A 230,686-nucleotide genomic window follows, 5' to 3' on the forward strand; every position below is an offset into this window, starting at 1 on the left:
TGATGGCGGAGAAGGACATTGTTTGGCATACTACTCCTATAAAGATGTAGAAAAACTTGAGAAGTTTATGTCCGGAAAACCGGTTGCAGAACAAGAAATCGGTTTTGCTTTATTGCAGGAAGTAGTGGCTTATGCCGAAACTTCAATGTCACGCAGAAAATTTCTCTTGCATTATTTCGGTGAAGAATTTGACGGTGAAAATGGAGAAGGGGCAGACATGGACGACAATGTTCGTAATCCTAAAACCCGTATCGAAGCAAAAGAACAGGTTGTTAAATTGTTGGAAATTGTCCGGGATACCAAACATATTTATAAATCAAAAGAAATTGTTTTTACTTTAATTGGACGCGTCAATGCCGTAATTAAAGCACATAAGACAGATGCGCAAGCCTTCTTCGGATCGGGAGCCGATCATGACGAGAAATATTGGATGGCCCTGCTAAGACAGGTTCTCGTAATGGGATATTTGTCTAAGGATATTGAAACCTACGGAATTATAAAAATTACCAAAAGCGGATTGGATTATATTAAAAAACCAGCTTCGTTTATGATGTCGGAAGATCATGAGTATAATGAATCTGAAGACGAAGCAATAGTAACCGCCTCTAAATCATCCGGTACTGCCGATGAAGTTTTGATGGGGATGTTGCGTGAACTACGAAAAAAAGTAGCCAAAAAACTGGGAGTTCCCCCTTTTGTTGTTTTTCAGGATCCTTCGCTGGAAGATATGGCTTTAAAATACCCAATTAGCTTAACGGAGTTGTACAACATTCATGGAGTTGGTGAAGGGAAAGCAAAAAAATACGGTAGTGACTTTATTACTTTGATCAATCGTTATGTAGAAGATAACGACATCATTCGTCCCGATGACTTAGTAGTGAAATCTACCGGAGTCAATTCTGCCAATAAGTTGTACATCATTCAGAATATTGACCGAAAACTATCATTAAACGATATCGCTTCCGCAAAAGGTTTGACTATGGACGCTCTGATTAAAGAAATGGAGCAAATTGTATATGCCGGAACAAAATTGAACATCAAATATTGGGTAGACGATATGCTGGATGACGATCAGCAAGAAGAAATTCACGATTATTTCATGGAATCAGAATCCGATAAAATCGAAGATGCTCTTAAGGAATTCGACGGTGATTACGATATTGATGAATTGCGTTTAATGCGAATAAAATTTATTAGCGAAGTCGCTAATTAAAGTATTTCTATGAGTTGTTTAAAAGTGCTTTTCATTTTTGTGTTTTTAGTATCAGGTAAATTATTTGCAACCGGTCAGGTTCCGGATTATTTAATTGTAGAAAAAGATACTCTCGCTATACAATCCAATCCATTAGAGGAATATTTTAAAGATCATCCTATTCCTGATAACTTAATAACTGGCTTTTCCAGTGCCAATTGGCGAGGTTATGTTGCCTATTTTAAGTTTTTAGATGGAAAATTGGTGGTAGAGAATATTTATAAAGAAGAATATAAGACAAATAAGGATGGGAAAACTGAGGAATCTTTAATATCTATATATAAAGATCTTTTTGGAGATAAAACTAATTTTCAATGCCATTTTTATTCTGGGTTGTTAATATGTCCATCTGGAAGTATGATTGAATATATTCATATGGGATATAGTTCGCTTTATGAAAACTATAATCTTATAGAAGTAAATAAAGGAATCAATGTTAAATCGAAGAAATTTACTGGAGAAGAATTTCGTAAGTTTAAAAAAGATTATTTTAAATATTATAAAAAATCCAATGAATACAAGATTAAAGTTAAAGAGTTTAAGGAGATGAGAAGTCAATCCAGTTCTTTTAATGGTCGTTTTCCAATTGAAAACCCCGGTATTGGAAGAGAGAATAAATCCTTAAAACAAAAAGAGTCCGAGTTTAATGCAGATAAAGAAATAGATTCCTTTATGTTTATTTTTTTAAATGACTATATAAAAACAATAGAAATTCCAACAAATTAATATTTATGAAAAAAGTAATACCGTTATTAAAAATATCTTCTTTGGCATTATTGTCAATTTTAATTTTTAGTTTTTCAACCGATAAAAAAGAGAACGATTCAAAGTTAGTTGGTATTTGGAAAGGTTTTGAAAAAGATGGACAAATAGAAGGGGTCGAAAAACATTGGATACAGCAAAGGTTTGCCGACGGAACTTACGTTATAATGTTTACTGCAAAGCAAGATTGTGAAATTCAGACTTTTACCGAAAAAGGAAAGTGGTGGACTGAAAACGGTAAGTTTTATGAATTATCGTCAAGTACAAAAGACATAGATGTTTATAGTTATGAAGTTAAAGGTGAAGAATCTGTTGAATTTAAAAGTATAAAGCTTACAGGAAAAGATGATAATACGTATGTTTTTAGCGATTATAGACTTGACTTAAAGTAAATCGAAAACAAAAAACGAAAAAATCCAAATTCCAACTGAAAAGTGAATGGAATTTGGATTTTTTCGTTTAAAAAATCGCTCCAACATTGGAATTTGGAATTTAAAATATTGGAATTTTATTCTAAATAGATTTTATAAAACAATAATCTTCATTGCTTTTTCCTCCTGAATAATTCTAATAAATAAGATTATCAGATATACAGGTAATACATACTTCATGGTATTCCAAGCGCTACAGAGTAAAACGGCACCAATAAGTTCTGGAATTATGTTCAAAAAATAATTAGGATGTCTTACCGTTCTGAATAAAAAGGATCGCACCATTTTATGATTAGGGAGAATGTATATTTTCACGGTCCAAACCGCTCTTAATTCATAAATGATATAAAAAAGGATTAGATACGAAAAGAGTAATAACCCCAAACCGATCTGACTATTGCGATCAAATTGTGCTTGAGTGGTATAAGCCTCATAGAAACAGGATAAATAAAAAGCAATATGGCATAGGGAAAGAAGGAAAGAGTTAAATTTTCCATATTGTTTTGCACCAAGCTTTTTAATTCTTCTCTCATTAAGTATTGATATAAGCAGAGATACGACTCTTGCAAATAAAAATATTGAAAAAAGATATAATACAGTGCTCATTTTTTGTGATTTTTTAAGCTGAATAACCAGTTGAATTTGAGGATTATTTGGATCTCCCTATTGTAAAATTTAAAAGGTTTACGGTTGCTACAGTTTAGTCAATTGACTCAATGCCTGTCATTACTAAAGTAAAAATTGAGACAAGTGAATTTAAATATTTTTAAATAAATATAAGCTGTTTCTTTATAGCTGTGTAGAATCAATTAATAGTAGAAATGTAATCTAAATTTATTTGTAGCAAGCCAAGAATTTGATTGCAAAAAATCCCCAACATTGGATTTTAGAATTTCAAAGTATTAGAATTTTACCCCAGTAAATCCAAATCTCATTAACTTTCCAAAAGAAATTAGGATGCTCTAATTAAAAAAAACGCCCCACAATTGGAATTTGGAATTTCAAAAATTTGGAATTTTATTCTACATAGATTTCCCAGTTTTAAAACCACCCCAACATTGGAATTTGGAATTTTAAAATATTGGAATTTTATTCCAAGTAGACTTCCCCCCGATGCGGTTTCAAAGTATCTCTAACAGTAATCATATGCTCGTCAGTGACCACCATAAAAGCAATTGCCTGCATGTCATTTATGATTTTATAACCCGTAATATTTAACGGAAGTTTTTCTATGGCAATATATTCTTTTAAATGAATTTCGTGATGTTCGGCTGTTTTTGCAGAAGCGGGGCCACGAAAATCCCAAATCAGTTTTATTTTTCTGGACATGATTTTTTAGGTGCGAAGTTTCAAAGAGGCAAAGGTACAAAGTCTCTTTCGAAAATGGATTTTAGATTAAATAACTAGTTTCGGTTCAAAAATAGTACTTTTGCATGTTCTTTTCATAAAAAGAAAAGCTAATAGAATAAATAAAATACAATGCCAAGAGAATTTTTACTTCAGGTAACGCCCGAAATTGCAGCAAATGAATTGTTGTTACGTGACTATTTGTCTAAACAAATAAAGGTTTCGCCTAAAGAAATTCAACATGTTTCTATTTTGAAACGATCTATAGACGCACGTCAGAAAGCGATTAAAATCAATTTAAAAGTGCTGATTTATTTAGCAGGGGAGCCTTTTCAGGAAACCAAAATAGAATTACCTATATATAAAGATGTTTCTAAAGCTCAGGAGGTAATTGTAGTCGGGGCAGGACCGGCAGGACTTTTTGCTGCATTGCAGTTAATTGAATTAGGTTTAAAACCTATTCTAATCGAACGTGGAAAAGACGTTCGTGGACGCCGACGTGACTTAAAAGCTATAAATGTGGATCATTTGGTTAACGAAGATTCTAATTATTGTTTTGGTGAAGGAGGAGCAGGAACCTATTCTGATGGGAAATTGTATACGCGTTCTAAGAAACGCGGTGATGTAACCAGAATATTAGAATTGCTAGTTGCTTTTGGAGCTTCTGATGATATATTGGTGGAAGCACATCCGCATATCGGAACCAATAAATTACCGAAAATCATCGAGGACATTCGAAAAAAAATCATCGAATTTGGTGGTCAGGTTTTGTTTGATACCCGAGTAACAGATATTTTAGTTAAAAATAATGAAGTAGAAGGAATTGTAACTCAAAACGGAGATACGATTCTTGCCAGTAAATTAATCTTAGCGACAGGCCATTCCGCAAGGGATATTTTTGAATTATTGGACAAAAAGAAAATCTTTATAGAAGCAAAACCTTTTGCTTTGGGAGTTCGTGCAGAACATTCACAAGAACTAATAGACAGTATTCAATACAGCTGTGATTATCGTGGCGAGCATTTACCTCCGGCACCGTATTCAATAGTGAAACAGGTTAACGGACGTGGAATGTATTCGTTCTGTATGTGTCCGGGAGGTGTTATCGCGCCTTGTGCAACAAGTCCGGGAGAAGTGGTTACAAACGGTTGGTCGCCTTCTAAAAGGGATCAGGTGACTGCAAATTCAGGAATTGTAATCGAATTGAAATTGGAAGATTTCAAACCCTTTGCAAAATTCGGCGCTTTAGCCGGAATGGAATTTCAGAAAAGTATCGAGCAAAAAGCGTGGCACTTGGCAGGAGAAACTCAAAAAGTACCTGCACAGCGAATGATCGATTTTGCACAAAATAAAGTGTCAGCAGACATTCCGAAAACATCCTATGTTCCGGGAACAACTTCGGTAGAAATGGGACAGGTTTTTCCTGGATTCTTATCACAGATATTACGTGAAGGTTTTAAAGAATTCGGAAAATCAATGCGAGGATATTTGACTAATGAGGCTATTTTACACGCGCCGGAAAGCAGAACTTCGTCTCCGGTTCGTATTCCCAGAGATCCTATTACCTACGAACATTTACAAATAAAAGGTTTGTATCCATGCGGAGAAGGAGCGGGTTATGCGGGTGGAATCATATCAGCAGCAATTGACGGCGAAAAATGCGCTTTGATGATTGCTGAGACTTTAAAGTAAAATAGGTTTGCCACGAATTACACGAATTACGCTAATTTTTTTTTGAATAGTCTTTCGTGATTTATTTAAAGTGAAACGTCTTTTTTAAGCTTTATTAACTATGTCTCTATGTGTTAAAATTAATTACACTTAACGGGTAGTTGTAGAAATAAGTTAGCCACGAATTACACGAATTTTCACGAATTATAATTTAAATCTTTAGATAAAAAATAGTGAAGATTGGTGTAATTCGTGGTAAAAAAAATCAAGGAATCAGAAGTCTATTTTTCTTTTGATAATCGAAAAGAAGTTTGGGACGAAAGCATTTTTTTAAATAAAACAGTTGCAGCAATAAGTTTGCTATGAATTGTACTAATTTCCACGGATTACAATTTTAATGTTTTGGGAAAAAACAATAAATAGATGAGCATTTACGGAAATTGAATATGCTTAATTTTTACTTTTAATTTCTGTATTGCCGCATTTTGAATTGTAAAATTTGACTACCTGTTCAATATCTTCTTTTTTTAGTTCTTTGTTTTTAATTTTTTCTTCCAAAACGGGACAATCTTTAAAAAAAGCACTGGCTACTTTTTTGAAACTTCGACTGATGTCGCCAAGAGATGTTATTTTGAAAACTTCTGTATCGCCCTCATGTGATACATAAAAATGTTCCACAGGGCCTGAGCCTAGGATACCAATTCTTCCGCCGAAGCCAGATGAACTAATTCCTGAGTCATAATTCATGTAAGCATCTTTTTTGTACAGGTTTACTTTTCCTACGATCATAACTTTCATCCACTTTGAGGTATTCTCGTCTTTTATTGCTTTGTATCTATAGGTTTCGAAAAAACCATATTCGTTAATTTCGATTTTATCAATCAATTTTACGTCATAAGTTAAGCTTTCACTGTCTTTATTTTCTTTGAACTTGATGTTATCGTCTCCTTTTATTTTACATAAACCGCTAATTGTTGTTTTGTCTTTAAAGAAAATTTTGCCACTTTCCTTTTGACAGAAAATGTTCGGGATGCTAATGAAGTATATTAAAAGAGTTAAAAAAAAGGATTTGTAAAAGTGAAGTTGGTTTTGGTACATTGGGTTTTAATTTTTGCTAAGAATCTGAGGGATTAAAGTTGTTTTTTTAATGTTTTTTCAACATTCCAAATAAGCATAGCGTAGTTTTTCTTTTGAGAATCGAAAAGAAGTTTGGTGAGAAAACGTTTTTTATATAAATTGTAAAGTAAGTTAGCCACGAATTACACGAATTATAATTTAAATCTTTAGATAAAAAATTAGTGAAAATTAGTGTAATTCGTGGCAAAAAAATTAAGGAATCAATATTATTTTCCCGGTACTTTTTCGGCTTTCTAAATAATCGTGAGCCAGTTTTCCTTCTGATAGTTTGAACGAAGTTGGTGTTGAAAGCGTAATTTTGCCTTCAATAATCCAATTAAATAATTGATTGGCTCTTTTGATTCTTTCTTCTTTAGAGTTTAAATAGCTCCATAGATCGCCGCCGGTTAATGTTTTTGAAGTGTCCATCAACATTCTCGGATTTACAGGTTCAGGATCGCCACCTGCCATTCCGAAGAAAACGACTTGTCCACATTCTTTAGTGACTTCAAAACTTTCGGTCAAAGTGCTGCCGATACTGTCGTAAACAACATCTACCCCGTTCGGAATAACCTTGAAAAGATCCGATTTCCAATCGTCATTATATAGAAACACATGATCTGCACCTTGTTCAAGAGCTACTTTTGCTTTTTCTGCAGAAGAAGTTAAGCCGATAACATTCGCACCTAAAAGTTTGCTGATTTGAGTTAAAAACTGACCAACACCACCGGCAACGGCATGAATTAAAACCATTTCGCCTTTTACTGTTTTATGACTGTCTGTCGCTAAATATTGCGCGGTTAAACCTTGTAATAATATAGAAGCGGCAGTTTCAAAAGAAATGGCTTCCGGTAAAGGAAGGATGTGATTGGTGTTTACCGCTACCAATTCTGCATTGGCAAAAGGCACGTCTGCGAAGGCAACACGATCTCCGACTTTATATTCCGAATTATTATTGGCATCAACAACAATTCCTGCACCTTCGTAGCCTGCAATAAAAGGAGGATTTCCTTTTAAATGATAATTTCCTTTTCGTCTGTAAACATCGGCGAAGTTTAGTCCGATAGCCTTCATTTCGACTAAAATTTCACCACTTTTTAATTGTGGGTTTGGAATCTCAATGTACTCTAAAACAGTTGAATCTCCGAAAGATGAAAAGGTAAGTGCTTTCATTTATAATTGTTTTTTAGGAATACAAAGAAAGGAAAAATCCAATTGAAGATTGAAAAGCTTTTCATAAAACTGCACAAAAAAACCTCGGCTAAATTTAGCCGAGGTTTGATTTATGTTTTTTTACAACCACTGATTAGAAGGATTGTAAAGATTTTTTAACTTAACCTTGTTTTTTGCTATTTTACCACGAATTAAGTTTTAAAATTATTGGTAAAGAAACATTGCCAAAGATTAAACGAGTAGGAAGACTTAACCCCCAACAACATAGGAACAATTCGCGAAAATTATTGTAATTCGTGGCGAAAAAGAAATCATTCTAATCCTTTAAATCTGTGGCAAAAAAAATGAGTTATATACTATATTTTAGGAAACACCATATCATTAAAAGTGCTTTTTTGTTTGGCTAAAGCTTCAATCTCATCCCATTTTCTTGGAGAATCAATAGATAAGTTTTCGTAAGTATTTTTTTTGATCAAAATATCATCTTCAATACGTACGCCAATATTCCACCATTTTTTGTCGCATTTGCTGTTTGGACTAATATAAATCCCTGGCTCAACAGTAAGAATCATATTTTCTTTTAAAAGCGTTTCCGGGCCTTTAAAATTTCCTTTGTCATGAACGTCCAGACCAAGAAAGTGAGAGCATCCATGCGGATAGTAAAGATTGATGTCTTTTAGGTCGTTGATGATTCCTAATTTTAATAATCCCTTTGCAAGAACTTCTTTAGCGGTATTGTTCAGATCTACAAGTGGAGTTCCTTCTTTGCAAATGGCAAAAACAGCCTCTTGAGCATCATAAACCAACTGGTAAATTGCTTTTTGTTCTTCTGAAAATTTTCCATTAGCCGGAATGGTTCTGGTAACATCAGCAGAATAACCATGATATTCGGATCCAACATCCATTAACAGCAGTTGGTTTTCCATTTTAGTACTGTTGTTTTCTGAGTAATGCAAGATGCATCCATTTGCTCCGGCACCTACAATTGGGGAGTAACCTTCCGCTTCTGCACCATATCTGCGGTGAATGTAAGTATGAATTCCTTCTGCTTCGTTTTCGCTCATATCCGGTCCTACGGCTTTCATTACTTCGTTGTGGGCAACGCAGGAAAGTTGAACAGATTTACGCATTAATACCAGTTCTTCCGGTGTTTTTATTTCACGAAGTGTACTTGTAATAGTTCTAAAAAGATCTAAAGAAACAACATCTTCTTTTGTGATTCCGGCTTTGGTTTTGAAAGTTTCAAATAAGCCAAAAAGATCATTACCGCTTTTGTTATTGCCAATGTCGGTGGGGATTTTGTCGTATATTAGTGTTTTGAATTTTTTAAAATCGATATCAAAATTTTTGAAATCTTTTCCATTAAAAGTTTTCGCAATTCCCAGTTGAGATTTTGTACCGTCAGCTCCTAGGCGTCTTCCTGTCCACATTTCTTTTGTAGCGTCTTTTTCTCTGACAAAAATGACTTCATTGTATGTTTCGGCGGTACCTTGAGCTTCTTTAAAAATCAATAAAACAGCGTCAGGTTCTTTGTATCCGCTTAGGTAATACATATCGGGATTTTGATGAAAAATATAATTAATATCTCTGGAAAAAACTCTTTCCGGATAAGAGAAAATTACAGCTACAGAATTATCAGGCATCAATGCTCTAAAAGCTTCGCGACGCCCCTTGTGAAACTCTTTGGTGAGGTAATCAGTTGGTAAATTTTTCTGAGAAAAAACCTGGACCGTTGTCAGGAGGGATAAAAAAAACAGAATTAAATGCTTCATTTGTAGTGATTTTGGTTGATGATATTAGTTTTAAGCAACGCAAATTACAAAAAAAAAGATTTGATTTTGAAAAAAAGGAGTTGCCACGAATTGTACGAATTATCACGAATAAAAATGGATTCTCTTTTTGATAAAAAAAATCGTGCAATTCGCAGCAAAAAAAATAACCGCCCATAAAAAAGGAGCGGTTACTTTCTGAATTAATACTTATTTCTTTTTGAGTTGGTCTTTGAAAACTTTTTCAAATTTCTCTATTTTGGGTTGAATTACCATTTTGCAATACGGTTGGTTTTTGTTGTTTGCATAATAATTCTGATGATAATCTTCGGCTTTATAGAACTTAGTAAAAGGTTCAATTTTTGTAACTATCGGACTGCTGTATACTTTTGCTTTGTTTAGCTGTGCAATAATGCTTTCTGCTGCGGCTTTCTGTTGCGGACCGTTGTAAAAAATCACAGAACGATATTGAGTGCCTACATCTGCTCCTTGTCTGTTTAATGTCGTTGGATCGTGTACGGTAAAGAATACTTTAAAAATTTCGTTGATGTCCGTAACGGTTTTGTCGTAAGTAATCTGAACGACTTCAGCATGACCGGTAGTTCCCGAGCATACTTCTTCGTAACTCGGATTAGAAACTTTACCACCGGAGAAACCCGAAACAACAGATTTTACACCATTTAAATTTTCGTAAACCGCCTCAACGCACCAGTAGCAACCGCCACCAAGCGTAATGGTTTCAAGATTTGAAGCCTTTTTTGTTGCGGTATTCTGGGCAAAGCTGTTTAGTGATAATGCGAGGACGCATGTTAAAAATATATTTTTCATTGTTTTTTATTGTTTTTTATTTAGAGTCTGGGATAAAATCAAGTGCGATCGAATTCATGCAATATCGTTTTCCGGTTGGTTCCGGACCGTCATCAAACAAGTGGCCTAAGTGGCCTCCGCATCTGCCGCAAAGCGCTTCGGTTCTTTCCATTCCCAGAGAATTATCTGTTTTGTAAACCACACTTTTTTTGTTGTCCTGTTCAAAAAAGCTCGGCCATCCGCAACTGCTTGAAAATTTAGCAGTAGATCTGAAAAGTTTATTTCCGCAGGAGGCGCAATAATACGTTCCTTTTTCGTCGCTTTTCCAATATTTTCCGGTAAAAGGGCGCTCGGTATCGGCTTCGCGCATTACAGCATAGACATCTTCGGGAAGTACTTTTTTCCATTCGACGTTACTGACATTCAGTTTGGCAGTGTCTGTGTTCGAATAATAGGGATTCCCCGGTTTGCTGATTTTATTTTCCATGCTGACCGTTTTTGAAGTTGTTTTTTTTGTGTTTTGTCCGCACGCCTGAAAAATAAACAGCGGAATTAAAAAGCAAAGGCTGAAAAATTGGGTTTTTGTTTTTGTGGTTTTCATGAGACTTTATTTTTGTAGTTCAAAGTTACGACCAGAGTAGGTTTTGAAATGTCGTACACTTTACAATTGCGTTTTTTTTAAGTATGATTTAACGTTTTAGTATTTACGTAAAGGAGCTGTTTTTAGTTTTAAGGCTTATTTTTAAAGGTTTTTTATAAAATTATCAAATACAATGTTTTGGAAATTAGCGTGTTGTAAAATTTTTAGCTCGTTAAACTTTTCACAATCTTTTCTGAGATTTTCAAGCCATTTCTTTTTTCGTATTTTTGTTTGTACAAAACGCCCTATGATAGAAGAAAACGTAATATTAGTCAATCAAAATGATGAGCAAATTGGCTTAATGCCAAAATTAGAAGCACATGAAAAGGCTCTTTTGCATCGTGCTTTCTCTGTTTTTATTTTAAATAATAAGAATGAAATAATGTTACAGCAACGTGCGCATCAAAAATATCACTCACCTTTGTTATGGACCAATACATGTTGCAGTCATCAGCGTGAAGGGGAGACAAATGTTGCAGCAGGAAGCCGAAGATTATTTGAAGAGATGGGCTTTAAAGCAGAATTAAAAGAATTATTTCATTTTATATACAAAGCTCCTTTTGACAATGGTTTGACGGAACATGAATTAGACCATGTTATGATTGGCTACTACAATGAGGATCCAGCCATTAATACGGATGAAGTTGAAGATTGGAAATGGATGAAAATAGAAGACGTAAAAGAGGATATTGAAAAACATCCGGAAATTTATACCGTCTGGTTTAAGATAATTTTCGATGAATTTTATCACTATTTAGAAGACCATAAGATTTAATGATACCAAACCAAAAACCTAAATGAGAGTAACCATATCAAGAAAAGCGCATTTTAATGCTGCACATCGATTGCACAGGAAAGATTGGACATTGGAAAAAAACAATGCTGTTTTTGGAAAATGTAATAATCCTAATTTCCATGGTCATAATTATGGTTTAACAGTAAGTGTAACAGGAAAAATTGACCCGGAAACCGGTTTTGTAATAGATGTGAAAGTATTAGCGGATATCATACTCGAAGAAGTAGAAATTCCGTTTGATCACAAAAACCTGAATCTGGATGTTCCCGAATTTCAGGATTTGAATCCAACTGCTGAAAATATTGCCGTTGTGATATGGAATAAAATCAGAAAAAGAATTCAACCCGATTTTGACCTGGAAATCGTTTTGAATGAAACAGAACGTAATTTTGTAACCTATAAAGGAGAAAAATAAAATGTCATTAAAAATAGGAGATATAGTTCCGAATTTTACTGCAAAGGACAATCATGGTGAAGTTTTTGAAAGCCAAAGTGTTTTGGGTCGAAAGCCACTTGTGGTTTATTTTTACCCAAAAGACAATACACCGGGTTGTACCACCGAAGCCTGTAGTTTTAGAGATCAATATGAAGATTTTAAAGATCTTGGAGCTGAGGTTATCGGAATAAGCAGTGATAGTGTCAAATCACATCATAAATTCGCGAATAAACATCAGTTACCGTTTATACTGTTGTCGGATCAGGATAAAAAATTGAGACATCTTTTTGGTGTGCGGGATAATTTATTTGGTCTTTTACCGGGAAGAGTGACGTATGTTATCGATCGAAATGGAGTTGTTATTCTGATTTTTGATAGCATGAATGCTTCCAAGCATATTCCTAAAGCCTTAGCAACCATTAAAGAATTAGTATTATAAAGAAACTATAGTTCGTTAACAAAAATAATCGCCTCTTAAAAAAACATGAATTCAAAAATGTACCCTCTGCAATTTTCCCCTATTTTAAAAGAAAGAATCTGGGGAGGAGAAAAATTAAAAACAATCCTTAATAAATCAATTGTTTCCAAAATTACCGGCGAGAGTTGGGAATTATCGACTGTAGAAGGAGATGTGAGTGTGGTTGCCAATGGAGCTTTGAAAGGAAAATCATTAATGGAACTTATTGATGAAACTCCAAACGAAATTTTAGGAACAAAAGTTTACGAACGTTTTGGAAAACAATTTCCGTTGCTTTTTAAATATTTAGATGCTCGTGAGGACCTTTCAATACAAGTACATCCTAATGATGCTTTGGCAAAAGAGCGTCATAATTCTTTTGGCAAAACCGAAATGTGGTATGTATTGCAGGCGGATACAGATGCCAGAATTATTGTTGGTTTTAAAGAAGATTCAGGAAAAGAAGAGTATTTGAAACATTTAAACGATAAAACCTTAGTTTCGATTTTAGATGATGTAAAAGCAAAAACGGGAGATGTTTTCTTTTTAGAAACAGGGACTGTTCACGCGATTGGTGCCGGTTTAGTAGTGGCAGAAATTCAGCAGACTTCAGATATCACGTACCGTTTGTACGACTTTGACCGTAAAGATGCGCAAGGAAATACAAGAGAACTTCACGTAGATTTGGCACTTGACGCTATTAACTACAATAAGGTAGATACACAAAAGAAATATGAGACTAAGACAAACACTTCTAATGTAGTAGTAGATTGTCCTTATTTTACGACCAATTTTATTCCGTTAGAAGATAAAGTGGCTGTTTCTAAATCAGGCGAGACTTTTACGGTATATATGTGTGTGGAAGGAAGTTTTGAAATAGAATACGATGGATTTAAACAGTCTTATATAAAAGGAGATACTGTTTTGGTTCCTGCTGCGATAAATGCATTTATGTTGACCGGAAAAGCTTCAATTTTAGAAATTTACATTTCATAGCTCGTAATAAAAAGATTATATGTACTTTTGCAGACGCAAATTAAAATTAAAATAAAATGGCAAACGTTAAAAATTTAAAGAAAGACATCAATTTCGTATTAGGTGATATCATTGAAGCAATTTACTTATTCGAAATGTCTACGACAGGAAATCCAACTCCGGAAACGAATGCTTTGATCGACGAAGCTATTGCTGCTTTCGATACTTTGATCACTAAAGTGAACGCAAAAGATGTTGAAAACAAAAAAGCACACTTCAAACAAATCAATGTTGAATTGGAACAAACTGCTAATCAATTGATTGCTAAAATCAACGAATTGTAAGCAAAAAAAGTATAAAAAAGTGCAAATTTATTTTGGAAAAACGAAAATCCACCTTATCTTTGCACCCGTAATGAGTCGCCAGCGTAGCTCAGTTGGCTAGAGCAGCTGATTTGTAATCAGCAGGTCGTGGGTTCGAGTCCCTCCGCCGGCTCAACGTAAAATTAACCATCACTTTTGTGATGGTTTTTTTTTTTGCTCTAAACTTAAAAGGGATGAATGCCAAAATCTCGCAAAGTCGCAGAGTCGCGAAGTTTTTGTTCTAATTTTTTAACTTAGCGACTCCGCGTCTTTGCGAGAAATAATTTAAATCAGATGCAAAAGTTATAAAGTAGTAAAACAGGAATGTGAAAATTTAGTTTGTCTAAAAAAAAACACGGCCCCCGTTTACAAAATACGCCTTCAGTTTGTCCTTTCGACGAAGGAGAAATCGCATCCAATATTCGACAAAGATTGGCGATTTTCTAAGCGGAATTTGTTCTGTGATTTCTCGTAGCTCGAAATGACAGAACTGCAGAAAATCTCGCGAAGTCGCAGAGTCGCAAAATTAAAAAAGGATCAATTCCAAAACTTGTACAGCAGCAAAAAATGGAATGTGAAAATTTAGTTTGTCTAGCACACATACACACGTTTGCGCAATACGCCTTCAGTTTGTCCTTTCGACGAAGGAGAAATCGCATTCAATATTCGACAAAGATTGGCGATTTTCTATGCGGAATTTCTCGTGTGATTTCTCGTACCTCGAAATGACAGAACTGCAGAAAATCTCGCGAAGTCGCAGAGTCGCAAAATTAAAAAAGGATCAATTCCAAAACTTGTACAGAAGCAAAAAATGGAATGTGAAAATTTAGTTTGTCTAGCACTCATACACACGTTTGCGCAATACGCCTTCAGTTTGTCCTTTCGACGAAGGAGAAATCACATCCGATATTCGACAAAGATTGGCTATTTTCTATGCGGAATTTCTTGTGTGATTCCTCCTTTGTCGAAAGGACAGAACTGCAGAAAATTTTATTTTAGCTTTCAATCCTGTCTTGCTAACAAAAGTGAGTGACATCCAAAGAGAAATGAACAGTGATTCTAATCAAAAGTCTAGGTATTTAGGGCTAAATTGAAGAAATTTTGATAAAAAGAGAAAGTTTTTTTAGGGTTTAAAAATCTCATTTTCAGTTCAGTGTTTGCAGTGCTTAAAAAAAAGATTGCTCAGAGTTAAAATTTATTTTGGAAAAACGAAAAACCGTACTATATTTGCACCCGTAATGAGTCGCCAGCGTAGCTCAGTTGGCTAGAGCAGCTGATTTGTAATCAGCAGGTCGTGGGTTCGAGTCCCTCCGCCGGCTCAACATAAATTAACCATCACTTTTGTGATGGTTTTTTTTTTTGCGCTGAATTTTTGGGCTTTTTGCTCAAAAAAATAGATGTATTATTTTTGGACAAAGCCCAGAAATTTGTGGGGGAATAAGAATTATAACCCTATAAGTGTTATAAATTCATTAAAGTGAAAGAGTTAAAATTATATGAACTTACATCACTTATAGGGTTTAAATATATTTTTGGTTAATTCTGGATTTTTGTACCTGATCGTTATTTTTCTTACCGCAGATTAAAGAGATTCGCGCAGATTATCTAATCATTTTAATCTTTTAATCTGTGGCAAAACAAAAACAAGTGATAGCGTAAATAGGTTTGTGATTTCTATTCGGCAATATATTCTTTTGTAATTGGGAATTTCCACATAAAAAAAATGCCTTGTAAAATTTTACAAGGCATTTTTTTTATGGATAAAAGATAAAATTACTTTTGTTCCTGTTTTTTGATTTCGCTAACGTACTTTGTTAGTTTTTTACCATAAAGAGATTGTGCTACTTTTGGAGTCATTGATTTTTGTATCGTATCCAGGAATTTAACGTTGATATCATAAATCTCAGCTAACGCAATATAAGGCGCTATTTCGTGATCTTTGTGGTTGATGGCAAAGTTTGTGGCGTATAAGTATTTTCTTTTGATATTAGACTGTTGTTTTGCGTCAATACTGTCAACCGCTTTTTGATCTTGTCTTTTTAACGCTTTAAATTTTGACTCAACCATAGAAAGGTTTTCGTCATTAAAACGGGAGTTTATTTTTTTATACTCTTCATATAATTCCTGATTTTTAGATCCGGTAATTTTAGCAGCGTATATAAAGTTGTCTAAGTTGGTTTCGATGTTAAGATTTCCCGGTTCTGCGAAAAATAAAATATTATTGTCCAAAGAGTTTGTTACACCGCGATCCAGAAATAAATAAAGCATTTCCGGAGATTCTAATTTGATGTCTTTTTCAAAAGTTGAATTTCCGTCTATTTTGATAGAGTCAATCGCAACCAGGGAAGTATCTGATACTCTTTGAATATATAAAGTTCCGTTTTTTAATCCTTTTATGTTTCCGGTAAGATGTAAACCGTCGGTAGTTTCTTTTTTGCTGCAAGATGCCAATAGGGCAAGTGTAACAAAGGCAATAATTGATTTTTTCATTGGTTTTTTAGATTTTGCTGCAAAATAAAGAAAATAGTTTGAATGTGGAGAAGTAAGGGTTTAATTTTTGTTAAAAATAAAAATCCCAATCTATTTCTAAATTGGGATGTGCTTATTTTTGTAAAAATGAATCAGTTACATAGTCAAATTATAGGTATTACCATTTTCGTGAGTGTAGGTATAAGCGCTGTTGCAGTCATTGTTTCCGTAATCTACAACTCCGTTTAAGTAACCGCCTTGGATTTTTAATTTTCCTTTTGAAATAAATTCACAAGAATACTTTTTAACTAAAGTTTCCTGAACTGTCAAAGTTAATGTGGCGTCTTTGTCTGAAGTTACAGTGTGCGTTCCTTCGGTCATTTCATAAACATTATCGGCTAAGGTTGGCGTCAAAACTCCTTCAGTTTGTCGTATTGAATAGGTTCCGGTATTTAAGTACGCTCGTCCGTCTGAATCGGTCAATTTTCCATTAAGTACTTTTCGGGTCCATTTTGGAATTGTCTGTTCAGTTGTGGTATTCACATACTCAATAGTGCCTTCCAGTTTTAGTTTGTTAATAAAATAATCAATTCTTTCGATTGTCATTTTACTTCCGGTTGTAGTAACTGGTCCGGTAAGTGTGATTTTTAGTTTTCCTTTTCTTGTGATTTGATCCGTGGCACAGCCTGTTCCGTAATCTACTGTGAATATTTTTGGATAATTTTCGGCAGTAGGTTTTTCAACCGTAATAGTACCGCAAATCCCGGGTGCAGTTTCGGCTGATTTTGATGTGCCGTTATTTGTGGTTACAAGCAATCCGGTTTTAAGGTCCATTTCGTTAACGGCATCAATTAAGACAGAAGCTTTAATAGCAGCGTTGTCGGTTTGATTGACGATTTCATTGTCGTCATTTCCGCAAGAAACGTAGAATAGTGCTGTTGCACAAAAAGATAACGATAGAAAAAAACTTTTTTTCATAGTGGTATTTGTTAAGTGTTAGATAATAGTGGGCACTCAAAAATAATAAAAAAAGGTTTCGGTTGTCAGAAATTTTTTGAATCTGAGTTTGTAAGGAGGTTTTTTTTAAAGGTGCTGAGGTTCTGAGTGGCTAAGGTTCTGAGTTTTTGGTCTTAGGTTTAAATTGTGATTGGGGGATGTAAAATGTGAGCTGAGACTGAGAACTGAGACTGAGAACTGAGACTGAAAACTGAAAACAGAGACTTTTTTAAATATAAAAAGCCTGCAAGAGTAAACTTGCAGGCTTTGAGGCCAATTTGTACTAAAATTGGATTATTTGATCATTTCAAAACTTCTTTTTACAAAGGCAGTTAAGGCTTCTCCTTTTAAAAGGTTTTGCGATAATTTAGCTAAGTCTAAAGCTTGTTTTACCAAGTGCTCCTGATGTGTTTTGTCTTCTGTATTTAAAATGTTTGTTGCTAAGTCAGAATTGGTGTTAACAACCAGATTGTACATTTCCGGCATATTTCCCATTCCGAACATTCCACCGCCGCCGGATTGGCTCATTTCTTTCATTCTACGCATAAATTCAGGTTGCGTGATGATAAATGGAGCTGACTGGCTGTCCATTGCTTCCAATTGTACCGAGTAGGCTTTTGGAATATAAGATTCTAAAGACGTTTTTAAAGATTCTTTTTCTTCGTCAGATAATTTAGAAATCGTAGTCTCTTCTTTTTTGATTAAGTTATCAATATGGTCAGAATCTACACGAACAAAAGTTAAACCACTATTATCTCCTTCAATTTTTTGAATTAAATGTGAAATAATAGGAGAATCTAATAACAATACTTCATATCCTTTTGCTTTTGCAGTTTCGATATAAGAGTGTTGTGCGTCTTTATTTCCGGCATATAAAACAACCAATTTTCCGTCTTTATCGGTTTGGTTTTCTTTTAGCTTTTCTTTTAATTCTTCAATAGTAAAGTAGGTGTCGTCAACTGTTGGGTATAATACAAAGGCACCTGCTTTTTCGTAGAATTTATCATCAGAAAGCATTCCGTACTCTAAAACGATTTTAATGTCGTTCCATTTTTGTTCAAAATCAGCACGGTTTTCGTTAAACAAAGCTTTTAGTTTGTCTGCTACTTTACGCGTGATGTAGTTAGAAATTTTCTTAACGGCACCATCAGCTTGTAGACCTGAACGAGAAACATTCAAAGGGATGTCCGGTGAATCAATAACACCTTTTAACATTGTCAAAAATTCCGGTACAATTCCTTCTACGTTATCGGTAACGTAAACCTGGTTTTGGTACAATTGAATTTTATCTTTCTGAATTTGCATGTCAGAACCTAATTTTGGAAAATATAAAATTCCTGTCAGGTTAAACGGATAGTCAACATTTAAGTGAATGTGGAACAAAGGATCTTCGAATTGCATAGGATACAATTCTCTATAGAAACTTTTGTAATCTTCGTCACTTAATTCAGTTGGTTGTTTGGTCCATGCCGGATTTGGATTGTTTATGATGTTGTCCGTCTCAACAGTCTCGTTGATATAATCTTCAGGAGCATCTTCCGGTTTTGGAAGTGTTTCTGTTCTTGTTCCGAATTTAATCGGAATAGGCATGAACTTATTGTATTTGTTTAATAAACCACTGATTTTTGAATCTTCTAAGAATTCAAGAGAATCTTCAGCAACATGAAGGATGATTTCCGTTCCGCGTGAAGTTTTGTCAGCTGGCTCTAAAGTAAATTCAGGGCTTCCGTCACATGTCCAGTGCGCTGCTGGTTCGTCTTTGTATGATTTTGTAAGGATTTCTACTTTTTCAGCCACCATAAAGGCAGAATAGAAACCAAGTCCAAAGTGACCAATAATTCCGGAATCTTTGGCAGAATCCTTGTATTTGTCCAGGAATTCTTCAGCACCAGAAAAAGCGACTTGATTGATGTATTTTTCTACTTCATCAGCAGTCATACCTAAACCTTGGTCAATGATGTGGATTTTTTTACCCTCTTTGTCTACTTTGATTTCAATAACCGGATTTCCGTATTCTACTTGGGCTTCACCGATGCTAATAAGATGTTTTAGTTTTAATGTAGCATCTGTTCCGTTTGAAATCAGCTCACGTAAAAAGATTTCGTGATCGCTGTACAAGAACTTTTTGATTAAGGGAAAGATGTTTTCAACCGAAACATTAATTTTACCTGTTGTCATATTTTTTAATTTTTTAGTTTAATGTGATGTCTTTCATTTAGTCAAATAGAATACCAATTAGTTTTTGAGTGACAAAATGTCGGAGGTGTTAATTATGAAAGAAAAAAAACAGATTCTAAAACAAAAGATGTTTTAATGAATCGTATCTTTGCGGTACAATAATTGCTTAAATGTGTAAGTATTAACTTAAATAAATGTACAAAATGAAGAAAATTATTTTTATTTGCATGATTGCCACGATGGTGTTTGCGTGTAAATCAGCTTCGTCTTCAACAGCTTCAACGGAAGCACCAACACTTTCGACTAAACTTGACAGACCTACTCAGGTAGCTATTAAAGGGAATTGGGTACTAACTAACGTATCTTATCCAGGTTCTGATTATATTAAAGTAAACTCATTTGATCTTGCTGATTCAAAATGTTTTATCGGAAGTACCTGGAATTTTATTTCAAACAATAATAAAGGAACGATGACGCTAACAGCTCCAAGCTGTACAGCATTTACATCTCCAATTGTTTGGAGTATTAACAATCAAGGGCTTTTCGTACTTAAAATTGTAGAGCCTGGAACAAAATCAAAAAATGTTAAATCTGGGTATTTATTAAAAGTAGCAGGTTTGACAGATAATTCCTTTCAGCTGATTGATAACATTAATGTTGGTGGACAAACGAAAGATGTAACGTACCAATTTCAAAGAGCAAATTAATATAAAATAGATAGAACATGAGAAAGATAACAGTATTTGGTTTAAGTAGTTTACTTGTATTAACTAGTTTTTTTACAAGTTGTGACTCTGTAAAAAACGCAAATAATACTCAAAAAGGAGCCGGAATCGGAGTGGTTGCAGGTGGAATTATTGGTGGTATTTTAGGTAACAATTTGGGACGCGGAGGAAATGCTGCACTGGGAGCTGCTATTGGAGCTGCTGTTGGTGGTGGAACCGGAGCTCTTATTGGAAATAAAATGGACAAACAAGCTCGTGAAATCGACCAAGCGTTGCCGGGTGCAGATGTAGAAAGAGTAGGAGAAGGAATTCACTTAACTTTAAACGAAAATGCAGTTCGTTTTGATACTAATAAATCAACATTGACCGCTCAGGCAAAAGCAAATCTGGATAAATTAGTTCCTGTATTTAATGAGTATGGCGATACTAATATTGAGATCTTTGGTTATACAGACAGCACAGGAAAGCCAGAGTACAATTTGACACTTTCAGGACAAAGAGCGGCATCTGTTAGAACTTATTTAGTTTCTAAAGGAATTAAATCAACTCGTTTTAAAACTTCAGGTTTAGGAATAGCTGATCCGATCGCAACAAATGATACTCCGGAAGGAAGAACTCAAAACCGTCGTGTTGAATTTGCTATTACTGCAAATGATAAAATGGTAAATGATGCAAAAGCAGAAGCTGGAAAATAATTTCCATACAATATAATTTGAAAAAAGCTGTTCGTAATGAATGGCTTTTTTTTTGACTTTCGGTTTTAAAGATTGTAAATTTGCCCCCTCAATTATAACGCAATGCTTGACATAAAAAATATCTCCTTTTCCTATACGGATACACCGGTTATTAAAAACGTGACTTTTTCAATAGAAAAAGGGCAAAATATTGCGATCATAGGAGAAAGTGGTTGTGGAAAAAGTACACTGCTTAAATTGATGTACGGATTGTATAATCTGGATGAAGGGGAAATGTTTTATAATGAAAAACCTATCTTAGGGCCTAAATACAATCTGATTCCCGGAATGCCTTTTATGAAGTATCTGGCGCAGGATTTTGATTTATCTCCATATGAAACGGTAGCAGAAAACGTTGGAAAGTTTCTTTCGAACGGTTTTGCCAACATGAAAAAATTACGCGTTCAGGAATTGCTGGAAATGGTAGAGATGGATCAGTTTGCTAACGTGAAGGCTAAATTTTTAAGTGGGGGACAGCAACAAAGAGTTGCTTTGGTACGGGTTTTGGCCTTAGAACCGGAAGTAATTTTGCTTGATGAACCGTTTAGTCAAATCGATGCATTCCGAAAAAATGCCTTGCGACGTAATTTGTTCCGATATTTAAAACAAAAAGGAATTACCTGCATTATAGCAACGCATGACAGTACAGACGCTTTGTCGTTTGCAGACGAGGCTATTGTAATGCGAAATGGCGAAGTGATCGTAAAAGATAATCCGACAATAATTTACGAAGATCCACAGACTAGATATGTGGCCTCTCTTTTTGGAGAAGTAAATGAGGTACCGACACATTTGTTGGTTCCATACGAAGACGAAGCACATAAAACGCTGGTATATCCACACCAGTTTAAAATGGTAACGGAGTCTAATTTACCGGTAAAAATCAGAAGAACTTATTTTAGAGGGAATCACTATTTGATTGAATCGGTTTATAAAAGACAATTGGTTTTCTTTGAAAGTGAAATCGACCTGCCGCTTGAAGAAAATGTTTTCCTGAGTTTGAATTACTTGTAGTAGAGTCTCAGTCTTCGGTCTCAGTCTCAGTTTCAGTCTCAGTCTCGGTCTCAGTTCGCATTTTTCAGCTGACGCCCGCTATCTAAAACTTAGAACCTTAGTTACTCAGAACCTTAGGAACTTTAAGAAAAATAGTCTCAGTCTCAGTTCATGTTTTCAGCTGACGACCGGTATCTAAAACTTAGAACCTTAGTTACTCAGAACCTTAGAAACTTTTTTAAAAAAAAAACTTAGAATCTTAGTCACTCAGAAACTTAGCAGCTTAAAAAAAGAAGAAGCCGACTCTACAACAAGGTAGAATCGGCTTCTTTTTTTTTATAATAATCAGATTGACAGATTAGTTTTTCAGGTTTTTTTCTAAAAACTGATCTTGTTCCCAAAGTAAGTGTAAGATGTTTTCTTTGGCAGCATATCCGTGAGATTCTTTAGGTAAAATTACCATTCTTGCAGGAGCTCCTAAACCTTTTAAGGCTTGGAAATAACGCTCTGTCTGTAAGGTAAAAGTTCCAGGATTGTTGTCTGCCTCACCGTGAACTAACAAAAGAGGTGTTTTCATTTTGTCAGCATTCATAAAAGGAGACATTGTGTTGTATACTTCCGGTACTTCCCAGTAATTACGTTGCTCAGATTGAAATCCAAATGGAGTTAAAGTTCTGTTGTAAGCACCACTACGAGCGATTCCACAAGCAAAAAGATTAGAGTGTGTTAATAAGTTAGCCGTCATAAAAGCACCGTAAGAATGTCCTCCAACAGCTACTTTCTTTCTGTTAATGTATCCTAATGCATCTACCGCGTTAATTGCAGCTTCTGCATTATCTACTAACTGTGTAATAAAATTGTCATTAGGCTCTGTAGTTCCTTCACCAATAATAGGGAAAGAAGCATCATCTAACACAACATAACCTTTAGTAACCCAGTATACAAATGATCCGTAAGAAGGAAAAGTAAACTCATTTGGATTCTGAGTAGATTGTCCTGCACTGTTTCTGTCTTTATATTCAGCCGGGTATGCCCAGATTAATAAAGGCATCTTTTCTTTTTTAGCTTTATCGTAACCAACAGGTAAGTATAAAGTTCCTGAAAGCTCTACACCATCTTTACGTTTGTATTTAATTACTTCTTTGCTAACATTTTTAATGCTTTCAAAAGGATTTTTGAAAGAAGTAATTGGTGTCAGGCTGTTTTGTTTTTTAATGTTTCTGAAGTAATAATTTGGGTAATCACTTTTTGATTGGATCATTACTAAAACTTTTCCGGTTTTAAAATCTTCGATCTCAATTAAATCTTCTTTTTTGTCTTTGTAAGATGAAGTGTAAAGACGCTTGCTTTTTAGCGTTTTAAAATTGAACTCATCAATAAAAGGAAACTGACCATCTTTTGTAAAACCGTCACCGATCAGGTAAGCATTGTTGTTCTCAATGGCTAAAACATTTTTGTTGTACTCATTTTTTCTGGTTTCAAATGAACCTGGGTCTGAGTAAACATCCTGATAGTTTCTGTCATTAAGTACTTTTGGCTGTTGGCCTGGAGTTGATGGGTTTATTAAATAGGTTTTTACATTACGAGTATCGTACCATGAATCAGAAAGAATTGCAATCGCATCGTTCCCCCAAGTGATACCTCCAAAACGTTGAGGTGTTTTTACCAATGTAATAGCTTCGTTTGTAAAGGGTGCATCCCAAAGAAAAACTTCATCTCTGAAATCTACTTTGTTAGCAGGATTACCTTCGTCAAGAGCAGAAACATATACTAAAGTCGCCGGTTTGTCATTTCTCCAGGTCATTTCTCTTTTTCCTTTTTGTACCGCCATAAATCCTTTTGGGATAATTTCGTTTAAAGGAACCTCATTTACAACTTTGATTTCTTTTCCTCTGCTGTCGTAAACTACTGTTTTAGATGGGAATCTGAACAATGGTACAACATAAGAAAATGGTTTTTGAATTGTAGTCAGCATGATGTAATTTCCATCAGGTGAAATTCTTTCTCCAGCAAACATGGCAGCTTCTTTAAATAAAGTAGCAGTTCCATTAATGTTTACTTTATATAATTCTGAAGTGATGATGTTTTCAAAATTAGCCTCATCATTTTTGTTTTTCAACATATCAGGATACGTTCTGTTTTGAGATTTCTCTCCTGAAGTGTTAGAAACGATAGGACCAGTTGGTAAGTCTTTTTTAGAATCCAGTAAAGGTTGTCTGTTTTTAGGAAGCATCTTTACTAAGATCGTTTCATTGTCTAAAAGCCAGCTAAACGGATTACCAAGATTTGCATTTACATTTGCTTCGGTAAGTTTTGTAGCTTTTGCAGTAGCAACGTCCAAAACCCAAAGTTCAACCCCCGTACTTGTAGTATGAGAGAACAAGATTTTTTTGTCATTTGGTGACCAAAGGATGTTACTGATTCTTGGATTAGCAGGTAATCCGGCAACTTGTACTTCTTCTGTACCGTTTATTTTTCGTACTTTTAAGTTGTTGATGTAGGTTACGGTACTTGAGATGTTAGTTACAGGATTTATCCTTATACCAGCCAAACGAAGTTCGTCTTGGTTTAAATCATCTAATGTTTTGTAAGTGTTTCTGTAAGAAAGCAGCATGTATTCTTTTTTAGTATCCATTGATACCGAAGGAGCTCTTTCGTAATCGGCTAAATCCAAGATGGATTTGGAAGGCTTTTGATAGGTTAAATTTTCTTGCGCAAAAGCAGAAAAACCTAAGGTTAAAAATAAAAAGAGAGTAACCTTTAATTTCATAATTTGAATTTTAGGGGGTTAAATTAAGTAGTATTATTAATAAGTTTGTCTAAAGTAGTGCAGACATGTTACATTTTAATGGAGAATTTTATTTTTTTAAGATTTTTTTAAGGTTTTAATGTATTAACTGCTTTTTCAGAATTTAAAACGATTCTATATGTCGTATTATTGAAGTATATTAAATTGTCAATCACGAAAAAAATAGTAATTTGTACCGTTATATTTTAAAGTATACTTAGATTTGCAATCCAATTTTTTAACAAATAATAAAAGAATATGTATCATTCAAAAATAGCGGGCTTAGGATATTATGTTCCTTCTAATGTTGTGACTAACGATGATTTGTCTAAAATTATTGATACCAATGACGAATGGATTCAGGAAAGAACTGGAATTCAAGAACGCCGACATATTATTCGTGGAGAGGATACCACAACCTCTATGGGGGTAAAAGCAGCTAAAATTGCTATAGAACGTTCTGGCATAGCCAAAGAAGATATTGATTTTGTGGTTTTTGCTACCCTAAGTCCGGACTACTATTTTCCAGGGCCAGGGGTTTTGGTACAACGTGATTTGGGATTGAGAACGGTTGGAGCTTTAGACGTTAGAAATCAATGCTCGGGTTTTATCTACGGAATCTCGGTTGCAGACCAATACATCAAAACGGGAATGTATAAAAACATTTTAGTAATTGGTTCTGAAGTACATTCAACAGGATTGGATATGACAAGCCGCGGACGTGGTGTTTCAGTTATTTTTGGAGATGGAGCAGGAGCGGCTGTTTTAAGTCGTGAAGAAGATTTGACAAAAGGAATATTATCAACACACCTACACTCAGAAGGGCAACACGCCGAAGAGTTAGCGCTACAAGCACCGGGAATGGGAGCGCGTTGGGTAACCGATATTATAGCAGATAATGACCCAAATGATGAGAGTTATTACCCTTATATGAATGGACAGTTTGTATTTAAAAACGCAGTAGTTCGTTTTGCTGAAGTAATCAACGAAGGTTTAGAAGCAAATGGTCTACAGGTTTCGGATATTAATATGTTGATTCCGCATCAGGCTAATTTGAGGATTTCACAGTTTATTCAAAACAAATTCAAATTGTCAGACGATCAGGTGTATAATAACATTCAGAAATATGGTAATACAACCGCAGCATCGATTCCGATTGCTTTAACCGAAGCATGGGAACAAGGAAAAATAAAAACAGGAGATACAGTTGTTCTAGCAGCTTTCGGAAGTGGATTCACTTGGGGAAGTGCTATTATTAAATGGTAATTTTTTTGTTTAAATAATATACTAAACCTGTTCAGTTTCTGAGCAGGTTTTTTATTTTTGGGAAGGAATTAAAGTTAGAAATCACACCCGTAACTCGACAAGCATTATCGGCTTTCCTGTGCGGAAATACTTGTGTGATTTCTCCTTCGTCGAAATGACAAAAAAAGATAAGAAGATGAAAAAAAACCAACTCGAAATAGCCTGTTTCAATTACGAATCGGCTTTGATTGCTCAGGAAAATGGAGCAGAACGAATCGAATTATGCGAGAATATGCAACTCGGAGGAACAACACCAAATTATATTTTAGGAGCCAAAGTCCGCGAGAAATTGTCAATTAAAATGCATGTGATTATCAGACCCCGCGGTGGGGACTTTGTTTATACCGATGAAGAAATTATCGTAATGAAACAAGACATCAAACAATTCAAAAAACTGGGAGTTGATGGTTTTGTTTTTGGAATTTTAAACGAAGATGGAAGCGTAAATAAAAGCGTTAACAAAGAATTGGTTGCTTTGGCCGCTCCACATTCCTGTACTTTTCACCGGGCTTTTGATGTGGTGGCTGATGTAGAGCAAGCTCTTGAAGACGTCATTGCTTGTGGTTTTAACGCAATTCTGACTTCCGGACAAGGAACGAATGTTCTGGAAGGGATCACAGTTTTAGAGAAAATTCAGGAATTGGCAGGGGATCGAATTGTGATCATGCCGGGTGGGGGTTTGCGATCCTCGAATATTCAGTTGTTACTGGAGAAACTGCAACCAACATTTTTTCATACTTCTGCGATTACAAATAATACAGAAACGGCAGATCCTTTGGAGATAAAAAAAATACAGGCTTATTTTTAAGGATTGGATGCAAAAGTTGGGGATTAGACAAAAAGATTGGGTAATCTGATTTTTTTTTAAAAGTTATATTTCTGGCGACTTTAAATGGATACTAAAAGCATTTAAACCATATAAGTTATGTAAGTTCATATTAAATCTGCTTGCGTTTCCCTTGCGAAAATCTTTGCGCACTTTTGGTTAAAATAATCCGACTATAATAACAATAAAAAAGGCCTGGAGTTGGCATACTCCAGGCCTTTTTTGCTACAAGAAAATTATTTAAATCTGCTAATTAAGAGTGGGACTAGAACATTCCGCCACCACCTTGACTAGTGTTGTCTTCTCTTTGTTTACGTTGCAAGTTTTTGATTTTTGCTCCTCCAAAGTTGTAAGTTAAACCTAAATAAACCGTTTGGCTCTCCCAGGTAAACTGTCCTGCGTGAGGATAAGGATATTGTGAATCAAAAGCATATTTCATCGTATTGAAAACATCATTAAAACGAACACTTATGTTCATTTTGTTGTTCAATAAGGTATAACGTGAACCCATGTCGATTTTGTACATTTCGTGACTGTTATTTTGAAGACCGTCAGATGGGCCTTTGTAGAATCCGAACAATAAGAAGCTCAAACGTTTGTTTACTTTAAAGTTTGAATTCATACGGGCGTTGAAAGCAGAAACTGTAATTTTTCTTTCAACTTGATCGCTTTCCTTTGTTACAGGATCGAACAAAGAAACATATCCTTGTTGTTTGATACTTGAGAAATCAATAGAAGGAGAAATATCCCACCATTTTGCGATTTTATAATTGAAGGAAGCTTCAAATCCATAAGCAGTGTTGCGATCAAAGTTAGCATAAGACAAGATTACCTTATTACCGCTATCATTATCGACATTGTCAGGATACAAAACTCTACTGATTTGATCATTGATACTTCTCACATAAACTCCCGCAGTGAAACTTCCTTTTTCTAAAGTTTTAGTATAATTTGCTTCTACTGAGTTTGTAAACTGAGGTCTTAATTCAGGGTTTCCTAACGAAGTTACTAATGGAGTAGAAAACTCACGAAGAGGTTTTGTCTGCTCTAAACTTGGACGGTCTACACGACGGCTATAGCTTAATTGCAAAGTATTTTTTTCGTTTAGGTTATAGGTCAAATAAGCTGATGGATATAAAGTGATATAGTCATCATCAAATTTTTGTTGACCACGATTTAAATTAGCCGCTACTTTATAGCTTTCAAAACGAGCACCCAATTGGTAGCTGAATTTTTTGTATTTCTGACCAAAAGTTACGTAAGCAGAATAAATATCTGTATCGTAAGTATAATTTGAGTTTACATTCTGATCAGAAAATGTTACGCCTGTTCTGGTGTAATCATTTCCTGTTCTGGTGATTCTGGCTTCAGCACCGGCCTCAAGAGTTGTTTTTTCGTTCAACGGATTAACATAATCTATGTTTAGCGTACTTAATTTACGATCTCCTTTGATCAAGTCATTGTAAATTAGATTTTTTGCAGTATTGTTTGGAGCTGTAGTTTTAGTATCAAAATACGCATTCTGAGATTCTTTACTATCGCTATAGTTTCCTTCGAAATCAAGTGTATGTCCTTCTTTTTTGAAGATGTGTTTGTAGGCTAAATTGTAAGTTCCTGTTTTTTCAGGTCCTGAATATTTAGAAGTTTGGTAAATGTTTTTGATATCCGGATCACCATTATTATAATCAATATCGGTGTTTACAAAACCTTTTCCGTTCGATTTGTTTTGATTGGTATAAAAAGACAACGTATTATGGTCATCAATTAAATAATCCATTCCGATTTTATACAGATAAGAATCATTATCATTTTTAACATCGATATTCTGAACAACGTCCTGATCAAATCTTTTGATGAAACCATCGTTAAAGTAAGTTCCGAAGTTTTGACCAACATTTCCAAAAAAGTTTACTTTTCCGCTTTTATAATTCAAATCCAAAGACTGATTGTACTTGGCCGTTTCTCCAAAAGTAATACCACCACTATAACTTCCGTTGAAACCAACATTGGTGTTTTTATGCAAAATAATGTTGATGATTCCTGACATTCCTTCCGGATTGTATTTGGCACTTGGATTGGTAATCAACTCAATTTTTTTGATTGAGGTTGATGGAATCTGTTTTAATAACTGAGCCGGGTCAATGTTACTTGGTCTTCCGTCAATTAATACACGTACATTATCATTTCCGCGAAGCGAAAGTTTTCCGTCCTGATCTACGTTTACAGATGGAATATTGTTCATGATGTCAGACGCTGATGCTCCGGCAGTGGTAAGGTCTTTTCCGACAGTAACAACTTTACGGTCAATTTTTTGTTCAATTGTGGAGCGCTCGCTCACAATATTTACGCCTTTAAGTTGTGTAGCTTCTTCTTCAAGAGCGACTTTAACAATAGCTTCTTTTTTGTTTTCATTTAAAAGAATAGAACCGATGTATTTTCTAAATCCAATGTATTGAATTTCGATGGTATAGTTTTTTAAGGCTAAATTTTTAATAGTAAAATCACCATTGTCGTCTGTGTTTACTCCGGAAACTACTTTTCCATTTTCTTTAATTGAAACAGTAGCATATGAAATGGGAGCATTGTTCGACTTTTCGGTAATTTTTCCTGAGACCGTCCCGGAATTCTGAGCTTGTGCTGTTGCCATTACACCCAGTAATGCGAACAGTAAAAATTTTAATTTCATAGTTAGGTAATTGATTGATTTGATCTGACTGATGATGATTGTTTTTTAGTTTTTTTTATTTTTTGAAATAAATTCAAAGTCCCTATTAAGACTATTTTACCAGCGATATGTTACAAAAAAAATGAAATAAAAAATGTTCTTTTTTTGTTAAAGGCTGTTTTGTAAGAGGTTAAGCTTTTTAAATTTTAATTTCAATAAATGTATTTATAGTACTTTTCTTTCGGCTAATAGTAGGAAATAGATACTCAGAGTGATGGCAGAAAATGTTGTTTAAGGCAAAATTTTAAAGATGGAAGTACTGCCTCTTTTGAATGCAGTAAAAGTATCAGATCTTTGAATCGATAAACGGAATTCTTAACTCTGTGTTCCAGTTGGAAGTTTGTAGCGGCATGCACGTTCGCGAATAGATTTTGACTGTTCTAAACCCGGTTCGTGGCAGGTATTTTTTTCTGCGGATTGATTCTGCTTTCACCATAATGACTTCTTCTATTTTATGGATGTTGCAGAAAAAAATCAAAGAAGAAGAGTGTTGTTTTATGAATGTTCTGTTTTGGAGTAATTTAGTGTTTCGGTTTTTTGATTATTTTAACCATTTAAATAATTGTTAGTTTTTTTTAATTCTAAGGATTTTCGGGAATTTTATATGTTTTTGATTTTCTCTAATTGGTGAATAAGCAGTATCTTTGCTCACTTTAAAAATAAGTTTACATGTCATTATCACAAATTCTTACCCCTTCTATACAAAAAGCAATACAGGCATTATTTGATGTTGCTATTGAAAAAATCGAGTTTCAGACTACCAGAAAAGAGTTTGAAGGCGATATTACAATGGTTATTTTTCCTTTGTTGAAAGTGATTAAAAGTAATCCTGGCGAATTGGGTGCTAAAATTGGAAATTACCTTGTTGAAAATGTTGCTGAAGTAGCACGATTTAATGTGGTTTCCGGTTTCCTGAATATTGTAATTGCAGATCGTTATTATTTGGATTTCTTTAATGGAATAAAAGACAATACAAAATTTGGTTATGTAACACCAAATCCGGAAGAGAAGGCGATTATGGTGGAATATTCTTCACCAAATACCAACAAACCATTACACTTAGGACATGTACGTAATAATTTGTTAGGGTATTCTGTAGCTGAAATTATTAAGGCTTCAGGCAAAAAAGTATATAAAACGCAGATCATCAACGATCGTGGGATTCATATTTGTAAATCGATGTTGGCTTGGGAGAAATTCGGAAACGGAGAAACCCCGGAGACTTCAGGTTTAAAAGGAGATAAACTGGTTGGTAAATATTATGTTGAGTTTGAAAGAGCTTTTCAAAATGAGTATTCAGAATGGTGTCAAACCGAGGAATATATTGACGAATTTAATAAAGATAAGAATACCTCTTTGGCTGATAAATTAGGTAATAATGAGGGTGAAGTGTCTATATTTGATTTAGAGTCTATCAAGCATGAAATTGATTTTTCCGAAGAAGGAGATCATAAGAATTTCAAATCTAATTTTAAAGATACATATTTCAAGAAATATAGCAAAGTTGGTAAGGAAGCACAAGAAATGCTTCGTAAATGGGAAGCTGGTGATGAAAAAGTGATCACACTTTGGAAAATGATGAACCAATGGGTATATGACGGTTTTGCTACTACTTATAGCAATCTCGGAGTAAATTTTGATCGTTATTATTATGAAAGCAACACCTATTTATTAGGGAAAGATGTAGTTCAGGTTGGATTGGATAAAGGTGTCTTTGAAAAAGATCCTGATGGTTCGGTTTGGATTGATTTGACTGACGAAGGTTTAGATCGTAAAATTGTACTTCGTTCAGACGGAACTGCTGTTTATATGACACAAGATATCGGAACTGCTATTCAACGTGTAAAAGACATGCCAGATGTGGGCGGAATGGTTTACACCGTTGGAAATGAGCAGGATTATCACTTTAAAGTACTATTCTTAATCCTCAAAAAATTAGGTTTTGACTGGGCTTCAAGTTTGTATCATTTATCATATGGAATGGTTGATTTACCTTCGGGAAAAATGAAAAGCCGTGAAGGAACTGTCGTAGATGCAGATGATTTGATGCAGGATATGACCGATACAGCCAAACAAATTTCTGAAGATTTAGGAAAACTGGATAGTTATTCTGATACGGAAAAAGCGAAATTGTACAAAACAATTGGTCTTGGAGCACTTAAATATTACATTTTAAAAGTAGATCCTAAAAAACGTATTCTGTTTAATCCCGAAGAATCTGTTGATTTTGCCGGAAACACAGGGCCGTTTATACAATATACGTATGCGAGAATCCAATCGATTATTCGCAAGGCTGATTTTGACTATAATGTAGCGCTGGATGGAGTTGAAGTACTTCATGAAAAAGAAAAAGAATTGGTAAAACAAATCGAACTTTTTCCGGAAGTAATTCAAAACGCAGCTCAGAATCACAGCCCGGCTTTGATTGCTAATTACACTTATGATTTAGTAAAAGAATACAATTCGTTCTACCAATCCGTACATATTTTAGGAGAAGTGGATCTGACAAAAAAAATATTCAGAGTGCAACTTTCTCAAAAAGTGGCAGAAGTTATAAAATCGGCTTTTACTTTATTAGGAATAGAAGTTCCGGAGAGAATGTAAAATAGAAATATATCAAATTAAAAATAGGCTGTTCCCATACGAACAGCCTATTTTTTTTGGATTATTACGAGGGTTGGTTGATTAGCCTTTGCTGCAGTTCTCAATTTGCAGTTCTGAAAGTTAGAACAAAAGAAAACGGATCAAGTTCGAAAGTTGTGGGGAAGTAAAAATCTCGCAGAGTCGCAAAATCGCAAAGTTTTAATGAAAAAACAGAAAAAAACTTAGCGACTTGGCGTCTTTGCGAGATCGTCAAAGCAAGAAGTTAGAAAATTAGGTTCTTAAAAAGCTCTGGCCAAAAAGTATATGATCTGCTACTTCTAATAAAAGAAATTTCTAAAAATTATTTCGCAACTTTTTAACTTGATTCGAAATTGCAGAAGTACAAGATATTTGTTCCTCCACAAAATATGTCTTGATTCAAGAAAACTTTGACACTTTGTCCCTCTGAGCCTTTGCCTCTTCTTCTACACTCTTTCTTCCTACAAAAAGGATAAAAGGCATTCATTCAAAAAAATAACAATCCAGAATTGTAAGATTGTCCTTTCAGGTGTAAATTGTATTAACTGTCTTTATTTCAGTTGTTTGTGTACTTAGTGTTTTCTTTTAAACATTAAAAAGTAATATTAGGATTACAATTTAATATGTTAAAAAGAATAAATTTCTTGTTAAATTTATATTAATGAAGTAAGTTGCACCAAAATTATTTAAAATTTAAACAATGAAGCAAAGAATTAAAGTAATGGTAATGCTGTTTTTTGTACTTAGTTCGCAATTATTTTTTGCGCAGGAAAGACTTGTTTCAGGAACTGTTTCTGACAATATGGGCATGCCGCTACCGGGGGTTACCGTATTGTTAAAAGGAGCTAAATCCGGAACACAAACAGATTTTGAAGGTAAGTTCTCTGTTAAGGCAACATCGAATCAGATTTTGGTATTCAGTTACATCGGAATGAAAAATCAGGAAGTGACGGCAAATTCATCGGTACTTACTATTAAATTAAGCGGAGATGCTCAGGAGCTGGATGATGTTGTAGTGTCCACGGCCATGGGAATCAAAAGAGAGAAAAAATCTTTAGGTTACGCCACGCAAGAGGTCAAAGGAGAAGACCTGACAAAAGTTAATACTGGAAACGTTGCAAATTCAATTTCCGGTAAAGTAGCCGGTATTGAAATAAAGAGAAGTGGTAATTTCGGAGGATCTACAAACGTTGTTATTCGAGGATCTAAATCGATTACCGGAAACAATCAGGCACTTTGGGTTGTTGACGGTATTCCGTTAAATAATGACAACTCAAATACAAGTAGTCAGAAATCAGGTGGTTCGGGGTATGATTATGGAAATGCCGCATCGGATATAAACCCTGACGATATTGAAACCATCAATGTGCTAAAGGGCGCAGCCGCATCTGCTTTGTATGGATCAAGAGCGGGTAATGGAGTAATTATTGTTACGACTAAAAAAGGAAGAAAAGGAAAAGGATTAGGAATCTCTGTTAGTTCCGGACTTACTGTTGGGACTGCCGACAAAAGCACGCTTCCCGAGTATCAAAAACAATATGGAGGGGGAGACGGTTTTGTGTTCGGTTCAAATGCAGATTTAGGACAGGGTTCATTTCCAACTATAGTGCCCGAAGATTCTTCTTGGGGACCAGCATTCAATTCTTCCCAAAAGGTATACAGCTGGAATGCCTACTATCCTGAATTAGTAGCCACTTATGGAAAAACATCACCTTGGCAAGCAGCGAAAAACGATCCAAACTCATTTTTCAAGAACTCCACTACCTATACCAATAACGTTGCGATAACTAATGGAAATGAAAATGGAACTTTTAGATTTGCTTATACGAATTTGGATCAAACAGGGGTTTTGCCTAATAGCTCGATAAAGAAGCATAACTTTAATTTTTCCAGTAGTTATAAAGTTAGTAGTAAAATAGAAATTGCTGCAACCGCAAATTATATCACTTCTGGTGGAACGGGTTTGAACGATACGGGATACTCAGATAATATTGTGGGTAGTTTTAGACAGTGGTGGCATACTGATGTAGATCTTAAGGAGCAAGAACGTGCTTATCATTTAACAGGTAAAAATATAACCTGGAATCCAAGAGCTGTCTCAAATGCAATTCCGTTATATTGGGATAACCCTTATTTTGGTCGCTATGAAAATTACAATAATTTTAGTAGAGATCGTTTCTTTGGGAACTTTACAATTAACACTGAAATCACAAACTGGTTTTCTGTAACGGGAAGAGGAGCAGTGGATTCTTATGTAGAAAATCACGAAGAGAGAGTAGCTTTAGGGTCAGGAGCCAATAGTGGTATTGCCAAATATGCTAGATATGACAAAAGATTCAGAGAGGTCAATCTGGATTTACTGCTCAATTTTAAGGCTAAAATTACGGAAGATGTTAACTTTAGGGGGCTATTGGGGGCGTCCAGTAGAAGAAGTGAACTTAGTTCTATTCGATCCTCAACCAATGGGGGGTTGTTAATTCCAAAATTGTATGCGCTTTCTAACTCTATTAGTTCAATTGAAAACCCAACAGAATTTTTAGAAGAGCGAGGAACGAATAGTGTTTATACCAGTGCCTCTTTTGATTACAAAGAAACTTTTTTTATTGAAGGAACTTACAGAATCGATGAATCCTCTACCTTGCCCGCAAAAGCAGCAAAATACAATTATCCATCCGTTACCGGTACCTATATCTTTAGTAAACATCTTACGGTTCCTTGGTTAGATTTTGGTAAATTGAGAGTTAATTTTGCGCAAACCGGAAATGATGCTAACGTACATGTAATTAAGCCCGTCTATACTAAAGACACGAATTTTGGTGATAATGCTTTATTTTCTAATGAAAACATCCGTAAAAATCCAAACTTAAAATCGGAGACGATTGATGGACAAGAATTAGGGATTGAGTTGCAATTGTTCAAAAGGAGAATCGGTCTTGAAGCTTCGTTATATAAGAGTACCACGAAAGATCTGATTATGGATATTACTACAGGTTCTGAGACAGGTTATAGCGGGACAACAACTAATGCCGGGAAACTTACCAATACGGGAGTCGAATTTACACTTACTTTGGTTCCTGTGAAAACAAAAGATTTCTCTTGGATTTCAAAAATTAACTGGAATAAAAACAAAAGTGAAGTAGTATCGTTAGCCGATGGTCTTCCGCAAATTGTTATTGGTACATTTAATAAAGGAACAAGCTTAAATGCAATTCCGGGACAGCCATTAGGAGTAATTAAAGGCTCTGGTTATAAATACTTAGACGGAGAAAGAGTAGTGCTGCCAAACGGAAACTATGATAATGTTAGTGATAGGATTATTGGAAATATAAATCCAGATTGGACGGGTGGTATCAACAATATTTTTAATTACAAAAATCTAACGTTTAGTTTTTTAATTGATGTAAAAAAAGGAGGGGATTTGTTCTCTCTGGATCAGGCCTATGGACAATCTAGCGGTATTTACCAAAGTAGTGTCGGAACAAATGAGTTAGGGAATCCAATTCGTAACAAAATTACTGATGCAAATCCGGGAGGGCAAATTTTGCCGGGAGTACAAGCCAACGGTAGTCGTAATACCGTTAGGGCTATGGTAACAACAGCTACAGGAGAATCTAACTTAGGTTATAAATCTTTTCCCAATCAATATTTTGTTTATGATGCTTCATATGTAAAATTGAGAGAGGTTTCTATTGCTTACCAATTGCCTGTAAAATTATTAAAAGGGACTTTTCTTAACAATGTGATTTTTGCGGCAAATGGCAGTAATTTATGGATCATACATAAAAATCTTCCTTACGCAGATCCTGAATCGAACTTTGGTTCCGGGAACTTTCAGGGATTCCAAACCGGTGTTATGCCTTCGGTTAGAGAAATTAGCTTTAATGTAAAAGTTCAATTCTAAAAAAAACAATAAAATGAAAAAAAGAAAATATCCTATACTTTTTGCATTCTTAGGACTCTGTTTGTATTCCTGTGATAACCTTGAGGGGTTAAACGATGATACCAAAGCGTATGTTACCCCTGTACCCGAAGCTCTTATGTCTTCGGCTCAAGAACAGTATGCTATCTTTTTAAATAATTCATCTGTAAATAGAAACAACTTTAGATTGTATGCGCAACAATGGTCAGAGGTTGCTTATCCGGATGAGTCCAGATATGACATGGATTCCCGTCTGTTAGGAAACTCAAATTGGGTATTGTTGTACAGAGATGTATTAAAAGACCTGATCGATGCACAGAATAAAATAACAGCTGCTCCCGCAGCAGGCGATCAGGCTATAGTTGTAAAACAAAATAAATTAGCGATTATTGAGATTCAGATTGTACAAGTCTACCAAACGCTGGTGGATCTGTATGGGAATGTACCTTATTCTGAAGCCATAAAAACAGGAGTTTTGCAGCCAAAATACGATGATGGATTAACAATTTATAAAGATTTAGCAAGCCGTTTAACTTTGGCAATAAGTAAATTAGATCTCACACAGGCTAGTTTTGGTAAAGCTGATTTGGTTTATGGTGGGAATGTGGCAAGCTGGAAAAAATACGCAAATTCTATTCAAATCAGATTAGGGATGCAATTGTCAGATGTAGATCCGGTTCTTGCTAAGACCTTGGTTGAAACGGCCTATACTTCAGGTGCTATGACAAGTAACAGTGATAATGCTATTTTCCAATACACCTCGGTTAAACCGCACTTCAATCCAAATTATGAGAGTTTCAAAAGCAGGGCAGACTATTCGATATCAAGTTTGTTTACAACTGCTTTAAATGATCTTACGGATCCGAGAAGAGATTTCTACTTTGACCCCGCTTCTAAAAAGGGAGGTGTATATGTTGGGGCACCATATGGTTTTAAAGCGGATATTCAAACCGTATCCATATTCAATAAAACCCTGAAAGAAATCAATTTCAAAGGAGATCTTTTTGACTATGCCGAAACCTCTTTTTTACTGGCTGATGCCGCAAACAGGGGCTGGGCAGTTGGAAGTCCTGCAAGTACGCATTACACCAATGGTATTACTGCAAGTATGAAATATTGGGGTGTTGCAGATGCAGACATAACTGCTTACCTGGCACAGCCTAATGTTGCTTTTGCAACTGCAACAGGTAGTAATGCCAAAGAAAGAATTGCATACCAAATGTGGATTGCCTACTACAACAGGGGATTTGAAGCCTGGACGGCATACAGAAGACTAGATTTTCCTAAACTTGTGGCACCATCTACAGCTGTACCGGCTGCCGAGGGTAAGGTTCCCGTGAGAATGGTATACTCGCATTTAGCCCCTTCTACAAACGGAGCCAATTATGCAGCAGCTTCAAGTGCAATTGGAGGAGATAAAATGACAACTAAATTATTCTGGGACAAATACTAGGATTCAACTAAATTCTGATTAAACCCGGACTACAATAAAAACCTTTATTCATTTTAACTATTTTGAATTAGTAAGCTTTTAGAAAAAAAAATAAAGGTAAACCGTTTAAATTAATTTTTAAACGGTTTTTTTAGGAATAAAAAAAGCCGGTGATCCTAAGATTACCAGCTTTTTTATAACTAACACACAATATTTATTGTTTTACAAACTTGTCGATTATAGCATCACTTTCCGCTTTTGTAGCAGTTGGTTTTAAATCAAACAGCAAAGAATAAAGTGCTTTTCTGTCTACTTTCGCTTCTAAGTTTAAGTCTTTATGTCTGTCAAAAAGAGTTTGCCATTTATCGCGAACGTTTTTCCAGATGGCATTATTTTCTTTCCACCATTTTTGACCAGCGATACATTTGATATCCGGAACCTTAGTGTAAACATCGAATCCTTTTTCCTGAGCTAATACATAATCTTTTCCGGAATCATCTCTTACTACTTTATCGTTGTCTTGTTCATGGTTCCAACCTGTAGCAGTGATTTCATGAATGTTTCTTCTTTTTAAAACATTGTAATCGTTACGTTTTGTTTGCTCTCTTCTTGGTAATGGTGCATCAGCCACATTTGCCCAGTAGTCTTTTCCGTCTACATGTACCCAAGTAGAAGAACCTTCATATCTTGGACTGTCATCTACCTGATATACTTTTTGAGTCCACTGTCCTTTTACGGCTTTTTTGTCTAATTTTTTATATTTCCAAGAGCTGCTTTTGTCGAAAGAATATAAATCAGTGTTTTCATATAACCAGTCTTGTCTCCAGTGTTTGATGATCATGTCGTCACTTACAATTAACAAGTGCTGCATTACAACCTTATTTGGAGTATCTTCTAAAAGTTCTACCCATTCTAATGCCGATTCGTGTTTGGTTTGAGAAGGTTTATAAGTAAGAGTATCCTTCGCATATTGAAAAGTTTCAGCAAAATTAAATTTTACTTCATAACATCCACACATTGATTTTATTGACTTTAGGTCCTGTTGTTTTTTTGCATCCTGACTGAAACCAAGGCTGCAAGTCAAAGCCATAACGGCTGAAAAATAGAGGCTTTTTGTAATCATAACTTCAATTATTTTATTTTAAATTTTTCGCAAATATATGGTTTTTATTTAGAATAGATAAAAATAATTATATATTTGCATCGACTTATTAAGACTTAATACAAATAATGAAAATTAAATTTATCCTTTTTTCTGGGCTGCTTTTTTCTCAAATTTCTTTTGGACAGCAGAAAGACAGTATAGCGTCGCGAGAAAATCTTTCGGAAGTAGTTGTTACGGGACAATTATCTCCTCAATCAATAAAAAAATCGGTATTTAACGTGCGTGTTATATCTAAAGAAGATATTAAACAATTGGCAGCTAATAACCTGTCAGACGTCTTAAATCAGTACTTAAATATATCAATTCGTACAAGCGGGAGTGATGGACGCTCGACAGTTTCAATGTTTGGTTTGGATTCTCAGTATTTTAAAATTTTGGTAGATAATATTCCATTGGTTAGTGATACGGGAATGGGTACTAGTGTCGATTTAACTCAGGTAAATCTTGATGATGTTGAACGAATAGAAATTATTGAAGGATCAATGGGGGTAACCCACGGGGCTAATGCAGTAAGTGGTATCTTGAACATTATTACAAAAAAAGGAGCATCTCATAACTGGGAGATTGGTGCTACAATTCAAGAAGAAACAGTTGGTAAAGAATTTGGCCTTTTTAATAAAGGAAGACATATTCAATCTGCTAAAATTTCGCATAAAATTAATGATAATTGGTATGTAAATGTTGGTGGAAATCGAAATGACTTTGCAGGATTTTTTGATAATAAGAAGGGAGAAGATTATTTTGTAAATAATGGTTTGCGTGGTTATAGCTGGCTTCCTAAGCAACAATTAGTTGGGAATGCTATGATTGGATATCAGAAGAACAATTTTAACATTTTTTACAAATTTGACTATTATGGTGAAAATGTTGATTACTATAATTCAACCATTATTCCACAGGATAATTATCCTTTTCCAGAAACTTATTTTACAAATGATAGGCGTTATATAACAAATCGCTATTACCATCATTTAAATTCATATGGTAAGTTATTTTCTAAATTAAACTATAACATTTCGCTTTCTCATCAAAAGCAGGAACGTGACGTGGAGAAGTTTAATTATCAATTAGAAACCCGAGATGAGTTTGATAATGTTAGACAAACCTACCAATCCAAGGAAGTGTTTTATTCTACTGGTACTTTAAGTAATTTTTTTAATAGTAAAAAGGTAGACTTTCAATTGGGGTATGAAATTACTAATGAAAATGGTTTCTACAATGCCACTGCAGGAACTTTTAAAAATGAACAACAACAAGCAATAGACGTTAGAAAACGATTAGAAAACTATGATATTTTTACGGTTGCCGAAATTAGTTTAACTGATAGGTTTTCTATTCGTCCAGGAATTCGTTATTCGTTTCAGTCCGTTTTCGAAAACCAATATGCAAGTTCTTTGGGGTTGAGATACCTCTTTAAAGGAGGGCTTGAAGTTAGAGCTTCAGCCGGAAAATCGTATAGAACTCCCAATTTTGATGAACTGTATACCTATTTTGTAGATTCCAATCATAATTTGCAAGGGAGTCCTGATTTATTGCCAGAGAAAAGTACTTCATACGAAGTAAGTTTTAAGAAAGCTTATTCTTTTGAATCCGGAGCACAATTAGTGAACAATTTAGCGGTTACATTTTTAGATGTTGATGATCGAATTGATATGGTTTTGACTCAAATAGTTCCTTCAATGAATTATAGATATATGAATATCAATAAATATAAGATGTGGAATATTTCAACGACAGAACAATATAATTACAAGAATTTTAATTTCAAACTTGGAGCTGCATTAGTTGGTATTTCGCAGAAAATTGATTTAGCCTCTCTAAATGCAACTTCAGATGATAAGTTTTTATATTCTCTTCAATTAAATTCTAGTATTTCCTATAATATTTCAAAATGGAACACCCTGTTTGCTCTTTATTATAAATATAATGGTAAACAACAGCAGTTTGTCGCTGGAACTGACGGAAATAATACTGCCGGCTTTTATTTAAATGAAATATCTCCGTACAGTTGGATGGATGCTTCAATTCGAAAAACATTTTTCGAAAAAGCATTTGAAGTGACCATTGGAGCTAGGAATTTATTCGATATTAAAAACGTGCAAACGATCCAAAATGGCGGAACAACAGGTGGGGCACATGCTTCAGGCAGTGGAGATCTCTTACTTGGATATGGACGTTCCTATTTTCTTAAACTTACTTATAATCTCAATTTTAATTAATACATAAATACTATGAAAAATTTGTTCTTAATCCTTTCTTTTGTTTTACTTGCTTTTACAGCTTGTAATAGCGATGACAATAACGAAGGGCCGTCAGTTTCTGTCGCATTTGCAGAAGCTTCTTATAATTTGACAAGTGACGTTACGCCTGTTCAGATAAAATTTTCTGCTCCTGCACCTTCCGCTGGATCGATAACAATTACATTTGCTGCTAAAGCTGCAGTTTATACAACAGACTTTACTACAGTTCCTGCTGTAGTTGATAACAAGATAACTTTACCTTTTGCGCAAAATGCTACTTCAGTTGAATTTAATTTCAATAGAATTAAAAAAGCAATTGGTGATGAAGTGAAGAATGTAGTTTTTACTATTTCTTCTAGTTCCATTAACGCAAATATAGCCGGTAATAAAACGATTCAGTTAAATTTTAACGAGACAGCTTCTTTAGGAACGGCTTTAGCTCCAGAAGTAGGTGGTCCTTTTCAACAAAATCAAGTATATGTTGACTTAAGTAGCGGAAAAATGACAAAAATTGCAAGAACTTCTTGGGATTTAGGTTTTTATTCAGGAACTGATGCCTTTAGAGTAGTATTAAATAGTTCGGTAAAAATGTCTGCTAAAGTATTAACATCTACTAATATTGACGAAGTTCAGGCGGAAGACGAAACTATGATTATTTCTCAAGGATCTGGTAATCTTGCACAAATTGATGAGCCAACAGGAGATCTTACAAAAGTTGTTATTGCTGATGTTTCTGCAACAGATGCTAACAATAAAGTATATTTAATCAATATGGGAAGTAATCCGGGGACTGCTGCACCGGCGGTTGGTTCTGAGGGATCTGCTTCAGGAACTTCTAGAGGATGGAAAAAAGTCAGAATTTTGAGAAGCGGAAGCGATTATAAAGTTCAATATGCTGATATAAAAGCAACGACACATGATGAGATTATTATCTCTAAAAATAGTGCTTACAATTTTACATTTTTGAGCTTAATTGATAAAAAGACTGTGAATGTTGAGCCACAAAAAAACCAATGGGATCTTAACTTCACAACTTTTACTAACAGTACACAAGGACCAAATGGATTAGCACCTTACCATTTTCCAGATTTTGTTTTAAGTAACTTAAAAGGTGATGCTTTTGCATATCAGGTTCTTGTTTCAGCAACAGTTACTTTTGATAATTTCACATTAGCAAATGTGGATACGTCTAAGTTTACAAAAGACCAAAGAAATATCGGTTCGAACTGGAGAGGTACTAGTGCTATGGGACCTGGTGGAATTCCAGTTTCACAATTTGTTTTAAGAACAGATCGTTTCTTCGTGGTTAAAGACGCTGCCGGAAACGTTTATAAATTAAAGTTTACTGGTGGAGCTAACGATAAAGGAGAAAGAGGTTTTCCTAAGTTCCAATATGTTCTCTTAAAATAGTATTATAAGATAAAGATAGAATCTTGGTAAATAACCAGGATTCTATCTTTAAATAACTATAAAAACCAAAACCAAACAATCAAGAGCATACTATGAAAATAAAACTACTTTTATTATTTTTAATTTTTGCGGGATTACAAATAGTACCAACTTATGCGCAAGGAGGGACTGTTAAAATTTCTAATTTAAGATATACAAATGGGAAATCTATACCAAATGGTTCACCTATTGAAATATATCAGGGAGAATCTGTATCAATAACTTTTGATTTAGATCTCAGTAATCCTCAATTGGTATTAAAAAAAGGCTATTTATACGTTTTCAGTAAGAAATCATCTTCAGAGAGTACTTCTTTACAATATGTTAACGTTGATTTTAATAATAATTTATTAAGCTCATGGTACAGTAAGGAATTTACAGTTTCAATGAATGCTTCGGCATTTAATGCTACAGGAGGAATATTCTATGGTCAATTTTCAGATTATGTAGGCGGAGGTTCAATTAGAGGAAATGTCATTCCTGTAAAAGTGATTCCTATTCCTGCAATACTTAATAATTCTATTTGGGGAAATCAAACAATCACTGAAGGGCAATCAGTAAACATAACTGGAAGTAACCCTTCTGGAGGTATTGGGAATTATAGTTTTGAGTGGCAAAAGAAAGATATAAATGGTGGTTGGGTTACTATTGCAGGTGCAAAAAGTAGTAGTTTATCCTCTGATACACCTTTTGTAAATACATCGTATAAAAGAATTGTAAAATCAGGCGTTCTTGGTCATTTTAGTAATGAAGTTGCTGTTACGGTAACTCCCGCTCCAATTATACTAAATAATACAATAACTTTAAATGGATCTACAATTCACGGTAGTTTACCAACAGGAGGGATTAATGTATATCAATATTCTTGGATTTTATGGGGAGGTGAAGAACCATATACTTTTCCACAGACGGGACAAGATTTTGAACTGACTAAAGATGTATATGACTATTTAAAATTATACCCTAATTTATCTATAAGCAGAATTGTGACCTCTGGTAGTCAAACAATGACTAGTGTTTCAGTTAAAATATTACCTATTGCTCCTGTAGGAAACAATACAATTTCAATTAGTGGTTCTACTATAACTGGTAGTCAGCCGACAGGAGGGAATAATTCATATCAATATTCTTGGATGTTAATGGGGGGTGAAGAACCATTTATTTTTCCAAATACAGGTCAAAGTTTTGAAATTACGGAGGATATTTATAATTATTTAAAGACCTATCCTGTTTTAAAGATACATAGAATAGTAACTTCGGGGAATCAAACTTCAGGTAGTAATTCTATTACAATTTTGCCTAAAGGGAGTTCTGCAAAAACAGCTATTGCAAGTGAAAAATCAGTTCCAACTGATGTAACCGTTTACCCAAACCCAACAACACAATCTGTAAACTTTACAACCAATTTCTCTGCCAACAAAGAAATTGAAATTACTATTTTTTCAGAAGGGTTAAGAGAAACTAAATCTATTTTTAGAGGAACAGTTACTCCAAATCAGGTAGTGAATTGGAATTTCCCTTCTAACTATCCAAAAGGGCTTTATTTCTATAAGATAATGGCAGATAATAAAGAAGTGAAATCCGGTAAGATTTCGTTTCAATAGGTTTTGTTTTTGATAATTTAAATTGTTTGACAAGATGAAAATACTAAAAATACTAAGAATAATTTTTACACTAATTCTGGGAGGAATGATGATTTTAGGAGGATTCAACAAGTTTGAATCTCCTAGTCCTGCTCCAACGGAAATGGTGGAAACCATAAAAAAAGGAGAAGAAGTAGCACCAAATACCGAAGTTCTGAAAATTCAAAATTATATTTTCGGGATGCAACAGACCAATTATTTTTGGCAGTTTTTGGGATTTGTCGAACTTTTAGCGGGTGTGTTGCTGATCAGTCAGCTGTTCTCGCTAATGGGAGCTATTATCGCCTTACCTGTTACGATTAACATTTTTCTGTTCCATTTGTTCTTAGAACCCAATGAGGTTGGAGAATTGGTTCAGATGTCCGGATTATTGCTTATCAACTTGGCTATAATTGGTTTTAGTTTTAAACTTTGGAAACCAATGTTATACAATAAAACGGCTTTAAAATTTAGTTAATCATTAGCTTTGTTTTTTTTATTTTTTTTTGAGAGAGGTTGGATTTATCCGGCCTCTTTTTTTGTTTTTATTTTAATCGTTAAAAAGAATTATAAATTAACGTTTAATCCTATCTTTGCAGCTGTTTTTTTAAGCGGAATTAATAGGAATTTTAAAGGCGGAAGTTTTTAGAAAACCAATCTTCAAATTTATAAGTACTAAGTGAATACAAAATCTTATTTCTTTCAGTCTTTTGCCATTGTAGCATTAGCATTCATAGCATTCATTGGATTTAAACAAATCTTACCGGATAAAATTTTTTCCGACAGTAAGATCGATTCCAAAAACATATTGATTGACAGCCTTCTTCTAGAGTCGGTGGCAAATGATTCGTTGTCTGCAGACGAAGACAGCATTTCTGAAGAAGAAAAAAGAGATGCAGGAGAAAATATCGTTTTTGATGAATCGGAAGGCATCGAATTCCCTTCAGAAACTTTTGAGGATTATAAAGGATTTCAATACCTGATTTCTTTTTACGAGAAATTATACCAGTTAGAGAAAAATCCACAAGCCAAAGTACGAATTGCATATTACGGGGATTCTATGACCGATGGTGATTTAATTGTACAAGACGTGCGAATGAAGTATCAGGAGCGCTTTGGAGGAACCGGAGTTGGTTTTGTTTCGATAATTTCAGAATCATCAGCATCGAGAGGTTCTGTAAAAACACTGTTTTCTAAAAACTGGAAAACACAATCTTACTTAAATGTAAAAAGACCCACAAGTCCTTTTGGAGTTAATGGACACGTATTCTTTGCCAATGACAGAGCCAATACAACCTGGGTTCAATACGAGGCAGGATTAAATAAATTTTCTACCGCCTTAGACAATCCAACTTTGTTTTATGGAAGAGGATCCAAAAAAGGAAATGTGAATTTCATTATCGGTAAAGATACCTTACGAAAAAGCCTTGTTCCGAATAATCTGGTAAATACTTTAAAAGTGACTTCAGGAAGTATAAAATCATTTAAAGCCAATTTTATAAAGGCGGATTCTATCCCTGTGTATGGTTTTAATTTTGATAACGGTAGCGGAGTTCACGTGGATAATTTTTCACAGAGAGGAAATTCAGGATTGCCGATTTCAACGTTTAATGCAGGCGTAATGCAAGCATTCAACAACAATCTAAAATACGATTTGATTGTTTTACATTATGGAACGAACGTCTTGAACTACGGAACCAAAAATTATTCGTGGTACCAAAGAGGAATGACAAAAACCATCAATAAAATAAAAGAATCATTCCCGGGAGTTTCTATTCTGATTGTTTCAACAGCAGATAAATCGACTAAATACGATCTTGAAATGAAGACCGATTCGGCTGTAGTTCCTTTAATGAGAGCGCAAAAAAGATACGCCCTAGATACAGAATCCGGATTTGTCAATTTGTATACTTTGATGGGAGGAGACGGATCGATGGTAAAATGGGTTGACGAATCGCCGGCAAGAGCCAATAAAGATTACACCCACTTTAATCAGCGTGGTGCAAAAGCAATCGGTAATTTATTATACAGTCAGTTAAATAAAGGATACGAAGAGTATAAAATTCTGCGTGAAAAACGAGAAAGAGGCGAGGGATCAAGACCCGTCAGAAAAACGAAGGCAGATTCCGTATCTGTCAAAAAAGATAGTATAGATGAATAGACTTATTATTTTCTTTTGTTGTTTCTTTTTTTCTACGAATGAAAAACCTCAAAAGACAGCACCACTTCCAATAACAAAAAGTATGACTCATAAAGTGGATACAACAGCGATTGATTCTTTTTCTGATGATCGGATTTATAATGCGAAAGAGTTAGAGATCGTTTTCCAAAAATTAAAGGATAACGAGAGTCAAAAGAATAAGAAGATTAATATTGTACATATCGGAGATTCTCACATTCAGAGCGATCTTATGACCAATGAAATCAGAAAGAGGCTTCAGCAGGAATTTGGTAATGGAGGTCGTGGTTTTGTTTTTCCATATCAGTTGGCCAAAACAAATGGTTCTTATAACGAACGTTTCAAGTCAAGCAAAGGCTGGGAAAGTTATCGAAACATTCACCCCGTGAGAAACAATCCCGTTGGTTTAAGTGGTATTGCACTTTGGAGGGATAATGGAGGTTTTGTAGTAGAGTTAAATGTGAAGGATGCGGCTTATAAATTCAATTCAATCCGAATCATAACCCCGAAAAATCAAGATATGTTTGATTTGGCAGTTTCGTCTAAAATCAATACCATCCAGACGAGTGAGCCAAAAGTCATCACGCATAAAATAAAAAAAGGAGAAGCACTTTCTACCATCGCAGACAAGTATAATGTTTCGGTTTCAGAACTAAAAAGAGACAATCATTTAAAGTCAAATGCAATTCGCGCCGGCAGAACGTTGAAAATTTCAACAAACGAAAAAAGAACAAGATCCGTTTCCGTATCAGAATTTGTTCCGTTACAGTTGCAATCCGATTCGTTTTCACATTATTATAATTCGGATAAAGCACTGGATAAAATTTTTCTGATTCCGAATAAAAGTGCCTCAAAATACGAGCTTAGCGGACTTGTTTTAGAAAAAGACGCTCCGGGATTATTGTACAGCAGCATTGGAGTAAATGGAGCCAAGTTTTCAGATTACAATAAATATCCCTTGTTTTTTGAGCAATTAAAAGCGCTTCATCCCGACATGCTGGTTTTTTCACTAGGAACAAACGAAAGCTATGATAAAATGGACGCCGCGGCTTACATACAACAGTTGCGTGAGTTTATTAGGAATGTGAAAGCACAAGGCATTAATGTTCCTATTATTGTCGCAACACCCCCTCCGTCTTTACTTAAAGCCAGAAGACCTAATACTTTTGTTGCCGATTATGCCCGACATATCATTGAAGTTTCTAAAACAGATGATTTTGCAGTTTGGGATTTATACGATGAATTTGGAGGTATAAATGGAGTCCGAAGATTAAGGACAGAAGGGTTAATAGGACCGGATTGGGTTCATTACTCTAAAAAAGGATACGAAAAACAAGGAAAATTGTTTGCCGAGGCATTTTTAAAAGCATACGATAATTTTAAATTAAAAAAATAAGTTGATAACAGTTAATAGCATAAATGATTGGTTTGTTCATAATTTTGGTGAAATAACCATCGAACAGGTTAAAGGTTGGTTTATATACAATCCCGAAGAAAAGTTACTGTTTAATACCGGTTTGTTTCTCGGATTGTTTTTGGTTTTTTATTTCGTTTACGCCTTTTTGCGTAAAACATTCTATTTGCGATTGACCTACGTGATATTGTTTTCGCTTTTCTTTTATTACAAGTCAAGCGGGATTTACTTTTTATTGTTACTGCTTTCTTCCGTAGTCGACTATGGTCTGAGTCAGATTATTTACAGACAAAAGAAAGACACAATCAAGAAAATTTACCTGGTGATAAGTGTTATTCTGAACTTGGGATTGCTGGGCTATTTTAAATACATGAACTTTATGATTGTGACCTACAATGATATGTTCAATGGTCATTTCCAACTTCACGATGTTTTCCTTCCGGTGGGGATTTCGTTTTATACTTTTCAGTCGATGAGTTATATCATTGAGATTTATCGGGAAGAAATCAAACCAACAAAAAATTACATCGAATATTTGTTTTTTGTTTCCTTCTTTCCACAATTAGTGGCAGGGCCAATTGTACGTGCCAAAGATTTTCTTCCTCAGATTTATCAAAAGCTGAATCTGACCAAAGAAGATGTAAACAATGCGTTGTTCCTTATTATTGGAGGATTAATTAAGAAAACCGTTATTTCCAATTACATCTCGGTAAACTTCGTGGATCGTGTTTTCGATACGCCGATGACCTATACATCATTTGAGAATTTGATGGCCTCTTATGGTTATGCGATTCAGATTTACTGTGACTTTTCAGGATATTCAGATATGGCAATCGGTATTGCTTTATTGTTAGGATTTAAGTTGCCGGCCAACTTTAGAACGCCGTACAAATCAACCTCCATTACCGATTTCTGGAGAAGATGGCACATTTCGTTGTCGACTTGGTTAAAAGACTTTTTGTATATCTCTATTGGAGGAAACCGAGAAGGATCTTTCGCAGGATATTTGTTCCCGAGTTTATTTTTCTTCGGATTGTTATTATGGGGAATTACAAACATCAATGTGAGTATAATTCCGTTAGTTATTGCGATTAGTTCAATTGTTGTTTTTGCGCTTACCTTTTTACTTTCAAACAAAAAAAGTCAAACCGCAGTAACCAATTTTAACTTGTTTACGACGATGCTTTTGGGTGGATTGTGGCACGGAGCAGGGGCACAGTTTATTATCTGGGGAGCTTTACACGGTTTAGCATTGGCGGTACACAAAATCTTTCTGGAATTTTTCCCGGCCAAAAAAGAAAGTAAAAGACCCGCTATTTGGACTTTTATTTCAATAGTTATAACCTTTCATTTCGTAGTCTTCTGTTGGATCTTTTTCCGCGCCAGAGACTTTGATACGGCTTTACAGGTAATCAATAATATCGGTCAATTAACTTTCGAACCGGAACAATGGAAAGCAATAGTTTTAGGATATAAAAATGTATTTCTTTTAATGCTGTTCGGTTATGTTTGGCATTTCTTACCGGAGTTATTCACCACAAAATTAAAATGGACTTTTGACAGAACACCATTGCTTTTAAAAGCGGTAGTCCTAGGTTTTGTTTACTGGATCGTTTACGCAACCGCAGTTGCAGGTTCACAACCTTTTATTTATTTCCAGTTTTAGGAGAATAGGTTTTTGAGCCACAAAGGTTCTGAGCTACAAAGGCGCAAAGTTTATTCTTTGCGCCTTTTTTTTATAATGTGAAAGAAAATAGTCTCAGTTTGCAGTTTCAGTTTACAGTTTGAAGTTGAGTTGTCGACTTATTTTTAACTTGATTTTTTTCACGCAGATTTTGCAGATTTTTTTTGTGTGGGATGAAAGACAAAATGGTTTTTAGTAGAGATAAGTAAATCAGCCCAATCTGCAAAATCTGCGTGCTAAAGAAGAACCTTTGCGTCCTTTTTTGTATAAAGTTTGAAAAAAAAAACAGTTTCAATTTACAGTTTCAGTTTACAGCGTCGGTTTTCAGTTTACAGTTGAAGAATAAATTTATTTCTGATTTGATTTTTTTCACGCAGATCTGGCAGATTGGGCTGATTTTTTTTGTGTGGGATGAAAGACAAAATGGTTTTTGTTAGATACAAGTAAAATCAGCCCAATCCGCAAAATCTGCGTGCTAAAGAAAAAACTTCGCGTCTTCGCGCCTTTGCGTGCAAAAAAAAAGCCCCTTACGGTCAAATTCCACACAAATACAAGAGCCAAAAAGCAATTTAAACCTGAGCAACAGTCACAGTTTACAGTCCCGGTTTCAACCTGAAACTTGAAACTTGAAACAAAAACTCCCCACCAACTTTGACACTAAATAAAAATTGCCTAAAATATCTAATTAGATTATCTTTGCAGCTCAAATAAAGAAAATAGTATGTTTGATAATTTAAGTGATAAGTTAGATAAAGCGTTCCATATATTAAAAGGACACGGGAAAATTACAGAAGTAAACGTTGCCGATACCTTGAAAGAAGTTCGTCGTGCCTTGTTAGATGCCGATGTTAACTTTAAAATTGCTAAAGATTTTACCACCAAAGTAAAAGAAAAAGCAATAGGTCAGGACGTTTTAACAACACTTCAGCCAGGTCAGTTATTAGTAAAGTTAGTAAAAGACGAACTAACCGAATTAATGGGTGGAGATGTTGCAGGAATTAATCTTTCCGGTACTCCGAGCATTATTTTAATGTCAGGATTGCAAGGATCAGGTAAAACAACTTTCTCTGGAAAATTAGCCAACTTTCTAAAAACAAAGAAAAATAAAAAACCACTTTTAGTAGCGTGTGATATCTACCGTCCTGCGGCGATTAACCAGTTACATGTAGTAGGAGATCAAATAGGGGTTGAGGTATACTCAGAACCGGAAAACAAAAATCCTGTAGAGATTGCGCAAAATGCAATCAAACATGCAAAAGCAAACGGTTTCAACGTTGTGATTGTCGATACAGCCGGACGTTTGGCAGTGGATCAGGAAATGATGGATGAAATTGCACGTGTTCATAAAGCAATTCAACCACAGGAGACTTTGTTCGTTGTAGATGCTATGACAGGACAAGATGCTGTAAACACCGCAAAAGCGTTCAACGATATCTTAAACTTTGATGGAGTTATCTTAACGAAATTAGACGGTGATACTCGTGGAGGAGCTGCAATCTCAATTAAATCGGTTGTAAACAAACCAATCAAATTTGTAGGTACCGGCGAGAAGATGGAAGCAATTGATGTTTTCTATCCGGATCGTATGGCAGAGCGTATCTTAGGTATGGGAGATGTTGTGTCTCTTGTAGAAAGAGCGCAAGAGCAATTTGATGAAGAAGAAGCCAGAAAACTTCAAAAGAAAATCGCTAAAAATGAATTTGGTTTTGACGATTTCCTGACGCAGATTCAACAAGTGAAAAAAATGGGTAATATGAAAGACCTGGTTGGAATGATTCCGGGAGCCTCAAAAGCCATGAAAGATGTTGAAATTGAAGATGATGCTTTCAAACATATCGAAGCTATCATCCACTCGATGACGCCAATCGAAAGAAGTAAACCTTCCCTAATCGACGTGAAAAGAAAAGCCAGAATTGCTAAAGGTTCCGGAACGAAAGTCGAGCAGGTAAATCAGTTGATGAAGCAGTTTGACCAAATGAGTAAGATGATGAAAATGATGCAAGGTCCGGGCGGAAAAAATCTGATGAAAATGATGGGAGGCATGAAAGGAATGCCAGGTGGAATGCCGAGATAAAATAAAAAAAGTTTCAAGTTTTAGGTTTCAAGTTTTGAGACCGGAATTTGGAACTTTTTTGCTATAATAATTAGAAGTTTCACTTTGAAACTTGAAACATTAAACTTGAAACAAAAACAATGCAACTACTAGACGGTAAAAAAACAGCTGAAGACATTAAAAACGAAATCGCAGCCGAAGTTCAATCAATAAAAGATGCTGGAGGAAAAGTACCTCATTTAGCAGCCGTTATTGTAGGGACAGACGGAGCAAGCTTAACTTACGTGGGAAGTAAAGTAAGATCTTGCCAGCAAATTGGCTTTGATTCTACTTTGGTAAGTTTACCTGAAGATATTACTGAGGAAGCGTTGTTGGCAAAAATCAAAGAATTAAACGAAGATGATGCACTTGACGGATATATCGTTCAATTGCCTTTGCCAAAACATATTGACGAGCAAAAAATCTTAATGGCGATTGATCCTATTAAGGACGTAGATGGTTTTCACCCAACTAATTTTGGAAAAATGGCTTTAGAAATGGATACTTTCATTCCGGCAACGCCATTTGGAATTATGCAATTATTGGAGCGTTATAAAATTGATACAGCCGGTAAGCATACCGTAGTAATTGGAAGAAGCCATATCGTAGGACGTCCAATGAGTATCTTGATGAGCCGTAAAGGAAATCCGGGAGATTCAACCGTAACGTTAACCCACAGCAGAACTAAAAACATAGAAGAGTTTACCAGAAATGCAGATATTATTATCACTGCTTTAGGAGTTCCAAATTACCTGAAAGCAGATATGGTAAAAGACGGAGTGGTAGTAATTGACGTTGGAATTACAAGAGTAGACGATGCTTCACATCCAAAAGGATATATTATCACCGGTGATGTTGATTTTGACGGAGTAAGTAAAAAAGCTTCCTATATTACACCTGTTCCGGGAGGAGTAGGACCAATGACTATTGCAATGTTACTTCAAAATACGCTTTTAGCACGTAAAATGAGAAACGCAAAATAAGAGTTAAAAAGACTTAGATGTCAATAAAGAAAGTCCATCCATTGTGATGGGCTTTTTCTTTTATCGACTAGTCTTGGTCTCAGTTTTCAGTCCCAGTTTCCGTCCCAGTTTCCGTCCCAGTTGAAACATGAAACATGAAACATGAAACATGAAACATGAAACAAAAAAAAACCGCTTCCAATGAAACGGCTCTTTGTTATATAGACACTCTTGTAACTCCTACTTTAAGATGCGGAAGTTTTTTACGAAGTCTTTGTATTTATCACTTAGGGTGATTTTATGATTTCCTTTTAAGATAACCAGATTGTCATTTACAATTATTTCTTCAATTTTTGTCGCGTTTACGATGTAGTTGCGATGGGTTTGAAAAAATTTAGTTTCATCTAACAGCTGAATAATCTTAGTTAAAGAAATTAGAATGACAAATTTTTCAACATCGGTTATAATGTTGCAATATCGATCTTCTACTTCAATGTAGACAATATCCTCAATGCGGACTTTCTTTAAAGCTTTATTTTTTTTGATAAAAAGTGATTCATTGCTGATCACGGTATTCTGATCTTCACTATGAAATACATTGGTCTGTCCGTAGAATTTCTCTACAGCCATTTCCAGCGCATACAAAATTTCGAGCTCATTGAATGGTTTTAGTAAAAAACTAAACGGTTTGGTCAACTTGGCTCTTTCAAAAATTTGGCGATCCTTAGAACTGGTTAAAAAAACAAAGGGTTTTATACCGTTCGGAACAATGGTAATCGTCTCGGCAAAAGTAATTCCATCCGGATTTCCGTTGAGAAAAACATCGATCACAACAATATCAATCACATTGTTGTAAAATAGCGTCAGCGCTTCGCTGTAGGATGTTGCAATTCCAACAATATTGTAATTATTCTCGGTAAGCACTTTTACAAGCGCATCACTTTCCGCAGGAGTGTCTTCGATAATAAGTACATTAATATTATCCATGATTTTTAAACTTTTGCAAGGCAATGATTATTTTCGTCCCTACGTTTTCTTCGCTTTCTATGTCCAATTTTCCACCATTTTTATGAATCAGGCTTTTGCACAACTGCATTCCTAAGCCGGTTCCAATGATGTCGTCATTTTTCTTTTTAGAAAGTAAAACAGTTTCTTTTAATAATTCTTCTCTGCTTGCATTGCTCATTCCTAATCCCGTGTCTTCAATTACTAAATAACAAAAGTCTTCGGTTGAAGGGCGCGAGTAGACCGAAATCGTTCCGTTTTCTTTAGAGAATTTAATCGCATTATCTAAAAAATTCCGAATGATGATCTTAAGCGAATCCAAATCAGCAAATACATACTCTGATGGCGTTACTTCATTTTTATAACTTAGCTTTTTATCCAGCATCAAAGGCTTGTAGTTGTACTCTACATGTTGCACGATCGATACCAAATGCAACGATTCCTGATAAAAGTAGGCTTGTTGGGTTTGCAACAAAGCCCAATTGAGCAGGTTGTCTAACAGATTGTAAGCACCTGCAGCAATAGTACTGTTGTTGTGTAGCAAGACATCAAGTTCTGTATACTTTTTGTTTTCCAGATTCTCGATTAGTTTACCATTACTTACTTTTAAAGCATTTACCGAAGAGCGTAAGTCATGACTTACGATAGAAAACAGTTTGTCTTTTGTAGCGTTCAACTCATCCAGTTCGTTTTTCTGCGCTAGGATGATTTTGTTGCTTTTGATCTTTTGTCTGTAAAAATAAACACCGGCACCCAACAATACCAGCAATAAAACCGAAGAAATGAGAAACCCATTTCTTTCGGCTTTTTTTACTTTATTCTCGGCTTCGAGTATGTTTACTTCTTTTTGCTTTTGTTTGACGGCAAATTTCTTTTCGAGATCTGCAATCGCCCAGACTTTGTTTTGATCGTTTAAGGAATCTTTCCAGGCCTCGTACTCTTTTCTATAGGTTAAAGCTAAGGGGAAGTTTTTTCTGTTTTCTTCAACAACTGCCATATTCATTGCTGTTGCCCTTTTTAAATTAAAAGATTTTACTTTTTTAGATAAATGGTACGCTTTTTCATAGTAAGGAATTGCTAAATTATCTTTGTATTGTTCATAATACAAAGTTGCAATATCTAAATAAGATTCAACAACCAATATTGTATCTTTTTCAACCTCATTTAACTTAGAATTTTTTAGTAAATATTCTTCAGCTTTATCAAATTTCTTAAGATGCAAATAACACAATCCGATGTTTTTTAAAACATTACTTCTGTTAAAGTCATACGAACCCGAATTTGGAAGCTTTTGGATTTCCTCAAAATAATGTAATGCAGTTTTAAATTGATTCTGATTTAAAGCAATTTCACCTAACTTGAGTTTCACCTTATAATAAAAGGCAAATTTTACTGAAACTAAATTAAATTCACGCTTAGCCTCTTCTAAAAGTTTTTTCTGGGTAAAACTTACCCCTCTAAAATAATGACAGTAGTCATTTAACTCTGTTACAGGAAGCCTGTTTAGTTGCTTCATAGAGTATACTAATGTTGAATCCCAATTTTCTTCTAAAAAAAAAGATTGCGCTTTTTTAAAATTGACTTCTTTATTGAATTCAATTACTTTTTTTTTAAGCTGAAAACTTAATGATTCATTGTTTTTCTTTTGAGAAAAAAGAATAAAAGGAAAAACTATTAATATACATATATAAATAATTTTATTCATTTGTATATCCAATTTAAATTCATTCAAATACAATTGTGAAAGTACTAAGTTGGTCTCACGATTGTTTCTGTTCCTCTTGATGATATCGGATCAATATCCCAAAGAAAAGTTTGAATTGTTTCTACATCAGAAAGGTTTCCTGGAAATATATCTTGTTTGGCATGAAAATCAATTTCATAAATAGTAAAGTCTTTTGATATTTTTTCCGGCATATCATAAGCAATAAAAAATTGTAATTGTGATTTTCCATTCATGTCAACATAACAATTTTGGAAGATAGAGCAAGTGAAGGTCTCATTTTGTGAAACATTTACATCAACATAAACAACCGCTCTTGCTGTAAGTATGTTTTTATCAGCGTTGTAATATGCTTCGACATAAGGAGCCAAAATTCCTTCCGTTTTTCTTTTCGGAAATGAAACACTTCCTACTGAAGTATACGTTTTGTCATCGATAATTTCTATCCCCGGAGGATTAATAGTGGCAACAGGCGATTTTAAAAGAGTTTTTTCCATGGTTTTTGTTTTTGGGTTAAATTATATTCGTTCCTTATGTTTTTAAGAAATTGGCTGATTAGGCAAACATAAAAAAGGGGGTTTTTCAGAAATCAAATATAGTAAAGATATTCTTAATAAGTTTTTAATGTTTACAATAAGTGCAATTAATTAACAATTGTTTCTTCTTTTTTTATAAATATAAAGTTAACAAACGCAATTTGTAAAGAGAATAACACTAACTCGTTTAAGAAAAAATCCCACTCGTTTAGAATGGGATCGGAGCTTTATTTTTTTTCGTTTATAAACTCATAGTATAACGCTTTAGATAAAAAAGAATCTCTTTGATGGCTCTGAATTTCACCCTCTCTGGGGTCATGTACAAATAGGACGTTTAAATCGTTTTGTAAAAAGTACGCTCTGCGAGTCTCATCGTTAAAGTTTAAATTGCTCAGGAATCGGGGTTCCACTCCTTTGTTTACCGAAATATTGTAGGTTGTAATCAGATTTCCCCAATTGACAAAACTGCATAAAAGAACTGTGCCATAAAAATACCAAACCATCTGATTGAAAAGATAGGCATTTGTTTTTTGTTTTATTATTTTTAAAAACGCATAAACCAATCCGATAATCGCCAGTATCAAAAAGGCGTATACTCCTAATCTTTTATAAGTTAATCCAAAGAAGGAAACATATTCTGAGTTTTTAATAATGGTGCTGACGATTAATACTCCGTTTAAAACAATCCATAGTTTGGCTAAGCGTTTCAGATTTGTTGCTTTTTCATCAAAATTAAATCCGCCTTTAAAATAAAATAAGATCACACCAACAGCCATAAGTATAGAAAAAATAACCGAATTTACGCGCTCATGTGTGTCGGCGCTTAGTTGTGTTGTTTTTACTACTTCAAAAAACTGTTCATAATTGTAGGTTCCTATAAAAATCAATAACAACACATTTAAAAGTAGTAAAGTAATTTCCCCGCTTTTTCGTTCAAACTCTAAATCCAGAAAGGAAAAGGTATTTTGATTTTCAATTTCAATTGTGGTATCAAAATCATTATCTAACATGGAATTCTTTTCGTAACAGATCTCCGGTACCCAATAATTCCAGAAAGAAAAAGAAATGTAAAAGCCTAAACAAGCAATCACAATAAGGTGTAAAATATCAATGTCTAACTTATAATCGGTAAACAAAGCCGAAAAATGATCGCTTCCGAAAGAATATACCACAAAGAATAGCATTAGGAAAATGGCTGGAATCAGAACATAAGCGATTAGTTTTTTGGCTAAATTATTACTGACTTTTCGTTGTGGAAGCCATTGGCTAAACATTAAAACTCTCCCTAATGAAGCAAAGCCATTCAGGAATATCAGCGGAAAAATCTGAATCATTTTCAGTTCGGTTTCCTGCGTTTTGAACTGCAGAAAAAGGACAGACAGTACTAAGGCCAAAAAAGAAACAAAATCACCATACCACGCAAAAGCAATGCAGGAGAGCACCGATGTAATCACTAAAACCAAATGGGAACGATCTAAAAACCGATCCTGAAAGCAATACGAAATCAGACCCGTTAAGACCATACCAAAAATAGCGAGATTAACGCCTAGGGCCTCGTTGTAAAAAAGCAGTATAAATAGCATACTGCTGACTAAGATAAAATGGATTTTTTTCATGATTAAAAATTTTAAAAGTACTTTGTATTTCAAAGTAAATGGATAAAAAAATAGAGTTATTAGAATTTCATTAATTTTTCGAGGCTATTCAAATGTTCTTTAAAAGCGGCACGCCCCAGATCAGTAACGCTATAGGATGTTTTAGGCTTCTTGCCTACGAATTCTTTTTTAATTTCAATGTATTGCGCTTTTTCAAGAGCAGCAGAATGACTTGCTAAATTACCATCGGTGATGTTCAAAAGCATCTTCATTTCGGTGAAATCAATCCACTCGTTTACAATCAGAATAGACATTATACCTAATCTGACACGGCTTTCGAAATCTTTATTTAATTTATCAATGATTCCCATTGGTTTATTTGTATTTTCTGAACATGACTAATCCGTATATAATATGCAAAATACCAAATCCTAAAATCCAAAAAATCAAACCGTATCCCAGGTAAAACAAAGAGAAAAATCCTAAAACTAATTCACAAAACCCCAAATATTTCACATCCGAAAAAGTATATTTTTCAGCATTTACAAGAGCCAGACCGTAGAAAATTAAAGTGGTTGGTGCGATTAACACATATATTTCATGATAGAGTAGTGCTAGACAAAAAATCCCTCCGGCCAGTAACGGAACGGCTAAATTAAACAGCAAATTTTTGCTGGCTGTTGTCCAGATTGGCAAATTGTGCTTTTTGCTCTTGCGAAGTGTAAAAAACACCCCAAACGTCAAGGCCGACATTAATATTGCTAAACCGATAACAATTAGTTCTGAAACCAGATTAAAGGAATACAATCGGTCTCCATCGTCAAAAGTATCCAGACCATTAGCTTTAAGCAATTGATAAACATACAATCCTCCAATTAAAGCGGAAAGCCCTGCGAAAACTCCTGAGAGTCCGCTTAAGGATATAAATCTTGAAGAACGCTCCATCATGGAACGAATATGCGATAAATCTTCTTGGTGCTTCTGATTCATAATTAAAGTACTTTGTACTGCAAAGTTATATTTTATTCTGAAATGACAAACATTTATTTCATTTTTTTTAGTTACAATTAAAAACAACAAAGCCCGTTCGACAGAACAGGCTTTGTTTATTGCGATTTTAGAATGTATCGTCTCTTAGTTTTTTAAAACCATCTTTTTCTTTTGAACAAAAAGACACCAAAAACAGATAAAATAATGGATACAAAAAGGAGGATCCAAATACCGTACTGACTTTCTTCCAAACCGTTCGGAACGTTCATCCCGTACAAACTGGCGATTAAAGTTGGGATCATTAGGATAATCGAAATAGAAGTCATCTGTTTCATAATATTATTCATATTGTTGGAAATTACGGAAGCATAGGCATCCATCATTCCGGTAAGAATGTTGCTGTAAATATTAGCCGTATCTTGTGCCTGGCTCAATTCGATTTCAACATCTTCCAATAAATCCAAATCATAATGGGCTTTTTGAGCTTTTAAATTTCTGATGCGATGAAACAAAACATCATTTCCTTTTAAAGAAGTAATAAAAAACACCAAGCACTTTTCGATCTGAAGCAAGGCTTGTAACTCTTCGTTTTTTATAGATTTCTCTAAATTATCTTCTGCCAGTTTTATTTTCTGATTGATTTGTTTCAGATACTTTAAATACCAAATACTGGAAGACAATAATAGCCTTAGTACCAAGTCAAAATTATCTTTTATCTCAATGTTTTTTCTTTGGGTATAGACGACAAAGTCAGACATGATTTCTGTTTCATAAAAGCTGATGGTAACGCAGATGTCTTCTTTGAAAATTAATCCGACCGGAACAGTCTGAAAAGGTAATTTTACATCATTGCTTTTTATGGGAACACGCAGAATAAACAAAGTCCAGCCATCCTCGGCTTCCATGCGGGGTCTTTCGTCAATGTCTTCAATATCATTGTAAAAGGCTTCTGGAATTTGCAGCTCTTCTAATAAGTATTTTTTTTCTTCGAGGGTTGGAGATTCAATGCTAATCCAGCAATTCGGAATCCATTCTTTGATCTCGATTAATCCGTTGTTATTATTTTTGTAAAAGGCTTTCATTTCAAAATACAGGGTTTTATCATAGCATTTTGAAAGAATTCAAAAGCTATTTTCAGTTTAACACTAACGAATAATAATCGTCCATTGGAGAAGTTTTTTTTAAGTGTTGCAAAAGTATCCTTTATTTTTAAAACCCGAAACTTTAAACTATTAATTATATATTAAAATAAAGAAGCCCATCAAATGATGGGCTTCCATATAGTCTAAAGATTGGAATTTAGAATTTCAAGACTTGGAATTTGAAACTTCAAGACTTGGAATTTGGAATTTCAAAGAATTGGAATTTCATTTCTTAGTAGTCTCCCTTTTTCTTAAACCTAGGATCATGTTCCGATATGAACTCTGTTCTGCGTTTTGGAGCTTCAGCTTTTGGTAAACTGGCTTCTTCCGTTTTACTGGAGGGTTCGATTAAATGATTGAGTTCTTTAATCTCATCATCCGTAAGATCACGGTAGCGACCAACAGGAATATCCAATGAAATATTGATAATTCGGATTCGTTTTAGTGCCGTTACATCATAACCTAAATACTCCGTCATTCTTCTAATCTGACGGTTCAAACCTTGTGTCAGTATAATTTTGAAAGTGTATTTGCTGATCTGCTCTACTTTACATTTTCGGGTAACGGTATCCAGAATCGGAACACCATTTCCCATGCGTTGTATAAAACGATCCGTAATCGGTTTGTTTACCGTTACCGTATATTCTTTTTCGTGATTGTTTCGGGCGCGTAAAATTTTATTTACGATATCACCGTCATTCGTCATAAAGATCAATCCCTCACTGGCTTTATCCAATCTTCCGATAGGAAAAATACGTTTAGGGTAATTGATATAATCGACAATATTATTTCTAACTTCCAGATTAGTCGTACATTCAATTCCAACAGGTTTGTTGAATGCCAGATAGACCAACTTTTCGTGTTTCTCAACGATTAACTTTCCGTCGATGCGTACTTCATCGTGCGGAGAAACTTTTGTCCCCATTTCAGGTACAACTCCATTTATAGTTACACGCCCTTCTTCGATAAGTTTATCGGCTTCACGACGGGAACAATAACCGGTTTCCCCAATAAATTTATTAAGACGTTTTAAATTCTCTTCCATACTGCAAAAGTAGTCAAAATTACCGGAAAAGAGAAGAGGGGGGTAAATTCCAAAAATTCCAAAAATTCCAATTCTTTGAAATTCCAAATTCCAATGTTCTTGAAATTTCAAGTTTCAAGTTTCAGGTTTTTGGTATGTAGGAAACTCGTCGGGATTTAGGGCAGTTGTTTTTGGCTTTAGTTGGAGTTTGTTTTAGAAACCTTTGAGCCTTTGTTTCTTTGCTACTTTGAGCCCTTACTCATCGATTGTGAAATTTAAAACTGTCTTTTGGTGCTTCTTTGCGGTCGAACATTCCGTAATCGCGACTCACATTGGCAATTCGCAAATGATACTCCTTGAAGATCTCTTCGCGTCCTATTGTTTGTGCAAATCGATGCATTTCAAGATTTCGCCATTGTAAAATACTTTCCTCGTCTTTCCAGAAAGATAAAGACAGGACTTTTTCGGGATCATTAAAACTTTGAAAGCGTTCTATAGAGATAAAGCCTTCTATAGTGTCCAATTCGGGTCTTAATTTTCCTGCAATGTCAAGGTATGCTTCTTTTTTCCCTTCGTTGGGAATGACTTCAAAAATTACTGCTATCATGTTGTTGTTTTTTAAATTATAAAAGTGAAATCCAAATTGCTTTCGGCAGTCGGGCGTTGATCATAGGTTCGTATTCGATTTCATTTCCTGATATCAAAATGTTTTTATAGTTGTCGACTAAATAATACAGAGTTTCGGTTGCAATAGTAACGGAGAAATGTTTCGCCAGGCACATATGTCCGCCCGTTCCAAAAGTCAAATGGTCGTGATTATTATTTCTTTCGATATCAAAATCCATAGCGTTTGCAAAGTGATTGGGGTCACGGTTTGCTGCGGCAAGAACAAGTAATAGGGAATCATTTTTTTTAATGGTGTTGTTATTTAATTGAATGTCTTTAGAAGCAATGCGTCTGGTGTTGTGAATGGGCGGGTCAAATCGTAAGGTTTCTACAACCAATTTTTGAATCCAAATTTTATCAACTTTGTCTTTAGAAAAATTTTCTTTTGAAAGTAGTTGTAGTAAGGAATTACTCAAAAGACCGCTGCCGGCATCATAACTTTGGATAAATAATCCGATTAGATTACTTACGCAGATCGAAAAGATTTCCGTTTGGGAGATAGGGTAGGACTTGGAAATTTTACGGATCAAAGTTTCATGAAACGGTAGCGTTACAAAATGTCTTTCTGTGATGGAATAGATTTCTTCCGCAACTTTGTTGATTTCTTCGATAACTTCGGCTGTTTTATGGGGTTGCATTATTTTTACAAGTTGCGCTATTTTTTTACAGATGAAGTCGGAATCTTTTTCATTGAAATCAAAACTTTTTAGAACCGTTAAGACAGGTAACTTTTTGCAAACCAAATCAACCCAGTTTATTTGGTTTTGAAGTAATCTTTCGGGTAACAGTTCTTCTAAAATTGTATGGATCCCTACTGTTTTCAAGTAGGAAAAAAGGATTTGGGCAGTTTCTTTTGCTATTTCGTGTTGAATACCGTTTGATAATCGCGCCAGGTTCTCAATGATTGTGGTTGCAGATTTATTGAGTTCGCTGTTTGCAGTTAAGACCGGAATAGTTGCAGCCGTATTGCTTAATAGTTCAACACAGGCTGCATAAGAATAAATGGCCCATATTTTATTTGTTTCATCCCAATAAACTGGCTGCTCTTTTATCATTTTTTGATAAAAAGAATACGGATTTTCGACTTCGGATTGTAGAAATATAGCTGACATGTTGTATTTGTTTTTAGCAAAGTTATTTAACTTTACAAGGCAATACTTCAGCGTATATTTAACTATGATTACATAAAATGGAAGATCAGTTTATAAAGGTTGCTTCGTTACTTGGAGATCCAACCAGAGCAGTCATTATGTGGGCCTTGCTCGATGGTAAAGCATTTACGGCAACAGAGCTGGCTATTGCGGCTAATACGTCGCCACAAAATATAAGCATGCATTTGGCTAAACTTTTAGATGCTGGCTTACTCTGTGTCGAAAAACAAGGACGTCATAAATATTATAGATTCTCCAATAAAGAAGTTGCTTATGCGATTGAAGCAATGGCAAGTTTGATTCCGCCGGTAATGCTGCAAAAGAAGAATTCCGAAAAACATTCGCCCATCAAACATTGCAGGACTTGTTACGACCACTTAGCTGGAAAAATAGGGGTTGCAGTTGCCGAAAGCTTAGTAGAACAAAGTATTCTTTTGGATTCTGAGACTAAACTGGAAGTGACTTCAAAAGGGGTAAAGTGGTTTTCTGATTTTGGAATTAATATCGAAGAGATAAAAAAACAAAGGCGATTATTCCTGAAGCCCTGTTTAGACTGGAGTGAAAGAAAAAATCATATTGCCGGTTCACTCGGTGCATCCTTACTCGATAAAATGATTGCCGATGACTGGCTAAGAAGAACAAAGGATTCAAGGGCCATACAAATTACGGGAAAAGGAGAAAAAGAACTATTTAAGTATTTTAAAATTGTTGTTTGAGTGTGAAATGTAAAGAGAGTAATGTAAAATGGGGGAGAAAGATTTTAGTCTCAGTGAGCTGCCTTTACACCTCTGTATCTATTAAGCTTTACTCAGAAAACAAAAACGCAATCACTTTCTGATACAATTCATCATCATGCATGCCGTGGCCTAAGCCTTTGGTCTCAATAAACTGGCTGTTTTTCCAGTTGCTTGCGATTTTTTTTCCTTCTTCAAAAGCAACTACCTTATCTGTGGTGTCGTGCGCGATTAATCCGGGAATGTTGAATTGTGAAGCAAATTTCTGTCCTGAAAAATCTTCCATTTTAAAATTAAACCGATCAATAAAACGGCTTTCTAAAAGAGAAAATATTTTAGTATTCAGACTTAACATCGAAATGTAATTGTCTATCAAAACTTTTAAGTCTGATGGTGCTCCCAGAATCACCATTTTATTGATGCTCGTATCGGGAAACAAATATTGATGATAAACGCAGGCAGCGCCTCCAATAGAATGACCTATAATTAGGGTAGGCTGATATTTTTCTACCGCTTTGTTAATGAATTCGGCATAAAGCGGAATATTAAATTCTTTACCGCTACTTTGTCCGTGGGCGGGAGCATCGATCGCAATAATGGTACTTCCGGATTTCTGAAGATGAGGTAACGTTTTTTTCCAGCGTGAAGCATTACTTTCCCAACCGTGAACGAGTAAGATTTTCGTTTCGTTACCCTTCCAGACATACGTCTGAAAATGATGTTCATTGTGATGAAATGTCTCTTTTTCTGTGTTTTGTAAAACTTTAGGGAGTTTGTTCTTGTCTAATCGGCCCACTCGCGGCTGGCTGAATAGGGCGTAAGAAAGTGCGACTGCTTTTTTCGGGCGAACATAACTCAGGAAGTTAATGTAGGATCCGACCGATTTTAATGTAATAAAACGAATTCCTTTTTTAATGGTCAAAACTTAATTTTTTATAAAGATAAAAATTGGATCTTAAACAGATTAAAAAAGATGCCACAGATTTCAGGAAAATATGTTTAGGGCTTTGATAAATAAGTTGGTTGGGATTATTTTGTCACGAATAACACTAATTGCCACGAATTATTTTTTTGTCACAGATTAAAAAGATTCGCACAGATTATTTAATCCTTTTAATCCTTTAATCTGTGGCTATTTTTTTACTGATAAGCCTTTGAAGTTAGGAACTCTTTGTAAGCTGCAGCGAGAAATAAGGGCAAAAAAAAAGTCCCGATCAGATCGGGACTAGTATTTAGAATTTAGAGAACAATTGTTCCATTTTTTCTTTTTCTTCTTCAGCTAATGCGCTGTCAACCAAAATTCTTCCTGAATGCTCATCAGTGATGATTTTCTTTCTGGAAGCAATCTCTACCTGAGTTTGTGGCGGAATAGTAAAGAATGATCCTGCAGATGCTCCTCTTTCGATTGATACAACCGCTAAACCATTACGAACACTAGTTCTGATTCTGGTATAAGCTGCTAATAGTCTTTCTTCAATTTGAGAAGAATACTCAGCAGATTTCTCTGTTAAGAAGATTTCTTCTTTTTGAGTTTCTGACATAATAGCATCCAGTTCTGATTTTTTATGTTTTAAATGAGAACTTTTTGCGTCAAGTTTTTCTTTTAAATTAGAAATAACTTCTTTTTTATGTTCGATAGAAGCTTTCATTTCTTTGATTTGCTTTTCAGCCAATTGAATTTCTAATTCCTGAAATTCAACCTCTTTAGTCAAAGAATTAAATTCTCTGTTATTACGAACTGATTCTTGTTGTTTTGTGTATTTTTTGATAACCTCTTTGTGCTCATCAATGGCAATTTTCTTCCCTTTGATTTGCTCCTCAACCACTTCAAGTTCTCCCTTCAGTTTCTCTGAACGAGTGCTCAAACCTGCAACTTCATCTTCTAAATCTTCCACTTCTAGAGGAAGTTCTCCTCTTACGTTTCTGATTTCGTCAATTCTAGAGTCAATAAGCTGTAAATCGTATATTGCTCTTAACTTGTCCTCAACACTTAATTCTTTCGTATTCGCCATATTCTATAAGTACTTAACTGGATTTGTATTTTCTTCTGATAAAATGATGGCAAAATTAAGGATTTTTTTTCGAAGATAATCAACAATATAGTTTTTTGTATAGCGTTCGCTCTCAAAATGACCAATATCTGCCAAAAGTAATCGATTTTCGGCTTCGTAAAATTGATGGTACTTTAAATCGGCAGTCAAAAAAGCATCTGCTCCGGCCGAAATGGCATTTTTTATCGCAAAACTGCCTGAGCCACCCAAAACGGCTATTTTCTTTACTTTTTTTCCTAAAAAGGCAGAATGACGAATACCATCGGCAATCATTTTATCTTTTACGAAATGCAGAAAATCATCCTCGTTCATTTCGGTCTCCAATTCACCAATCATTCCTAAACCAATTTGCTGATGTGAGTTTTTTAAATCATAAATTTCATAAGCCACCTCTTCGTAAATATGATGGGCAAAAAGGGCTTTTAAAATTTTAGATTGCAAGTGTTTTTCAAATGTAACCTCTATTTTAACTTCTTCCGTTTCAGTGTGTTCATTTCGTACCCCAATTACAGGATTACTGTTCTCATTTCCTTTGTATGTTCCGATTCCGTTAGAGTTAAAACTGCAGTCATCATAGTTGCCAATTCTTCCGGCACCGGCTTCAAATAAGGCTGTTCTAACTTTATCAGCGTTAGAAGGAACTGTGTAGGTTACTAATTTCTGAATGAAATTTTGCTTCGGAATCAAAACTTTGGTGTTGAGCAATCCTAAAGCATCACAGAAAATTTTATTGACACCTTGGGAATGATTGTCAAGTGCGGTGTGAACGGCATAAATCGCAATGTCATTTTTAATCGCTTTTAAGATCGCGCGCTCCACATAATTTTTGCCGGTAATTTTTTTAATGCCCGAAAATAATATGGGATGAAAACAAACAACCAAATTGCATTTTTTTGCAAGAGCTTCGTCAATGACAGTTTCTAGTGCATCATGGCAAACTAAGACTCCGGTAGTTATGCTGTCAGCATCACCGACTAAGAGTCCTACATTATCAAAATTTTCCGCATAGGCTAATGGAGCCATTTCTTCAAGAACCGCAATTATTTCTTTTAGTTTCATTTTTTTGTTTGAAGTTTCAGGTTTCAGGTCTCAAGTTTCAAGTTTCAGGTTTTTGGGGTGCTGAAAAAGGAAAGCTGAGACAGATTACCACAAATTAACGAAAAAAATTATACTTTCGTAAAATGAATGTACTTCGAAAACTACTTTTTCCGTTTGCGATTTTATACGGATTGATTACTACTATTCGTAATTTTCTTTTTGATAAAGGGATTTTGAAATCTACCTCGTTTGATCTGCCGGTTATAGCGGTTGGAAATTTGAGCGTTGGCGGAACCGGAAAAACACCTCAGATCGAATACCTTATTCGGTTGTTGGCGGATACTTACAAAATAGCAACTTTGAGTCGTGGGTACAAACGACAATCTGAAGGTTTTGTTTTGGCAGACACTACATCAAATGCTGCAGTTTTAGGCGATGAACCTTTTCAGTTTTTTCAGAAATTTCCAAATGTTCAGGTAGCTGTTGATGCGAACAGAACGAACGGAATCACACAATTGCTTTCGCAAACAACAAAACCGGAAGTTATTTTGTTGGATGATGCCTATCAACACCGAAAAGTCAAAGCCGGATTTTATATTTTATTAACGGCTTTTGATGATTTGTACGCAGATGATTTTATGTTGCCAACCGGAAATTTAAGAGAAAGCAGAAGTGGTGCAGATCGTGCAAATATTGTTATTGTAACAAAATGTCCGAAGGATTTATCGGTTGAGAAACAAAATGAAATCCAGGCAAAATTAAAATTATCCGCCTCCCAGCAATTGTATTTTACTTTTATAGCATACGATGATTTTATTTATAGCAAGAATGAGAAAATTGCCGTAAAAGAGATTGAGGATGAACCAAAACTACTTTTGGCCGGAATCGCAAAACCGACCTCCTTTTTTAATTATTTGAAAAATGAAAAGGAAGAATGTCTGACTTTTCCGGATCATCATCATTTTTCGGAGTCCGATTTGGAAATGATTCAGAACAAAGCTCAAGGGAAAAAAATCATTACAACAGAGAAAGATTACGTTCGCCTGAAAGACTCGAAATTGATTTCGCAGTTGTATTACCTACCGATAAAAAGCACATTTATCAGCAAACACCAAAATTTTGATGCTGCGATTTTAGCGTATGTAAAAGGAGGCGTTTGATTTTAGCGGTTTAAGGAATCAATCAAAGAAGCGTGCAATTATACTGTAAAACTCGTCCGGAACAAAGGGTTTTGTAATGACATCATTCATGCCGTAAGACAATAACATGTCTCTGTTTTCGTCTAGTGAAATAGCAGTTAGAGCAATAATTGGTGTTATTTTGTCAAATTCTCTAATTTGTTTTGTGGCTGTTGTTCCGTTGATTCCCGGTAAGTGAACATCCATTAAAATCATATCGAATCGTTTTACTTTTAGAAGTTCAACAGCATCTTCGCCATTATCGACTATTTCGCATATGATCGCTTTATTCTCCAGCATTTTTCGGGTAATCATCTGATTGATTTTGTTGTCTTCAATCAGTAAAATCGATTTGTGTTTCAATTGTTTGTCGTTGTATGGTTTTGATTCTTCTTTGACCTCGAGAGGTTCATTGTTGATTTTAAAGTTTAATTTGAAGGTAAAAGTAGAGCCTTTGCCAACTTCACTTTTTAATTTGATTTCGCCGCCCAACAACTCAATTAATTTTTTTACGATGGTAAGTCCAAGGCCAGTTCCGCCGTATTTTCGGTTTACTTCTACAGAGGCCTGAGAAAAGCTTTCAAAAACGGTTTGCAGTTTGTCTTCAGGGATTCCGATTCCGGTGTCGACAATTTCAAAATAAACGGTGGCATTTTCTTCTTCAATAGCATATAATTTGGCAATTACATTTACATGTCCGTTTTGAGTGAATTTTAACGCATTGTTGATCAGGTTAAGTATGATCTGAGATAATTTGGTAGGGTCTCCAATTAAATTATCGGGAATTGCTTCGTCCATCTCAAGGTTGAAGTAATTTTTGTTAGCCGTTGCGAGCTCTTTTAAGGAGCTTTGAATGTTGAATAACAACTCTTTCAGATGGAAAGAAATATGTTCGACTTCTACTTTTGTGGAGTCAATTTTGTTGATTTCAAGAATCTCATTGATAAAAGTGGTCAGGTAGTTTCCGGAGAATTTTAAAGACTCGAGGTACTTTAGCTGGTTTTTTTTAGGACTGTCTTCGAGCAATAAATGCGTAATACCGTTGATTGCATTTAAGGGAGTCCGGAGTTCATGACTTACGGTTGACAGAAATTCTGATCTGGCTTTTGATGCTTTCTCTGCTTTGTTTTTAGCCAGAATGAGTTCTTTGTTTTTTTCTCTCAAAAGTAAATTATTCTGATTTCTAATAATGTTGTTTTTATAAAGAGCCAAACTCAAAAGCGATAAAATCGAAATTAAGGCAATCGCCAAGATGCTTACGAGTTTGGAGTATCGATACGTTTTTAATTGAATTTTCTCCTCGTTCTCTCGTTTTAAAGTAGTGCTGACAGACTGGCTGTGTTTGAATTTTTTAAACTGATTGGAGTCTAATTTGGCACTTTTTATTTTTAAAAGAGAGTTCTCGATCTGGTAGTATTCATCCAGATAGGAGTAAGCAAGGTCAAAATGTTTGTTCCTTTTGTAGTACTGACTTATGGCCAGAATTATTTTTGATTTTTGAACCAGATCATTGGTTTTGGCGTTTATTTCTAAAGCCTTGTCGAAATGAATGATGGCAGAATCATTTTGTTTCAGCTGCGTTTCAATTAATCCCAGTTGATAATACGCGTCAGTTTTAGTTTTTAAATTGGGCTTATTGTCCGGTTTTTTGACTATTTTTTGAAAAGTTTCTATTGCTAAAGGAAAGTTGTTGCTGGCCTTAAACGCGATTGCTTTTTCGTAGTGCAAAATTTCAGCTTTGTCAACAATATTTAATTTCTTTAAAAGAGAATCTGCTTTTTTATAATAAATTTCAGCGAGCTGATAATTGCCCTTAGCTACATTGGTAATGCCTATGTAGTGTAGTGCCAGCGCTTTGGTACAGGTTGGTTTTGCTTTATCAAACAAAGAAACACTTTTGTAAAAGTTTTTTAAAGCTTCGTTATAATTTCTTTGGTTGTAATAAATTTTACCAAGCTTAAAAGTCTGATTGGCCAAATTATCGGGAAAGTTGTTTGTGGCACAAAAATCAATTGATTTCTGTGTAAAAAAAACAGCCTGATCGAATTTTTTGTTTTGAAGATTGGCGTTGGCTAACTTATTATAATAGAAAGCACTATCTGTATTCTGTTCCACTTGAGAATACAAAAACAGACTAAAAAAACTAATAAGAATTAAAAGATAATGTTTCATGTATCGCAATGCTTCTTACAATGAATCTTATGTTTTTTTCATCAGTAAAATCAAATCAATCAATCGTGATGAATAGCCAATTTCATTATCATACCAACCCACAACTTTTACCATTTTATCAATAACGGAGGTTAGTTGCGCGTCAAACAGACACGAATTTGTGTTACCAATCACATCAACCGATACAATCGGATCTTCTGTGTAATCTAATATTCCTTTTAAATTTGTATTTGAGGCTTTTTCAAAAGCGGTGTTGATTTCTTCGATCGTCACGGCACGTTGCACATTAAATGTGATATCAGTTAATGAACCATCCGGAACGGGTACTCGAATTCCACAACCCCCTATTTTTTCATGCAATTTAGGGAAAATTTTTGTTAAAGCTTTAGCTGCACCTGTAGTTGTTGGAACAATTGACTGACTGGCGCCTCTCGCACGGCGTAAATCCTTATGTGGTTGGTCGTGAAGACTCTGATCAGTAGTGTACGAATGTATTGTTGTAATGTATGCCTGCTCAATACCGCATAGTTCTTCAATGATTTTAATCATCGGAGCAGCGTTATTTGTTGTGCAACTTGCATTCGAAACTATCGTTTCATTACCGTCCAGTATATGTTCGTTTACTCCAAGTACAACCGTTTTTATAGTATCAACTTCAGAAGGAGCAGAAAGAATCACCTTTTTGGCTCCGACTTCAATATGTTTGTTTAAATCTTCATGGGTCTTATACTTTCCTGTTGATTCGATTACAAAATCAATAGAATGGCTTTTCCAATCTAAATCTGAAATACTTTTTTCATGAAAAAATAAAAAATGCTTTCCATCAACGATAATCCCTTTTTCATCGTGACTTACTTTAAAAGGCAAGACACCATGTATACTGTCGTATTTGATCAGATGAGACATTGTTTTGTTATCTGCAATGTCATTTATAGCAACGACTTCAATTTCTGAGTGGTTTAAAAGTAAACGAAATAAATTTCTTCCAATTCTTCCAAAACCGTTAATAGCAATTCTTGTTTTCAAGCGATTTAGTATTCAGTTAGTCCTTTTATCGGATCAAAATAAGCAATCGAATAGAAGGATAAATTTTATAAAATATGTTTTTGTGCTTTGTAGGAAGAACGAACTAAAGGGCCACTCTCCACATGACGGAAACCTAATTCAAGACCAAATTTCTCGTATTTGGCAAATTGATCCGGTGTTATGAATTCTTTTACGGGCAAATGTTTCTTGCTTGGTTGCAGGTATTGACCAATAGTCACTACATCTACATTTGCATTACGTAAATCGGTCATCGTTTGGAATACTTCTTCTTCCGTTTCACCAAGACCCAGCATAATACCTGACTTGGTTCTGTTGATTCCTTTTTCTTTCAGGTAACGCAATACTTCAAGGCTACGATCGTATTTAGCCTGAATACGCACCTCACGTGTCAAACGGCGTACCGTCTCCACATTATGTGAAACTACTTCAGGATTGGCTTCTACAATTCGGTCGATGTTTCTTTCGATTCCCTGGAAATCCGGTATTAAGGTCTCAAGAGTGGTATTTGGGTTCATTCTGCGAATTGCTTTTACCGTTTCAATCCAGATGATAGAACCACCATCTTTTAAATCATCTCGGTCAACACTGGTAATTACCGCATGTTTGATGTTCATGATTTTTATAGATCGGGCTACTTTTTCAGGTTCATCCCAATCGACAGTTTCCGGTCTTCCGGTTTTTACACCGCAAAATCCGCAAGAACGCGTACAAACATTTCCGAGAATCATAAAAGTTGCTGTTCCTTCACCCCAACATTCTCCCATATTTGGGCAGCTTCCTGAGGTGCAAATAGTATTTAAACTATACTTGTCTACCAAACCACGAAGCTCTGTATATTTTTGTCCAATTGGAAGTTTTACTTTTAACCATTTCGGTTTTCCAGTTGGTATATTTTCAATGACTGTTTCCATAAATCAAAATTCAAAGCACAAAGATACGGAATGTAGTTTATTTGGAGATTCGTTTACCGGTTAATTTGCTGTTGATATCTATTAACTGATGGTATGGCTTTTGCGTATAATTTTGTGTTACTGTTAAAATTATGATTTCATTCGGTAATTATGATTCATTTATTTGATTTTTGATTTGTTTATGGATTGAAGTCAAAGAATTATGATATCGGTTTGATTTTTACCCGTATAAAATTTATATCTTTAATTGTTAAAAAATTAACCGAAAAGAAATAAAATAGTATTTCGTTAGTAGTACATTTGATGTTAAATTGTAATAGTATAAAAAACATGAAAAAGAAATTTATTGTATTGGGAGTTTTGTTTGCCACTTTTGGTTTTACTAGAATGAATGCGCAAATTAGTTTTGGAGATAAAGCCATTGGAGCTGTTCAAAAAGGAATCACAAGTTTTACTTTGAGTAATGCTGACGCTGCAAAGTTGTCTAAAGAAGCGGTAGTTAAATTAGATGCAGAACACGAAATTGCAGGTCCAACGGATGGTTACACTTTGAGGTTGAATCGTGTTTTTGGAAAATATACTACCGGTGAAGGGTATACCTTAAATTATAAAGTATATAAAGTTAAAGAAGTAAATGCTTTTGCAACGGCTGATGGAAGTGTTCGTGTATATTCGGGTTTAATGGATATTATGGATGATAATGAATTGCTTGCAGTAATAGGTCATGAAATTGGTCACGTTGCCAATAATGATTCAAGAGATGCAATGAGAGCAGCGTATCAAAAAGAAGCTTTGATTGATGGAGCTGCATCGCAATCAGCGACTATTACGTCAGTTACAGACAGTCAGCTGGGTAAAATCGGAAGTGCTATGATTGATAGTAAGCATAGTAGAAAACAAGAAGCAGAAGCAGATTTGTTTTCGTACAATTTCATGAAGAAAAATGGCTATAACGTGAATGCCGAAGAATCTGCATTCCGAATTCTGGCCAAAATGAGCGAAGGAGCTGAAGCTTCTTTTATCGATCAGATGATGAGTTCACATCCGGATTCTAAAAAGAGAGCCGATGATGCGAAAGCCAGAGCAGAAAAAGATGGTTTGTATAAAGCGTATGTACAACAGAAAATTGTAAACACAGCGCCGTCTAAAAAAGCAACAACAACCAAAAAATCAACTAAAAAGAAGAAATAATTCTTGGTTGTCGTAAAATAAAACCCGACAGGTTTTTAAAATCTGTCGGGTTTTATTTTTTATTAGATTAACCTAAAACGTGGTGCGCTAATACTTTTTGAACTTCATATACGTTTACCGATTTGTTAAATTGTTTTACGATACTTGGTTGTAATTCGCTGGCCACCCAGATTTTTAATTCAGCGTCAAGGTCAAAAGTACCTGCTGTCTCGATACTGAATCTTGAAATGCTTTTGTAAGCAATTGATCTGTATTCGGTTTTGCTTCCTGTTATTCCTTGTTTGTCTACCAGAATTAATCTTTTGTTTGTAAAAATAAAAGTGTCTCTGATTAGTTTAAAACCCATTTCGATTTCCTCACGGTCTGTTAGAAGCTGACCGTAATTTTTAACTAAATCCTCTTGACTAACGGTGCCTGCGTTACCAAGTAAAGCCGAAAATATTCCCATTTTTATTGTTTTTAATTTTTAATACAATTCTTTTTATAAGCTGTAAATGTAGTGGATTTTGCTGATTTTATGAATTGGATTTTTACTTTGTGGAAATAGTTGTTATTGTGGGGAGGAGGGGAGAGTTTTTGTTTCATGTTTCATGTTTCAAGTTTCATGTTTCAACTGAGACTTAGACTGAGACTGGGACTGGGGCTGAGACTCTGCATGAGGGTTTAACCGCGAAGTTCGCAAGGTTTTACGCAAGGGGCGCTTTTTTGCTTGTTAAATGGTGGGGCTGTTAAGTTTTTGAGCCGTAAGTAGGATGGAAAATGTGAACTGAAAAATGTAAACTGTAGAATGTGAACTGTAGAATGTGAACTGTAGAATGTGAACTGAGACTGAGACTGAAAACTGAGACTAAAAACTGAGACAGCACTTTAGGAGAAGGAACAAAAAAAACGGCTGCCTTTTTAAGACAGCCGTTTTTCTCGTTTGGTTATTCAGCTTCCGTTTTGATTGTTATTGGAAGGTTATATGCGGTGCGGACTGCTTTTCCGTTTAGGATTCCGGGAGTCCATTTTGTTTTTAGTGATTTTAGAACGCGAACAGCTTCTCTTCCCATTCCGTAACCAGGATCATTTTTTACCATGATATCTGTTAAAGAACCGTCTTTTTCAACTACAAAAGATACATAAACTCTCAACGTTCTTTCGGCGTCTAATTCCGGTCTTTGGAAATTATTTCCAACGAACGTGTAGAACTTGGCCATTCCTCCTGGGAATTCCGGCATCTTGTCTAATGCAGTTGCAAGCACTGGTTCATTAGTGCTGGGAACTGATGGAGTAACTCCTGTACCATTACCGGTTGACGGTAAAACGTTTGTAGTCGCAATTCCATTTCCTGTTGTATTTGTTACCACAGGAGCATTAACTGTATTTGGAGCTATTTCTTCAACAGCAGCCTGTGATGCCGCAACTACGACCGGATTTGTCAATTGAACTGCCTCTGTTACCTGTGTCGCGGCAGTTTGTTGTGTCGGAGGAGGTGGTGGCGGTGTTACTTCATGAGTCAGGTCTACCTGTGTAACAACGAGCGGGTCGCTTATTGGTATATCAGTTGGTATCGGAGTTACGTCTACTGCTTTGAATTTACTAATCAGCATAGAGGCAGTTCCTAACGAGGCTATAACCAATAATCCTCCGAATAAGGCTGTTATGGAGTTTTTAGCACTTTCTTGGCGCAATTGATACGCTCCGTATTCTTTGTTTTTGTTTTCGAAAACAAGATCGGTCCACTTGGTTTCATAGATGCTTAGTTTTGACATGTTTAATTGGATTTTAAGGTTAAGTAAAAATTACATCATAAGCAACGAAAATTTAATTTGGTTGTCATTAAAAACAAAAGAACTTTAGAGGGTTGATAATTCACTTTTTTAAGAAAAAATACATGGATATTTCATTCTTTACCGAAAGATAGTAAATTATCTTTTGCGTTCAATGATTTCGGCTAATAATTTTTTAGCGCGTAGTAATTTTACTTTTACGTTGCTTAAAGGCTCATCAATTTTGAGTGCAATCTCCTGATAACTCATTTCCTGAAAATAACGAAGCTGAATTACTTCCTGATAGTGGGGTTTTAATTCTTTGATGCATTGTAGTAAGCGGGACAGGTTTTGCTCTTTAATTAAAGCATCTTCGGCAGACGGAGTGGTGTCAGCGATATTGTAAGCCTGTTGGTCCTCAGCATCAGTGATTTCTATAAAAAGATTGGTTTTCTTTTTGCGTAAGAGATCGATATAAACATTTTTTGCAATTGCAATCAACCAGGTGTTGAATTGAAATTCCGGATTGTAAGAAGCAATCTTGTCAAAAGCTTTTGAGAAGGTCTCAATGGTAATATCTTCGGCAGTGGTTTCGTTTTCTGTACGTTTTAGCATAAATCCGTACACTTCATTCCAATAAAAATCTAACAAAAAAGTAAAGGCGATCTGATCGCCTTTTTTTGCTTTTTCTATTTTAGAATTTATTTCCAATGTACAGGTTTTGAAAAGATATTAGTTATAAAGATATTAATTTGCGTGAATATAAGCATGATTTCTACAACAGGAAACCAAGCTCTAAGATCTTTTTCTTTCAATTTTGATGCCGAAAATCCAATTACAATCCATGCAATAGTGTAACGTGTCGCCAGCAAAGCCAATACAGCTATCCATTGAAATTGGAAAGCCAATAAAAGGATAACTAATATAAAGAAAAATAATTGTGAGGTATAAAAAAGACCTAACTGAATTTTATCAAAAACTTTGTAATAATTTGCTGTAGCAACATGCCTTCTTTTTTGAGCAAACCATTCTCTGTAAGTTTCTTTTGGTTTTGAGTAAGTGAAACTGTCAGGTGTGTAAGCAATGGCTGTGTTGTTTTTGTTTGCGGCCTGATTGACAAACAAATCATCATCACCGGAGCGAATCTGAATGTGTTCAATAAAACCATTTACATTAAAAAACTCTTCTTTTTTATAGGCAAGATTTCGCCCGACTCCCATATACGGAGCTCCGACTTTTGCCCATGATAAATACTGCATGGCAGTAAGAACAGTTTCGAAACGAATTACTTTATTTAACAGAGAACGTTCTATTTTATCATAACCTCCGTATCCTAAAACAATAGTTCTGTTCATGGTAAATTGCGAGGTCATTGCTGTAATCCAGTCTTTAGATGCCGGATAACAATCAGCATCGGTAAAGAGTAAGTATTCTTTTTTTGACGCTTTGATTCCTAAGGTCAGCGCATATTTTTTATTGCCCCAAAAGGCTTCATTGTTTTCTACTTTTACCAAACGAACGTTTGCGTATTGTTTCTCAAATTCTTCAAAAGCTTCGAGTGTTTCATCACTTGAGGCATCATCAATTAAAACAATTTCAAAATCCGGATAGTTTTGTTCTGCTAGTAACGGAATGTATTTTTTTACATTTTCTTCTTCGTTTTTAGCACAAACAATTACGGAAACGGGAATATTCTTTGGCGTGATACTTTGTGGTTTACCAAAAGCGAATTTTCCAAAAATACCCAGATAATAAGAAAGTTGGATGACAACAACAGCAATAAAAAAGTAAAAAATGAATGTAAGCATCTGATTTTAATGTCTTTTGATTTTTGAATCTTGCGAGTGCAAATGTACTTATGAATTCCTAATTTTCAATGGTTAAAACCAATTTACTTTCGGCATTTTGACATTTCGTTTGCAACAGCAATAGCCTGAGGGTTTTCGGTTTTTTTTAATTCCGAAATTATGTTTTTGTAATTGTGATCATCCCTGTTTTGAGATAGTTTTTTTGTCGCCTGAATTTCATCAATTTCTATTTCAAAACCAAAGATTCCTCTGGCTTCACGCATTGTTTTCGCAGATAAATCTTCCAGACGAATCGGATTCTCTGAGTTGGCTTCGTATTTATCTACTAATTTTTTAAGTCCTTCGAGTGTTACAGTTTCATCCGTGATTTTAATACGGCCATAAACATGTACGGCTATATAATTCCATGTGGGTACATTTTCATGATCGTACCAGGAAGGCGAAATATAACTGTGAGGTCCTGAAAATACAGCCAAAACCTGGTCGTTTTCTGCAAAACCTTCTGCCTGTGGATTTAATTTTGAGATGTGCCCCTGTAAAACCTCTTTTCCGTCAGCGTTAATTTCGAGTTCTATCGGAATATGCGTGGCACATAATTTTCCATTGGTCTGATTGATCAGAATGCCAAAACTATTCTCTTTCAAAAAAGTTTTGATTGCTTCCGGATCTTCGTTTTTATAGAGCTGAGGTGTGTACATTTTAGTTGGTGTTATCGAGTTAAAAAAACTACCGAAGTAAATAGTTTCAGGTCAGTTTATGTATTTCGTGTAATTTACGATAATTCATTTAATACAGTTTTAGAAAAACAAGTCCTTTTTTTGCTCTCGACTATCGTTCTTAAGTTACCGTTATGCCGTCACCTTCTTTGGCTTTGTTCTCTAATATAAACGGTAAAACGTCGGTCTGACTTCCTTCTGTCATTAAAACAAATATAAGTGTTTTCTTATTGTTTATTCGTCGGTATTACTGTTTTTTATTATTTTGGACTTAAGAACGAAATGAACGAATCTCTATCGTTGTTTTTAATTTTGAATTAGAGTTTCCTCAGAATTAAATAAACTTGGACTGATGCTTATATATAAAATAAGGACTCCAATTAAAGTAAAAGCTGCTCCTTCAATTAAACATTGTATGGCAAAGTCATTAGAAAACAAGGTTCTAAAGGGATTGAAAAAATGAGAGATTACCTCTCTTCTGAAAAATTTCAATCTTAAAAGAACGTACATTACGATTGCAACCAAAATGGTGTTTAGTGCAGAAAGTTTGTTTTTCCAGTTCAGATAAGAAATGATTAAGATTCCAAATGACAAACCATAAAAGATCCATATGTAAACGTTGGGCCAGAAATTAAAACTCTCTTCTTTTGTTGGGAAAAATCGAATCCAGTGTTCTAGTTTTTGATAGTGAAAATGATTCTTTGCGAAGAAAATCTCATCGGCTACCGTATAAAATCGGAGTTGCATAATACCATTAACGAAGAAAATCATTCCTATTAATTGGATTAAAACAATTCGTATGTTAAGTTTTTTCATGTAGAAATTAAATTCTTAGACTATTTTTTAAATTACATTTACTTCAGCTTCGATATGAATACCGAATGTTTTGAAAACAGTATCCTGTACCGCTTTGGAAACTGCTAAAATTTCCTGTCCCGTTGCATTTCCGTAATTCACCAAAACCAAGGCCTGATTTTTATGTACTCCGGCATCTCCAAAACGTTTTCCTTTAAAACCCGCTTGCTCAATCAACCAGCCCGCCGGAACTTTTACCTCTGTGTCCGAAACTTCATAAAATTTCATTTCAGGGAATTTTTGATGGATCTTTTCGAAGTCCGACTTTAATAGAATCGGATTTTTAAAGAAACTTCCGCTGTTGCCCAATTCTTTAGGGTCCGGCAATTTGCTTTGTCGGATCGCAATTACAGCATTGCTCACATCCTTCAGGGTAGGTGTAGTAATGTTGTTTTTGGCTAGTTCGGTCTGAATATCTCCGTACGAAGTATTGATTTTATGATTGCGTTTGGTTAGTTTATAAATCACAGTTGTGATGATATACTGATCTTTAATTTCATTTTTGAAAACACTTTCTCTATAACCAAAATTACAATCAGCATTAGTGAAAGTTTTGATTTCTTGAGACTCAATGTTTATCGCTTCACAAGAAACAAAAGTATCTTTGATCTCCGTTCCGTAAGCGCCAATATTCTGAACGGGAGTTGTGCCAACATTTCCCGGAATCAGGGACATGTTTTCTAACCCGCCAAAATTATTTTCAATCGTCCAAAGAACAAAGTCATGCCATGTTTCGCCCGCCTGACTTTCAACCCAGACAAAATCATCATTTTCTTCAATGATTTTTTTTCCTTTTAAATCAATATGAATTACCAAAGCATCAATATCCTGAGTCAGAAGCATATTACTGCCGCCGCCCAAAATGAATTTCTTCTGGTTTTTATTTTCTTGTAAAACAGTTTTCAGTTCGGCAATAGAGTGAACGGCAACAAATTGTTTTGCTTTAGCTTCAATACCAAATGTATTGTGTTTTTTTAAAGAAAAATTGGATTGAATTTCCATAAATAAAAAAGGCTTTTTTAGAGAATTAATTCTGAGGCCAAAAGTAAGGATTATAATTTATTTGAACTGCCTTTTTATTTGTTATCGAATTCTGATTTTTTCTTTACTATTGGAGATAAAACAAGGCCAATTATAAAACCGCTCAAAAGACCTCCAATATGGGCTGCATTGTCAATACCGCCGGTTAATCCCATTAATAGATTATAAGCGATAAATATTAAAGTACTGGTCATAAAAACAGTACTAAATTCTTTTGGAAATACCTTTTTTAATAGTAAAGCAAGAAATACCCCATAAAGTCCGAAAATAGCACCGGAAGCACCCACACTAACAGTTGCGTCGAACCACCATATACTTGCTAAACTTGCAAGAAGACCAGTTAATAAATAGAGAAGTAAAAATTTGGTTTTCCCTAAAACAGGTTCTAATAAAGCGCCAATAAATAAAAGTCCAAACATGTTTGACGCTAGATGGATTATTCCACCATGAAGAAATGTAGCAGTTAGGAGTCTCCACCATTGCCCATTGATTGTAGAGGGTTTAAAGTTGGCTCCCCATTGCAGTAAATCTTTTCCTTCGAACTGCATAAAACCAAGACCTGAAATAACCATTATAAGAAAAACTATAATGTTAATGTTTACCAAGATTGGTGTTATATAATAGTCTTCTTTTGGAAGGAGAATATCAAAGGCTTCTTTTAGGCTTTTGTTTCTGGCTTTTCTTCTGTTTTTAAAATCGTAAACCGCTCCCGTTTTTAGTTTTGCAAATAGAAGGAAAATTAACGAGATGAAAAGTCCGCCGCTTAATAGGATAAAAAACCACTCTAATTTGTCGCCATTTCTTTTCTCAAAACGTTCCTTATGGGCTTTAAAAATAATTGGTTTTTTAAAATCGTATTGCGTGTTTTTGGTAACAGCATCGTCAAAATTGTCATGATCTTTAGTGTCGCCGATCGCCTCCAGATAAGTGAAATCACTAAAATCGGTATATTTAAATTCTTGGCTTACCGTTTGTGCGAATTCGTTGTGATAATATTTTTTATCATCAGAGGAAAGACTGTTGCTTATACTGTGTGTATATTTCTGTCCCAGCCAATATTCACATTCCGTTTTTGAGGTGTCTTTGGCTGTTCTGAAAATGGGTATTGTAACGTAAATCTCGATATTGAAAGTTGTATTGCCTTTTCCGCTAAGAGAGGTCGTGTTTAGAACGCCAATATTTCTTTTGTCTATGTAACATCTTTTTAAAGTATAATATTTTGTTTTTTCTAATTTCTGTATTTGGTAAATATCTTTAAGGTCGGTTACTTTTCCTGTGGCGGTTGTTAAATACTCTTGGGCTGTAATGGTAGGTATGACAATTATAAGTGCTGCTAAAAAACAAATAAAAGAAGGTGTGTCGTCTTTTTTAAAACGAAGTAATTTTACTTTCGGGTATAAAAAAAAGTAAATCGAAAGGCAGGCTAATCCGATCGGAAGCCAGAATTTTAAAATATCTTCCTTAATAGAAAATAATTCTAGTTGGATAAAAAGAAGCCAGTGTAAAAAAGTATAACCTAGTACAGAACTTATTGTAATTAGTAAAAATGGAAGGTAGATTAATTTAAATTTTTTTGTAAAATCTGTCATTTTGTGTTTCTGAATGGGCAATTTTTGTAATGGTTTTGGGGTAACAGTAAGTTTTTTTAACTGCAGTATTTGTAAAGGCGGTGAGGCTTAGTTTTAAACCTTGCGGCCTTTGCGAAAAAATCCTTGCGAGCCTTGCGGTTAAGTAACGCTACATATCTCGTAAGCCAAGTAATTCATGGTATTTATCTGCAATCATTTTCATGTTGCTGCTGTAATTCGCATTTTCCTCAACAAATTTTCTGTTCTGCAGTACAGCCTGATTTCGGGATTCCGGATTTTCAAAAGACCAAATAAGTTCTTCTGCCAGTTTTTCGATATCGTCAATTGTTATTAGCTGTCCGTTTTTTCGATGTGTGATCCAACTCTGATTTCCGGGAATGTCGGAAACTACAGGATAACAATGGCAGGCCATAGCTTCAAATAAAGAAGCAGAAACCCCTTCTGTTATTGGCATACTGATGTAGATATTCGATTGTTGTAGTAATTTAGGAAGTTCCGTATTCGGGATCCGTCCTGTAAAAACCACTTTATTTTCTATCTGTAAGGTTGAAGCTAAATCCTTCAAATAAGTCAAACGGGTACCGTCACCAACGATAGTCAGTGTGAAATCAATTCCTTTTTGTTGAACAATCGAAAAAGCTTTTAAGATGGAATCGTGTCGGTATTCCGGTTGCAAAGAACGGGTTACGATGGCTTCAATTTTGGTGGAATTTGAAGTTGAAGGAGTAAAAAGAGACAAATCAATACCTTTTGGCAGCACCAAAACTTTGCTCATGTCAACACCAATTTCCTTCATTGAAATGGTCATGACCGGTCCCCAGGCATGAATTAGATGTGCTTTTTTGAAAGCGTATTTCTGAATGATTTTTTTTAAAGGCAATAAAACAGAACCCTCAGGCCATAAATCGGTTCTTCCCTGTTGTGCAATGGCGATGGTTTTGGCGCCTGATAAAGCGGCTAAAAAACCGTAACTGGTCGTTCTTTCAGCAATAACCATATCCGGTTTTTCCTGACGAATGATTTTGCGAATGGAAAGAGGAGCAAACAGGTATTCTGCAATACGTTTGAAACGGTTCAGTTTCGTATTGTTTGGAGTTTTAAGCTCCCAGGTGCAAATCTCAAAATCACCAAACTCCTTCAGGCCTTTCATCCAGGTGATAGCGTCGGCACGATAAGATTCGCCAAGAAAAAGTATTTTTCTTTTCATTCAATGCGTTTTAGCCGCGAATTTCACGAATTTTCACGAATTAATTGGTGTTAATTCGTGGAATTCGTGGTAAAAAAAATATATAGGTTTAAAATTCATTGGTATTTTTTTGCCACAGATTAGAAAGATTAAAAGGATTTAATTCCTGTTTATGATCTAATCTGTGTGAATCTGTGGCGAAAAATTTATATAGATCTAAATCCGTTTCAAAAAATAATCTGTGCGAATCTGTGAAATCTGTGGCGAATAAAATTTAAAATTCATCCGTATCTAAAGCACGGTTGATGAATTCGTTTAAAGGTTTTAACGCAATTAGTTTTTGACTCATTTTAGCAACGAAGTCTTTTTGAGCTACTTCCTTTATGTCGTATTTTTGAGAAGCTGTAAAACTTTTCAATTTTAAGAATTCAATTGCAGGGTGGTCTTTCTCATAACCACGTGGCGGATTTTTAAGTGAATTGCTTTCGTTGATATCAAAACTGCCAAACTCTTTTTTGAAGTTTTTGTCGGATAGAATTCCTTCTAAATCATCGTGAAAAAAGGCAATCTCTTTTCTGACTTTTTTCAAATCATTCGATTCAGGGGAATAAAATCCTCCGGCAATAAAACTGGCACCTTTTTCAATATGCACATAATACCCGGCACGGTTTAAGCCTTTGGTTCCGCCCGATATCCAAACACCCAAATGGGCTTTGTAAGGAGATTTGTCTTTAGAAAACCGAATGTCACGATTGATCCTGAAAGTACAATTTTTGACTTCAAGTAACTCTAATGAAGGGTCAAGCGGTTTCATTACATCCAGAAAATCACTTACCAATTGGTGGTAATCTTTTTTGAAAACTTCGTATCTTTTTTTGTTGTCCTGAAACCAATCTCTGTTGTTGTTGGCTTTTAGATCGTCTAAAAATTGCAATGATTCTTTCGTTAGCATAGTCGGGAGTTTATTGCAGTTGTTTTTTTAAGTCCTGTTCGCTGATGAAACCTACGTTTCTCCATTTGACTTCTTTTTTCTCGTATAAAAACATAGTCGGAAGTTGGTCTATTTTCATCTCCGTAGTCAATGTTTTGTTTTTGTCCACATCAATTCGAACAATGGTTACCTGATCTCCCATTTCCTTTTGCATTTTCAATAAGTACGGTTCCATTTGTTTGCAGGGGCCACACCATTCAGCATAAAAGTCTACTAAAACTTTTTTATCTGTATTCAGTAATTTATTAAAATCATCCTGAGTCATTCCGATTTGGGCGGTTGATGGTTTAGATGATCCTTCTGCGTTCCAGCTCATGATTCCGCCTTCTAATTCGTAGACGGTTGTAAAACCTAATTCGTTTAGTTTTGCAGCCGCTTTTTTACTTCTTCCGCCACTTAAACAATAAACAAAAACAGGTTTTGATTTGTCGTAAGTTGCCGCTTTTGTAGCGAAATCTTCGTCATTCCAGTTAACATTTATAGCATTGTCTATGTGTTCAGATGCAAATTCATCAGGGGTTCTAACGTCTAAGATTTGAGGGTTTTCGGTAGTTTTTATTTTTTCTGCAAATACTTTCGGGCTGATTTCCTCAAAAGAGTTTGTTTGTTTTTGGTTGCAAGATGTAATGGTAAATACGGTTAGTAGCAGTAATGTTGAAAAGAATTTCATGGGACTTGATTTTTAAAATAGTACCGCTAAAGTAATGATTTTTCATTTTTGTATTCTGAATGAAATCATAAATTAAAGATCTTGTAACTCTGATGTGTCGATTTTACGATTGTTTCAGTACGTTCCGGATGCGTATCAGAAATGAAAAGTTGACCAAATGTTTCACTGTTGACCATCTCGATGATTTTTGCAACACGACTTTCGTCTAGTTTGTCAAAAATATCATCAAAAAGCAAAAGCGGTTTTACACCACTCTGTTTTTTCAGAAATTCAAACTGAGCCAATTTTAAAGCAATCAAAAAGGACTTTTGCTGCCCCTGTGAGCCAAATTTTTTGATCGGATAGGAATCAATTTCAAATGACAAATCATCTTTATGCACACCGGCACTTGTATAATGTAAAGCACGATCCTTATTGATGGTTTCCTGTAGAAGAGTCAGTAGGTCTTTTTCAAACAAATGACTTTCATAAACCAGTTGTACCGTTTCTTCAGAGCCGGTTATCGATTGATGGTGTTTGTTGAATATAGGGATGAATTGTTCCAGGAAGTCTTTTCGTTTTTCAAAAATAGATTTTCCAAAAACATTTAATTGCTCATTATATATAGATAAGGTATCGTTGTCAAAAACGTGATTGAGTGCAAAATACTTTAATAGCGCATTTCGCTGTACAATTATTTTTTGATATTGTATGAGTTGCTGCAGGTAAGTGCTGTCTAATTGCGAGATCACACTGTCCATAAATTTACGACGTGTTTCGCTACCTTCCACAATTAAATCGCGATCGGCAGGCGAAATGATTACCAAAGGAATAAATCCGATGTGGTCGGAGAATTTATCGTAAGCCTTGCCGTTTCTTTTTAAGATTTTTTTCTGCCCTTTTTTTAAGCTACAAACAATTTGTTCCGTTCTATCGTTTTTCTCTAATTCCGCATCAATTACAAAAAACTCTTCACCATGTTTGATGTTTTGCACGGCCAAGGGATTGAAATAACTTTTTCCATACGCCAAATGATAAATAGCGTCAAGTACATTCGTTTTTCCAATTCCGTTTTTTCCAACAAAACAATTAATCTTAGTGTCGAAATCAAAACTGACTTCGGAGAAATTTTTATAATTGAATAAAGAGATTTTGTTTAAATGCATTTTTAAGCTCTAAGGATAAAATTGGTTCTTTTATTGCGGTACTTTTTCTTTCAGATTCGTTTTTTCGTCCATCGATTTAGAAGTTTTAAAAGAATTACTGTGCTAAAACTTCTTTTTGGTCTTTTTAAATCAGTGATAATTGGTGAAATCTGTAGCAAAAACAATAGTTTCAGCTGAGATAAGCCAGGTTTGGAAACCATAAAATTTGAGGGTGCAAATTATCGAAAAATATCGATATAAAAGACTTTTAGTGCTTTTGAGGATGAATTATTTTGTTGCTGAAGTGGAAGGACTTAGGAGAATTGAAATTATTTTTTCTAAAATAGTGATAAAATTGATTTTTTTTACGTCGGTTTCAATAAAAATTTTATTTTTGCCGTTCACTAAATTAATTTTAAATGGCTACTTACAATAAAAGAGGATATAAAGCACCAAAAGAAAAGGAAGTTAAAGAAGTAAATGAGGAACAACAAGTAATCATTGACGAGAAAGACAGCACAACAGCTGGTGTTTTTTCTAAGTTAGATGAGACTGCTTCTAAAACTGAGGATTGGGTTGCTAAAAATCAAAAAATCATTATTGGTTTAGTTGCCGGTATTGCGGTTGCGACAATTGGATATTTGGCTTACCAAAAATTTATTGAAGCACCTAAGCAAGATGAGGCTGCAAACGAAATGTTTGTTGCTCAACAAAATTTTCAAAAAGCAACAGACGGTGTAGCTAGTGATTCTTTATACAAATTGGCATTAAACGGTTCTGAAGGGAAATTCGGATTTGTGAAAATTGCTGACGAATATTCTGGAACTGATGCCGGAAACTTAGCGAACTACTATGCAGGTATGGCTTATTTGAATACAGGTAAATTTGACGATGCTATTAAATATTTAGGGGACTTTAAATCAGAAGATTTGATTTTAAGTGCTTTGGCTAAAGGAGCAATCGGAGATGCTTACTCTCAAAAAAATCAACAAAAAGAAGCTTTAAGCTATTATGTAAAAGCGGCTGAATCTAATAAAAACGATTTTACAACACCTCGTTTCTTGCTAAAAGCCGGTAAAACTGCTTTGGCTTTAGGTCAAAAAGAAGATGCTTTAAAGTATTTTACAGACATCAAAGAAAACTTCGATGCAACTCCGGAAGCTGCTTCTGTTGATGTATTGATTGGATTAGCGCAATAAAAATATTAGAATGTAGATTTTAGATTGTAGATTTGTATTTCAGAATCTGAAATCTAAAGTAAAATCTAAAATCTTAAATATAAAGATGGCTACCGAAAATAAAAATTTATCAGAATACGATAAAAACACAATCCCAAATGCGAAAGACTTTCGATTTGGGATTGTTGTTTCTGAGTGGAATGAAACGATAACAGAAGGACTTTACAATGGTGCATTTGATGCCTTGGTTGATTGTGATGTTCCGGCTCGACAAATTATCCGTTGGAATGTTCCGGGAAGTTTTGAGCTGATTTATGGCGCAAAAAAAATGCTTCAAACCCAAAATGTTGATGCCGTTATCGTAATTGGATGCGTAATCCAGGGAGAGACGAAACATTTTGATTTTGTGTGTGAAGGCGTAACACAAGGAATTAAAGATCTGAATGTTCAAACAGATATTCCGGTTATTTTTTGTGTTTTGACTGATAACACCATGCAACAATCTATTGACAGAAGTGGCGGAATTCACGGAAACAAAGGAACAGAAGCGGCAATTGCAGCTATCAAAATGGCCTATATCCGTCAACAAGCCTCTATGTCGCATCCGTTCAATCAGCCTTTGTTGTCTTCAGGTGCACTTCAAATTGAAGAAACACAAAAAAAGATAGAGAAAAAATAAAACACAATCGTTTTAAAAATACTAAAACCTATACTGTGTAAAAATAGTATAGGTTTTTTGTTTTTTTTATGAGTTTAGATGCTCTGAATCACCATCAAAATTCATTAAATTTGTACACCTTGGTTTTTAAAACCAGATAAAATTAACAATATCAATCTGAGATTTTGCAGTTGGCTGAAATCGAGGACAGAACCTTAAACCCAAATTTCTTAATGTCGAGTATTATTCAATTACTTCCTGATCACGTTGCTAATCAAATTGCTGCTGGAGAGGTGGTTCAAAGACCCGCTTCTGTTGTAAAAGAGCTATTAGAAAATGCTGTTGATGCAAAAGCAACCGACATTAAGCTAATTATTAAAGAGGCCGGAAAGGCGCTGGTTCAGGTTATTGATAATGGTATGGGAATGAGTGTGACCGATGCACGTTTGTGTTTTGAACGTCATGCAACTTCTAAAATCCGTCAGGCCGAAGATTTATTTTCGCTGCATACCAAAGGTTTTCGTGGAGAGGCATTGGCTTCTATAGCCGCAATTGCGCACATGGAAATGAAAACCAAGCAAGATCAGGAAGAACTGGGGACGCATATTGTTATTGAAGGCAGTAAGTTTGTTTCTCAGGAAGTGGCCGTTTTGCCAAAAGGAACTTCATTTGCTGTTAAAAATTTATTTTTTAATATTCCTGCCCGACGTAATTTCTTAAAATCAGATACGGTTGAATTTCGCCATGTTATGGATGAGTTTCAGCGAGTAGCCTTAGCACATCCTAATATTCATTTTACTTTTTATCATAACGGCAGCGAATTGTATAATTTGCCGGCTGCGGGATATCGTCAGCGAATTGTAGGCATGATGTCCGGTAAAACCAATGAAAAATTAGTTCCGGTAAACGAAGATACAGAGATTATAAATGTTCAGGGATTTGTTTGTAAACCTGAATTTGCTAAGAAAAACAGGGGAGAGCAGTTCTTTTTTGTAAACGATCGTTTTATAAAAAGTGGTTATTTGCACCACGCGGTAATGGCGGCTTATGACGGACTTTTGAAAGACGGCTCGCAACCCAGTTATTTCTTGTACCTGCAAGTTCCACCAAATACAATCGATATCAACATTCATCCGACCAAAACAGAAATCAAGTTTGACGATGAACAAGCGTTGTATGCTATTTTAAGAGCGTCAATCAAACACAGTTTAGGGCAATTTAATGTGGCTCCTGTGCTTGATTTTGATCGGGATTCTAATTTAGATACGCCTTATCATTATAAAGATTTGGAAGGCGAAACGCCAACCATTCAGGTAGATGGCACTTTTAATCCGTTTACAGACGACAAAACCAATCAGCATTACTCTAAATCCAGTTCAGGATCTGGTTCTTCCGGTAGTTCAGGTTCAGGATCGGGTTCGTACTCCTCTGATTCAAGTTCTTATTCCGGATATTCTAAAAGAGTAGAGCCTACCGCAAGTTGGGAAAGTTTGTACGTTGGTTTAGAGACGGAAAGTATAGAAAGCTCTCCTTTTACTTTCGAAAATGAGGAAGTTACTTCGTCTTTGTTTAATGACGAAGATGTAGAGCAAGCCATTCAGAAGACTTATCAAATTCATAAAAAGTATATCGTTTCTCCTATAAAATCAGGAATGGTTATTGTCGATCAGCAACGCGCACATCAGCGTATTTTGTACGAGCAATTTTTGTTGAATATGACGGTAAATCAAGCTTCCAGTCAGCAATTGTTGTTTCCGTTGGACTTGTTTTATTCGTCAGCAGAAATGGAATTGATAGAAGAATTGAAACCTTCCTTAGAAACGACCGGTTTTGTTTTTGACGCAGCAAAGGCGGATCATATTGTGATTTCCGGTATTCCCGTGAACATTACAGAAAGTGAAGTTTCGCTTGTAATCGAACAATTGTTAAGTGATTTGCAAGACGGAATTCCGGCAAGTAGTTACAGTCAGAATGATACTATTGCCAAATCAATGGCTAAAAGTTTAGCGGTTAAAACCGGGTCTTATTTAACCGAGAAAGAACAGGATAATCTGGTTAACGGATTGTTTGCTTGTAAAGACCCCAATATTTCACCTTTTCAGAAACCTACCTTCATCACCATGCGTGTTGAGGATATAGATAAAAAGTTTGCCTTATGATGAAAATAACTCCTGTAGCAAAGCAATTATTGATAATTAATATTATCTTTTTTATAGGCTCGCAATTAGTGCCTGTATCTTATGATTATTTTAATCTTTTTTTTCCTGAAAATCCTGGATTTAGAGCCTGGCAGCCAATTACTCATATGTTTATGCATGGAGGATTTGTTCATATTGCATTTAATATGTTTGCATTATATTCGTTTGGTTCTACACTGGAGCATTTTTGGGGAGGAAAGAAATTCTTGTTTTTCTATATTTCATGTGGGCTAGGAGCAGCATTGATTAATTTTGCAGTGAATTACTATTTCTATCAGGATGCGTTGAATGTTTTAGTTAACAATGGGTTTAGTAAGGTGCAGATTTTGGATTTGTTGAATAGTGGTAAAATAGATACAAGATGGCAGGAGGTATTAAGTGTTTCTGAATATAAACATTTTATGGAATCTTATTTTGGGAATGTATTAGGTGCGTCGGGTGCTGTATATGGATTACTTGTTGCTTTTGCTTTTATGTTTCCTAATGCAGAATTGGGGATTATGTTTATACCAATACCTATAAAAGCGAAGTATTTTGTTCCTATTTATATGCTTTTGTTTGATGGTTTTTTTGGTATTTTCGGAAGTTCATTTTTAGGGGTTGATTCAGGTATTGCGCATTATGCTCATATTGGAGGAGCTTTATTTGGTTTCTTAATTATGTGGTACTGGAAAAAGAATCAATTTAATAAGAATCGTTGGAATTAATTTTTAATTTTAATATCAAAAAAATAGAAACTTAAAAAGGCTTTTATGAATATTCTGGATGATTTAAAATTACAGTATAAATTAGGAGGCATCGCCATGCGTGTTATTTATTGGAACATTGCTTGTTTTATGATCTCCTTGGTGTTCTTTTATCAATTTTCAGTCGGACAATTTGCCTTTCCGGGTTGGCTGGCTTTATCATCAGACCCTCAGGTTTTTTTATTTAAGCCCTGGACCTTTTTAACGTATGCCTTTTTTCATGATGGATTTTTCCATTTGCTGTTTAATATGATGGTGCTTAACTTTGCCAGTAATTTGTTTTTGACCTTTTTTACGCAAAAGCAATACTTGGGATTGTATCTTTTAAGTGCTGTTTTTGCCGGAGTTGTTTTTGCCTTAAGTTATTATTTCTTAAATAGTGCCGCATCTATTGTCGGGGCTTCGGCAGCAATTATGGCGATTTTAGTGGCTACAACGACCTATCAGCCTTTAATGAATATCCGTTTGTTATTGATTGGAAATGTGAAACTTTGGCACATTACGGCAGTCATTTTAATTCTGGATTTAATGCAATTCCGCCTTGGGAATATGGGTGGACATATTTCGCACTTAGCAGGTGCTGTTTTTGGTTTTATTTTTATTAAATTGCTTCAAAATGGTACTGACTTGAGTATCGTGGTTTCCAAAACAATAGATTTTTTCTCTAATTTGTTCCGAAAATCGCCTACAACCCCTTTCAAGACGGTGCATAAGAATTATAAAAAACCTACAGAAAAACCGATTTCGAAAATTGTTACGAAAGACAAAACGCAACAACAAATTGACGAAATTTTGGATAAAATCAGCCAATCCGGCTATGATTGTCTGACCAAAGAAGAAAAAGAATTTTTATTTAAAGCAGGAAAATAATCCTTGTAATAAAGAAAGCATGCAAAACCTGTCGTGGTTTAATAAATTGATGTTCTTTTTGAATATAGTACTTACTGTAGTGACATTCAGCATCTATATTTTACCTTTTTTGGCGCCCAAGAGTTTTCCGCTTTTATCGGTTTTAACGCTCTTTATGCCGGCCTTTTTTGTGTTGAATGGGTTCTTCTTTGTCTACTGGGCAATTCAGTTTAAGAAACGTCTTATTTTATCCGGTTTGGTATTGCTGACGGGAATTACCTTTATCAGTAAATTCTATAAATTCTCTGCCAAAGACTATGTGAAGACAGAAAAGGATTTCTCTGTAATGAGTTACAATGTTCGTCTGTTTAATGTTTTTAAGTGGCTGGATCGTGATGATGTTCCTTCGAATATTAAAGCTTTTATTGATGAGAAAGATCCTGATATTCTCTGCATTCAGGAGTATTCAAATTCGGCTCACATTGACTTAAAGGTCTATCCGCACCGTTATATTTTTATTGACGGCAATCAGATCAAAACAGGGCAGGCTATATTTTCTAAATTTCCAATTCTGTATCAGGGGAATATTATATTTCCTAAATCGGACAATAATGTAATCTATGCCGATATAAAACGTGGTAAAGATGTGATTCGTGTCTACAATATGCACTTGCAGTCGATTAAGATTTCACCCGATGTTAGTGATATTTCAAATAATATCGATAACGTAAACCAGGAGAAGTCTCAGTTGATTTATACCCGAATCAGCAAAGGATTCAGACAGCAACAAGAGCAGGCTGAGATTTTTAAGGAAAATATTAAACAATGTAAAAACCCGATTATTATTTGTGGCGACATGAATAACAGTCCTTTTTCGTATGTGTACAGAAGTATAAGAGGAAAATTAAAAGATACTTTTGAGGAAGCAGGTGAAGGGTTTGGTGCTACCTATAAATTCCGCTATTATCCGGCGCGAATCGATTATATTTTTACAGACAGTAAAATAAAAGTAAAACAATTCGAAAGCTTCTCTGATTTCGAAAACTCCGATCATTATCCTATTATGACGAGGCTTTCAATGGAGTAAGACTACTGTATCTTCTGAGTCTTCAAATAATCCACAGCAAATTTCCCTTCATTAAAAAGCAAATCCAATACACTTAGGTTGTTGATGAAACCATGTTTGTCGTCAAACACCTGAGGGTATTTTTCGAAGGTATTAGCGTCTTTTTTTCCGTTTGCCAAGTATCTGAAGTCGGTTATGTTTTCTGCTTCATGAAAGTACTCTGTCGTTTTGCCGAATTCAATTTTCATTCGAAGACATTTGGTAACAATCTCGAATACTTCAAGGTTTAAATCCATCAAAAAAGTATGTTTTTTTTCAAAAACAGGAAGAATGTCGTTTTCAAAAAACTCAAAAAAGGGAGAGCTTCTGTACGCTGCTTCCAGAGATTTAAAATGTTGTTTTTGCCAGTCAAATTCATTTTCAATCAAAACCTCTTTGGTTTTTTGATGTGCTGCTTTTGAATGTTTAACAGGGATGTTTAGTAACTGTATCCCGTTTGGACTGTAGATATAAGTACGGTTACGGTTGGTTTGCTTCTGGAAATTATCTTCCATCTCAAAAGTAATATTTTCAGATTGAGCCATAACTGCAAAGTGGCTGATGGACGGAAAATAGGTAGGAAGTAATAAGGAATTCATTGTTTTGTGTTTTTGTTTAAAAGTTTCAGGTTTCAAGTTTCAGGTTTCATGTTCTTAAACAAAACCTGAAACTTGAAACCTGAAACTAAAAAAACTTCTATTTATGCTTTGTTTTCTTTTCTTTTTCTCCAGAAAAAATCTCCAACAAAATAAGCTGCCAGTAGAATTAAGAAGTATTTAAAGTAAGATTGTGGTTGTCCTTCGCCATCTACGGTTGTGAAAACGCGGTCCCAACGAACTTTATTAATCCCTTTTCCGTTGGTATCCCAGCTCATCCAGATGAAAACGGGTTTGCCTACAATGTGATTTTCAGGAACGTAACCCCAATAACGACTATCTTCAGAGTTGTGACGGTTGTCTCCCATCATCCAATAATAGTTTTGTTTGAAGGTATAAGTCGTAGCCGGTTTTCCATTAATTAAGAACTGGGAACCTTTTATTTCTAAGGTGTTTCCTTCGTAATTAGTGATGATTTCTTTGTAAAAAGGCAACGATACATTGTTTAAAGCAACTGTTTTTCCTGCTTCCGGAATATAGATTGGACCAAAATTGTCCTGACTCCATTTGTCGATATGGGGAAAAATAGCATTGTCGTTTCCTCTGTCGATTTCTCTTTTTACTGCGGTAACTCCAGGTGTATTTTTTATTCTTTCAGCGCTGGCTTCAGTCAAAGCGGCAAAATAAAGCGTATCTCTTTTCTCGCTTTTAAAACCGGCACGGTCTGTAATATCTAATTCTCTTAACAGTGATTCAAAGTCTATTGACGTTTTTCCATCCAACGCAACAGCGTAAGAATATTGAGGTTTAGCTCTTTCCGGTAAAACTAATTTTTTTCCGTTGATGAAAACCAAGCCGTCTTTTATTGACAAACTGTCTCCCGGAATACCAACACATCTTTTTACGTAATTCGATTTTTTGTCGATTGGTTTGATGACTCCTGGTCTTCCTTTTGGTTCGTAGAAATAATGCACGGTATCAGCTGGCCAGTTAAAAACGACAATATCACATCGTTTGATTTTTTCTAAAGCCGGTAATCTGAAATAAGGTAATTGTGGCCATTTCAGATATGATTTTTGCTTGGTTAAAGGGATAGAATCGTGAACCATTGGTAAAGCTACCGTTGTCATTGGGACTCTTGGGCCATAATTTACTTTACTTACAAATAGAAAGTCACCAATTAATAATGATTTTTCTAACGAAGAAGTTGGAATCGTGTAAGGTTGTACAATATAAGTATGTACTAATGTTGCTACTATGATCGCAAAAAGCAAAGAGCTTACTGTGTCAGCTGCTTTATTTTCGGGAGTTAATTTTCTGTCTTTTGTGTATACTAACTTCTGAGTATGGCTTACATAATAGATATAGAATCCTAAAGTAAATATGCCCAAAACCGTATCTAAAGTGGTTTTTTTACCAAATGTTCTTAAGGTTTCTACCCAAACAACCGGAAACATAATCAGGTTGATAATAGGAATAAAAAGCAATAAAGTCCACCAGGTTGGTCGGCCAATTATTTTCATTAAAACAATAGCATTGTATACCGGAATTGCAGCTTCCCAACTTTTTCTTCCGGCTGCCTGATACATTTTCCATGTTCCTAAAAAATGAATAACTTGTACGGCCAGGAAAAAAATAAACCAAAGATATAGTGTCATAATATTTTGTTTTAAGTTTAAGGTTTGAAAAAAATTAGGCCTTAAACGGTAAGTAGTTTATTTTAAATTTAATACGTCTTTCATACTGTAAATACCTTTTTTACCGGCTAGCCATTCCGCAGCTATAACGGCTCCAAGGGCAAAACCTTCACGGTTGTGGGCAGTATGTTTTAATTCGATGCTGTCAATAACTGAGTCATAAGTTACGGTGTGTGTGCCCGGAACCTCTCCAATTCTTTTTGCTTCAATAAAAATTTCATTTGCTTTTGCTTCCTCCATAGTCCAATTGGTATAGGTGCTGTTTTCAATAACCCCTTTGGCTAATGAAATGGCAGTTCCGCTTGGAGCATCCAGTTTATGAGTATGGTGAATTTCTTCCATCGTAACTTTATAAGAATCAAATTGAGCCATTATTTTGGCTAAGTATTCATTCAGTTCGAAAAAGACATTTACGCCTAAACTAAAGTTAGAACTGGAGATAAAACCACCTTGTTTTTCGTTGCAAAGGGCTTCCATTTTATCGTAATGTTCTAACCATCCTGTTGTTCCTGATACTACCGGAACATTGGAGTGAAAACAATTTGTAATATTGTCAACGGCGGCAGCGGGAACGCTAAAATCGATCGCAACATCTGCTGTTGAAAGTCCGTCATAGGTATTGTTTTCATCTTTCTTTAAAACAATCTCATGACCTCTTTCTAAAGCAATTCGTTCGATTACTTTACCCATTTTTCCGTATCCTAAAAGAGCAATTTTCATTTGTGTATTTTTTGAATTTTAAATAGAGGTGAAGTCTATTAAAAGGTGTAATTAAAAGTTAGTCCTACATTTGGTCTGAACGTTACATCGTTGGGATAAATTTCGGGACGCATCGATAGTCTTTCATTCACATTAAATTGAATCAGAGCCGCATCGACATTAGCATCGATGATGTTCAAAACATAAAAACCTACAATAAATAAGGCAGATAAGTCTCTGTTACGCTGATAGAATTTCTGTCCGGCGATAAGCCTGCTGTCATCCAGGTATCTATAGTCGTCATCGGTTTTACCTTCCAGACGACTTTTGTAAGCATCACGGTAATCGTGGTATTTTTTATTGTTGTCTATATAGAAATATAAACTGGTACCAATTGCTCCGTAAACCAATGGTATTTTCCAGTATTTTTTATTGTAAGCCTGACCCAGACCCGGTACGATTGCAGAATAGAATGCTGCTTTTGCAGGGGTTAGCGGATCAATTTCTTGTAACTTGGTTGTGTCTTTAACGACCAAAACCGTGTCTTCTTTTGCCTGAGCAAAAAGAGATACGGTTCCTGTGAGAAAGAACAATAATCCTATGGGGACAATTTTATTCACTATCCGTTTATTAATTTTATAATTCTGTTAAAGTCGGCCTCGGAACTAAAAGGAATTGTGATTTTTCCTTTTCCGTTATTGGCAACTTTTATGTCAACTTTCGCGCCAAAATAATCATTGAAAGTGCTTTTTTTAGTTTCTTCGACTTCAAAAGAAGATTCCGGTTTCGGTTTTCCTTCTGCCTGTGGCTTTAAACTTTCGTGGTAGTTTTTTACCAAACTCTCTGTTTCGCGAACAGATAAATTTTGACTTACTATTTTTTGATAAATATCGGTCTGAATGTCTAAATCTTCAATGTTAATGATTGCTCTACCGTGTCCCATACTGATAAAACCATCACGAATACCGGTCTGGATAATCGGATCTAATTTTAAAAGACGTAAATAGTTGGCAATTGTAGAACGTTTTTTTCCCACACGTTCGCTCATTTGTTCTTGAGTCAATTGAATTTCATCAATTAAACGCTGGTAAGAAAGAGCGATCTCAATAGGATCTAAGTCATGACGTTGAATGTTTTCAACCAAAGCCATAACCAATGATTCGTTGTCATTCGCAATACGAATATAAGCAGGAACCGTATTTAAACCCACTAAAGTCGAAGCGCGCAAACGACGCTCTCCGGAAATTAACTGGTATTTATTGAAATCTAATTTTCGAACAGTAATAGGTTGAATTACGCCTAGTTCTTTAATAGAAGTGGCTAATTCGCGTAATGATTCTTCGTTAAAATTACTTCTTGGTTGAAATGGATTTATTTCGATAGCACTTATTTCAAGCTCTATTATATTTCCAACAACTTTGTCAGCATTTTTGTCTTCTACTGAGGTAATGTCGTTTTCCGGATCTTTTAATAAGGCTGATAATCCTCTTCCTAAGGCTTGTTTTTTAATTGCTTTTGTCATAAAAACTATTTACTGTTTTTCTTTATAATTTCTTGAGCCAGATTGATGTAATTAACTGCTCCTTTACTGGTAGCGTCATAATTAATGATGCTTTCTCCAAAACTTGGTGCTTCACTTAATTTTACATTACGCTGAATAACGGTATCAAAAACCATATCGTTAAAGTGTTTTTGCACCTCTTCTACAACCTGATTGGATAAACGCAATCTCGAGTCGTACATGGTTAATAATAATCCTTCAATGTCAAGATCCGGGTTGTGTATTTTTTGAATACTTTTTATAGTGTTCAGTAATTTTCCTAATCCTTCAAGTGCGAAATACTCACATTGAATCGGAATAACTACAGAATCAGCCGCTGTTAATGCATTTAAGGTTAGTAAACCTAATGAAGGTGCACAGTCGATAATGATATAATCGTATTCGTCTTTAACACTTTCTAATGCTTTTTTAAGCATATATTCTCTGTTTTCTTTATCAACCAATTCGATTTCGATGGCAACAAGGTCAATATGAGCAGGTATCACATCAACATTTGGAGCGGTACATTGAACTATAGTTTCTTTTGGGGTGTGACTATGTTCAAGTATTTGATAAGTACCAATTTCTACAGATTCTACATCAATCCCAAGGCCAGATGTAGCATTTGCCTGAGGATCAGCATCTATCAGTAACACTTTTTTTTCTAAAACACCTAATGAGGCTGCAAGATTTACAGATGTAGTAGTCTTTCCAACGCCTCCTTTTTGATTAGCAATCGCAATGATTTTGCCCATTTATTTTCTGAATTTTGAACCGTAAAAATACAATTATTTATGGTTTTTGAAAATCTATTTTGTTAACATTTAAGAAACTTCGATTAAGCGTTGTTTTGTGCGTGTTTGATTTGGTTTTTTTTTTTATTTTTAAAGGAAAAAAGCTGTAAAATTTAATTTTTTCAAATTCTTTAAAAAAAAGTTGAACAGGGTGTAAATGGGATTTGATTTTCATTACCAGTAGTTTATAAGATCGTTTTTAGTTTTTGCAGACAGGACTGTAAAATAAATTGCTCTTATTTTTAAAATTCTTTTGGATAAGCCGAAAATAGTTCTATCTTTGCAGCCGCTTACGGGGTGTAGCGTAGCCCGGTTATCGCGCCTGCTTTGGGAGCAGGAGGCCGCAGGTTCGAATCCTGCCACCCCGACAAAAAAGCCGAACAGAAATGTTCGGCTTTTTTTTGTTCTATGCAAATTATAGTATTTTCTATTTATCCTTTTTTGTTTTGATCCTGATCTCCATCCTGAGGTACTGTGTTTTCTGAATTACTGGTGAACACATTAATACCAATAGAGATACCATAAAACAATTTTTTATTGTAAACCCATGCTGCGGCTTCCGGTGTTCCATCGCGATTAATCCAATCAAAACCAGCGCCCAATCCAAAGGAGAAGTTTTTGTATGAAATCATAGCATTAATATTAGGTGTAATGGCAGGTTTTTCTATTGGAGTAGTGATTTCAAGATTTCGAACAGAATTTTTATCAATCGATATGCGGGTTATGGCTACACCGCCAAGTCCTGTGATCGCCCAGTTTTCTGTAAGGTCATACCGCAGTCCTGCAGCAAGTCCAAGGCTAAGGTCAGTGGACCATTTACTCGGGATGTCGTGTGTGCGAGGTCGAATTCTAGCCAGATAGCTAATAGTCCCATATGCAAAATGATATTTTGATTGTGGAACATATACCGCTGCAAATTTTTCAAGATCTGAAACTGGTACTTTAAAATAGGCATCCGGAAGATCATCTAATTTTTCTTTGTTTAAGGTTTTGGCTGCTTTTTCGGTAAGTTTGTACTCTTCTGCAGTGGTAGCTTTTGCAGGTGTAAGTTGCTCTTCTTTTATGCTTTTTCGGGATTCTTTTTCATCTGTAGTTTCTGTAACATTATAGGTCAGATAAGAATTTGCTCTTTTTGTGTTATTATAGTATAAAAACTTTATTATAAAATGGGTGATAACATTTCTGGAGTTTTTAATTTCATTGTAAACTTGAAATCTTGCCCCTATAGGTGCTCGAAGTGGGATATTTTCATCGTCAGTAATTTCGGTTCCGGCACCATCTACTTTTACTATTTTGGGAGCATCAGTAAAAATATAAGTTGTTTTCATATAACCAGGACTATCAGAGGTAAATCGTTTTACCTGAGTGTAGCCATTTAAAAAGAATAATAAAAAAATAGAAAGAAAAAGTAGTTTTGTTTTCATAGTACTTATTTTAAGTTGTTATCGATAAAAATACACAAAAGCGAAATGTACTCCTGCGAGCGATTCTAAAAACAGGTATAAATACTTGGTTATAAAGTATAGAAAAGTTAAAATGTTTAACACTCTTACAGCTTGCTATGTATGGGTTTGATTAGTATTTGATACTTTTATTCTTAAGTAATAAAGAAAAGACTACAGCAGTGTTGTCAGAATGTTTTTCTGTAGCCGTAGAACAGACTTTTTATTTTGGTTCTATTTGTAATGCTCTATTTCAGAATAACAAAAACTGATTATGTGGATTCCCATATCCCACAATAAAAACTTACTTTTGCACCATCAATTATTAATACAATCATAATTATGTCAAATCTTATTGAAAAAATTAAATGCCTTATTATAGGTTCTGGTCCTGCAGGTTATACCGCTGCTATTTACGCTGCCAGAGCTAACATGAATCCAGTTTTATATCAGGGAATGCAGCCGGGAGGCCAGTTGACTACAACAAATGAAGTAGAGAATTTTCCAGGTTATGTTGACGGTGTTACCGGTCCTGAAATGATGATTCAATTACAAGAACAAGCAAAACGTTTTGGTGCTGATATTCGCGATGGTTGGGCAACTAAAGTTGATTTTTCAGGAGACATTCATAAAGTTTGGATAAACGATACCATCGAATTACACTGTGAGACGGTCATTATTTCTACTGGTGCTTCGGCTAAATATTTAGGTTTACCATCAGAGCAGCATTACTTGCAAATGGGTGGTGGTGTTTCTGCTTGCGCGGTTTGTGACGGATTTTTCTACCGCAATCAGGAAGTAGTTATTGTTGGAGCAGGAGATTCTGCTTGTGAAGAAGCACACTATTTGTCTAAACTTTGTAAAAAAGTAACCATGTTGGTGAGAAGCGAAAAATTCAGAGCTTCAAAAATCATGGAAGATCGTGTTCGTAAAACAGAGAATATTGAGATTTTAATGAATCACGATACGGTTGAAGTTATTGGAGACGAACAGGTAGTTTCTGCTATTAGAGCTAAAAACAAAACAACAGGAGAGATTTTTGATATTCCTGCAACAGGATTTTTCGTTGCAATTGGTCATAAACCAAACACCGATATTTTTAAAGACTATCTTACTTTAGACGAAACCGGATATATTATTAATACTCCGGGTACTTCTAATACCAATATAGCCGGTGTTTTTGTAGCCGGTGATGCTGCAGATCACGTGTACCGTCAAGCAATTACGGCCGCAGGTACGGGATGTATGGCTGCTTTAGATGCTGAAAGATATTTGGCTGGGAAAGAATAATTTTAGTTTGCAGTCTCAGTTTACAGTCTCAGTTTACAGTCTGAGTTTAAAGTCTCAGAGGTCTGTTTACAATAAAGGAAAAAACCGTTTCATATTTTTGAAACGGTTTTTTTGTTTTTACTTAAATAATTCAAGTTGTGAGTTAACTATTTTTTTAATCTGTTACTATTTGAATAGCTCCCTGCTTTAGCTGGGGGTAAATAATTAAGAGGCGCACAGTTGGCTTTAGCCGAAAGAAGCACGATATATTTTGGCTGTAGCAATATTCCTCCAGCTAAAGCACAATGTCATTAATTAAAGGATTATCAAAAAAAGTCTCACGCAGATTTTAGCGGATTAAAATAAAAAAATCCCCAGAATCCGCAGAATCTGCGTGAAAAAAGCTCCTAACTTAATGATGTAGAGCTAAAACAGGAGGCTGTTCAAAATGATCCTTTTATAAATCTTTTAATTTACAGTATAACAATTCAGAAAATGAGATACAACTTGCTTCGTTTTAGGGATAAGAAAACTAGGAACTTGAATTAAATAGTAGCAGTCCCGAAAAGAGTAAACCGTAACTGAGACCGAAAACCGAAAACCGAAAACTGAGACCGCGACTGAAAACTAAATCCCCCTACTTAATCTTCTTAATAAGTTTAGCTTCTTCAGAAAAACGGGTTAGTTGTATCGTTGGGTTTCCAAGAAGAGAAAGTTCTGCATGGTCACCAACGGCTATTGCAATGGTGGTTTCTGCCAGAATACTTGCTGTCGCATAGTTCTCAACTGTAACATTAGAATCTTTTAAAGTGAATTTTGTTCCCGTGAAAATAGAATTATTGTCTAAACGAATGGTTGCTTTTTCGGCAATACCTTCAATAGCAGCAACAGCTTTCTGATATAAATCACATTTGAATTTTATGGCAGATACCAGTGTTTTAATTGAAGCGCTTTTGCTTAATTGTAAACTGGCGTCTTCTGATTTTAAGTTGAGTTCTGTTTTTGATTTGTCGTCGGCAATCAAAGTGAATTTTTTTGAATTCACATTCAGGAATAGTTTAGAATAATCGAGGCTATTAAAGGTAATGTCGTCTAATTGAACTTCCTGAAGGGCATAAATAGCGGCTTCATTTTTTGCAATTACATTTTTAAAAGAGTTTGTATAGGTAACGCGAACAATCAGTTTTTTAAAAATGGTAGTTTCTTTAGAAGTATACAAACGAAGTGTTCGGTCTCTAAGGTCCATTCCAATGATGTCATGAAGATTGTCATCGGCTTCGATTTTGATCTCGTTTTTCTCTCCTTTTTCCAGGTAAACTTCCAAATTATCATCGGCTTCAATACCATCAAATTCTCCTACTTCTTTTACCGAAGTGGTTACGATTTTAGATCCTTTTATTTTCTCTCTCTTTTGTGCGAAAGTTACCGTTGTAAGTAATAATAATAGGAGTAAGGCGGTGTTCTTTTTCATTAATTCTATAATTTGATTTTAGACAAATATAAAAAAATCATCCACTTTTGGTGAATGATTTCTTCTATATTTAACACATTAGTAAGGTTTAACTCTTGCTAATGTTCCCTCCCGAACTCGCTGTTTTTTCAATAATTTTAGGAGTAGTGTCATAATTTATGTTTCCTCCGCTGGAAGCTTCCGCTTTTAGACTTACTATAGGATGTACATTTATAGTTCCTCCGCTCGAAACATCAGCATGAACTTCGTTTGCTAATAATTTCTGTGCATCAATAGTGGCTCCGCTGGATGCTGAAGTGGTGATTTTTAATGCTTTTCCTTTGATATTGATATTACTTCCGCTTCCTGAATTGCAACTAATATTGTCAGATTCTACATCAACCATCATATTAGCAGCACTAGAGCTTTCCAGACTTATATCTACTGCACGAATGGTGTTTTTGCTTTGTACATTAGAAGCGCTTGAAGCTTCCAATTTATCAATAACCGGCATTTTTACCGTCACTGTTTTCATTGTAACATTTCGGAAAGAACTAAATTTACAGCTAATTCTCAATGTCCCGTTTTCTACTTTAGTAATGATGTTGTCCTGTAAATTGTCATCGGCTTCAACAACAACTTCTGTAGAGTCAGATTGTACGATAACCAGATCAATGGCATTGCTTACGGATACGTTTTTGAAATCTCCGTTAACGATTCTTTTTTCCTTAGTAACTTTTCCGCTTCCTTCAACACTGTTGATGTTACCACAAGAGGCAAACAACAATGCAGTGATAGTAGCAACTACAAATTTCGTAATATGAATGATTATTTTTATCATGGCTTAGTTAATTTTGATTATTACTCCGTTTTTGTCTGTGGTTAATTTTCCGGTAGTTTTTTTACCGTTTAAAACTTCTTTTCCATTAATTTTAATCGATACTTCTTTTACAGTGTCTGTAACAATATTGTTTTCTTCGTCTGCATCCTCATCAAAGTCATTTTCATCCGCTGGACAATTAAGACATTTAACTTTTGAACCTTCTACTTTATAGTTATAGTCGCCGCTAAAGTGTAAGTTGAAGAAATCATTTTCAGAATCATCATAATCTTGTACAGAAGTGTCCGGTTTAAACAACTGTCCTTCCGGCAAGTACAAATATACATCAACTTCTTGTCCTCTGAATTTATTTTTAACCCCTGTTAAGAAATAATTGTCTAAAACTAATTGATTTCCATTTAGTTGAATTTTGTAGTCAATTTTTTCGGCTCTTTGTTTGGCAGCTGTAAAAGAATTTCCTCTGGCGGTTTTTTCTATTTGTAAATAAGCCGTTGCATTATCGGTACGCAAAACATGTAAACGGACATCATTTGAGTAGATTAAGGCATTGTTTGCAGAATCCTGTACAAATTCGAAATCTCTGTGATGATTCAGGCCTTTAGCATAATAATCATTGTATCTGAATTTTACAAAAAGGGTATCCTGAGGGTCAATGTTGATTGTTTTTTTCTCCACTACTTTATTGTCGTATGAAAGTTCAGTAGCTTGTTTTATTCCAACACTTATTGCAATAGCTACCGCAATAATCCAAACGGCCAACAACGTATATTTAGTAATGTTTCCAATTGATTTCAGGTTTGGTGATAATAGTTTGAAACCTAAAAGTGTCAAAAAGAAAAACGGAATTCCAACAGCAAAGAACATTAGTAAACCAAACACCCAGATCGGATAGTCGGTAAAATTTCCTGCGTCAACAAAATTCTGCCATGGGAACTCAATAAAAATGTTTGATCCCAAAGTAAAAACGCCAATCAACAATAAAATTAAAGTTGATATTCCTGACATGATCAAAATAATTCCTAAAAACTTAGCAAAGACTTTAAAAACCGTCATGATAAAGTCTCCAAATGAACTACTTATTCTCTCAGCTCCCGACTTTACCTGGTTTCCCATTTGATCATAATCTGCATTTTTAAATTTGTCAGATAAAGATTCAATTTCTTCACGAACCTTTTTTTCAATGTTGCTAATGGTTACCGGTTCCCCTGTCATTTCCAGTTTTTCAGATGTTGTAACAGCTTCCGGAGTTACAACCCAAAGAACGAAATAAGCTAAAATTCCTGTTCCAAAACCTGCGAAGACAAATATTAAGAATAGAATTTTTATCCAAACCGCTTCAATTCCAAAATAATGACCTAAACCTGTTGCTACACCACCAAGCATACCTTTCTCTTTGTCACGGTATAATTTTTTGTGTTTTCTGGTACCGGATCCATTAAAGGTCTGGTTTGATTTTTCTTCGTCTTCAATGATATAATCTTCCGGCTGACCCATAACTGCAATCACCTCATCAACGTCTTTCAATGCCACAACATGTTTCTCGCTTTTTTGTTTTTCTGTTAGTAATTCAGAAACACGCATTTCGATGTCTTTAATAATTTCATCCTGTCCGGAAGAATTATTCAGGGATCGTTTTATAGCGTCAAAATAGCGCGTTAGTTTTACATATGCATCTTCATCGATGTGAAAAAACATACCTCCTAAGTTAATATTTACTGTTTTGTTCATGACTATTGTTTTTGATTGGTGATTAGTTTTACGGCGTCAGACAATTCTGTCCAGGTACCGCTAAGTTCGTTTAAAAATGTTTGTCCTATTTCAGTTAATCCATAATATTTTCGTGGTGGTCCTGAAGTTGATTCTTCCCAACGATAATTAAGTAAGCCGTCGTTTTTCAATCTAGTTAAAAGTGGATAAACAGTTCCTTCAACAACTAGTAATTTGGCGTTTTTTAAAGTGTCTAATATTTCTGATGTATATGCGTCTTTTTCTTTTAATACCGATAAGATGCAAAACTCAAGAACACCTTTGCGCATCTGTGCTTTTGTGTTTTCAATGTTCATAATTTCATTTTGTTTTTTTTAGATTGAACAATTCGTTTTTTGATTGATGATGGTTGATTGATGATTGATCTCGAATTTATTCTGTTAGAACTAGCTCGTATTGTCGTATAACTTTTAATCTTTTACAATTACTTTATAAAAGGAATTGTGAGTGGGTATTTGTAATATTCTCCGTTTGATGTTTTTATAGAAGCATAAATGATTAAAAAGAACTCTACTACTTTTAACATTCCAAAAAGTAAAACCGCCGTTGCTCCAACGCTTAATAATCCGATATGCCCGTCAAAGTTGAAATTTCTGATTACATAGTTGTCATTGTAAAGAAAAGCTTCGATCGGAATATTTTGCAATACGACACTGATGAAAATCGGAATTGCAATTAAAGCCAGAATCAAAGTGTAAAGCAATAAACTCAATTGAAAATTCAATACCTGTTTTCCGTGGTGGTTTACAAATTCTGATTTGTCTTTGTAACCCGTCCAGATCAGGATTGGAAAAATATAATTCCCAAATGGAATAATATATTGACTTAATGCACTAAGATGTGTGAACGTTGCAGTGTTCTTTTCTGATGTTGTTTCCATGATGAGTGGTGTTGATGTTTCCATGATTAAAAGTATATAGTAATTTCTTATGCAAATATATATCCAAAAGACAGTATCTTGTTTTGCATAGTACCAAATGTTAACAAAATTTTAACATGTATAAGGTTTTGAATACACATTAGAAAGCTTGAAAATCAGTGCTAATGCCAGTGTTTACGGCTATTGTAGGAAAGTAAGAAGAATTTATTGTGCGTGCATAGTTTTTTTGTATTTTTACATAAAAAAATAAATAATATGGCAGTTTCAGTTTCCAAACTCAACAAATTTGTATTATTCAAGTTACCCTCAGCGTTCATTTGTGGCGTTCGGGTAAAAGCAATCGACAAAGACAGTTGTATCGTAAGTGTAAAGCACCGTTGGATTAATCAGAATCCGTTTAGTTCGATGTATTTTGCAGTTCAGGCAATGGCGGCTGAGCTAACAACAGGCGCTTTGGTGATTTCTCAAATTCAGGAAAGCGGAAGAAAGATTTCTATGTTAGTAGCCAACAACAAAGGGAACTTTACTAAAAAGGCAACAGGCCGAATTACATTTGCCTGTAACGACGGGCATTTAATAGCCGAAGCGATTCAGCAAACTATTGCAACCGGAGAAGGACAAACTTTCTGGATGAAATCTATAGGAACCAACGAAGAAGGCGTTCAAGTCTCAGAAATGGATTTTGAGTGGAGTGTTAGGTTAAAGTAGGTTTTTTTTTGAGGAGAGGTTCAAAGGTACAGAGGCACAAAGGTGAAGAGGTTTTTGAATAGCTTTGCCTGGAAGTAAAATATATAAAAAACGAAGCCGTTTCATGAATTATGAAACGGCTTTTCTTTTTGAAATTAACAAAGATTACTTCTTTTTAGAGCAACATTTTTTACTGTCTTTTTTAGACATGTCACAAGTTTTTGCGTCAGATTTAGATTTTTCTTTGCTTGTTGTTTTTGCTGCTGTTTCTTTTTTAGCTGCCGGTTTAGTTTCCTGAGCTGATATACCAACTGAAAATAAAGCAACGGTCAATACTGTAATTACTTTTGTCATTTTTTGTGTTTTTGAAAGTTGATGATTCTGTTTTTGAACGAATCAAATATAAAAGGATTTTCGGTTCGTAAGAATAAGTGTATTGTTAATGTTTTTGTAAATGTGAATTGTCAGATGTTAAAATGTAAAATGTGAACAGTCTTGAATCTGTTTTCTTATTCTTGTTCCTCAGAGTCATACGACCTTTTGATGAAAAATTGAATTAACATTGTTATGAATAAAACGATTATAAAAAAGAAGTTTAAAACTAATAATCCAACAAAAGGCATCCCACAATGAGATCGTCCCTCTAAATTAGAACTAAGGGTTTCAGAGGCTAAGAAAAAAAATACAATTTGTGAAATAAAACTAATCAAACACACTTGAGATAAATTTAATTTTATGCTTTCTGCGATAGCTTTTCTTCCAAATAGTATTTGAAAAATTAGTGGTGAAGTGACTAATAAAAAAAGGATAATTCCGGACATGTAATTTAAGTTAGATTAATTTTTGTTGCTTATCCGTCATCTCAAAAGTAATGCCACTAAGCAATCCAAGCTTCTTCTATTTTATCAACAATCCATTTGTTCTTTATTTTTTTGATATAGACACGAAAGCCTTTTTCGCACCCATCGCCACAATTGATTCCTGCTATGAGTACACCATATTTTTTTTCAGAATCAAATTGAATGCGACTAAAGTAAAGTATCCCTCGTATAGAATACCCGAATTCATTGTAGTACAACCTTTCTCCTTTTCGGGGTATTAGAGAAAGGTACCTTAGTTTGAAAATGGTATAAGAATCAATCCTTTTTCTGTCAATTTTGTATTCGAGTGTATCGGAAAGACTGTTTTCTGATAGAACAACGTCTCTAAAGTGTTCTTTAAGTTCTTTTTGATTCTCTTTGATTTTAGTTACTTTGTCCAGAACAACCAGATTTACTATAAAACCAGATTTTTTAAAATGTGCTAATTCTTCATTGAATCTTTTCTTGGATTCTTTTTTTTGTTCGATGTTATATTCCGGCGTTATTTCGATATGTGACGGCGGTGGAGGACTAAAGCGATAACTTGCGCTAACCCAAACCGAATCTATAAGGTCAGGATAAATCTCGTACATTACTTCTTTTTCAAATTGCAAGGAAACCGTTTTAGTTGTGCAACTTACAATTAGATTTATAAATAATAAGATAAACGATATTTTAAATAATTTTTTCAACTTATAGAAAGTCCACCTGGAATTTCTGGCCTCGTCTTTTTGAATGACTTTATGTTGAGGATAATTATAGACTCCGGTTCCGTCATCGTATATTCTGGGTTCACAATTAAAAGACTTTAAAAACACAAGAAGTCCTTCGATTCCGCCATATGGATAAGAGTAGGCATCGTATATAAGTATGCCTTTGGTAGTGTCTGTCTTTTTTAAGTCGATATATTCTATTTCGTAATTTATAGATAATAATTCGATAAGAGAATAAAAATGCCAGGTAGATTCTGTCTCTTTGTTTGTCACAAAATCTGGTTTTAAATCTGAATCTAAGAATTTGAATTTTACTAAAGCATATTCCGGAAATGTGGCAAGCCAGAATTCGTCAGCCCTTTCGACGGAATTATTTTTGGAGTCTTTTAATATTTCGAATGTTTGTTTTAAAGCGCTAAAGTTTTCCTCATTTGTAAAATCGAATTCAATATAACAGTATTGGCTTTCCGTAATTTGATGTATCATATAAGTTTAGATTTTTCTTCTTTAAATAAATCTAATAACTGATAAAATACTTTTAGCGATTCTGTTTCATCAAAATCATTACTTTCAAGAATCATGTTTTTGTAACCGGATGTTGACTCGGAATAATTTAATTGTAAAGCAACAAAATCATGAAATTCCTGCCAATGCGGAGTAAGGTTTTCATCTGCACTATTTAAAGTGTAGCATAAGTTATATCCATTAATGTTATCACATAATGTGGTTAATGTCTTGTTTCCGATATATAATTCCGGTCTTTCTCGTATTAAATCTAGAAAATGATACAGATTGGATGGTGTGTGTGCTTTCATAATGAGGTTGGAAGATGGTAATTTCCGGGAACTAATATATGTTTTTTAAGCAATTATTTCTAATTTCTTGTATTCATATAAAGAAGCCGAAGTTTACCATCTGATCTAATTTGGAACAAAAAGCATTATGTCATAAAGTGTTTTATTAAATGAACTAAAATAACTTATATGGTTTAAAGAGCATTAATAATTCAAATTAACACCAAATCCAACACCCATATCACTGTCATAATGCGTCGTGATTCCTAAGTTTCTGGTTGCAATGTATTTTAAACCGGCCATATATTCCTTATCTGTATTCCACATTAAATTCATTCGCAAACGTCTGGATAACGGAATGTCTTTTCGTTCTAATTGGAAACGAACATTTCCATCCGTATACACTTCAACTTGCGCTTTTACCAACATGGGTAGGGTGTATTCTAAACCGGCACTAAAAACAGAACGATTGTCTTTTGTGTTTTTTTGTCCGAAAAGGTTTTGTTCTTGTTCGTCCATTCCCATTTTTCTGTAGCGCCAGTCAAAACCAATGAAAGGCATTAACATTTGATTTTTACCAATGTAGCGTCCAATGTGGGTTTCGGTTTCGTAACCGTGACGATCGTTGTAACCCAATCTCCATTCCGTTCCAATGCTCCAGCGGGTGTTGCTGAACATGGCTTCCCCATCATTTCCGTTAGTAGCAAAATCATTTTCTGCCATAAAATGAAACATCCGATCGTCCATTTTTAGCATCTTGTAGGCCATTTTCGGGTCTTTAATCAACGGGTTCGGTGCTGAATTTTCATAACTAAAAATACGTCCCATCCCTGCCATCATATGGTATAAAATATGACAGTGAAAAAACCAATCGCCATCTGCATTCGCCTGAAATTCGATTGTATCGGTTTCCATTGGCATGATGTCAATTACGTTTTTTAGGGGAGAGTATTCACCATGTTCATTCAGGATTCTAAAATCATGCCCGTGTAAATGCATCGGATGGCGCATCATTGATCCGTTGTACAATACAATTCGAACGGTTTCTCCTTTTTTGATTAAGATTTTGTCGGTTTCAGAAATTACTTTATTGTCCAGACTCCATACATAACGGTTCATGTTTCCGGACAATTCAAAACGTAATTCTTTTACGGGTGCGTCTTTCGGAAGCGTTGTTTTAGTCGGTGATTTTAGCATTCCGTAATTCAATGTAACAATATCGGCAGTTTCGGTGCTGTCAGTTGCCATTTGCATTCCTTCCCTATTATGTTGTGAATGGTCCATTGGCTTTGCTGTTTCCTCTTCGCCCGTAATTTCAGGATACATGACGGCATTCATATCCATTTTGTTCAATGTCATATTCATACCCATATCATTCATGTCACCATTCATTTTCATCATGTCGTTCATCATTTTCATACCTTCAAAATATTTTAATTTTGAAAGAGGAACGATTGGTTGTTTCATTCCATTACCTAAATATAAAGAAGCTGCGCCTGTTCTGTCTTCGGCTGTAGCCAAAAAAGCAAAGGATTTATTGTCTTCGGGAATGGTAACTACAATGTCATAGGTTTCAGAAACGGCAATAATCAGACGATCGACTTCTACGGGTTCAACATCGTTACCATCGCTGGCCACGACTGTTATTTTTCCGCCTCCGTAAGTCAGCCAAAAATAGCTGGAGGCTCCTCCGTTTGCAATTCGAAGCCTGACTTTTTCTCCGGGTTTGAATTGCGAAAGTTGGTCTTCATTTTTTCCATTGATTAAAAACTTCTCATAATACACATCACTTACGTCCATGGCATTCATTCGTTTCCATTCATTTGTCACCTTGGTCGAAAATTGGCCTTGTTTGATGGCTTCGGCATAACTTTGAGTAGTTCCTTTTTTTATCGCAAACCAATCGTTGGCATTGTGCAGCATTCGTTGTACATTCTCGGGTTTCAAATCGGTCCATTCACTCAAAATAACCGGAACTGTTGGTAAATCGTCAATACCTTTTCTGAAAGTTGGATCGTCTTTCTTTTTATTGATGATAAAAAGTCCGTACAACCCCACTTGTTCCTGAAGTCCGGAATGACTGTGGTACCAATACGTCCCGTTTTGTATAATTGGGAAACTGTACTTGTGCGTTGTTTTTGGTGCAATCGGCATTTGAGTTAAATACGGAACACCGTCTTCTTTATTGGGTAAAAATAAACCGTGCCAATGCAATGAAGTGTTTTCTTTTAATTCGTTATGCACATAAATTTCGGCAGTATCTCCTTCTGTAAAAGTTAGTGTTGGCATTGGAATCTGACCGTTTACGGCAAAAGCGTGTTTTTCCTTCCCGGAAAAGTTGACGATTGTATCACGTACGTACAGATCATAGCGCACCACTTTTTGGGCTTTTACAGTTACAATAACAAAAAAGGCTAAAATAATATAGTAAGCTTTCATAAGAGTTTAAAGTTTTAAATTTCGCAATCGCAATGCATTGACGATTACAGATACGGAGCTCAGACTCATTGCTAAGGCCGCTAACATAGGCGAAAGCAGAATTCCAAAAAGCGGATATAAAATTCCTGCTGCAATTGGCACCCCTAAAACATTGTATATAAAGGCAAAAAACAAGTTTTGTTTGATGTTTGACATTACACCGTGGCTGAGGTTTTTGGCCTTAACAATTCCGTTAAGATCTCCTTTTACCAAGGTTATTTTGGCACTTTCTATGGCAACATCGGTTCCGGTTCCCATGGCAATTCCGATATTGGATTGTGCTAAAGCCGGAGCATCGTTGATTCCGTCTCCCGCCATGGCCACAATTTTTCCTTCGGCTTGCAAACGTTGAATTTCTTTTAGCTTGTCTTCCGGTAAACAATCGGCTTTAAAGGAAGTCAAATGCAAATGATCTGCTACTGCTTTTGCGGTATTATGATTGTCACCGGTTAACATAATCACTTCAACACCCTGATCAATTAAGGCTTTGATTGCTTTGGCACTGTTTTCTTTGATGGCGTCTGTAATGGTTACATAACCCAAAACAGTTTGGTCAATTGCGATATACGAGACCGTTTTGCCTAAGTTTTGTTCTGCGATGATCTTGTTTTCAATAGCTTCAGAAATAGAAGCCTTAACCTGAAGCATCAGTTTTTTATTTCCTAAGGCTACTTTTTTAGCATTGACTGTTCCCAAAACTCCTTTTCCGGCAATAGTTTCAAAATCCGGAACTTCTACTGTGACAATATTTTTAGCTTTTGCGAAATTTACAACGGCTTGTGCCAAAGGATGTTCACTGTATTGATTTAGTGAAGCGATATTTTGTAATAGGGAATCAACATCATTGTCTACAGCATAAATTTTTTCAACTGAGGGTTTTCCTTCTGTAATGGTTCCGGTTTTATCCGTAATCAGAACATCGATTTTGTTCATGTTTTCCAGCGCTTCGGCATTTTTAATTAAAATACCCAATTGAGCTCCTTTACCCACACCCACCATAACCGACATCGGAGTGGCTAGTCCTAAAGCACACGGACAGGCAATAATTAAAACGGCAATTGCATTGATTAATCCGTACACATAAGCGGGTTCCGGACCAAATTTCGCCCAGGCGATAAACGTTAGAATCGAAATTAATACGACAGTAGGTACAAAATATTTAGCGACTTTATCGGCTAATTTCTGAATTGGTGCTCTTGAACGGCTGGCATCATTTACCATTTGAATGATTTGTGAAAGCATGGTTTCTGAACCTACTTTTTCGGCAATCATAACAAATGATTTGGTTCCGTTTATCGTTCCTGAAATGACAGCATCACCGATTTTTTTATCCACCGGAATTGGCTCTCCGGTGATCATCGATTCGTCGATATTGCTTTCACCTGAAGTGATTTTTCCGTCTACCGGAATTTTCTCTCCCGGTTTTACACGTAATAGATCTCCTTTTTTGATGTTGTGAATAGAGATTACTTTATCTGTTCCGTTTTCTACCAGAGTGGCTTCGGTTGGTGCCAATTTTAATAATTCTTTGATCGCTCCGTTGGTTTGTCCGTGTGCTTTTGCTTCCAACAATTGCCCGAGTAAGACTAAAGTTATAATAACGGTTGCGGCTTCAAAATACAAATGAATCGTTCCGTGATGTGATTTGAATTCTGCGGGAAAAATATCCGGAAAAAACATTCCGGCAATACTGAATAAAAAAGCAACGCTGGTTCCGATTCCGATCAGAGTAAACATGTTCAGATTCCAGGTTAGAATTGATTTCCAGGCGCGAACGAAAAACATCCAGCCGGCATAAAAAAGCACCGGAATAGAAAAAAGGAATTGAACCCAATTCCAATTTTCAATAGACATCAATTTGTAAAGCGGATTGTTCGGAATCATTTCCGACATTGAAATAATAAAGAGGGGTAGCGTAAATAATACGGCAATCTTCATTTTTTTCAGTAAATCTAAATAGGTTTTGTTTTCATCATTTTCTGAAGCTTGTATCGGAACCAAATCCATTCCACAAATAGGACAGTCACCGGGTTCATCCGAAATAATTTCCGGATGCATCGGGCAGGTAAACTGCGTATGGGTGATGGCAATCTGTGGTACTAAGTCCATACCACAGACCGGACAATCTCCTGCTTTGTTGTAGGTTTTGTCTCCTTCACAATGCATTGGACAATAAAAGACTCCTGTAGCGTTATGCGGGATAACAGTCGTTTTTTTTTGTTCGTGACTTTTATGGTCATGTCCATTTTTAGAAGAACAGCAAGATTTAACGGTTGGTTCTTCAGTGTCTTTCGACGATTTCATTTCAATGGTATATTTTCCGGCTGCAGTTAAAACTTCTTGAAATTTTTCTGTTGCAACGTGTTTGTCCATTGTGATCGTTGCCGTTTGCGGATTTAAAGTCACGACGGCTTGTACGCCTTCAATCGTGTTTAAAGTGTTTTCAACCTTGGTGCGGCAACCATTACAGGACATTCCTGAAATTATATATTGATGTGTCATTGCTTTGTTCTTTTAATATTACAATGCAAATTTCCGAAGTAACGATTACTTCTTGTTGTATAATTTTGAGTATGATTTGTAAGATTTACAAAATTTTATTTAACCGCAAAGAGCGCAAGGTTTTTTTTTTGATATGCCGGGCTTTGTAAAAACGCAAAGGTTCGCAATGCTTAGTCTGGATAATTTTGTGCGCTCAAAATAAATAAACATGATATTTTTAAACCATATAAGTAATATAAGAAAATGTAAGTTTTAATTTGAATGAACTTATATTACTTATATGGTTTAGAATTTTTGCGTAAACCTTTGTGAACCTTGTGGTTGTATTAATGCTTACAAATTCTCAATCTGAATACGTTTCTTGTCTTTCAACTGCTTAAAATAGGTAGGTGTAAAACCTGTAATTTTTTTAAACTGATTGCTTAAATGTGCCACATTACTATAATTGAGTAAATCGGCGATTTCGCTTAACGAAAGTTCATTATAAATCAGTAATTCTTTTACTTTCTCTATTTTTTGGCTGATGAAATACTTTTCGATAGTGGTGTTTTCTATTTCCGAGAATAAATTACTGAGCGTACTGTAATCCTGGTTGAGGTTTTCGACCAGATAATCGGATAGGTTGATTTTGAGTTCATTGTTTTTATGATGGACCAGATCGATAATAAGGGTTTTGATCTTTTCGATCGTTTTGCTTTTTTTGTCATCAATCAAATCAAAACCTAAGGCGTTTAGCTTATGGAGTAAAGCTTCTTTTTGATTTTCTGTGATCGTGTCTTTTAATTCAACTTCACCTAATTCTACAGAAATAGTTGGAAGCCCGAGTTTTTCAAACTCAGACTTCACAACCATTTTACATCTGCTGCATACCATGTTTTTGATATAGAGCTTCATCTTTATTTGATCGTTTCTACCACATTTCCGCAAGTCAGCATCGATGAACCGTAGTATGGATTCTTAACGGCTTTTTCTTTGCTCAACCAATTGGCGTCTGCCATAGGGCAATATTGGTAATAAACAGGCTGAGATGCACCGGATGCTTTGATCAGTTCGTAAGTGTTTTTAGACAACGATTTGAAAGTCTCACGTTGTTTTTTAAGATCCTGATTAGATGAAATTGCTTTAGCATCAGAGGTCATTTTTTTCATGACTTTCATCCAGACATTGTGCTCGTTGTTTTTTAGTTTGTCCATTTTTACAGCGCCAATTGAAGCTAATAAAGTGGTTGCTTTCGCTGAAGATGTTTTTGCATCACTTTTGATAAGGGCATCTTTCAAAGCAAAATAATTGTCAAAAACAGCTTGAAGTGAATTGGAGTCCTGAACGTCTGTTGTCAATATTTGAGTTTTTGCTTCTGTCGCTGTTATGGTGTTTACAGACAAGGCTATTGTGATTGCTGCTAAAACAGCTTTTATTGTGTTTTTCATTTTGATATATTTTTAATAAGGATTTTAATTCCTTTAAATTAGTTTTTTTCTTTGAGAATTTGTGGGGTTGTGCGAAAGTTTAACTGCAAAGTTCGCAAGATTTTAGGCAAGGGGTGTTGTTTTTTGCTCGCAAAGACGCAAAGTTTTTTGTTTCAAGTTTCAAGTTTCAAGTTTCAGGTTGAGACTGAGACTGAGACTGAGACTGTGACCGAGACTATAAACCGAGACTGCTTTTCACCGACAAAACCCACTTATGGCTGTCACGAATACAATTACTTTATCTTAGGAGGTAACCAAATAGAGGTGAAACCATCAGAAATGTTGGCTTCGTTGTAATAGGAGATCGTTTTTTTTGTTGAAAAATTGAAACTACTGGTTTGAAGTTCAAAATCATTCGAAGCAGGGATGCTGAATTGTAAGGATGAGGTTGTACAATTGGTGTGACTGCATTTACCGTCACAATCGTGTTGCTCTTTTTCTGCGGGATTGGTGTTTTTGCAGCAGTCTTTTGTGCAGTTGTCTTTTTCTTTTTTATCTGAAGAAATTTCTTTTTTTGGAGTATTTTTTTCTGTTTTATTTCCACATGCAAAACCATGACTTGGAATCAGGAAGAATCCAATGGTCAGGAAAAGGAATAATATGCAGGTTTTTTTACTCAAGAAAATCTTATTTGCAATACAAATTTAGGCAAAAATAGTTATTGGAGGATTCTTTTAGGATTTCAATAACTAAAGTCTTTTATAATTTGTTGGGTTCATGTTTTTTCTTTTTCTGAAATAATGTGACAAATGACTTTCATCAGTAAATCCAAATTCATGAGCGACTTGTTTGATTGACAGTTGATTGTTTTGAAAACGTTTTTCGATCAAAGTGGTTCGTAAATTGTGAATGTAATCCCGATAGCTAATGGAAAAAGTTCTTTTGAAATAAGAACTAAAATAGGTTTGCGCGATATTAAAATGAGCCGCAATTACTTTGATCTGAACCAATTTTGGCTGATAAATATTTTGATGAATATAAGAAGTGATTTGCTCGTTGTCGATGGCATTTCCTTTAACAACCAGATTCATCCCGCGTAGGGTTTCTTTTATCAAACCAAAGATCGAAAGGATTTGATAAAATACAATTGGTGAATTGGACACATCGGTTTCGCAGTTGTAAGCGGCAATGTTTTCGATTGTATTTCGCAGTATTGTTTTACACGGATCATCTAATTTCAGAACTATTTCTTTTAATGTTTTATCACGCATGAAACTTTCCGGAGTATGGATTAAGAATTCATCGCAGGTCAGGTTTTGTTTCGAATTGAAATAATGATCGGTAAACTTGATATAAAAAAACCGAGTACTTTTTTTAATATCAAAATAATGTTCGTCATCGGGCGAAATAACAAATAAGTCACCTGATTTATACGGTAATAAATTGTTGTTTAAATGATGAATGCCACTTCCTTTTTTGATAAAAATGATTTCATAATAGCTATGAGAGTGGGGTGGCAGATGAAATTTTTCATCTTCAAATTCATCTATTACAAGTGTTTTGAATTGATTTAATCTTGGCATAGCGTATATATACAAGTTTATGTCGTAAATATACAATTATTTTTATCAGTAACGGCTTTAAATTTGCAGTATAGAAAATCTATTCCTTTCTTGTAAAAACAAAATGAAAAAAAGTCTTATTGCGCTGTCATTAGGTGGTTTAACGATCGGTATTACAGAGTTTGTAATGATGGGGTTGTTGCCTGATATTGCTTCAGATATGAATGTTTCCATTCCTGTGGCCGGATATTTGATTTCGGCTTACGCACTTGGAGTTGTTATTGGAGCACCCTTATTAGTAATCCTTGGAAGAAATTATGCTCCCAAGAAAATGCTTTTAATTTTAGCTGTGATGCTGACCGTTTTTAACGCTCTTTCGATCATTGCACCGGATTACGAATTTTTATTCGCTTCTAGATTTTTATCCGGATTGCCCCATGGTGCTTTCTTTGGAGTAGGAGCGGTAGTAGCAAGTCGTTTGGCGGATAAAGGCAAAGAAGCTCAGGCGATTGCCATTATGTTTTCAGGTCTGACATTGGCTAATCTGATCGGAGTGCCAATTGGAACTTATATTGGACACCATTTTATCTGGCGTCATACTTTTATACTTATTGCAATTGTCGGTTTGCTTACTTTTTTGTTTCTCTATTTATGGATGCCAAATCTCGAGAAAAATCAAAATGTAAATATGAGAACACAATTAAAATTTTTCCAACAGATCGATGCCTGGTTAATAATCGGAATTACGGCAGTTGGTTTTGGCGGATTGTTTGCCTGGATTAGTTATATCGCACCTTTATTGACCAACGTATCTAAATTTGCAGCAGAAGATGTTTCTTATATTTTGATTCTGGCAGGTTTGGGAATGGTTGTTGGGAATTTCTTAGGCGGTAAATTGGCCGATAAATTTTCACCGGCACCGACTACCTTAGCGTTATTGTTTGTAATGTCGGTCGATTTGATTTTGGTTTACTTTTTCTCTTTCAATCAATATGCTTCTTTATTCTTTACTTTCTTAACAGGAGCAATTTCTTTCTCTGTTATTGCACCTATTCAGATGTTGATGATTCGTACTGCGAAAGATGCAGAAATGATTGCTTCGGCTTCTTTACAGGGAAGTTTTAACATCGGAAATGCATTGGGTGCTTTCCTTGGTGGATTGCCTCTGGCTGCGGGTTACAGTTATGCTTCACCCAATCTTATCGGGGTTGGAATGTCTGTTGTTGGAATGCTTATCACTTTTGTTCTTATTCAGAGAAGAAGTACCGCTGTGGAAGTACAGGAAGTTAAAGTAGCGTAATTTTTTAAAGAAAAACATAAATTGAGGAACGAATAAAAATGTTTGTCTTTGTTCCGAGAAAATGGTACAGATTTCAAGAAAGTGCGTTTTGAACTTTGGCAAAGAGTTGCTAACCTGGCATACGAAAAAAAGGCACAGATTAAAGGATTAAAATGATTAAAAAAATCTGTGAGAATCTTTTTAATCTGTGGCAAAAAAATAATTCGAGGCACTATTTAAAAAAAAACAAATTGCTTGCTTTGATGTAGAATCTTATTCATAAAAAAAGGCTGACAATATACTCGTCAGCCTTTTTTGTATTCGAAAAAAAATGATTTTTACCAGCCTTTTACAGCTCCGCCTTTAAATTCTTTTTCGGCCGCTTTTTCAACCTCAACCGATTGGAATGCTTTTAAGAATTTAAGAACTTTTGGATCATTTTTATTGTCTTCTCTCGAAACGACCAGATTTACATACGGTGAATCTTTATCTTCCACAAACAAAGCATCTCTTGATGGAACAAGTCCGGCTTGTGAGGAGAATGTGTTATTGATAATAGCAATCGTTACATTTTGATCGTCTAAGGTTCTTGGAATTTGTGGTGCTTCTAATTCTAAGATTTTTAAGTTCTTTGGATTTTCAGCAATGTCAATTACTTTTGGCAAAAGACCAACATTATCTTTCAATTTTATAAGCCCATTTTTTTGAAGTAGTAATAACGAACGCCCACCATTTGTCGGATCATTTGGAATTACGATTGTACTTCCCGGTTTTAATTCAGCAAGTGTTTTTATTTTTCTGGAATAAGCGGCGATTGGATAAATAAAAGTTTTACCGATTATTGCCAATTTGTATCCTCTTTGTTTTGCTTGTGCATCAAGATAAGGTTTGTGCTGAAAAGCATTGGCGTCAATGTCGCCTTGATTTAAAGCTTCGTTTGGTACCACATAATCATTAAAAGAAATGAGTTCAACTTCTAAACCGTATTTGTCTTTAGCTACTTTTTGAGCGGCTTGAGCAACAGCAAATTCCGGCCCTGTAGCAACACCGATTTTTATGTGATTAGGGTCGTTTTTCTTTTCTTTTCCACAGTTAGAAAGCGTTAAAGCTAAGAGTAGAATTCCTGTAAGTATTGAAAGTTTATTTCTGGTATTCATATTTTTATTTTTTAAATTAAAAAGGAGTTTATCTGTGGTCGAAATATTTTGAAAGTCTGTCTCCGGTAAATTGTATGATAAATACAAGGGCCACTAGCAAAACTAAAACAGTATTCATAATGGTTGCATCATAACCGATATAACCATATTGGTAACCAATTTGTCCTAGTCCGCCTGCACCAACGGCTCCGCCCATTGCAGAATAGCCAACAAGGGTGATCAGGGTAATGGAGGCAGCATTGATAAGAGACGGAAGTGCTTCCGGTAGTAACACTTTATATACAATTTGTAATGGTGTGGCGCCTAAAGCTCTTGCCGCTTCGATTAATCCTGAAGGCAGGCTCAGTAAACTGTTTTCGACCAATCTTGCAATAAAGGGAGCAGCTCCAATACTTAAAGGAACTAAGGCAGCACTAACTCCAATTGAAGTTCCAACCAAAGCTCTTGTAAAAGGAATCATCCAAACGATTAAAATAATAAACGGAATCGATCGGAAGATGTTTACGAGTATCGAAAGAATTCGGTTGAATATAACGTGTTCTAAAATCTGACCTTTTCGGGTTAGAAAGAGTAATATTCCCGAAGGAAGACCCAATAAAAAACCGAAGAATCCGGCTAAAAATGTCATTACAATAGTTTCTAATGTACCTTGTAATAGTAGTGTTATAATAGATTCAGACATAGCCTAATAGTTCTGTTTTTACGTGTTTGTCATTAAAAAATTGAATGGCTTCTTTTTGCTGAGTTTCATTACCAGATAATTCAACGATAAGAATTCCGAAATTGGTTTCGCCGGCATAAGCGGTTTGTGCGGTAATAATATTGGCATTCACACCAAACTGAATGGCAGCCTGAGTTAGTATGGGTTCGTTTACCGATTTTCCATTGAGCTCCAATCGCAATAAAGGAAATAAGCCCTCTTTGTAAACCGATTGTAAACGGTCCTGATACAGTTCGGGAATTTCAATATGCAAAGAGGAAGCTATAAACTCGCGTGTCAATTCGTTTTTTGGATTGGCAAATATCTCGCCCACAGTACCTTGTTCAATTAATTTTCCATTACTGATTACGGCAACCTCATCACAAATTGCTTTTACAACTTCCATTTGATGGGTGATTAGTAAAATGGTAATGTTCAGACGTTTATTGATGTCTTTTAATAAATTTAAAATCGATCTCGTCGTTCCAGGGTCCAATGCGCTTGTTGCCTCATCACATAAAAGGACTTTGGGATTATTGGCTAAAGTTCTTGCAATGGCTACACGTTGTTTTTGCCCGCCCGATAGACTCGCCGGATAATCATTGATTTTTTCCGCCAGTCCAACAAGGTCTAATAATTCCAGTACACGTTCTTTGATGGTATTTTTGGAAGCTCCGGCTAATTCTAATGGAAAAGCCACATTCTCAAAAACGGTACGGGAGGATAAAAGATTAAAATGCTGAAAAATCATTCCGATTTGTCTTCTTTCCTGCGCCAACTGAGAATTACTTAATTGTAATAATGATTTTCCGTCTACAATTACGTCTCCTGAAGTTGGTTTTTCCAGTAAGTTGATACAACGGATCAGGGTGCTTTTTCCTGCTCCGGAGGTACCGATAACTCCAAAAACTTTACCCGGAGGTACGTGAAGTGATACATCCTGAAGAGCAATAATTTCTCTTCCTGTTTTATAAAACTTTTTAGTAATATTCTTTAATTCTATCATATTCTGGTATTTCTAGTCGATTTGAAGAGTAGAAAGAAAAACACAATCTCTCTAAATTTCGCTGCAAATGTAAGTCACATTTTTTTTATAACAAAATCTATCGGCTAAGTAGAATATTAATTAGATGTTAATTATTGCATTTAAAAGCTGCTTATTGTTTAATAATGCTTTGAATTAGAGGGGTGATTTTAGGAATGTTTTATTTTTTTAGTTCTCGGTCTCGGTCTCAGTCACAGTCTCGGTCTCAGTTTGCATTTTGCATTTCACAACTTCATAGTAATAAACTAATAATACAATCTAAAATCAAGTAGTTTACAAAGATTGTAATGTTTCTGATACAACTCTTCAACTACTTCGGTAAGGTCATCATTGTCCTGATACAAGCTAAAAAAGGCCTTGTCGATAGTGCTGTAACTGGCAATTTTGTTGTAAGAAGATCCATAACCCGAAATAGCACGTGCTCCGGTTATATCCAGAAAGTATTGGGCTTCCTCGGCGGTTAAGTCTAAGATTTTTCTGTTGGCGAAGTGAATTACTTTCCCTTTCATTTTTCCTTCAAAGAGTTCGGCTATTTCTTCCAGACTATAGTAATAATCGTGTAGGCAAATATTGTTGGGCTCTCCGGGCATCACTAAATATATGATTTCATAATCTTTAAAATTATGATCTTCATAAAGTAATATGTTCAGGCTTTCTTCTAATCCTTCAATGGTGTCGCAGGTTCTGTAGATACTGGCTATACCTTGGTTAATTGCAATTTCTTCTAAATTTTTGACAACCTCAGTTGCGCCAATGGTTTCTACATCGGGAACGCCTTCCAGACAGAAAATAAATTTTTCATAATCCATACCATTATATTTTCCGGGTTTCTATAAGTAACAAAGTGGTCGCCTTTGTTCTTCCTGACAAATATATTTTTTATTGTATAAAAAGTAGTAGACGAAAGGGGATTTTAACGATTTTTTTTTAATATTTAGCTCTAAGTCTCAGTCTCAGTCTCAGTTTGCGAGTTCGGATTTGAGATGAGACTGTGACTGAAAACTGCGACTGCGACTGTAACTGCAAACTAAAAAAAAAAGACACCAGGTTTTTTGGAATAAAATTTGTGTTAGTCGAGGAGCGCTTTAGATGACTATCAAAAAACTATACCAAACTAACTAAATAAAAAACCACTTATGAGAATTTTTAAATGGACGAAGGAACAAATTGTAATTGTATTGTGTCTTGTATTTCAAATTGGACTTTCGCAAAATAGGACACTGGTTGTTGTCGACAAAACAACGGGTTTTCCTATAGATAATGCCGCTATTTTTTCTGTAGAAGAAAACGAAGGAACATTTACAAATTCAGAAGGTAAAGCGGCTATTGTATTGAAAAATGGTGCTTTTAAGATCTCAAAATTAGGTTTTGATGATGTTATTTTAGAAAAAGGATGGGAGACTCAATCAGATACTATTTTTATGATTGCCCAAGCAGTTCAGCTTGACGAGATCGTTATAAAATCTTTTAATTTAAATAAAGCAATACAATATGTTTTAGATAATTATGCTCGTTTTTACGTTCATACTCCATTTGAAAAAGAGTGCAGTTTTAAAGAAACGGTATCGGTAGATAATCAACTAAAAAGATTAATTCTGAGCAAGATCAATTGGTGGGACAAAACGTATGAATTTCAAAAGAGGAGTAAAATAAAACTGCGATTGGGCGCGATTGATTATAATAAAAATATTCCGCTGGATATTTTTACAGATGTTCCGCGTGTCAATGAGAATAACAGTGGTTATATAAATCCTGGTTCTTTAATTAGTGCAATTTATTTGAATTCCTGTCTTTCGAATTTCGTTAAGTTTAATAAAGACGTAATTGGGGTAGTCGAAGAATCTCCTTCAGATCAGATTATAGTATCTTTTGAGTCGGATTGGGAAACGACTAAAGAAGTTTCTAAAAGAGTAAGAGGTAAAGTTATTTTTGATAAAAAATCTAAGGCCGTTTTAGAATTTAGAAACACGGTCGAATACCAAAACAATTTAACTAAGGGAATTGTAAAAGAGAGTAAAAAGGAATCTATAACAGAAAACAAAACAGCATCGTGGAGGTTGACTTTTCATAAAATAGAAAATGAAGTACTGGCATTAAAATCTTTTGAAGCCAGCGCGGAAGCATTAATCACCTATGACAATAAAATGCATCCGGTAGTTTTTGAAAATTCCATCTATGTTTTTAAAGAAACAGCAGTTGATAAAGTAAATAATGATGGTTTAATTAATCTTTCGAAACCCATTTATCAAAGTTTACCTGTAGCAACAATTGCGAGCACAAACACGATACTTTTGAATAAGATTGAAAGTGATTTTATTAATGGTAAATAGTAAAATGTGGTTTGTAAATTGTAAACCTAGACTGTAGACTGAGACTGCACAACGAGACTAAAGACTAACCACTAACTTCTGCACAGGCTTTTTATGTCCGCAGGCGGCACAGAAGGCAGCTTTTGAAGTTCGATAGGGTTTGTTGCAATTTTCGCAGGGAGAACCATATAATACAATTCTGTGATGCATGATGACATTGGGGTCCTTTTCTTCATAACCGGAAAGTTCTTTGTAATAATCGAGTAGTCCTTTAAAGCGTTCCTGTCTTGTCATAGTACACTTGCCGGTTTGAAAACCGTGACGATACAGTTTTGTTGCTATAAGATGTTCTTCTTCATTCAACATCGGGACTTCTTTTTTGCAACGCCAACACCAAAGATTTTTCATTGTATTATTTTTTATTAATCTAACTTTTGCAATGTTTTGTTGTGATATTCTGCTTTTTGTTTTTTTATCGGCAGCAGTTTTTTACATCTGATTACAAAAATCGTTTTTATTGTAAATAAAAAAACACGTATAAATACCTGTTTTTAGAGAAAAAGAATACTTTATCGAAAAGAAGTTTGTATAGGTTATAGGTAAAGATAATCAGTGGTTTACAGTTGTTGCTTTGTTTTTAGAATTTTTACTTCTATGTAAATCAATCCAAAGATTATTAAAATTTCACCAATAAAGTAGCTTATTCCTAAAGTAGTAAGCCGATCCAGAAAAAAGAATACCAGTCCAAGTGTTGTAAGACAGTAGATGGAATTGGCCAGAATAATTGGTTTTAATAATTTTCGAATATTGGGTTTGGATATTGTAAAGGAAAAGAAGGAATAGAACGCAAAAAGAAATGCTGTTAACGACAGCGCAGTTAGAATCGCTTTTGGCATACCAAAATAAATGTCAAAAGGACTAAGAACAAACAATAATAGAGCAGCGGTCAAAAGAGCTCCCAAACCATCTAGGAGAAAAATAGTTTTGGGTTTAGATTGTATTTTTTCGATTTGCTTCGAGAACAGATTCATTTATTATTGGATTGAAATGAGTTATTTTGATTTAGTTTAGCTTCTTAAAATCTTCTCCATCGCTTTTCCCTTTGCCAGTTCATCGACCATTTTATCCAGATAGCGAATCTTTTGCATGAGTTTATTTTCAATTTCTTCTACACGATAACCACAGATTACCCCTGTGATTTTTGAAACGTTTGCATTCATTTGTGGCGCTTCTGCGAAAAAGGTTTCAAAATCAGTTTTGTTGTCTATTAATTGTTGTAATTCTTCAGGGCTATATCCGGTTAGCCAGTAAATTATAGTATCTACTTCCTCCTTAGTGCGGCCTTTTCTCTCCACTTTATTGATGTAATGCGGATAGACGCTTGCAAAGGAGGTGGTGAATATTCTATGTTTTTCCATGGGTTTTAATTTCCGGTTTTTCTATACTGCTTAATCGTATGGCTCCCAAAGCTGAATTTTGTTGCCTTCCATATCAATAATATGAACAAATTTTCCGTATTCGTATGTTTCTATGATGTCAACAATAGTCACGCCTTCTTTTTTTAATTCTTCGACTAATGCCTCCAAATCGGCGACTCTGTAATTGATCATAAAGTCTTTTGCGGAAGGCTCAAAATACTTTGTGGTTTCGGGAAACGGACTCCATTGGGTAGAACCATTTTTGGTGGAGTCGGAAGCTTCTTTCCATTCAAAAGTGGCTCCATATTCGTTTGTGTCCAAACCAAGGTGTGTTTTATACCATTCTTTCATTTTGTCAGGATCATTGCATTTAAAAAATATGCCCCCAATACCGGTTACTTTTTTCATTTTTGTTGTTTTTTATAGCTAAGCTAAAATAGCTTTTTTTATGCTTTTATGTTTAGAATTAATCGGATGATCTTCCACTGTCACAGGTGATTTTACTTTTCTATTATTTCTTGTATAGCGATTCTGTTTCCTTCGCTGTCCTGGAATTCGGCAACGATAAATCCGTAATTTTCATTTATCGTTTTAGGATACAAAATGGTTCCGTTTTGCGCCAGTACTTTTTGTAAGGTTTGGTCAATATTAGCTGTTCTGAAATAAATTATAACACCCTCTTTTGAAGGTTTGTAAACATCTCCTTTTGCTAATGCTCCCGAAATTCCGCTACGAGTATCTTCAAATGGGAATAAGGTCATTTCGTAATGATCGATTATTTCTCTTTCAAAACTAAAACCAAATACAGTTTTATAGAAATTTTCGGCCCGATTCAGATCGTTCACGGGAATTTCAAAATAGATTACAGGATTTGTTTTGGTCATAGTGGTTTTGTTTAAATGGTTTTACGCAGATTTAGTAAGTCAAGCTCCTTAATATATAAAGAAAGAATCCGTTAAATCTACGTGAAAATTGCTTATCGCTTTGATGCCGAATAAGTAAAACTAAAGATAATACTATTTAGATAAATTTTGATTTTGAATTGCTGCCGTTTTTTTATTTAAAGAAATCGTCGGGATTATTTTACGACTTGATAAGAAAGACAGGAGGTCAGTCAAACCTGTTCTTTCTCATTGCTCCTGAAGCTAAGCGGACTCATTCCGGTTTGTTTTCTGAAGAATTTTCCAAAATTAGAAGTGTCAGAAAAGTTAAGTTGGAACGCAATCTCTGCGATGTTGAGGTCGGTGTGTTTGATCATCAGTTTGGCCTCTTTGATAATTCTGTCATTGATCAGCGTAAGCACAGTTAAACCGGTTATGGTTTTTACAGATTTAGACAGGTGGCTGACGCTCACCGTGAGAAGATCTGCATATTCTTCTACTGTTCTTTTAGTGAGATAATGCAGGTTTATCAATTGTATAAACTTTTTGGTGAGTACTTGTTGTGCGTTGGGCAGTTTTACCACTTTTTGTTGCTCAATAATCTCAAATTCTTTTAACTGATAAAGCAATGCGAAGAACTTATGTACAGCTATGTTGTAAATAGATTGAGAGGCTTCATAGGCCAGAAATACCTCTTCGAAACGGGGTGCTATGTTTGTGTAATGACTTTGAGTGAGTTGAAATAAATTGGTATTTAACGTATCAAAGAAAGGGAATTCCTGTACGAAATCGGGTTTAAAAAAATGAAAACTATCCTCTTTAAAGTAGATTAAATAGCCTTCAGTATTCTTGTCTCTGAAAAAACTATAAACCTGCCTTGGAGACTGAAAGACTAAAAAGGATTCCTTTATATTCTCTTCAATATTATTGTAACCCACCTGCGTGTTTCCATTAGAAATTAAAAGTGCGACAAAATAGAAACCTCTGCGAAATGGAGATCGGTAAATATCTCCTTTGTGTTCTGCCAATCTCATACAATAAAACAGAGGATTCGAGGTACGGTGTTCAACACCGGTTGATTCTAAAAAAGAATTGATACTATCGTAAAAGGGAATGTTTTCTTTTTCTTCAGGCATATTGGTTTAAGGTGTTAGTCTAACAGAATAAAGGATTATAACTAATTTACTAAATGTATTTGGACGTATTGCAGGCTAACGACTTAGGACGCGCTAACGTAAAGTCTAATATCGAAAATCAAATCGAATTGTGCAATATTCAAACGCTCCTTTGTAAGAATAAATTGAAAATGCCAGAATTGACCATTATTGTCCTTTTTTGAACCATTTAAAGCTTTAAAGATCAGGTACCTTTGATCCTTGTCAGGGAATGATTATTAATCATGCTATAAAAAAACTTAAAACAAATGAAAATGTTTCTATTAAAAATTCTGGTAGTACTAGTTATTCTAATAGCTGTACTATGTATAATTGCCGCTTTTGCCCCAAAAAAGTATGTCATCACAAGGGAGATTACGATTAATAAACCTGCTGAAAATGTATACGAGTATCTGAGGTTTCTTAATCATCATAGGGAGTTTAATCAATGGCTGAAGTATGATCCGAATACTAAAATTGAATTAAAAGGAAATGCAGACGGACAGGAGGGAGCGATTCTCTCTTTTGAAAGTGAGCATGAAAAATGTGGAAAGGGCGAGTTTGAAAATGTCCGACTTATTAAAAACAAGCAAATAGATTTTAAAATCAGATTTATGGCACCTTATGTTTTTACTGCCGACGGAACTTTGTTCGTTAATGCGGTCAACGAGAATCAAACAAATTTGGTGTGGAAGTACCAAGGAGGGAAGGACTGGCCAATGAATATTATTTTATTATTTGTAAACATGGATAAAATCATTGGTGCCGATATCGAGAGTACCATGAGAAATATAAAAACGAACACTGAAAAACTATAAACTATGTCATTTGCAACCTATCTAAAAAACATCGAAGAAAAAACAGGTAAAACACCTCAGGATTTTCAACTTCTTGCCGAAGAAAAAGGCTATACGGTAAATGGAGCGATGGGGCCAACTATCAAAGCCACTAATATCATCAATTGGTTAAAAGCCGATTATGATCTCGGACACGGACATGCCACCGCCATGTATGCTTATATTAACGGGAAACGAGAATGATGGTAATGATACTATGGTTCTCAGTACTTATTGTTAATGCAGTTTCGGGCCATTAGCCCCGATTGTTTTATTACTTTTAAAACAAAGCTGACAGGTTTTTGAAACCTGCCAGCTTTGTTTTTTCTAGTATTTAATTCTCTTTATAAAATTAGATTTGATACAAGGTTTTTTTGCTTTATGGGTATATCTCATTTAAAATGATAAGATTGCAAAAAAATACATCGATAATTGAATTATTTTTCCTGTTCTAAATTATCAACATCAGAAATCTGATCCAGTATATTGGTTTGGTTGGGTGAGACGTAATTTTTCGTTTCATTAGCATTTTCTTTCTTAAAAAGAATATCTAATGCATTGTACAATTTTAATAAAACATCTTTGTCTTCTTTTGCAATATCTAGAGCAGTATTAAAATTAAAAACATAATTGTTCGAATTGCGTACTTCTACTTTTATCGTTTTTGATGTGATTTTAAATTTTACTATATCCATTGTTTGTAAATTACTTAGTTTGCAAAATGTTGTTTTCAAGGGAGTTATTGTCCCTTTTTTTTGAAATAAAACACCAATAAAAAACCCCTAATCAATGGATGATTAGGGGGTTGTTTTTGTAGCGAGGACGGGAGTTGAACCCGTGACCTCAGGGTTATGAATCTCAATATTAGACACGTTTATTGATTGTAACGTGTTTAATGTTAAGATTTTTAAAAGACCAAAATCGTTTTGAAACGTTTTTATCTGTTTTCGTTACTCCTTAATTCATTTCTTGTGGGTTAATTTCCACTATATACGTAAGAACCTTTAATATTTTGTGTTGCAAATATAGAGATATAATAACTCATAATAGTTAATTTTTAGATGGAATTTTTATACTCTTTCTTAAATATTCCGTAGACTGTTTATTCTCTAAATATTTTATTTGTTTGAAGATATTTGTTGTTATAAAATCACTAGTTTCATATACTAATAAAGTTTCTTTTAAGAAAAGTTCTCCCTCAATTTCTTTTGTACCAAGTACTTTTTTTAAGCCCAAACAAATAATTTCACCAAAATCATGTCCACAATTTAAGTCTGGATTTACGTAACTTTCTTTTTGAATTAGATTTGTTAACTTTTCAACTATAGCTTTATTGGTTAATATTGTTTTTTCTGTTCTATTACGGCTGTAATTTGTTATTGTCTCAACAAGTTTATCTAACGAAATAAATTCATAGTTCTGCTTGTCGATAAACTTAGAGTAATCAATATTTTTTTTAGAAGAATCATTGCCTTTAAATGAAAGATTTAGATTTTCTCTTTTATTAAGAACTTTTAAATAGGACAAAGGTCTGATAATGCCATGAGTGTAATTTTTTAAACAATCTATTTTTTTATTACTTTTAAATTTGTCCACTTTTTCTGCTGAACAATAACTTTGAAAAATTGTTTCAAATGATTTTTCGATACAAATAATGTTGATATCATGCTCATCAGTTACAATAACGTTTTCTTCTGTTTTTAATTCTTCGGGTATTATTTGCCTTAAATCTTTATCTACTATACCAATAACTTTTTCGAAGCCAAGTTCTTTTAATCGTGAAATAATACTAATTAATTTTTCCCATCCAAATGTTATTTCTATTTGGGTATTCTCGTCTTTAAATTTTAGAAAAAAAAGTCTATCATGTGAACCTTCAACTAAAATGAAATTGTTATATCTTTTTCTACGTTGGATTATAGAATTTGCAATTCTATCTATACTAATGTCATTTCTCATTCTAATTCAATTGTTAAGCTCCAATTATTATTTATAATATCAGGAGAATGAGTAGCTATAATGCTTTTAATGTTGTTTAATTCATTTATTTCTAAAAGGTCATTAATAAATTCGTTCTGCCAAGTTATATGTAAAGAAATTTCTGGTTCATCAATAAGTATTAATGAATTTTCAGGTGTGTTGAATAAAAGTTCATAAAACAATACAAGTTCATGTTGTTCTCCTGATGATAAATTAGATAAAGGTATTGGCTTTTTTGTTATTGTTGATTTAAAGACAAAACCCTCATTTTTATTTACGGAAAATTCTTTGTAATTGAATCTTTTATTAATAATATCTATCAGAGTGTTAAGTTTTAAGCCTAAATCTTTGTAAATACTAAGTTTGTCGTTACTATCATCAATATATATTTCTAAAACGTCTCTTAATGTTTCGTTGTCGCGATACTCTTGGTTTAGATTTATAGGAATTAATGTCTCTTCCACTTGTTCTAATAAACCAACCTTAATTAAAAAAGAACGTTTTTCTTCCAGTTCATTTAATGAATTATCAATAGACGTATTTGACGATGTATTTATTGAGGTTATCTTTTCGATTAGACGATTTGTATATGTTCTATCAAGTTTTGCGGAGAGATTAGTTGCTTCCAGAGTTTTATTTCTAATAATCTCTTTTAACTCGGTTGAGTATTGAACTACAGAACTTCTGTATTCTTTTTCCTCAGAATTTAGTTTAGTCAAAAGTCTTTGAGTTTCAACTAATTTTACTTGAATAGATTTAGTTAAGAGGACAAACCATTCAGGAACTAATTTATTGTTTAAATCATCAACGATTTCTTTCGGGAGATATTTAGAATAAATTTGAAGTAGCTCATTACTGTTAGAAATGACACCAGTAGCGATATCCAGCCATCTATCTGGTCCAACCCTATCTAATTCAGTTGGTATATAATTTCTTAATATGTTATGAATCCTGTTGTTTTGATTTCTTCTGTAAATACTATGCCTGTCATTGTTGTAATTTTCAATAATATCATCTGATTTTATAGAAAATTTATTAGCTTTTTTTGGATTAGTTCTTTTGTATGATATATGTAATGAATAATCTTCATACCGCAACCTAACTTTTTTTTCTTTTTTTTCTTTAACTATTTCTAAAGTAGATAAGTCATCGAAAGTTATTGAAAATAAGTCAAATTCAAATTTTCCAATTTCGAATAAATCATTGTCGAAGAGACATTTTATCATTTTTAGGATAACAGTTTTTCCTAATCCATTTTCACCTAATATTAATGTAATTGTACCATCCTTTACATCGATACTGTGATTAAAGACTCCATAGAGCTTGTTTATAGTAATGTTTTTTATCATTATTCAATTTTTATGTTTGGCTGAAATGATTGTTTATTATTAAAATTGTTTGTGCTAATATATAAATAATTCTTACAAACAGTTCAAATAGCCCTTTTTTTGATTTATCTCATTGTAAAACTTTTCTAATCTTCACGATAGTGTTATTGGATAAATTTGTAATTGATGAAAGCTTTCTAATTGAATAATTTTTGTCTTTTATTAATTCTAAATGTGATTGATTGTATTTTGATAAAAATTGTTGAGGTGTTTCAATCGTATTTAACTGCCTGCCTTTATAGGTTCCTTTTGCTTTTGCAATGATGATGCCTTCTCTTTGTCTTTCCAATAAGAATGTTCTTTCCATTTCTGAAACATTACTTAAAACATCAGTAATTATTTAAAAAATAGAGTTAGGTTTGTTGTCGATCATAGAGTATAAACCAATGTTTTCTGCATATACATTTATGTTAAGATTGCTTAATGTGTTTAATGTTGTTTGAATGTCAAAAGCCATAATATTTCAATTGACTTATTGACAAACTAAACATTTCTCAGTAGGGATAACCTTGTTACACCACGAATTTTTAGTAACTATATACGCTCCTGAATTAACCGTTTTTTTAATTAAATTTATTTGCGCATCAGCTTCAATTCTACTTGAGTATCCTCTTAAAACTATTCTGTATTGATTCCCCTTTTTTATTATGGTGGAATTCGGATTGATTGCAAGGGCATTATTAAGCTTATCCTTTGCACCCTCAAACGTTTTATTTGCACCAGCAATGATATATAATTCAGTCGAAGAGTTATTGCTATTTATTAAAGGTGTTTCTAATAGTTCAACTTTTCGTTGGCTTTCTTCAATTTCCTTTATTTGTTCAGGTGTTTTATTAATAAGAGTGTCATTTTTAATATTTTCTCGTGCTACCGAATATTCTTTGTACTCCTTTTTTAAAGAATCATGATAATTAGTCCAAGAAGTTTTCATATCACCATTTGGTGCGACAATTGCGAGATATTTTGCAAGTTGTACGCGTGCTAATAGATTCTCTTGTTTCACCACAGTAACATATTTATCAAAGTATTCAAGTTCCTTTAAATCTTGATCTCTCTCTTTAAAAAGGTTACTTACGATGAGTGTTACAGTGCTAACGGCAAGAGTTACAATAATCCACTTAAAATAATTAATAAATTTCTCGAGTTCTAATTTTTCTTTTTTCATAAATCGGTAGACTATAAAGATAGATGTTAATCCAATTAATATGAAAAATGAGTAGAGTAAAAATGAAATGGCTCCAGTATCCATAAATATAATTTTGTTTATTAAAATCGTAAAATAAAATGCATGGGAATAATATTAATTTGCTGAACACTAAGTTATTGATAATGGAAAAATGAAACAATACGTATTTGTACTGTTTTTCAATTGTAAAACTTTTATTTCGTTTGTTATATCAAACTTTTTGTTTTTAAAATGAATTATTAATAAATTTTAATAAAATGTGGACTATTTTGCAAACCAGAAAAATCCGAAAGAGCTGATCTGAGTAAAAAAAAATCTACAATTATTGTATGTGCTTAGAGTAATCGTCTGGTAAAACGGCGTCAATATCACGTAATTATTTTTCTAACGCAGTCATTATATTATGTCCAGTAATTAGTATTAGTTTGCTTTTTGCTTCAAAGGGTGTGCTTTCTTTTACTAGCTCTTTGTGTAATTTGGTGATAAATGTATGTCTAAAGCTATACAGGCCATAGTCTTTGTTTAATTTTAACTATCTTTTACTTTTTTGAAACGTTTGCCAAAATAGTTGCGCTTATCGGTTTCATTAGTTGTCCATTCAAGGCCAATTCCCTCGGGGTAAATAGTTAGCTTTCGCTATCAAATTTATCCAATGAAGGGATTTCATTTATTAAGATTTCAGGGATGATTTTAGTTTTGCAGACTTGTTTTTGGCACGAACATAAATAAGTTTGTCTTTTATATTGATGTCTTTAATTCGTAGTCGGATAACTTCAATTGGTCGCAAATGATTAAAAGATATAAATTGAATAAACAGAAGTAAAGTGGTATCGTTTTTAAGTAAATATTTTAGTATGTCGTTTTCTTGCTCAGAACTAAATGTTTTATTTCGCTCTGGGGTTGATTTTAGAACATTAATTTTCTTTATGAAGTTATCTGTAATTATATCATTGTCTCCCAATGATTGAAAAAACATGGATAGAATTGATCTTGTGTTGTTTCTGTTCTTTGGACTCGTAGTTTCTAAAACCGAGTTTAAAAAGTTGATTGCAGTTTTTTTAGTTACAGTTGTTATGTATCTATTTTGAAATCCATTTGCCAACAACCACTTTTCAAATGACTTTAGACGTATTCTGAAATCCCGATAGCTATTTTCTTTTAGTGAATTTTCTTTTAATTTAAGGGCGAAAGTAACTGCTTCGGTAATATTGTATTTTTTAGATTCATCAATTGAAGTTGAATAGTCATAGGGGTTATATCCATTTTCCAAAATAGTTTCAATCGCCTTTGCTAGAATTTTTATGGCTTCTTTGCGTTCTTTTAAGGTTTTGAATTGATTTACGCCAGAATATACCGGTGTTTGTCTTTCTAGTTTGTTAGTAGCAGGATTTCTGAAAGAAAAATACACGTACCAGCGTTTTGATAGATCGCCTTTTGCGTCGTAAATAGTTGGAGATGAGTATGATTTTTTATAGGTCAAATCGTATGCGTTAGCGTATTCTTTAGTTAAGAGGTCTTTGATTTTTGACATAAAAAAAGCGGTTTTAAATTTCTTTAAAACCGCATAAAATCTATACTTTTTACCTTTCAAGGTTGTAGCGAGGACGGGAGTTGAACCCGTGACCTCAGGGTTATGAATCCTGCGCTCTAACCAACTGAGCTACCTCGCCAAGACTGCTATCAGGAATGATTCCCTCATTGCGGGTGCAAAGATAGAAATAATATTAAATGGTACAAGCAAAAAATGAAGAAAAAAAAATATTTTTAAAAATGCATTGTTTTCGGACATATATTCTTATATTTCCAAAAAAAATAAAAGTAGCTCATGGATACAAAAATACGTTACGAAATCGAGTTTCCTATAAATTCTTCGCCGCAATTATTATATCAATATATATCCACTCCGTCAGGTTTGTCTGAATGGTTTGCTGATAATGTAAATTCACGGGGAGAATTTTTTACTTTCATCTGGAATGATTCACAGGAAAAAGCACGCCTGGCTTCTAAAAAAACTGGTGAAAAAGTAAAGTTTAAATGGGTTGATGAAAGTAGTAAGGATACAGAGTACTTTTTTGAATTGCATATTTTAGTCGATGAATTGACTAAAGATGTATCATTAATGGTAGTCGATTTTGCTGAAAAAGAAGAAGTTAGCGAGGCTAAACAATTGTGGGAAAATCAAATCTCAGATTTGAAACATCTTATCGGATCTGTTTAGTAAAAGTCTATTTTAAGCGTTATATTTGCCCTGAACAAAATTCAGGGTTTTTTTATGATCAATTTTAACGGAAACATGGTAGCGCAGGACGAGAATATACTAACTCAAAATCGTGCTTTTTTGTATGGAGATGGTGTTTTTGAAACACTAAAAATAGTCAATAACAAGATATTGTTTCTTGAAGATCATTATTTCAGACTGATGGCTTCCATGCGAGTGGTGAGAATGGAAATCCCGATGAATTTTACCATGGAGTATTTTGAAGCGGAAGTTTTGAAAGTAATCCGTGAAAACCAATTCTCGGCAGCCGCAAGAGCTCGAATTACCGTTTTTAGAAACGATGGAGGTTTGTATTTACCAAAAACAAACGATGTTTCATTTTTAATTCACGCAACTACTCTCGAAAGCGCTTTTTATGGCCTAAATAAGGCTCATTATGAAGTTGATTTGTATAAAGATTTCTATGTAGCCAAACAATTGTTATCGTCCATTAAAACGACTAATAAGTTGATTAATGTCACGGGAAGTATATTTGCTCACGAAAATGGCTTAGACAATTGTATTTTGTTAAATGATACTAAAAATGTGGTTGAGGCATTACAAGGGAATCTGTTTATGGTTGTCGGTAAAAAACTGAGTACACCACCCGTTTCTGAAGGTTGTCTGAACGGCGTAATGCGCAAGCAAATTTTAGCATTAGCTAAAAAAGTGGAAGGAATAGAAGTGGTTGAAGAAATAATCTCGCCTTTTGATCTTCAAAAAGCAGACGAGTTATTTTTAACAAATGTAATCACAGGAATACAGCCGATAAGTAAATATCGAAAAAAAGAGTTTACAAGTAATCTGGCGCATTTATTGGTGCAAAAACTAAACGAATCCATATCTGAAAATTAATTCAGATATGGGTTTTCGGGTGCATTTGACCAAATAAGGTAATCTCCGCCCAACTCTATTATTTGCTCTTTCCAAAAATGAGTGGTGGATTTTCCGATAATTTTGTTTTTGTAATTATTATCAGCAATTATCCAGGAGTTTCCTTGCATTTCACTTTCGAGTTGATTTTCATCCCAACCGGTGTAACCTAAGAAAAAACGAATGTTATTTTTGTTAATAGATCCGTCGTTAATTAAGTCTTTAGTTGATTCAAAATCACCTCCCCAATAAATCCCATTAGAAATTTCAACACTATTCGGGATTAATTCTGGAATATTGTGAATGAAATAGAGGTTATCCTGCTCTACAGGTCCTCCATTATATATCTTGAAAGAAGCTTCAATCTCAGGTATCAGGTCATTAATAGTGTACTTTAAAGGTTTATTAATGATAAATCCTATTGATCCTTCTTTGTTATGGTCTGCTAATAAAATTACCGATCTGTTAAAAGATAAATCTCCAATTATTGAAGGCTCGGCAATAAGCAGGTGTCCTTTTTTTAATTTTTCTGAAATCATACGGTTACAATTTTTATTAAATTTAGTTATAAAATTTTAAAAATCCCAAATAAAATCGTTAAACCGCATAAAAAAACCCTCCACATGGAAGGGTTTTGATTATATTATAAGTTTAGAGAACTTTCTTACTTAGTTCACTGCACCTTCTAATTCAGCACCAGCTTTAAATTTTACTACATTTTTAGCAGCAATTTTGATAGTTTTTCCAGTTTGTGGATTTCTACCGTCTCTTGCAGCTCTAGCAGATACTGACCATGATCCGAACCCTACTAATGAAATTCTTCCTCCTTTTTTCAAAGTAGTCCCTACATTACCTAAAAAAGACTCTAAAGCTAATTTAGCCGCAGCTTTAGTAATTCCTGCATCAGCAGCGATAGCATCGATTAATTCTGATTTGTTCATAATAATTAGTTATTAATTGTTGGTTAAAAAATAAATTGTTAATACACAAATTTAGTAGGAAATCCGTTCCTTGCAAGTGTTTTCTCTAGATTTAGCAAAAATTGTTGATAACTTGCTTTTTTTGTTCATAAAGCGTGTTATTTATCGATTAAAACAGGTAAAAACCCCTGTTTTATTGGTCTTAATGCACCTTTGCTGCTTCAGAAAATGTGATCCCATTTAATAATTCTGCCACCTGCATTCTCTTTTTTCCTGGTAATTGCAGACTTAAAAGCTGAATAAAGCCTTCTTTAATCGCAATTTTGATCTCTTTTTTGCTGCTAATCAAGCTTCCAGCTTCATAAGAGTGTGGCTCAGAAACTAGTTTTGCTTCATATATTTTGATGCTTAATTCTTCGTTTTTATCGTTCAGAAAACACCATGCTGCCGGATAAGGACTCAAGCCGCGAATCAGATTATTGATTTCTTCTCCCGATTTTGTCCAGTCGATTTTGCAATTTTCTTTGTTTAATTTGTAAGCTGTTTTTATTTCAGCGTTGTCTTCCTGAATTGTAGTAATGACATTTCCCTTTTCGATAACCTGCAAAGCATCAACAACAGTCTGACTTCCTAAAAGCATTAATCGATCGTGTAAATGTCCTGCGTTTTCTGCTGGATCAATTGCGATTTCTGAATTCAGGATCATGGCTCCGGTATCTATTTTGTCATCGATAAAAAAGGTAGTAACCCCTGTTTTAGTTTCTCCGTTGATAATAGCCCAGTTGATCGGTGCCGCACCACGATAATTAGGCAATAGAGAAGCGTGTAGATTAAAAGTGCCCAAACTTGGCATCTCCCAAACTACTTTTGGTAGCATTCTAAAGGCAACAACAATTTGTAAATTAGCGTTTAGCGCTTTTAATTCCGCTAAAAAACCTTCGTCTTTTAGATTTGTAGGTTGCAATAAAGTCAGGTTGTTTTCAAGCGCGTATTCTTTTACGGCAGAATATTTTATTTTTTGACCACGTCCTGCCGGTTTATCAGCTGCAGTGATAACACCCACGACATCGTAGTTGTTTTTGATAATGGTGTCCAGGATGCCAACTGCAAACTCCGGAGTTCCCATAAATATGATTCTTAATTTTTCCATTAGGTTTTTAAAGTATAGGTGTTATCGGATTGTATGATAATGTGATTGTTTTCTAATAATTCCTGAAGTACCAAAATAACATCATTGGTATCCAGTTTTATTTGGGTTTGGATTTCTCTGGAGGTCAAAGAAGCTGTTTTTAATAAAGACAGAATTTTATCCGCTATAGAATCGGCTTCGGTTATTTTACCTTTTTTGGTAATGCAATACGAACAAACGCCGCAATTCGATTCTGCTTTTTCTCCAAAATAATCCAGAATTAATCGGTTCTTGCAAGTTTTGTCTTCTTTTATATAGTGAAGAACAGACAAAAGCTGGTCTTTTTTAAGCTGATTTTGTTTTTCCAGATATTTCGATACGCGGTTTATCGTGCGGTCGTCTTCGCGAACTTCGTTAAATAATATAGTAGCGTCGTTGTTTTTAGATTTGTATTCTATGATTTCTTTGTCTCTTAATTTTTCTAAAACAATCGTAACCTGTTCTTCGGTATGATTTGATTTTTTTGCAATTAGGGAAAGATTAAACGGAACTTTCATTTCGTGTATCCCCGGATAGGTTCTTAAAATAGCCAAAATGATTTCTTCGTCATTTCGATTCAGGCTCATGTAGCGTAACACTTCTTTCGATTCTATTAAAAATTGAAGGGTTATCTTTTCTGAAAACTCCTGAGACATTGTAATAATGCTTTGCTGATTTAGAAATTGCAAGGCATTGTATGTTTTTAAAGTAGGGAAGTCGTATTTCTGACAGAAATGATTCAGTTTGAAAGAGTAAGAGTCATCTAAACCTTCACCATAAGCAATCTGAAAATAATTGCAAAGCTTGACGTAAACGGTATTCAGGAATTTTTTATCAGGTAAAATGCTCAAGAACTGCTGCTCCGTTTGATTGGTGTCTGATGGACTGGTGAGTAAAACAGCAAAAGATTTAGCTCCGTTTCTTCCTGCTCTTCCCGATTCCTGATAATAATTTTCTATGTTTTCAGGAAGCTGGGTGTGAATAACTGTTTTTACATTGTCTTTGTCGATTCCCATTCCAAATGCATTTGTTGCTACAATGACCTGTGCTTGTTCGGACATCCACAATTGCATGTTTTTATCTTTTTCTTTGGAGGAAAGGCCACCGTGATAATAAGTTGCTCTAAAACCCAACGATTGTAATTGTGTTGAAATGTTCAGGCATGATTTTCTATTACGCACATATATAATAGAAGGTTGCGGGTTTTTCTTTAAGATTTGTTCGACGCGGTAGAGTTTATCTTCTACCTCAAAAACCATGTAAGCAATATTCTCTCTTGCAAATGACTGCTGGAAAAATCGGGTATCTTTTAAACTCAGTTCTGTCTTAATATCTTCTATAACTCTGGGTGTTGCCGTAGCAGTCAAAGCTAAAAAAGGAATTTTTGGAAAGAATTTTTTAAGTTCAGAAATCTTCAAATAGGCTGGACGAAAATCATGTCCCCATTGCGAAACACAGTGTGCTTCATCTATAGCAATTAGATTTATGGGTAGATTTTTAATGCGTTCGAGAATCCAATCTGATTGTAGTCTTTCGGGCGAAAGGTATAAAAACTTGTAATTTCCGTATTGGCAATTGTCCAGAAGATCGATGATTTCTTCGGTGTGAATTCCACCGGTAAGCGCAATCGCTTTGATTTCTCTTTTCTGCAAATTGGCAACCTGATCTTTCATTAGCGCGACCAAAGGCGAAATCACCAGGCAAATTCCCTCCTGCATCATAGCCGGAACCTGAAAACAAATCGATTTCCCTCCACCCGTTGGCAACAGGGCAAAGGTATCCTGACCGTCTAAAACCGAATCAATAATTTCTTTTTGCAGCGGTCTGAAACTGTCATGTTTCCAGTATTTTAATAGAATTTCCTGCGCTTCGGGCATTGGTCTTGTTTTAAAGTTAAAAAATTTAGAAATCAGTTTCTAGTTTTGCAACTTTAAAACAGGCCTAAATTTTATCTAAGATATAAAGAATTCTGTTCTCAACCGTGTCTTTAGGGACTTCGATTAAGTCGTAGCCATATTTCTTATAGGTGTCAACCAAGTGATTTTGAATTTTTACAGCCTGATCAAAATTCTCGTAACGCTCTGTATCGCTTTCATAAATTTCCTCCCAAGGTGGTAAAATAAAAATTTTAGAATATTTGATATCCTCACACGCTTTTACAAAATGCTCCGGATATTCATCACCAATATAATCCATATAAGCGAGAACATCAGGAATTCCGCGATCTATAAAAACAACCTTGTCAGATTCTTGAACCGCATCTTCATATTGTTTGATACGTCCTTGAAGTAACATTTCGCTAAACAATAAAGGCTGATCTAAAAACAATTGATCGATACCTCGTTGTTGCGCTTCGAGTGTAACTTGTCTTGAAATTTCAGGATAACAGGAGTAGCCACGAGCTACCAATTCGTTAATAAGAGTAGATTTCCCCGTTCCCGGGCCACCAATGAGAACTATGATTTGTTTTTGCACTTTCTAAAAATAAAGCGCAAATTTACCTAAACTTATTCGTAATTAAAAAGATTATTTCTCAGAAACGAACGATTTCGCAATTTTAGGGAGAAAGGTCTCTGTTTTTGGCTTTGTTTTAGATGACTAGTAATAATAATCAGAGGCTATGAAAATAAGGTGTTCCAATTAATGTTAAGAGAAAAGGAGGTCCTTTTCTTCAGGGTTTTTTCTTCTGAAAGTACACCTGCAAGGTTTTTAAAACCTTGCAGGAGAGTTGAATTGTAGATTGTTTATTAAGCTAGTCCGGCGATACTTAAGGCTGAATAATTATGTTTAGTTAGATTGATCTTTAAGCTAATATTGCAGTTTCCTCCATCGTTCATTTGAATTAAAGAGTATTTAAATTCTTTGTTATTGTGAGGGCTTTTGCAATAGCACAAAATCAAAACTTCTTTTTCGTTTTTATCATTTAAAATGGCGATACATTGTTTTACATATTGGTCTATTTTTCTAAGTTTGACATTGTTCTCTGAAAAGCATTTTTTTAAAATCTGATCAACTTCATGCAATTCATTTTCAGTTAAGTCATAAGGCTTTATTGTATTTGGTTTGTAATCAAAATAAGGACTATAGAATTTTGAGTCAAATGTAAAAAAAGCATAATCTTCGTATTTTTTAAGGGGCAGTTTGTTCTTTGTTTGTAATAGATTTTTCTTGATTTCAATTTTTAAAGGAAACTTTCCATCAATAAATTCGATAAAATTGTTTTTGATAACGGCCTTTTCACTTTCGTTAAAACGAAACCCTGTCCGGTCGAAATAAAGTGTGTCCTTTTTTGAATAACAAAAACCACTAAATTTTTCTGTTTTTTCATGATCTGTGCTTTCTTCAATAGTTGTAAACACGTAAGTGCTGTCGGAATAGAATTCAAATTTTGTACTTCCTCCAAAGTCATAATTATTTACAGCTAAAATTTTTTCTATTTTTTGATTTTTTGACTTTTCAGTGTCTACTTTCTTGCATTGAATGAATAATGCGAGAGTTAAAGCTGATAACAGGAGTTGTATTTTCATTTTAAAAGTGGTTTTTAATTCCTTGGAAATAACAATAGATATAAGAATGCTTTGTTGATTCTAAAACTTTTTTCAAAGAGAAATTTAATTGTATCCGCCAATAAAGAGCGTAAATAAGCCGGATATCACAAAAAGAAAAATGTAAAGTAGTAGTAAAAAAATATTTACATTTTTTAATAACGTTTGTTTTTTGTTGGTAAATCGAGAAGTTTCTTTCGCTAAGAAAATAAGAAGTAGCAAAAGAAAAACTGTAGTAGTCCAAGCTAAGAATATTGCTTTTTCATCACGGGCATCAGTCATGCTTACGGCAATTAGAAAAATAATAAAAAAAGGAATCCCAAGTCGGATTGCTAAATGTGAAATTAAATTTGTTTTCTCTTCCTGCACAGGTTTTGGGTCAGTATTTTTAATTTCGGAAGAGTCGGTTGGTTTATCACTCATGTTTTTTGTTTTTTAATTGCATAAATCTGTAAGATATTTCAAATGTAAAAGGTTGCCACGAATTACGCTAATTTCCACTAATTTTAATTTTATGGAAGCGTTAACACAATTTTGGATTGGTAAAATTCTATTTCGCCCCAATGATTAGTGCCAATTCGTGAAATTCGTGTTGAACAAAGTAAGCAGCTTTACGATATTTTAAGATCTAGAAAGCAAAAAGATTGAAAAGTCTATCAGGTATAGAGGTTGCCACGAATTACGCTAATTTCCATTAATTTTAATTTTATGAAAGCGTTAACACAATTTTGATTTGGTAAAATTTGATTTCGCGTCAAAATAATTAGTGCCAATTCGTGAAATTCGTGTTGAACAAAGGAAGCAGCTTTACGGTATTTTAAGTTCTGGAAAGCAAAAAGATTGAAAAGTCCATCAGGTAGCGTGATAGACACGAATTACACTAATTTCAACTAATTTTAGTTTTATGGAAGCGTTAACACAATTTTGGATTGGTGAAATTCGATTTTGCTCAAAAATAATTAGTGAAAATTAGTGAAATTCGTGTTGAACAAAGTAAACTTATTCGAGATATTTCCGGTTCAGAAAAATCTAAAACCTAAAATCTGAAATCTGAAATCAAAACCGTATATTTGCGTTTATTTTAATATAAGCATGGAGAACGATAAAGAAAAAAGCACCGCTGAATTTTACGAAAGATTAAAGACTGAGTTAGACAACAGTAACACTTGGCCGGCAGAATATTTGTATAAATTTATAATGCCTTCAGTTGCTGATAATGTTGAGAGAGTCGAAAGAGCTTTTGACAGTATGGGTGCGGTTATTAAAACAACAAAATCTAAAACAGGTAAATTTACCAGTGTTTCTGTAGATGTAACGATGAATAGTGCTGATGAAGTGATCGTTAAGTACAAAGAAGTTTCTACAATAGAAGGTATAGTTTCATTATAACTTATGGTCGAAAAATATAAAAAAGAAGTCGCAAATGACGTTGTTTTTAATTTAGAATACAATTCTGAAAGACAGCGTTTACTTATTCCGGAATATGGTCGTCATTTACAAAAATTGATTGATCAGGCAACCGTTATTGAAGATGCTGAAACGCGTAATAAAGCGGCAAAGTATATCATTCAGGTAATGGGAAGTTTGAATCCGCATTTACGTGATGTACCGGATTTTCAGCATAAATTATGGGATCAGCTTTTTATCATGTCTGATTTTAAATTAAATGTAGAATCTCCATACCCAATTCCATCTCGTGATGTATTGCAACTGAAACCGGATGTTTTGCAATATCCACAGAACTTTCCAAAATACAGATTTTATGGGAACAATATCAAATATATGATTGATGTTGCCAATAAATGGGACGATGGCGAAATGAAAAATGCATTGGTTCTGGTGATTGCCAACCATATGAAAAAATCATATTTAAGTTGGAATAAAGACACCGTAAAAGACGATGTTATTTTTGAACACTTATTTGAATTGTCAGGCGGAAAAATCAACTTACTGCAAAGTACAGAAGAACTTTTGAATACCACCGATTTATTGCGTACGAACAAACGTATCTCTAATAAAATCACACCGGCTGGACAACCAAAAATTCAAAGCAACAAAAACAATAATAAAGGCGGGAAGCCAAAACCTTTTCAGAAAAACAACAATCAGAAGAATGTTTAGGGAAAGTTGCTAAGAGGCTAAGTTACTAAGTTGCTGAGATTTTGTTTGAATGTGAACTCAGAACCTTAGAGTCTTTAAAAAAGAATAATAAAAAAAGTTGCTAAGAGGCTAAGTTACTAAGTTGCTGAGATTTTGTTTGGATGTAAACTCAGAACCTTAGAGTCTCAGAACCTTAGAGTCTCAGAATCTTAGAACCTTTAAAAAGAAAACAATAATAAAAAAAACGGCTAAGTTGCTAAGAGACTAAGATCCTGATTTTTTTCAGAAGCTTAGTGCCTCAGAACCTTAGAACCTCAGAACCTAAAAAAAGAATATGGGAATTTTTAAAATCGAAGGAGGAATACCTTTAAAAGGAGAAATCACTCCGCAAGGAGCAAAAAATGAGGCATTACAAATTTTATGTGCAGTGCTTCTAACAGGAGAAAAGGTAAGAATTAATAACATTCCTGATATTATTGATATCAATAAATTAATCACTTTGTTGGGTAATTTAGGGGTGAAAATTCAAAGAAACGAACCAGGTTCTATTACATTCCAGGCAGATGAGGTAAATGTTGGGTATTTAGAAACAGAAGCTTTTAAGAAAGAGGGTGGAGCACTTCGTGGTTCTATCATGATTGTTGGGCCGTTATTGGCTCGTTTCGGAAGAGGATATATTCCAAAACCGGGAGGAGATAAAATTGGTCGTCGCAGATTAGATACACACTTTGAAGGTTTTATTAACCTTGGAGCAAAATTCAGATACAACAGAGAAGATCACTTTTATGGTGTAGAATCTCCGGAAGGAGGTCTTACAGGAACTGACATGTTACTTGATGAGGCTTCTGTTACAGGAACTGCAAATATTGTAATGGCAGCAGTTTTAGCAAAAGGAGTAACAACAGTTTATAATGCTGCCTGCGAGCCTTACTTGCAACAGTTATGTAAAATGTTGAATTCGATGGGAGCTAAAATCACCGGAGTTGGTTCTAATTTACTGACTATCGAAGGTGTTGAAAGCCTTGGTGGTTGTGAACACAGAATTCTTCCGGATATGATTGAAATCGGTTCTTGGATTGGTCTTGCAGCTATGACAAAAAGCGAAATTACAATCAAAAATGTAAGCTGGGAAAATTTAGGTTTGATCCCGAACACATTCAGAAAATTAGGTATTACAATCGAAAAACGTGGTGATGATATTTACATTCCTGCTCATACAAATGGGTACGAAGTAAAAACTGACATTGATGGTTCTATCTTAACTATTGCTGATGCACCATGGCCAGGATTTACGCCTGACTTATTGAGTATCGTTTTGGTGGTGGCAACACAAGCTAAGGGCGATGTTTTGATTCACCAAAAAATGTTCGAAAGCCGTTTGTTTTTCGTTGATAAATTGATTGATATGGGGGCAAAAATTATGTTATGTGATCCGCACAGAGCGGTGGTGATGGGACATAATTTCGAATCTCAACTTAAAGCTACAACAATGTCATCTCCGGATATTCGTGCGGGAATCTCATTGTTAATTGCTGCTTTATCTGCAAAAGGTACAAGTACAATTCAAAATATAGAACAAATCGACCGTGGATACGAGCGTATCGACGAGCGTTTAAGAGCTATTGGAGCAAAAATCGTGAGAGCATAGTTAAAAAATCTCAAATGACGAATGAACAAAAAGCTATAAAAGCTACTTATTTTAGTATAGCTGGAAACACCTGCCTTGCCCTTGTAAAAGGATTGGCAGGTTTTTTTGGCAATTCTTATGCCTTGATTGCCGATGCGATCGAATCAACAACGGATATATTTTCGTCTTGTTTGGTATTATTCGGAATCAAATATTCAAGTAAACCGGCTGATGAGAATCACCCTTACGGACATGGTCGTGCCGAACCTCTGATTACCTTTTTGGTAGTTGGCTTTCTAATTACTTCTGCAACGATTATTGGGTATGAGAGCATTGCCAATATTCAAACCCCACACGATTTACCAAAATCATGGACATTGTATATTTTAGGCCTGATTATTATCTGGAAGGAATATTCATTCCGATTGGTAATGAAACGCAGTAAACAAACCAATAGTTCCTCTCTGGCGGCAGATGCCTGGCATCATCGCAGTGACGCTATAACTTCTATTGCGGCATTTGTTGGAATTTCAATTGCCTTGATTATGGGAAAAGGTTATGAATCTGCCGATGACTGGGCGGCACTTTTTGCTGCTTTCTTCATCTTATACAACAGCTATAAAATTTTCAGACCCGCTCTTGGTGAAATCATGGACGAAAATCTAAACGCCGATTTGGTAGAAGAAATTCGCATCACTTCTTTGACAGTTGACGGCATTTTAGGAACAGAAAAATGTTTTATCAGAAAAGCAGGAATGCAATACCATGTTGATCTTCATGCTATAGTGTCGGCAAAAATTTCGGTAAAAGAAGGACACGAGTTATCACATAAATTACAGGATACCCTCAAAGAAGTAATTCCTCAATTAGGAAATGTTTTAATCCATATTGAGCCGGATGATTATCATTAGGGAGTTGCTAAGTGACTAAGATGCTGAGGTTCTAAGTATAAAAAAATCCGCTTGTTCTTTGAAAGATTAAGCGGATTTTTTTATGTTGTTACTTGTGGGATATCACTATTTTTTTGCGCTTTTAAAGAAAAAAATCTATTTCTAAAGTAATGAAAGGTAAAACCTTTCGGATACTCAGTTCCCAATCCATTTTGTCAGTTCGAGCGAAGTCGAGAACCGTTAAGCAATTCAAAAACTTAGTCCCTCAGAATCTCAGAGCCTTAGCCACTTCCTCCTAATCCAACACATTTAGAATTTTCAGTCCAAAAATAACTCCGTTTTGTTGGATGCCGCCTTGATAAGAATGTACATAATCTACTCTGAATAGTTTGAATTTCCCAAATCCCAGATTATCTAAACCAACGGTAAATTCGGTATAAGGCTTTCTATCCGGAATCGCCAGGGAGTGAAAACCTACATTCAAGGTTGATTTTAATAGATTCAATAATGGAATTTTATTCATGATAAATCCGGTGTCATTGTATTCTAAATGACTTTCAAAATAACTGTCGTTAGTGCTGTTTGCGTAATAGGGCATTAAGTTGAAAACATTTAGATAGCGATCAGCTGTTCCAATATGCGTCTGATTTCCGTTAAAATGTTTGTAATCTATAAAAGAAATATTTTCTGCATTAAAGAATTTTCCTGCTCTGAAACTCGTTCCCAGTAAACCTTTATTGGCTAATGCTAAATCATATTGTATCAGAGTTGCGATTCGGTCAAATTCATACTTTTTCTCGCTTGCCGCAAAGGCTTTTTCGTAAGTTAAATACAGTGTTGGGTATTTGTCGTTCTTAACATTGAATCTTGCGTTGGGTCTTGAAATGTATTTGTTTCCAAAATTAATTTGCGTGGTTAGGCTGGTTTTGAGTACATGATGCTGATTGAAAGCAGGAGCATCATAATCATTTGGTGCCAAAGGATTATTAGAAGAGTACATATCATCTCTTTTAAAGAAAGAATAGTCGGTAGTATTAAAAAGTGGTTTTCGCTGTTCATAGGCCATTTTAGCATTCAAAGTGACGCCGTTTGCAACATTTTGCGAATAGTTAATTTGAGCAAATTCCAGATTGTAGAGTTTCATGTAATTGTCTTTAAAAAACAAGGAACTGACAGAATTTACAATTTTAGAGATAGGTTCCGCGCCATTAAACTGTACTGCTTTTGTTCCTCCCGAAGCACTGATTGTAGCAAAATTTGTGTTGTTGAATTTATGGTGAAATTGAGCTGTAGCGCGGAATCGTTCGTCTGAAAAACCATAATTAAAAGTAGTTTTTATCAGAGTGCTTTTTCCTTTTTCTTCATCCCATTTTTTAAAAGAAAAACCGGTATCGAAATTAAAACCCTGAACGGTATTAAAACTTAAGGAAGAAATGTCTAATAAACCATCGTAGGTAAAAGAATGTTGCTTGAAGGTATTCTTGTAATTGTAACCCGTTAATACATCTAAGACTTTAAATTTATTGTTTTTTGCATCAACAGAATCGGTGTATTTCTGTGATTTTCTGATGGTTTGAATGCTGTCTTTTTTGGTGTAATCGTTGCTTTCTTCAATTGTTAACGGAATAGGACGAATCTCATTCCAAAAAGCGTTGTCTTTTTTGTTGGCGTTGGCCTCAAAAGCTACAATTTCATTCCCAAACGTTTTCTTTGCAAAAGAATCCGGAAAATCATAATTGGAATAAATGTAGTTGAAATGGGCAGAAAATTTGATGCCAAAGATACCAGCCTTAAACGATAAAGTTTGGGCATTTTTGGACCATATTTTATTTTTCGAATGATAACTAAAGCTTTGTTTTAAAGTCATAATTTCGGTAAGTTCGTTTTTCATTCGATATCCTTTTATGTCAAAATCTACTGCATAGAGTGCAAAACTATCATCAACAATATAAATGTAGCCTTCAAAAACAGGTTCTTTATCCCGTTTTGGGATTACTTTTATTTTGTTTATTTCCTGGTTATTGGAATCAAAAAAAGTTCCTTCCAGTTTGTATTTGTAATAATTGAAAGCATTATCGGCCAATGGAGAAATTAATTTTACATCAAAATCTAAAGTATTATCGTAAAAATCATAAGTAGATAAAGCAGCTGTATTGTAACTGTAACCTCTGTTGTTTCCGGAGATTTTAGAAGCTATGATTTTCTCCTTCAATTTGTCCGGCTTTTCAAAAGTGATCTTGGAAACGGTTTCGGATAAGTACAAAATTCCTGTTCCTGTTGAGTCTAGATTGGAGGCCATATCTGCGCCAAGATCTATTTTTTGACCTAATATTTTTTTAGGTAAATCTTTGATTTTAAACATTCCCTTTGAGTAAAAATCGGCTGTATACCGTGCTGTTTTTTGGGAGTTTTCTTTTTTGTTTGCAATGGCACTTCGGATTATGGCATTGGCAGGATTGTTTTTAGGGTCGATGACGACCTCATTTAAAACAAAATTTTCTTCCTGCATTTTTACATCCAGAACAATGGTTTTGGTGTCAGGTGAAACGGTGATTTTTTGGGTTTTAAAACCTAAGTACTGAAAAGTAATTTTGTTTTTGCCAATTTCTTTTACAGTAAGTTGGTATTTTCCCTGCTCGTTTGAAGTGGTGCCGGTATACGTATTTTCCTCAAAAACAGAAACAAAGGGTAGTGGGTTTCCTTTTTCATCGGTAATAGTTCCTTTGATTTGAGCAAAGTTGGAAAGAGAAAAAAGTAAAAAGGCTAATAAAGTATAGTTTCTCATAAAAAGTTGGTTATCCTGCAAAAATAGGAGAACTTAAAAGAGAGTCTATTAAAGATTTGTTAAATAGAGTATTACAAAAATGACTGAATTGCCAGCTCATAACTTTTTAAACCAAAGCCTAAAATTACACCCTTAGCATTTCCGGATAAATACGATTGATGTCTGAAACTCTCACGAGCATAGGTGTTTGAGATGTGAACTTCAATAACAGGTGTGGTAACCGCTTTCATAGCATCACCTAAACCGATAGAGGTGTGGGTATAAGCTCCGGCATTTAAAATAATCCCGTCAAATGTGAAACCACATTCCTGGATTTTGCCAATCAGTTCCCCTTCAATGTTACTTTGATAATAAGAAAGTTCAATGTTTGGATATTTTTCCTGCAATGTTTCAAAATAAGCTTCAAAAGTTTGACTTCCGTAAACTTCGGGTTCTCTTTTTCCTAAAAGATTCAAATTGGGTCCGTTAACAATGCAGATTTTCATAAGTTGATTTTAAATTAATTAAGGTGTTTTAAGGAAGCCATTTTACATTTCACAAAAAACATTTTACAAGAGTGGTAAAAATAAAAAAACCGCTCCAATTAATAGAGCGGTTTTGGTAAAAGTATGTGATATTATTTTTAGAACATAAATCCTGCTGATAATTGTACAGTTGAGTTTTTAATATCTGCATTTTTTGAAGCTTCAGTCAAACCAAGGCTGTAACGTCCTTGAACAAAAAGACTTTTAGTAATTTTAAATCCAAGTCCTGCATTAAGTGCGAAATCAAATGTTTCTGCATTTTTTACATCAAAATCATTTTTTTCGCTTAATAAGAATGATGCTTGCGGACCAGCTTCAATACTAAAAGATTTACCTACATAGAATTTAGCCATAACCGGTATAGATAAATAACCTAATTCGTTTTTAAACTCTGAAACAGCATTTTTGTAAGTTGCACCTTGCGTAGAATACAAAAGTTCGGGTTGAATAGAAAAGCTATCAAGGATTTTTAGCTCTGCAACAACACCTGCATGGTAGCTTGTAATTCCTTCTTTGTCAAATCCTCCTGCGTCAATAGAGGTACCTCCTGTTTGGTTTGCGAAATTAACCCCCGCTTTAACCCCAAGTTGTAAAAATTGTGCCTGAATTGTTGCTGTTGTAGCTAGGAACAATACTGCTGCTAAAAGTATCTTTTTCATAAAATTGTTTTTTAGAATTAAAGTTGTTTTATAGGTCAAAACTACAGAATTAGTATTTTATTGTATTATATTTTAGATTAAATAATTACTATAATTCGCATGTTTTTTTAAATTTTCATCTTTTTTTTGATTGAAATAATGATTCAATTATCTAAAGGTTAAAGATTTACTTTCGCTAAAAAAACATTTTTTTTAAGGCCTGTTATTTGCTTGCCATCGCTTTTTTGTAATATAATTTTTAAGTTTTATTTATAGAGGACAGGATAGAATAGAGGTAAAAACTTACTAATTTATGATATGGGCTTGTAAGTGTAAAAATTACGGATGTGTCAAATATTGGCTTTTTTTAACAGGTTTTTTAGTCTTATTAAGTCTTTATTTGTTAAAAAACAAATTATTTTTTAACAAGTATGCTTTTATATTTGTCCTCTATAATTCAAATAAAAAGTAAAGTAGAATGAAAAAAATTATTTTAACTGCTGTTGCAGTAATGGCTTTCGCATTTTCTAATGCACAAGAAACTAGATTTGGTGTTAAAGGTGGAGCTAACCTTGCTAATTTAACTGGTGATTACGAAGGTGCTTCATCTATGGTAGGTTTCCATGTTGGTGGTTTCGCAGAAATTAAATTAAGTGACAAATTTGCAATTCAACCAGAGCTTTTATATTCTGCTCAAGGAGCAAAAGTAAAACAAACTTTCTTTGAAGAGACAGATAAATATGATGTTAACTTAAGTTACTTAAATATTCCAGTATTAGCTAAGTACTATGTAACTGAGGAGTTTAGTGTTGAGGCAGGTCCTCAATTAGGGGTTTTGTTATCTGCAAAAGCAGATGGAGAAAATGCTAAAGATTTTTACAAATCAGTAGATTTCGGTTTCAATGTTGGAGCAGGTTACAACTTTACAGAAGATCTTTCTGTTGGTGTTCGTTATACAGCTGGTTTGTCAAGTGTTGCTAAGACTCCAAAAGGTGATGCAGAATTTGAAGGTTTTGATGTACCTAGCATCGCTATTAGAAACAGTGTTTTAGCTTTATCTGTAGGATACAAATTCTAATTTATAGTTGAAAAATAGCAAAACCTCCCTGATTCAGGGAGGTTTTTTTATGGTTCAAAATTATTTTTTAGTAGTGATAATTCTATAGTTGCACTTTGGAATTTGTACAAAAAAGAAATTAAATGAAAAAATTAATGTTAACTGCTGTGGCAGTAATTACGTTCGCATTTTCGAATGCACAAGAAACCAGAGCTGGTATTAAAGGAGGTATTAATATTGCTACATTAACCGGGGATGCAGAAGGAGCAACTTCAAGGGTTGGATTTCAGGCTGGTGGCCTTTTAGAGATTAAAATTACGGATAGATTCGCTATTCAACCTGAACTTTTGTTTTCTACTCAAGGTGTGCACACTGAAATAGTTAAGCCTGACAATGAGTATAAAATTGAAAAAAGAATAAATTTAATGTATTTAAATATTCCGATAACGGCCAGGTTTTATGTGGTTGATAAATTTAGTATTGAGGCTGGTCCTCAAATTGGATTTTTAGCAAGAGCAAGAGCTACATCAGAAATTACGAGTTATGGTAATAGAGTATCGGGAGAGGAAGATTTGAAGCGTTATCTTAGGGCCGCAGATTTAGGTGTAAACTTTGGTGCCGGATATGATTTCACCGAAGATCTTTCTATTGGAATTCGCTATAATATTGGTTGTTCGAATCTTGGAGAGAACATGCGTAATTATGAAATGTATAATAGAGTTTTATCAGTATCAGCTGGATATAAATTTTAACAACTATTTTTAAATCGCAAAAGGCTTCTCGTTTCAGGAAGGCTTTTTTTTGGGTAGTTATTTGGAGGGTTTTTGTTACCGTTTTTTAATCGGTTGGATGGTTTTAGAATGTTGATTTTTGCTGTCACTACCGCTTTATTCCTTCAAATACAAATCATTTTATAACAGGGTTACTACTATATTCGCGCTTTGAAATTTGAATAAAACAATAAATGAAAAAATTAATGTTAACTGCTGTGGCAGTAATTACGTTCGCATTTTCTAATGCACAAGAAACCAGAATTGGTATTAAAGGGGGTGTTAATCTTACATCAATAAACGGATATGGTACTCAATCAACATCAAGAGTTGGATTTCAAGTTGGAGGGTTTGCAGAGATTAAAATTTCGGATCAATTTGCCATTCAACCGGAACTTTTGTTATCTACTCAAGGTAGGTGTACTGAAATATCTGGCTCTGGATTTGGGTTTAGAAGTAAAGAGAAATCAAGTTTAGTTTATTTAAATATTCCGGTTATGGCTAAGTTTTATGTTGTTGATAAATTTAGTATTGAGGCAGGTCCTCAGATTAGATTTTTATTAGGGGCTAAATCTAAGTGGGAAGTGACAAGTGAGAATGGTACTTTTTCAGGAAATGACGATGTGAAAAGTTCATATGATGATTTAGATTTAGGAGTGAATCTTGGCGCTGGATATGATTTTACTAAGGATCTATCTGTTGGGTTTCGATATAATTTAAGCCTCACTTCTTATGGAAAAAGCCTTGATGGCAATAAAATTTATAACAGTGTTTATTTATTATCTGTAGGTTACAAATTCTAAAAGTTAAAAACTTCCTGATTCAGGAAGTTTTTTTTTATTTATTAAATTATTTTGAAAGATTTTAGTTGTTAAATTTTTAACAGATATTGTTCTTTGTATACTTACTTATTTAATGAAATGAGTAAGATTAATGCCTTTTAAATCAATATGATGCAAGATATTTGGTCTGGTTTTGAAGTGCATTTTCGAATCGCTTTTTGAATTCTTTTATTAGGAATTTTAACATGCGTTTTATACGTTTGCGTTCTAAACTTTAACAAAATAAAAAATGAAAAAAATTGTTTTAACATTGGTTGCGATTTTGGCATTTGGATTTGTAAATGCGCAGAAAACCAGATTTGGAGTAAAGGGTGGTCTTAACGTTTCAACCTTTGCGGGAGGAAATTATTGGGATGCTAAATCTTTAGTAGGTTTCCACGTTGGTGGTTTTGCTGAGATTAAAATTATAGAGAGATTGGCCATACAGCCGGAGGTTTTGTTTTCTACACAAGGAGCAAAATTAGAGTCTTTTGGGAATTCTGATATCGATGCGAAACTGAATTATATTAATGTTCCTGTTTTGGCTAAGTTTTTTATAACTAAACAGTTCACTGTTGAAGCTGGTCCGCAGATCGGATTTTTAGTTTCTGCAAAAGAAGAAAGTAGGGATGCAAAGGATTTTTACAAATCAGTAGATTTAGGCTTTAATTTTGGAGCAGGATATAACTTTACAGATAATGTTTTTGTAAATCTTCGTTATACGGTAGGTTTGTCTAATGTAGGAGATTACAATGTTGAAGATACAGAAGAGTATTTTGACAGCCCTAAGAACAGCGTTCTTGCATTGTCTTTAGGTTATAAATTCTAGTAAATTAAAATAATACAAGTTAAAACCTTCCCTTAACCCGGAAGGTTTTTTTTTGGAAGTTAAAGCTTGGAGAATATTTATTAATCTATAAAGTAAGGAGAATAGGTGAAGAGTATTTTGGTATTAGTTATGATTTTTAATGTGTGATTTATCAATTTTAGGAAAGTTAGATTTGGTTTAATGACAAAGTTTATATGTATATGATTTCAGAATTTATAGAAAGGCTATTGATTTGAATTTTATCTAAATGTATTTATGAAGTTTTTTTTATAATCTTTATAAATTCCCAAATAAATGTTGAGTTTCTGTTTCTCAGGCATATGTGTAAATTCAGTAGATTCGGGCTTTAAGACTGTTTTTTTTCTTATAAAAGCAAATAGTATTTTTGAAAGTATTTACTTTATTTTGTGTTTAAATTAACATTAAAAATTTTATATTATGATGAACAGCCTTAAAATGTCTGTTGTGTTTTCTTTTTGTTTATTAGTCTTGTCAAGTTGTGAAAAAGATAATAGCTCGGAGATGTCAAGTGATGAAGCTAGTAAAGCAAGTGTTGAGAAATTATATGATTCAAATTCAAATTTGAAAAGAGAATTTGGTAAGTCTTTGGTTAAATCCTTAGCCGAGAGTAAAGCGTTGAGAGATTTGATAAAGAATAAATCTTTAGAAATGTTTGATAATGATTATGAGGTTTTGTACCAAATGATAAAGGATGAAAGATTGGAGGGTAATATTACTGTAAGGGAGATTATACTTAAAAATTTGGGAAGTGAAGCATTATTGAATTTAATTGAAGTAAGTAATCCTGCGCTTACATTTTTTGTTCCTGAATTACCTGAAAATTCGTTTTCTGCTAGTATTTGGGATACAGAAAAGCAGATACCTAAAGTTGCTATTGCATTAACAACAAGTAATGATGTGCCGATTATAAATGAAGATGGAACTGAGGATATAATCAAAGCGAAGGAGATTCCTAGTTTTCCTGTAATTGTTATTAAAGACAATGAAAGGGTTGTTGTCTCAAGGAACAAGGGATTCGGTAAGTTAAAAACTAGGTCTTTGAGAAATGCTAGTGGTATAGAGTTTAAATTTATTGATGATTGTTTTGATAAATCTAAAAATGCTAAGAAAGAAACTTCACGTAACATATCTTCAGTTGCTTTAGATACAAAAATTATTAATGCTTATAATATGTATGCTACTGCTGATGGTTGGCATAGAGATTTCATTTATTATGGTATCACACCAACGACAACTAAAGGGCCTTTTAAGTATGATTTCCAAGAAACTGTAAAATCATTTACATTATTAGGAGATCCTACCGCAGCTTTTAATTCACTTGCGGATCAAACAGGAGATCCAGTGATAGCAGAAAAAGCATTAGCGGATAATATGGCTGGCGACTTTACAATTTCAAACTGGAGTAAGGGAAGTTTTGAGTTTAAAATTAGAATAATAGTTAATGGTAAAAATGGAATAGGAAGTGAAATAGTAAAATATTTCAATGTGCCATTGGGAGATTTATTTGATTTTACTTTTGTAAAGGCTGAGAAGGGATGGAATAGAAGGGATGTTTATCATCGTAAAATAAATAGTATCAAGACGATACATTTGAATATTCCAATTTTTAATTGGGATCTTGATCAATACGCATCTACTATTAAGATTAACGTTGAAGAGGTCGATTTAACAGAAACTATTGTTTTAACTGATACAAGAAGTGTCGAGTTTGCGACTAATTTTAGTATCGATGCTGCTTTTGGTACTCTTACAAAAGTAGGTTTAAAATATGGGTCTAGTCTTAAGACTATAACGACGAGTACAGTTCAGAGAACGTTCACACAAGGAAATGATTTGTTAGGTGATGTTATTGTGAATTTTGCAGATAATATTATTGTTAACGAATCAAGTCCTGGAGTTTATCAAACTAGAGAATATAGTTCTGGGTTGTATTCTATAGCAATTGAACCGACTAGGGTTCAGTAGAGTTCGGTTTTTTATAAATAGACCTTCCCCTAACCGGGAAGGTTTTTTTATACCCAAAAATGTTTTACTTTGCACGTATGAATTGGAATACCTACATAAAAGATTATCAATCGTATTTGCGAATCGAAAGAGGATTGTCTAAAAATACAATTGAAAATTATGGTTTCGATATCGGACGATTGTGTCTTTTTTTAGAGACGAACGGTATTGAAGTTTCGCCATTGAAAATCACAGACGAAACCGTACAGCAGTTTATTTATGACGTTTCAAAAGAAGTCAATCCAAGGTCTCAGGCCCGGATTATTTCTGGTTTGAAAAGTTTTTTCAATTATTTAGTATTTGAAGATTACAGAAAAGACAGCCCGTTAGAATTAATTGAGGCCCCAAAAACAGGACGGAAATTACCGGATACCTTGTCTGTTACGGAAATAGATGCCTTAATTGCGGCTATAGATTTGAGTTCAAATGAAGGAGAAAGAAACCGTGCTATTTTAGAGACTTTATACGGCTGTGGACTCCGGGTTTCGGAATTGGTGTCGCTTAAGATTTCTGATTTGTATTTTGAGGAAGGTTTTGTTAAAATCACCGGAAAAGGAAATAAAGAGCGTTTTGTCCCGATTGGTAAGTTCACTGAAAAGTACATCCGCATATATCAAAGCAGTATTAGAAATACATTAAATATAAAAAAAGGTTACGAAGATACTTTGTTTTTAAACCGCAGAGGAAGTCAGCTTACGCGTTCCATGATTTTTGCTATTATAAAAGATCTGGCCGTAAAAGTAAATCTGAATAAAAATATTAGTCCACATACTTTGCGTCATTCATTTGCAACCCATTTGCTCGAAAATGGAGCTGATTTGAGATCGATTCAGTTAATGCTTGGACATGAGTCAATTACAACTACTGAGATTTACGTTCATTTAGACAGAAGTTTTCTGAAAGAAGTCATACACTCTTTTCATCCCCGAAAATAATTTCGAATAATAATTGTGATCAACTGTCGTTTTTCTTTTTAAATTTTAATATATTGGGTATATATTTTACATATAGGAAAATATAGGGTTATTTTTCTTACTTTTTTATCTTGAATAGGGTGTAGGGAGTTCAAATTAAATAAAATAAGTAATATATGGTTTTTGATTTGTATGGAAGTGAGGATTGCTTAGAGGTAAATAATTTTTACAGAAAGCTGTTTGCAGAGATGCCGGATTTACTTTTTCAATTTATTATTGATCGTGATAATAAATATTCTTTTCCACTTGTCAGTAAGTCTGCGGATGCTATTTTTGAACTTACCGCTAGTGATTTTACTAATGATATTAAGTTAATTATTTACGATAGGATATTTGCTCAGGACAAAGAATTGTTTTTTACGTCTTTGGTAAAAGCAAGAAAAGAGATAAAGCCTTGGGAGATTGAATTTAGAGCAGTCTTGCCTAAAAAAGGATTGCGCTGGTTTAAGGTTTCTTCTAAAACCGAACTAGCTGCAGATGGTGGTGTTGCTTTCTTTGGTCATATTTCTGACATTACAGATCTAAAAGAGAAAGAAGAGAATCTTCGTATTTCTGAGGAACGTTTTCAGTTTGCTTTGGAGGCTTCAACTGCAGGTATTTGGGATTGGGACATGGTGACCAACCGTGTTTTTTATTCGTCCTTGTCATTGAAAATTTTAGAGTTGGAGTCAACCGATATTTTTGATGATCCGGAACGTTGGGATAAAATCGTGCATCCCGATGATCTTCCTAAGTATTATTCAGATATTAAGGATCATTTTGAGAATAAAATTCCCTATTACGAAAATTACCATCGTGTCATGACGTCCAGCGGTAATTATAAATGGATACTTGACAGAGGAAAGGTAATCAAGCGCGATGAGAATGGAAAACCTTTGCGAGTAATCGGAACGCATACTGATGTCTCTTCGCAAAAAGAAAAAGAACTGGATCTTATAAAAACAATGAAATTATACAGTGATCAGAATAGCCGATTGCTGAATTTCTCTCATATTGTTTCGCATAATCTAAATACACAGGCCGGGAATATAAAATCGATATTAGACTTTATCGATGCGGATGTTAACAAACAAACTGTTGACGAAATGTTAGAGCATTTAAGAACCGTTTCCAATGATTTGAATGAAACTATTTCTAATCTGACCCAGATTGTAAAAACACAAAGTAATATCAATATCATTGTGGTTCCTTTGAGGTTAAGTGAATATATTGAAAAAACGATTTTTACCATTAGAGGGCATGACAGACAAAAAAATGTTTCGATTGTAAATAATGTTCCCAAATACGTGAGCATCAATTTTAATCCGGCTTATCTTGAAAGTGTGTTATTGAATTTCACAACAAACGCTATAAAGTATGCTCACCCCGATCGGGACCCTGTTATTATTTTTGATTTTGCAATTGAACCGGACGGTTTTAAATCACTTAAGATTACCGATAACGGTTTAGGGATTGATTTGAACGTTTATGGTGATCTCTTGTTCGGAATGTATAAAACCTTTCACAAACATCGCGAAGCACGCGGAATTGGATTGTATATTACCCGAAATCAAATTGAAGCGATGAAAGGCTCTATCTCTGTTGAAAGTGAAGTAGGAGTAGGGACAAGCTTTAAAATTGTATTTAATGATATTTAAGGTTTAGGTGATTTGGGACAGCCGAGACCAAGTTGGGGTTTAAATTCCAATATTTTAAATTCCAAATTCCAATTTTAAACGGGAACTATGCGGGGGCTTGTGGGTGATAAATTGTTTAGATTAATAAAGAATTTAGGGATGCTTTTTTTGTTATACTGAAACACCGGTAATCACACAAGGAACTCCGTACAGTTTGTTATCCTGAGGAACGAAGGATTTCCGTTTGCTGAAACGATACAGTTGAGCTTCACTTCACGGATTATGTCGTGAAGATACTTTGTTCCTCAGTATGACAAGATTGCGGAAAGTCTAAACGGAGCAGCTTGTGTCAATTCCATAGGAGAAATCAAACACGTACTGACGTTGAGCCGAATGCAATTTCTAGCCTAATGACAGGAGTGTAGGAAATTGAGGCAAAATCAATACTAAAAACAGTTAAACTCATTTTATACAAGGTTTTAGGTATTACGTAAAAACAACAAAGGCTGTCTTTCTCAAGACAGCCTTTGTTGTTATATAAAATCGGAGGTTACTTAGCAATATTAACTGCTCTTGTTTCTCTGATTACAGTTACTTTTACCTGACCCGGATAAGTCATTTCTGTTTGAATTTTTTGAGAAATCTCAAAAGATAAGTTGGCAGCGTTATCGTCAGAAACTTTTTCGCTTTCTACGATTACACGAAGTTCTCTACCGGCTTGAATAGCGTAAGCATTTTTAACACCGCTGAATCCGTAAGCTACTTCTTCAAGATCTTTCAAACGTTGAATGTAAGAATCCAATACCTGACGTCTTGCGCCTGGTCTTGCACCTGAAATCGCATCACAAACCTGAACGATTGGCGATAACAATGATTTCATTTCGATCTCGTCGTGGTGTGCTCCAATGGCGTTACAAACTTCTTCTTTCTCACCATACTTTTCTGCCCATTGCATTCCTAATAAGGCGTGAGGTAAATCGCTTTCTGTATCCGGTACTTTACCAATATCGTGAAGTAAACCGGCTCTTTTTGCCAGTTTTACATTCAAACCTAATTCAGCAGCCATGATACCACAAAGTTTAGAAACCTCTCTCGAGTGTTGCAATAAGTTTTGTCCGTAAGAAGAACGGTATTTCATTCTACCAACTACTTTTATCAATTCAGGGTGTAAGCCGTGAATTCCTAAGTCAATAACAGTACGTTTACCTACTTCGATAATTTCGTCGTCAATTTGTTTGGCTGTTTTAGCTACAACTTCTTCAATTCTTGCCGGGTGAATACGTCCGTCCGTCACCAATTTGTGTAAAGCCAAACGGGCAATTTCTCTACGTACAGGATCAAAACAAGAAAGAATAATCGCTTCCGGTGTATCATCAACGATGATTTCAACTCCAGTTGCAGCTTCTAAAGCTCTAATGTTACGACCTTCACGTCCGATGATTCTACCTTTTACATCGTCAGATTCAATGTTAAAAACAGAAACGCAATTTTCAACTGCTTCCTCTGTTCCAACTCTTTGAATGGTATTGATAATGATTTTTTTAGCTTCTTGCTGTGCAGTAAGTTTTGCCTCTTCAATAGTATCCTGAATGTGAGACATTGCTTTGCTCTTAGCTTCGGCTTTTAAACCTTCTACTAATTGTTCTTTAGCTTCTTCTGCAGAAAGTCCTGAAATTACTTCAAGCTGTTGTAATTGGCTTTTGTGTAATTTGTCAACTTCTGTTTGTTTCTTGTCTAAAACTTCAATTTTGTTGTTGTATTCTTGTGTTTTAGCTTCGAAATCGTCATTTACTTTTTTAGCTTTAGAAAGCTCATTTGATATTTGTGATTCTTTGTCTCTAACTCTTTTTTCAACTTCAGCTACCTTTTTATCTCTGGCTAAGATTACTTGTTCGTGTTCCGATTTTAATTCGATAAAACGTTCTTTTGCCTGAAGAATTTTGTCTTTTTTAGTGTTTTCGGCTTCTAAATTGGCGTCTTTTAAAATTGAGGCTGCTTCTTTTTTAGCGTTTTTGATTAAATTAGAAATATTGCTTTTTTCGATAATTTTAGCGATTGCAAACCCTGCCGCAATTCCTATAATACCTGAAATAATGATCGTTATTATGTCCATGTTGTTAAAATTTATATATAAAAAAGCCTACATTAATTGCTTGAATAAACTCGTAAAGACAAGTTTTGAGCTAACTCACTGTTCAAGTTTCCTCGCAAAAAAGCGTGGCATGCTCTAGTAGTGATGATTCGCTCATTCTAAATTGTTAGTGTTGAGTTTACCAAAAATGAACTAATGTAGGCAGTATCTTAGTTTTTGTAAAGAACGTTTAATTTTCGAGATATTGATCTAAAAGTAAATTTAATCTTTTAATTCTTTCGATGGTTTCGTGACCATCAACATTATAATCAATTTGTTTTTGTTCTACTTGTGAAGCAAATTGTAAAGCACACATGGCTAATACATCCTGCTTATCGCGAACCGCATAACTTTCTTCGAATTGCTTGATCATAGCATCAATTTTTTTAGAAGCACTTCTAAGTCCCTCTTCCTGATTTGGTTCTACCGTTAATGGATAAACCCGATCTGCAATTGATATTTTAATTCTAAGCTTTTCGTCCATGTTTCCTAGTCTGATAGTTGTGCTATACAGTAATCAATTTCGCGAATTAATGAATTTATTTTAAGCTTTGTCTCTCTCTTATTATTGTCACTGCCCAGCAATGAATTGGCTATCTTAAGTGTTTCGTATTGCTTTCTCAAAGCGTCCATTTCTTCAGATTTTTTCTGAATGATTTGCGAAGCTTTGGCTAGTTCTAATCTTAATTCCTGATTGTTTTTCTCCAGTGCCTTTGATTTCTCAAAAAGCTTTTCGACTTTATATTCAAGAGTATCAATTATTTCGGCAATTACACTCATTATAAATCCTAATTCATTACTTAATCATACAAAGTTAGTATTCCTTTTTATTAATGCAATTTTTTATCGATTTTTTTACATTAAAAATAGGCAATTGAATGAAATTCAATTCATTGTATTATTGTAGCTTTTTACTCGGTTTTGGCCTCATATTTTTTTATCTTAGCAAAAATGTTGGTTATGAGATTTTCAATACTTGTTCTGTTTTTATCTAATTTTATTTGTGCTCAGACGCAATATCCGAAAGATTATTTTCGTCCGCCGCTGGATATTCCGATGCAACTTTCAGGTAATTTTGGGGAGTTGCGACCGAATCATTTTCATGCCGGTTTCGATTTGAAAACCAATCAGAGAGAGGGGTTAAATGTATACGCCGTTGCGGATGGTTATGTGTCCAGAATCAAAATTTCTACTTTTGGTAACGGTAAATGTATTTATATCACACACCCCAATGGGTACACTTCTGTTTACGGACATTTGCAGACTACATTGGGTCCGATTCAGGATTATGTTCAAAAAACACATTATGCGGAACGTTCTTTTGAAATAGAAATGTTTCCAAAACCAAACGAATTGCCCGTTACAAAAGGACAATTGATTGCGCTTTCGGGAAATACGGGGTCTTCAGAAGGTCCGCATTTGCATTTTGAATTTCGCGATTCTAAAACTGAATTTGTTATTAATCCAATGTTTTTTGGCTTTGATCAAAATATAAAAGACACAAAAAAACCAACGATTTCAAGTTTGTTGGTTTATCCGATAAATGAAAACACCGTGGTGAATCTGTCCAAACAGCCTTTATTATTAAGTCTGTCACTTCAGAAAGACGGAACCTATCTCGCAGGAAAAGTAAAAGCAAATGGTGCGATTGGCTTTGGGATTAATGCTGTTGATACCGATGATGTTTCTTTTAATAAAAATGGTGTTTTTAATGTCTCCACTTTTTTAAATGGAAATCAAAATTACAACTATCAGTTTAACACGTACTCATTTGATGAGATGCGCTTTATCAACGCGTTTATCGATTACCCGAGATATAAAAAATCAGGACAGCGTATTCAGAAGCTTTTTATGAAAACGCCTTTTGCTTTAAGTATTATAAAAACAGATTCGCTGCGCGGAATTATTCCGGTTGCTCCCAATTTGACATCGACTTACAAGATTGAGGTTTCGGATTATTATGGGAATTTAAATTCGGTGACGGTTCCAGTTGAATATGATGCCGCTACGCCAATAGTAACTGCAGAACCAATAACGTCAAAGTATGTCGTTCGTTATAATAAAGATTCTAATTTCGAAAAAGACAATATGTCCGTATTTTTTCCTGCGGGAACTTTTTATGAGGATTTTAATTTGAATTTTGATGTAAAGAACAACCGAATTTATATTCATGAAGATGTAGTTCCGGTGCATTCTAATTTTACCGTTACTATAAAAGACGCTACTTATCCGGAAGCACTCAGAGATAAATTGTTTATTGCCAGATTTAGCGGAAACAGCAAGAGTTACAATGGAACGATTCGCAAAAATGATGTTTTTACGGCTAAATCAAAAATTCTGGGACAATTCGGATTGGTGCTCGATACGATAGCACCGGTCATCAGAATCGCAAAACCAATTCAGGACAAATGGATCAGTGATATGAAAACAATTCAGTTTACGATCGGGGACAGTTTGTCTGGAGTTAAATCGTATAATGGTTATTTAAATGGAAATTGGATATTGTTTGAATATGATAATAAAACGAGAAAAATTACGCACCGCTTTGAAGATGGGATTGTCGCAGAAGGTGCTAATGATTTAAAAATTGAAGTAGTTGATAATGTAGGAAATTCTACTACCTTTGAAACTCACTTTTTTAGAAGTCAACAAAAATAAAATCAGACATTTGAATCGTAGTAAGTTAATATTCGTCTTCTTTTTTTTGTGCATAGGTTATGTTTCGTTTGCGCAAAAAGCCCGTGTTAAAGGAATCATTTTAGATAGTGAAAAACGACCTGTATCCAGTGTGAATATTTCCTTTTTAGGAAATGCTTCACAGACCGATTCAAATGGTTTTTTTGAAGTTGAAGTTCCTTCCAATAGAAAAGTGGCTTTGATCTTTACTCATATTTCATTAAAAATGATGAGTCTTACGGTAAATTTAAAAACCAATGAAGTTTTTGTCTTTAATCCTGTAATGAGTAATTCCGAAGAACAAATGGGCGAAGTTTTCGTGTCTTCCAAGAATAAAAAGAGGGTGCAGGGAATTACGGTTATTGATGCTGCAACAATTAAAAAGGTTCCTGGAGCAAATGCCGGGATCGAGAATATTCTAAAAACCTTACCCGGTGTAAATTCAAACAATGAACTGAGTACACAATATGCGGTACGTGGTGGGAATTATGACGAAAATCTGGTTTATGTAAACGAAATAGAAGTGTACCGTCCTTTTTTGATTCGTTCGGGACAACAGGAAGGTTTGAGTTTTACCAATACTGACTTAGTTCAGAATGTTGATTTTTCTGCAGGAGGATTTCAAGCTAAATTTGGTGATAAACTTTCTTCTGTTTTGGATATTACGTACAGAAAACCTACGGAGTTTGGTGCTTCCTTAGAAGCAAGTTTGTTAGGAGGGAGTGTATCGGTTGATGCAGTTTCTAAAAATAAAAAATGGTCCGCCGTCACCGGAGTCCGATATAGAAATAATAGTCTGCTTGTAAACAGTCAGGATACGCAAACGAATTACACCCCCACTTTTGTTGATGTTCAGACGAACATAAATTATGATATTTCCGAAAAATGGCAAATGAGTTTTTTGGGGAATATTTCTCAGAACAAATATTTATATCAGCCTTTAACACGCGAGACTAAATTTGGAACAATTGATCAGCCAATGGCGCTCGCGGTTTATTATGAGGGTCAGGAAAAAGACCAATATGATACTTATTTTGGTGCTTTGAAAACAACTTATAAAGTGTCGCCAGGTTTTACTTTAAAATTTATAGGTTCTTTATTTCATACCATAGAAAAAGAACATTTCGATATTTTGGCGCAATACCGATTAGGAAACGTTAATGCGGATGGGACAACTTCTATTGATGATGTTGATTTCACACGCGGAATAGGTTCTCAGCTTAATCATGCCCGAAACGATCTCGATGCTCTGATTGCAAATGCAGAAATAAAAGGTTTTAAGGAATGGATAGATGGTCAGTTGGAATTTGGTATGAAGTATACCCGCGAGTCCATTCGGGATCGGATAGCAGAATGGGAAATGATTGATTCGGCTGGGTTTTCTATACGACCGCCAATTATTGGTCTTCCGGAAAACAACCAGCCTTATGTGCCCTATGCGGGACTGTTGTTGCCGTACCAGGATGTCCGTGCGACGAACTTTAATACGATAAACAGATTTTCGGGATATGCACAATGGAATCAGAAAAAGACAATTGGTTCCAATCAGGTTTGGTATAATATCGGGGCGCGTTTTCAGAGCTGGTCCGTGCAAGGGGCTACTGAGGAAGGCAAAAATCAAATTGTTTTCAGTCCGAGGGCTCAGTTTGCTATAAAACCGGATTGGGATATGGATATGGTTTTCAGACTTTCAGGTGGATTGTATTATCAACCTCCTTTTTATAGAGAGCTGAGGGATTTAAATGGGGTAGTGAATCCAAATGTAAAAGCACAGCAGTCTATAAATATTGTTTTGAGTAACGATTACAGTTTTAAAATGTGGGATCGTCCTTTTAAATGGGTAACGGAGGTGTACTATAAATCACTTTCGGATGTAAATACGTACTCGGTAGATAATGTTCGTATTCGCTACGTGGCTAATAACAATGGAAAAGCATACGCACAGGGTCTTGATTTCAGGTTGAATGGAGAGTTTGTTCCGGGAACAGAATCCTGGATAAGTTTTGGGTATTTGAGAACAGAAGAGAACTATGAAAACAAGGGATATATCGCGCGACCAACAGATCAACGATTAAAATTTGCCATGTTGTTTCAGGATTATATGCCTAATATTCCCAGTATTAAAATGTATTTGAATTTAGTGTATAATACAGGTGTGCCGGGAGGTTCTCCCGCTTATTCTGACCCGTATTTGTATCAGAGCAGACTTAATGATTACCGCAGGGCAGATATTGGTTTTGCGAAAGTTTTTGTAGACAGCAGTACCAGAACAGCTAAAACAAGTTGGTTGAAAAACTTCAAAGAATTGTCTGTTGGTTTTGAAATCTTTAATCTTTTCAACAATCAAAATGCGATAACCAATACTTGGGTGCGTGATGTGTACTCTAAAACACAATACGCCATTCCGAATTATATGACTTCGAGAGTTTTTAATATTAAGCTGAATGCGAGGTTGTAATTGTGGAATTGGTAAGAAGTAAATCAGTTCTGTCTGATTTCTTGATATGAAAAATCTTTGATTCTTTGCTTTAGGCTTTTTTGGGATTGTATTTCTAAATATCCTTACTTTAGTAAAATTCAATAAAAATAAATAATACAGCCAAAAATACTATATTTGATAACCGAATATAATTAATGCAGATGAAAAATTATTTAAAATATATAGTATTAGTAATTGTCGGAACTCTAGCGAGTTGCCGTGATGAAGTTCAGAAACCTAAAGTTATTTACGATAGAACGAATAAGACCAGTAGTGCCGTAAAAACAGATTCAACTCAGATTGAAGTAGCAGATTTGCCTATTCAGATGGAGGGGACAAACTATTTAATTCATCCGGTAGGTGATTTGAGAGTGTATGAAAAAGGAACAAAAGCACGATACGGCTCTTCAAGTGTTAATGATGTAAGTTTTACGATTTCTAATTTAGGCGAATTTGAAATCACGGGTTATTTGCAAAACCTGAAATTTCAAAAAACAGATTCAGATTCAATTCGTCCTTTGACTGATAAACCGGCTTTGATTCTAACGGCTACGTATTTAAAAACAATTGCCGATAAAACACAGAATCAAGTTATGGTTTATACATTGGCCGATTCTGATACGAACAAAGACGGAAAAATCGATACTAGTGACATCAAAACATTGTATTTAAGTCATATTAGCGGAGAAAATTTTACCAAAGTTTCAGAAGATTTTCAGGAATTGGTAGATTGGAATTTAATCGAATCTAAAAACCGTTTGTATTTCAGAACAATCGAAGATACCAATCAAAACGGTCAGTTTGATAAAAACGACGTTTTGCACTATAGCTATATTGATTTGGCGTCTAAAAAATGGGAAGTTAAAAGTTATAAGCCTATTTGATTTTTTTTGCCATAGATTACACAGATTAGAATGATTTTTTTAATCTATGATATAAAGAAGCGCCTTTTAAAACTAATTTTAAAAGGCGCTTCTTTTTTTGATTATCTAGATTCTTTTGCCACGAATTTCACCAATTCGCACGAATTAATTAGTGTAATTAGTGCAATTCGTGTTTAATTTTTTTGCGTGACAGATTATTAATCATTTTATTCCTATCTAGCCCTTTTTAAGCTGTTTATGGATAAGTCGTTTATATTCCATGTTTTTTGATTGTCTTGATCTTTTGCCACGAATTACACCAATTGCCACAAATTAATTAGTGTAATTAGTGCAATTCGTGTCTAATTTTTTTTACGTCACAGATTAATAATCCTTTTAATCTGTGGCAAAAAAAAACTTAAATCAAAATATCGCTCTCTAAATCTGATTTTTCGATTTCAATCCCAAACCCTAAACGTTCTACTAATTCAATTACCAATTTTTTATACCAGTTTTCTGATTTTGGATGAATGTATATTTTTTCAATTAACTGATTGATATCAACATTAATTTTTATTCCGTCATTTAGCTTTATAGTGCTCTCAGAAGTATCTGTAATGATGCGTACTTCACGTTCGTATTGAAAGCTCTTTCTCTTAAATAAAAACGGAAAGAACGAATCGTCAAAAGGAATGTATTCTTTTTTATAATCGATGTAATTTACTTTGCCAATATATTGATCAAAATTGTTTTCGGGTTTTAACGCTTTCTGCAATCTCCCAATAGTTGATTGAATGGCTAACCCTTCACTGTTTTGAGTGAAAATCTGCCACATAGCAAACGATTCGTATTCATTGATATGCCAACTGCTTATGGCTACTTTTTCGCGATGTGTTTTGTAATAACTTAAAAATTCAGGATTGTCAATCGCCAGTTTTTTAATCTCTTCGAAAGTAGGTTCGCTAAAAGTGCCTTCATATTGATCCTCAAATTTATCCGAACGGGACATAAATAACTTCTTAGAAAGCAGTATGTCAAGAAATTTAGACAAGTCCAAGTATTTCCAAACAACGGTGTCTGGATCTGCAGGCAGTTTTATGTTCGGATTGTTGATATACATTTATCTAATTTAATGATTTTTTTTGGGAAATCAAAAGGGAAGAGTCAAATGTTAAATGTAAAATATCAAAAAAATAGTCTACAATCAATAATCTACAATCTAAAGTCTGAAATCTAAAATCAGCAATTAAGATTCAAACGACTGCATCGTAACCAGTTTGTTATAAGTTCCGTTATGTGCGATTAATTCTTCGTGAGTTCCTTGTTCAACAATTTTTCCTTTTTGCATTACTACAATAAGATCTGCTTTTTGAATAGTCGAAAGACGGTGTGCAATTACAATCGAAGTTCTGTTTTGCATCATGTTTTCAAGCGCGATCTGAACAAATTTTTCGCTTTCCGTATCCAATGCAGAGGTAGCCTCGTCGAGAATCATAATCGGAGGGTTTTTAAGTACTGCGCGGGCAATAGACAAACGTTGTTTTTGTCCTCCGGAAAGTTTGTTTCCGCTATCTCCAATATTAGTGTAGATTCCTAATGGCAGGTCTTTTACAAATTCATAGGCGTTAGCGATTTTTAACGCTTCGATGATTTCTTCATCGGTAGCATCTAATTTTCCTAACGAGATATTTGCTTTTATGGTGTCATTAAATAAAATACTGTCCTGAGTAACCAATCCCATTAAACTACGAAGCGATTGCAGGTTCATGTCTTTGATGTTGATACCGTCAATAGAAATTGTTCCGTCATTAACATCGTAAAAACGGGTCAATAAATTGGCAATGGTACTTTTTCCACTTCCCGACTGACCAACAAGTGCAACAGTTTGTCCTTTTTTAACCGTAAGTGAAAAGTTTTTCAGTACGGTTTCTTCTTCGTATTTAAAGTTGATGTTTTGAACATCAATAGCATAATCAAAAGTGGTTTTTTTGATGGCATCCGGTTTTGAGGTAATGGTGTTGTCCTGATCTAAAATCTCTAAAACACGCTCTGCTGCCGCATTTCCTCTTTTTACTCCATAAGAAGCTTTAGAAATAGCTTTTGCAGGTGTCAGGATGTTGTAGGCTAGTCCCATGTAAGCGATGAAAGAAGCGCCGTCTAGTGTTTTGTCAATTAAAACCATCTGTCCACCGTACCAAAGTAATATTGCAATTACAGTAATTCCCATAAACTCACTGGCAGGAGAAGCTAAGTTTTGACGATTTCCAATAGTATTTGATAAATTGAAAAAACGGTCTGTTGAACTCTGAAAAACAGAATTAAAGTAGTTTTCTGAATTGTAACCTTTTACGACTTTCAGGCCTCCAATGGTTTCCTCAATGGTTGACAGAAATGTTCCTTGTTCCTGTTGTGCTTTTGTAGATTGTTTTTTAAGTTGTTTTCCAATCAATGAAATGATATATCCTGAAACCGGAATGAAAACAAAAACAAATAAAGTTAGCTTAGCGCTAATCACTAACATGGCACCTATAGTAAAAACAATTGTTAGGGGTTCTTTTATGATAAGTTCCAGAATGGCCAGAAAGGAGTTTTGAACCTCGTTAACGTCGGCAGAAATTCGGGAGATAACATCTCCTTTTCTTTTTTCAGAATAAAAAGCCAAAGGCAGTTCGAGCGTTTTTTTATACATGGCATTTCGCATGTCTCTTAAAACACCATTTCTTAAAAAAGTGATAAAAAACATCGCTAAATAATCGACCAGGTTTTTTAGTAAAAATATCGAAATAATTACGGCTACCATGATAGATAAGGTATAACCAATATCATGTTTCTCAGTAGTTGTCGTGATATAATAGCTCAGGTATTGCTCTCCATATTCTTTTATATGTACGAGTCCTTCGTATTTAGGTAGAACGGTGTTTCTTTTTGTCTGGTCAAATAATACCTGAATCATAGGGATTAATGCCATAAAGGAAAGGGTGCTGAAAAGTGCGTACAAAACATTGAAAAAGATGTTTAGAATCGCATATTTTTTATATGGGTATATAAAAGGAACTATTTTTTTGAAATTACTCATTTATTTTTGATGTTATTTTCTGCTATGGCAATGGCTCTTTCAAGCTTCTCCAGCAATAATTTTTTTTCAGGTAATTGGGTTAAGTAGGCTGAGACTTTGATTTGTTCGTCATTGTCGAGCATTAAATAATTAATTTGTTCAGGTGATTTTTCACTGCACAAAATTAATCCAATTGGTTTGTTTTCGCCTTCTTTTTGTTCATTTTTCTCTAACCATCGAAGATATAACTCCATCTTTCATGTATGCTCATCTGTATGTAAAACTCACGTTTTATATCACTTTCAATATAAATCAGTGTTCTGATATGAGACCAACTCAATTTTGTACACACTGTGTGCAAAATTGTAATGTCTTGAATAGTAGTGTTTAACTTGATGAAACTTTGAAGATTTCGTTTGTTAAAACCTATTCCATATTTAGTGGTTAAGACGACACTTAATGATGGAATTAGCTTTTTTCCATAATCAGCGCGATCATTTTTCAGAATCTCATCATTAATCGATTTTCCGATTTTCCAATAGAGCAAAGTGAGTTCCTGATTGACCGTTTTGGCAACATAATGACGAGTCTGGTCTATTAATCCAATAATAGAATCTAATAGTTTTGGATTGTCATTTATGTCAGGTTTGTCACTCATTCTACTATTTCAATTGCATTCCTGCAATGATATTTTGTATTTTTTGGTCTAAGAAACTTTCTGCAGCATCAAATTCTTCCACAGATTCTAATTCGGCATTTACACTGATGTAGAACTTGATTTTTGGTTCAGTACCACTTGGTCTGGCGCAAATTTTAGATCCGTCTTCTGTATAATAAATCAAAACATTAGATTTTGGCAGGTCCATTATAGACTCTTCACCTGTAAAAAGATTCAGGGCGGTAGAAGCTTGGTAATCTTCCACCATAATCACACGTTGTCCGCTGATTTCTTTCAAAGGATTTTGACGTAAATTAATCATCATCTGATTAATTTCTTCTAAACCTTCCATACCTTTTTTGGTCAATGAAACCAAATGTTCTTTGTAAAAACCATTTTCAACATAAAGTTGTAAAAGTTCTTTGTAAACAGAGCTTCCGGCTGCTTTTGCCTGTGCGGCTACTTCGCATATTAATAAGGTAGCGGCAACAGCATCTTTATCTCTTACAGCATCACCAACCATAAAACCAAAGCTTTCTTCACCACCTCCAATAAATTGAAGTTCAGGAAAATCTTTGATCATTTTGGCGATCCATTTAAAACCGGTAAGACCCACTTTACATTCTACGCCATAACTTGTCGCCAGTTCCATCATCATCGGAGTAGAAACTATGGTAGAACCAACGAATTGTTTGCCATTAATTTTTCCGGCTTTTTTCCATTGTTTCAATAAGAAAGCAGTCATCAGAACCATGGTCTGATTTCCGTTAAGAAGAATCATTTTGCCTTCGTTATTTCTAACAGCAACACCTAAACGATCGCAGTCCGGATCTGTTCCTACTACAATATCAGAATTGGTTTTTTCTGCTAAAGCCAAAGCCATTGTCAATGCTTCAGGCTCTTCCGGGTTTGGCGATTTTACTGTTGGAAAATTTCCATCGGGAATTGCTTGTTCGGGAACAATATGCACATTGGTGTATCCGGCCTGAGACAAAGTCTCCGGGATAGATTTTATCGAAGTTCCGTGCAAAGAGGTAAAAACAATTTGCAGGTTTTCTTTTGCTTCAGCCGGTGTATTAAAACTGGCATTGTCAATAGAAGATTTTATAAAAGCTTTGTCGATTTCAGTGTCAATGTACTGAATCAGTTTTTCGTTAGCCTGATATTTGATTTTATCGTAGCTTAAATTTTCAATAATAGTAATGATTTCAGTATCCTGAGGAGGTACTATTTGTCCTCCGTCTTCCCAATATACTTTATAACCATTGTATTCGGGTGGATTATGTGAAGCCGTAAGTACAATTCCGCATTGGCATCCTAAATATTTAAGAGCAAAAGACAGTTCAGGAGTCGGTCGCAAATCTGAAAATAAATAAACCTGAATTCCATTGGCAGAGAAAACATCGGCTACAAGTTTGGCCAAGGTATTGCTGTTATGACGACAGTCGTAGGCAATAACCACTTTTAAAGGCTGATTTGGAAATACCTGATGCATATAATCCGAAAGGCCTTGTGTGTTTTTACCCAGCGTATATTTGTTGATTCTGTTGCTTCCAACACCCATAACACCACGCATTCCACCAGTTCCAAACTCCAGGTTTTTATAAAAACTTTCCTCAAGCTCTTTTGGTGATGTGGTCATTAATTCTTTAACAGCTGCTTGTGTTTCGCTGTCAAATGTTGGTGTCAGCCATTCGTTTACAGCATTTAAAATGTTAGGTGCTATATTCATCTTTCGTATTCTTTTATTTTAGATCAAAATAATTGTTGTTTTCAGGAGCGGTTGTTTATTTCGTCAATTCACTCTACTCTTAGTCCGCTTGTTTTTTAATGGACAATGGATTACGTTAAAAATTAACTTCTCGTGCTACTTTATAACGTCCTTCGTTGCTTTTGGTTCTCAAAATAATTTCACCAAGGAAACCTGCTAAAAATAACTGAGTTCCTAAAATCATTGTAGTTAAGGCAATAAAAAACCAAGGGTTGTTTGTAACCAGGCTGTATCTCATGCCATTGTACATATGGTATAGTTTTGAAATACCAATATAACCGGCCAGAAAAAATCCGATAATAAACATTACCGAACCCAGTGCGCCAAACAAGTGCATAGGCCTTTTTCCGAATCTTGACAGGAACCAAATCGTAATCAAATCAAGAAAACCGTTTATAAAACGCTCCATTCCAAATTTGGTTTCGCCATATTTACGGGCCTGATGCTGTACTACTTTTTCACCAATTTTATTAAAACCGGCATTCTTTGCCAAAACCGGAATGTAACGGTGCATTTCGCCCGAAACTTCTATGTTTTTTACAACCGTATTTTTGTATGCTTTTAATCCGCAGTTAAAATCGTTTAATTCTACTCCGGATGTTTTTCTTGCCGCCCAGTTGAATAATTTCGAAGGAAGATTTTTGGCTACAACAGAGTCATAACGTTTCTTTTTCCATCCCGAAACCAAATCAAATTTCTCTGCTGTAATCATTTCGTATAATCCGGGAATTTCATCCGGACTATCCTGCAAATCGGCATCCATTGTAATGATTACATCTCCTTTTGCTTTTGCAAAACCGGCATGTAAAGCCTGTGATTTTCCAAAATTCTTCATGAAACGAATTCCTTTTACATTCGGATTTTCGGTAGAAAATTTTTCAATAATTGCCCAGGAATCATCTGTACTACCATCATCTACAAAAATGATTTCATAAGAGTAATTGTTAGATTGCATCACTTTAATAATCCACGTATAGAGTTCTTGCAGTGATTCCTCCTCGTTTAGAAGCGGTATAAGTATAGATAAATTCATTTATTTTTTTATTCTTGTATTGTAGTTTTGCTTTTAAAAATTGCGGCGAAAATTAATCCTAAAATAGAACTGACCACAATAGTGAAAACAGATCCTTTTAATAACTCTAAAGTAGAATACGGATTGCTTAGTTTCATTTTGGCAACAGCTTCATTAATGGCAGACGCAGGTGTTCCGAATTTTTGCAGCATCGATACCGTATATTTAATCATTAATTCGCTCACAGTATCTTTCGCCTCAGGATCAATTACATTAAAAAGGATAACATTAAAAAAAGTAGAGATCAATATTCCAATTACAGCCGCAATAAAATAAGTGGTAAAAGCTTCCTTAAAAGGAAAAACACCTTTTAGCTCTCTTTTCGTTTTAGTTAGTAGAATAATCGACAGTGTAAAACTTATAAGGAGACCTGTAGCTCCAATCCACCAAGAGGTGAACAAGTTTAAATCAACGGCATATATTGTAGCAGTAACTAATGCAGATGCAATTCCAATCATTACACCGTAGGTAATCCCATTTTTCTTTATAACTTCATTGATCATATTTTCTATATGTTTTAAAATTAATCCACAAATATAGCAATTACCCTATATACAAAAGTGAGATATATATTAAAAATATTGACACAGATAAAGAGGACGTTAAAAATATTGGTTAAAAGATTTGTTTATTGAAAAATAAATGTAAATTTGCACACTCAAAAATAATTAAATTTTTAAACAAAAAAGAGTATCGTTTGTTTACACCTTTTTCTAACCATGGAAAAGCTTCAAAATGAAAATGCTCTAAACAATAAATAAAAGAAAAGATGAAAAAAGGAATTCACCCAGAAAATTACAGATTAGTTGCATTTAAAGACATGTCAAATGACGAAGTTTTTATCACTAAATCTACTGCAGATACAAAAGAAACAATTGAAGTTGACGGAGTTGAGTATCCAGTTGTAAAAATGGAGATTTCTAGAACATCTCACCCTTTTTATACTGGTAAATCTAAACTTATCGATACTGCAGGACGTATTGATAAATTCAAAACTAAATATGCAAAACACGCTAAAAAATAATAGCTGTTTTTTATTTTCATATAAAAGCCTTCCAATTTGGGAGGCTTTTTTTATGCGGTAATGTTTTTTTTTAACCATATAAGTGATGTAAGTTCATTTTAAGCTTTGTGTTTATTTTAAGCTTTGCGTGCTTTGAGGTTAAAAAAGTAATAGTTTGCGGGCATCGTTTTAGTTTGAAGCTTAATTTTTTTTACGCAGATTACGCAGATTTTTTTTGGGTAGAAAGGTAAAATAGTTTTTATTATAAGGTAAGTAAATCAGCTTAATCTGCCAGATCTGCGTGCTAAAGAAATAACTTTACGATTCCGTGAGGGTTAGAATAAATAATAGAGAAGTAATCTTGTGGGTAATAGGCACTACAGTTTTAAGGCTTTACTACATTTACTCAATTAGATTTTTTTTAAATGAACTTACATCACTTATATGGTTTAACCACCCCATACAAAAAGGCGCAGTTTCTATAAAACCCCAAAATAATTCCCGAATTCAAGTCGATATAACTTTGGCTGTATTTCCTTTCTTTAAAATATTTGTAACTTTGAACCTGATAACCAAATCAAGATTTTAACAAATATTAAATTTATCTATGAACTACATTCTTTTTGACGGTCCCGTCCGGAATGCTTTATTGCCTTTTACTTTTACCAGACCGGTGGCTGATATTCTAATCGGAATTATGACCATTCGCCAAAAATGGGAAATGCGTTTAGGTTCAACTATAACAACCATTACAGAGGAATATTTGTCGGAGAAATTTCCGATGGTAGAATTAGAAGAAAATGTAATGATTAATGCTGCGTTTTTACCAAATGAAACGCTAGCCGAAATGGTTTCTAATTTAACCGTAAATCAGGCGATTTTTAGAGGTGATGATGTAATTGCTTTTTTTACGACGGAGAACCAGGAGGAAGTTGACTTTGATTCGTATGAAATCATTTCGTATGATGACGATTGTTTGACTGTTGAACATACCTGGGATATTTTTTCTAAAAATGATGCTGCAATTCGCGAAGATTTTAAATATCTGACGGAAGACAGAAAATCTATGCCAATTCCGAAAAGTGTAAATGCCATTGCACCCGAAAATATATTTATAGAAGAAGGAGCTAAATTAGAGTTTGTTACTTTAAACGCTTCAACAGGTCCGATTTATATAGGTAAGAACAGTGAGATTATGGAAGGTTCTGCCATTCGTGGTCCTTTTGCTTTGTGCGAAAATGCACAGGTAAAATTAAACGCTAAAGTTTATGGAGCAACTACCGTTGGCGTTGGCTCCAGAATAGGAGGAGAGGTTAAAAATTCGGTTCTTTTTGCCAATTCAAATAAAGGACACGACGGATTTTTAGGAGATTCTGTTTTAGGAGAATGGTGTAATATTGGTGCCGATTCTAATAATTCAAATTTAAAAAACAATTACGAAGAAGTAAAATTATGGAGCTACGAGACAGAAGGTTTTGCAAAAACCGGACTTCAGTTTTGTGGTTTGATGATGGGAGATCACAGTAAATGCGGAATCAATACCATGTTTAATACCGGAACTGTAATCGGTGTGAGTGCTAATATTTTCGGTAGTGGATTTCCACGCAACTTTGTTCCGAGTTTTTCTTGGGGCGGTGCGGCAGGTTTTACAACCTATGTGACTAAAAAAGCTTTCGAAACCGCTAAACTGGTTATGGGACGCAGAAATATTGACTTTGATGCAACCGAATCAGCAATCTTAGAACATATTTTTGAAGAAACCAAAAAGTGGAGAAAGGACTAAATGTCAAAGAAGCCGAATTCAGAACCCGAATAAGTCCGAAGAACGGATTCTTTTAAAATTTAGCTTTCGACTTTGGAAGGAGTTCGACGCAAAACAACAATTGTTTTTATCCGCTAAATTTAAAAGTTTAGACAGATTTAGAAATAAAAAAAAAGTGAGTATGATAACAATCGGACTCACTTTTTTTATACTTTCTGTGGTCTTGCAAAAAAGGACTGTAATTAATAAGCTGAGTCGTTCAGTTTAACTTCTTTAATGATTTTGTTTCCATCTCGATACAGTTCTAATTTTACAACTATCCCTTTGTTTTTTCTAAGTAATTCACCAATCTGACTTGTGGTAATGATGGTAGTTTTATTAATACTGATCAAGATATCTCCACGATAAATGGCAGCAAAAAGTGCTGGTGAATTTTTCATTACTGCGGTAACAAGTACTCCGCCGTTAAGGTGTAATTTTTTCTTTATTTCATCAGAAAGATCAATTACATCAATCCCCAGCGCAGGTGGTCGGGTCGTTTTACCCCAAAAAGTAGCATCATAGGTATAAATGTCTACTTCTCTGTTTTCAGTAGGAAGTATCGTGGCGTAGACAGGAGAAAGTACCGGTTCAACATTAGTAGAAGATCCATTAGGATTGTGTGCGGTCCATATTTGTTGATTTATGGCTTGCTTCGTTTGTTTATCCGATGATTTCCCATTTGTAATTATGCTTTGATTATAGACAGTCGCATTTGGAGCAATTGTGGTTATAGTTTCTTTTTTTGTTTTGCTTTTGCTGTCGAAACTATAATTATAACTGACACTTGGTAATCCCATAGCATAAACAGGATTGTTTGTTACAATATTATTTTGTCGTTCTGGTACCGGATAATAGGGATAGATCGGATCTGTTATTTTCTTGGTACGTTCATATGTTGCCCCTAATAAAACAATGCTTGCGCCAATTTCTTTGGCAAATTTTAAAGCTTCATTTCTCGAATTAATTTCCATACTTGTAAATTGAGATTTACCAAGATAAATATATCCATCTTCAAGCAATCCAATTCGGTCTGTTTGCGGATTGTTGGTAGTATAAATGGAAGGAGTTTCGGTTTTCTCAATTAAGTTAGGATCATAATTCTTGAAATAGTTTTCTTCACTTTTATAATTTTCTTTAAACTGATTTGAACCACAACCTTGCAAAAACAATAGGTAGGGTACTAGGGTAAGATAGTTTACGAAGTTATTTTTCTTTTTCATTTTTTCTGGTTATTTGAACTTTTCAGTGGTTTTATATACAAACAGGCGATTTGTATGTTTATAAATTTGTTTTTTGAAAACACAGCTGCATCTTATTGCCAACCCGATGGATGTAATTGAGGTATTTGTTGTTTATTATGCCGCAGAGATCTGGAATGGATAGTGTAGAAAACTTCAGGAAAGTCATGATTTTCCTGCTTAAAAATAGATTTAATAGTCTATTCTCGTAAAATTTCCCTGTAAGTCAAAGGTTAATGCCAGATCATTAGAAAGTTCTGTTATGACATGTGTTTTTTCCTTATCAATGTAAGTAATGAATGCGTTTGGATAATTTTCAGCCATATAAGAGTTTATTTTTTCCGGAATTAGTTCAACGGGTATTGTTTGGTGATTTCCGTCAATATCCATCCAGTTTCCATTGCTGTCAAAATTCAGTTTAAAATTAATGGCTAGTTTAACTTCGTATACAAAATCGTCAGAATCGGTAGTTTTTCGTTTTTTTATTTGTTGATAAGCGGTATCAGGAAAATAAGTCGAAATAAAAGTAGTGGCAGCAACGGGTAATTCAGCAGAATTAATTATCAACACTTGGTTATGGTCTTTGCGACATGCTGTTGTACATAACAAAAGAGCTAAAATGATAATGGGTAATAAGAGTGTTGTTTTCATACTTGCATTCTTAAAAAGGATTCTGATTGGTTATGTAATCTTTGGCTCTACTATGTTTGAATAGTTGTTTTTGTATCTCTCAAAGTTGCTTTAATTGATGTGAATAAACGTTTAGAAGTCAATTGAAGAATTCCGTTTTTTAAAACACAGAATTGAAATTAACTATAATTTAAAAGAGCGATTGTGAATTATTTATCGCTGTCATAATTAAGTTTATAAGTGCTGCTTAAGCCAATTGGTTTTACTACAGCCGTTACGCTACAGCTGTTTTTTGCAAAATTGTTATATTTTCTAATTAACACATTCCCAAATTGACAAATTCTCTAATTAACACATTCTCTAATTGACACATTCCCAAATTGACACATTATCTAATTATCTAATTGGCACATTTTTCAATTGCCACATTTCCTCATTTTCTAATTGCCTAATTATCTAATTAATCTATCTTTGCGCTTTCAAAATCAGATAATTTAATTATCTAAAAATCTTAGAATCTAAAAATGATTACAGTTAACGATATTTCAGTTCAGTTTGGTGGAACTACTCTTTTTAGTGATGTTTCTTTTGCTATAAACGAAAATGATAAAATTGCCCTTATGGGTAAGAATGGTGCGGGGAAATCGACACTTTTGAAAATAATCGCAGGGCAGAGCAAACCTTCTACCGGAAATATTTCGGCTCCAAAAGAGGCTGTTATTGCGTATCTGCCGCAACATTTGTTAACTTCAGATGGGGCAACTGTAATGGAAGAAGCATCAAAAGCTTTTGGTGAAATCTTTAGCATGAAAGCAGAGATCGATGAAATCAACGAACAATTAACCGTTCGTACCGATTACGAAAGTGATGCCTACATGAAACTTATTGAAAGAGTTTCAGACTTAAGTGAGAAATTTTACGCCATCGAAGAGGTGAATTACGAGGCCGAAGTAGAGAAAATTCTGGTTGGATTAGGTTTCGAGCGTGAAGATTTTACACGTCAGACCTCTGAATTTTCAGGAGGTTGGAGAATGCGTATTGAATTGGCTAAAATCCTTTTGAAAAAACCGGATTTAATTTTACTCGATGAGCCAACCAACCACATGGATATTGAAAGTATTCAGTGGTTAGAAGAGTTTTTGCTGAATCAGGCAAAAGCAGTAGTGGTGATTTCGCACGATAGAGCCTTCGTAGATAATATTACCAATCGTACTATTGAAGTTACGATGGGAAGAATTTACGACTACAAAGCTAAATATTCGCATTATTTAGAATTGAGAAAAGACCGTCGTATTCACCAGCAGAAAGCATATGATGAACAACAAAGAATGATTGCTGATAACAGAGCTTTTATTGATCGTTTCAAAGGCACGTTCTCTAAAACCGATGCCGTACAGTCTCGTGTTAAGATGTTGGAGAAATTGGTGATTGTTCAGGTGGATGAAGTAGATACTTCGGCATTAAAATTAAAATTTCCGCCTGCGGCACGCTCCGGACAATATCCGGTTGTGGTCAAAGAATTGTCGAAATCATACGGTGATCATGTTGTTTTTAAGGATGCTAACATCGTAATCGAAAGAGGACAGAAAGTAGCTTTCGTAGGTAAAAACGGAGAAGGAAAATCGACTATGATCAAAGCCATTATGAAAGAAATTGGCATTGATGAAGGAAGTGTTGATATTGGACATAATTCACAAATTGGTTATTTTGCTCAGAATCAGGCTGCATTGTTAGATGAGAATGCTACTATTTTTGAAACTATAGATGGTATTGCGGTTGGTGATGTAAGAACACAAATTAAAAATATATTAGGTGCCTTTATGTTTCATGGTGATGATATTACCAAAAAAGTAAAAGTGCTTTCGGGTGGAGAGAAAACACGTCTGGCGATGATTAAATTGTTGTTAGAGCCAGTTAACTTGTTGATTCTCGATGAGCCTTCGAATCACCTGGATATGAAAACCAAAGATATTATCAAGGATGCATTACGTGATTTTGATGGTACTTTGATCTTGGTTTCTCACGACCGTGATTTTCTTGACGGTTTAGCTACAAAGGTTTTTGAATTTGGAAATAAACGCGTGAAAGAACATTTTGAAGATGTTGCCGGTTTCCTGGCACATAAAAAAATGGATTCTATGAGAGAAATCGAAAAGTAGTTTTTTGATTCATAATAATAGAAAATTCTTGGTCTCACGACTTAAAAAGAAAAAAAGCGTTATTTATAACGATATTCTGTTAAATAAAAAAAAGAAGGAGGCAATCTCAATGTTATGAGACTGCTTCTTTCTTTTTTTTTAGGTTCTGTATATATTTTTTGTGCTTCAAACAATTAGGACGGATTAGTCAAAGAAATACCAGGTTCCACTGAAGGAGTCATTCGCATCATAATCAAAAAATACAATTGTTATAGTTTTGTAAGCTGTCAAAATGAAGCTAGTAGCTTCTACTGTACTGTTGCTATTGGCAATAAAACTAACAGGTTTATTACCAGACACGCTGGGTGGTTTCATAAAAGTAATAGTACTAGTGGTTCTGTTGCGTATGATGTGTTCTAAGCCATTAGTAGCTTCAGTTGGTAATAGTATAGTTGGATTACAAGTATCGCAATTGTTCATAATGAAAATTTGCGATTGTGTATTGGAAGCATTTATAGTTCCGCTTGACGGTATGGCGACATATTCTTTTGGTATATTGTGACCTCCTGACCACATTGCTCCATTATATATCTCCAATAGGTTTGTAGTTGTGTTGTATACGACTAAACCAGCAGGGGGAGAAGCAATGGCGTTTCTTTGTATTGTGGTCATTCTGGGAGGTAACAGACCTTTAGTTACAGACTCTGTTTCAAAAATAGCAGAGGGGTTTAGAGTCATGGGATTGTCTCCTATTTTTTGAGCCATTTGGGCATGGGTTGTAAAAGCAACCCCAAAAACAAATGCGATTATGATTAAATTTTGTTTCATTTTTTTTAATATTTATAATGTTTAGTTTAAAGGGAAATAAATTTTTAATATTTGGATTGTTTTAATTTATTAGTGGTTATTTATGGTTTATAAATGAGAGTAAAAAGAATTCAATAGAGAGGGTGAAAAGTAGTTTTTCGATTCCAGATAAAGCTTGAGGAAAAAGTTTGTTTTACGGTATTATGAAACGAATTTGAAGTCAGGTTAAATCATATAAATGATGTAAGTTCATTTAATTCAATACTTACATTTTCTTGAATCAGGCAATCGGCTTTGAAATTTTAAGCGGTTTAAAATAGAGCGGTGCGGGTTATTTATAGAAACACCAGACTCCATTGTAGATATCATTTGGATCGTACTCAAAAAACACAATTTTTGTGGCTTTTTGAGCTGTCAGACTCATGCTAGGGGTTGTTAATAATGCAGCAGAGCTAGCTTTATTATCAATAAAAGGAGTAGGTTTATTCCCAGACGCTACTGACGGTACTGTAACAGTAATAGTACCACCAGAGTTTCTGTTGTATATGATATGTTCTAATCCACTGGAAGCTTTCAATGGTAATACAACAGTTGCATTACAATTATTGCAATTGTTCAAAACAAGAATTTGTGATTCTGTATTGGAAGCCGTTACAGTTCCGTTTGGTGGTATGCTGACCATTTCTTTTGGCAGATTGTAGATTCCTGACCAAATTGTTCCATTATAGACTTCCAGTAGGTTTGTTGTTGTATTGTATACCAATAAACCAGATGCGGGAGTAGCAATAGCATCCCTTTGCGCAGTGGTCATTCTGGGAGGTAAAAGACCTTTAGTAGTAGACTCTGTTTCAAAAGCAGCAGTACTATTTAGAGTCATGGGATTGTTTCCTATTTTCTGAACAGTTTGAGAATAACCGGCAAAACCGGTCAAAAAAACAAGCGCTATTGTAAGGGAACTTTGTTTCATTAGTTTCATCTTTTTGTTTAATTATGACAACAAAAAGAGTAATTAATTCATTAATTGGTCTGATGTATTTTATAAATGTATTTATGTGTTTTATATGCGTTTGAAAATAGATTCTTTTTTGTGTATCAGATTGTTGAAAAAGAAAGAGAGAAGAGTCCGATTATCTCTGTCTTTTCAGATTCTTTCCGAAATAGTGCTTTCTGTGTTTCTTCCTGAATCACCTTGGTTCTCTTGGAAATTTGAGAGAAAATGAATAGTATGGTTTTGTAGCGTGCATTTCTGTTTCAAATAGTGTTGTAATTTTGGTTTGAATGCATGATAAATCGCAAGCAAATTTTATAAGATATTATAAATTCAGTCTGGGCTTTGCGTTGGACAACTGTTTAGAAAGTTTAACCTGCTAGTCTTATATGCTGTGTCTCCTGGCAGCTGATTTTTTTAAATGGCAAGAATTATTTTTGCAGTTTTTTCTGTAAAAACAGAAAGTTACGGAGCAATGTTATACATGGAATGTTTTTTTATATCTTAGTAGGGCATTTCGAATTTAACGATTTATTAATGCGAAAAAAGTGATGGCGTTTGTACTTATTCTGTAGGTTTAGTTGCGTAGAACTGCTGTGTTTTTTGCAATCTGTTACGGTATGAATGGCTTTGGTTTTGTCGGGTGTTATTTTAATTAAGCTGCGGTTTCAACTTTTTTTAAAGTCAAAAACAAGGGTGTTTTGAAGAAGTATAAATAATCGAAAGTTTTAAAGAGTACATTTTTTTAGTTGAAAGTCTAATTTTTAGTTTACTACTTTATGAGGAAATTTTTAAGAATCAGAATTGCTTTTATTTTTTTACTACTCCCTTTTTTTACAAATGCCCAGACCGATGTAAATCAGGCAACGACCAATTCTGATGCCGTTGTTAAATATCCACAGTTTCAATTTAAAGGACTTTTTCAGGCCCGGTTTCTCGGAGCACTTTCGGATAATGTGGATGTGCTCGGGCTTCATCATTCTACAGGAGAGGTTACACAATCGTCTTTTGATATTAAAAGAATGCGTGTTGGACTTAATACCAAGCTGAGCGAAAATACAGAAGTGGCAATTTTAGTAAATCTCGCTGATTTTAAATCAGATCCCAAAACCAAAGTACTCGAAAATGCCTACGCAAAATATACTTTCAATAAATATTTTGCGATAACGGGAGGACAGTTTCGTCCCGCTTTTGGAATTGAAGAATTGGTTCCCGTTGACATCATCAAGTCTTTTGATTTTTCTAATCAATATTATGAATTTGGAAAAAACGGTTGGACGAGTTTTCAAATCGGAGCCTCGGCAACAGGTTCTTTTGATCTTGGGAAAGTACCCGTAAGTTATGCGGTTTCTGTTTTAAACGGCAACGGAAAGAATCAGGAAAAAGACAAAGACAACGGAAAACTCTATTCGACACGATTGGTTTTTGGATTGTCTAAACTCCATAAGATTAACTTAGGCTTAAACGGCGGAAGCGGAAAAGTATTCGATCAGGATGTTTTTGCTCTGGGAGCTGATATTACCAGTGATTTTATACTTAATGATGCGTTTACTTTTGATCTTCAAATAGAGTACAAACAGGGAACCAATCATAATTTGTATTTCTCCTTACCCGCTGAGGCCAGAACCAAAAATGCGAATGATTATCAGATGCGCGGCTATTATATAATGCCGAATTTGAGGTATCGCATTAATTATAAAAAATTGAGTTCCTTAGAATTATCCTGCCGCTATGAGTCTTTCGATACCAGTTTTAAATTGGATTCTAATGTTCGTCAAACCTATACACCAATGATCAGTCTGGAGTTTGGAAAAGCCTATACGGGCAGAATTGAAATGGGGTTTGAAATAGACCGCTTTGATAAAAATATTCCGGATACGACGATGTATAATGATAACTTGTTTATTATACAGTTTCAATGCAGACTTTAATACAATCTAATTTTCACCTTATGAAAGAAGTAAAAATCCCTCAGATCTTAATTACGCTGGCAGTTGGAATAGCAATTTGGTTGATTCCGGCGCCGGAAGGTGTTGTGATAGAAGCCTGGCATTTGTTTGCCATTTTTGTGGCTACGATTCTCGGTATTATTTTAAAAGCGGCACCAATGGGAACGATGTGTATGATTGCCATTGCATTGACGGCTTTTTCACAGGTTTTAGCACCCGGAGATGCCGGTAAGTCAATCACATTAGCCTTGAAGGGTTTTGGTGATAAAGTAATCTGGCTGATTGGAATTTCCTTTTTTATCGCCAGAGGATTTATTAAAACAGGTCTGGGAAACAGAATTGCTTTTTTGTTTATCAAAATATTTGGTAAAAGTTCGCTTGGGTTGGCGTATGGTTTAGGTCTGGCAGATTTGGTTCTCGCTCCGGCAGTACCCAGTAATACAGCAAGAGGAGGAGGAATCATCTATCCGATTATGAAATCAATGTCAATGAGTTTTGGTTCAATGCCCGATCAACCGGATACACACCGAAAACTAGGCGCATTTTTGACATTAAACAGTTATAATATGAATTTGATTGCTTCGTCTATGTTTTTGACAGGAACAGCGAGTAATCCGATGTGTCAAAAATTTGCACTCAATTTAGGTATAAAAATCACTTGGATTTCGTGGGCCGTGGCAGCAATTGTTCCGGGTTTGGTGGCCTTTTTTATAATTCCTTTTGTATTGTATAAAATTTATCCGCCCGAACTTAAAAAGACGGGAGATGCGCCACAAATTGCAAGTCAAAAACTGAAAGAAATGGGTCCAATTTCACGCAATGAATGGATGATGTTGCTGACCTTTTTTATTCTTTTATTTCTTTGGATGACCGGTGATTTGTTTTCTATCGATGCCACAACAACTGCGTTTATCGGTTTGGTGATTTTACTTTTAACCTCTGTTCTAAGTTGGGATGATGTAAAAGCCGAAAAAGGAGCCTGGGATACTATCGTTTGGTTTTCGGTGCTGGTGATGATGGCCAGTTCGCTTAACGAATTAGGATTTATTGGCTGGTTTAGTAATCTGGTAAAAGCAGAAATTGGCGGATTAAGCTGGCAGATGGCTTTTCCGATTATTGTATTGGTGTATTTCTTTAGCCATTATCTTTTCGCGAGTGCCACAGCGCATGTGGCAGCAATGTATGCGGCATTGCTGGGCGTAGGTGTTTCGCTCGGAATTCCCGGGTTACTCTTGGCCTTTATGCTTGGTTTTGTAGGATCGCTATACGGAACACTAACCCATTATGGTCACGGACCTGCACCGGTTTTCTTTGGGAGCGGTTATGTCGATCTGAAAGATTGGTGGGTAAAAGGTTTGGTGACCGGACTGGTTATGCTTTTTATTTATATGACGATCGGTGGGGCATGGCTTCGGGTGATCGGTTATTTCTAAAAAGATTAAATCCGGATTCCCGGAGGAAGTAGTTCTTTGTATTTTGGATTTTTTTTAATGAATTGAGCAATTTTTGGAGAAATAGGCATTAATCTGAATTTCTTTTCAATGATAATTTCCATGATACTTTTCAGTAAGCCATCAATTACAGCTTGATTGTCGTAGCCGTCGGGTGTGTTGATTTTAGTTAAGAAGATTTTTTTTTCCTGAAAAGAATATTCAACTGTAAGCATTCCTTCTGGGACTATGGTTTCAAATTGTCTTGCAAAAGTGTTGTCTTTGATTTCCATAGTTTCAATAGGTAGTTCCATAGTAGTAATGTGTTTTAGTCATGTTTAAAAGCAAATAATCGTGGGGCGAAATAGTTGTGAAAGAAAAATCTGTATAAGATCTTTAATTGTGAATTATTTCATATGTAAAGGTAATCAATTGATTTTCAATAATGAATTATTTTTTAAAGGAGCAGTTCTAAAGCCCGGTGCTTTGCTGTAGCAGATTTTATTTCAGTCGTAAGATTGCGGTCTGAAATTTGCTTGAAGTTTATAAAAAAAAGTAACTTTAACTTTTATAAGTGAAGAGTCGTAATTGTAATTTCTGTTTATCTAATGAGTAAAATTCCGGTTTATTTTATGCCAGGTCTGGCGGCAAGTTCATCTATTTTTGAAAGAATTCAATTGGATGATTCTGTTTTTGAAGTGTGTTTGTTGGAGTGGGAGATCCCGCTTCCAAAAGAATCTTTATCGGAGTATGCCCTTCGCATCACTAAAAAGATAACACATCCGAACCCTGTTTTAATTGGCGTTTCGTTTGGAGGTATTTTAGTTCAGGAAATGGCCAGACATATTAATGCCCGAAAAATAATTATTATTTCAAGTGTTAGAAGCAATCTCGAATTTCCTAAAAGAATGAAGATAGGCAAAACGACAAAAGCTTATAAATTAATTCCAATGCAGTTGTTGCTGAATGTTGAAAAGTTGGCTAAATTTTCTTTCGGAGAAAAAATAAACAAACGGATTAAACTGTACGAGAAGTTTTTATCGGTACGTGATCTCCATTATCTGCAATGGGCCGTAGAGTCCGTAATCCTTTGGGACAGAAACCAAATTGATGAAAAGGTAATCCATATTCACGGCGATCAGGATGATGTTTTTCCTATAAAATACATCAAAAGCTGCATCATAGTAAAAGGAGGAACCCATGTTATGATTCTGAATAAGTACAAATGGCTTAATGAGAATTTGCCATTGATTATACAGGAACCTCTGAAGGGGTAAATTCCAAATTTTTTAAAATTCCAAATTCCAAATTCCAAAATGGCTTCGACTTCGCTCAGCCTGACACTTTGGGGCTTGGTGTTTCATGTTTCACGTTTTTAAAAATTCCAAATTCCAAACTCAGATTCCTGAAAGGAGTGAAAAACCAATCTGTCACGCTGAGCGAACATGTCTCAAATTCCAATTTTTTTAAATTCCAAATTCCAAAATGGCTTCGACTTCGCTCAGCCTGACACTTTGGGGCTTAGTGTTTTGGGTTTCATGTTTTATGTTTCATGTTTCATGTTTCACGTTTTTTATCTGAGATCAGACATTTCAGATTAGCCAAAAAAAAATCCCAAACTCATTGGAATTTGGGATTTTAAAAATTTGGAATTTAAGAAACTCGTTAGATTTTCTTCATTTGATCTTTCATCATAGAGATTTGTTCTTTTAGCATCCCTTGTTTGTCTAATTTCTTAGCTTCGTTTAATAAGTTAGTTGCTTCCAGTTTTCTTCTGCGTGACATCGCAACTCCGGCAAGGTTTAATTTAGCTACAGCCAAATCCATATCCATAGACAATCCTAGTTCGATTGCTTTTTTGAAATGTTTCTCTGCTTGGTTGATATTGGTTTGAGACAACATGATTCCGTGTAAGTAGTTAAAATACCCTTGTTGTTTTCTTACCAGTGCAGCTTCAGGGTTTTTAATATAGGATAGCCATTTTTTAGCGCCTTCAAAATCTTGTTTTCTTAATTTTAGGAAAGCTAAAAGGATAAATTCGTTTTTAAAGTAAAGAAAGATTGGGATTGCAGTCAGTAAAATAAGAAAAATACCATTCCCGATATTGTTCTCTTTAAATTGCCAAACGCCTGCGACTACTAGAAGTCCGGCCAAAATAAGTTTAATATTTCTGTGAAACATAATAGATGTATATTTGTGATTGCAAAGATAGTAAAAGGAATTAAAAATATTTTTATAAAACTACTTGCCAGAAAAAAAAGTCTTTGTATATTTGCACTCGGTTTTGGGATAACGAAATTCTAAAACAGAAAACAGATATTAGATACCATTTTAAAGATACAAAGCAATGAGCAAAAGAACATTTCAACCATCGAAAAGAAAAAGAAGAAATAAGCACGGATTTATGGACAGAATGGCTTCTGCGAATGGAAGAAAAGTTCTGGCGCGTAGAAGAGCTAAAGGAAGACATAAATTGACTGTTTCTAGCGAACCTAGACACAAGAAATAATGTTTCTATAAACATAAATAAGGCGTTACTTTTTTAGTATCGCCTTTTTTTATACCTTGTCGGTAAAAAACATTGCAACATTCTAGTTTCTAAAGCACTACGGATGTTTTTGAATACAATATAATAACTACACAATACAAATAAAATGCCTAAAGACACATCAATAAAATCAGTTTTAATAATAGGTTCAGGCCCTATTGTTATTGGTCAAGCTTGCGAATTTGATTATGCAGGATCTCAATCTGCACGTTCTATTCGTGAAGAAGGGATTGAAGTTATCTTGATAAATTCAAATCCAGCGACTATTATGACCGACCCAACAATGGCCGATCATATTTATTTGAAACCATTAACTACAAAATCGATTATTGAAATTCTAAAGGAGCATCCACAAATCGATGCTGTTTTGCCTACTATGGGTGGACAAACGGCTTTGAATTTATGTTTGGAAGCCGACGAAAAAGGAATCTGGCAAGATTTCGGAGTAAAATTAATCGGAGTTGATGTAAATGCAATTAACATTACGGAAGACAGAGAGCAGTTTAAACAGCTTTTAGAAAAAATTAATGTGCCTACTGCACCTGCAAAAACAGCTACTTCTTACTTAGAAGGTAAAGAAATTGCGCAGGAATTTGGTTTCCCGTTAGTAATTCGCCCTTCTTTTACACTGGGAGGAACTGGAGCAGCGATTGTTTACAAAAAAGAAGATTTTGATGAGCTTTTGACTCGCGGTTTAGAAGCTTCTCCTATACATGAGGTTTTAATTGATAAAGCTTTAATGGGATGGAAAGAATACGAATTGGAACTTTTGAGAGATAAAAATGATAACGTAGTAATCATTTGTTCGATCGAAAACATGGATCCAATGGGAATTCACACCGGAGATTCGATTACAGTAGCGCCGGCAATGACTTTATCCGATACCACATTCCAGAAATTACGTGACTATGCGATCTTGATGATGCGTAGTATCGGAAACTTCGCAGGAGGTTGTAACGTACAATTTGCAGTTTCACCGGACGAAAAAGAAGATATCGTGGCAATCGAAATCAACCCTCGTGTATCGCGTTCTTCTGCATTAGCTTCAAAAGCAACCGGTTATCCGATTGCAAAAATTGCTTCTAAATTAGCTTTAGGATATAATTTAGATGAATTAGAAAACCAGATTACAAAATCGACTTCGGCTCTTTTTGAACCGACTTTGGATTATGTAATCGTAAAAATCCCACGTTGGAACTTTGATAAATTCGAAGGAGCTGACAGAACTCTTGGACTTCAGATGAAATCTGTTGGTGAGGTGATGGGAATCGGACGTTCTTTCCAGGAAGCGTTACATAAAGCAACTCAATCTTTAGAAATAAAACGTAACGGTTTAGGTGCCGACGGAAAAGGATATAAAAACTACGAACAAATTATCGAGAAACTGACTTTTGCAAGTTGGGATCGTGTTTTTGTAATTTATGATGCGATTGCAATGGGGATTCCGTTGAGCCGTATTCATGAGATTACTAAAATCGATATGTGGTTCTTGAAACAATACGAGGAACTTTATACTTTAGAAAAAGAAATTTCTAACTATAAGGTTTCTAATTTACCAAAAGAGTTATTACTGGAAGCCAAACAAAAAGGTTTTGCCGACAGACAAATCGCTCACATGGTAAATTGTTTGGAAAGTGAAGTGCATACGTTGCGTATGAATATGAAGGTGAACCGTGTGTTTAAATTGGTAGACACTTGTGCTGCCGAATTTAAAGCAAAAACACCTTATTACTATTCTACTTTTGAGGCTGAAATCGAAAAAGCAAACGGAGAGCGTTATGTAGATAACGAAAGTGTAGTAACAGAGAAAAAGAAAATCATCGTTTTAGGTTCAGGACCAAACAGGATCGGACAAGGAATTGAGTTTGATTATTCTTGTGTACACGGAGTATTGGCAGCAAAAGAATGTGGTTACGAAACGATCATGATCAACTGTAATCCGGAAACAGTTTCGACTGATTTTGATACAGCAGATAAATTATACTTCGAGCCTGTTTTCTGGGAACATATTTACGATATTATTCAACACGAAAAACCGGAAGGTGTTATTGTGCAATTAGGAGGTCAGACTGCTTTAAAATTAGCGGAAAAATTATCTAAATACGGAGTAAAAATCATCGGAACGAGTTTTGATGCCCTTGATTTAGCCGAAGACAGAGGACGTTTCTCTGATTTATTAAGAGATTTACACATTCCTTTCCCACAATTCGGAATTGCGGAAACAGCAGACGAAGCTTCAGCTTTGGCAGATACATTAGACTTCCCGTTATTGATTCGTCCTTCTTATGTATTAGGAGGTCAGGGAATGAAAATTGTAATCAACAAAAAAGAACTGGAAGAACATGTTATCAATTTATTGAAAACGATTCCGGGGAACAAATTACTCTTAGATCATTACTTAGCCGGAGCAATCGAAGCAGAAGCAGATGCGATTTGTGATGCTGACGGAAATGTATACATCATCGGAATTATGGAGCATATCGAGCCTTGTGGAGTTCACTCGGGAGATAGTAATGCGACATTACCTCCTTTTAACTTAGGAGAATTCGTGATGCAACAAATTAAAGACCATACAATTAAAATTGCGAGAGCTTTAAAAACGGTAGGTTTGATCAATATTCAGTTTGCTATAAAAGATGATACGGTTTATATCATCGAAGCCAATCCAAGAGCTTCCAGAACAGTACCGTTTATTGCAAAAGCATACGGAGAACCTTATGTAAACTATGCTACCAAAGTAATGTTAGGACATAATAAAGTAACTGATTTTGATTTCAATCCACAGTTAAAAGGATATGCGATCAAACAACCGGTTTTCTCTTTCAGCAAGTTCCATAATGTAAACAAAGCATTAGGACCGGAAATGAAATCAACAGGAGAAAGTATCTTGTTTATTGATGATCTTAAAGACGATCAGTTCTACGAATTGTACTCAAGAAGAAAAATGTATTTGAGTAAATAAACTCAAATCGTGATTATAAAAAAAGGCTCCAAAATTTTGGAGCCTTTTTATGTTTATTCTTTAGTTGGTAACGTCGTATCTGTAATTGAATGTTCCGTCTGTTACTTTTGTAGTAATGGGATTAGAAGCGTCGATTGGTTTATCATCGTCATCTACGCAATTAAATGAAAATGTTCCGGTTACTTTTTTAGTATTTAAGTCAATTGCTGTAATTGATACGGAACCACTAACAGGATATTGACTTTTTCCTTTAGTGTTGAATGAGATTTCAACTTGTGTTTTAGATGCATCAAAAGTGTTTTTTGTTATAGGATATGTTCCAATTTTTAGATCGCTTCTCTTAATGTAAAGTCTAATTTCATCTACAAAATTACGGTTTCTCCCTTGTAAAAGGATATATTCTTCTGCTGGATACATCTCGAATATTGTTTTTGTAGCATAATCTGAACCAAACGGATTATTCATTTCCCATAATGTACCATCAATTTTGGCAGTCATCGCGTATTTCGTTACGGGTTTGATAACTTCAGGGGTTTCGGTATTGTTGCTATTGTCAGTGTCACTTGAGCAGCTGTTTAAGATTAGAACTAAAAATAAGAATAAAATTTTGGGTGTTTTCATTTATGGGATTTATTAATTTGGAGCCAAATGTAAATAAATAGTTGTTAATATTTGGTTAGGTAAAAACGGAAATTATAAGTAAGAGAAGGCATAAAAAAAACTCCTAAATGGAGTTTTTTCTTTTGTTTTGGCTAGTTGTATGTGTTATTCACTTTGGCTAAAAGACATATTGTCTCGGGTGTTTTTCTGAACCGAAATGGCGCCAAAAAGAGCTAGTAAAAATGCAAATGCATAAAAACCTTTTTCGCTTGGGAGAATTGTAGCGTTCCAAAGACCAACGACAAGTAATACAATTGATAAAAGAGTTCCGAACCAGCAAATTCCGTAATAGATATCCGTTACAGGAAGGTTTTCCAGTTTGTCTCTGACACTTTTTTGCAGGGAGACTACAGCGAAAAGACCAAACATTAAAACAGTGAAATAATATCCTTTTTCGTTAAGTAACATTTCGGCTCTTGCAAGCCCTACTATAAATCCGATTGTTCCAGCTCCAAGAGCGACCCATGATGCCGCGATAAAGGCATTCGATGTTTTTTGTACCATGTTTTATATTTAATTTAGTTGTATTTCGAAAAAATTGGGGTGTCCATTGGCGTCCAGAAACAGCATTTCTGACCGGATGCTTTCAGAGCGTTATTGGCCCAGGTATTACAGGTGTGTGTCAAACTATAACTTCCGTTGGCTTCATAGAAAGCATCTGTTCTGCTATAGTTGGCGTCTGTTTTAATGGGAATGAAATTACCCGAGTTGTCTTTTTGAAAGCTGGCTGTAACGTAGGCAATCAAACGGCTGTATTGTTCTTTGCTAATCATCATGGATTTGCAATCATCGCCCAATCTCATTTGTCTGTAATAAGTGGCATGAATGGCAGTTTTGCCTAATCCGGTTGCCGCTTTTAGAGCAACAGAAGCTCTTAAATCAGACCAATCCGGGGTTTCCAGATAAAATCCTTTGTCTCCCCAGCCCATAGCGATATAGTTATAGGTAGAATCTGCTGCTTTTGTGTTTTTAAATTGAACTTGCTGACTCCAGTCTATCTGGTCGTTTTTGACCGGCATTACGATATCAGTGTGAACACCATTTGTCAGGATGAATATCTGAACTTCGGGTTTTGTGTCGGGTTCTTTATCTACAGTTATTTTTGAAAGTACGAAGGCGGTTGCGATATAGAGTAGAACAAATCCTAAAAAGAATAAGATTGATTTTAAAAGGATTTTAAGTGCTTTTTTCAAGGTGATTATGTTAATTTCTTTTTTTTCAAATGTAACTAATTTAAGTTTATATCAAAATGATAATGCGCTGAATTGTCAAGAAAAATCTTTTTAATTTTTATAACAAAAAACCGCAAAAGCAGCGGTTTTTTATGAGCGGAAGGATGCTGTTTTTTTAATCAGAATCAATTTTTCGTAATCTGTAGGTATGCAATAATACGGCTATAGCGGAGCCAATCACAATGGGTATAGCGCCAATAAGCATTCCGTAAGTGATGTATATAGAATTGGCAATCAGGGAAAATAGTCTGAGGTTTTTTTCTCCTTTAAGAGCCATAGAAAATAAATTGATCGTGATTCCTAAATAACCAATTTGGTCAGTGATTAGTGATAGCATAGTTAGTGAGGTTAGGTTATAATTTTATTTCGAAGAGACAAACTGGAACATTGTGGTAGTGCGCCGGTAGTTTTTCAGGATTTTTTATTTTGGTGATTTCAATAAATTTGAAACCATTTTTGACATACATGGTAATTAATCCGGGATTTATACCGGCCGTGTCTAGTCTTACATATTTTTTGTTGTTTTGAATGGCAAAATTTTTCGTCCACTCCAAAACTTTTGAAATAATGTTTAATCCTCTGAAATTTGGGTTAGTGGCTATTCGATGAAGATAAACACTTGGGTCTGCATTTTTTTCGTTCCAAATTTCAGGATCGTCAAAAGTGGTAACCCATACGCATACAATTTCATTGTTTAGGACTAATTTCCATTGTCTGTTTTCTGCAATTTCCGTTGCTATAATTTCTTTTGGCAAATCCGGCCAGGGTGTTCCTTTTTTTTCTTTTTGATAAACTATTGCTTCATCATAAAGTGTTTTGATGGTTGGTATGTCATCGATTGTGCTGTTTACTATTTTCATCGCTTTTCGTTTAAATTGAGAAACAAAATTAGAAGCAAAATGTTGACTATTTTATGCTGTGTAGTCTCTTTTGTGGGATAAAACTTTTAATTTTAGGGCTTAAATAGTTTAATTATGCGTCAACTTGATGAGTATGATAAAAGGATATTGCATTTTCTTCAAAAGAATAACAGGATAACCACAGAAGAATTAAGTCATAAAGTAAATTTAAGTCAGAGTGCAGTTCAAAGAAGAATTGCTAAAATGAGGGAGGAAAATATAATTGAAGCAGATATTTCTATTGTATCTCCTGAGGCAATTGGTATTGGGATAACATGTGTCGTAGATGTTGTTCTGCTTGATGGTAGTTCGAAAGCAATTGATGAATTTAAAACCGGAATGCAAAACTGCGAAGAAGTGTCTCAATGTTATTATGTGACGGGGAGTTATGATTTTGTATTAATTGTACAAGTAAAAGACATGCATCATTTTGAAGTGTTTCAAAAGAAGTATCTTCTGGATAATAAAAATCTGAAACATTTTTATACGCACGTTGTAATGGATCGAGTAAAAGTGAATTATAGTATTAGTATTTAAAAAGGAATTAAAACAGAAAAAGCCCCAAATTAGGAGCTTTTTCTGTTTTAATAAAGTAAGATTATTTTTTAATTAGCTGTTCCAAGGGTTTCAACTGCTCCATGTCAATTTTGGATTTTTGTAAAACCGACATTAAGGTCATGATGTTATTCGGATTCATGTTTTTTCCTAAAACGCGTACTACTGCAAATCCGCTTTCTTTTCTGTTGGCAAAAACTATAAATTCTTCGATGTTCTCATCAGTACCTACATAACTTATAGAAGCGCCTTCTTTACCGGAGCCAAACTTCATCAGTTCCTGATATTTTGGATCTTTTAAAATAGCTTTTACTTTAGTTCTTTCTGTTTCAAATTCGGCCTTGTTTGTTGCATTTGCTTTAAAGGCAAGAATATTCATTTTGTCAAAAGAGTTTAAAGCTTCGGATTGTTCTGTAGATAGTTTTGCTTTGTCCAAGTTTAGAATACTAGGCGAGATATCAAGAGCAATGAAGTTTTTGTTATCTGTATTTTCAACAAAATATTTTTGCAAGGAAGGCTCAGATTTACAACTTAGTAAAGTAAGTAAAGCTAAAAGGGCTGAGGTAAAGACGCTGACTTTCATATTATTTTTTGTTTTTAGAAGCTTTTTTTAGGTCAGAACCACCAGGAAGTTGCATTTTGTCTGTTAGCACTGAAATTTCATTTAAGTCAAAATTACCCGTAAGAGATAATAAAACAGTTTCGTCGTTTTTAGCACCGTCAATATACATTAGTAATTCTCTTACCTGTGTATCGCTGGCCCCTGATTTGATTAATATTCTAACGTTTTTACCACTGTCATTTATGCGCATTAATTCTTCTAAACCGGCAGTTTTAATGTATTTGTCGGCAGAAGCTTTCATGTCGGCTTCAATTTTTGGGTTTTTGGTAGTGAATACTTTTAGATAGTCTAATTTTTTAATCAGGTTAACGTACTGTTGCGTTTCCTTGTCTTTGGCATCGACTTTTACTTTGCTCATTAAGTCGAACATTTTTTTGTTTACAATTACAGAGGTCACATCGTCCTGACCGTCAAATTTGTCAAAAGCACCCTGTGCATAAAAAACAGTGGTAGCGAATGTGAAAACTAGTGTTATGATGAAATTTTTCATTTTTATAAATTTTAAATTATTGTTTGAAGATTTTGTTTTTTGATTGTTCGTATTCGTGAATGTACTGTACACTTTCTAGACCTACATTCACATTGTTTGACACTAAGGCTAAGGCTTTTTGCGTTGCCGCTAAGGCCTCTTCCGGATTGTCGTAGGTTCCTAATTCTGATTGCGCTACAACCGGAGTTGCGTTTTTATCGCTTACATAAAAATAGGTCCCGATTCCCAGTAAAATAACAGCAGAGGCTGCAATTGATAACCACGTAACATTTCGTTTTTTAGTTTGTAGTGGAATCTCCTGCGTCGATTTTTGTTCTTTTACCTGAGAGAAATAACCAAACATTGGTTGGTATTGCTCCAAATGCTGCGCAACATTTGGTGAAGAAAAATAGTCTTTTAATTCGTTTTCTTCAGCAATAGTAGTTTCTCCCTGAAAGTATTTTTCTAATATATATTCTATTCTATTTAATTCCATAACGGTGTGTATTAAGCATTGATTCTCTAATTTTTTTTCTCGCTCTCGAAAGGGCTACCCGGATAGCCGTTTCATTCATGTTGACAATTTTTGCTATTTCATCAAATTCATATTGTTCAACATCGCGTAACTGTATTAATATTTGTAATTGTTCGGGTAATTGACCGATTATTTTTTCTACCCATTCTAAACTGTTTTCATCTTCGAGTTTTTTATCTAATTGTGGCTGTCGGTCTGTAAAATTGTTGTGTACAATTTGAAGATTTCCGGCTCTTTTAGATTTTAGCTGATCGAGACAATAATTTTTGGTCATGGTCATCGCTAGAGCTTCAACACTGGAATAGGTTTCTAAATTTTCTTTCTTATTCCATAATTTAACCATTACTTCCTGAGTAGCATCCTCGGCTTCTTCAGTGCTGGTCAGCAACCTTTTGGCCAGACGAAATACTTTGTCTTTAAAAGGATTTATTAATTCTATGAAAACAATTTGATTCATAAATCAGGGTTATTGGTTAGCTTATATAAAGGAAGACGAGGTACAATTAATTTTGTTACAACAGAACTGAAAAAAATAGTATAAAAAAAAAGATAATTAAACTACCTATTGTTAAAACTAAAGATAGTATTTTTACGTTATTACTTTTATATAGATACCAGTTTATGAAAACAATATTAAGAAGTTTACTATTATTAGGCTTACTTCTCTTCTCTTTACAATCTTGTGAAGACCAGGATGACATTGCTGCTCCGGCAAATTTGCAGATAAACGATTTTATCTGGAAAGGACTAAATCAGTACTATCTTTGGCAGGCTGATGTTCCTAATTTATCTGATGAGCGCTTCGGAAATAAGCAAAGTGCCTTAAATTCTTTTTTGAGTGGTTATGCCGAGCCTGAGAATTTGTTTCAGGATTTATTGAATAAACCGGCGAGTAAATTTCCCAAAGGAGAAGCAATTGACCGATTCAGTTGGATTGTTAAGGATTATAGTGTTTTAGAACAAGAACTTCAAGGAACCAGTAAAAGTACCGGAATTGATTTTAAGTTGAGTTATAAAGGAGAAAGCAATTCAGATCTGGTAGGTTTTGTACGTTATGTTGTTCCGGGTTCAGACGCTTCGGGCAAAAGTATCAAACGTGGTGATCTATTTACAGCTGTAAACGGAACTCCGCTTACCGCTTCTAATTACAGACAATTGCTTTTGGATTCGGAGAGTTATACTTTGAATTTAGCGCAGTATAACGGAAATGTTATAGAATCAAATGGAAAATCGGTTACGTTGGTAAAGACAACGCTGAATGAAAATCCAATTCTGATCAATAAAGTTATTACGTCCGGAAGTCATAAAATTGGTTATTTGATGTATAATGGTTTTTATAGCACTTATGATTCGCAGTTAAATGATGCTTTTGAGGAATTAGCAACGCAGGGCGTAACTGACTTAGTTCTTGATTTGAGATACAATGGAGGAGGATCGGTTCAGACCGCTACACGTTTGGCCAGTATGATTACGGGGCAGTTTAAAGACCAGATTTTTGCTAAAGAAAAATGGAACGCTAAGCTTACCGCTTATCTTGAAACGGAAGATTCAGAATCTTTAAACAATAGGTTTGTAGACAATATTAACGGAAGAGCCATTAATAGTTTGCGTTTAAGCAAAGTATATGTGCTGACTTCTAATGGAACTGCGTCTGCAAGTGAATTAATTATAAATGGATTAGTTCCTTACATTAGTGTAGTACAAATAGGAGATTATACAGTTGGAAAAAATGTTGGATCCGTAACACTATATGATTCCGAAACATTTACAAAAAACAAAGTCAATACAAGTCATAAATACGCCATGCAACCTTTGGTTCTTAAAATTGTTAATGCAACAGGTTTTGGTGAATATACAGATGGTCTAAAGCCTGCTTATGAGCAACTTGAGTATTTATCTAATTTAGGTGTTTTAGGAGATCCTTCAGAACCTTTATTAAATACTGCCATTGCAAAAATTACCGGTGCTTCGGCTAAAAAAGTACAACAGGACAGAGGAAAGGCACTTCGATCTTTCATCGATTCCAAAGCAATGAATGGTATCGGAAATCAGATGTATGTTGAGAAAGCTCCGGAAGGGCTTTTGAGAACATTAAATTAATGATGATCGTATTGTAAGAGATACATTATTAGATAAAAATAGTTTAATTAAACACCCATAAAATTAGTTTTATGGGTGTTTTTTTTGTTCTTACGGTGAATAGCTCCAAATAAAAAGAGGCTGCCTAATTTTTAATTAGACAACCTCTTTGTTCCAAAAAAATAAAATAATAATAAAGGATGAATTGATTACGTTGAAAAATAATTACAGAATTATTTTATCAGACGTTTTTCTTAGTTATTAAAGTAAAAACCGTTTGGTGCTACACCAACCGTTAATTCTTTTTGAAGTGTTCCGCCTAGATTGTAAATGTAAGCTTTACTGTCTTGTTTATAGTCTCCACTATCAGCTAGATAGATAAAATTATTATTAACTGCAAAACCATATAGATAGCCAATAGTAGAAGTCAAAATTGGCGTTGTTGAGGGCGTTGTTGCTGTAGTATTTATTGCATAAACGGAGCTCCCGGCTGTATAATAAATTTTGCTTTCATAAATGTCTAAAAATCCTGCTCCATCTAAACTTTCCGGAAATGCAATTTTGGTAGTTGTTTTGTCAGATAATTTCACTTTTACAATTTCACTTCTGGCTCCGTAAGGACCTCTTAGAATGTATAAAATTCCATTTTCTTCTTCCATCGTGTCTGCACTTGAACCAATAGCTATAGTCTCCAGTGTTTTAGTAGCTATGTCAACGATCAACAGGTTATTGTTATTATAAGGTTCAGTAATGTATAGTTTTCCTTCCTTTAATACAATTCTGTTACCAGTTGCTTTCAATTCAATTTTAGACTCAACAGTATTAGTGGTCAAATTAATTACAGCAATATAATCATCTATATTTCCATTTGGATTTTCTAATGGTTTTTCAAAATTGTAATAAGTGTTGGCATTGGTAACATATGCTTTTCCGTCTTTTACTACACCATATCTTGGTTTAGCTAGTCCTGAGTCGATTTTAGCAATTAATTTAAAAGTATATCTGTTTACGACATTAATTACATTAGATCCACCAGAGATGATATAAGCTTTATCACCATCAAAGAAAATATTTTGTACATATTTCCCTATCAAGTCCTTTGGATTTGCTGAAGTGTAGGCATCTTTTGTAAAGGTGCTTAAGTCTTTACTTAAAAACGAAACAGAACCTTGTCCTAAACTTCCTTCATTTAGAATGAAAAAGCCATTTTTATACGGACTCTCTATTTCAACATTAGTATCATTGTTTTTGTCATCATCACTTGAACAGGAAACAAATAAAGAGATGCTGAGTGTTATTAAAAGCAGTTTGCTAAATTTCATAATATTTAGAATTTTAAGGTTAGATACATATTAAAATTGCGACCCGGCATAGGTCTGTCTTCATAACTTTCATAATTTTTATTGAAAATATTTAAAATCTGAAAGCCAAGTTTGAACGTTTGTAAAATTTTGAAATCATAATCGATCCCAAAATTTGAAACACTATAATCATTTATTATTTCATCTGGATTGTTATCCGCTCTTGTGTATACAAAACCATTATGCAAGAATTGATAATAAGCAGTTATTTTATTTCTTGAGTAAGAAACAGATCCGGTGACTTTGTTGTATGGAACAAAGAAAAGTTGGTTTTTGGTTTCGCCATCTTTTGATGCTGTATAGGCATAAGTAGTGTTTGCACTAAAGTAGTTTTTGCCAAAATGGCCCTTCCAGTTTAACAGAGTTTCTGCTCCATAACTATCTACTTTGGCTGTGTTTTGTGGAGACCAAATACCATTTTGCCCAGGAACCCACTGCAGTAAATCTTTTATTTTGATATAATAAAAGGTCTGACTAAGTGTAATGTTTTTGAAAGTAAAAATATTACCAATTTCTGCCTGATAAGAATTCTCCGGTTTTAAGTCTGGATTACCGCCTTGGTCCCAATATAAATCGTTATAAGTTGGAATTCTGAAATTTCGGGACAAATTTAATTTTAGCTGGTATAATTTACTAAACTGATAGAATGAACCCAAAGAGAATAAAAGGGGTGATTTATAGTTGTCTGTAAATTCTTTTCGAATACCAAATTCATTTCTCCAAACGGCAGAGATATCCTGCTTCAAGAGTAATGATGTTGAAAAGATTTCACGAATATGATCTCCGAAACTAGTTCCAGATCCCTTAGTTCGGTTGTAATCTACGATAGCATTTATTTGTATAGATTTAGATAGTGTGCCTGCTAAATCTAGTTTTGTTGTCAAGCTTTCGGTTTTACCATAACTAAAATAGTCCTTTGTATTATCTTCGTAATATTGGTAATTTTCAAAGATATAGGCGGTTTTGAAATTTGCTTTCAATTTTCCAAAATCGCCATCGTACTCCAATAAATTTCTATTGAAACCATTTATATACTTGCTTTTAGTATCTGTTTCTGTAATCAAAGAAGTATTTCGATCTGTATTAGAAGTTTGGCTATATAATTTTAAACTATTTTTAGCGTCAAATTTATATCCCAAATTGGCACTCATTGTAAAAACATCGTATTCTCCATTTTGATTCCAACGTTGTTCTCCTCTCCAGGTATATCGATCCAGATATTTGTAATCATTGGTCGAACTATTTTTAGAAAAACCAATTTGAGCGCTCCATTTTTTGTTTGAAATATTTGTTTTGTAGTTAACTCCAATGGTGTTAAAACTCCCGTAATTTAATCTTAAGGTGTTTTCAAAACGATCATAAAAACCTAATTCATTGTTTAAATGTACCGTTCCTCCAATTGCCCCACTTCCATAAATGACACTCCCTCCACCTGCTTTTACGGTGACAGAGTTATAATCAGAACCTGAGATTGTATTAAAATCAGTACTTCCATTCATTTGAGAGTTGATATTAATACCATTCCAAATTACGGCAGTCTGCGAAGCGCTGGTTCCTCTGAACGAAACAGTAGAAAGCATTCCGCGACCGTACTCTTTAAAATAAATTGTTGAATTATAATTTAATAAATCAGTTAGCAAAGCCTCGTTTTTATTGATAATCGAATCATTCAAGGTTTGAACAGACTGTGTGCCGGAGTATTTTTTAAGATTGGTGTCTGAAACAATCACTTCTTTTAATTTTGTGATAGAATCGTTCTGTGCCAAAAGGATCTGACACAATAAGAGCAAACAAAAAGACAACCGTTTTTTTAAAGTCATAATTTCTACACTCTTGTTCCCGAGAGTTCGATATTAGTTACAAAGGCAGGTCTCCTGGCTCGCGTCTTGTTGTTTACCTTCCCATTCGCCAAAGCGAGCAGTGGTTTTGTAGTTAACAACAAGCATTCATTTCTGAACTAAGCTTACAGTTGCGGGTACAGCTCAAGTTTTTACTTGATTCCCTTTTTAATGTGCTAAATAAATCAGTAACACAACCTTAAATTTTTTGCAAAGATAAAGTTAAAATTATTGAATTTTCAAATTTGGTCTGTTTTTTATGTGAATTCCTAAAACAAATTTACAGCTGTAGGTTTATTTTGACGACTTGTCCAAAATCGACTTTATTCTGAAAAGCATCTTTCAGCGGGAGTGAAGTATGGTGGCAAAGCAGGCTTCTGATGACTCCTGCATGGGTAACAACAATTATCGGTTGTTCTGCTTTTTTTGAAATTTGCTCTGATAAAAAAACGCCGGTTCTGTCATGTAATTCAATAAAAGATTCTCCATTTGTAGCGTGAACAGTCACAAAATCTTCCATCCACGGATTAAGTTGTTCGGGTAGAATGTCATTCCAGCTTTTCATTTCCCAATCTCCAAAATTCATTTCCATTAGTCTTTTGTCTTCCTGGTAATAAATGGTTTTGATTTCGTTTTGAATGTATTTTGCTAAAATTACACAACGTTGTAAAGGACTTGAGAAAAGAATCGCTTTTTGTGGCAATTGTGAAATGATATTTTCAAAAATAAGTTCAAAAGGTTCTGCTAGAGCAACATCAGACTGTCCGTAGCAAATGCCCTTTTCGCAGAGCGTTTCGGTATGACGGACTAAATAAATTTCCATACCAAAAGAAGTGCTAAATAATAAACAACTTCGCACACCTGTTGCGTAGCTCCCAAGCAGTCGCCTGTATAACCATCAATCCATTTCTGAAAGTAACGCGCTAAAAAATAACGGGTCAAAAAAACAGGAATTAAAACCAAAAGAATCTGGTATTTGAAATAGGACAGCACAAGTAGGGGGACTAATCCAAAGAAAAAGGAACCCAAAATTTCTTTCCAGGTATTGCTTTTAGCAATGGGTTTGCTTTTACTTGAAGCATCATCACGCGAATACTCATGAGTGAAAATAATACTAATCGCTGCCAAACGACTCAAAGCATGAGCTGAAATAAACAATAAGAAAATTTGAAAAAGGGCTGTTGAATCCTGAATTTGAAAAGGTGCTATAGATTCTGAAAGCAGTTTGAACTTTAATAAAAAAAGCAAAATCAAACCAATGGCACCATAGGCACCAATAGCGCTGTCTTTCATTATCAGTAGTATTTTTTCCTTAGTCCAGCCTCCTCCAAAACCATCACAAACATCTGCAAAGCCATCTTCATGAAAAGCTCCTGTAGTTAATATAGAAGCAATAAAAGCTAGTATCACAGCAGTTTCTACCGACAGAAAAAGAGAAAAAACATAAAATGCCAAAAAGGAAATACTTCCAACAATCCAGCCTATCAAAGGGAAATACCGTGTGGCTTTATTTAGATAATCCGGATTATGATCAATGTTTTTTGGACATGGAATCCGGGTGTAAAACATGAGCGCTGTGAAGAATATATGGAGTTCTTTTTTCATTGAAAACAAGTATGTAATTTTATATTAAATAGAAAGCTGTGACTGAAACTGAAAACTGCGACTACTTTACTTGCGACTAACCCCGGCATTTTCAAAAGTGGCCATTTCATTGAGAAAAGCTTCTGCAGATTTTAAAATTGGAAGAGCGATCGCACAGCCTGTTCCTTCTCCCAAGCGTAAATCGAGATTTAAAATAGGTTTCGCTTCTAAATAATTTAACAATTTCTGATGGGCCTGCTCGGCTGAAACGTGGCAAAAAATGGCATTTCTTTTAATATTCGGATTTATTTTCGAAGCTATTAAATATGCTACACTGCAAATAAAGCCATCTACCAAAATCAACATTTTGCGATCATATGCGGCGAGCATCCCACCCGCCATTTGTATAATTTCAAAACCTCCAAAATAGGCCAATTGCTGTTGCATTTCAGTTTGACCTGAATAATTTTCAATCGCTTTTTTCAGTATGTTTTGTTTTTGGATCAGTTTTTCGTCTTCAACACCAGTTCCTTTTCCAACACATTCTTCGATCGGAAAACCCGTTAGAAGACTCATTAATACTGCTGCTGTAGAGGTATTTCCGATTCCCATTTCACCAAAACCAATGCAATTAGAATCCGTTTCTGCGATAGTATTTACAATGGTTTTTCCTTTTTCAAAACAGAATTGCAGCTCCGTTTCGCTCATAGCGGGAGCATGTAAAAACGATTGTGTTCCTTTTGCAATTTTGGCATTTATTAATTTGGCATTTGTTGGAAAATCATAGTTCACACCCGCATCTACAATAGATAATGTAATGTCATTTTGTTTGCAGAAAACATTTATTGCTGCGCCCTCTTCGAGAAAATTAGCAACCATTTGGCGGGTAACATCCTGCGGATAGGCACTGACACCATGATTTGCAATTCCATGATCGGCTGCAAAAACAACGATATTTGGGCTTTTTATCTTTGGATTTAAAGTTTCAAAAACATGTCCCATTTGCAAAGCCAAGGTTTCTAAAACGCCCAAGGCACCGATAGGTTTGGTTTTAGAATCGATTTTTTCCTGTAAAAGTGTAGTGAAATCCGATTGGTCCTTAGATGCTAATTGTGGATTTATTTGAAGATTCGAAACCACACTTTCAAGCACATTAGTAATTTCGGTCACATCAGGGACTTCCGATTTTTGTTTCCAGTTGAGTTGTTGCAACATCGGCTGGTTATCGTAATTGGTAGCCGGTTTTCCGATACAGAAATAACCAAGGGGTTCGATGTTCTCCGGTAGATCGAGTATTTTTTTGAATTGATAATAGTTTAGAATAGAAACCCATCCCATCCCAAAACCTTGTTCAGTAAGCGAAAGCCAAATGTTTTGTGCGGCACAAACCGAACTAAATTTAACGGCTTCATTACTGCCAACCGTTCCAATAGTGAATTGATTTAGAACTGCTCGGTCATAAGCGATAATAAGTCCAATTGGAGCTTCTTCAATCGCTTCTAATTTCAGCGATTTATAATGCTCTTTTTGCTCTGGATTGTCTGTAAGAGCCTCTGCTTTTTTATTATACTCTAAAAATAAATTCTTGATAGCACTTTTAACTTCAGTCGATCTGATGATGTAGTATTTTGTAGCATCAGTCAAACCAACAGAAGGAGCCCAATGTCCTGCCTGTAAAGCTTTATTGATTACTTCATCAGGTACTTCATCTGCGGTGAAATGTCGGGTGTCCCGACGTGATTTTAAAATATCGTCTAAATAACTCATAAGCTTGTAAAATTACAATATTAAAAATTCCAAATTCCAAAAAGCGAATAAATGCGTTGGAATTTGGAATTTGAGATTTGGAATTTACTACCTCTGTTCCTTTATTTTGACAGGAATTCCGGATACCATCAAAACAACCTGATCTGCTTTTGAAGCTAAAAATTGATTCATCCAGCCTTGCAGCTCGGTAAATTTTCTTCCGATATGAGTTTCTGCGTGAACGCCCATTCCAATTTCATTGGTAACAATGATCAAGGTCGCGTCTTTTTGATTGGCTATTTTTTCAAATTCAGCTTTGGCTTCTTCTAAAGATAAAGACACGTCATTTTTAGTATCAACGAAAAAATTGGTAAGCCATAGGGTAACACAATCGATGAGGGCTACGCTTCCCGTGAAATCAATTTCGCTTAAATGTTTCTCTTTTTCAATATTCGTCCAACGCTCGTCACGTTCCTGCTGATGACGGTCGATTCTATTCTGAAAATCGGCATCCCATTTTCTTGCTGTCGCAACATACATAGGCGCGCTAGAAAGTTGCAAAGCCAAATTTTGAGCATAACTGCTTTTTCCGGATCGCTCGCCGCCTGTAATTAGATAGATCATTTTTTTGTGAGATGTTATTGGTTAGAAGTGAGGTGTTATTTGTGAGATGTTAGATGTAAATGGAAAGAGATACTAAACCGTAATTTGTAATTCACTTTTTACAAATGACATTTTACATTTCACAGTATTAATAAGGACAATGTCTGCATCCGTTTCCGCAACAGTTGCCTCTTTTTAGGTGAAACCAGGCTTTAAAAACATATTTATTGTCTTCGAGATAATAATCAATTCCCTCAATTAACTGTTCTGATTTGGGTAAGGCTGCGGCTTTATTGCGAAGCGCTTTTTCCGGAGTTATAGTTTCTACATAAGCTTCAATTTTATCTTCACAGGCTTCTTTAAAGCAAGCCGGACAAAGACAATCGCCGCCTTCGGAGAGATTAAAAATAGGAGGGTAATTATTGCACCAACATTTGTTCTCAACAGAAATATCTCCGCAGCTAAAAGTAGATTCACAGCTTGAGCAAACTTTTGTTTTTGTGGTATTCATGTAGGTAAAGATAATATTTATTTAATTTTGTCAGATTAAAGAGGGGTAAAAAAAATAGAAATTGATTTACCTTTGCTGTTAATTGAAACCGGCATTATGAAATTGTAATGATTCAAAATGACCTATATTTATCACGAATTACAAATACTATACCTATAATCTACTTATGAAACATTTAGTATCTAAATTTATTTTTGTTTTTTCTTTTTTTCTTCTGGTTGGATGTAAAAAGAGTGAAAATACAGAAAGCGTAAAATCTGAAATTGCAAAAAACAGTATAGAATATGCTTCGGGGCTTTCTATCGTAAAACACGAAGGGTATTCGGTGGTAACGGTTTCAAATCCGTGGCCAAATGCCAATAAAAACTACACTTATGTTTTAAAAGAAAAAACAGCGGAAGTTCCGGATAGTTTACAATCTTATCCTGCTATAAAAGTTCCTTTGGAGTCTGTTGTAGTGACTTCAACAACCAATATTCCGTTTCTGGAAATGCTCGAAGTAGAGAACAAACTGGTAGGTTTTCCGCATACCGATTATGTTTCTTCTGAGAAAACAAGAGCCTTAATCGATAAAGGAGCTGTTAAAAACGTAGGGCAAAACGAGAAACTGAATATCGAACAATTAATCGAATTGACACCGGATTTAATTGTAACGTTTGGTGTAGACAACAACAATCCAATGTTGGATAATTTGAAAAAAAGCGGACTAAATGTATTCATTCAGGCCGATTGGATGGAGCAGTCTCCACTTGGAAAAGCAGAATGGATCAAACTTTACGGCGCCCTGTTTGGCAAAGAAGAAAAAGCAAAAGAATTGTTTGATAAAATTGTTTTGAGTTACAATCAGGCTAAGAAATTAGTAGCGGGCAAAAAAGCCGCTTCTACCGTTTTGTATGGTTCGATGTACGAAGACACCTGGTATGTAGCAAAAGGAAACAGTTGGGTAGCTGAATTTATGAAAGATGCACAAGCCAATTATTTATGGGCTGATCTTAAAGGAACCGGAAGCGAAGGTTTGTCTTACGAAAAAGTACTGGTAAAAGCCAAAACGGCTAATTTTTGGATTGCTACGGGAGCTGTTAAAAACCTCGAAGAATTAGGTAAGAACAATCCGCACTATACAGAATTTGATGCTTTTAAAAATAAAAATGTTTATAATTTTGAAAGCAAGTTAGGGGCAACCGGAGGTACTATTTATTACGAATTATCACCAAGCCGACCTGATTTGGTTTTAAAAGATTATATCAAGATTTTTCATCCGGATTTACTTCCAGGTTATGAGTTTACTTTTGCTGCTAAATTGAACTAAATTGGCAGATAAAAAACGAAATACCATTTTATTTTTGATGTTGGGTTTAGGCTTGGTTTTTATGTTTCTGGCCAGCATTAGTCTGGGCTCCGTCACCATTCCATTAAAAGAAGTGTATACGAGTCTGACGGGTGGACATGCGAGTAAATCGGCATGGGAATACATCATTATAAATTACAGATTACCAAAAGCAATTACGGCTGTTTTGGTAGGAACGGGTTTGTCAATTAGTGGTTTACTGATGCAGACTTTGTTTCGAAACCCGCTTGCGGGACCTTATGTTTTAGGACTGAGTTCCGGTGCCAGTTTAGGAGTCGCCTTTGTGATTTTGGGAGCCGGATTTTTGCCGTCTTTTTTAAGTACAATTGCGTTGTCTTCTTACGGAATTGTATTGGCCTCCACTTTAGGAAGTACTTTAGTTTTATTATTGGTTTTGGTGGTCTCACAGAAATTACGAGACACTATGGCGATCTTAATCGTTGGACTTATGTTTGGAAGTTTTACCACTGCCATTGTAAGTGTTTTAACGTATTTTAGTACCGCAGAACAGCTTCAGAAATTTACTTTTTGGTCGATGGGGAGTTTAGGAAACCTTTCTTGGTCTACCATTGGTATTTTTACAATTTGTGTGAGTATTGGATTGCTTTTAAGCGCGAGTAGTATAAAACCTTTAAATGCCTTGCTTCTAGGAGAGAATTATGCTAAAAGTGTGGGCTTGAATTTCAAGAAAGCCCGATTGATTATCATATTCGCAACAAGTATTTTGGCAGGAAGTATTACCGCTTTTGCTGGTCCGATTGCCTTTATTGGTTTGGCAGTACCCCATATAGCAAAACTTACTTTTCAGACCAGTAATCATACTATTTTGTTTTGGAGTACTTTGTTTTTTGGTGCCACAATTATGTTGTTTTGTGATATCGTTTCAGAAATGCCGGGATTTGAAGTCACGCTTCCTATAAACGCAATTACATCTATTATCGGTGCGCCGGTAGTAATCTGGCTTTTGGTAAGGAAGAAAAATTTTTCATAAGTTAATTCTTTCAAAAATAATTAGTAAATTGGTTTTTTAAACACATAGAAACATAGCTTTTATTTCAATTTATTAATTAATGATTACTCAGAAATATTTGAATGAGTTGACTTACGAGGTGATTGGAGCTTCGATAGAAGTGCATAAAGCAATTGGGAATGGATTGCTTGAAAAGGTTTATCATCAATGTCTGAAAGAAGAGCTTTTACAAAGAAAATTAAATTTTTTCACAGAGATGAAAGTGCCATTGCAATATAAAAATAAAGAATTAAACGCAGATCTGAGATGCGATTTGTATGTTGAAAATTGTTTGGTAGTAGAATTAAAAACAGTTTCTGAAATAAACGCAATGCATAAGGCCCAGCTGCTGACTTATATGAAACTTTTAAAAGCACCAAAAGGAATTATAATTAATTTTAATTGTTTCAATATTTTTAAAGATGGTCAGAAAACATTTGTGAACGAATATTTTAGATTATTGCCTGAAAAGTAACTCATGAAACTATGTGATAATTTACGAGTAAATTCTAAAAGGGATTTAAAAAAATAAGTTTAGTTAGTCTATGTTTCTATGTGTTAAAAATAAAATTATCCTGTAATGAAAAACATCTTATCAACAATAAATCTAAGTATAGGTTATCGAAATAAAAACGCGAAGGTCACAATCGCTGAGAACCTGAATTTAAATTTAGTTTCAGGAAAACTCATTTCGCTAATAGGGGCAAACGGAATTGGGAAATCGACTTTATTGCGCACTATTACAGGAATTCAAAGACCATTATCCGGAAAAGTTTTACTTAGTGACAAAGACATCACCACATTTAAACCTTTAGAATTAGCACAAAACCTAAGCGTTGTTTTAACCGAAAAACTACCGCCAAGCAATTTGTCGGTTTTTGAACTAGTAGCCTTGGGACGCCAACCCTATACCAATTGGATAGGAACCTTAACGCCCGAAGATGTAACAAAAGTAAACGAGGCTTTAGAGCTTACACAAATCACACACTTGTCCCGAAAAAAACATTTCGAAATAAGTGACGGACAATTGCAAAAAGTATTAATTGCAAGAGCACTAGCGCAAGATACGCCGCTAATTATTTTAGATGAACCCACAACACATCTTGATTTACTACACAAAGTTTCCCTCTTTAAATTGCTGAAAAAGCTAACTCAGGAAACGCAAAAATGCATTTTATTCTCAACGCACGATATTGATTTGGCGATTCAGTTAAGCGACGAAATGATCATCATGACACCCGATTTATTCGTGCAAGACGAACCTTGTAATTTGATTTCAAAAGGAAGTTTTGCGACCTTATTCAAAGACGAACATATTGTTTTTGATGCTGAAAAAGGGAAGTTTGTAATTACTTAGAAGTATAATTATTCTCAGGAGCTAATCCTTCTGTTCCTTCCAATCTTTTGCTTTTTAAAGAAAAAAGCAAAAGGATTTTCCCTCCCATAAGGGCTAGGGCACTTGTATCCAAAAGAACTTCACCAGTCCTGCAAGGTTTTCAAAACCTTGTGCTTGCTTATAAAAAAACAAAACAACCAAAATAATTCGTGTCAATTAGTGAAATTCGTGTTCAATATTTTCCTTGATAAACAGTACTTCTTCTTCTTCTTCTTCTTCACGTCAAATGATGAAAAAAGTGTCAGGTCGCTATTTGTGTTCCTGTGAGATCATGATATATGGAGTGCATTTACGTTTCAAAGATACCTACAAGGTTTTGGAAACCTTGCAGGAAGAAAGCACGAGAAGATTAAATTTTTAAACCAATCTGTCTTTTTGCCTCGCCAACCACAAAGGCAACAGAATTAGCAATATTAAAACTTCGAATCAATTTGGACATCGGAATTGTCAAATGATTTTCAAAACGATCCAGGACTTCTTTGCTTAAACCAACGCTTTCTTTACCAAAAACCAACCAGTCTCCATCTTGAAAATCGGTTTCCAGATACGATTTCTCAGCATGAGAACTCATCAAAAAAACACGGGATTGATCCGGAATTTGTTGGATCCATTCTTCCACATCCGCATATTCGGTAACATCAAGATGTACCCAGTAATCCAAACCCGAGCGCTTCAGGTTTTTGTCATTAATTACAAAACCAAACGGATGCACCAAATGCAAGCGACTTTCGGTACCCACGCACAATCGTCCTATATTTCCGGTATTATTTGGTATTTCAGGTTCTACAAGAACAATATTCAGCATTGATTTTTTTGTTAAAAGTTAAATGTAAAAATGTAAAAGTTTCTAGTAATTATCTAATTGACACATTATCAAATCGACACATTATTTAATTTAAAATCAGAAACCTCCAGTACCTCTCCGGCTTTTAGGTTTTGCAAATATACATTTCCTACCCGAACGCGAACCAATCTTAAAGTTGGAAAACCAACCGCAGCGGTCATTTTTCGAACCTGACGAAATTTACCTTCATTTACCGTAATCGAGGCCCATGTAGTTGGTCCGTGGCGCTCGTCTCTGATTTTTTTGGCTCTCAGTCCAAAATCTGGAATTTCGGTAACGATAAAAGCTTTGCAGGGTTTGGTAATGTATTTGCCACCGTCGAAACCAATTTCCACACCTTTTTGTAGTTGCTCAATAGCTTCGGGAGTAATAACACCATCAACTTGTACATAGTATTCTTTGTCTACTTTTTTACTCCTTATTTGTTCGCTTACCTTTCCGTTTGTGGTTAGTAAAAGTAAACCCTCAGAATCTTCATCTAATCGGCCGATAGCCATTGTACCTGCAGGGAAATTGTGTAATTCTCCCAAAAGTTTTTTCTTTCTTTTTAACTCATAGATAAACTGGCTTAGATAGCCGTAAGGTTTAAAAAGAATAAAGTGTCGATGCATGTTGTTTTTTGTGGCAAAGATAGCTTTGTTTTAGGAGTACCAAAAGAAGAATTACTTTCTCTTCGTTAAAAAATAATTCAACTCAGATTTGATTATTTTTCTGTCACGATCCAATAAGTATATTTTTTCGGGATTTGCGCTATAATATCCGTAGTAAATTTGCTTCTCTAAGGGCTGATCCCAATTCAGAACATAAATGGTACCGTCAGGATCATTGTCCAATCCTCTTTCGATATTAAAATTTCCCTTTTCGCTAAATTCCTTTTCAGGTTCTTTTCCCTGATACACTGTAATCAATTCAAATCTATTGTTTTGCGCTACGCCATAATCGGCATCTATTTTTAAAGTAGTTTTAATTCCACTGCAATCCGCACAAGGCAATACTCCTTCAAATACGTATGTTTTATTGAAGCGTTCATTCGTTTTGGTTACCGTTTTTTCGTTTTCAGGCGCCGTAGTTTGTTCCTCTTTTTTGGGATGGCAAGCAAGTACTAAAGAAGCAATTGTTGCAATACATATTAATTTTTTCATAGCGTTCAGATTTTTTAAAGATGGTGATAAAAACGAAATTAATATACAAAAAATATACCATAAACCAAAGAGGAGATTATGAAGATGTTTATTTCATACTCGGATAATTAGTACGAAAGATACTGTATGATTACGATTAGAATAAAAACAGTATTTAGAGGTGTATTCGTACATTAAAGTGACGTTTTTTTGTTTTTTTGGACTCTTTTTTTGCTTCATCTGTAAAGAAAAAATACTATTTTCGTGTGGTATTGCTTGTTAAAAATAATGTTGTAGGTAAATTTTTCTAAAAATATATAATGCTATTAAAGCTTGTTTTTATTGATGATAATTAACTTTTTTGTTGAATAAATTAGTTAATAGTAGTGAATATTTATAAAATAGGAAGCATTAAATTTAAGATTTTACAATATTCTCTTAACTTTAAAGACTATAAATTTGGTTTCTAAAAACTCTATTATTTAAACATATGAAAAACATTTACACGATGCGCCACTTGGTGGCTTTTTTAAGTTTTTTTTGTTGCTGTTCGGCAAGTCTCGTTGCGCAGGTTACGATGCCGGGCGCACAACCCTTGCCGTATACACAGAATTTTGACGGTTTAGCAGCTAATGGCACCACATATCCAGCAGGATTGCAGGGTTGGAGTGCGGCCACGGCACCCGGAAGTGCTTATGTTACAGCAGCTACTTTGGTTGCAGATAAGGCGTTGACGGCCGGAAGCACAAATAGCAGTACAGCAGCAACTACAAGCGGTAACATTCATAATTATAGTGGTAAAATAGGTTTTCTTAATACCGGATCAGTTGATCTTACAATTGCCTTGGCTTTCTCGAGCACCGGACAAACGGGTGTTCAGGTGCAGTATGACGCGATGACCATTCGTAATCCGTATGGGTTAGTGTCGGGTACAACAACATCGGAGCGAATAAATGAGATGGTTTTGCAGTACCGTGTGGGTACAACCGCTGCTTTTACAACTTTGTTGGAAACCGCTTATACAAATAACACAACGCAACAGACAGGAGCGGTTACCGATCCTCAAAATACAAAAACGATAAAAATAACATTGCCTGCGGAATGCGATAATCAAAGTATTGTTCAGATCAGATGGATTTCTAAGCAAAATTCCGGAGGAGGTTCTCGTCCTTCTTTTGCAATTGATAATATCGACGTGAGAAGTGATATTGCAGCTCCGGTAAATGCTGCAGGTTATCCAAAAGCGGATAATGTTTTATCACAAAGTTTTGATTTTTCTAATAAATTAGATGAAAAAGGAAAAACCTATTATGTCTTATTAAATGGCGGAAGTGCAGAACCTACCGTAGCGCAACTTAAGTCCGGTCTTGATGCAAATGGAACGGCAGCTTTACAATCCGGATTCTTGGATATTGTTGATGCCTCTCAGGTATATGTGAAAAATTTTGATGGTTTAGCTCTTAACACAGCCTATACTGTTTATTCGATTTCTGAAGATCCCTACCATAATATTCAGGCTTCAGTTCATAAATTAGAGATTACAACTTCAAGTGTTGCGATTCCTTCTTTAGTAACGACAAGTACTTCGCTTGATTTAGGATTCTCTGAAGCGGGTTATGATTCAGAAATAACAAGTTATCAGATTCAAGGTAGTAATCTTACTCATAATGTTATAGTGACTGCTTCAGGTAATTTTACGATTTCTAAGGATAATACTGTTTTTCAATCAGCAGTAACCTACAATGTGTCTGACTTTGATTCAAACGCAACGCCAACCGTTTATGTTAAGTTTACTCCAAATGCTACCGGTACTTTTTCGGGAGAAATAAAGCATGAGTCAACTGGAGCAACGACCAAAACAGTCGCTCTTGCAGGAACAGGAATCAATCCGTATGTGCAAGGTTTTAATGATGTAAATGTTTTAACAAATAGTGGCTGGACACAATACAATGTGGCTGGAACCAAAAATAAGTGGGGATCAACGACCATCGCTCGAAATGTAAATTCCGGAACCGGTGCTGTTCTTATGAATGGGTATTCTGATAATGGTCCTAGCGAAGATTGGTTGATTTCACCAAAATTACACTTAGATAATTTCAATCAATTTCCTTTATTGTCTTTCTACTCTCGTAAATTTTATGCCGGAACAGGTTTAAAATTGATGGTTTCAGTAAATTATGACGGTAAAAGCAGTCCTGAAACGGCTACATGGACAGAGTTAAATGGTAATTTTCCAACAGCAACGGGAACTTACGCGCAATCCTTATACATTAATTTAGGAGCGTATAAAACCAGTCATACCTATTTGGCATGGGTTTATGAAACCACAGCCGGAGGAACTAATAATGCGGCAGAATGGTCATTTGATGATTTTGCAGTTACAAATGAGGTGGGATATGTGGCTTCAAATCCAAATTTAAATTTTGGAGATGTTAGTCCCAACACTATATCGGCAAGTCAGTCTTTTGACTTAAAAGCTGATGGATATGGCGATATCACCCTTACAGCGCCTACAGATTATCAATTGTCTTTAGATAATGTTTTATTTCAATCCAGTATAGTGGTTAGTAATGCTGATGCAGCGGCTGGTAAAACACTTTATGCAAGATTTGTACCTTCTGTAAAAGCATTAGCTATTTCCGGACCTTTAACGGTGACTGGAGCAGGATTAAACAAACAAATCGGAGCATTGACAGGTTCTTCTTTGCCTAAAGCAGAAACTTTTGATATCGTGACTTACAATTTAGAGTTTTTTGGAAGTGATGTAAAAGGGACTGACGGAGCGGAGTTTGGTCCAATTGACGATGCATTACAAATCGACAATGTAGCCAAAGTAATGAATAAGTTAAATGCTGATGTTTACGTAGTGCAGGAAGTTTCAGATGATCCTTCTATAGATGCTTTGATTCAAAAAATAAGTATTAACGGAAAGACATTCGATAAAACAATTTCGACATCATGGTCGTATTCGTTTAATGTACCGGATCCAAATTTTCCTCCTCAAAAATTAGTGGTACTTTATAATACCCAAACAACTACTGTGAAAAGTACGCGTGTAATGTTTAAGGATTTGTACGATAATGTACGTTCGGGAGCCGTGACTTTACCTAACTATCCTGGTGGTAACGGAGCTAGTTTTTTCTCTTCAGGTCGTTTGCCTTATATGGTTAAAATTGAAACTAATATTGGTGGAATCCAAAAAGAAATTAACCTGATCGATCTTCACGCACGCGCCAATAGTGGAACCGACATCTCAAGATACAATATGCGTAAATATGATGTTGAATTACTAAAAGACAGTTTAGATGTGCACTACCCAAATTCAAACTTTATGATATTGGGCGATTTTAATGATGATGTAAAAATATCGGTTGTGGGTACAAATACTCCTTCTTCTTACCAGAAAATGGTGGAAGATACGGATCGTTACAATGCTTTAACTTTAGGAATTAGCCAGGCTGGAGCCTATAGCTTTTTAAGTTCAGGTGGATTCTTAGATCATATTATTATTTCTAATGAACTGACAGATCAGTATATTTCAAATTCTATTGCCGTGTACGATCCGCGTACAGACATTACAAATTACGTAAATACAACTTCAGACCATGGACCGGTAATTGCCCGTTTTGAATTGAAAAAGGATAATTTATCGACGGTTGATTTCCAAACTAAAAACGGATATTTTGTTCAAGCCTACCCTAATCCTGCATCAGATGTTGTAAATATTGCCGTGAAAACAAATGATGATAAAAATCTGAAGTTAAGACTTTATGATATGTCGGGGCGTTTGGTTGCAAGCCCGGTTGAAATAAAAGGGACTCCGGAGAAAAGTGATTCCGTAATTCAGATTAGTAATCTTAAAACAGGAATCTATATGTATACTTTAACAGAAAACAATAAGGTTATATATAGTAGCAAGATTATTAAAAAATAAGTAGAGATACAACGGTAAATGAAACAGGCAGCTGAATAAGCTGCCTGTTTTTTTTTGCCACAGATTAAAGGATTAAAAGGATTAATAATTTGTGACGCAAAAAAAATAAACACGAATTGCACAAATTACACTAATTAATTCGTGTCAATTAGTGAAATTCGTGTCAAAATGATGCGCTCCTCTAAGGAGAAATCTTTCTAGTTTTCGTTGAATAAACGTTTAGTGCGATCTAAATCGACAGTTTCATGAGCAGGTATTTTGATAAAGTAATTCAATTGCCACTGTTGCGTTTTTTGGGCTTGTTTGTTGGTGGTTTCATCCCAAGGCGGATAAACTCTTGTGGCTCTTTTTCCTTCTTTGGTATCAGTCGAAAAGATTCCGCGTTCTAATAAGACAGATTTAGGAAATATAAATTGCCCCAATAAATCCTCTTTTCGGACACTGATAATCACATAATCAATCGCATCTGTAGCATCAAAAGGAGCAATGATTTTCGACGGATTGCGTTTCCATAAAGTTACAAACTGACCCGTTTTTGTGGGCGTTATTTTGGCTTCCCGATAACAAATGAGTTTGGTGTTTAATTGCAATCGATACGCACTGTATTCCATGCTTTCAGATTCAGGCTCCGGTTGGGTACCTTCAAAATTAAGGAGATCATAAACCCGTTTTTTGGCGATTAGTAGGTCGTTCGGAATGGAGTTCGAAGTATTCCAATTGTTTTTAATGTTCATTATGAGGGAGTTGCTTTTGTTGTCTTTTTTTTGAAAATTACAACAAAAACGGCTTTAAAACGAAACATTCAATCCAAAGTTTAACCCCCATTGGAACTGATTAAAAGACTGGTTGTTTAAGGGGTTTATGTAGTAATTCATTGCCGGTTCAACAAAAACATTTGTTTTTTTGTAAATGCGGTATTGTAAAGTACTACTTAATACAGAGCCATAAACAAAGTCATTGGCATCAAGATTTTTTCCAATAGTAGTACCATCCAAAGCCACATTGTTTGAAATTAGCTTACCAACAAAACCTCCCGTATTTAAATTGACGGTAGTTCTGTTTTTACTAAAAACGGCGTAGGAAACTTCCAATGGCATTTCGATATATTTAAGAGTCTGATTTAAAGTACCGCTTTGAATGCTCTCACTGCTTACTACCTCTTTAGTACTGTTTGAAACAAATACATAATCGTTAGTTGCTGCAATCTGAGGAGTAGGCGACTCTTGAACATAAAAATCAGCAATGCCTAAAGCCATATTTTTTTGTCCTCTCACATCCATATACGAAATATTGGCAATACTCTGACCTAATTCATTGATCTTGAAACCTGAACCAACTGCCCATTTATTATTGATTTTGTATTTTGTCTTTACTCCGTATGTACTACTTTGTTTAGAATCATTGTTATATCCTAAAGTCTTGTCATTTTTATAGTTTTCAGAATTAGCAATACCGGCAAAAACTTCAACAGCCCATTTTTCTGCGGGAGAAAGAGGTTTTGTTTCCTTCTCAATTTTAGATTCAGGAGCGATTATTCCTTTTTCTAAATTCTGAAGTACGGCCAATTGAACAGAATCTTCTTTACTCAATACATTATTGAATTTGGAGTTGTTTTTTTGATGTTCAGCAACTGCTTTTTCAGTATAAATCGTTCCGTTTCTAAGCTCTTTTTCGTTTTTACTATCTTTATTCTGTTGTTGGCTTAAAATTGAATTGGAGGAATTGTAAGCAAAACTGTTCGTGTTTTTTGACTGCAATTTCTCTTTAAAAAGTGAATTCGAAACCTGATTTTTTGAAGTAGCATTAAACGGGTTCTGTTTACCGGCACTAAAGGTCTTTTCGGCTAAAATCTGATTCGCTTTTCTTGTTTCAGGATCTGCCGTTTGATTTTTTGAAACTGAAGCAAACGCATTTTCTCTCTCCGGACTATAGTTTTTCTGCGCTATAGTTTGATTCTGCGCTCTTTTTTCAGAGTTAAACAATTGATTTGTAGAAACAGAATTGAATGCATTTTGTTTTTCCGAAACAAATGATTTTTGAGCTACAGCCTGATTGCTGTTTTTCTTTTCTGCGTTTAATTCCTCAGAAGGTAGATTTGGGTTGTTTTTAGAAGCAGTGCGAGCCAAAGCTGTTTTGTCTGTTTCTTCTTTTTGTTGTGAGGTAGCTAATTGATTGTCGGTAGCTCCTGAAACCGGATTTTTACTGTTGATCGTTTTTTGATTGATGATGGTTGGTTTATCAGAGACTGTTTTGTCCTGAGTAGAGGTCGCGTCGTTTTTATTTACAACAACACTGTTATTTTCTATAGTAGTCGTTCCGGTATTTTTGATTCCGGAATCTGAATTAAGATGAAGAACAGAAGGAATTGCAAGGCCTAATAATAAGCATGCAGCAGCCGACCACCAAAGAATAACTCTCTTTTTCTTTTTAGGTTTGTTTAATTTTTCCTCAATCTGACCCCATAATTCGGGTGGTGGAACACTTAAAAAGTTTTCCATTGATGAAAAAATAGTCTCTATTTTCTGCTTCTTCATGCTGTTTTAAAATTTTTTATGCTCAAAATTCTCTTTTGCAATATTCCTTTAGCTCTGTTTAAATTTGATTTTGATGTTCCTTCTGAGATTTTCAATAACTCGGCTATTTCTTTGTGTTTCATTTTTTCAAAAACATATAAGTTAAAAACGGTCCGGTATTGATCCGGTAAATCCCGAATGTATTCTAATAGTTTTTCCTGTTGTATCGGAATAATGTCCAATTCTTCTTCGTCTACAAAATCGGTGTCCGGATCGAAAACATCTAAAAAGAAATTTTCCTTTTTCTTCTTATTTAAAGTTTCAATAAGTTTATTGATAAAAATACGTTTCAGCCAGCCTTCAAAACTTCCTTCAAATTTGTATTGACTTATCTTTTGAAAAACAATGATAAAGGCTTCCTGAAAAACATCTTTAGCATCGTCTTCGTTTTTCATATACTTTAGGCAAATTCCATATAAAACAGGAGAAAACAGCTGATAAATTTTCAGTTGTCCTTCTCTGTTGTTTTGCATGCATTGCTTAATATATATTTCTAAATCGTCTTTCAAAAAGTGGTTGAATTAATTTTGGTAAAATTAGTTTTTTTTAACTCGCAAAGTCGTCTTTAGCAAATCATTTGGTCGGTATTCAGGTTGTCTCTAGTTGTTTATGCGGTAGTGCTTTTTTGAAACTCATTTCCGGTTAGCAATATAGGAGATGGTGTTTCTCCTATATTTTCTTCCCGGTCCTATAATTAGTAATTAAGTAAGCATTTGAATTTTTGTTCTAATTTTTAAGAATAAGTATTTGTCAAAAAGCAAGATTTGACTACTGTTTTAGAGCTGTTATTTTGTCCTGAATGGTTTTCTTGAAAGCTTTTATAGCGGCACTTTGATCTTCGGTGTCATTATTATCGATATAAATTTTAGTAACAGTTGTACCTTGACGCAGTTCAAAATAAGTTCCGCCTTTTGTTGAGGTATCCGGCGTACCATAGGTTTTGGTTTGTCCTCTTATGGCTAAAATTTCAGCAGGGATATTTTTTGTAAAAAGACTATGTTCTCCTCTTTTAGAGGTTGCAAGATATTTGTATTGGCCAAATTCATAGCTTCCTGCTACTACGTTTAGGAATTTTAAAACATTAAACTCATTCAACTGGTAGAATTTCTGACAATCATCTCCGGTACATGGTTTGGCATAACTTCCAATTATTACATTGTCTGTAGTTTCATTAGTAACCTTATTAAAGAAGATTTTTTTTGATGTTCGGGGAATCAAAATGTAATCAGAAGGGTAGGTTACGGTTGGTGCTGTAGATTCTCCGGTTTGAGGTGCTTTTTCATATAAATTAATGATAATCTCACAGTTGTTCTCTACAATTGAAGCTACTTTTATGCTATAACCGGTTGTAGGTTTCTGACCTGCAAAAAGACCTACTAAGTAATTTTTTGTAAAATCGATTGTAGGATCACTTGGATTTGGACAGCTGTTTGGATGCTTGGTGAAAAAAGAAAGTAATTTCTCTTCTGTAGTAACCACTAATGCACCAGACTTTTCAGGTTCAATTTTTACACTGTAATTGCATAAAAGTGGGATTCCGGTAAAAGTGGTGTTTACATTTGATCCACAGCTGGTATCAATATCGTCATTACCCAATGAACAGGCACTAATTCCGAAAACTACAAATAAGCCTAGTATTAATTTTTTCATAATGTGTTTGTAATAAATTATATTTAATAGATGTAGCTTTTTTAAAAAGGTTGCGTGATAAAAACTTTTTTTTCTTTACTTCATAAGGAAGCACTACAGATTATTGCATACTTTTACTTAAAAATAATTTTAGTTATGTTTGATTTTTTTCCGCTTTTACTGGTTTTTCCGCTTGCTTTGTTCTTAGGGATATACTTGGGGAAATTATTGTTTTCGGCCAGAGCCCAATCAGAAAAAGTGAGTTTGAATGAAAGATTAAATGCAGCAGTAAATCAATTGCAAGCACAAAAAGAACAGTTTGAAAAAGAGCGAAATCATCTTGAAAAACAGTTTCATTTAAACAATTCCGAAAAAGAAAATATCAGAACCGAAAAAGACAGTCTGGCCATTCAGCTTTCAAAAAAAGAAGTGGATTTTGAGAATTTATGGGAACGTCATAAAGAACAAAAAAACGAGATAACGGAATTACAGGAAAAATTCACCAAAGAGTTCGAGAATCTGGCCAACAAAATTCTCGAAGAAAAGTCCGCTAAATTTACCGAGCAGAATAGCGAGAACATGAAAAATATTCTGTTGCCTTTACAGGATAAAATTCAGGTTTTTGAAAAAAAGGTCGAGCAGACTCACAAAGAAAGTATTGATTATCATGCCGCTTTACGCCAGCAAATTGTAGGGTTAAGCGAGTTGAATGCGCAAATGAGCAAAGAAACCTTAAACTTGACCAAAGCGCTGAAAGGCGATAGTAAAATGCAGGGAAACTGGGGAGAGTTAGTCTTAGAGCGTGTTTTAGAAAAGTCAGGCTTAGAAAAAGGACGTGAATACGAGGTACAGCAAAGTTTTACAACTGCCGAAGGAGCAAGAGTGTATCCCGATGTTGTCATTAATTTGCCCGATGGAAAGAAAATGATTGTGGATTCTAAAGTTTCATTAGTAGCTTATGAAAGATGGATCAACGAAGAATCGGAAATTTTAAAAATCGAATTTCTTAAGGAGCATATCAATTCAATTAGAAGACATGTTGATCAGCTTGGAGGTAAAAATTACCATGAGTTGTATCAGATCGAGAGCCCCGATTTTGTATTGCTTTTTATTCCGATAGAGCCTGCTTTCGCGATTGCTTTAAACGAAGATCCAACCCTGTACAATAAAGCATTTGACAGGAATATTGTAATCGTAACACCAAGTACCTTGTTGGCTACTTTACGTACTATTGACAGTATGTGGACGAACCAAAAACAACAGGAAAATGCATTCGAAATTGCCAGACAGGCCGGTGCATTATACGATAAATTTGAAGGATTTGTTTCTGATTTGGTGAGAATCGGTAACAAAATCAAAGACACTAAAACCGAGTACGACAGCGCGATGAATAAATTGGTTGACGGAAAAGGAAATTTAATTACCAGTGTTGAGAAATTAAAGAAAATGGGAGCGAAGGCCAAGAAAGCGCTTCCGGAGAATATTATTGCAAGAGCATCAAATTCAGAAGAAAACCAATCTTTAAATTAAAGTCATATGAAGAGAATTTTAATTATTATTGCTGTAAGTTGCCTATTGATTCTAGCAAGCTATTTTGCTTTTGTATATTATGTTCCTTATAGCAACGGATACCGTTCAGGAGAATTAATCAGGATGAGCCATAAAGGGGTAATCATGAAAACCTGGGAAGGAGAAATCAGTCAGGGTGTTTCCGGTTCGCAGATTTTTAGATTCTCCGTTTTAGACAGTGACCAAAAAGTAATTGATGATTTGAACAAACTGGAGGGGCAGTATGTAAAATTAACCTATGTTGAACGCTATAAAACCTTTAGCTGGTGGGGTGATACACATTTTTTCGTTACTGCTGTTAAAAAAGAAAATTCCCCATTTAAATTTAAATAAAATACAATGATACCAGATTTTAAGCCCGTTTCCTCCTCTAAAATAAGCATTTCAGAGCTCATGTTGCCGTCTCACACTAACTTTAGCGGAAAAATTCACGGAGGATATATTTTAGGATTACTCGATCAGATCGCTTTTGCCAGTGCGTCCAAATTCTCAGGGAATTATTGTGTTACCGCTTCGGTAGACACGGTGAATTTTTTGAAACCAATTGAAGTTGGCGAATTGGTAACCATGAAAGCCTGTGTAAATTATGTAGGCCGAAGTTCTATGATTGTAGGGATTCGTGTAGAGGCCGAAAATATCCAGACCGGAGTAATAAAACATTGTAATTCGTCTTATTTTACAATGGTTGCCAAAGATAAAGAAGGCAAAAGTGTCAAGGTTCCGGGACTTATTTTGTCCAGTTTGGATGAGGTGCGTCGTTTTAGACAAGCGATCAAACAGATTGAATCAAAAAGAGAGGTAGAAGAACACGCTAAGGTTACCAATGTAAGTTCTATTGAAGATTTAGCCAGTTTAGAGCAGTACAACGTCTTGCTGGAAATTGGATAGGGTTTTTGTGAAATGTAAAGCGTAAAATGTAAAATGATTTTACAATAATTTAAATTTAAGTGAAATGATAAAATTTGGTTATACGATTTTGTATGTGGAAAATGTTGAAACTTCGATTGTGTTTTATGAAAATGCATTCGGGTTTTCAAGGAAATTTATAACTCCGGAGAAGGATTATGGAGAGTTAAGTACCGGAGAAACGACCATTTCATTTGCTTCCAAAAAACTGGCAGCTCAAAATTTAAAAGACGGTTTTATTGAAAGTACTTTAGAAGAAAAACCTTTTGCAATCGAATTAGGCTTCCTGACAGATGATGTGGCCGGAACAGTTCAAAAAGCAACTTCTTTTGGGGCAGTACTGGTAAAAGAGCCCGTACAAAAACCTTGGGGACAAATTGTGGCTTACGTAAGGGATTTAGAAGGTTTTTTAATTGAGATTTGTACCGAAGTACAAGGGTAAATCTACAAATGTTACCTTTCTGATAATGTTTAAAGAATAAGGAGTATTAATTAATTCAAGTTGTTAGTTAATTATTCTTTTTGAATTTGTTACTATTTGAGTAGCCTCCTGCTTTAGCTCAATGTCATTAAATTAAGCTATTTTTTCACGCAGATTCTGCAGATTTTGCGGATTTTTTTTATTTCATTCTAATAAAATCTGCGTGAGACTTTTTTTGACAATCCTAATAACTTGTTTCATTTTAGAGATAAGAGTACTGCTAACTTGAATTAATTATAATAATTTTTCCTCATTGATGGAGTACATACAAAAGAACCCCTATTTTATTTTTCTGGCCTTAATCGTAATTTTTTTAGCAATCGGGTTTTTGAATAGTAAAGAAACGCTGGATATAAATATTCACGATACTTACTATGTTATTTCTTATTTGCATTTTGCGGTGTTGTTGTCTGTTATTTATACCTTCCTGGCAATCCTTTACTTTGCTCTGATAAAATTAAAATTTCCCCTTATAAAATGGCTGATTAGCACACATGTTATCGTTTCGGTAGGCGGTTTACTTTTGATTTGGATCTTTTCTCAACTTAAACGTGAAATGGCATCCGGAGATATTGAATCTTATACGGCAGGTATGACTTTTAACGATAAAATGTTGTTGGGAATCTTCATAACTGTTTTGACTATGGTTGCTACACAGGTCGTCTTTGTTATCAATGTGATTCAAGCATTAGTTAAAGGCAGATCATAATTTCAAAGCCATCTCACATCTCACAATTTCACACTTCACAATAGTAAAACATTTCACAAATATTTAGCAGTAAATCAAGAACTAAATAGCAGATAATTTCGTAATTTTAAGTATAAGGTTGCAGCTACCAGATTTTCACGGAGTATTGCCATTTGATTTTTTTCAGACTTACTTAAGTTCAGTTTTTTTCTCCTCTTAAATTAAAAAGAATCGAATGACATAATTGTTTAAATAATAACGATTATGAAAAAAACTACTTTACTTATTTTACTTTTTACTGCATTTTCTATACTCGCTCAGGATAAATTCAAAACCAGTTCGGCCGTTGTAAATTTTCAGGCTTCCGTTCCGTTCTTTGAAGAAGTGAAAGCAGTAAATAAGCTTGCAATCATTGTGTTGGAATCCCATTCTAGTACACTGGTTTGCACGGTTGTTATCAAAGATTTTCAGTTTAAAATGGATTTAATGCAGGAACATTTTAATGAAAATTATATCGAGAGTCACCGCTACCCCAAAGCAGTTTTTAAAGGCAAAATCCAAAATTTTGATTTGAAAGAGGTTACTGAAAACGAAAAAGAATACGATGTTGTAGGCAAACTGTACCTGCATGGAAAATCCAGAGCAATTGCAGTAAAAGCATTGATCAAAAAAGTTCCTGACGGCATACAGATTATTTCAAATTTCCCGATTTCGGTTGCTGATTTTAATATCGAAATCCCGTATATAGTAGCCAATAAAATTTCAAAAACGGTACAAACCGATTTGAGTGGTATTATGAAATGATTTGTTTTATTTTAAACAGTCATAAAGAGCGGTCTCCAGCGTTGCAAATTGAAACTCAAAACCTGTATGCTGTATTTTTTCAGAGGAAACCCTTTGGCCCTTTAAAATAGCGTCGCTCATTTCACCTAAAACAATTTTAAGCAGTGATTGAGGGATTTTTGGAAGCCATATCGAATATCCATAGAAGTTGGCGAGTGTTTTTGCAAATTTTAATTGCGTAGTGTCGTCCGTAAGCACTGCATTATAGGGACCTTCTATTTTGGTATCGAGAATTGATTTTAAGTAGATTTGAGATAAGTCTTCTATATGTATCCAGGGTAAATACTGTGAACCACTTCCTAAAATGGTTCCGAAACCGGCTTTGAAACCCGGAGTTATCTTTTTTAGAAAACCTCCCGCTCTCCCAAAAACAATTCCGGTTCTGATTTTTACTGTCCGAATTCCTAATGCTCCGATGGTGTCTGCCGTTTTCTCCCATTCCTGACAGGTTAAACCTAAAAAGTCGTTGGCAGCCGGAGTATCTTCTGTGCAAATTTGTTCACTGGTATTAGCTCCGTAAATTCCAATTCCGGAGGCTGAGATAAAGGCATTTAATGATTTATTATGTTTTTTTAGAAGTGTATGAATAAGGGTTATTGGTTTTGTACGACTTTCTAAAATGCTTTTTTTGCGTTTTGCGGTCCATCTTTTTTCTACAATTCCTTCGCCGGCCAGATGAATGATGTAATCGGCATTGAGAATTGCATCCTCTTCGATGTAATCACGTTCGGGATTCCATTGGTAATAGGTGATCAAGCCACTGTTTTTTCTTGGAGCACGGCTTAAAATAGACACTGTAAAATTATTGGCAAGCAGCACCTGAGTCAGGTATTTGCCAATAAACCCTGTTCCGCCGGTAATGAGTACATTTTGAGACATCTGATTTATCATTTATTTAACATAGTGTTGTGTTTCCGTATAAATAAAGGTACTTAAACATTGTTTACCTTTAAGGCAAAATCTAAATTTAATAAAATGGCAACAAAGAAAAAAATAATTACCAGAGATGATATTGTTTCAATCTATATGAATGATGTTTTAGAAGCAGGAAAAAGACCAGCATCCGTATTTCATTTTGTAAAAGGGAAAGATTTTACTGAGGCTGAATTTTATGCCTTTTTCGGAACACTTGAGAGTTTAGAAAAAGAAATATTTAGATTGTTTTTTGCGAATACTATAGACTTGTTAAATAAAAACACAGACTACTTAGAGTATGACATGAAAAATAAAATGTTGAGTTTTTACTTTACTTTTTTTGAAATTCTGACAGCAAACAGAAGTTATGTTTTGCAAACCTTAAAAGCAGATCTTAATCCGATCAAAAATTTGGTGCAGCTGACTTCGCTTCGGGAAGCTTTTAAAGAATACGTTGCTGAAATTTTGACGGATGATTATAGATTAGAACAAGAGAGATTTCAGAAATTTCAAGAGAAAACAATTCAGGAATCGGCTTGGTTGCAATTGATGTTAACGCTGAAATTCTGGATGAGTGATGCTTCTGCAGGTTTTGAGAAAACAGATATTTTTATCGAAAAATCGGTTAATGCGTCATTTGAGTTAATGAATGTAGCGCCAATGAATCACCTTTTGGATTTTGGAAAATTTTTATTCAAAGAAAAAATTTACAGCAGATAATGAAAACAATCGATTATATCCCAACCTCAAAAATAGAAAGAGCCGGTAAATTGGTTCAGACCGGTGCAAAAATAGGAGTTAACTACATTAAGCATTATGCCGAAAAAATGGTGAATTCCGATCTGACTCGTGACAAACTAAATGAAAATAATGCCGAAGATATTTACGACGGACTTAAAAGTCTAAAAGGTAGTGCGCTGAAAGTAGCGCAAATGCTGAGTATGGACAAGAATTTCCTGCCTCAGGCTTATGTAGAGAAATTTTCGTTGTCTCAGTTTTCTGTACCGCCGCTTTCTGCGCCCTTGGTGCTGAAAACATTTAAAACGAATTTTGGAAAAACACCTTACGAAATCTTTGATGAGTTTAATGCCAATTCTGTAAATGCCGCAAGTATTGGTCAGGTGCATTTAGCGGTGAAAAATAATAAAAAACTCGCTGTTAAGATTCAATATCCGGGAGTGGCCAATAGTATCTCTTCTGATTTAGCTTTGGTAAAACCCATTGCAATCAGAATGTTTAATTTGCAAGGGAAAGACTCTGATAAGTATTTTAAAGAAGTCGAAGATAAACTGATCGAAGAAACAAATTATTTACTGGAATTAAAACAAAGCCAGGAAGTAGTAGAAGCCTGCAGTAAAATCGAAAACATACTTTTCCCAAACTATTATCCTGAATTTTCGTCAGAGAAAATCATCACGATGGATTGGATGACCGGAATACACCTTTCTGAATTTACCGCCAAAAATACGGACCAAGTAGTTGGTGATGCAATTGGACAGGCACTTTGGGATTTTTATATGTATCAAATTCATGTTCTAAGAAAGGTACATGCAGATCCACATCCCGGGAACTTTTTGGTAGACGATCAAAATCATTTGATTGCACTTGATTTTGGATGTATGAAACAAATTCCCGAAGAGTTTTATGTGCCTTATTTTGAGTTGATCAATAAAAATGTCATTACAGACGAGACGCTTTTTAATCAGAAATTATTCGAATTAGAAATTCTTCGTCCGGATGATTCTCCTTCAGAAATTGAATATTTTACGGAGATGTTCCATGATTTACTATCTCTTTTCACCAGACCTTTTCAAAATGAAACGTTTGATTTTGCCGATGAAACTTTTTTCGATAGCATCGCCAAACTGGGAGAGCGTTTCACAAACGATACGAATCTCAAAAAAATGAACGGAAACAGAGGTTCTAAGCACTTTATTTACATGAATCGAACTTTCTTTGGACTGTATAATTTAATGTTTGATCTGAAGGCGAAAATTACAGTGGAGAATTATTTGAAGTATTAGGAGGTTTTTTTTGTTTCAGGTTTCAAGTTTCAAGTTTCAAGTTTCAGGTTTTTGCTTCACGGAGATTGAGCAGATTTCTTTTTATGTTACACGCGCAACCTTGCCATTTCAAGGCATGACAAATAACACCAGAAACTCCATACAGTTTATCATCCTGAGGAACGAAGGACCTACGTTTGCTGAATCCATAACGTTGAACTTCACTTTACGGATTATCTCATGAAGATACTTCGTTCCTCAGTATGACAATATTGCGGAAAATTGAAACGGAGCAGCTTGTGTGATTTCTCCTTCGTCGAAAGGACAAAAAACAAGAATAAATCTGCTCAATCTGCCAAATCTGCGTGAAGCAAAAACCTGAAACCTGAAACCTGAAACTTGAAACAAAAAAACCTCCCCAATCCCCCAATCTAAGATAAATTACCCTTCCACAAAAATTGGAATTTGGAATTTAAAAATTTTGGATTTTCACTTAACAATCCCAGCCTTATAAGTAGCAATAGCACGATCTCTTGCAAAAGCATGATCGATCATAGGTTCATTATAACCCAAATCAAATTCGGGAATCCATTTACGGATGTAGATTCCTTTGTCATCAAATTTCTTTAGTTGAATTTCGGGATTAAAGACTCTGAAATAGGGTGCAGCATCACAACCTGTTCCTGCGGCCCATTGCCAGTTGCCTACATTTGATGCCAGTTCAAAATCTAATAGTTTTTCGGCAAAATAGGCCTCTCCCCATTGCCAGTTGATGAGTAAATGTTTGCATAGAAAACTCGCCACCACCATACGTACCCGATTGTGCATGTATCCGGTTTCGTTAAGCTGACGCATTCCGGCATCGACCATAGGGTATCCGGTTGTGCCCGTACACCAACGTTTAAAGTCTTCTTCGTTATTGCGCCATTGAATGCCATCATAAGCCGATTTGAAATTATGATTGACAACATTAGGAAAACTAAAGAGGATTTGAATAAAAAATTCACGCCAAATCAATTCGCTCAAAAAAGTCTGATTTGTTTTGTTGGCCCAATTCACTAATTTCCGAATACTAACCGTTCCAAAACGCAAATGAGGAGAAAGATATGAGGTGCTGTCCAGAGCCGGAAAGTCTCTGGTTTCTTTATAGCTTTTAATTTGGGTTAAGTTATGCGGAAGTACTTTTATAGTGCTTTTTTCAAAGCCTATTTGTGATAATTCCGGGAATTGAAATTGATTTTTAGCAAAATTAGCAAACAAAGGTTTTGTGTCACATTCCGTCACAGTTCCGTTCAAGTGGTATTTCTCCAGCCATTTGTTTTTGTATGGAGTGTAAATCGTGTAAGGAAGCCCGTCTGACTTGGTGATTTCTTTCTCTTCAAAAATCACGTGATCTTTATACGATGAAAAAGCAATGCTGTTTTGTTGTAATAAATTACAAATCTCTAAATCCCGTTTTATCGCATAAGGCTCGTAATCCTTATTGAATGTTGCATTTTGGATATCATATTCCGTTAAAAGAGATTGCCAGACTTCAGTAGTTTTTCCTTTCTTAATTAAAAGGGAAGATCCTGTTAATTGAAGCTCTTCGTTTATTTTTTGAAGTGAATCGTATATAAAACTTACCCTTGCATCACTTTTTGGAAGGCTCTCCAGGATATCTTCGTCAAAAATAAATAATGGAACTACCGGGAACGAAGAATGTAATGCATGGAATAAACCCATATTATCATCTAATCGTAAATCACGTCGGAACCAGAAAATAGTCACTTTTTGTTTCATTGTACTTTTGTGTTAAAGTGCTCTTCGATTTTGCTATAGCGATAATTAAAAATGGCTTTTAGTTTGTTTGCTACAACCAGTTTATTCATGATACGTCCTAAATAGCCAAATGGCAAGGCATAATGCACAATATCGGTCATTTTTACGCCCGTTTCCGTGGTTTCAAAAAAGTGTTTGTGATGCCATAATTTATAAGGACCAGAAAGTTGTATGTCTACAAAATAGTGATTTTCTACTGAAACGGTAATTTCGGTTGCCCATGAGATTTTAATTCCCAGAAGCGGTTTCAGGGTATAAGTAATGATTTGACCGGGATACATGCGTTTGTTGTCGAAATCTAAAATTTCAAAACGCATAGTGTCTGGAGTAATAGTTTGAAGATTTTTTGGGCTGGAAAAGAAATCCCAACATTCTTCTATACTTGCATTTATATGTTGCGTGGTTTCTATTTTGTATAATTTCATAATGTGTAGTATTACTATAATTCTGAGTATTCGTAACGTCTGCGTCAGGAGTTCAAACAAAAACTATCTATGCAGGATGTTTTAAGTGGTAAAAGAAGTAAATGATAGAAACAAACACACTTATTCTGAGATCGGTATCAAAACAATTACATTTTATAATATTTAAAAGGGACGAACAACATTCCAAAACATTCTCCGTCTTCTTTGCCTAAATGTTTGTGGTGCATTTTATGTGCCTTTCGTAGTCCGATGAGGTATTTGTTTTTGGTGTTTTTAAACCATTTAAAACGCTGATGAATGAGTACGTCGTGTATTAAAAAATAACAAACGCCATAAAGGGTAATACCGCAAGCGATGAAAAATAAATAATTAAACCCGCCTTCAACACCAAAATAAAAGAGAGCAATACTCGGAGTAGCGAAAATGACAAAGAAAATGTCATTACGCTCAAAAGTATGTTCGTATTTGGGTTGGTGATGATCTGCGTGAAAGTACCACATTAAGCCGTGCATAATGTATTTGTGCGTAAGCCACGTTACACATTCCATAAACAGAAAGACACTTAGAAAAATTAAAAAAGAAATCATTTTATGTTTTTGTATAGTTGTCAGTAAAAGGGCTGAAAAATAACCCTGAAAATTAAAATAAGATCAGACCAGTTTTAATTTATAAGTTACAAAAGACTGCGCCAAAAGCCCCGCTTTCGTATAATTTGAAACCCGGATTCTTGAATTTCCAATTTCATAATAAGGCGTATTTTTGAGTTTCTGTAATAGTTTTTTATAGTAAATAAAGGCGGTGTACACTCCGAATTTAGCTTCAATGGGGAGTTTTACGATGCCTTGATAGGCGATTTTGAAATCTTCTTCAATTTCGTTGATAATGGCATTTTTAGCATTTTCATCAAAAGAGTTTAAATTGATTCCGGGGAAATAATTACGGTTTAAAATCAGATTGTCCTCTTTTAGATCGCGTAAAAAATTTACTTTTTGAAAAGCAGAGCCCAATCGCATCGCTTCCCCTTTGAGTTGTTCGTATTTTTTATCTTTCCCGGCCACAAAAACTTTGAGACACATTAATCCGACAGCATCAGCAGAACCATAAATGTAATCTTCATATTCTGTTTGTGTGTTGTAAGTCGATTTTACGAGATCAAGTTTCATACTTTTTAAAAAGGCCTGAATCAGATCGTCTGTAATATTGTATTGTTTTACCGTATGCTGGAATGCATTTAAAATAGGATTTAAGCTAATGCCCATTTCCATTGCCTTGTAGTATTCTTTTTCAAAATCATTTATTAGATATTCTTTATTGTAATCCTGAAAAGAATCGACAATTTCATCTGCAAAACGAACAAAACCATAGATGCTGTAAATGGCTTCTCTAATGCTTGGCGCCAACATGCGTACGGCGAGGGAGAAAGATGTGCTGTAGTTTTTGGTAACCAATTTGCTGCAGCTGTAAGAGACAGTGTCAAATAGTGATTTCATTTTTTACGATCTAATAGATTTATGAATTAACTGAGCTACTAATTTTCCTGATATTAAGGCTGGCGGTACACCCGGACCCGGAACAGTTAATTGCCCCGTGAAAAATAAATTTTTGACTTTTTTGCTTTTCAGCTTGGGTCTTAAAAAGGCGGTTTGCAATAGGGTATTCGCCATTCCGTAAGCATTTCCTTTGTAGGCATTGTAATCTGCTACAAAATCATTTTTGCAAAATGACTTCTTAAATATAATATTATTTTTGATTTTTTGCTGCGTGATCTGTTCAAATCGAGTGATTATTTTTTCAAAGTATTCTTCTCGAAGTGCTTCAGTATCTTTAATTCCGGGAGCTAATGGAATCAGGAAAAATGCACTTTCCATTCCCTTTGGTGCTGCAGTTTCATCTGTTTTTGATGGAAAATTAGCATAGAATAAGGGAGCTTCAGGCCATTTCGGCTGATCGTAAATATCAATTGCATGCTGATTAAAATCGACATCAAAAAACAGATTGTGATGTGTTGTATTTTCTATTTTTTTGTCGAAGCCCATAAAGAAGAGCAGGGAAGAGGGAGCAAAAGTTCGACTTTCCCAATAGTCTTCAGAATAAGAACGATGAGGTTTGTCAAGCAAAGTCTCGGTATGATGATAATCGGCACCGCTTAAAACAATATCGGCTTGAATATGTTTTCCGTCGATGAGTACTCCGGTTGTGATTTTATTGGTTACAGCTATTTTTTCAATAACAGAATTGGTTTTAATAATAACTCCAAGTTCAAGAGCCAGTTTTTCAATTCCACGTACAACATCAAACATGCCGGTTTTCGGATGCCAGGTTCCTAAGCCAAAATCGGCATAGTTCATGAAATTATAAAAGGATGGCGTTTTAGTTGGTTTTGCTCCAAGAAATAAAACCGGGAATTCTAGAATTTGAATCAAACGTTCGTTTTTAAAATTCTTTCTGACATCACGGCTGACGGTGCTGAAGAACTGATTTAGTTTTAAAGCGGTCTGAGGGGTGATTAATTCCAAAGGAGAAACTCCGGGGCGGTAAACCAAATCTTTAATGGCAATGTCATAATTGCTTTTTGCTTCTTTGATGAAAGTGGCTAATTTTTTACTGCTTCCGGTTTCGATGGCTTCAAAAGTTGCTTGTATCGCTTCAAGGTTGTCACAAATACTTATAAAATCTTCCACTCCAAAATAAACCCTGTAGGCCGGATTGAGTTTAATAAGCTCGTAATAGTCGGAAGGTTTTTTGTTGAAATCGTTAAAGAAACGTTCAAAAACATCGGGCATCCAATACCAACTTGGTCCCATGTCAAAAGTAAAGCCGTCTTTTTTAAACTGTCTGGCTCTACCACCAATCGTTTCATTTTTTTCATAAATGGTAACACTGTTCCCTTGCTGGGCAAGGTAACAAGAGGCTGCTAATGCAGAGAAGCCAGACCCTATTATGATGATGGTTTTCTTCATTTGTTTAACAAATGTACAAAAACTTTAAACAAAACTTTATATTCTTTCTATTGTTTCGTCCATAGAATCGAAAATACGGATTCTGTCCGGTAAATTTCTCTGGTCAATGTGTTCGACCATTTTGCCCATAAGCCAGATTTCGTTGTTTTTTAGAAGTAATTTTTGCCCCATTGATTTTACGTATTGATTGATAACACTACGATCCGGCTGAACAGTCATAAAGGATATAAAAGTGATATTGTCAAAATGTTTTGTGAGATCCTGCAGGTTTTCGACCGGCATGCTTTCTCCTAAATAAATGGTTTTGTAGCCTTTAGATAGAATTTCATATTGAAGATAAAGCAATCCGATTTGGTGAATTTCGTTTAAGGGTAAGGAAAGAACAAAAATACGATCGGTTTTGGTTGGCTTTTGTATTTGAAGGCTTTCGGTGTAAATGAGTATTTTCTGCTTGATTAAATGACTCATGAAATGCTCATTTGCAGGAGTTATGGTTTCCGATTGCCATAATAAGCCTAATTCTTTTAATAAGGGAAGAAAATGTTCTTTGAAAACTTCTTTGAATGTTTTTTCAGAAATCAACCAGTCAAAAGTATTGAAGAATATTTCCTGATCGAAATTCATCATGGCCATTTTAAATGAGGTAATGGCGAAGTTCTGCGAGTTCTTTTTTGAAATGATTTCACGAACCAGTTGTGGGATCTTTTCGTCAGGGTAAGTAGCGATTTTAGAAATCTTATAACCGTACTCGTGTAATAATGTTATGTTTAAAAGTTTCTGGAGATTTTGCAGATTATAAAGTCTGATATTGGTGTCCGTTCTCATAGGTTCAAGAATGTTATATCTTTTTTCCCAGATACGAATGGTATGTGCTTTTATTCCGGATAAGTTCTCAAGGTCTTTAATGCTGAAAACAGTTTTTATGTTGTTTACCATTTTTGGTGATTAAGTAAACAAAAATAAAATAAAATCCGAGATACCGTCTTAAAACAATCCTAAAATGATAGTTTATACAAGGTTTACGGGGTCAAAACGGTTTAATTTGTCTAAATGCAGAATGGTTTTAGAGCCGTCATCACTTCTGTCGTACATAGTTTCGAATTTGGCACCGTAAACAACTTCATCAAAAGTATACGAGGTGCTTGCTGCTACGGTATTGCTGAACATATCATCAAAAGTGGTAATGAAGACCAGGATTTCACCATGTATTTTCTTAAAATCGTCTTCAGTGAAATTATATAACGGACTGTCTTCGGTTATAGGGTGTACGAGTGTCCAGCTTAACGAAAGTGCGTTTATATGACTTAGTTCTAATGCTAAGGAATAAAACTTGTTGGTCATTTTGCCATCTTCTTCAATGCTCATTCCTAAAGTTACTTTTGCTGTTGCGTCTGTGAAATTGGTGTTTTTAAAAGGAACGAGACGGATCATTAAAGCTTTGTTTTGTCCGTAAGGTGAAATTAG

214 protein-coding genes, 4 tRNA genes and 1 riboswitch (2 of these 219 only partly in view) are annotated in these 230,686 nt (G+C 34.7%); of the genes, 83 read left to right on the forward strand and 135 right to left on the reverse strand.

The genetic code is table 11. From position 1 onward, the window contains the following. The 3 genes in view from recQ to ACHRV3_RS10335 are tightly spaced (at most 9 nt apart) and all read left to right on the forward strand, a layout consistent with a single transcriptional unit that may run on beyond the window. On the forward strand, positions 1-1,213 hold the 3' portion of the coding sequence (recQ, locus tag ACHRV3_RS10325) for a DNA helicase RecQ (RefSeq protein WP_395434566.1). The gene continues 983 nt to the left of window position 1, outside the view; 1,213 of the gene's 2,196 nt are visible here — the last part of the coding sequence; the start codon falls outside the window, past its left edge; it ends in the stop codon at positions 1,211-1,213. 9 nt (positions 1,214-1,222) lie between these two features. Further along, entirely contained in the window at positions 1,223-1,978 is a 756-nt protein-coding gene (locus tag ACHRV3_RS10330) for a hypothetical protein (RefSeq protein WP_395434567.1), read from the forward strand. 5 nt (positions 1,979-1,983) lie between these two features. Beyond that, complete coding sequence (locus tag ACHRV3_RS10335) at positions 1,984-2,406, forward strand: hypothetical protein (RefSeq protein ID WP_395434568.1); 423 nt, start codon at positions 1,984-1,986, stop codon at positions 2,404-2,406. Positions 2,407-2,538: 132 nt separating this feature from the next. On the opposite strand, the gene ACHRV3_RS10340 is transcribed toward ACHRV3_RS10335, so the two are convergent. Both ACHRV3_RS10340 and ACHRV3_RS10345 read right to left on the reverse strand, forming a co-directional pair. Further along, positions 2,539-3,051, reverse strand: coding sequence for an isoprenylcysteine carboxyl methyltransferase family protein (locus tag ACHRV3_RS10340; RefSeq protein WP_395434569.1), 513 nt, complete (start codon positions 3,049-3,051; stop codon positions 2,539-2,541). A gap of 483 nt (positions 3,052-3,534) precedes the next feature. Next, the gene (locus ACHRV3_RS10345) at positions 3,535-3,774 is read right to left on the reverse strand and encodes a hypothetical protein (RefSeq protein WP_395434570.1); all 240 of its coding nucleotides are present in this window, start codon (positions 3,772-3,774) and stop codon (positions 3,535-3,537) included. A 150-nt stretch (positions 3,775-3,924) separates the two neighbouring features. Between ACHRV3_RS10345 and ACHRV3_RS10350 the strand changes: the two genes are divergently transcribed. Continuing rightward, entirely contained in the window at positions 3,925-5,484 is a 1,560-nt protein-coding gene (locus ACHRV3_RS10350; RefSeq protein ID WP_395434571.1) for an NAD(P)/FAD-dependent oxidoreductase, read from the forward strand. Positions 5,485-5,913: 429 nt separating this feature from the next. On the opposite strand, the gene ACHRV3_RS10355 is transcribed toward ACHRV3_RS10350, so the two are convergent. The 5 genes from ACHRV3_RS10355 to msrB all read right to left on the reverse strand — a co-directional run bounded on the left by ACHRV3_RS10355 (position 5,914) and on the right by msrB (position 10,929). Further along, positions 5,914-6,561 (reverse strand): hypothetical protein, encoded by a 648-nt coding sequence (locus tag ACHRV3_RS10355; RefSeq protein WP_395434572.1) that lies wholly within the window; start codon positions 6,559-6,561, stop codon positions 5,914-5,916. Between the two features lie 231 nt (positions 6,562-6,792). Continuing rightward, positions 6,793-7,752 carry a quinone oxidoreductase family protein gene (locus tag ACHRV3_RS10360; RefSeq protein WP_395434573.1) on the reverse strand — a complete coding sequence of 320 codons (960 nt, stop codon included), beginning with the start codon at positions 7,750-7,752 and terminating at the stop codon, positions 6,793-6,795. 356 nt (positions 7,753-8,108) lie between these two features. After that, the gene (locus tag ACHRV3_RS10365; RefSeq protein ID WP_395434574.1) at positions 8,109-9,524 is read right to left on the reverse strand and encodes an aminopeptidase P N-terminal domain-containing protein; all 1,416 of its coding nucleotides are present in this window, start codon (positions 9,522-9,524) and stop codon (positions 8,109-8,111) included. Positions 9,525-9,731: 207 nt separating this feature from the next. Beyond that, positions 9,732-10,349 (reverse strand): peptide-methionine (S)-S-oxide reductase MsrA, encoded by a 618-nt coding sequence (msrA, locus tag ACHRV3_RS10370; RefSeq protein WP_395434575.1) that lies wholly within the window; start codon positions 10,347-10,349, stop codon positions 9,732-9,734. Positions 10,350-10,365: 16 nt separating this feature from the next. Beyond that, positions 10,366-10,929: a peptide-methionine (R)-S-oxide reductase MsrB gene (gene msrB, locus ACHRV3_RS10375; protein ID WP_395434576.1), complete on the reverse strand. Its 564-nt coding sequence runs from the start codon at positions 10,927-10,929 to the stop codon at positions 10,366-10,368. 286 nt (positions 10,930-11,215) lie between these two features. Between msrB and idi the strand changes: the two genes are divergently transcribed. The 7 genes from idi (at position 11,216) to ACHRV3_RS10410 (ending at position 15,313) form a co-directional block, all read left to right on the forward strand. Next, complete coding sequence (gene idi, locus ACHRV3_RS10380) at positions 11,216-11,743, forward strand: isopentenyl-diphosphate Delta-isomerase (protein ID WP_047774171.1); 528 nt, start codon at positions 11,216-11,218, stop codon at positions 11,741-11,743. A gap of 22 nt (positions 11,744-11,765) precedes the next feature. After that, complete coding sequence (locus ACHRV3_RS10385; protein ID WP_047774169.1) at positions 11,766-12,179, forward strand: 6-carboxytetrahydropterin synthase; 414 nt, start codon at positions 11,766-11,768, stop codon at positions 12,177-12,179. Position 12,180: 1 nt separating this feature from the next. Next, positions 12,181-12,639 carry a peroxiredoxin gene (locus ACHRV3_RS10390; RefSeq protein WP_047774167.1) on the forward strand — a complete coding sequence of 153 codons (459 nt, stop codon included), beginning with the start codon at positions 12,181-12,183 and terminating at the stop codon, positions 12,637-12,639. Positions 12,640-12,684: 45 nt separating this feature from the next. Further along, complete coding sequence (locus tag ACHRV3_RS10395; protein WP_395434578.1) at positions 12,685-13,653, forward strand: type I phosphomannose isomerase catalytic subunit; 969 nt, start codon at positions 12,685-12,687, stop codon at positions 13,651-13,653. Between the two features lie 56 nt (positions 13,654-13,709). After that, a complete protein-coding gene (locus ACHRV3_RS10400; protein WP_047774164.1) occupies positions 13,710-13,976 on the forward strand; it encodes a hypothetical protein in 267 nt (88 codons plus the stop codon). Positions 13,977-14,053: 77 nt separating this feature from the next. After that, positions 14,054-14,127 (forward strand) — tRNA-Thr (locus ACHRV3_RS10405). A gap of 1,112 nt (positions 14,128-15,239) precedes the next feature. After that, positions 15,240-15,313: transfer RNA gene (locus ACHRV3_RS10410), tRNA-Thr, on the forward strand. A gap of 454 nt (positions 15,314-15,767) precedes the next feature. Here the strand turns inward: ACHRV3_RS10410 and ACHRV3_RS10415 are convergent. The 3 genes from ACHRV3_RS10415 to htpG all read right to left on the reverse strand — a co-directional run bounded on the left by ACHRV3_RS10415 (position 15,768) and on the right by htpG (position 19,637). Next, positions 15,768-16,484, reverse strand: coding sequence for a DUF4369 domain-containing protein (locus tag ACHRV3_RS10415; protein ID WP_395427200.1), 717 nt, complete (start codon positions 16,482-16,484; stop codon positions 15,768-15,770). Positions 16,485-16,619: 135 nt separating this feature from the next. Continuing rightward, positions 16,620-17,441, reverse strand: a complete 822-nt coding sequence (locus tag ACHRV3_RS10420) for a hypothetical protein (protein ID WP_395434579.1) — start codon at positions 17,439-17,441, stop codon at positions 16,620-16,622. 312 nt (positions 17,442-17,753) lie between these two features. Beyond that, a complete protein-coding gene (htpG, locus tag ACHRV3_RS10425) occupies positions 17,754-19,637 on the reverse strand; it encodes a molecular chaperone HtpG (protein WP_047774157.1) in 1,884 nt (627 codons plus the stop codon). Positions 19,638-19,840: 203 nt separating this feature from the next. Here htpG and ACHRV3_RS10430 point away from each other — a divergent pair, with 203 nt between their 5' ends. From ACHRV3_RS10430 to ACHRV3_RS10440, 3 genes are all read left to right on the forward strand, one after another. Continuing rightward, the gene (locus ACHRV3_RS10430; RefSeq protein ID WP_395427203.1) at positions 19,841-20,344 is read left to right on the forward strand and encodes a lipocalin family protein; all 504 of its coding nucleotides are present in this window, start codon (positions 19,841-19,843) and stop codon (positions 20,342-20,344) included. A 17-nt stretch (positions 20,345-20,361) separates the two neighbouring features. Then, complete coding sequence (locus ACHRV3_RS10435) at positions 20,362-21,057, forward strand: OmpA family protein (protein WP_047774156.1); 696 nt, start codon at positions 20,362-20,364, stop codon at positions 21,055-21,057. Positions 21,058-21,159: 102 nt separating this feature from the next. After that, entirely contained in the window at positions 21,160-22,110 is a 951-nt protein-coding gene (locus ACHRV3_RS10440) for an ABC transporter ATP-binding protein (RefSeq protein ID WP_395434580.1), read from the forward strand. A 337-nt stretch (positions 22,111-22,447) separates the two neighbouring features. On the opposite strand, the gene ACHRV3_RS10445 is transcribed toward ACHRV3_RS10440, so the two are convergent. Continuing rightward, positions 22,448-24,859: a prolyl oligopeptidase family serine peptidase gene (locus ACHRV3_RS10445; RefSeq protein WP_395434581.1), complete on the reverse strand. Its 2,412-nt coding sequence runs from the start codon at positions 24,857-24,859 to the stop codon at positions 22,448-22,450. 276 nt (positions 24,860-25,135) lie between these two features. Here ACHRV3_RS10445 and ACHRV3_RS10450 point away from each other — a divergent pair, with 276 nt between their 5' ends. Together ACHRV3_RS10450 and ACHRV3_RS10455 are read left to right on the forward strand one after the other, a co-directional pair. Then, positions 25,136-26,143: a 3-oxoacyl-ACP synthase III family protein gene (locus ACHRV3_RS10450; protein ID WP_047774151.1), complete on the forward strand. Its 1,008-nt coding sequence runs from the start codon at positions 25,136-25,138 to the stop codon at positions 26,141-26,143. A 175-nt stretch (positions 26,144-26,318) separates the two neighbouring features. Continuing rightward, positions 26,319-26,990 (forward strand): copper homeostasis protein CutC, encoded by a 672-nt coding sequence (locus ACHRV3_RS10455; protein ID WP_395434582.1) that lies wholly within the window; start codon positions 26,319-26,321, stop codon positions 26,988-26,990. A gap of 283 nt (positions 26,991-27,273) precedes the next feature. Here the strand turns inward: ACHRV3_RS10455 and ACHRV3_RS10460 are convergent, their stop codons facing one another. Next, positions 27,274-29,694, reverse strand: coding sequence for a TonB-dependent receptor domain-containing protein (locus ACHRV3_RS10460; RefSeq protein WP_395434583.1), 2,421 nt, complete (start codon positions 29,692-29,694; stop codon positions 27,274-27,276). 708 nt (positions 29,695-30,402) lie between these two features. Between ACHRV3_RS10460 and argS the strand changes: the two genes are divergently transcribed. From argS to ACHRV3_RS10475, 3 genes are all read left to right on the forward strand, one after another. Then, positions 30,403-32,337, forward strand: a complete 1,935-nt coding sequence (gene argS, locus ACHRV3_RS10465) for an arginine--tRNA ligase (protein WP_395434584.1) — start codon at positions 30,403-30,405, stop codon at positions 32,335-32,337. A 718-nt stretch (positions 32,338-33,055) separates the two neighbouring features. Further along, a complete protein-coding gene (locus tag ACHRV3_RS10470; RefSeq protein ID WP_395434586.1) occupies positions 33,056-36,256 on the forward strand; it encodes a SusC/RagA family TonB-linked outer membrane protein in 3,201 nt (1,066 codons plus the stop codon). 13 nt (positions 36,257-36,269) lie between these two features. Next, complete coding sequence (locus ACHRV3_RS10475; RefSeq protein WP_395434588.1) at positions 36,270-37,727, forward strand: SusD/RagB family nutrient-binding outer membrane lipoprotein; 1,458 nt, start codon at positions 36,270-36,272, stop codon at positions 37,725-37,727. A gap of 193 nt (positions 37,728-37,920) precedes the next feature. Here ACHRV3_RS10475 and ACHRV3_RS10480 read toward each other — a convergent pair whose 3' ends face one another. Next, positions 37,921-38,829, reverse strand: coding sequence for a DUF6607 family protein (locus ACHRV3_RS10480; RefSeq protein WP_395434589.1), 909 nt, complete (start codon positions 38,827-38,829; stop codon positions 37,921-37,923). A gap of 107 nt (positions 38,830-38,936) precedes the next feature. Between ACHRV3_RS10480 and ACHRV3_RS10485 the strand changes: the two genes are divergently transcribed. The 9 genes from ACHRV3_RS10485 (at position 38,937) to ACHRV3_RS10525 (ending at position 52,534) form a co-directional block, all read left to right on the forward strand. Then, complete coding sequence (locus tag ACHRV3_RS10485; RefSeq protein ID WP_395434590.1) at positions 38,937-41,090, forward strand: TonB-dependent receptor plug domain-containing protein; 2,154 nt, start codon at positions 38,937-38,939, stop codon at positions 41,088-41,090. Positions 41,091-41,102: 12 nt separating this feature from the next. After that, positions 41,103-42,521, forward strand: coding sequence for an HmuY family protein (locus ACHRV3_RS10490; protein WP_395434591.1), 1,419 nt, complete (start codon positions 41,103-41,105; stop codon positions 42,519-42,521). 92 nt (positions 42,522-42,613) lie between these two features. Next, a complete protein-coding gene (locus tag ACHRV3_RS10495; protein ID WP_395434593.1) occupies positions 42,614-44,164 on the forward strand; it encodes a T9SS type A sorting domain-containing protein in 1,551 nt (516 codons plus the stop codon). Between the two features lie 34 nt (positions 44,165-44,198). Then, positions 44,199-44,660 (forward strand): DoxX protein, encoded by a 462-nt coding sequence (locus ACHRV3_RS10500; protein ID WP_395434594.1) that lies wholly within the window; start codon positions 44,199-44,201, stop codon positions 44,658-44,660. Between the two features lie 201 nt (positions 44,661-44,861). Beyond that, on the forward strand, positions 44,862-46,343 hold the full coding sequence (locus tag ACHRV3_RS10505; protein ID WP_395434595.1) for an SGNH/GDSL hydrolase family protein: 1,482 nt from the start codon (positions 44,862-44,864) through the stop codon (positions 46,341-46,343). Between the two features lie 82 nt (positions 46,344-46,425). Beyond that, positions 46,426-47,757 (forward strand): GDSL-type esterase/lipase family protein, encoded by a 1,332-nt coding sequence (locus ACHRV3_RS10510; RefSeq protein WP_395434596.1) that lies wholly within the window; start codon positions 46,426-46,428, stop codon positions 47,755-47,757. A 1-nt stretch (position 47,758) separates the two neighbouring features. After that, positions 47,759-49,441, forward strand: coding sequence for an MBOAT family protein (locus ACHRV3_RS10515; protein ID WP_047774129.1), 1,683 nt, complete (start codon positions 47,759-47,761; stop codon positions 49,439-49,441). Positions 49,442-50,180: 739 nt separating this feature from the next. Next, a complete protein-coding gene (gene ffh / locus ACHRV3_RS10520; protein WP_047774126.1) occupies positions 50,181-51,533 on the forward strand; it encodes a signal recognition particle protein in 1,353 nt (450 codons plus the stop codon). A gap of 119 nt (positions 51,534-51,652) precedes the next feature. After that, on the forward strand, positions 51,653-52,534 hold the full coding sequence (locus tag ACHRV3_RS10525) for a bifunctional 5,10-methylenetetrahydrofolate dehydrogenase/5,10-methenyltetrahydrofolate cyclohydrolase (protein ID WP_047774125.1): 882 nt from the start codon (positions 51,653-51,655) through the stop codon (positions 52,532-52,534). 219 nt (positions 52,535-52,753) lie between these two features. Here ACHRV3_RS10525 and ACHRV3_RS10530 read toward each other — a convergent pair whose 3' ends face one another. The 10 genes from ACHRV3_RS10530 to ACHRV3_RS10575 all read right to left on the reverse strand — a co-directional run bounded on the left by ACHRV3_RS10530 (position 52,754) and on the right by ACHRV3_RS10575 (position 62,306). Further along, positions 52,754-53,500: a LytTR family DNA-binding domain-containing protein gene (locus tag ACHRV3_RS10530; RefSeq protein WP_047774123.1), complete on the reverse strand. Its 747-nt coding sequence runs from the start codon at positions 53,498-53,500 to the stop codon at positions 52,754-52,756. Next, complete coding sequence (locus tag ACHRV3_RS10535; RefSeq protein ID WP_395434597.1) at positions 53,493-55,223, reverse strand: ATP-binding protein; 1,731 nt, start codon at positions 55,221-55,223, stop codon at positions 53,493-53,495. The genes ACHRV3_RS10530 and ACHRV3_RS10535 overlap by 8 nt, the downstream gene beginning before the upstream one ends. 44 nt (positions 55,224-55,267) lie before the next feature. Next, a complete protein-coding gene (locus ACHRV3_RS10540; RefSeq protein ID WP_047774120.1) occupies positions 55,268-55,738 on the reverse strand; it encodes a hypothetical protein in 471 nt (156 codons plus the stop codon). A gap of 266 nt (positions 55,739-56,004) precedes the next feature. Next, positions 56,005-57,393: a DUF4173 domain-containing protein gene (locus tag ACHRV3_RS10545; RefSeq protein ID WP_395434598.1), complete on the reverse strand. Its 1,389-nt coding sequence runs from the start codon at positions 57,391-57,393 to the stop codon at positions 56,005-56,007. Positions 57,394-57,452: 59 nt separating this feature from the next. Beyond that, a complete protein-coding gene (locus ACHRV3_RS10550) occupies positions 57,453-57,743 on the reverse strand; it encodes a winged helix-turn-helix domain-containing protein (protein WP_395434599.1) in 291 nt (96 codons plus the stop codon). Positions 57,744-57,747: 4 nt separating this feature from the next. After that, on the reverse strand, positions 57,748-58,362 hold the full coding sequence (locus ACHRV3_RS10555) for a hypothetical protein (RefSeq protein ID WP_395434600.1): 615 nt from the start codon (positions 58,360-58,362) through the stop codon (positions 57,748-57,750). Between the two features lie 152 nt (positions 58,363-58,514). Further along, positions 58,515-59,444 carry a magnesium transporter CorA family protein gene (locus tag ACHRV3_RS10560; RefSeq protein WP_230003190.1) on the reverse strand — a complete coding sequence of 310 codons (930 nt, stop codon included), beginning with the start codon at positions 59,442-59,444 and terminating at the stop codon, positions 58,515-58,517. Between the two features lie 292 nt (positions 59,445-59,736). Further along, positions 59,737-60,549, reverse strand: a complete 813-nt coding sequence (gene rluF, locus ACHRV3_RS10565; RefSeq protein ID WP_047774461.1) for a 23S rRNA pseudouridine(2604) synthase RluF — start codon at positions 60,547-60,549, stop codon at positions 59,737-59,739. A 238-nt stretch (positions 60,550-60,787) separates the two neighbouring features. Continuing rightward, complete coding sequence (locus tag ACHRV3_RS10570; protein WP_395434601.1) at positions 60,788-61,135, reverse strand: antibiotic biosynthesis monooxygenase family protein; 348 nt, start codon at positions 61,133-61,135, stop codon at positions 60,788-60,790. A 16-nt stretch (positions 61,136-61,151) separates the two neighbouring features. Further along, positions 61,152-62,306, reverse strand: a complete 1,155-nt coding sequence (locus ACHRV3_RS10575) for a cytochrome P450 (protein WP_395434602.1) — start codon at positions 62,304-62,306, stop codon at positions 61,152-61,154. A 77-nt stretch (positions 62,307-62,383) separates the two neighbouring features. On the opposite strand from ACHRV3_RS10575, the gene ACHRV3_RS10580 reads away from it, so the two are divergent. Beyond that, positions 62,384-63,061: an ArsR/SmtB family transcription factor gene (locus tag ACHRV3_RS10580; protein WP_395434603.1), complete on the forward strand. Its 678-nt coding sequence runs from the start codon at positions 62,384-62,386 to the stop codon at positions 63,059-63,061. A gap of 88 nt (positions 63,062-63,149) precedes the next feature. Here ACHRV3_RS10580 and ACHRV3_RS10585 read toward each other — a convergent pair whose 3' ends face one another. The 3 genes from ACHRV3_RS10585 to ACHRV3_RS10595 form a co-directional block, all read right to left on the reverse strand. Continuing rightward, positions 63,150-64,001, reverse strand: a complete 852-nt coding sequence (locus ACHRV3_RS10585) for an alpha/beta fold hydrolase (RefSeq protein WP_395434604.1) — start codon at positions 63,999-64,001, stop codon at positions 63,150-63,152. 310 nt (positions 64,002-64,311) lie between these two features. Then, positions 64,312-65,091, reverse strand: coding sequence for a zinc ribbon domain-containing protein (locus tag ACHRV3_RS10590; RefSeq protein ID WP_047774104.1), 780 nt, complete (start codon positions 65,089-65,091; stop codon positions 64,312-64,314). Positions 65,092-65,094: 3 nt separating this feature from the next. Continuing rightward, positions 65,095-66,189: a Nif3-like dinuclear metal center hexameric protein gene (locus ACHRV3_RS10595; protein ID WP_395434606.1), complete on the reverse strand. Its 1,095-nt coding sequence runs from the start codon at positions 66,187-66,189 to the stop codon at positions 65,095-65,097. A 122-nt stretch (positions 66,190-66,311) separates the two neighbouring features. Between ACHRV3_RS10595 and lpxK the strand changes: the two genes are divergently transcribed. Further along, the gene (lpxK, locus tag ACHRV3_RS10600) at positions 66,312-67,328 is read left to right on the forward strand and encodes a tetraacyldisaccharide 4'-kinase (RefSeq protein ID WP_395434608.1); all 1,017 of its coding nucleotides are present in this window, start codon (positions 66,312-66,314) and stop codon (positions 67,326-67,328) included. 18 nt (positions 67,329-67,346) lie between these two features. Here the strand turns inward: lpxK and ACHRV3_RS10605 are convergent, their stop codons facing one another. The 3 genes from ACHRV3_RS10605 to lipA all read right to left on the reverse strand — a co-directional run bounded on the left by ACHRV3_RS10605 (position 67,347) and on the right by lipA (position 71,476). After that, positions 67,347-69,518 carry an ATP-binding protein gene (locus tag ACHRV3_RS10605; RefSeq protein WP_395427227.1) on the reverse strand — a complete coding sequence of 724 codons (2,172 nt, stop codon included), beginning with the start codon at positions 69,516-69,518 and terminating at the stop codon, positions 67,347-67,349. Between the two features lie 27 nt (positions 69,519-69,545). Further along, positions 69,546-70,544 (reverse strand): type I glyceraldehyde-3-phosphate dehydrogenase, encoded by a 999-nt coding sequence (gene gap, locus ACHRV3_RS10610; RefSeq protein WP_395434609.1) that lies wholly within the window; start codon positions 70,542-70,544, stop codon positions 69,546-69,548. 65 nt (positions 70,545-70,609) lie between these two features. After that, positions 70,610-71,476 carry a lipoyl synthase gene (gene lipA / locus ACHRV3_RS10615; RefSeq protein ID WP_047774095.1) on the reverse strand — a complete coding sequence of 289 codons (867 nt, stop codon included), beginning with the start codon at positions 71,474-71,476 and terminating at the stop codon, positions 70,610-70,612. A 330-nt stretch (positions 71,477-71,806) separates the two neighbouring features. Here lipA and ACHRV3_RS10620 point away from each other — a divergent pair, with 330 nt between their 5' ends. Continuing rightward, entirely contained in the window at positions 71,807-72,667 is an 861-nt protein-coding gene (locus tag ACHRV3_RS10620; RefSeq protein ID WP_395434610.1) for a M48 family metalloprotease, read from the forward strand. Between the two features lie 67 nt (positions 72,668-72,734). On the opposite strand, the gene ACHRV3_RS10625 is transcribed toward ACHRV3_RS10620, so the two are convergent. The 12 genes from ACHRV3_RS10625 to recF all read right to left on the reverse strand — a co-directional run bounded on the left by ACHRV3_RS10625 (position 72,735) and on the right by recF (position 84,419). Beyond that, positions 72,735-73,115 (reverse strand): PH domain-containing protein, encoded by a 381-nt coding sequence (locus ACHRV3_RS10625; RefSeq protein WP_047774091.1) that lies wholly within the window; start codon positions 73,113-73,115, stop codon positions 72,735-72,737. Positions 73,116-73,593: 478 nt separating this feature from the next. Beyond that, the gene (locus ACHRV3_RS10630) at positions 73,594-74,421 is read right to left on the reverse strand and encodes an energy transducer TonB (RefSeq protein ID WP_395434611.1); all 828 of its coding nucleotides are present in this window, start codon (positions 74,419-74,421) and stop codon (positions 73,594-73,596) included. 156 nt (positions 74,422-74,577) lie between these two features. Next, positions 74,578-75,129, reverse strand: a complete 552-nt coding sequence (locus tag ACHRV3_RS10635; RefSeq protein ID WP_047774088.1) for an RNA polymerase sigma factor — start codon at positions 75,127-75,129, stop codon at positions 74,578-74,580. Then, positions 75,120-76,226 (reverse strand): glycosyltransferase, encoded by a 1,107-nt coding sequence (locus tag ACHRV3_RS10640; protein ID WP_047774085.1) that lies wholly within the window; start codon positions 76,224-76,226, stop codon positions 75,120-75,122. The genes ACHRV3_RS10635 and ACHRV3_RS10640 overlap by 10 nt, the downstream gene beginning before the upstream one ends. An 83-nt stretch (positions 76,227-76,309) precedes the next feature. Then, entirely contained in the window at positions 76,310-76,924 is a 615-nt protein-coding gene (locus tag ACHRV3_RS10645) for an FMN-binding negative transcriptional regulator (RefSeq protein ID WP_047774083.1), read from the reverse strand. 324 nt (positions 76,925-77,248) lie between these two features. Beyond that, on the reverse strand, positions 77,249-77,758 hold the full coding sequence (locus ACHRV3_RS10650) for a hypothetical protein (protein WP_395434612.1): 510 nt from the start codon (positions 77,756-77,758) through the stop codon (positions 77,249-77,251). A 27-nt stretch (positions 77,759-77,785) separates the two neighbouring features. Further along, the gene (murB, locus tag ACHRV3_RS10655; RefSeq protein ID WP_395434613.1) at positions 77,786-78,799 is read right to left on the reverse strand and encodes a UDP-N-acetylmuramate dehydrogenase; all 1,014 of its coding nucleotides are present in this window, start codon (positions 78,797-78,799) and stop codon (positions 77,786-77,788) included. A 74-nt stretch (positions 78,800-78,873) separates the two neighbouring features. Then, positions 78,874-80,427, reverse strand: coding sequence for a rhomboid family intramembrane serine protease (locus ACHRV3_RS10660; protein WP_395434614.1), 1,554 nt, complete (start codon positions 80,425-80,427; stop codon positions 78,874-78,876). Positions 80,428-80,575: 148 nt separating this feature from the next. Next, positions 80,576-81,634, reverse strand: coding sequence for a glycosyltransferase (locus ACHRV3_RS10665; RefSeq protein ID WP_395434616.1), 1,059 nt, complete (start codon positions 81,632-81,634; stop codon positions 80,576-80,578). A gap of 253 nt (positions 81,635-81,887) precedes the next feature. Next, the gene (locus ACHRV3_RS10670) at positions 81,888-82,565 is read right to left on the reverse strand and encodes a DUF2461 domain-containing protein (protein ID WP_395434617.1); all 678 of its coding nucleotides are present in this window, start codon (positions 82,563-82,565) and stop codon (positions 81,888-81,890) included. Positions 82,566-82,575: 10 nt separating this feature from the next. Beyond that, complete coding sequence (locus ACHRV3_RS10675) at positions 82,576-83,274, reverse strand: thioredoxin domain-containing protein (protein ID WP_395434618.1); 699 nt, start codon at positions 83,272-83,274, stop codon at positions 82,576-82,578. Between the two features lie 65 nt (positions 83,275-83,339). Beyond that, positions 83,340-84,419, reverse strand: a complete 1,080-nt coding sequence (gene recF, locus ACHRV3_RS10680) for a DNA replication/repair protein RecF (protein WP_047774069.1) — start codon at positions 84,417-84,419, stop codon at positions 83,340-83,342. A 398-nt stretch (positions 84,420-84,817) separates the two neighbouring features. On the opposite strand from recF, the gene ACHRV3_RS10685 reads away from it, so the two are divergent. From ACHRV3_RS10685 to ACHRV3_RS10710, 6 genes are all read left to right on the forward strand, one after another. Beyond that, the gene (locus ACHRV3_RS10685; protein ID WP_047774067.1) at positions 84,818-85,597 is read left to right on the forward strand and encodes a tetratricopeptide repeat protein; all 780 of its coding nucleotides are present in this window, start codon (positions 84,818-84,820) and stop codon (positions 85,595-85,597) included. 85 nt (positions 85,598-85,682) lie between these two features. Beyond that, complete coding sequence (gene ribH, locus ACHRV3_RS10690) at positions 85,683-86,255, forward strand: 6,7-dimethyl-8-ribityllumazine synthase (protein ID WP_047774065.1); 573 nt, start codon at positions 85,683-85,685, stop codon at positions 86,253-86,255. A gap of 212 nt (positions 86,256-86,467) precedes the next feature. Beyond that, the gene (gene mutL, locus ACHRV3_RS10695) at positions 86,468-88,393 is read left to right on the forward strand and encodes a DNA mismatch repair endonuclease MutL (RefSeq protein ID WP_395434619.1); all 1,926 of its coding nucleotides are present in this window, start codon (positions 86,468-86,470) and stop codon (positions 88,391-88,393) included. Beyond that, a complete protein-coding gene (locus ACHRV3_RS10700) occupies positions 88,390-89,139 on the forward strand; it encodes a rhomboid family intramembrane serine protease (protein ID WP_395434620.1) in 750 nt (249 codons plus the stop codon). The genes mutL and ACHRV3_RS10700 overlap by 4 nt, the downstream gene beginning before the upstream one ends. Before the next feature lie 45 nt (positions 89,140-89,184). Further along, the gene (locus ACHRV3_RS10705; protein WP_047774061.1) at positions 89,185-90,048 is read left to right on the forward strand and encodes a rhomboid family intramembrane serine protease; all 864 of its coding nucleotides are present in this window, start codon (positions 89,185-89,187) and stop codon (positions 90,046-90,048) included. Between the two features lie 49 nt (positions 90,049-90,097). Beyond that, positions 90,098-91,114, forward strand: a complete 1,017-nt coding sequence (locus ACHRV3_RS10710; RefSeq protein ID WP_117610263.1) for an endonuclease/exonuclease/phosphatase family protein — start codon at positions 90,098-90,100, stop codon at positions 91,112-91,114. Between the two features lie 2 nt (positions 91,115-91,116). Here ACHRV3_RS10710 and ACHRV3_RS10715 read toward each other — a convergent pair whose 3' ends face one another. The 6 genes from ACHRV3_RS10715 to ACHRV3_RS10740 form a co-directional block, all read right to left on the reverse strand. Beyond that, the gene (locus ACHRV3_RS10715; RefSeq protein ID WP_395434621.1) at positions 91,117-91,731 is read right to left on the reverse strand and encodes a WbqC family protein; all 615 of its coding nucleotides are present in this window, start codon (positions 91,729-91,731) and stop codon (positions 91,117-91,119) included. Positions 91,732-91,832: 101 nt separating this feature from the next. Continuing rightward, complete coding sequence (gene lepB / locus ACHRV3_RS10720; RefSeq protein WP_230003150.1) at positions 91,833-93,386, reverse strand: signal peptidase I; 1,554 nt, start codon at positions 93,384-93,386, stop codon at positions 91,833-91,835. 57 nt (positions 93,387-93,443) lie between these two features. Then, on the reverse strand, positions 93,444-94,145 hold the full coding sequence (dapB, locus tag ACHRV3_RS10725) for a 4-hydroxy-tetrahydrodipicolinate reductase (protein WP_047774053.1): 702 nt from the start codon (positions 94,143-94,145) through the stop codon (positions 93,444-93,446). Between the two features lie 38 nt (positions 94,146-94,183). Continuing rightward, positions 94,184-94,744, reverse strand: coding sequence for a DUF5683 domain-containing protein (locus tag ACHRV3_RS10730; protein WP_047774051.1), 561 nt, complete (start codon positions 94,742-94,744; stop codon positions 94,184-94,186). Continuing rightward, positions 94,744-95,646 carry a ParB/RepB/Spo0J family partition protein gene (locus ACHRV3_RS10735; RefSeq protein ID WP_047774049.1) on the reverse strand — a complete coding sequence of 301 codons (903 nt, stop codon included), beginning with the start codon at positions 95,644-95,646 and terminating at the stop codon, positions 94,744-94,746. Before ACHRV3_RS10735 ends, ACHRV3_RS10730 begins: the two co-directional genes overlap by 1 nt. Before the next feature lie 5 nt (positions 95,647-95,651). Further along, on the reverse strand, positions 95,652-96,419 hold the full coding sequence (locus ACHRV3_RS10740; RefSeq protein WP_047774047.1) for a ParA family protein: 768 nt from the start codon (positions 96,417-96,419) through the stop codon (positions 95,652-95,654). Between the two features lie 332 nt (positions 96,420-96,751). Here ACHRV3_RS10740 and ACHRV3_RS10745 point away from each other — a divergent pair. Beyond that, positions 96,752-96,826 (forward strand) — tRNA-Pro (locus ACHRV3_RS10745). Positions 96,827-96,889: 63 nt separating this feature from the next. On the opposite strand, the gene ACHRV3_RS10750 is transcribed toward ACHRV3_RS10745, so the two are convergent. Further along, positions 96,890-97,882, reverse strand: a complete 993-nt coding sequence (locus tag ACHRV3_RS10750; protein WP_395434622.1) for a hypothetical protein — start codon at positions 97,880-97,882, stop codon at positions 96,890-96,892. 360 nt (positions 97,883-98,242) lie between these two features. Between ACHRV3_RS10750 and trxB the strand changes: the two genes are divergently transcribed. Beyond that, the gene (gene trxB, locus ACHRV3_RS10755; protein ID WP_047774043.1) at positions 98,243-99,190 is read left to right on the forward strand and encodes a thioredoxin-disulfide reductase; all 948 of its coding nucleotides are present in this window, start codon (positions 98,243-98,245) and stop codon (positions 99,188-99,190) included. A 616-nt stretch (positions 99,191-99,806) separates the two neighbouring features. Here trxB and ACHRV3_RS10760 read toward each other — a convergent pair. From ACHRV3_RS10760 to ACHRV3_RS10780, 5 genes are all read right to left on the reverse strand, one after another. Beyond that, positions 99,807-100,640, reverse strand: a complete 834-nt coding sequence (locus ACHRV3_RS10760) for a GIN domain-containing protein (RefSeq protein WP_395427240.1) — start codon at positions 100,638-100,640, stop codon at positions 99,807-99,809. A gap of 88 nt (positions 100,641-100,728) precedes the next feature. Further along, on the reverse strand, positions 100,729-101,460 hold the full coding sequence (locus ACHRV3_RS10765) for a head GIN domain-containing protein (protein WP_230003144.1): 732 nt from the start codon (positions 101,458-101,460) through the stop codon (positions 100,729-100,731). 3 nt (positions 101,461-101,463) lie between these two features. Beyond that, positions 101,464-103,188 (reverse strand): PspC domain-containing protein, encoded by a 1,725-nt coding sequence (locus tag ACHRV3_RS10770; RefSeq protein ID WP_395434623.1) that lies wholly within the window; start codon positions 103,186-103,188, stop codon positions 101,464-101,466. 2 nt (positions 103,189-103,190) lie between these two features. Then, positions 103,191-103,523, reverse strand: coding sequence for a PadR family transcriptional regulator (locus tag ACHRV3_RS10775; protein WP_047774036.1), 333 nt, complete (start codon positions 103,521-103,523; stop codon positions 103,191-103,193). Positions 103,524-103,651: 128 nt separating this feature from the next. Continuing rightward, positions 103,652-104,107 (reverse strand): DUF4870 domain-containing protein, encoded by a 456-nt coding sequence (locus tag ACHRV3_RS10780; protein WP_047774455.1) that lies wholly within the window; start codon positions 104,105-104,107, stop codon positions 103,652-103,654. A gap of 255 nt (positions 104,108-104,362) precedes the next feature. Between ACHRV3_RS10780 and ACHRV3_RS10785 the strand changes: the two genes are divergently transcribed. After that, positions 104,363-104,815, forward strand: a complete 453-nt coding sequence (locus ACHRV3_RS10785; RefSeq protein ID WP_047774035.1) for a DUF4442 domain-containing protein — start codon at positions 104,363-104,365, stop codon at positions 104,813-104,815. A 144-nt stretch (positions 104,816-104,959) separates the two neighbouring features. Here the strand turns inward: ACHRV3_RS10785 and ACHRV3_RS10790 are convergent, their stop codons facing one another. The 9 genes from ACHRV3_RS10790 to ACHRV3_RS10830 form a co-directional block, all read right to left on the reverse strand. Beyond that, entirely contained in the window at positions 104,960-105,148 is a 189-nt protein-coding gene (locus ACHRV3_RS10790) for a hypothetical protein (protein ID WP_131701513.1), read from the reverse strand. Positions 105,149-105,671: 523 nt separating this feature from the next. Next, the gene (locus ACHRV3_RS10795; protein ID WP_395434624.1) at positions 105,672-106,853 is read right to left on the reverse strand and encodes a hypothetical protein; all 1,182 of its coding nucleotides are present in this window, start codon (positions 106,851-106,853) and stop codon (positions 105,672-105,674) included. After that, the gene (locus tag ACHRV3_RS10800) at positions 106,850-107,182 is read right to left on the reverse strand and encodes a hypothetical protein (RefSeq protein ID WP_395434625.1); all 333 of its coding nucleotides are present in this window, start codon (positions 107,180-107,182) and stop codon (positions 106,850-106,852) included. The genes ACHRV3_RS10795 and ACHRV3_RS10800 overlap by 4 nt, the downstream gene beginning before the upstream one ends. Positions 107,183-107,365: 183 nt before the next feature. Continuing rightward, positions 107,366-109,600: a multicopper oxidase domain-containing protein gene (locus ACHRV3_RS10805; protein ID WP_395434626.1), complete on the reverse strand. Its 2,235-nt coding sequence runs from the start codon at positions 109,598-109,600 to the stop codon at positions 107,366-107,368. A gap of 6 nt (positions 109,601-109,606) precedes the next feature. After that, positions 109,607-112,141 carry a heavy metal translocating P-type ATPase gene (locus tag ACHRV3_RS10810; RefSeq protein WP_395434627.1) on the reverse strand — a complete coding sequence of 845 codons (2,535 nt, stop codon included), beginning with the start codon at positions 112,139-112,141 and terminating at the stop codon, positions 109,607-109,609. 333 nt (positions 112,142-112,474) lie between these two features. Then, positions 112,475-113,035 carry a helix-turn-helix domain-containing protein gene (locus tag ACHRV3_RS10815; RefSeq protein ID WP_395434628.1) on the reverse strand — a complete coding sequence of 187 codons (561 nt, stop codon included), beginning with the start codon at positions 113,033-113,035 and terminating at the stop codon, positions 112,475-112,477. 2 nt (positions 113,036-113,037) lie between these two features. Further along, positions 113,038-113,568, reverse strand: coding sequence for a DUF3347 domain-containing protein (locus ACHRV3_RS10820; protein WP_395434629.1), 531 nt, complete (start codon positions 113,566-113,568; stop codon positions 113,038-113,040). Between the two features lie 272 nt (positions 113,569-113,840). Then, positions 113,841-114,227 carry a hypothetical protein gene (locus tag ACHRV3_RS10825; RefSeq protein ID WP_395434630.1) on the reverse strand — a complete coding sequence of 129 codons (387 nt, stop codon included), beginning with the start codon at positions 114,225-114,227 and terminating at the stop codon, positions 113,841-113,843. Positions 114,228-114,296: 69 nt separating this feature from the next. Then, positions 114,297-115,130, reverse strand: a complete 834-nt coding sequence (locus ACHRV3_RS10830; protein WP_047774024.1) for an AraC family transcriptional regulator — start codon at positions 115,128-115,130, stop codon at positions 114,297-114,299. A 103-nt stretch (positions 115,131-115,233) separates the two neighbouring features. Here ACHRV3_RS10830 and ACHRV3_RS10835 point away from each other — a divergent pair, with 103 nt between their 5' ends. Continuing rightward, a complete protein-coding gene (locus ACHRV3_RS10835; RefSeq protein ID WP_047774022.1) occupies positions 115,234-116,409 on the forward strand; it encodes an MFS transporter in 1,176 nt (391 codons plus the stop codon). 317 nt (positions 116,410-116,726) lie between these two features. Here ACHRV3_RS10835 and metQ read toward each other — a convergent pair whose 3' ends face one another. The 4 genes from metQ to ACHRV3_RS10855 form a co-directional block, all read right to left on the reverse strand. Then, on the reverse strand, positions 116,727-117,545 hold the full coding sequence (metQ, locus tag ACHRV3_RS10840) for a methionine ABC transporter substrate-binding lipoprotein MetQ (protein ID WP_395434631.1): 819 nt from the start codon (positions 117,543-117,545) through the stop codon (positions 116,727-116,729). Between the two features lie 28 nt (positions 117,546-117,573). After that, a complete protein-coding gene (metI, locus tag ACHRV3_RS10845; RefSeq protein WP_395434632.1) occupies positions 117,574-118,227 on the reverse strand; it encodes a methionine ABC transporter permease MetI in 654 nt (217 codons plus the stop codon). After that, positions 118,220-119,251, reverse strand: coding sequence for a methionine ABC transporter ATP-binding protein MetN (gene metN, locus ACHRV3_RS10850; protein ID WP_395434633.1), 1,032 nt, complete (start codon positions 119,249-119,251; stop codon positions 118,220-118,222). The genes metI and metN overlap by 8 nt, the downstream gene beginning before the upstream one ends. 284 nt (positions 119,252-119,535) lie before the next feature. Continuing rightward, positions 119,536-120,099 (reverse strand): DUF6642 family protein, encoded by a 564-nt coding sequence (locus ACHRV3_RS10855; protein ID WP_395434634.1) that lies wholly within the window; start codon positions 120,097-120,099, stop codon positions 119,536-119,538. A gap of 327 nt (positions 120,100-120,426) precedes the next feature. On the opposite strand from ACHRV3_RS10855, the gene ACHRV3_RS10860 reads away from it, so the two are divergent. Continuing rightward, positions 120,427-121,620, forward strand: a complete 1,194-nt coding sequence (locus ACHRV3_RS10860) for a hypothetical protein (protein ID WP_395434635.1) — start codon at positions 120,427-120,429, stop codon at positions 121,618-121,620. Positions 121,621-121,677: 57 nt separating this feature from the next. Here ACHRV3_RS10860 and ACHRV3_RS10865 read toward each other — a convergent pair whose 3' ends face one another. The 5 genes from ACHRV3_RS10865 to ACHRV3_RS10885 all read right to left on the reverse strand — a co-directional run bounded on the left by ACHRV3_RS10865 (position 121,678) and on the right by ACHRV3_RS10885 (position 125,034). Further along, positions 121,678-121,893: a hypothetical protein gene (locus ACHRV3_RS10865; protein ID WP_319624884.1), complete on the reverse strand. Its 216-nt coding sequence runs from the start codon at positions 121,891-121,893 to the stop codon at positions 121,678-121,680. 773 nt (positions 121,894-122,666) lie between these two features. Next, a complete protein-coding gene (locus tag ACHRV3_RS10870; protein ID WP_395434636.1) occupies positions 122,667-123,017 on the reverse strand; it encodes a DUF2200 domain-containing protein in 351 nt (116 codons plus the stop codon). Between the two features lie 30 nt (positions 123,018-123,047). Further along, complete coding sequence (locus tag ACHRV3_RS10875; protein WP_395434637.1) at positions 123,048-123,425, reverse strand: VOC family protein; 378 nt, start codon at positions 123,423-123,425, stop codon at positions 123,048-123,050. A 92-nt stretch (positions 123,426-123,517) separates the two neighbouring features. Continuing rightward, on the reverse strand, positions 123,518-123,901 hold the full coding sequence (locus ACHRV3_RS10880; RefSeq protein ID WP_395434638.1) for a VOC family protein: 384 nt from the start codon (positions 123,899-123,901) through the stop codon (positions 123,518-123,520). A 230-nt stretch (positions 123,902-124,131) separates the two neighbouring features. Beyond that, complete coding sequence (locus ACHRV3_RS10885; protein ID WP_395434639.1) at positions 124,132-125,034, reverse strand: helix-turn-helix domain-containing protein; 903 nt, start codon at positions 125,032-125,034, stop codon at positions 124,132-124,134. A gap of 293 nt (positions 125,035-125,327) precedes the next feature. On the opposite strand from ACHRV3_RS10885, the gene ACHRV3_RS10890 reads away from it, so the two are divergent. Then, complete coding sequence (locus ACHRV3_RS10890; protein WP_395434640.1) at positions 125,328-125,870, forward strand: SRPBCC family protein; 543 nt, start codon at positions 125,328-125,330, stop codon at positions 125,868-125,870. 3 nt (positions 125,871-125,873) lie between these two features. Then, the gene (locus ACHRV3_RS10895) at positions 125,874-126,092 is read left to right on the forward strand and encodes a DUF4287 domain-containing protein (RefSeq protein WP_047773998.1); all 219 of its coding nucleotides are present in this window, start codon (positions 125,874-125,876) and stop codon (positions 126,090-126,092) included. Positions 126,093-126,325: 233 nt separating this feature from the next. Here the strand turns inward: ACHRV3_RS10895 and ACHRV3_RS10900 are convergent, their stop codons facing one another. The 7 genes from ACHRV3_RS10900 to ACHRV3_RS10930 all read right to left on the reverse strand — a co-directional run bounded on the left by ACHRV3_RS10900 (position 126,326) and on the right by ACHRV3_RS10930 (position 132,112). Next, a complete protein-coding gene (locus ACHRV3_RS10900) occupies positions 126,326-126,583 on the reverse strand; it encodes a hypothetical protein (RefSeq protein WP_047773996.1) in 258 nt (85 codons plus the stop codon). A gap of 355 nt (positions 126,584-126,938) precedes the next feature. After that, positions 126,939-127,847, reverse strand: a complete 909-nt coding sequence (locus ACHRV3_RS10905; RefSeq protein ID WP_395434642.1) for a hypothetical protein — start codon at positions 127,845-127,847, stop codon at positions 126,939-126,941. Beyond that, positions 127,844-129,217, reverse strand: coding sequence for an AAA family ATPase (locus tag ACHRV3_RS10910; RefSeq protein WP_395434643.1), 1,374 nt, complete (start codon positions 129,215-129,217; stop codon positions 127,844-127,846). The genes ACHRV3_RS10905 and ACHRV3_RS10910 overlap by 4 nt, the downstream gene beginning before the upstream one ends. A 109-nt stretch (positions 129,218-129,326) precedes the next feature. Beyond that, on the reverse strand, positions 129,327-129,563 hold the full coding sequence (locus ACHRV3_RS10915) for a hypothetical protein (RefSeq protein ID WP_395434644.1): 237 nt from the start codon (positions 129,561-129,563) through the stop codon (positions 129,327-129,329). Between the two features lie 165 nt (positions 129,564-129,728). Further along, a complete protein-coding gene (locus ACHRV3_RS10920; protein ID WP_395434645.1) occupies positions 129,729-130,421 on the reverse strand; it encodes an SPOR domain-containing protein in 693 nt (230 codons plus the stop codon). A gap of 691 nt (positions 130,422-131,112) precedes the next feature. After that, on the reverse strand, positions 131,113-131,973 hold the full coding sequence (locus ACHRV3_RS10925) for a hypothetical protein (protein ID WP_395434646.1): 861 nt from the start codon (positions 131,971-131,973) through the stop codon (positions 131,113-131,115). Positions 131,974-132,038: 65 nt separating this feature from the next. After that, positions 132,039-132,112, reverse strand: a tRNA-Met gene (locus tag ACHRV3_RS10930). A 155-nt stretch (positions 132,113-132,267) separates the two neighbouring features. Here ACHRV3_RS10930 and ACHRV3_RS10935 point away from each other — a divergent pair. Together ACHRV3_RS10935 and ACHRV3_RS10940 are read left to right on the forward strand one after the other, a co-directional pair. Further along, entirely contained in the window at positions 132,268-132,660 is a 393-nt protein-coding gene (locus ACHRV3_RS10935) for an START-like domain-containing protein (RefSeq protein WP_047773995.1), read from the forward strand. Between the two features lie 54 nt (positions 132,661-132,714). After that, positions 132,715-133,554 carry an aminotransferase class IV gene (locus ACHRV3_RS10940; protein WP_395434647.1) on the forward strand — a complete coding sequence of 280 codons (840 nt, stop codon included), beginning with the start codon at positions 132,715-132,717 and terminating at the stop codon, positions 133,552-133,554. On the opposite strand, the gene ACHRV3_RS10945 is transcribed toward ACHRV3_RS10940, so the two are convergent. The 7 genes from ACHRV3_RS10945 to ACHRV3_RS10975 all read right to left on the reverse strand — a co-directional run bounded on the left by ACHRV3_RS10945 (position 133,551) and on the right by ACHRV3_RS10975 (position 139,628). Beyond that, positions 133,551-134,111, reverse strand: a complete 561-nt coding sequence (locus ACHRV3_RS10945) for a YqgE/AlgH family protein (RefSeq protein WP_047773992.1) — start codon at positions 134,109-134,111, stop codon at positions 133,551-133,553. The two genes, ACHRV3_RS10940 and ACHRV3_RS10945, sit on opposite strands and share 4 nt — an antisense overlap. 129 nt (positions 134,112-134,240) lie before the next feature. Next, on the reverse strand, positions 134,241-134,513 hold the full coding sequence (locus tag ACHRV3_RS10950; RefSeq protein WP_012022249.1) for an HU family DNA-binding protein: 273 nt from the start codon (positions 134,511-134,513) through the stop codon (positions 134,241-134,243). 181 nt (positions 134,514-134,694) lie between these two features. Continuing rightward, a complete protein-coding gene (fmt, locus tag ACHRV3_RS10955; protein ID WP_395434648.1) occupies positions 134,695-135,642 on the reverse strand; it encodes a methionyl-tRNA formyltransferase in 948 nt (315 codons plus the stop codon). Then, positions 135,642-137,537: an ATP-dependent DNA helicase RecQ gene (locus ACHRV3_RS10960; RefSeq protein ID WP_395434650.1), complete on the reverse strand. Its 1,896-nt coding sequence runs from the start codon at positions 137,535-137,537 to the stop codon at positions 135,642-135,644. The genes fmt and ACHRV3_RS10960 overlap by 1 nt, the downstream gene beginning before the upstream one ends. Positions 137,538-137,601: 64 nt before the next feature. Then, positions 137,602-138,135: an AAA family ATPase gene (locus tag ACHRV3_RS10965; protein ID WP_047773981.1), complete on the reverse strand. Its 534-nt coding sequence runs from the start codon at positions 138,133-138,135 to the stop codon at positions 137,602-137,604. Positions 138,136-138,407: 272 nt separating this feature from the next. After that, entirely contained in the window at positions 138,408-139,187 is a 780-nt protein-coding gene (locus tag ACHRV3_RS10970) for a hypothetical protein (RefSeq protein ID WP_395434651.1), read from the reverse strand. Between the two features lie 84 nt (positions 139,188-139,271). Then, positions 139,272-139,628 carry a hypothetical protein gene (locus ACHRV3_RS10975; protein WP_395434652.1) on the reverse strand — a complete coding sequence of 119 codons (357 nt, stop codon included), beginning with the start codon at positions 139,626-139,628 and terminating at the stop codon, positions 139,272-139,274. A gap of 669 nt (positions 139,629-140,297) precedes the next feature. Here ACHRV3_RS10975 and ACHRV3_RS10980 point away from each other — a divergent pair. The 4 genes from ACHRV3_RS10980 to ACHRV3_RS10995 all read left to right on the forward strand — a co-directional run bounded on the left by ACHRV3_RS10980 (position 140,298) and on the right by ACHRV3_RS10995 (position 143,843). Beyond that, entirely contained in the window at positions 140,298-140,594 is a 297-nt protein-coding gene (locus ACHRV3_RS10980) for a DUF493 family protein (protein WP_047773978.1), read from the forward strand. A 3-nt stretch (positions 140,595-140,597) separates the two neighbouring features. Continuing rightward, positions 140,598-141,326 (forward strand): DUF4290 domain-containing protein, encoded by a 729-nt coding sequence (locus tag ACHRV3_RS10985; RefSeq protein WP_047773976.1) that lies wholly within the window; start codon positions 140,598-140,600, stop codon positions 141,324-141,326. A 313-nt stretch (positions 141,327-141,639) separates the two neighbouring features. Next, complete coding sequence (gene murA / locus ACHRV3_RS10990) at positions 141,640-142,953, forward strand: UDP-N-acetylglucosamine 1-carboxyvinyltransferase (RefSeq protein WP_047773975.1); 1,314 nt, start codon at positions 141,640-141,642, stop codon at positions 142,951-142,953. A 14-nt stretch (positions 142,954-142,967) separates the two neighbouring features. Further along, entirely contained in the window at positions 142,968-143,843 is an 876-nt protein-coding gene (locus ACHRV3_RS10995; protein WP_047773973.1) for a cation diffusion facilitator family transporter, read from the forward strand. A gap of 274 nt (positions 143,844-144,117) precedes the next feature. On the opposite strand, the gene ACHRV3_RS11000 is transcribed toward ACHRV3_RS10995, so the two are convergent. The 3 genes from ACHRV3_RS11000 to ACHRV3_RS11010 form a co-directional block, all read right to left on the reverse strand. Beyond that, positions 144,118-146,607: a DUF5686 and carboxypeptidase regulatory-like domain-containing protein gene (locus ACHRV3_RS11000; protein ID WP_395434653.1), complete on the reverse strand. Its 2,490-nt coding sequence runs from the start codon at positions 146,605-146,607 to the stop codon at positions 144,118-144,120. Between the two features lie 71 nt (positions 146,608-146,678). Beyond that, positions 146,679-147,092 carry a type II 3-dehydroquinate dehydratase gene (gene aroQ / locus ACHRV3_RS11005; protein ID WP_047773970.1) on the reverse strand — a complete coding sequence of 138 codons (414 nt, stop codon included), beginning with the start codon at positions 147,090-147,092 and terminating at the stop codon, positions 146,679-146,681. Between the two features lie 137 nt (positions 147,093-147,229). Further along, the gene (locus ACHRV3_RS11010; RefSeq protein WP_047773968.1) at positions 147,230-147,790 is read right to left on the reverse strand and encodes a porin family protein; all 561 of its coding nucleotides are present in this window, start codon (positions 147,788-147,790) and stop codon (positions 147,230-147,232) included. Positions 147,791-148,247: 457 nt separating this feature from the next. Between ACHRV3_RS11010 and ACHRV3_RS11015 the strand changes: the two genes are divergently transcribed. From ACHRV3_RS11015 to ACHRV3_RS11045, 7 genes are all read left to right on the forward strand, one after another. After that, positions 148,248-148,847, forward strand: a complete 600-nt coding sequence (locus ACHRV3_RS11015) for a porin family protein (protein ID WP_047773966.1) — start codon at positions 148,248-148,250, stop codon at positions 148,845-148,847. Positions 148,848-148,969: 122 nt separating this feature from the next. Further along, on the forward strand, positions 148,970-149,578 hold the full coding sequence (locus ACHRV3_RS11020; RefSeq protein ID WP_395434654.1) for a porin family protein: 609 nt from the start codon (positions 148,970-148,972) through the stop codon (positions 149,576-149,578). A 212-nt stretch (positions 149,579-149,790) separates the two neighbouring features. Then, positions 149,791-150,399, forward strand: coding sequence for a porin family protein (locus ACHRV3_RS11025; RefSeq protein ID WP_395434656.1), 609 nt, complete (start codon positions 149,791-149,793; stop codon positions 150,397-150,399). Between the two features lie 268 nt (positions 150,400-150,667). Beyond that, entirely contained in the window at positions 150,668-151,246 is a 579-nt protein-coding gene (locus ACHRV3_RS11030; protein ID WP_395434658.1) for a porin family protein, read from the forward strand. A 438-nt stretch (positions 151,247-151,684) separates the two neighbouring features. Continuing rightward, positions 151,685-153,232 (forward strand): hypothetical protein, encoded by a 1,548-nt coding sequence (locus ACHRV3_RS11035; protein WP_395434660.1) that lies wholly within the window; start codon positions 151,685-151,687, stop codon positions 153,230-153,232. Positions 153,233-153,309: 77 nt separating this feature from the next. Next, on the forward strand, positions 153,310-154,206 hold the full coding sequence (gene xerD / locus ACHRV3_RS11040) for a site-specific tyrosine recombinase XerD (protein WP_395427291.1): 897 nt from the start codon (positions 153,310-153,312) through the stop codon (positions 154,204-154,206). A gap of 155 nt (positions 154,207-154,361) precedes the next feature. Continuing rightward, complete coding sequence (locus ACHRV3_RS11045) at positions 154,362-155,882, forward strand: PAS domain-containing protein (protein WP_230003101.1); 1,521 nt, start codon at positions 154,362-154,364, stop codon at positions 155,880-155,882. A 529-nt stretch (positions 155,883-156,411) separates the two neighbouring features. On the opposite strand, the gene rny is transcribed toward ACHRV3_RS11045, so the two are convergent. The 3 genes from rny to ACHRV3_RS11060 all read right to left on the reverse strand — a co-directional run bounded on the left by rny (position 156,412) and on the right by ACHRV3_RS11060 (position 158,772). Then, on the reverse strand, positions 156,412-157,974 hold the full coding sequence (gene rny, locus ACHRV3_RS11050; RefSeq protein WP_047773955.1) for a ribonuclease Y: 1,563 nt from the start codon (positions 157,972-157,974) through the stop codon (positions 156,412-156,414). A 208-nt stretch (positions 157,975-158,182) separates the two neighbouring features. Beyond that, the gene (locus ACHRV3_RS11055; RefSeq protein WP_047773953.1) at positions 158,183-158,476 is read right to left on the reverse strand and encodes a cell division protein ZapA; all 294 of its coding nucleotides are present in this window, start codon (positions 158,474-158,476) and stop codon (positions 158,183-158,185) included. A gap of 5 nt (positions 158,477-158,481) precedes the next feature. Then, entirely contained in the window at positions 158,482-158,772 is a 291-nt protein-coding gene (locus ACHRV3_RS11060; RefSeq protein ID WP_047773949.1) for a hypothetical protein, read from the reverse strand. A 180-nt stretch (positions 158,773-158,952) separates the two neighbouring features. Between ACHRV3_RS11060 and ACHRV3_RS11065 the strand changes: the two genes are divergently transcribed. From ACHRV3_RS11065 to ACHRV3_RS11075, 3 genes are all read left to right on the forward strand, one after another. Next, on the forward strand, positions 158,953-160,650 hold the full coding sequence (locus tag ACHRV3_RS11065; RefSeq protein WP_395434663.1) for a M23 family metallopeptidase: 1,698 nt from the start codon (positions 158,953-158,955) through the stop codon (positions 160,648-160,650). Positions 160,651-160,660: 10 nt separating this feature from the next. Beyond that, the gene (locus tag ACHRV3_RS11070) at positions 160,661-163,126 is read left to right on the forward strand and encodes a TonB-dependent receptor plug domain-containing protein (protein ID WP_395434665.1); all 2,466 of its coding nucleotides are present in this window, start codon (positions 160,661-160,663) and stop codon (positions 163,124-163,126) included. 182 nt (positions 163,127-163,308) lie between these two features. Further along, complete coding sequence (locus ACHRV3_RS11075; protein WP_047774450.1) at positions 163,309-164,031, forward strand: hypothetical protein; 723 nt, start codon at positions 163,309-163,311, stop codon at positions 164,029-164,031. A 397-nt stretch (positions 164,032-164,428) separates the two neighbouring features. Here ACHRV3_RS11075 and ACHRV3_RS11080 read toward each other — a convergent pair whose 3' ends face one another. From ACHRV3_RS11080 to ACHRV3_RS11110, 7 genes are all read right to left on the reverse strand, one after another. Beyond that, the gene (locus ACHRV3_RS11080; RefSeq protein ID WP_395427295.1) at positions 164,429-165,130 is read right to left on the reverse strand and encodes a hypothetical protein; all 702 of its coding nucleotides are present in this window, start codon (positions 165,128-165,130) and stop codon (positions 164,429-164,431) included. Between the two features lie 126 nt (positions 165,131-165,256). Beyond that, entirely contained in the window at positions 165,257-167,086 is a 1,830-nt protein-coding gene (locus ACHRV3_RS11085; protein WP_395434667.1) for an ABC transporter ATP-binding protein, read from the reverse strand. After that, entirely contained in the window at positions 167,083-167,319 is a 237-nt protein-coding gene (locus ACHRV3_RS11090) for a PDDEXK nuclease domain-containing protein (protein ID WP_395434669.1), read from the reverse strand. Before ACHRV3_RS11090 ends, ACHRV3_RS11085 begins: the two co-directional genes overlap by 4 nt. Further along, complete coding sequence (locus ACHRV3_RS11095) at positions 167,295-167,723, reverse strand: DUF1016 N-terminal domain-containing protein (protein WP_395434671.1); 429 nt, start codon at positions 167,721-167,723, stop codon at positions 167,295-167,297. The genes ACHRV3_RS11090 and ACHRV3_RS11095 overlap by 25 nt, the downstream gene beginning before the upstream one ends. Positions 167,724-167,727: 4 nt before the next feature. Beyond that, positions 167,728-169,455 carry a phospho-sugar mutase gene (locus tag ACHRV3_RS11100; RefSeq protein WP_395434673.1) on the reverse strand — a complete coding sequence of 576 codons (1,728 nt, stop codon included), beginning with the start codon at positions 169,453-169,455 and terminating at the stop codon, positions 167,728-167,730. A 115-nt stretch (positions 169,456-169,570) separates the two neighbouring features. Further along, entirely contained in the window at positions 169,571-170,527 is a 957-nt protein-coding gene (locus ACHRV3_RS11105) for a glycosyltransferase family 2 protein (protein WP_395427298.1), read from the reverse strand. An 8-nt stretch (positions 170,528-170,535) separates the two neighbouring features. Beyond that, the gene (locus tag ACHRV3_RS11110) at positions 170,536-171,069 is read right to left on the reverse strand and encodes a DUF4199 domain-containing protein (protein WP_047773933.1); all 534 of its coding nucleotides are present in this window, start codon (positions 171,067-171,069) and stop codon (positions 170,536-170,538) included. 266 nt (positions 171,070-171,335) lie between these two features. Here ACHRV3_RS11110 and ACHRV3_RS11115 point away from each other — a divergent pair, with 266 nt between their 5' ends. Continuing rightward, positions 171,336-171,590 (forward strand): type B 50S ribosomal protein L31, encoded by a 255-nt coding sequence (locus ACHRV3_RS11115; protein ID WP_008464817.1) that lies wholly within the window; start codon positions 171,336-171,338, stop codon positions 171,588-171,590. Between the two features lie 586 nt (positions 171,591-172,176). Further along, positions 172,177-173,352 carry a GlmU family protein gene (locus tag ACHRV3_RS11120; protein WP_395427299.1) on the forward strand — a complete coding sequence of 392 codons (1,176 nt, stop codon included), beginning with the start codon at positions 172,177-172,179 and terminating at the stop codon, positions 173,350-173,352. A 221-nt stretch (positions 173,353-173,573) separates the two neighbouring features. On the opposite strand, the gene ACHRV3_RS11125 is transcribed toward ACHRV3_RS11120, so the two are convergent. Next, positions 173,574-174,593, reverse strand: coding sequence for a PDZ domain-containing protein (locus ACHRV3_RS11125; protein ID WP_395434675.1), 1,020 nt, complete (start codon positions 174,591-174,593; stop codon positions 173,574-173,576). A gap of 210 nt (positions 174,594-174,803) precedes the next feature. After that, a complete protein-coding gene (locus ACHRV3_RS11130) occupies positions 174,804-175,262 on the reverse strand; it encodes a PepSY-like domain-containing protein (RefSeq protein WP_395434677.1) in 459 nt (152 codons plus the stop codon). A gap of 503 nt (positions 175,263-175,765) precedes the next feature. Here ACHRV3_RS11130 and ACHRV3_RS11135 point away from each other — a divergent pair. After that, entirely contained in the window at positions 175,766-177,400 is a 1,635-nt protein-coding gene (locus ACHRV3_RS11135) for an ABC-F family ATP-binding cassette domain-containing protein (RefSeq protein WP_047773925.1), read from the forward strand. Between the two features lie 183 nt (positions 177,401-177,583). Here ACHRV3_RS11135 and ACHRV3_RS11140 read toward each other — a convergent pair whose 3' ends face one another. Both ACHRV3_RS11140 and ACHRV3_RS11145 read right to left on the reverse strand, forming a co-directional pair. Beyond that, entirely contained in the window at positions 177,584-178,207 is a 624-nt protein-coding gene (locus ACHRV3_RS11140) for a hypothetical protein (protein WP_395434679.1), read from the reverse strand. Positions 178,208-178,517: 310 nt separating this feature from the next. Further along, the gene (locus ACHRV3_RS11145; RefSeq protein ID WP_395434681.1) at positions 178,518-179,153 is read right to left on the reverse strand and encodes a hypothetical protein; all 636 of its coding nucleotides are present in this window, start codon (positions 179,151-179,153) and stop codon (positions 178,518-178,520) included. Positions 179,154-179,953: 800 nt separating this feature from the next. Here ACHRV3_RS11145 and ACHRV3_RS11150 point away from each other — a divergent pair. Together ACHRV3_RS11150 and ACHRV3_RS11155 are read left to right on the forward strand one after the other, a co-directional pair. Next, positions 179,954-181,105, forward strand: a complete 1,152-nt coding sequence (locus ACHRV3_RS11150; RefSeq protein ID WP_395434683.1) for a porin — start codon at positions 179,954-179,956, stop codon at positions 181,103-181,105. Positions 181,106-181,125: 20 nt separating this feature from the next. Further along, the gene (locus tag ACHRV3_RS11155; protein WP_395434685.1) at positions 181,126-182,556 is read left to right on the forward strand and encodes an anion permease; all 1,431 of its coding nucleotides are present in this window, start codon (positions 181,126-181,128) and stop codon (positions 182,554-182,556) included. Positions 182,557-182,561: 5 nt separating this feature from the next. On the opposite strand, the gene ACHRV3_RS11160 is transcribed toward ACHRV3_RS11155, so the two are convergent. Next, positions 182,562-182,846, reverse strand: coding sequence for a GNAT family N-acetyltransferase (locus ACHRV3_RS11160; RefSeq protein ID WP_395427351.1), 285 nt, complete (start codon positions 182,844-182,846; stop codon positions 182,562-182,564). Positions 182,847-183,161: 315 nt separating this feature from the next. Between ACHRV3_RS11160 and ACHRV3_RS11165 the strand changes: the two genes are divergently transcribed. Next, on the forward strand, positions 183,162-183,830 hold the full coding sequence (locus tag ACHRV3_RS11165) for an alpha/beta hydrolase (RefSeq protein WP_047773915.1): 669 nt from the start codon (positions 183,162-183,164) through the stop codon (positions 183,828-183,830). A gap of 388 nt (positions 183,831-184,218) precedes the next feature. Here ACHRV3_RS11165 and ACHRV3_RS11170 read toward each other — a convergent pair whose 3' ends face one another. Continuing rightward, complete coding sequence (locus tag ACHRV3_RS11170; RefSeq protein WP_395434687.1) at positions 184,219-184,734, reverse strand: DUF2892 domain-containing protein; 516 nt, start codon at positions 184,732-184,734, stop codon at positions 184,219-184,221. Between the two features lie 166 nt (positions 184,735-184,900). Here ACHRV3_RS11170 and rpmH point away from each other — a divergent pair, with 166 nt between their 5' ends. After that, positions 184,901-185,062, forward strand: coding sequence for a 50S ribosomal protein L34 (rpmH, locus tag ACHRV3_RS11175; protein ID WP_008464848.1), 162 nt, complete (start codon positions 184,901-184,903; stop codon positions 185,060-185,062). 145 nt (positions 185,063-185,207) lie between these two features. Beyond that, on the forward strand, positions 185,208-188,063 hold the full coding sequence (gene carB, locus ACHRV3_RS11180; protein WP_047773912.1) for a carbamoyl-phosphate synthase large subunit: 2,856 nt from the start codon (positions 185,208-185,210) through the stop codon (positions 188,061-188,063). A 60-nt stretch (positions 188,064-188,123) separates the two neighbouring features. On the opposite strand, the gene ACHRV3_RS11185 is transcribed toward carB, so the two are convergent. The 5 genes from ACHRV3_RS11185 to ACHRV3_RS11205 all read right to left on the reverse strand — a co-directional run bounded on the left by ACHRV3_RS11185 (position 188,124) and on the right by ACHRV3_RS11205 (position 190,815). Then, positions 188,124-188,684, reverse strand: coding sequence for a DUF6252 family protein (locus ACHRV3_RS11185; protein WP_395434689.1), 561 nt, complete (start codon positions 188,682-188,684; stop codon positions 188,124-188,126). 144 nt (positions 188,685-188,828) lie between these two features. Beyond that, a complete protein-coding gene (yiaA, locus tag ACHRV3_RS11190) occupies positions 188,829-189,227 on the reverse strand; it encodes an inner membrane protein YiaA (protein ID WP_047773908.1) in 399 nt (132 codons plus the stop codon). A gap of 14 nt (positions 189,228-189,241) precedes the next feature. Beyond that, positions 189,242-189,916: a TIGR02117 family protein gene (locus ACHRV3_RS11195; protein ID WP_395434691.1), complete on the reverse strand. Its 675-nt coding sequence runs from the start codon at positions 189,914-189,916 to the stop codon at positions 189,242-189,244. 154 nt (positions 189,917-190,070) lie between these two features. Then, positions 190,071-190,292 (reverse strand): hypothetical protein, encoded by a 222-nt coding sequence (locus tag ACHRV3_RS11200; RefSeq protein ID WP_395434693.1) that lies wholly within the window; start codon positions 190,290-190,292, stop codon positions 190,071-190,073. Positions 190,293-190,308: 16 nt separating this feature from the next. After that, positions 190,309-190,815, reverse strand: a complete 507-nt coding sequence (locus tag ACHRV3_RS11205; protein WP_395434695.1) for a GNAT family N-acetyltransferase — start codon at positions 190,813-190,815, stop codon at positions 190,309-190,311. 114 nt (positions 190,816-190,929) lie between these two features. On the opposite strand from ACHRV3_RS11205, the gene ACHRV3_RS11210 reads away from it, so the two are divergent. Continuing rightward, entirely contained in the window at positions 190,930-191,391 is a 462-nt protein-coding gene (locus tag ACHRV3_RS11210; protein WP_230003062.1) for an Lrp/AsnC family transcriptional regulator, read from the forward strand. A 61-nt stretch (positions 191,392-191,452) separates the two neighbouring features. Here ACHRV3_RS11210 and ACHRV3_RS11215 read toward each other — a convergent pair whose 3' ends face one another. From ACHRV3_RS11215 to ACHRV3_RS11230, 4 genes are read right to left on the reverse strand one after another with little or no spacing between them, the layout of a single operon-like run. Then, entirely contained in the window at positions 191,453-191,992 is a 540-nt protein-coding gene (locus ACHRV3_RS11215) for a DUF4252 domain-containing protein (protein ID WP_047773901.1), read from the reverse strand. A gap of 1 nt (position 191,993) precedes the next feature. Further along, positions 191,994-192,521, reverse strand: a complete 528-nt coding sequence (locus ACHRV3_RS11220; RefSeq protein ID WP_047773900.1) for a DUF4252 domain-containing protein — start codon at positions 192,519-192,521, stop codon at positions 191,994-191,996. 16 nt (positions 192,522-192,537) lie between these two features. Beyond that, positions 192,538-192,996, reverse strand: coding sequence for a hypothetical protein (locus ACHRV3_RS11225; protein ID WP_047773899.1), 459 nt, complete (start codon positions 192,994-192,996; stop codon positions 192,538-192,540). After that, the gene (locus ACHRV3_RS11230; protein WP_395434697.1) at positions 192,983-193,492 is read right to left on the reverse strand and encodes an RNA polymerase sigma factor; all 510 of its coding nucleotides are present in this window, start codon (positions 193,490-193,492) and stop codon (positions 192,983-192,985) included. Before ACHRV3_RS11230 ends, ACHRV3_RS11225 begins: the two co-directional genes overlap by 14 nt. A 164-nt stretch (positions 193,493-193,656) precedes the next feature. On the opposite strand from ACHRV3_RS11230, the gene ACHRV3_RS11235 reads away from it, so the two are divergent. Continuing rightward, positions 193,657-195,135, forward strand: a complete 1,479-nt coding sequence (locus ACHRV3_RS11235) for a S41 family peptidase (RefSeq protein WP_395434699.1) — start codon at positions 193,657-193,659, stop codon at positions 195,133-195,135. A gap of 233 nt (positions 195,136-195,368) precedes the next feature. On the opposite strand, the gene ACHRV3_RS11240 is transcribed toward ACHRV3_RS11235, so the two are convergent. The 7 genes from ACHRV3_RS11240 to ACHRV3_RS11270 form a co-directional block, all read right to left on the reverse strand. Further along, positions 195,369-196,436, reverse strand: a complete 1,068-nt coding sequence (locus ACHRV3_RS11240; RefSeq protein WP_395434701.1) for a YncE family protein — start codon at positions 196,434-196,436, stop codon at positions 195,369-195,371. A gap of 5 nt (positions 196,437-196,441) precedes the next feature. Further along, complete coding sequence (locus tag ACHRV3_RS11245) at positions 196,442-198,295, reverse strand: TonB-dependent receptor plug domain-containing protein (RefSeq protein ID WP_395434703.1); 1,854 nt, start codon at positions 198,293-198,295, stop codon at positions 196,442-196,444. A 26-nt stretch (positions 198,296-198,321) separates the two neighbouring features. Then, positions 198,322-198,530: riboswitch (cobalamin riboswitch) on the reverse strand. Positions 198,531-198,593: 63 nt separating this feature from the next. Then, entirely contained in the window at positions 198,594-199,136 is a 543-nt protein-coding gene (gene cobC / locus ACHRV3_RS11250) for an alpha-ribazole phosphatase (RefSeq protein WP_395434705.1), read from the reverse strand. Then, positions 199,121-199,918 (reverse strand): adenosylcobinamide-GDP ribazoletransferase, encoded by a 798-nt coding sequence (locus tag ACHRV3_RS11255; protein WP_395434707.1) that lies wholly within the window; start codon positions 199,916-199,918, stop codon positions 199,121-199,123. Before ACHRV3_RS11255 ends, cobC begins: the two co-directional genes overlap by 16 nt. Positions 199,919-199,984: 66 nt before the next feature. Continuing rightward, entirely contained in the window at positions 199,985-201,664 is a 1,680-nt protein-coding gene (gene cobT, locus ACHRV3_RS11260) for a nicotinate-nucleotide--dimethylbenzimidazole phosphoribosyltransferase (protein ID WP_395434708.1), read from the reverse strand. Between the two features lie 87 nt (positions 201,665-201,751). Next, positions 201,752-202,267, reverse strand: coding sequence for a bifunctional adenosylcobinamide kinase/adenosylcobinamide-phosphate guanylyltransferase (gene cobU, locus ACHRV3_RS11265; protein ID WP_395434710.1), 516 nt, complete (start codon positions 202,265-202,267; stop codon positions 201,752-201,754). A 127-nt stretch (positions 202,268-202,394) separates the two neighbouring features. After that, complete coding sequence (locus ACHRV3_RS11270) at positions 202,395-202,757, reverse strand: DUF5522 domain-containing protein (protein ID WP_395434711.1); 363 nt, start codon at positions 202,755-202,757, stop codon at positions 202,395-202,397. 166 nt (positions 202,758-202,923) lie between these two features. On the opposite strand from ACHRV3_RS11270, the gene ACHRV3_RS11275 reads away from it, so the two are divergent. The 4 genes from ACHRV3_RS11275 (at position 202,924) to ACHRV3_RS11290 (ending at position 206,471) form a co-directional block, all read left to right on the forward strand. Further along, the gene (locus ACHRV3_RS11275; protein WP_395434712.1) at positions 202,924-204,066 is read left to right on the forward strand and encodes an ABC transporter substrate-binding protein; all 1,143 of its coding nucleotides are present in this window, start codon (positions 202,924-202,926) and stop codon (positions 204,064-204,066) included. A gap of 1 nt (position 204,067) precedes the next feature. Next, on the forward strand, positions 204,068-205,096 hold the full coding sequence (locus ACHRV3_RS11280; protein WP_395434713.1) for an iron chelate uptake ABC transporter family permease subunit: 1,029 nt from the start codon (positions 204,068-204,070) through the stop codon (positions 205,094-205,096). A 79-nt stretch (positions 205,097-205,175) separates the two neighbouring features. After that, positions 205,176-205,589, forward strand: a complete 414-nt coding sequence (locus ACHRV3_RS11285) for a GxxExxY protein (RefSeq protein ID WP_395434714.1) — start codon at positions 205,176-205,178, stop codon at positions 205,587-205,589. A gap of 105 nt (positions 205,590-205,694) precedes the next feature. After that, on the forward strand, positions 205,695-206,471 hold the full coding sequence (locus ACHRV3_RS11290; protein WP_395434715.1) for an ABC transporter ATP-binding protein: 777 nt from the start codon (positions 205,695-205,697) through the stop codon (positions 206,469-206,471). 388 nt (positions 206,472-206,859) lie between these two features. Here ACHRV3_RS11290 and ACHRV3_RS11295 read toward each other — a convergent pair whose 3' ends face one another. The 3 genes from ACHRV3_RS11295 to ACHRV3_RS11305 all read right to left on the reverse strand — a co-directional run bounded on the left by ACHRV3_RS11295 (position 206,860) and on the right by ACHRV3_RS11305 (position 208,496). Further along, positions 206,860-207,315: a tRNA (cytidine(34)-2'-O)-methyltransferase gene (locus ACHRV3_RS11295; RefSeq protein ID WP_395434716.1), complete on the reverse strand. Its 456-nt coding sequence runs from the start codon at positions 207,313-207,315 to the stop codon at positions 206,860-206,862. Positions 207,316-207,383: 68 nt separating this feature from the next. Then, complete coding sequence (locus tag ACHRV3_RS11300; protein ID WP_395434717.1) at positions 207,384-207,965, reverse strand: pseudouridine synthase; 582 nt, start codon at positions 207,963-207,965, stop codon at positions 207,384-207,386. 51 nt (positions 207,966-208,016) lie between these two features. Continuing rightward, positions 208,017-208,496, reverse strand: coding sequence for a copper resistance protein NlpE (locus tag ACHRV3_RS11305; protein ID WP_395434718.1), 480 nt, complete (start codon positions 208,494-208,496; stop codon positions 208,017-208,019). 469 nt (positions 208,497-208,965) lie between these two features. Between ACHRV3_RS11305 and ACHRV3_RS11310 the strand changes: the two genes are divergently transcribed. After that, entirely contained in the window at positions 208,966-212,409 is a 3,444-nt protein-coding gene (locus ACHRV3_RS11310) for a T9SS type A sorting domain-containing protein (protein WP_395434719.1), read from the forward strand. A 197-nt stretch (positions 212,410-212,606) separates the two neighbouring features. Here ACHRV3_RS11310 and ACHRV3_RS11315 read toward each other — a convergent pair whose 3' ends face one another. The 4 genes from ACHRV3_RS11315 to ACHRV3_RS11330 all read right to left on the reverse strand — a co-directional run bounded on the left by ACHRV3_RS11315 (position 212,607) and on the right by ACHRV3_RS11330 (position 216,632). Beyond that, entirely contained in the window at positions 212,607-213,143 is a 537-nt protein-coding gene (locus ACHRV3_RS11315; protein ID WP_395434720.1) for a MepB family protein, read from the reverse strand. 54 nt (positions 213,144-213,197) lie between these two features. Further along, on the reverse strand, positions 213,198-214,943 hold the full coding sequence (locus ACHRV3_RS11320) for an outer membrane beta-barrel protein (protein WP_395434721.1): 1,746 nt from the start codon (positions 214,941-214,943) through the stop codon (positions 213,198-213,200). Further along, positions 214,940-215,491 (reverse strand): RNA polymerase sigma factor, encoded by a 552-nt coding sequence (locus ACHRV3_RS11325; RefSeq protein ID WP_395434722.1) that lies wholly within the window; start codon positions 215,489-215,491, stop codon positions 214,940-214,942. The genes ACHRV3_RS11320 and ACHRV3_RS11325 overlap by 4 nt, the downstream gene beginning before the upstream one ends. Positions 215,492-215,750: 259 nt before the next feature. Further along, positions 215,751-216,632, reverse strand: coding sequence for a protease complex subunit PrcB family protein (locus ACHRV3_RS11330; protein ID WP_395434723.1), 882 nt, complete (start codon positions 216,630-216,632; stop codon positions 215,751-215,753). A 135-nt stretch (positions 216,633-216,767) separates the two neighbouring features. Between ACHRV3_RS11330 and rmuC the strand changes: the two genes are divergently transcribed. The 6 genes from rmuC (at position 216,768) to ACHRV3_RS11360 (ending at position 221,059) form a co-directional block, all read left to right on the forward strand. Continuing rightward, on the forward strand, positions 216,768-218,141 hold the full coding sequence (gene rmuC, locus ACHRV3_RS11335; protein ID WP_395434724.1) for a DNA recombination protein RmuC: 1,374 nt from the start codon (positions 216,768-216,770) through the stop codon (positions 218,139-218,141). A gap of 6 nt (positions 218,142-218,147) precedes the next feature. Further along, positions 218,148-218,513 (forward strand): hypothetical protein, encoded by a 366-nt coding sequence (locus tag ACHRV3_RS11340; protein WP_047773869.1) that lies wholly within the window; start codon positions 218,148-218,150, stop codon positions 218,511-218,513. Positions 218,514-218,519: 6 nt separating this feature from the next. Continuing rightward, the gene (locus tag ACHRV3_RS11345) at positions 218,520-219,068 is read left to right on the forward strand and encodes an acyl-CoA thioesterase (protein ID WP_047773868.1); all 549 of its coding nucleotides are present in this window, start codon (positions 218,520-218,522) and stop codon (positions 219,066-219,068) included. A gap of 64 nt (positions 219,069-219,132) precedes the next feature. Further along, positions 219,133-219,528, forward strand: a complete 396-nt coding sequence (locus ACHRV3_RS11350; protein WP_047773866.1) for a VOC family protein — start codon at positions 219,133-219,135, stop codon at positions 219,526-219,528. Between the two features lie 295 nt (positions 219,529-219,823). Then, the gene (locus tag ACHRV3_RS11355) at positions 219,824-220,276 is read left to right on the forward strand and encodes a hypothetical protein (RefSeq protein WP_395434726.1); all 453 of its coding nucleotides are present in this window, start codon (positions 219,824-219,826) and stop codon (positions 220,274-220,276) included. Between the two features lie 243 nt (positions 220,277-220,519). Further along, positions 220,520-221,059 carry a YceI family protein gene (locus ACHRV3_RS11360; protein ID WP_230003041.1) on the forward strand — a complete coding sequence of 180 codons (540 nt, stop codon included), beginning with the start codon at positions 220,520-220,522 and terminating at the stop codon, positions 221,057-221,059. 6 nt (positions 221,060-221,065) lie between these two features. On the opposite strand, the gene ACHRV3_RS11365 is transcribed toward ACHRV3_RS11360, so the two are convergent. Further along, positions 221,066-221,989 (reverse strand): TIGR01777 family oxidoreductase, encoded by a 924-nt coding sequence (locus ACHRV3_RS11365; protein ID WP_395434728.1) that lies wholly within the window; start codon positions 221,987-221,989, stop codon positions 221,066-221,068. 84 nt (positions 221,990-222,073) lie between these two features. Between ACHRV3_RS11365 and ACHRV3_RS11370 the strand changes: the two genes are divergently transcribed. Together ACHRV3_RS11370 and ACHRV3_RS11375 are read left to right on the forward strand one after the other, a co-directional pair. Continuing rightward, positions 222,074-222,733 (forward strand): TetR family transcriptional regulator C-terminal domain-containing protein, encoded by a 660-nt coding sequence (locus tag ACHRV3_RS11370; protein WP_047773861.1) that lies wholly within the window; start codon positions 222,074-222,076, stop codon positions 222,731-222,733. Then, a complete protein-coding gene (locus ACHRV3_RS11375) occupies positions 222,733-224,037 on the forward strand; it encodes an AarF/ABC1/UbiB kinase family protein (protein WP_047773859.1) in 1,305 nt (434 codons plus the stop codon). The genes ACHRV3_RS11370 and ACHRV3_RS11375 overlap by 1 nt, the downstream gene beginning before the upstream one ends. 468 nt (positions 224,038-224,505) lie before the next feature. Here the strand turns inward: ACHRV3_RS11375 and ACHRV3_RS11380 are convergent, their stop codons facing one another. The 7 genes from ACHRV3_RS11380 to ACHRV3_RS11410 form a co-directional block, all read right to left on the reverse strand. Beyond that, positions 224,506-225,798, reverse strand: a complete 1,293-nt coding sequence (locus tag ACHRV3_RS11380) for a cryptochrome/photolyase family protein (protein WP_395434730.1) — start codon at positions 225,796-225,798, stop codon at positions 224,506-224,508. After that, complete coding sequence (locus tag ACHRV3_RS11385; RefSeq protein WP_230003037.1) at positions 225,795-226,262, reverse strand: SRPBCC family protein; 468 nt, start codon at positions 226,260-226,262, stop codon at positions 225,795-225,797. The genes ACHRV3_RS11380 and ACHRV3_RS11385 overlap by 4 nt, the downstream gene beginning before the upstream one ends. A gap of 146 nt (positions 226,263-226,408) precedes the next feature. Then, positions 226,409-226,849 (reverse strand): carotene hydroxylase, encoded by a 441-nt coding sequence (locus ACHRV3_RS11390; RefSeq protein WP_395434731.1) that lies wholly within the window; start codon positions 226,847-226,849, stop codon positions 226,409-226,411. 63 nt (positions 226,850-226,912) lie between these two features. Next, positions 226,913-227,752: a phytoene/squalene synthase family protein gene (locus ACHRV3_RS11395; RefSeq protein WP_395434733.1), complete on the reverse strand. Its 840-nt coding sequence runs from the start codon at positions 227,750-227,752 to the stop codon at positions 226,913-226,915. A 3-nt stretch (positions 227,753-227,755) separates the two neighbouring features. Next, entirely contained in the window at positions 227,756-229,222 is a 1,467-nt protein-coding gene (locus ACHRV3_RS11400; RefSeq protein ID WP_395434734.1) for a phytoene desaturase family protein, read from the reverse strand. 36 nt (positions 229,223-229,258) lie between these two features. Beyond that, positions 229,259-230,158 (reverse strand): MerR family transcriptional regulator, encoded by a 900-nt coding sequence (locus ACHRV3_RS11405; protein WP_047773849.1) that lies wholly within the window; start codon positions 230,156-230,158, stop codon positions 229,259-229,261. 72 nt (positions 230,159-230,230) lie between these two features. Then, on the reverse strand, positions 230,231-230,686 hold the final stretch of the coding sequence (locus tag ACHRV3_RS11410; RefSeq protein ID WP_395434735.1) for an ion channel. The gene runs 507 nt beyond the window's last position; only the last 456 of its 963 coding nucleotides appear in the window; the start codon falls outside the window, past its right edge; the stop codon is at positions 230,231-230,233.

The sequence above is a fragment of the Flavobacterium sp. FlaQc-49 genome, from assembly GCF_044005985.1.
Lineage (GTDB): Bacteria > Bacteroidota > Bacteroidia > Flavobacteriales > Flavobacteriaceae > Flavobacterium > Flavobacterium cupriresistens.

Coding starts and splice junctions, on each gene's coding strand:
- ACHRV3_RS10330 (WP_395434567.1), top strand. CDS start 1,223: ATGAGTTGTTTAAAAGTGCTTTTCATTTTTGTGTTTTTAGTATCAGGT.
- ACHRV3_RS10335 (WP_395434568.1), top strand. CDS start 1,984: ATGAAAAAAGTAATACCGTTATTAAAAATATCTTCTTTGGCATTATTG.
- ACHRV3_RS10340 (WP_395434569.1), bottom strand. CDS start 3,051: ATGAGCACTGTATTATATCTTTTTTCAATATTTTTATTTGCAAGAGTC.
- ACHRV3_RS10345 (WP_395434570.1), bottom strand. CDS start 3,774: ATGTCCAGAAAAATAAAACTGATTTGGGATTTTCGTGGCCCCGCTTCT.
- ACHRV3_RS10350 (WP_395434571.1), top strand. CDS start 3,925: ATGCCAAGAGAATTTTTACTTCAGGTAACGCCCGAAATTGCAGCAAAT.
- ACHRV3_RS10355 (WP_395434572.1), bottom strand. CDS start 6,561: ATGTACCAAAACCAACTTCACTTTTACAAATCCTTTTTTTTAACTCTT.
- ACHRV3_RS10360 (WP_395434573.1), bottom strand. CDS start 7,752: ATGAAAGCACTTACCTTTTCATCTTTCGGAGATTCAACTGTTTTAGAG.
- ACHRV3_RS10365 (WP_395434574.1), bottom strand. CDS start 9,524: ATGAAGCATTTAATTCTGTTTTTTTTATCCCTCCTGACAACGGTCCAG.
- msrA (WP_395434575.1), bottom strand. CDS start 10,349: ATGAAAAATATATTTTTAACATGCGTCCTCGCATTATCACTAAACAGC.
- msrB (WP_395434576.1), bottom strand. CDS start 10,929: ATGAAAACCACAAAAACAAAAACCCAATTTTTCAGCCTTTGCTTTTTA.
- idi (WP_047774171.1), top strand. CDS start 11,216: ATGATAGAAGAAAACGTAATATTAGTCAATCAAAATGATGAGCAAATT.
- ACHRV3_RS10385 (WP_047774169.1), top strand. CDS start 11,766: ATGAGAGTAACCATATCAAGAAAAGCGCATTTTAATGCTGCACATCGA.
- ACHRV3_RS10390 (WP_047774167.1), top strand. CDS start 12,181: ATGTCATTAAAAATAGGAGATATAGTTCCGAATTTTACTGCAAAGGAC.
- ACHRV3_RS10395 (WP_395434578.1), top strand. CDS start 12,685: ATGAATTCAAAAATGTACCCTCTGCAATTTTCCCCTATTTTAAAAGAA.
- ACHRV3_RS10400 (WP_047774164.1), top strand. CDS start 13,710: ATGGCAAACGTTAAAAATTTAAAGAAAGACATCAATTTCGTATTAGGT.
- ACHRV3_RS10415 (WP_395427200.1), bottom strand. CDS start 16,484: ATGAAAAAATCAATTATTGCCTTTGTTACACTTGCCCTATTGGCATCT.
- ACHRV3_RS10420 (WP_395434579.1), bottom strand. CDS start 17,441: ATGAAAAAAAGTTTTTTTCTATCGTTATCTTTTTGTGCAACAGCACTA.
- htpG (WP_047774157.1), bottom strand. CDS start 19,637: ATGACAACAGGTAAAATTAATGTTTCGGTTGAAAACATCTTTCCCTTA.
- ACHRV3_RS10430 (WP_395427203.1), top strand. CDS start 19,841: ATGAAGAAAATTATTTTTATTTGCATGATTGCCACGATGGTGTTTGCG.
- ACHRV3_RS10435 (WP_047774156.1), top strand. CDS start 20,362: ATGAGAAAGATAACAGTATTTGGTTTAAGTAGTTTACTTGTATTAACT.
- ACHRV3_RS10440 (WP_395434580.1), top strand. CDS start 21,160: ATGCTTGACATAAAAAATATCTCCTTTTCCTATACGGATACACCGGTT.
- ACHRV3_RS10445 (WP_395434581.1), bottom strand. CDS start 24,859: ATGAAATTAAAGGTTACTCTCTTTTTATTTTTAACCTTAGGTTTTTCT.
- ACHRV3_RS10450 (WP_047774151.1), top strand. CDS start 25,136: ATGTATCATTCAAAAATAGCGGGCTTAGGATATTATGTTCCTTCTAAT.
- ACHRV3_RS10455 (WP_395434582.1), top strand. CDS start 26,319: ATGAAAAAAAACCAACTCGAAATAGCCTGTTTCAATTACGAATCGGCT.
- ACHRV3_RS10460 (WP_395434583.1), bottom strand. CDS start 29,694: ATGAAATTAAAATTTTTACTGTTCGCATTACTGGGTGTAATGGCAACA.
- argS (WP_395434584.1), top strand. CDS start 30,403: ATGTCATTATCACAAATTCTTACCCCTTCTATACAAAAAGCAATACAG.
- ACHRV3_RS10470 (WP_395434586.1), top strand. CDS start 33,056: ATGAAGCAAAGAATTAAAGTAATGGTAATGCTGTTTTTTGTACTTAGT.
- ACHRV3_RS10475 (WP_395434588.1), top strand. CDS start 36,270: ATGAAAAAAAGAAAATATCCTATACTTTTTGCATTCTTAGGACTCTGT.
- ACHRV3_RS10480 (WP_395434589.1), bottom strand. CDS start 38,829: ATGATTACAAAAAGCCTCTATTTTTCAGCCGTTATGGCTTTGACTTGC.
- ACHRV3_RS10485 (WP_395434590.1), top strand. CDS start 38,937: ATGAAAATTAAATTTATCCTTTTTTCTGGGCTGCTTTTTTCTCAAATT.
- ACHRV3_RS10490 (WP_395434591.1), top strand. CDS start 41,103: ATGAAAAATTTGTTCTTAATCCTTTCTTTTGTTTTACTTGCTTTTACA.
- ACHRV3_RS10495 (WP_395434593.1), top strand. CDS start 42,614: ATGAAAATAAAACTACTTTTATTATTTTTAATTTTTGCGGGATTACAA.
- ACHRV3_RS10500 (WP_395434594.1), top strand. CDS start 44,199: ATGAAAATACTAAAAATACTAAGAATAATTTTTACACTAATTCTGGGA.
- ACHRV3_RS10510 (WP_395434596.1), top strand. CDS start 46,426: ATGACTCATAAAGTGGATACAACAGCGATTGATTCTTTTTCTGATGAT.
- ffh (WP_047774126.1), top strand. CDS start 50,181: ATGTTTGATAATTTAAGTGATAAGTTAGATAAAGCGTTCCATATATTA.
- ACHRV3_RS10525 (WP_047774125.1), top strand. CDS start 51,653: ATGCAACTACTAGACGGTAAAAAAACAGCTGAAGACATTAAAAACGAA.
- ACHRV3_RS10530 (WP_047774123.1), bottom strand. CDS start 53,500: ATGGATAATATTAATGTACTTATTATCGAAGACACTCCTGCGGAAAGT.
- ACHRV3_RS10535 (WP_395434597.1), bottom strand. CDS start 55,223: ATGAATAAAATTATTTATATATGTATATTAATAGTTTTTCCTTTTATT.
- ACHRV3_RS10540 (WP_047774120.1), bottom strand. CDS start 55,738: ATGGAAAAAACTCTTTTAAAATCGCCTGTTGCCACTATTAATCCTCCG.
- ACHRV3_RS10545 (WP_395434598.1), bottom strand. CDS start 57,393: ATGAAAAAAATCCATTTTATCTTAGTCAGCAGTATGCTATTTATACTG.
- ACHRV3_RS10550 (WP_395434599.1), bottom strand. CDS start 57,743: ATGGGAATCATTGATAAATTAAATAAAGATTTCGAAAGCCGTGTCAGA.
- ACHRV3_RS10555 (WP_395434600.1), bottom strand. CDS start 58,362: ATGAATCAGAAGCACCAAGAAGATTTATCGCATATTCGTTCCATGATG.
- ACHRV3_RS10560 (WP_230003190.1), bottom strand. CDS start 59,444: ATGAAAGCCTTTTACAAAAATAATAACAACGGATTAATCGAGATCAAA.
- rluF (WP_047774461.1), bottom strand. CDS start 60,549: ATGGAAGAGAATTTAAAACGTCTTAATAAATTTATTGGGGAAACCGGT.
- ACHRV3_RS10570 (WP_395434601.1), bottom strand. CDS start 61,135: ATGATAGCAGTAATTTTTGAAGTCATTCCCAACGAAGGGAAAAAAGAA.
- ACHRV3_RS10575 (WP_395434602.1), bottom strand. CDS start 62,306: ATGTCAGCTATATTTCTACAATCCGAAGTCGAAAATCCGTATTCTTTT.
- ACHRV3_RS10580 (WP_395434603.1), top strand. CDS start 62,384: ATGGAAGATCAGTTTATAAAGGTTGCTTCGTTACTTGGAGATCCAACC.
- ACHRV3_RS10590 (WP_047774104.1), bottom strand. CDS start 65,091: ATGGCGAATACGAAAGAATTAAGTGTTGAGGACAAGTTAAGAGCAATA.
- ACHRV3_RS10595 (WP_395434606.1), bottom strand. CDS start 66,189: ATGAAACTAAAAGAAATAATTGCGGTTCTTGAAGAAATGGCTCCATTA.
- lpxK (WP_395434608.1), top strand. CDS start 66,312: ATGAATGTACTTCGAAAACTACTTTTTCCGTTTGCGATTTTATACGGA.
- ACHRV3_RS10605 (WP_395427227.1), bottom strand. CDS start 69,518: ATGAAACATTATCTTTTAATTCTTATTAGTTTTTTTAGTCTGTTTTTG.
- lipA (WP_047774095.1), bottom strand. CDS start 71,476: ATGGAAACAGTCATTGAAAATATACCAACTGGAAAACCGAAATGGTTA.
- ACHRV3_RS10620 (WP_395434610.1), top strand. CDS start 71,807: ATGAAAAAGAAATTTATTGTATTGGGAGTTTTGTTTGCCACTTTTGGT.
- ACHRV3_RS10625 (WP_047774091.1), bottom strand. CDS start 73,115: ATGGGAATATTTTCGGCTTTACTTGGTAACGCAGGCACCGTTAGTCAA.
- ACHRV3_RS10630 (WP_395434611.1), bottom strand. CDS start 74,421: ATGTCAAAACTAAGCATCTATGAAACCAAGTGGACCGATCTTGTTTTC.
- ACHRV3_RS10640 (WP_047774085.1), bottom strand. CDS start 76,226: ATGCTTACATTCATTTTTTACTTTTTTATTGCTGTTGTTGTCATCCAA.
- ACHRV3_RS10645 (WP_047774083.1), bottom strand. CDS start 76,924: ATGTACACACCTCAGCTCTATAAAAACGAAGATCCGGAAGCAATCAAA.
- ACHRV3_RS10650 (WP_395434612.1), bottom strand. CDS start 77,758: ATGAAAAAACTTAACATACGAATTGTTTTAATCCAATTAATAGGAATG.
- murB (WP_395434613.1), bottom strand. CDS start 78,799: ATGGAAATTCAATCCAATTTTTCTTTAAAAAAACACAATACATTTGGT.
- ACHRV3_RS10660 (WP_395434614.1), bottom strand. CDS start 80,427: ATGACAGATTTTACAAAAAAATTTAAATTAATCTACCTTCCATTTTTA.
- ACHRV3_RS10665 (WP_395434616.1), bottom strand. CDS start 81,634: ATGAAAAGAAAAATACTTTTTCTTGGCGAATCTTATCGTGCCGACGCT.
- ACHRV3_RS10670 (WP_395434617.1), bottom strand. CDS start 82,565: ATGCTAACGAAAGAATCATTGCAATTTTTAGACGATCTAAAAGCCAAC.
- ACHRV3_RS10675 (WP_395434618.1), bottom strand. CDS start 83,274: ATGAAATTCTTTTCAACATTACTGCTACTAACCGTATTTACCATTACA.
- recF (WP_047774069.1), bottom strand. CDS start 84,419: ATGCATTTAAACAAAATCTCTTTATTCAATTATAAAAATTTCTCCGAA.
- ACHRV3_RS10685 (WP_047774067.1), top strand. CDS start 84,818: ATGGCTACTTACAATAAAAGAGGATATAAAGCACCAAAAGAAAAGGAA.
- ribH (WP_047774065.1), top strand. CDS start 85,683: ATGGCTACCGAAAATAAAAATTTATCAGAATACGATAAAAACACAATC.
- mutL (WP_395434619.1), top strand. CDS start 86,468: ATGTCGAGTATTATTCAATTACTTCCTGATCACGTTGCTAATCAAATT.
- ACHRV3_RS10700 (WP_395434620.1), top strand. CDS start 88,390: ATGATGAAAATAACTCCTGTAGCAAAGCAATTATTGATAATTAATATT.
- ACHRV3_RS10705 (WP_047774061.1), top strand. CDS start 89,185: ATGAATATTCTGGATGATTTAAAATTACAGTATAAATTAGGAGGCATC.
- ACHRV3_RS10710 (WP_117610263.1), top strand. CDS start 90,098: ATGTTCTTTTTGAATATAGTACTTACTGTAGTGACATTCAGCATCTAT.
- ACHRV3_RS10715 (WP_395434621.1), bottom strand. CDS start 91,731: ATGAATTCCTTATTACTTCCTACCTATTTTCCGTCCATCAGCCACTTT.
- lepB (WP_230003150.1), bottom strand. CDS start 93,386: ATGACACTATATCTTTGGTTTATTTTTTTCCTGGCCGTACAAGTTATT.
- dapB (WP_047774053.1), bottom strand. CDS start 94,145: ATGAAAATTGCTCTTTTAGGATACGGAAAAATGGGTAAAGTAATCGAA.
- ACHRV3_RS10735 (WP_047774049.1), bottom strand. CDS start 95,646: ATGACAAAAGCAATTAAAAAACAAGCCTTAGGAAGAGGATTATCAGCC.
- ACHRV3_RS10740 (WP_047774047.1), bottom strand. CDS start 96,419: ATGGGCAAAATCATTGCGATTGCTAATCAAAAAGGAGGCGTTGGAAAG.
- ACHRV3_RS10750 (WP_395434622.1), bottom strand. CDS start 97,882: ATGAAAACAAAACTACTTTTTCTTTCTATTTTTTTATTATTCTTTTTA.
- trxB (WP_047774043.1), top strand. CDS start 98,243: ATGTCAAATCTTATTGAAAAAATTAAATGCCTTATTATAGGTTCTGGT.
- ACHRV3_RS10760 (WP_395427240.1), bottom strand. CDS start 100,640: ATGAAAAAGAACACCGCCTTACTCCTATTATTATTACTTACAACGGTA.
- ACHRV3_RS10765 (WP_230003144.1), bottom strand. CDS start 101,460: ATGATAAAAATAATCATTCATATTACGAAATTTGTAGTTGCTACTATC.
- ACHRV3_RS10770 (WP_395434623.1), bottom strand. CDS start 103,188: ATGAACAAAACAGTAAATATTAACTTAGGAGGTATGTTTTTTCACATC.
- ACHRV3_RS10775 (WP_047774036.1), bottom strand. CDS start 103,523: ATGAACATTGAAAACACAAAAGCACAGATGCGCAAAGGTGTTCTTGAG.
- ACHRV3_RS10780 (WP_047774455.1), bottom strand. CDS start 104,107: ATGGAAACAACATCAGAAAAGAACACTGCAACGTTCACACATCTTAGT.
- ACHRV3_RS10785 (WP_047774035.1), top strand. CDS start 104,363: ATGGCAGTTTCAGTTTCCAAACTCAACAAATTTGTATTATTCAAGTTA.
- ACHRV3_RS10790 (WP_131701513.1), bottom strand. CDS start 105,148: ATGACAAAAGTAATTACAGTATTGACCGTTGCTTTATTTTCAGTTGGT.
- ACHRV3_RS10795 (WP_395434624.1), bottom strand. CDS start 106,853: ATGATACATCAAATTACGGAAAGCCAATACTGTTATATTGAATTCGAT.
- ACHRV3_RS10800 (WP_395434625.1), bottom strand. CDS start 107,182: ATGAAAGCACACACACCATCCAATCTGTATCATTTTCTAGATTTAATA.
- ACHRV3_RS10805 (WP_395434626.1), bottom strand. CDS start 109,600: ATGAAAGCTTACTATATTATTTTAGCCTTTTTTGTTATTGTAACTGTA.
- ACHRV3_RS10810 (WP_395434627.1), bottom strand. CDS start 112,141: ATGACACATCAATATATAATTTCAGGAATGTCCTGTAATGGTTGCCGC.
- ACHRV3_RS10815 (WP_395434628.1), bottom strand. CDS start 113,035: ATGAAGCTCTATATCAAAAACATGGTATGCAGCAGATGTAAAATGGTT.
- ACHRV3_RS10820 (WP_395434629.1), bottom strand. CDS start 113,568: ATGAAAAACACAATAAAAGCTGTTTTAGCAGCAATCACAATAGCCTTG.
- ACHRV3_RS10830 (WP_047774024.1), bottom strand. CDS start 115,130: ATGCCAAGATTAAATCAATTCAAAACACTTGTAATAGATGAATTTGAA.
- ACHRV3_RS10835 (WP_047774022.1), top strand. CDS start 115,234: ATGAAAAAAAGTCTTATTGCGCTGTCATTAGGTGGTTTAACGATCGGT.
- metQ (WP_395434631.1), bottom strand. CDS start 117,545: ATGAATACCAGAAATAAACTTTCAATACTTACAGGAATTCTACTCTTA.
- metI (WP_395434632.1), bottom strand. CDS start 118,227: ATGTCTGAATCTATTATAACACTACTATTACAAGGTACATTAGAAACT.
- metN (WP_395434633.1), bottom strand. CDS start 119,251: ATGATAGAATTAAAGAATATTACTAAAAAGTTTTATAAAACAGGAAGA.
- ACHRV3_RS10855 (WP_395434634.1), bottom strand. CDS start 120,099: ATGGATTATGAAAAATTTATTTTCTGTCTGGAAGGCGTTCCCGATGTA.
- ACHRV3_RS10860 (WP_395434635.1), top strand. CDS start 120,427: ATGAGAATTTTTAAATGGACGAAGGAACAAATTGTAATTGTATTGTGT.
- ACHRV3_RS10865 (WP_319624884.1), bottom strand. CDS start 121,893: ATGACAAGACAGGAACGCTTTAAAGGACTACTCGATTATTACAAAGAA.
- ACHRV3_RS10870 (WP_395434636.1), bottom strand. CDS start 123,017: ATGGAAAAACATAGAATATTCACCACCTCCTTTGCAAGCGTCTATCCG.
- ACHRV3_RS10875 (WP_395434637.1), bottom strand. CDS start 123,425: ATGAAAAAAGTAACCGGTATTGGGGGCATATTTTTTAAATGCAATGAT.
- ACHRV3_RS10880 (WP_395434638.1), bottom strand. CDS start 123,901: ATGACCAAAACAAATCCTGTAATCTATTTTGAAATTCCCGTGAACGAT.
- ACHRV3_RS10885 (WP_395434639.1), bottom strand. CDS start 125,034: ATGCCTGAAGAAAAAGAAAACATTCCCTTTTACGATAGTATCAATTCT.
- ACHRV3_RS10890 (WP_395434640.1), top strand. CDS start 125,328: ATGTTTCTATTAAAAATTCTGGTAGTACTAGTTATTCTAATAGCTGTA.
- ACHRV3_RS10895 (WP_047773998.1), top strand. CDS start 125,874: ATGTCATTTGCAACCTATCTAAAAAACATCGAAGAAAAAACAGGTAAA.
- ACHRV3_RS10900 (WP_047773996.1), bottom strand. CDS start 126,583: ATGGATATAGTAAAATTTAAAATCACATCAAAAACGATAAAAGTAGAA.
- ACHRV3_RS10905 (WP_395434642.1), bottom strand. CDS start 127,847: ATGAGAAATGACATTAGTATAGATAGAATTGCAAATTCTATAATCCAA.
- ACHRV3_RS10910 (WP_395434643.1), bottom strand. CDS start 129,217: ATGATAAAAAACATTACTATAAACAAGCTCTATGGAGTCTTTAATCAC.
- ACHRV3_RS10915 (WP_395434644.1), bottom strand. CDS start 129,563: ATGGAAAGAACATTCTTATTGGAAAGACAAAGAGAAGGCATCATCATT.
- ACHRV3_RS10920 (WP_395434645.1), bottom strand. CDS start 130,421: ATGAAAAAAGAAAAATTAGAACTCGAGAAATTTATTAATTATTTTAAG.
- ACHRV3_RS10925 (WP_395434646.1), bottom strand. CDS start 131,973: ATGTCAAAAATCAAAGACCTCTTAACTAAAGAATACGCTAACGCATAC.
- ACHRV3_RS10935 (WP_047773995.1), top strand. CDS start 132,268: ATGGATACAAAAATACGTTACGAAATCGAGTTTCCTATAAATTCTTCG.
- ACHRV3_RS10940 (WP_395434647.1), top strand. CDS start 132,715: ATGATCAATTTTAACGGAAACATGGTAGCGCAGGACGAGAATATACTA.
- ACHRV3_RS10945 (WP_047773992.1), bottom strand. CDS start 134,111: ATGATTTCAGAAAAATTAAAAAAAGGACACCTGCTTATTGCCGAGCCT.
- ACHRV3_RS10950 (WP_012022249.1), bottom strand. CDS start 134,513: ATGAACAAATCAGAATTAATCGATGCTATCGCTGCTGATGCAGGAATT.
- fmt (WP_395434648.1), bottom strand. CDS start 135,642: ATGGAAAAATTAAGAATCATATTTATGGGAACTCCGGAGTTTGCAGTT.
- ACHRV3_RS10960 (WP_395434650.1), bottom strand. CDS start 137,537: ATGCCCGAAGCGCAGGAAATTCTATTAAAATACTGGAAACATGACAGT.
- ACHRV3_RS10970 (WP_395434651.1), bottom strand. CDS start 139,187: ATGAAAATACAACTCCTGTTATCAGCTTTAACTCTCGCATTATTCATT.
- ACHRV3_RS10975 (WP_395434652.1), bottom strand. CDS start 139,628: ATGAGTGATAAACCAACCGACTCTTCCGAAATTAAAAATACTGACCCA.
- ACHRV3_RS10980 (WP_047773978.1), top strand. CDS start 140,298: ATGGAGAACGATAAAGAAAAAAGCACCGCTGAATTTTACGAAAGATTA.
- ACHRV3_RS10985 (WP_047773976.1), top strand. CDS start 140,598: ATGGTCGAAAAATATAAAAAAGAAGTCGCAAATGACGTTGTTTTTAAT.
- murA (WP_047773975.1), top strand. CDS start 141,640: ATGGGAATTTTTAAAATCGAAGGAGGAATACCTTTAAAAGGAGAAATC.
- ACHRV3_RS10995 (WP_047773973.1), top strand. CDS start 142,968: ATGACGAATGAACAAAAAGCTATAAAAGCTACTTATTTTAGTATAGCT.
- ACHRV3_RS11000 (WP_395434653.1), bottom strand. CDS start 146,607: ATGAGAAACTATACTTTATTAGCCTTTTTACTTTTTTCTCTTTCCAAC.
- aroQ (WP_047773970.1), bottom strand. CDS start 147,092: ATGAAAATCTGCATTGTTAACGGACCCAATTTGAATCTTTTAGGAAAA.
- ACHRV3_RS11010 (WP_047773968.1), bottom strand. CDS start 147,790: ATGAAAAAGATACTTTTAGCAGCAGTATTGTTCCTAGCTACAACAGCA.
- ACHRV3_RS11015 (WP_047773966.1), top strand. CDS start 148,248: ATGAAAAAAATTATTTTAACTGCTGTTGCAGTAATGGCTTTCGCATTT.
- ACHRV3_RS11020 (WP_395434654.1), top strand. CDS start 148,970: ATGAAAAAATTAATGTTAACTGCTGTGGCAGTAATTACGTTCGCATTT.
- ACHRV3_RS11025 (WP_395434656.1), top strand. CDS start 149,791: ATGAAAAAATTAATGTTAACTGCTGTGGCAGTAATTACGTTCGCATTT.
- ACHRV3_RS11030 (WP_395434658.1), top strand. CDS start 150,668: ATGAAAAAAATTGTTTTAACATTGGTTGCGATTTTGGCATTTGGATTT.
- ACHRV3_RS11035 (WP_395434660.1), top strand. CDS start 151,685: ATGATGAACAGCCTTAAAATGTCTGTTGTGTTTTCTTTTTGTTTATTA.
- xerD (WP_395427291.1), top strand. CDS start 153,310: ATGAATTGGAATACCTACATAAAAGATTATCAATCGTATTTGCGAATC.
- ACHRV3_RS11045 (WP_230003101.1), top strand. CDS start 154,362: ATGGTTTTTGATTTGTATGGAAGTGAGGATTGCTTAGAGGTAAATAAT.
- rny (WP_047773955.1), bottom strand. CDS start 157,974: ATGGACATAATAACGATCATTATTTCAGGTATTATAGGAATTGCGGCA.
- ACHRV3_RS11055 (WP_047773953.1), bottom strand. CDS start 158,476: ATGGACGAAAAGCTTAGAATTAAAATATCAATTGCAGATCGGGTTTAT.
- ACHRV3_RS11060 (WP_047773949.1), bottom strand. CDS start 158,772: ATGAGTGTAATTGCCGAAATAATTGATACTCTTGAATATAAAGTCGAA.
- ACHRV3_RS11065 (WP_395434663.1), top strand. CDS start 158,953: ATGAGATTTTCAATACTTGTTCTGTTTTTATCTAATTTTATTTGTGCT.
- ACHRV3_RS11075 (WP_047774450.1), top strand. CDS start 163,309: ATGAAAAATTATTTAAAATATATAGTATTAGTAATTGTCGGAACTCTA.
- ACHRV3_RS11080 (WP_395427295.1), bottom strand. CDS start 165,130: ATGTATATCAACAATCCGAACATAAAACTGCCTGCAGATCCAGACACC.
- ACHRV3_RS11085 (WP_395434667.1), bottom strand. CDS start 167,086: ATGAGTAATTTCAAAAAAATAGTTCCTTTTATATACCCATATAAAAAA.
- ACHRV3_RS11090 (WP_395434669.1), bottom strand. CDS start 167,319: ATGGAGTTATATCTTCGATGGTTAGAGAAAAATGAACAAAAAGAAGGC.
- ACHRV3_RS11095 (WP_395434671.1), bottom strand. CDS start 167,723: ATGAGTGACAAACCTGACATAAATGACAATCCAAAACTATTAGATTCT.
- ACHRV3_RS11100 (WP_395434673.1), bottom strand. CDS start 169,455: ATGAATATAGCACCTAACATTTTAAATGCTGTAAACGAATGGCTGACA.
- ACHRV3_RS11105 (WP_395427298.1), bottom strand. CDS start 170,527: ATGAATTTATCTATACTTATACCGCTTCTAAACGAGGAGGAATCACTG.
- ACHRV3_RS11110 (WP_047773933.1), bottom strand. CDS start 171,069: ATGATCAATGAAGTTATAAAGAAAAATGGGATTACCTACGGTGTAATG.
- ACHRV3_RS11115 (WP_008464817.1), top strand. CDS start 171,336: ATGAAAAAAGGAATTCACCCAGAAAATTACAGATTAGTTGCATTTAAA.
- ACHRV3_RS11120 (WP_395427299.1), top strand. CDS start 172,177: ATGAACTACATTCTTTTTGACGGTCCCGTCCGGAATGCTTTATTGCCT.
- ACHRV3_RS11125 (WP_395434675.1), bottom strand. CDS start 174,593: ATGAAAAAGAAAAATAACTTCGTAAACTATCTTACCCTAGTACCCTAC.
- ACHRV3_RS11130 (WP_395434677.1), bottom strand. CDS start 175,262: ATGAAAACAACACTCTTATTACCCATTATCATTTTAGCTCTTTTGTTA.
- ACHRV3_RS11135 (WP_047773925.1), top strand. CDS start 175,766: ATGATTACAGTTAACGATATTTCAGTTCAGTTTGGTGGAACTACTCTT.
- ACHRV3_RS11140 (WP_395434679.1), bottom strand. CDS start 178,207: ATGAAACAAAATTTAATCATAATCGCATTTGTTTTTGGGGTTGCTTTT.
- ACHRV3_RS11145 (WP_395434681.1), bottom strand. CDS start 179,153: ATGAAACAAAGTTCCCTTACAATAGCGCTTGTTTTTTTGACCGGTTTT.
- ACHRV3_RS11150 (WP_395434683.1), top strand. CDS start 179,954: ATGAGGAAATTTTTAAGAATCAGAATTGCTTTTATTTTTTTACTACTC.
- ACHRV3_RS11155 (WP_395434685.1), top strand. CDS start 181,126: ATGAAAGAAGTAAAAATCCCTCAGATCTTAATTACGCTGGCAGTTGGA.
- ACHRV3_RS11160 (WP_395427351.1), bottom strand. CDS start 182,846: ATGGAAATCAAAGACAACACTTTTGCAAGACAATTTGAAACCATAGTC.
- ACHRV3_RS11165 (WP_047773915.1), top strand. CDS start 183,162: ATGAGTAAAATTCCGGTTTATTTTATGCCAGGTCTGGCGGCAAGTTCA.
- ACHRV3_RS11170 (WP_395434687.1), bottom strand. CDS start 184,734: ATGTTTCACAGAAATATTAAACTTATTTTGGCCGGACTTCTAGTAGTC.
- rpmH (WP_008464848.1), top strand. CDS start 184,901: ATGAGCAAAAGAACATTTCAACCATCGAAAAGAAAAAGAAGAAATAAG.
- carB (WP_047773912.1), top strand. CDS start 185,208: ATGCCTAAAGACACATCAATAAAATCAGTTTTAATAATAGGTTCAGGC.
- ACHRV3_RS11185 (WP_395434689.1), bottom strand. CDS start 188,684: ATGAAAACACCCAAAATTTTATTCTTATTTTTAGTTCTAATCTTAAAC.
- yiaA (WP_047773908.1), bottom strand. CDS start 189,227: ATGGTACAAAAAACATCGAATGCCTTTATCGCGGCATCATGGGTCGCT.
- ACHRV3_RS11200 (WP_395434693.1), bottom strand. CDS start 190,292: ATGCTATCACTAATCACTGACCAAATTGGTTATTTAGGAATCACGATC.
- ACHRV3_RS11205 (WP_395434695.1), bottom strand. CDS start 190,815: ATGAAAATAGTAAACAGCACAATCGATGACATACCAACCATCAAAACA.
- ACHRV3_RS11210 (WP_230003062.1), top strand. CDS start 190,930: ATGCGTCAACTTGATGAGTATGATAAAAGGATATTGCATTTTCTTCAA.
- ACHRV3_RS11215 (WP_047773901.1), bottom strand. CDS start 191,992: ATGAAAGTCAGCGTCTTTACCTCAGCCCTTTTAGCTTTACTTACTTTA.
- ACHRV3_RS11220 (WP_047773900.1), bottom strand. CDS start 192,521: ATGAAAAATTTCATCATAACACTAGTTTTCACATTCGCTACCACTGTT.
- ACHRV3_RS11225 (WP_047773899.1), bottom strand. CDS start 192,996: ATGGAATTAAATAGAATAGAATATATATTAGAAAAATACTTTCAGGGA.
- ACHRV3_RS11230 (WP_395434697.1), bottom strand. CDS start 193,492: ATGAATCAAATTGTTTTCATAGAATTAATAAATCCTTTTAAAGACAAA.
- ACHRV3_RS11235 (WP_395434699.1), top strand. CDS start 193,657: ATGAAAACAATATTAAGAAGTTTACTATTATTAGGCTTACTTCTCTTC.
- ACHRV3_RS11240 (WP_395434701.1), bottom strand. CDS start 196,436: ATGAAATTTAGCAAACTGCTTTTAATAACACTCAGCATCTCTTTATTT.
- ACHRV3_RS11245 (WP_395434703.1), bottom strand. CDS start 198,295: ATGACTTTAAAAAAACGGTTGTCTTTTTGTTTGCTCTTATTGTGTCAG.
- cobC (WP_395434705.1), bottom strand. CDS start 199,136: ATGGAAATTTATTTAGTCCGTCATACCGAAACGCTCTGCGAAAAGGGC.
- ACHRV3_RS11255 (WP_395434707.1), bottom strand. CDS start 199,918: ATGAAAAAAGAACTCCATATATTCTTCACAGCGCTCATGTTTTACACC.
- cobT (WP_395434708.1), bottom strand. CDS start 201,664: ATGAGTTATTTAGACGATATTTTAAAATCACGTCGGGACACCCGACAT.
- cobU (WP_395434710.1), bottom strand. CDS start 202,267: ATGATCTATCTAATTACAGGCGGCGAGCGATCCGGAAAAAGCAGTTAT.
- ACHRV3_RS11270 (WP_395434711.1), bottom strand. CDS start 202,757: ATGAATACCACAAAAACAAAAGTTTGCTCAAGCTGTGAATCTACTTTT.
- ACHRV3_RS11275 (WP_395434712.1), top strand. CDS start 202,924: ATGAAACATTTAGTATCTAAATTTATTTTTGTTTTTTCTTTTTTTCTT.
- ACHRV3_RS11285 (WP_395434714.1), top strand. CDS start 205,176: ATGATTACTCAGAAATATTTGAATGAGTTGACTTACGAGGTGATTGGA.
- ACHRV3_RS11290 (WP_395434715.1), top strand. CDS start 205,695: ATGAAAAACATCTTATCAACAATAAATCTAAGTATAGGTTATCGAAAT.
- ACHRV3_RS11295 (WP_395434716.1), bottom strand. CDS start 207,315: ATGCTGAATATTGTTCTTGTAGAACCTGAAATACCAAATAATACCGGA.
- ACHRV3_RS11300 (WP_395434717.1), bottom strand. CDS start 207,965: ATGCATCGACACTTTATTCTTTTTAAACCTTACGGCTATCTAAGCCAG.
- ACHRV3_RS11305 (WP_395434718.1), bottom strand. CDS start 208,496: ATGAAAAAATTAATATGTATTGCAACAATTGCTTCTTTAGTACTTGCT.
- ACHRV3_RS11310 (WP_395434719.1), top strand. CDS start 208,966: ATGAAAAACATTTACACGATGCGCCACTTGGTGGCTTTTTTAAGTTTT.
- ACHRV3_RS11315 (WP_395434720.1), bottom strand. CDS start 213,143: ATGAACATTAAAAACAATTGGAATACTTCGAACTCCATTCCGAACGAC.
- ACHRV3_RS11320 (WP_395434721.1), bottom strand. CDS start 214,943: ATGAAGAAGCAGAAAATAGAGACTATTTTTTCATCAATGGAAAACTTT.
- ACHRV3_RS11330 (WP_395434723.1), bottom strand. CDS start 216,632: ATGAAAAAATTAATACTAGGCTTATTTGTAGTTTTCGGAATTAGTGCC.
- rmuC (WP_395434724.1), top strand. CDS start 216,768: ATGTTTGATTTTTTTCCGCTTTTACTGGTTTTTCCGCTTGCTTTGTTC.
- ACHRV3_RS11340 (WP_047773869.1), top strand. CDS start 218,148: ATGAAGAGAATTTTAATTATTATTGCTGTAAGTTGCCTATTGATTCTA.
- ACHRV3_RS11345 (WP_047773868.1), top strand. CDS start 218,520: ATGATACCAGATTTTAAGCCCGTTTCCTCCTCTAAAATAAGCATTTCA.
- ACHRV3_RS11350 (WP_047773866.1), top strand. CDS start 219,133: ATGATAAAATTTGGTTATACGATTTTGTATGTGGAAAATGTTGAAACT.
- ACHRV3_RS11355 (WP_395434726.1), top strand. CDS start 219,824: ATGGAGTACATACAAAAGAACCCCTATTTTATTTTTCTGGCCTTAATC.
- ACHRV3_RS11360 (WP_230003041.1), top strand. CDS start 220,520: ATGAAAAAAACTACTTTACTTATTTTACTTTTTACTGCATTTTCTATA.
- ACHRV3_RS11365 (WP_395434728.1), bottom strand. CDS start 221,989: ATGATAAATCAGATGTCTCAAAATGTACTCATTACCGGCGGAACAGGG.
- ACHRV3_RS11370 (WP_047773861.1), top strand. CDS start 222,074: ATGGCAACAAAGAAAAAAATAATTACCAGAGATGATATTGTTTCAATC.
- ACHRV3_RS11375 (WP_047773859.1), top strand. CDS start 222,733: ATGAAAACAATCGATTATATCCCAACCTCAAAAATAGAAAGAGCCGGT.
- ACHRV3_RS11380 (WP_395434730.1), bottom strand. CDS start 225,798: ATGAAACAAAAAGTGACTATTTTCTGGTTCCGACGTGATTTACGATTA.
- ACHRV3_RS11385 (WP_230003037.1), bottom strand. CDS start 226,262: ATGAAATTATACAAAATAGAAACCACGCAACATATAAATGCAAGTATA.
- ACHRV3_RS11390 (WP_395434731.1), bottom strand. CDS start 226,849: ATGATTTCTTTTTTAATTTTTCTAAGTGTCTTTCTGTTTATGGAATGT.
- ACHRV3_RS11395 (WP_395434733.1), bottom strand. CDS start 227,752: ATGAAATCACTATTTGACACTGTCTCTTACAGCTGCAGCAAATTGGTT.
- ACHRV3_RS11400 (WP_395434734.1), bottom strand. CDS start 229,222: ATGAAGAAAACCATCATCATAATAGGGTCTGGCTTCTCTGCATTAGCA.
- ACHRV3_RS11405 (WP_047773849.1), bottom strand. CDS start 230,158: ATGGTAAACAACATAAAAACTGTTTTCAGCATTAAAGACCTTGAGAAC.